219 protein-coding genes and 4 tRNA genes (1 of these 223 cut by a window edge) are annotated in these 227,755 nt (G+C 67.9%); 137 read left to right on the top strand and 86 right to left on the bottom strand.

Annotated elements, in window-relative coordinates; all coding sequences use genetic code 11:
* The 4 genes from ACSGC5_RS05595 to ACSGC5_RS05580 form a co-directional block, all read right to left on the bottom strand.
* On the bottom strand, positions 1-1,095 hold the 5' portion of the coding sequence (locus tag ACSGC5_RS05595; protein ID WP_434969615.1) for a Na+/H+ antiporter subunit D. The gene continues 480 nt to the left of window position 1, outside the view; only the first 1,095 of its 1,575 coding nucleotides appear in the window; the start codon lies at positions 1,093-1,095; the stop codon falls past the left edge of the window.
* The gene (locus tag ACSGC5_RS05590; RefSeq protein ID WP_434969614.1) at positions 1,092-1,553 is read right to left on the bottom strand and encodes a Na(+)/H(+) antiporter subunit C; all 462 of its coding nucleotides are present in this window, start codon (positions 1,551-1,553) and stop codon (positions 1,092-1,094) included. The genes ACSGC5_RS05595 and ACSGC5_RS05590 overlap by 4 nt, the downstream gene beginning before the upstream one ends.
* Positions 1,550-4,459, bottom strand: a complete 2,910-nt coding sequence (locus ACSGC5_RS05585) for a Na+/H+ antiporter subunit A (protein WP_434969613.1) — start codon at positions 4,457-4,459, stop codon at positions 1,550-1,552. Before ACSGC5_RS05585 ends, ACSGC5_RS05590 begins: the two co-directional genes overlap by 4 nt.
* Positions 4,460-4,527: 68 nt before the next feature.
* Complete coding sequence (locus ACSGC5_RS05580) at positions 4,528-5,658, bottom strand: LacI family DNA-binding transcriptional regulator (RefSeq protein ID WP_434969612.1); 1,131 nt, start codon at positions 5,656-5,658, stop codon at positions 4,528-4,530.
* Between the two features lie 80 nt (positions 5,659-5,738).
* On the opposite strand from ACSGC5_RS05580, the gene ACSGC5_RS05575 reads away from it, so the two are divergent.
* The 4 genes from ACSGC5_RS05575 to ACSGC5_RS05560 all read left to right on the top strand — a co-directional run bounded on the left by ACSGC5_RS05575 (position 5,739) and on the right by ACSGC5_RS05560 (position 10,725).
* Positions 5,739-7,001 (top strand): MFS transporter, encoded by a 1,263-nt coding sequence (locus tag ACSGC5_RS05575; protein ID WP_434969611.1) that lies wholly within the window; start codon positions 5,739-5,741, stop codon positions 6,999-7,001.
* A gap of 208 nt (positions 7,002-7,209) precedes the next feature.
* A complete protein-coding gene (gene nucS, locus ACSGC5_RS05570) occupies positions 7,210-7,905 on the top strand; it encodes an endonuclease NucS (protein ID WP_434969610.1) in 696 nt (231 codons plus the stop codon).
* Positions 7,906-7,945: 40 nt separating this feature from the next.
* Positions 7,946-8,617 carry an HAD hydrolase-like protein gene (locus ACSGC5_RS05565; RefSeq protein ID WP_434969608.1) on the top strand — a complete coding sequence of 224 codons (672 nt, stop codon included), beginning with the start codon at positions 7,946-7,948 and terminating at the stop codon, positions 8,615-8,617.
* 23 nt (positions 8,618-8,640) lie between these two features.
* Positions 8,641-10,725, top strand: a complete 2,085-nt coding sequence (locus ACSGC5_RS05560; protein ID WP_434969607.1) for a bifunctional lysylphosphatidylglycerol flippase/synthetase MprF — start codon at positions 8,641-8,643, stop codon at positions 10,723-10,725.
* Between the two features lie 163 nt (positions 10,726-10,888).
* Here ACSGC5_RS05560 and ACSGC5_RS05555 read toward each other — a convergent pair whose 3' ends face one another.
* Together ACSGC5_RS05555 and ACSGC5_RS05550 are read right to left on the bottom strand one after the other, a co-directional pair.
* Positions 10,889-11,461: a hypothetical protein gene (locus tag ACSGC5_RS05555; RefSeq protein WP_434969606.1), complete on the bottom strand. Its 573-nt coding sequence runs from the start codon at positions 11,459-11,461 to the stop codon at positions 10,889-10,891.
* Between the two features lie 56 nt (positions 11,462-11,517).
* Positions 11,518-11,601, bottom strand: a tRNA-Leu gene (locus tag ACSGC5_RS05550).
* Between the two features lie 152 nt (positions 11,602-11,753).
* On the opposite strand from ACSGC5_RS05550, the gene ACSGC5_RS05545 reads away from it, so the two are divergent.
* From ACSGC5_RS05545 to pknB, 7 genes are read left to right on the top strand one after another with little or no spacing between them, the layout of a single operon-like run.
* Entirely contained in the window at positions 11,754-12,491 is a 738-nt protein-coding gene (locus tag ACSGC5_RS05545; RefSeq protein ID WP_434969605.1) for an FhaA domain-containing protein, read from the top strand.
* Entirely contained in the window at positions 12,488-13,006 is a 519-nt protein-coding gene (locus tag ACSGC5_RS05540; RefSeq protein ID WP_434969604.1) for an FHA domain-containing protein FhaB/FipA, read from the top strand. The genes ACSGC5_RS05545 and ACSGC5_RS05540 overlap by 4 nt, the downstream gene beginning before the upstream one ends.
* A gap of 13 nt (positions 13,007-13,019) precedes the next feature.
* Positions 13,020-14,261, top strand: a complete 1,242-nt coding sequence (locus tag ACSGC5_RS05535) for a PP2C family protein-serine/threonine phosphatase (protein WP_434969603.1) — start codon at positions 13,020-13,022, stop codon at positions 14,259-14,261.
* The gene (locus ACSGC5_RS05530) at positions 14,254-15,660 is read left to right on the top strand and encodes an FtsW/RodA/SpoVE family cell cycle protein (protein WP_434969602.1); all 1,407 of its coding nucleotides are present in this window, start codon (positions 14,254-14,256) and stop codon (positions 15,658-15,660) included. Before ACSGC5_RS05535 ends, ACSGC5_RS05530 begins: the two co-directional genes overlap by 8 nt.
* Before the next feature lie 16 nt (positions 15,661-15,676).
* Positions 15,677-17,131, top strand: a complete 1,455-nt coding sequence (locus ACSGC5_RS05525; RefSeq protein WP_434969601.1) for a penicillin-binding transpeptidase domain-containing protein — start codon at positions 15,677-15,679, stop codon at positions 17,129-17,131.
* Entirely contained in the window at positions 17,128-18,831 is a 1,704-nt protein-coding gene (locus ACSGC5_RS05520; RefSeq protein WP_434969600.1) for a serine/threonine protein kinase, read from the top strand. The genes ACSGC5_RS05525 and ACSGC5_RS05520 overlap by 4 nt, the downstream gene beginning before the upstream one ends.
* Before the next feature lie 60 nt (positions 18,832-18,891).
* The gene (pknB, locus tag ACSGC5_RS05515) at positions 18,892-20,592 is read left to right on the top strand and encodes a Stk1 family PASTA domain-containing Ser/Thr kinase (protein WP_434969599.1); all 1,701 of its coding nucleotides are present in this window, start codon (positions 18,892-18,894) and stop codon (positions 20,590-20,592) included.
* Between the two features lie 14 nt (positions 20,593-20,606).
* Here pknB and ACSGC5_RS05510 read toward each other — a convergent pair whose 3' ends face one another.
* Genes ACSGC5_RS05510 through ACSGC5_RS05500 form a run of 3 tightly spaced genes read right to left on the bottom strand, consistent with a single transcriptional unit; the run spans position 20,607 to position 22,152 of the window.
* Positions 20,607-21,269, bottom strand: a complete 663-nt coding sequence (locus tag ACSGC5_RS05510; RefSeq protein ID WP_434969598.1) for an anthranilate synthase component II — start codon at positions 21,267-21,269, stop codon at positions 20,607-20,609.
* The gene (locus ACSGC5_RS05505) at positions 21,266-21,421 is read right to left on the bottom strand and encodes a hypothetical protein (RefSeq protein WP_434969597.1); all 156 of its coding nucleotides are present in this window, start codon (positions 21,419-21,421) and stop codon (positions 21,266-21,268) included. Before ACSGC5_RS05505 ends, ACSGC5_RS05510 begins: the two co-directional genes overlap by 4 nt.
* Complete coding sequence (locus ACSGC5_RS05500) at positions 21,421-22,152, bottom strand: class E sortase (RefSeq protein ID WP_434969596.1); 732 nt, start codon at positions 22,150-22,152, stop codon at positions 21,421-21,423. The genes ACSGC5_RS05505 and ACSGC5_RS05500 overlap by 1 nt, the downstream gene beginning before the upstream one ends.
* Positions 22,153-22,381: 229 nt before the next feature.
* Between ACSGC5_RS05500 and ACSGC5_RS05495 the strand changes: the two genes are divergently transcribed.
* Positions 22,382-22,621, top strand: coding sequence for a cell division protein CrgA (locus ACSGC5_RS05495; RefSeq protein WP_434969595.1), 240 nt, complete (start codon positions 22,382-22,384; stop codon positions 22,619-22,621).
* A gap of 73 nt (positions 22,622-22,694) precedes the next feature.
* Here the strand turns inward: ACSGC5_RS05495 and ACSGC5_RS05490 are convergent, their stop codons facing one another.
* Together ACSGC5_RS05490 and ACSGC5_RS05485 are read right to left on the bottom strand one after the other, a co-directional pair.
* Positions 22,695-23,558 (bottom strand): rhomboid family intramembrane serine protease, encoded by an 864-nt coding sequence (locus tag ACSGC5_RS05490; RefSeq protein ID WP_434969594.1) that lies wholly within the window; start codon positions 23,556-23,558, stop codon positions 22,695-22,697.
* Between the two features lie 18 nt (positions 23,559-23,576).
* The gene (locus ACSGC5_RS05485) at positions 23,577-24,149 is read right to left on the bottom strand and encodes a peptidylprolyl isomerase (RefSeq protein WP_434969593.1); all 573 of its coding nucleotides are present in this window, start codon (positions 24,147-24,149) and stop codon (positions 23,577-23,579) included.
* A gap of 94 nt (positions 24,150-24,243) precedes the next feature.
* Between ACSGC5_RS05485 and ACSGC5_RS05480 the strand changes: the two genes are divergently transcribed.
* A complete protein-coding gene (locus ACSGC5_RS05480; protein WP_434969592.1) occupies positions 24,244-24,828 on the top strand; it encodes a DNA helicase in 585 nt (194 codons plus the stop codon).
* Positions 24,829-24,890: 62 nt separating this feature from the next.
* On the opposite strand, the gene ACSGC5_RS05475 is transcribed toward ACSGC5_RS05480, so the two are convergent.
* From ACSGC5_RS05475 to ACSGC5_RS05460, 4 genes are all read right to left on the bottom strand, one after another.
* Complete coding sequence (locus ACSGC5_RS05475; protein ID WP_434969591.1) at positions 24,891-25,328, bottom strand: NUDIX hydrolase; 438 nt, start codon at positions 25,326-25,328, stop codon at positions 24,891-24,893.
* Positions 25,329-25,332: 4 nt separating this feature from the next.
* A complete protein-coding gene (locus tag ACSGC5_RS05470; protein ID WP_434969590.1) occupies positions 25,333-26,688 on the bottom strand; it encodes an NtaA/DmoA family FMN-dependent monooxygenase in 1,356 nt (451 codons plus the stop codon).
* Between the two features lie 114 nt (positions 26,689-26,802).
* Positions 26,803-26,875, bottom strand: a tRNA-Ala gene (locus tag ACSGC5_RS05465).
* A gap of 10 nt (positions 26,876-26,885) precedes the next feature.
* A tRNA-Ile gene (locus tag ACSGC5_RS05460) sits at positions 26,886-26,959 on the bottom strand.
* A 184-nt stretch (positions 26,960-27,143) separates the two neighbouring features.
* On the opposite strand from ACSGC5_RS05460, the gene ACSGC5_RS05455 reads away from it, so the two are divergent.
* Positions 27,144-27,857, top strand: a complete 714-nt coding sequence (locus tag ACSGC5_RS05455) for a VIT1/CCC1 transporter family protein (RefSeq protein ID WP_434969589.1) — start codon at positions 27,144-27,146, stop codon at positions 27,855-27,857.
* A gap of 48 nt (positions 27,858-27,905) precedes the next feature.
* Here ACSGC5_RS05455 and ACSGC5_RS05450 read toward each other — a convergent pair whose 3' ends face one another.
* The 7 genes from ACSGC5_RS05450 to dnaA all read right to left on the bottom strand — a co-directional run bounded on the left by ACSGC5_RS05450 (position 27,906) and on the right by dnaA (position 37,685).
* Positions 27,906-28,307 (bottom strand): DUF3566 domain-containing protein, encoded by a 402-nt coding sequence (locus ACSGC5_RS05450; protein WP_434969588.1) that lies wholly within the window; start codon positions 28,305-28,307, stop codon positions 27,906-27,908.
* Positions 28,304-30,871, bottom strand: coding sequence for a DNA gyrase subunit A (gene gyrA / locus ACSGC5_RS05445; RefSeq protein ID WP_434969587.1), 2,568 nt, complete (start codon positions 30,869-30,871; stop codon positions 28,304-28,306). Before gyrA ends, ACSGC5_RS05450 begins: the two co-directional genes overlap by 4 nt.
* Before the next feature lie 38 nt (positions 30,872-30,909).
* Positions 30,910-32,949, bottom strand: a complete 2,040-nt coding sequence (gene gyrB / locus ACSGC5_RS05440) for a DNA topoisomerase (ATP-hydrolyzing) subunit B (RefSeq protein ID WP_434969586.1) — start codon at positions 32,947-32,949, stop codon at positions 30,910-30,912.
* Between the two features lie 121 nt (positions 32,950-33,070).
* Positions 33,071-33,571: a DUF721 domain-containing protein gene (locus ACSGC5_RS05435; RefSeq protein ID WP_434969585.1), complete on the bottom strand. Its 501-nt coding sequence runs from the start codon at positions 33,569-33,571 to the stop codon at positions 33,071-33,073.
* On the bottom strand, positions 33,568-34,737 hold the full coding sequence (gene recF, locus ACSGC5_RS05430; protein WP_434969584.1) for a DNA replication/repair protein RecF: 1,170 nt from the start codon (positions 34,735-34,737) through the stop codon (positions 33,568-33,570). Before recF ends, ACSGC5_RS05435 begins: the two co-directional genes overlap by 4 nt.
* A gap of 46 nt (positions 34,738-34,783) precedes the next feature.
* A complete protein-coding gene (gene dnaN, locus ACSGC5_RS05425; RefSeq protein ID WP_434969583.1) occupies positions 34,784-35,935 on the bottom strand; it encodes a DNA polymerase III subunit beta in 1,152 nt (383 codons plus the stop codon).
* A 454-nt stretch (positions 35,936-36,389) separates the two neighbouring features.
* Positions 36,390-37,685: a chromosomal replication initiator protein DnaA gene (dnaA, locus tag ACSGC5_RS05420; RefSeq protein ID WP_434969638.1), complete on the bottom strand. Its 1,296-nt coding sequence runs from the start codon at positions 37,683-37,685 to the stop codon at positions 36,390-36,392.
* Between the two features lie 419 nt (positions 37,686-38,104).
* On the opposite strand from dnaA, the gene rpmH reads away from it, so the two are divergent.
* From rpmH to ACSGC5_RS05375, 9 genes are all read left to right on the top strand, one after another.
* Positions 38,105-38,242, top strand: a complete 138-nt coding sequence (gene rpmH, locus ACSGC5_RS05415; RefSeq protein WP_434969582.1) for a 50S ribosomal protein L34 — start codon at positions 38,105-38,107, stop codon at positions 38,240-38,242.
* A gap of 7 nt (positions 38,243-38,249) precedes the next feature.
* On the top strand, positions 38,250-38,585 hold the full coding sequence (rnpA, locus tag ACSGC5_RS05410) for a ribonuclease P protein component (protein ID WP_434969581.1): 336 nt from the start codon (positions 38,250-38,252) through the stop codon (positions 38,583-38,585).
* Positions 38,582-38,932, top strand: coding sequence for a membrane protein insertion efficiency factor YidD (gene yidD / locus ACSGC5_RS05405; protein WP_434969579.1), 351 nt, complete (start codon positions 38,582-38,584; stop codon positions 38,930-38,932). Before rnpA ends, yidD begins: the two co-directional genes overlap by 4 nt.
* 6 nt (positions 38,933-38,938) lie before the next feature.
* Positions 38,939-40,093 carry a membrane protein insertase YidC gene (yidC, locus tag ACSGC5_RS05400; RefSeq protein WP_434969636.1) on the top strand — a complete coding sequence of 385 codons (1,155 nt, stop codon included), beginning with the start codon at positions 38,939-38,941 and terminating at the stop codon, positions 40,091-40,093.
* A gap of 16 nt (positions 40,094-40,109) precedes the next feature.
* Positions 40,110-40,622 carry a protein jag gene (locus ACSGC5_RS05395; protein WP_434969577.1) on the top strand — a complete coding sequence of 171 codons (513 nt, stop codon included), beginning with the start codon at positions 40,110-40,112 and terminating at the stop codon, positions 40,620-40,622.
* Between the two features lie 27 nt (positions 40,623-40,649).
* Positions 40,650-41,276 (top strand): 16S rRNA (guanine(527)-N(7))-methyltransferase RsmG, encoded by a 627-nt coding sequence (rsmG, locus tag ACSGC5_RS05390; RefSeq protein WP_434969576.1) that lies wholly within the window; start codon positions 40,650-40,652, stop codon positions 41,274-41,276.
* A gap of 121 nt (positions 41,277-41,397) precedes the next feature.
* Positions 41,398-42,351, top strand: coding sequence for a ParA family protein (locus tag ACSGC5_RS05385; RefSeq protein ID WP_434969575.1), 954 nt, complete (start codon positions 41,398-41,400; stop codon positions 42,349-42,351).
* Positions 42,351-43,280 carry a ParB/RepB/Spo0J family partition protein gene (locus tag ACSGC5_RS05380; protein ID WP_434969574.1) on the top strand — a complete coding sequence of 310 codons (930 nt, stop codon included), beginning with the start codon at positions 42,351-42,353 and terminating at the stop codon, positions 43,278-43,280. Before ACSGC5_RS05385 ends, ACSGC5_RS05380 begins: the two co-directional genes overlap by 1 nt.
* Positions 43,281-43,328: 48 nt before the next feature.
* Positions 43,329-43,667: a tryptophan synthase subunit alpha gene (locus ACSGC5_RS05375; RefSeq protein WP_434969572.1), complete on the top strand. Its 339-nt coding sequence runs from the start codon at positions 43,329-43,331 to the stop codon at positions 43,665-43,667.
* A 91-nt stretch (positions 43,668-43,758) separates the two neighbouring features.
* On the opposite strand, the gene trxA is transcribed toward ACSGC5_RS05375, so the two are convergent.
* From trxA to ACSGC5_RS05355, 4 genes are all read right to left on the bottom strand, one after another.
* Positions 43,759-44,082, bottom strand: a complete 324-nt coding sequence (gene trxA, locus ACSGC5_RS05370) for a thioredoxin (protein WP_292712659.1) — start codon at positions 44,080-44,082, stop codon at positions 43,759-43,761.
* A 76-nt stretch (positions 44,083-44,158) separates the two neighbouring features.
* Positions 44,159-45,142: a thioredoxin-disulfide reductase gene (trxB, locus tag ACSGC5_RS05365; protein ID WP_434969571.1), complete on the bottom strand. Its 984-nt coding sequence runs from the start codon at positions 45,140-45,142 to the stop codon at positions 44,159-44,161.
* Positions 45,143-45,249: 107 nt separating this feature from the next.
* Entirely contained in the window at positions 45,250-46,848 is a 1,599-nt protein-coding gene (gene murJ / locus ACSGC5_RS05360) for a murein biosynthesis integral membrane protein MurJ (RefSeq protein WP_434969570.1), read from the bottom strand.
* Entirely contained in the window at positions 46,845-48,983 is a 2,139-nt protein-coding gene (locus ACSGC5_RS05355) for a DUF6049 family protein (protein WP_434969569.1), read from the bottom strand. The genes murJ and ACSGC5_RS05355 overlap by 4 nt, the downstream gene beginning before the upstream one ends.
* A gap of 105 nt (positions 48,984-49,088) precedes the next feature.
* Between ACSGC5_RS05355 and ACSGC5_RS05350 the strand changes: the two genes are divergently transcribed.
* Both ACSGC5_RS05350 and ACSGC5_RS05345 read left to right on the top strand, forming a co-directional pair.
* A complete protein-coding gene (locus ACSGC5_RS05350; protein WP_434969635.1) occupies positions 49,089-50,633 on the top strand; it encodes a DUF7059 domain-containing protein in 1,545 nt (514 codons plus the stop codon).
* Positions 50,634-50,768: 135 nt separating this feature from the next.
* Positions 50,769-52,211, top strand: a complete 1,443-nt coding sequence (locus tag ACSGC5_RS05345) for a CCA tRNA nucleotidyltransferase (protein WP_434969568.1) — start codon at positions 50,769-50,771, stop codon at positions 52,209-52,211.
* A 223-nt stretch (positions 52,212-52,434) separates the two neighbouring features.
* Here ACSGC5_RS05345 and ACSGC5_RS05340 read toward each other — a convergent pair whose 3' ends face one another.
* Together ACSGC5_RS05340 and cofD are read right to left on the bottom strand one after the other, a co-directional pair.
* Complete coding sequence (locus ACSGC5_RS05340) at positions 52,435-53,469, bottom strand: NAD(P)-dependent alcohol dehydrogenase (RefSeq protein WP_434969567.1); 1,035 nt, start codon at positions 53,467-53,469, stop codon at positions 52,435-52,437.
* Positions 53,470-53,607: 138 nt separating this feature from the next.
* Positions 53,608-54,600 (bottom strand): 2-phospho-L-lactate transferase, encoded by a 993-nt coding sequence (gene cofD, locus ACSGC5_RS05335; RefSeq protein ID WP_434969566.1) that lies wholly within the window; start codon positions 54,598-54,600, stop codon positions 53,608-53,610.
* A 105-nt stretch (positions 54,601-54,705) separates the two neighbouring features.
* Here cofD and ACSGC5_RS05330 point away from each other — a divergent pair, with 105 nt between their 5' ends.
* The 11 genes from ACSGC5_RS05330 (at position 54,706) to ACSGC5_RS05280 (ending at position 64,901) form a co-directional block, all read left to right on the top strand.
* On the top strand, positions 54,706-56,076 hold the full coding sequence (locus ACSGC5_RS05330) for a GAF domain-containing protein (protein ID WP_434969565.1): 1,371 nt from the start codon (positions 54,706-54,708) through the stop codon (positions 56,074-56,076).
* Between the two features lie 164 nt (positions 56,077-56,240).
* Positions 56,241-57,791 carry an acetaldehyde dehydrogenase ExaC gene (exaC, locus tag ACSGC5_RS05325; protein WP_434969564.1) on the top strand — a complete coding sequence of 517 codons (1,551 nt, stop codon included), beginning with the start codon at positions 56,241-56,243 and terminating at the stop codon, positions 57,789-57,791.
* 115 nt (positions 57,792-57,906) lie between these two features.
* Positions 57,907-58,305: a DUF779 domain-containing protein gene (locus ACSGC5_RS05320; RefSeq protein WP_434969563.1), complete on the top strand. Its 399-nt coding sequence runs from the start codon at positions 57,907-57,909 to the stop codon at positions 58,303-58,305.
* Positions 58,306-58,390: 85 nt separating this feature from the next.
* A complete protein-coding gene (locus ACSGC5_RS05315) occupies positions 58,391-59,053 on the top strand; it encodes a TMEM175 family protein (RefSeq protein WP_434969562.1) in 663 nt (220 codons plus the stop codon).
* Between the two features lie 190 nt (positions 59,054-59,243).
* Positions 59,244-59,621 carry a 30S ribosomal protein S6 gene (gene rpsF, locus ACSGC5_RS05310; protein ID WP_292713175.1) on the top strand — a complete coding sequence of 126 codons (378 nt, stop codon included), beginning with the start codon at positions 59,244-59,246 and terminating at the stop codon, positions 59,619-59,621.
* 5 nt (positions 59,622-59,626) lie between these two features.
* On the top strand, positions 59,627-60,115 hold the full coding sequence (locus ACSGC5_RS05305; RefSeq protein WP_434969561.1) for a single-stranded DNA-binding protein: 489 nt from the start codon (positions 59,627-59,629) through the stop codon (positions 60,113-60,115).
* Positions 60,116-60,246: 131 nt separating this feature from the next.
* On the top strand, positions 60,247-60,501 hold the full coding sequence (rpsR, locus tag ACSGC5_RS05300; RefSeq protein WP_195692622.1) for a 30S ribosomal protein S18: 255 nt from the start codon (positions 60,247-60,249) through the stop codon (positions 60,499-60,501).
* Positions 60,502-60,510: 9 nt separating this feature from the next.
* On the top strand, positions 60,511-60,963 hold the full coding sequence (gene rplI, locus ACSGC5_RS05295) for a 50S ribosomal protein L9 (protein ID WP_434969560.1): 453 nt from the start codon (positions 60,511-60,513) through the stop codon (positions 60,961-60,963).
* A 524-nt stretch (positions 60,964-61,487) separates the two neighbouring features.
* Positions 61,488-62,861, top strand: coding sequence for a replicative DNA helicase (gene dnaB, locus ACSGC5_RS05290; RefSeq protein ID WP_434969559.1), 1,374 nt, complete (start codon positions 61,488-61,490; stop codon positions 62,859-62,861).
* A gap of 58 nt (positions 62,862-62,919) precedes the next feature.
* Positions 62,920-63,273 (top strand): hypothetical protein, encoded by a 354-nt coding sequence (locus tag ACSGC5_RS05285; protein ID WP_434969558.1) that lies wholly within the window; start codon positions 62,920-62,922, stop codon positions 63,271-63,273.
* 116 nt (positions 63,274-63,389) lie between these two features.
* Positions 63,390-64,901 (top strand): MATE family efflux transporter, encoded by a 1,512-nt coding sequence (locus tag ACSGC5_RS05280; RefSeq protein WP_434969557.1) that lies wholly within the window; start codon positions 63,390-63,392, stop codon positions 64,899-64,901.
* Between the two features lie 26 nt (positions 64,902-64,927).
* Here the strand turns inward: ACSGC5_RS05280 and ACSGC5_RS05275 are convergent, their stop codons facing one another.
* Complete coding sequence (locus ACSGC5_RS05275) at positions 64,928-65,764, bottom strand: formate/nitrite transporter family protein (RefSeq protein WP_434969556.1); 837 nt, start codon at positions 65,762-65,764, stop codon at positions 64,928-64,930.
* Positions 65,765-66,007: 243 nt separating this feature from the next.
* Between ACSGC5_RS05275 and ACSGC5_RS05270 the strand changes: the two genes are divergently transcribed.
* The 6 genes from ACSGC5_RS05270 (at position 66,008) to ACSGC5_RS05245 (ending at position 70,655) form a co-directional block, all read left to right on the top strand.
* The gene (locus ACSGC5_RS05270; protein WP_434969555.1) at positions 66,008-67,051 is read left to right on the top strand and encodes a TerC family protein; all 1,044 of its coding nucleotides are present in this window, start codon (positions 66,008-66,010) and stop codon (positions 67,049-67,051) included.
* Positions 67,052-67,145: 94 nt separating this feature from the next.
* Positions 67,146-68,435, top strand: a complete 1,290-nt coding sequence (locus ACSGC5_RS05265; protein WP_434969554.1) for a hemolysin family protein — start codon at positions 67,146-67,148, stop codon at positions 68,433-68,435.
* 31 nt (positions 68,436-68,466) lie between these two features.
* A complete protein-coding gene (locus ACSGC5_RS05260; protein ID WP_228179416.1) occupies positions 68,467-68,694 on the top strand; it encodes a hypothetical protein in 228 nt (75 codons plus the stop codon).
* Positions 68,691-69,131: a TA system VapC family ribonuclease toxin gene (locus ACSGC5_RS05255; RefSeq protein WP_434969553.1), complete on the top strand. Its 441-nt coding sequence runs from the start codon at positions 68,691-68,693 to the stop codon at positions 69,129-69,131. The genes ACSGC5_RS05260 and ACSGC5_RS05255 overlap by 4 nt, the downstream gene beginning before the upstream one ends.
* 49 nt (positions 69,132-69,180) lie before the next feature.
* The gene (locus ACSGC5_RS05250; protein WP_434969552.1) at positions 69,181-69,924 is read left to right on the top strand and encodes an alpha/beta fold hydrolase; all 744 of its coding nucleotides are present in this window, start codon (positions 69,181-69,183) and stop codon (positions 69,922-69,924) included.
* 77 nt (positions 69,925-70,001) lie between these two features.
* On the top strand, positions 70,002-70,655 hold the full coding sequence (locus tag ACSGC5_RS05245; RefSeq protein WP_228179413.1) for a hypothetical protein: 654 nt from the start codon (positions 70,002-70,004) through the stop codon (positions 70,653-70,655).
* A gap of 87 nt (positions 70,656-70,742) precedes the next feature.
* On the opposite strand, the gene ACSGC5_RS05240 is transcribed toward ACSGC5_RS05245, so the two are convergent.
* A complete protein-coding gene (locus ACSGC5_RS05240; RefSeq protein ID WP_228179412.1) occupies positions 70,743-71,648 on the bottom strand; it encodes a LysR family transcriptional regulator in 906 nt (301 codons plus the stop codon).
* Positions 71,649-71,774: 126 nt separating this feature from the next.
* Between ACSGC5_RS05240 and ACSGC5_RS05235 the strand changes: the two genes are divergently transcribed.
* From ACSGC5_RS05235 to ACSGC5_RS05205, 7 genes are all read left to right on the top strand, one after another.
* Entirely contained in the window at positions 71,775-72,803 is a 1,029-nt protein-coding gene (locus ACSGC5_RS05235; RefSeq protein ID WP_434969551.1) for an amidohydrolase family protein, read from the top strand.
* A 10-nt stretch (positions 72,804-72,813) separates the two neighbouring features.
* The gene (ligK, locus tag ACSGC5_RS05230) at positions 72,814-73,506 is read left to right on the top strand and encodes a 4-carboxy-4-hydroxy-2-oxoadipate aldolase/oxaloacetate decarboxylase (protein ID WP_434969550.1); all 693 of its coding nucleotides are present in this window, start codon (positions 72,814-72,816) and stop codon (positions 73,504-73,506) included.
* Positions 73,507-73,508: 2 nt separating this feature from the next.
* Positions 73,509-74,444 (top strand): amidohydrolase family protein, encoded by a 936-nt coding sequence (locus tag ACSGC5_RS05225; RefSeq protein WP_434969549.1) that lies wholly within the window; start codon positions 73,509-73,511, stop codon positions 74,442-74,444.
* Between the two features lie 2 nt (positions 74,445-74,446).
* The gene (locus ACSGC5_RS05220) at positions 74,447-75,805 is read left to right on the top strand and encodes a protocatechuate 4,5-dioxygenase subunit alpha/beta (RefSeq protein WP_434969548.1); all 1,359 of its coding nucleotides are present in this window, start codon (positions 74,447-74,449) and stop codon (positions 75,803-75,805) included.
* Positions 75,806-75,885: 80 nt separating this feature from the next.
* Complete coding sequence (locus tag ACSGC5_RS05215; RefSeq protein WP_434969547.1) at positions 75,886-76,842, top strand: Gfo/Idh/MocA family oxidoreductase; 957 nt, start codon at positions 75,886-75,888, stop codon at positions 76,840-76,842.
* Complete coding sequence (locus ACSGC5_RS05210) at positions 76,839-77,813, top strand: aldo/keto reductase (RefSeq protein WP_434969546.1); 975 nt, start codon at positions 76,839-76,841, stop codon at positions 77,811-77,813. Before ACSGC5_RS05215 ends, ACSGC5_RS05210 begins: the two co-directional genes overlap by 4 nt.
* A complete protein-coding gene (locus ACSGC5_RS05205; protein ID WP_228179405.1) occupies positions 77,810-78,517 on the top strand; it encodes a substrate-binding domain-containing protein in 708 nt (235 codons plus the stop codon). The genes ACSGC5_RS05210 and ACSGC5_RS05205 overlap by 4 nt, the downstream gene beginning before the upstream one ends.
* Before the next feature lie 17 nt (positions 78,518-78,534).
* Here ACSGC5_RS05205 and ACSGC5_RS05200 read toward each other — a convergent pair whose 3' ends face one another.
* Positions 78,535-79,824 carry an NAD(P)/FAD-dependent oxidoreductase gene (locus ACSGC5_RS05200; protein WP_434969545.1) on the bottom strand — a complete coding sequence of 430 codons (1,290 nt, stop codon included), beginning with the start codon at positions 79,822-79,824 and terminating at the stop codon, positions 78,535-78,537.
* A gap of 29 nt (positions 79,825-79,853) precedes the next feature.
* Entirely contained in the window at positions 79,854-80,243 is a 390-nt protein-coding gene (locus ACSGC5_RS05195) for a TIGR03618 family F420-dependent PPOX class oxidoreductase (RefSeq protein WP_228179403.1), read from the bottom strand.
* Between the two features lie 63 nt (positions 80,244-80,306).
* Here ACSGC5_RS05195 and ACSGC5_RS05190 point away from each other — a divergent pair, with 63 nt between their 5' ends.
* A complete protein-coding gene (locus ACSGC5_RS05190) occupies positions 80,307-80,714 on the top strand; it encodes a helix-turn-helix transcriptional regulator (protein ID WP_363497824.1) in 408 nt (135 codons plus the stop codon).
* On the opposite strand, the gene ACSGC5_RS05185 is transcribed toward ACSGC5_RS05190, so the two are convergent.
* Positions 80,692-81,660 carry a squalene cyclase gene (locus ACSGC5_RS05185; RefSeq protein WP_434969544.1) on the bottom strand — a complete coding sequence of 323 codons (969 nt, stop codon included), beginning with the start codon at positions 81,658-81,660 and terminating at the stop codon, positions 80,692-80,694. The two genes, ACSGC5_RS05190 and ACSGC5_RS05185, sit on opposite strands and share 23 nt — an antisense overlap.
* Before the next feature lie 107 nt (positions 81,661-81,767).
* Between ACSGC5_RS05185 and ACSGC5_RS05180 the strand changes: the two genes are divergently transcribed.
* Entirely contained in the window at positions 81,768-82,181 is a 414-nt protein-coding gene (locus tag ACSGC5_RS05180; RefSeq protein WP_434969543.1) for a VOC family protein, read from the top strand.
* Positions 82,182-82,205: 24 nt separating this feature from the next.
* On the opposite strand, the gene ACSGC5_RS05175 is transcribed toward ACSGC5_RS05180, so the two are convergent.
* On the bottom strand, positions 82,206-82,895 hold the full coding sequence (locus tag ACSGC5_RS05175; protein WP_434969542.1) for an aspartate/glutamate racemase family protein: 690 nt from the start codon (positions 82,893-82,895) through the stop codon (positions 82,206-82,208).
* An 85-nt stretch (positions 82,896-82,980) separates the two neighbouring features.
* On the opposite strand from ACSGC5_RS05175, the gene ACSGC5_RS05170 reads away from it, so the two are divergent.
* From ACSGC5_RS05170 to ACSGC5_RS05160, 3 genes are read left to right on the top strand one after another with little or no spacing between them, the layout of a single operon-like run.
* Positions 82,981-83,937 (top strand): LysR family transcriptional regulator, encoded by a 957-nt coding sequence (locus ACSGC5_RS05170; protein ID WP_228179399.1) that lies wholly within the window; start codon positions 82,981-82,983, stop codon positions 83,935-83,937.
* A 47-nt stretch (positions 83,938-83,984) separates the two neighbouring features.
* Positions 83,985-84,788, top strand: coding sequence for an alpha/beta fold hydrolase (locus ACSGC5_RS05165; protein WP_434969541.1), 804 nt, complete (start codon positions 83,985-83,987; stop codon positions 84,786-84,788).
* An 8-nt stretch (positions 84,789-84,796) separates the two neighbouring features.
* Positions 84,797-85,582, top strand: coding sequence for a dienelactone hydrolase family protein (locus tag ACSGC5_RS05160; protein ID WP_228179397.1), 786 nt, complete (start codon positions 84,797-84,799; stop codon positions 85,580-85,582).
* A 90-nt stretch (positions 85,583-85,672) separates the two neighbouring features.
* On the opposite strand, the gene ACSGC5_RS05155 is transcribed toward ACSGC5_RS05160, so the two are convergent.
* Positions 85,673-86,167: a GNAT family N-acetyltransferase gene (locus tag ACSGC5_RS05155; RefSeq protein WP_434969539.1), complete on the bottom strand. Its 495-nt coding sequence runs from the start codon at positions 86,165-86,167 to the stop codon at positions 85,673-85,675.
* A gap of 71 nt (positions 86,168-86,238) precedes the next feature.
* Between ACSGC5_RS05155 and ACSGC5_RS05150 the strand changes: the two genes are divergently transcribed.
* From ACSGC5_RS05150 to ACSGC5_RS05140, 3 genes are all read left to right on the top strand, one after another.
* Positions 86,239-87,234 carry an aldo/keto reductase gene (locus ACSGC5_RS05150; RefSeq protein ID WP_228179480.1) on the top strand — a complete coding sequence of 332 codons (996 nt, stop codon included), beginning with the start codon at positions 86,239-86,241 and terminating at the stop codon, positions 87,232-87,234.
* 90 nt (positions 87,235-87,324) lie between these two features.
* Entirely contained in the window at positions 87,325-87,978 is a 654-nt protein-coding gene (locus ACSGC5_RS05145) for an acyl-CoA synthetase (protein ID WP_228179481.1), read from the top strand.
* Complete coding sequence (locus ACSGC5_RS05140) at positions 87,975-88,328, top strand: amino acid transporter (protein WP_228179482.1); 354 nt, start codon at positions 87,975-87,977, stop codon at positions 88,326-88,328. The genes ACSGC5_RS05145 and ACSGC5_RS05140 overlap by 4 nt, the downstream gene beginning before the upstream one ends.
* A 14-nt stretch (positions 88,329-88,342) precedes the next feature.
* Here the strand turns inward: ACSGC5_RS05140 and purB are convergent, their stop codons facing one another.
* Both purB and ACSGC5_RS05130 read right to left on the bottom strand, forming a co-directional pair.
* A complete protein-coding gene (gene purB, locus ACSGC5_RS05135; protein ID WP_228179483.1) occupies positions 88,343-89,752 on the bottom strand; it encodes an adenylosuccinate lyase in 1,410 nt (469 codons plus the stop codon).
* A 55-nt stretch (positions 89,753-89,807) separates the two neighbouring features.
* Complete coding sequence (locus ACSGC5_RS05130) at positions 89,808-90,314, bottom strand: low molecular weight protein-tyrosine-phosphatase (RefSeq protein ID WP_228179484.1); 507 nt, start codon at positions 90,312-90,314, stop codon at positions 89,808-89,810.
* Between the two features lie 136 nt (positions 90,315-90,450).
* On the opposite strand from ACSGC5_RS05130, the gene ACSGC5_RS05125 reads away from it, so the two are divergent.
* On the top strand, positions 90,451-90,738 hold the full coding sequence (locus ACSGC5_RS05125; RefSeq protein WP_228179485.1) for a hypothetical protein: 288 nt from the start codon (positions 90,451-90,453) through the stop codon (positions 90,736-90,738).
* Positions 90,735-92,156 carry an alpha/beta hydrolase gene (locus tag ACSGC5_RS05120; protein WP_228179486.1) on the top strand — a complete coding sequence of 474 codons (1,422 nt, stop codon included), beginning with the start codon at positions 90,735-90,737 and terminating at the stop codon, positions 92,154-92,156. The genes ACSGC5_RS05125 and ACSGC5_RS05120 overlap by 4 nt, the downstream gene beginning before the upstream one ends.
* Positions 92,157-92,163: 7 nt before the next feature.
* Here ACSGC5_RS05120 and ACSGC5_RS05115 read toward each other — a convergent pair whose 3' ends face one another.
* Positions 92,164-92,559 (bottom strand): phage holin family protein, encoded by a 396-nt coding sequence (locus ACSGC5_RS05115; RefSeq protein WP_228179487.1) that lies wholly within the window; start codon positions 92,557-92,559, stop codon positions 92,164-92,166.
* Positions 92,560-92,650: 91 nt separating this feature from the next.
* Between ACSGC5_RS05115 and ACSGC5_RS05110 the strand changes: the two genes are divergently transcribed.
* From ACSGC5_RS05110 to ACSGC5_RS05055, 12 genes are all read left to right on the top strand, one after another.
* Positions 92,651-93,754: a histidinol-phosphate transaminase gene (locus ACSGC5_RS05110; RefSeq protein WP_228179488.1), complete on the top strand. Its 1,104-nt coding sequence runs from the start codon at positions 92,651-92,653 to the stop codon at positions 93,752-93,754.
* 10 nt (positions 93,755-93,764) lie between these two features.
* Entirely contained in the window at positions 93,765-94,895 is a 1,131-nt protein-coding gene (locus ACSGC5_RS05105) for a thiamine pyrophosphate-dependent enzyme (RefSeq protein WP_228179489.1), read from the top strand.
* Positions 94,896-94,957: 62 nt separating this feature from the next.
* Complete coding sequence (locus ACSGC5_RS05100) at positions 94,958-95,923, top strand: alpha-ketoacid dehydrogenase subunit beta (protein ID WP_228179512.1); 966 nt, start codon at positions 94,958-94,960, stop codon at positions 95,921-95,923.
* 100 nt (positions 95,924-96,023) lie between these two features.
* Positions 96,024-97,400, top strand: coding sequence for a dihydrolipoamide acetyltransferase family protein (locus tag ACSGC5_RS05095; protein ID WP_228179490.1), 1,377 nt, complete (start codon positions 96,024-96,026; stop codon positions 97,398-97,400).
* Between the two features lie 78 nt (positions 97,401-97,478).
* The gene (locus ACSGC5_RS05090; protein ID WP_228179491.1) at positions 97,479-98,483 is read left to right on the top strand and encodes a metal ABC transporter solute-binding protein, Zn/Mn family; all 1,005 of its coding nucleotides are present in this window, start codon (positions 97,479-97,481) and stop codon (positions 98,481-98,483) included.
* Entirely contained in the window at positions 98,480-99,328 is an 849-nt protein-coding gene (locus tag ACSGC5_RS05085) for a metal ABC transporter ATP-binding protein (protein ID WP_434969538.1), read from the top strand. Before ACSGC5_RS05090 ends, ACSGC5_RS05085 begins: the two co-directional genes overlap by 4 nt.
* Entirely contained in the window at positions 99,325-100,191 is an 867-nt protein-coding gene (locus ACSGC5_RS05080) for a metal ABC transporter permease (RefSeq protein WP_228179493.1), read from the top strand. The genes ACSGC5_RS05085 and ACSGC5_RS05080 overlap by 4 nt, the downstream gene beginning before the upstream one ends.
* Before the next feature lie 54 nt (positions 100,192-100,245).
* Complete coding sequence (locus ACSGC5_RS05075; protein ID WP_348681109.1) at positions 100,246-100,671, top strand: Fur family transcriptional regulator; 426 nt, start codon at positions 100,246-100,248, stop codon at positions 100,669-100,671.
* Complete coding sequence (locus ACSGC5_RS05070) at positions 100,589-101,695, top strand: permease (protein ID WP_434969537.1); 1,107 nt, start codon at positions 100,589-100,591, stop codon at positions 101,693-101,695. The genes ACSGC5_RS05075 and ACSGC5_RS05070 overlap by 83 nt, the downstream gene beginning before the upstream one ends.
* Positions 101,688-102,515, top strand: a complete 828-nt coding sequence (locus tag ACSGC5_RS05065) for a TIGR03943 family putative permease subunit (RefSeq protein ID WP_434969535.1) — start codon at positions 101,688-101,690, stop codon at positions 102,513-102,515. The genes ACSGC5_RS05070 and ACSGC5_RS05065 overlap by 8 nt, the downstream gene beginning before the upstream one ends.
* Positions 102,505-103,959, top strand: coding sequence for an Ig-like domain-containing protein (locus ACSGC5_RS05060; RefSeq protein WP_434969533.1), 1,455 nt, complete (start codon positions 102,505-102,507; stop codon positions 103,957-103,959). The genes ACSGC5_RS05065 and ACSGC5_RS05060 overlap by 11 nt, the downstream gene beginning before the upstream one ends.
* Complete coding sequence (locus ACSGC5_RS05055) at positions 103,956-104,672, top strand: DNA-3-methyladenine glycosylase (RefSeq protein ID WP_434969634.1); 717 nt, start codon at positions 103,956-103,958, stop codon at positions 104,670-104,672. The genes ACSGC5_RS05060 and ACSGC5_RS05055 overlap by 4 nt, the downstream gene beginning before the upstream one ends.
* Before the next feature lie 26 nt (positions 104,673-104,698).
* Here the strand turns inward: ACSGC5_RS05055 and ACSGC5_RS05050 are convergent, their stop codons facing one another.
* The 4 genes from ACSGC5_RS05050 to ACSGC5_RS05035 all read right to left on the bottom strand — a co-directional run bounded on the left by ACSGC5_RS05050 (position 104,699) and on the right by ACSGC5_RS05035 (position 109,556).
* Positions 104,699-105,715 (bottom strand): sugar phosphate isomerase/epimerase family protein, encoded by a 1,017-nt coding sequence (locus ACSGC5_RS05050; protein ID WP_434969532.1) that lies wholly within the window; start codon positions 105,713-105,715, stop codon positions 104,699-104,701.
* Positions 105,716-105,732: 17 nt separating this feature from the next.
* Positions 105,733-106,917 (bottom strand): Gfo/Idh/MocA family protein, encoded by a 1,185-nt coding sequence (locus ACSGC5_RS05045; protein WP_434969531.1) that lies wholly within the window; start codon positions 106,915-106,917, stop codon positions 105,733-105,735.
* A 127-nt stretch (positions 106,918-107,044) separates the two neighbouring features.
* Positions 107,045-108,076, bottom strand: coding sequence for a Gfo/Idh/MocA family oxidoreductase (locus ACSGC5_RS05040; RefSeq protein ID WP_434969530.1), 1,032 nt, complete (start codon positions 108,074-108,076; stop codon positions 107,045-107,047).
* A gap of 73 nt (positions 108,077-108,149) precedes the next feature.
* Positions 108,150-109,556 carry an MFS transporter gene (locus tag ACSGC5_RS05035; RefSeq protein ID WP_434969529.1) on the bottom strand — a complete coding sequence of 469 codons (1,407 nt, stop codon included), beginning with the start codon at positions 109,554-109,556 and terminating at the stop codon, positions 108,150-108,152.
* A 140-nt stretch (positions 109,557-109,696) separates the two neighbouring features.
* Between ACSGC5_RS05035 and ACSGC5_RS05030 the strand changes: the two genes are divergently transcribed.
* From ACSGC5_RS05030 to ACSGC5_RS04990, 9 genes are all read left to right on the top strand, one after another.
* On the top strand, positions 109,697-110,758 hold the full coding sequence (locus tag ACSGC5_RS05030) for a substrate-binding domain-containing protein (RefSeq protein ID WP_434969528.1): 1,062 nt from the start codon (positions 109,697-109,699) through the stop codon (positions 110,756-110,758).
* Positions 110,759-110,817: 59 nt separating this feature from the next.
* Positions 110,818-111,918 carry an ABC transporter permease gene (locus tag ACSGC5_RS05025; protein WP_434969527.1) on the top strand — a complete coding sequence of 367 codons (1,101 nt, stop codon included), beginning with the start codon at positions 110,818-110,820 and terminating at the stop codon, positions 111,916-111,918.
* 1 nt (position 111,919) lies between these two features.
* The gene (locus tag ACSGC5_RS05020) at positions 111,920-112,720 is read left to right on the top strand and encodes an ATP-binding cassette domain-containing protein (protein WP_434969526.1); all 801 of its coding nucleotides are present in this window, start codon (positions 111,920-111,922) and stop codon (positions 112,718-112,720) included.
* A gap of 122 nt (positions 112,721-112,842) precedes the next feature.
* Complete coding sequence (gene iolC / locus ACSGC5_RS05015; protein WP_434969525.1) at positions 112,843-113,814, top strand: 5-dehydro-2-deoxygluconokinase; 972 nt, start codon at positions 112,843-112,845, stop codon at positions 113,812-113,814.
* Positions 113,801-114,709, top strand: a complete 909-nt coding sequence (locus tag ACSGC5_RS05010) for a Cgl0159 family (beta/alpha)8-fold protein (protein ID WP_434969524.1) — start codon at positions 113,801-113,803, stop codon at positions 114,707-114,709. The genes iolC and ACSGC5_RS05010 overlap by 14 nt, the downstream gene beginning before the upstream one ends.
* 28 nt (positions 114,710-114,737) lie before the next feature.
* Entirely contained in the window at positions 114,738-116,291 is a 1,554-nt protein-coding gene (locus ACSGC5_RS05005; protein ID WP_434969523.1) for a CoA-acylating methylmalonate-semialdehyde dehydrogenase, read from the top strand.
* A gap of 65 nt (positions 116,292-116,356) precedes the next feature.
* A complete protein-coding gene (iolB, locus tag ACSGC5_RS05000) occupies positions 116,357-117,277 on the top strand; it encodes a 5-deoxy-glucuronate isomerase (protein WP_434969633.1) in 921 nt (306 codons plus the stop codon).
* Entirely contained in the window at positions 117,277-119,190 is a 1,914-nt protein-coding gene (iolD, locus tag ACSGC5_RS04995; protein ID WP_434969522.1) for a 3D-(3,5/4)-trihydroxycyclohexane-1,2-dione acylhydrolase (decyclizing), read from the top strand. Before iolB ends, iolD begins: the two co-directional genes overlap by 1 nt.
* Before the next feature lie 28 nt (positions 119,191-119,218).
* On the top strand, positions 119,219-120,085 hold the full coding sequence (locus tag ACSGC5_RS04990) for a sugar phosphate isomerase/epimerase family protein (protein WP_434969521.1): 867 nt from the start codon (positions 119,219-119,221) through the stop codon (positions 120,083-120,085).
* Between the two features lie 73 nt (positions 120,086-120,158).
* On the opposite strand, the gene ACSGC5_RS04985 is transcribed toward ACSGC5_RS04990, so the two are convergent.
* Positions 120,159-120,920, bottom strand: coding sequence for a GntR family transcriptional regulator (locus ACSGC5_RS04985; RefSeq protein WP_434969520.1), 762 nt, complete (start codon positions 120,918-120,920; stop codon positions 120,159-120,161).
* A 155-nt stretch (positions 120,921-121,075) separates the two neighbouring features.
* Here ACSGC5_RS04985 and ACSGC5_RS04980 point away from each other — a divergent pair, with 155 nt between their 5' ends.
* From ACSGC5_RS04980 to ACSGC5_RS04955, 6 genes are all read left to right on the top strand, one after another.
* On the top strand, positions 121,076-122,155 hold the full coding sequence (locus ACSGC5_RS04980; RefSeq protein WP_434969519.1) for a transaldolase family protein: 1,080 nt from the start codon (positions 121,076-121,078) through the stop codon (positions 122,153-122,155).
* Between the two features lie 227 nt (positions 122,156-122,382).
* Positions 122,383-122,619, top strand: coding sequence for a 50S ribosomal protein L28 (rpmB, locus tag ACSGC5_RS04975; protein WP_055987914.1), 237 nt, complete (start codon positions 122,383-122,385; stop codon positions 122,617-122,619).
* Positions 122,619-122,789 (top strand): 50S ribosomal protein L33, encoded by a 171-nt coding sequence (gene rpmG, locus ACSGC5_RS04970; RefSeq protein ID WP_005051772.1) that lies wholly within the window; start codon positions 122,619-122,621, stop codon positions 122,787-122,789. Before rpmB ends, rpmG begins: the two co-directional genes overlap by 1 nt.
* A gap of 2 nt (positions 122,790-122,791) precedes the next feature.
* Positions 122,792-123,097, top strand: a complete 306-nt coding sequence (gene rpsN, locus ACSGC5_RS04965) for a 30S ribosomal protein S14 (protein WP_292707051.1) — start codon at positions 122,792-122,794, stop codon at positions 123,095-123,097.
* A 375-nt stretch (positions 123,098-123,472) separates the two neighbouring features.
* Complete coding sequence (locus ACSGC5_RS04960) at positions 123,473-123,760, top strand: HU family DNA-binding protein (RefSeq protein ID WP_195692545.1); 288 nt, start codon at positions 123,473-123,475, stop codon at positions 123,758-123,760.
* A gap of 76 nt (positions 123,761-123,836) precedes the next feature.
* Positions 123,837-125,813, top strand: a complete 1,977-nt coding sequence (locus tag ACSGC5_RS04955) for a cytochrome c oxidase assembly protein (RefSeq protein ID WP_434969518.1) — start codon at positions 123,837-123,839, stop codon at positions 125,811-125,813.
* Between the two features lie 12 nt (positions 125,814-125,825).
* Here the strand turns inward: ACSGC5_RS04955 and ACSGC5_RS04950 are convergent, their stop codons facing one another.
* Positions 125,826-126,950: a hypothetical protein gene (locus tag ACSGC5_RS04950; protein WP_434969517.1), complete on the bottom strand. Its 1,125-nt coding sequence runs from the start codon at positions 126,948-126,950 to the stop codon at positions 125,826-125,828.
* Between the two features lie 68 nt (positions 126,951-127,018).
* On the opposite strand from ACSGC5_RS04950, the gene ACSGC5_RS04945 reads away from it, so the two are divergent.
* Complete coding sequence (locus ACSGC5_RS04945; RefSeq protein WP_434969516.1) at positions 127,019-128,395, top strand: ATP-dependent DNA helicase; 1,377 nt, start codon at positions 127,019-127,021, stop codon at positions 128,393-128,395.
* An 11-nt stretch (positions 128,396-128,406) separates the two neighbouring features.
* On the opposite strand, the gene ACSGC5_RS04940 is transcribed toward ACSGC5_RS04945, so the two are convergent.
* Together ACSGC5_RS04940 and ACSGC5_RS04935 are read right to left on the bottom strand one after the other, a co-directional pair.
* Positions 128,407-129,072 (bottom strand): heme oxygenase (biliverdin-producing), encoded by a 666-nt coding sequence (locus ACSGC5_RS04940; RefSeq protein ID WP_434969514.1) that lies wholly within the window; start codon positions 129,070-129,072, stop codon positions 128,407-128,409.
* 82 nt (positions 129,073-129,154) lie between these two features.
* Complete coding sequence (locus tag ACSGC5_RS04935) at positions 129,155-129,463, bottom strand: DUF2470 domain-containing protein (protein WP_434969512.1); 309 nt, start codon at positions 129,461-129,463, stop codon at positions 129,155-129,157.
* A gap of 106 nt (positions 129,464-129,569) precedes the next feature.
* On the opposite strand from ACSGC5_RS04935, the gene ACSGC5_RS04930 reads away from it, so the two are divergent.
* Entirely contained in the window at positions 129,570-130,835 is a 1,266-nt protein-coding gene (locus ACSGC5_RS04930; RefSeq protein ID WP_434969511.1) for a serine hydrolase domain-containing protein, read from the top strand.
* Positions 130,836-130,899: 64 nt separating this feature from the next.
* Entirely contained in the window at positions 130,900-131,763 is an 864-nt protein-coding gene (locus ACSGC5_RS04925; protein ID WP_434969632.1) for an EamA family transporter, read from the top strand.
* Here ACSGC5_RS04925 and ACSGC5_RS04920 read toward each other — a convergent pair.
* Positions 131,755-132,753 carry a nucleoside hydrolase gene (locus ACSGC5_RS04920; protein WP_434969510.1) on the bottom strand — a complete coding sequence of 333 codons (999 nt, stop codon included), beginning with the start codon at positions 132,751-132,753 and terminating at the stop codon, positions 131,755-131,757. The two genes, ACSGC5_RS04925 and ACSGC5_RS04920, sit on opposite strands and share 9 nt — an antisense overlap.
* 123 nt (positions 132,754-132,876) lie before the next feature.
* Here ACSGC5_RS04920 and ACSGC5_RS04915 point away from each other — a divergent pair, with 123 nt between their 5' ends.
* Positions 132,877-133,713 (top strand): PfkB family carbohydrate kinase, encoded by an 837-nt coding sequence (locus ACSGC5_RS04915; protein WP_434969509.1) that lies wholly within the window; start codon positions 132,877-132,879, stop codon positions 133,711-133,713.
* A gap of 3 nt (positions 133,714-133,716) precedes the next feature.
* On the opposite strand, the gene ACSGC5_RS04910 is transcribed toward ACSGC5_RS04915, so the two are convergent.
* Genes ACSGC5_RS04910 through ACSGC5_RS04900 form a run of 3 tightly spaced genes read right to left on the bottom strand, consistent with a single transcriptional unit; the run spans position 133,717 to position 136,208 of the window.
* Positions 133,717-134,514: an ABC transporter permease subunit gene (locus ACSGC5_RS04910; protein WP_434969508.1), complete on the bottom strand. Its 798-nt coding sequence runs from the start codon at positions 134,512-134,514 to the stop codon at positions 133,717-133,719.
* 1 nt (position 134,515) lies between these two features.
* Entirely contained in the window at positions 134,516-135,469 is a 954-nt protein-coding gene (locus tag ACSGC5_RS04905; protein ID WP_434969507.1) for an ABC transporter ATP-binding protein, read from the bottom strand.
* Positions 135,470-135,515: 46 nt separating this feature from the next.
* On the bottom strand, positions 135,516-136,208 hold the full coding sequence (locus ACSGC5_RS04900; protein ID WP_434969505.1) for a TetR/AcrR family transcriptional regulator: 693 nt from the start codon (positions 136,206-136,208) through the stop codon (positions 135,516-135,518).
* Positions 136,209-136,412: 204 nt separating this feature from the next.
* Here ACSGC5_RS04900 and ACSGC5_RS04895 point away from each other — a divergent pair, with 204 nt between their 5' ends.
* Positions 136,413-136,607, top strand: a complete 195-nt coding sequence (locus ACSGC5_RS04895; protein WP_434969504.1) for a hypothetical protein — start codon at positions 136,413-136,415, stop codon at positions 136,605-136,607.
* A gap of 243 nt (positions 136,608-136,850) precedes the next feature.
* Here ACSGC5_RS04895 and ACSGC5_RS04890 read toward each other — a convergent pair.
* Positions 136,851-136,924 (bottom strand) — tRNA-Gly (locus ACSGC5_RS04890).
* Positions 136,925-137,220: 296 nt separating this feature from the next.
* On the opposite strand from ACSGC5_RS04890, the gene ACSGC5_RS04885 reads away from it, so the two are divergent.
* The 15 genes from ACSGC5_RS04885 (at position 137,221) to pstB (ending at position 158,317) form a co-directional block, all read left to right on the top strand.
* Positions 137,221-138,276, top strand: coding sequence for a substrate-binding domain-containing protein (locus ACSGC5_RS04885; RefSeq protein ID WP_434969503.1), 1,056 nt, complete (start codon positions 137,221-137,223; stop codon positions 138,274-138,276).
* A gap of 16 nt (positions 138,277-138,292) precedes the next feature.
* Complete coding sequence (gene dcd / locus ACSGC5_RS04880; RefSeq protein WP_434969502.1) at positions 138,293-138,898, top strand: dCTP deaminase; 606 nt, start codon at positions 138,293-138,295, stop codon at positions 138,896-138,898.
* A gap of 150 nt (positions 138,899-139,048) precedes the next feature.
* Positions 139,049-139,612, top strand: coding sequence for a hypothetical protein (locus ACSGC5_RS04875; RefSeq protein WP_434969501.1), 564 nt, complete (start codon positions 139,049-139,051; stop codon positions 139,610-139,612).
* Positions 139,593-141,350, top strand: a complete 1,758-nt coding sequence (locus ACSGC5_RS04870; RefSeq protein WP_434969500.1) for a protein kinase domain-containing protein — start codon at positions 139,593-139,595, stop codon at positions 141,348-141,350. Before ACSGC5_RS04875 ends, ACSGC5_RS04870 begins: the two co-directional genes overlap by 20 nt.
* 217 nt (positions 141,351-141,567) lie before the next feature.
* Entirely contained in the window at positions 141,568-142,698 is a 1,131-nt protein-coding gene (gene pstC, locus ACSGC5_RS04865; RefSeq protein ID WP_434969499.1) for a phosphate ABC transporter permease subunit PstC, read from the top strand.
* A complete protein-coding gene (gene pstA / locus ACSGC5_RS04860; protein WP_434969497.1) occupies positions 142,698-143,948 on the top strand; it encodes a phosphate ABC transporter permease PstA in 1,251 nt (416 codons plus the stop codon). The genes pstC and pstA overlap by 1 nt, the downstream gene beginning before the upstream one ends.
* A complete protein-coding gene (pstS, locus tag ACSGC5_RS04855; RefSeq protein ID WP_434969496.1) occupies positions 143,945-145,579 on the top strand; it encodes a phosphate ABC transporter substrate-binding protein PstS in 1,635 nt (544 codons plus the stop codon). The genes pstA and pstS overlap by 4 nt, the downstream gene beginning before the upstream one ends.
* A gap of 80 nt (positions 145,580-145,659) precedes the next feature.
* Entirely contained in the window at positions 145,660-148,290 is a 2,631-nt protein-coding gene (locus ACSGC5_RS04850; protein ID WP_434969495.1) for a hypothetical protein, read from the top strand.
* A gap of 205 nt (positions 148,291-148,495) precedes the next feature.
* Positions 148,496-149,683, top strand: coding sequence for a hypothetical protein (locus ACSGC5_RS04845; RefSeq protein ID WP_434969494.1), 1,188 nt, complete (start codon positions 148,496-148,498; stop codon positions 149,681-149,683).
* Positions 149,684-149,709: 26 nt separating this feature from the next.
* Positions 149,710-151,362, top strand: a complete 1,653-nt coding sequence (locus tag ACSGC5_RS04840) for a hypothetical protein (RefSeq protein ID WP_434969493.1) — start codon at positions 149,710-149,712, stop codon at positions 151,360-151,362.
* A gap of 152 nt (positions 151,363-151,514) precedes the next feature.
* A complete protein-coding gene (locus ACSGC5_RS04835) occupies positions 151,515-153,671 on the top strand; it encodes a substrate-binding domain-containing protein (RefSeq protein WP_434969491.1) in 2,157 nt (718 codons plus the stop codon).
* A 119-nt stretch (positions 153,672-153,790) separates the two neighbouring features.
* Entirely contained in the window at positions 153,791-154,903 is a 1,113-nt protein-coding gene (locus ACSGC5_RS04830) for a hypothetical protein (protein ID WP_434969490.1), read from the top strand.
* A complete protein-coding gene (locus tag ACSGC5_RS04825; RefSeq protein WP_434969489.1) occupies positions 154,900-156,225 on the top strand; it encodes a hypothetical protein in 1,326 nt (441 codons plus the stop codon). The genes ACSGC5_RS04830 and ACSGC5_RS04825 overlap by 4 nt, the downstream gene beginning before the upstream one ends.
* A 257-nt stretch (positions 156,226-156,482) precedes the next feature.
* Positions 156,483-157,265: a sortase gene (locus ACSGC5_RS04820; RefSeq protein ID WP_434969488.1), complete on the top strand. Its 783-nt coding sequence runs from the start codon at positions 156,483-156,485 to the stop codon at positions 157,263-157,265.
* Positions 157,266-157,525: 260 nt separating this feature from the next.
* Positions 157,526-158,317 carry a phosphate ABC transporter ATP-binding protein PstB gene (gene pstB / locus ACSGC5_RS04815; RefSeq protein ID WP_434969631.1) on the top strand — a complete coding sequence of 264 codons (792 nt, stop codon included), beginning with the start codon at positions 157,526-157,528 and terminating at the stop codon, positions 158,315-158,317.
* 85 nt (positions 158,318-158,402) lie between these two features.
* Here the strand turns inward: pstB and ACSGC5_RS04810 are convergent, their stop codons facing one another.
* Entirely contained in the window at positions 158,403-159,098 is a 696-nt protein-coding gene (locus ACSGC5_RS04810; protein WP_434969487.1) for a hypothetical protein, read from the bottom strand.
* A 388-nt stretch (positions 159,099-159,486) separates the two neighbouring features.
* Here ACSGC5_RS04810 and ACSGC5_RS04805 point away from each other — a divergent pair, with 388 nt between their 5' ends.
* Positions 159,487-159,861, top strand: a complete 375-nt coding sequence (locus ACSGC5_RS04805) for a MarR family winged helix-turn-helix transcriptional regulator (RefSeq protein WP_434969630.1) — start codon at positions 159,487-159,489, stop codon at positions 159,859-159,861.
* A gap of 98 nt (positions 159,862-159,959) precedes the next feature.
* Here the strand turns inward: ACSGC5_RS04805 and ACSGC5_RS04800 are convergent, their stop codons facing one another.
* Positions 159,960-161,447 (bottom strand): MFS transporter, encoded by a 1,488-nt coding sequence (locus ACSGC5_RS04800; RefSeq protein WP_434969486.1) that lies wholly within the window; start codon positions 161,445-161,447, stop codon positions 159,960-159,962.
* 61 nt (positions 161,448-161,508) lie between these two features.
* On the opposite strand from ACSGC5_RS04800, the gene ACSGC5_RS04795 reads away from it, so the two are divergent.
* From ACSGC5_RS04795 to ACSGC5_RS04780, 4 genes are read left to right on the top strand one after another with little or no spacing between them, the layout of a single operon-like run.
* A complete protein-coding gene (locus ACSGC5_RS04795; RefSeq protein WP_434969485.1) occupies positions 161,509-161,997 on the top strand; it encodes a cation:proton antiporter regulatory subunit in 489 nt (162 codons plus the stop codon).
* A gap of 3 nt (positions 161,998-162,000) precedes the next feature.
* Positions 162,001-163,209 (top strand): cation:proton antiporter, encoded by a 1,209-nt coding sequence (locus ACSGC5_RS04790; RefSeq protein WP_434969484.1) that lies wholly within the window; start codon positions 162,001-162,003, stop codon positions 163,207-163,209.
* A gap of 32 nt (positions 163,210-163,241) precedes the next feature.
* Positions 163,242-163,697 carry a hypothetical protein gene (locus tag ACSGC5_RS04785; protein WP_434969482.1) on the top strand — a complete coding sequence of 152 codons (456 nt, stop codon included), beginning with the start codon at positions 163,242-163,244 and terminating at the stop codon, positions 163,695-163,697.
* Positions 163,694-163,858 (top strand): hypothetical protein, encoded by a 165-nt coding sequence (locus ACSGC5_RS04780; protein ID WP_434969481.1) that lies wholly within the window; start codon positions 163,694-163,696, stop codon positions 163,856-163,858. The genes ACSGC5_RS04785 and ACSGC5_RS04780 overlap by 4 nt, the downstream gene beginning before the upstream one ends.
* A 25-nt stretch (positions 163,859-163,883) precedes the next feature.
* Here the strand turns inward: ACSGC5_RS04780 and ACSGC5_RS04775 are convergent, their stop codons facing one another.
* Complete coding sequence (locus tag ACSGC5_RS04775) at positions 163,884-164,450, bottom strand: GNAT family N-acetyltransferase (RefSeq protein WP_434969480.1); 567 nt, start codon at positions 164,448-164,450, stop codon at positions 163,884-163,886.
* 173 nt (positions 164,451-164,623) lie between these two features.
* Here ACSGC5_RS04775 and dnaK point away from each other — a divergent pair, with 173 nt between their 5' ends.
* The 5 genes from dnaK to ACSGC5_RS04750 all read left to right on the top strand — a co-directional run bounded on the left by dnaK (position 164,624) and on the right by ACSGC5_RS04750 (position 169,870).
* Positions 164,624-166,492, top strand: a complete 1,869-nt coding sequence (gene dnaK, locus ACSGC5_RS04770; protein ID WP_434969479.1) for a molecular chaperone DnaK — start codon at positions 164,624-164,626, stop codon at positions 166,490-166,492.
* Between the two features lie 9 nt (positions 166,493-166,501).
* Positions 166,502-167,158 carry a nucleotide exchange factor GrpE gene (locus ACSGC5_RS04765; protein ID WP_434969478.1) on the top strand — a complete coding sequence of 219 codons (657 nt, stop codon included), beginning with the start codon at positions 166,502-166,504 and terminating at the stop codon, positions 167,156-167,158.
* A gap of 15 nt (positions 167,159-167,173) precedes the next feature.
* Positions 167,174-168,166: a DnaJ C-terminal domain-containing protein gene (locus ACSGC5_RS04760; RefSeq protein WP_434969477.1), complete on the top strand. Its 993-nt coding sequence runs from the start codon at positions 167,174-167,176 to the stop codon at positions 168,164-168,166.
* Between the two features lie 96 nt (positions 168,167-168,262).
* On the top strand, positions 168,263-168,724 hold the full coding sequence (locus ACSGC5_RS04755) for a heat shock protein transcriptional repressor HspR (protein WP_434969476.1): 462 nt from the start codon (positions 168,263-168,265) through the stop codon (positions 168,722-168,724).
* A gap of 33 nt (positions 168,725-168,757) precedes the next feature.
* Positions 168,758-169,870, top strand: coding sequence for a hypothetical protein (locus tag ACSGC5_RS04750; RefSeq protein ID WP_434969475.1), 1,113 nt, complete (start codon positions 168,758-168,760; stop codon positions 169,868-169,870).
* On the opposite strand, the gene ACSGC5_RS04745 is transcribed toward ACSGC5_RS04750, so the two are convergent.
* Complete coding sequence (locus ACSGC5_RS04745) at positions 169,857-171,140, bottom strand: ion channel protein (RefSeq protein ID WP_434969474.1); 1,284 nt, start codon at positions 171,138-171,140, stop codon at positions 169,857-169,859. The genes ACSGC5_RS04750 and ACSGC5_RS04745 overlap by 14 nt on opposite strands.
* Before the next feature lie 92 nt (positions 171,141-171,232).
* Between ACSGC5_RS04745 and ACSGC5_RS04740 the strand changes: the two genes are divergently transcribed.
* Both ACSGC5_RS04740 and ACSGC5_RS04735 read left to right on the top strand, forming a co-directional pair.
* The gene (locus ACSGC5_RS04740; protein ID WP_434969473.1) at positions 171,233-171,991 is read left to right on the top strand and encodes a potassium channel family protein; all 759 of its coding nucleotides are present in this window, start codon (positions 171,233-171,235) and stop codon (positions 171,989-171,991) included.
* 37 nt (positions 171,992-172,028) lie between these two features.
* Positions 172,029-173,240, top strand: a complete 1,212-nt coding sequence (locus ACSGC5_RS04735) for an AI-2E family transporter (protein ID WP_434969472.1) — start codon at positions 172,029-172,031, stop codon at positions 173,238-173,240.
* A 54-nt stretch (positions 173,241-173,294) separates the two neighbouring features.
* On the opposite strand, the gene ACSGC5_RS04730 is transcribed toward ACSGC5_RS04735, so the two are convergent.
* From ACSGC5_RS04730 to ACSGC5_RS04720, 3 genes are read right to left on the bottom strand one after another with little or no spacing between them, the layout of a single operon-like run.
* Entirely contained in the window at positions 173,295-173,642 is a 348-nt protein-coding gene (locus ACSGC5_RS04730; protein ID WP_434969471.1) for an SHOCT domain-containing protein, read from the bottom strand.
* Positions 173,643-173,659: 17 nt separating this feature from the next.
* On the bottom strand, positions 173,660-174,088 hold the full coding sequence (locus tag ACSGC5_RS04725; protein ID WP_434969470.1) for a DUF6325 family protein: 429 nt from the start codon (positions 174,086-174,088) through the stop codon (positions 173,660-173,662).
* A 43-nt stretch (positions 174,089-174,131) separates the two neighbouring features.
* Positions 174,132-174,806: a GAP family protein gene (locus ACSGC5_RS04720; RefSeq protein ID WP_434969469.1), complete on the bottom strand. Its 675-nt coding sequence runs from the start codon at positions 174,804-174,806 to the stop codon at positions 174,132-174,134.
* A gap of 151 nt (positions 174,807-174,957) precedes the next feature.
* On the opposite strand from ACSGC5_RS04720, the gene ACSGC5_RS04715 reads away from it, so the two are divergent.
* The 3 genes from ACSGC5_RS04715 (at position 174,958) to ACSGC5_RS04705 (ending at position 178,599) form a co-directional block, all read left to right on the top strand.
* On the top strand, positions 174,958-176,181 hold the full coding sequence (locus ACSGC5_RS04715; RefSeq protein ID WP_434969467.1) for a glycosyltransferase: 1,224 nt from the start codon (positions 174,958-174,960) through the stop codon (positions 176,179-176,181).
* 2 nt (positions 176,182-176,183) lie between these two features.
* Positions 176,184-177,383 (top strand): glycosyltransferase, encoded by a 1,200-nt coding sequence (locus tag ACSGC5_RS04710; RefSeq protein WP_434969465.1) that lies wholly within the window; start codon positions 176,184-176,186, stop codon positions 177,381-177,383.
* A 238-nt stretch (positions 177,384-177,621) separates the two neighbouring features.
* Positions 177,622-178,599: a GlxA family transcriptional regulator gene (locus ACSGC5_RS04705; protein ID WP_434969464.1), complete on the top strand. Its 978-nt coding sequence runs from the start codon at positions 177,622-177,624 to the stop codon at positions 178,597-178,599.
* 9 nt (positions 178,600-178,608) lie between these two features.
* Here ACSGC5_RS04705 and ACSGC5_RS04700 read toward each other — a convergent pair whose 3' ends face one another.
* Together ACSGC5_RS04700 and ACSGC5_RS04695 are read right to left on the bottom strand one after the other, a co-directional pair.
* Complete coding sequence (locus tag ACSGC5_RS04700; protein WP_434969463.1) at positions 178,609-180,405, bottom strand: ATP-binding cassette domain-containing protein; 1,797 nt, start codon at positions 180,403-180,405, stop codon at positions 178,609-178,611.
* Positions 180,402-181,520: an ABC transporter permease gene (locus ACSGC5_RS04695; RefSeq protein ID WP_434969462.1), complete on the bottom strand. Its 1,119-nt coding sequence runs from the start codon at positions 181,518-181,520 to the stop codon at positions 180,402-180,404. The genes ACSGC5_RS04700 and ACSGC5_RS04695 overlap by 4 nt, the downstream gene beginning before the upstream one ends.
* 271 nt (positions 181,521-181,791) lie before the next feature.
* On the opposite strand from ACSGC5_RS04695, the gene ACSGC5_RS04690 reads away from it, so the two are divergent.
* Entirely contained in the window at positions 181,792-182,292 is a 501-nt protein-coding gene (locus ACSGC5_RS04690) for a hypothetical protein (RefSeq protein WP_434969461.1), read from the top strand.
* Positions 182,293-182,334: 42 nt separating this feature from the next.
* Here ACSGC5_RS04690 and ACSGC5_RS04685 read toward each other — a convergent pair whose 3' ends face one another.
* Entirely contained in the window at positions 182,335-183,570 is a 1,236-nt protein-coding gene (locus tag ACSGC5_RS04685) for a DUF2254 domain-containing protein (protein WP_434969460.1), read from the bottom strand.
* 175 nt (positions 183,571-183,745) lie between these two features.
* On the opposite strand from ACSGC5_RS04685, the gene ACSGC5_RS04680 reads away from it, so the two are divergent.
* Positions 183,746-185,959, top strand: coding sequence for an ATP-dependent Clp protease ATP-binding subunit (locus tag ACSGC5_RS04680; RefSeq protein WP_434969459.1), 2,214 nt, complete (start codon positions 183,746-183,748; stop codon positions 185,957-185,959).
* 3 nt (positions 185,960-185,962) lie between these two features.
* On the opposite strand, the gene ACSGC5_RS04675 is transcribed toward ACSGC5_RS04680, so the two are convergent.
* On the bottom strand, positions 185,963-186,790 hold the full coding sequence (locus tag ACSGC5_RS04675) for an LLM class F420-dependent oxidoreductase (protein WP_434969458.1): 828 nt from the start codon (positions 186,788-186,790) through the stop codon (positions 185,963-185,965).
* A gap of 117 nt (positions 186,791-186,907) precedes the next feature.
* Here ACSGC5_RS04675 and rraA point away from each other — a divergent pair, with 117 nt between their 5' ends.
* A complete protein-coding gene (gene rraA, locus ACSGC5_RS04670) occupies positions 186,908-187,375 on the top strand; it encodes a ribonuclease E activity regulator RraA (RefSeq protein ID WP_434969457.1) in 468 nt (155 codons plus the stop codon).
* A 10-nt stretch (positions 187,376-187,385) separates the two neighbouring features.
* Here rraA and ACSGC5_RS04665 read toward each other — a convergent pair whose 3' ends face one another.
* Positions 187,386-188,759: a glucose-6-phosphate dehydrogenase gene (locus ACSGC5_RS04665; RefSeq protein WP_434969456.1), complete on the bottom strand. Its 1,374-nt coding sequence runs from the start codon at positions 188,757-188,759 to the stop codon at positions 187,386-187,388.
* Positions 188,760-188,881: 122 nt separating this feature from the next.
* Between ACSGC5_RS04665 and ACSGC5_RS04660 the strand changes: the two genes are divergently transcribed.
* Positions 188,882-190,675 carry a glycoside hydrolase family 15 protein gene (locus ACSGC5_RS04660; RefSeq protein WP_434969455.1) on the top strand — a complete coding sequence of 598 codons (1,794 nt, stop codon included), beginning with the start codon at positions 188,882-188,884 and terminating at the stop codon, positions 190,673-190,675.
* A gap of 17 nt (positions 190,676-190,692) precedes the next feature.
* On the opposite strand, the gene ACSGC5_RS04655 is transcribed toward ACSGC5_RS04660, so the two are convergent.
* The 5 genes from ACSGC5_RS04655 to ACSGC5_RS04635 form a co-directional block, all read right to left on the bottom strand.
* The gene (locus ACSGC5_RS04655; protein ID WP_434969454.1) at positions 190,693-191,205 is read right to left on the bottom strand and encodes a nitroreductase/quinone reductase family protein; all 513 of its coding nucleotides are present in this window, start codon (positions 191,203-191,205) and stop codon (positions 190,693-190,695) included.
* An 84-nt stretch (positions 191,206-191,289) separates the two neighbouring features.
* Positions 191,290-192,393: an ABC transporter permease gene (locus tag ACSGC5_RS04650; protein ID WP_434969453.1), complete on the bottom strand. Its 1,104-nt coding sequence runs from the start codon at positions 192,391-192,393 to the stop codon at positions 191,290-191,292.
* Positions 192,390-193,274, bottom strand: a complete 885-nt coding sequence (locus tag ACSGC5_RS04645; RefSeq protein WP_434969452.1) for an ABC transporter ATP-binding protein — start codon at positions 193,272-193,274, stop codon at positions 192,390-192,392. Before ACSGC5_RS04645 ends, ACSGC5_RS04650 begins: the two co-directional genes overlap by 4 nt.
* 106 nt (positions 193,275-193,380) lie before the next feature.
* Positions 193,381-194,022, bottom strand: a complete 642-nt coding sequence (locus tag ACSGC5_RS04640) for a response regulator (RefSeq protein WP_434969451.1) — start codon at positions 194,020-194,022, stop codon at positions 193,381-193,383.
* The gene (locus tag ACSGC5_RS04635) at positions 194,019-195,269 is read right to left on the bottom strand and encodes a sensor histidine kinase (protein ID WP_434969450.1); all 1,251 of its coding nucleotides are present in this window, start codon (positions 195,267-195,269) and stop codon (positions 194,019-194,021) included. The genes ACSGC5_RS04640 and ACSGC5_RS04635 overlap by 4 nt, the downstream gene beginning before the upstream one ends.
* Positions 195,270-195,478: 209 nt before the next feature.
* Here ACSGC5_RS04635 and ACSGC5_RS04630 point away from each other — a divergent pair, with 209 nt between their 5' ends.
* Positions 195,479-196,342 (top strand): UbiA family prenyltransferase, encoded by an 864-nt coding sequence (locus ACSGC5_RS04630; RefSeq protein WP_434969448.1) that lies wholly within the window; start codon positions 195,479-195,481, stop codon positions 196,340-196,342.
* Here ACSGC5_RS04630 and ACSGC5_RS04625 read toward each other — a convergent pair.
* The 6 genes from ACSGC5_RS04625 to ACSGC5_RS04600 form a co-directional block, all read right to left on the bottom strand.
* The gene (locus ACSGC5_RS04625; protein WP_434969629.1) at positions 196,323-197,486 is read right to left on the bottom strand and encodes an FAD-dependent oxidoreductase; all 1,164 of its coding nucleotides are present in this window, start codon (positions 197,484-197,486) and stop codon (positions 196,323-196,325) included. The genes ACSGC5_RS04630 and ACSGC5_RS04625 overlap by 20 nt on opposite strands.
* Positions 197,487-197,488: 2 nt before the next feature.
* Positions 197,489-198,205: a methyltransferase domain-containing protein gene (locus ACSGC5_RS04620; protein ID WP_434969447.1), complete on the bottom strand. Its 717-nt coding sequence runs from the start codon at positions 198,203-198,205 to the stop codon at positions 197,489-197,491.
* Complete coding sequence (locus tag ACSGC5_RS04615) at positions 198,192-199,376, bottom strand: type III polyketide synthase (RefSeq protein ID WP_434969446.1); 1,185 nt, start codon at positions 199,374-199,376, stop codon at positions 198,192-198,194. Before ACSGC5_RS04615 ends, ACSGC5_RS04620 begins: the two co-directional genes overlap by 14 nt.
* Before the next feature lie 39 nt (positions 199,377-199,415).
* Positions 199,416-200,273: an exodeoxyribonuclease III gene (locus ACSGC5_RS04610; protein WP_434969444.1), complete on the bottom strand. Its 858-nt coding sequence runs from the start codon at positions 200,271-200,273 to the stop codon at positions 199,416-199,418.
* 305 nt (positions 200,274-200,578) lie between these two features.
* Positions 200,579-201,988 (bottom strand): Re/Si-specific NAD(P)(+) transhydrogenase subunit beta, encoded by a 1,410-nt coding sequence (gene pntB, locus ACSGC5_RS04605; protein ID WP_434969442.1) that lies wholly within the window; start codon positions 201,986-201,988, stop codon positions 200,579-200,581.
* On the bottom strand, positions 201,985-203,523 hold the full coding sequence (locus ACSGC5_RS04600; protein ID WP_434969441.1) for a Re/Si-specific NAD(P)(+) transhydrogenase subunit alpha: 1,539 nt from the start codon (positions 203,521-203,523) through the stop codon (positions 201,985-201,987). Before ACSGC5_RS04600 ends, pntB begins: the two co-directional genes overlap by 4 nt.
* Positions 203,524-203,760: 237 nt before the next feature.
* Here ACSGC5_RS04600 and pyrE point away from each other — a divergent pair, with 237 nt between their 5' ends.
* A complete protein-coding gene (gene pyrE / locus ACSGC5_RS04595) occupies positions 203,761-204,354 on the top strand; it encodes an orotate phosphoribosyltransferase (protein ID WP_434969440.1) in 594 nt (197 codons plus the stop codon).
* Positions 204,355-204,476: 122 nt separating this feature from the next.
* Here the strand turns inward: pyrE and ACSGC5_RS04590 are convergent, their stop codons facing one another.
* The gene (locus tag ACSGC5_RS04590; protein WP_434969439.1) at positions 204,477-205,049 is read right to left on the bottom strand and encodes a YdeI/OmpD-associated family protein; all 573 of its coding nucleotides are present in this window, start codon (positions 205,047-205,049) and stop codon (positions 204,477-204,479) included.
* Positions 205,049-205,858, bottom strand: coding sequence for an HAD-IIA family hydrolase (locus ACSGC5_RS04585; RefSeq protein ID WP_434969438.1), 810 nt, complete (start codon positions 205,856-205,858; stop codon positions 205,049-205,051). The genes ACSGC5_RS04590 and ACSGC5_RS04585 overlap by 1 nt, the downstream gene beginning before the upstream one ends.
* Before the next feature lie 42 nt (positions 205,859-205,900).
* Between ACSGC5_RS04585 and ACSGC5_RS04580 the strand changes: the two genes are divergently transcribed.
* The gene (locus ACSGC5_RS04580) at positions 205,901-206,848 is read left to right on the top strand and encodes an SDR family NAD(P)-dependent oxidoreductase (protein ID WP_434969437.1); all 948 of its coding nucleotides are present in this window, start codon (positions 205,901-205,903) and stop codon (positions 206,846-206,848) included.
* 37 nt (positions 206,849-206,885) lie between these two features.
* Here ACSGC5_RS04580 and ACSGC5_RS04575 read toward each other — a convergent pair whose 3' ends face one another.
* Positions 206,886-207,521, bottom strand: a complete 636-nt coding sequence (locus tag ACSGC5_RS04575) for a metal-dependent transcriptional regulator (RefSeq protein WP_434969436.1) — start codon at positions 207,519-207,521, stop codon at positions 206,886-206,888.
* A gap of 35 nt (positions 207,522-207,556) precedes the next feature.
* Positions 207,557-208,873 (bottom strand): Nramp family divalent metal transporter, encoded by a 1,317-nt coding sequence (locus tag ACSGC5_RS04570; RefSeq protein ID WP_434969435.1) that lies wholly within the window; start codon positions 208,871-208,873, stop codon positions 207,557-207,559.
* A gap of 86 nt (positions 208,874-208,959) precedes the next feature.
* Here ACSGC5_RS04570 and ACSGC5_RS04565 point away from each other — a divergent pair, with 86 nt between their 5' ends.
* Entirely contained in the window at positions 208,960-209,595 is a 636-nt protein-coding gene (locus tag ACSGC5_RS04565; RefSeq protein ID WP_434969434.1) for a TrmH family RNA methyltransferase, read from the top strand.
* Between the two features lie 237 nt (positions 209,596-209,832).
* Complete coding sequence (locus ACSGC5_RS04560) at positions 209,833-210,324, top strand: FBP domain-containing protein (protein WP_434969433.1); 492 nt, start codon at positions 209,833-209,835, stop codon at positions 210,322-210,324.
* Between the two features lie 13 nt (positions 210,325-210,337).
* Here ACSGC5_RS04560 and ACSGC5_RS04555 read toward each other — a convergent pair whose 3' ends face one another.
* Positions 210,338-211,066 carry a pyridoxamine 5'-phosphate oxidase family protein gene (locus tag ACSGC5_RS04555; protein ID WP_434969432.1) on the bottom strand — a complete coding sequence of 243 codons (729 nt, stop codon included), beginning with the start codon at positions 211,064-211,066 and terminating at the stop codon, positions 210,338-210,340.
* The gene (locus ACSGC5_RS04550) at positions 211,063-212,409 is read right to left on the bottom strand and encodes an MATE family efflux transporter (RefSeq protein WP_434969431.1); all 1,347 of its coding nucleotides are present in this window, start codon (positions 212,407-212,409) and stop codon (positions 211,063-211,065) included. Before ACSGC5_RS04550 ends, ACSGC5_RS04555 begins: the two co-directional genes overlap by 4 nt.
* Positions 212,410-212,696: 287 nt before the next feature.
* On the opposite strand from ACSGC5_RS04550, the gene ACSGC5_RS04545 reads away from it, so the two are divergent.
* Genes ACSGC5_RS04545 through ACSGC5_RS04535 form a run of 3 tightly spaced genes read left to right on the top strand, consistent with a single transcriptional unit; the run spans position 212,697 to position 217,000 of the window.
* Positions 212,697-214,061 carry a ClC family H(+)/Cl(-) exchange transporter gene (locus ACSGC5_RS04545; RefSeq protein ID WP_434969430.1) on the top strand — a complete coding sequence of 455 codons (1,365 nt, stop codon included), beginning with the start codon at positions 212,697-212,699 and terminating at the stop codon, positions 214,059-214,061.
* A 23-nt stretch (positions 214,062-214,084) separates the two neighbouring features.
* Entirely contained in the window at positions 214,085-216,049 is a 1,965-nt protein-coding gene (locus tag ACSGC5_RS04540; protein WP_434969429.1) for a M13 family metallopeptidase, read from the top strand.
* A 48-nt stretch (positions 216,050-216,097) separates the two neighbouring features.
* Positions 216,098-217,000: a serine hydrolase gene (locus ACSGC5_RS04535; RefSeq protein ID WP_434969428.1), complete on the top strand. Its 903-nt coding sequence runs from the start codon at positions 216,098-216,100 to the stop codon at positions 216,998-217,000.
* A gap of 23 nt (positions 217,001-217,023) precedes the next feature.
* On the opposite strand, the gene ACSGC5_RS04530 is transcribed toward ACSGC5_RS04535, so the two are convergent.
* The 6 genes from ACSGC5_RS04530 to ACSGC5_RS04505 all read right to left on the bottom strand — a co-directional run bounded on the left by ACSGC5_RS04530 (position 217,024) and on the right by ACSGC5_RS04505 (position 223,379).
* Positions 217,024-217,617 (bottom strand): helix-turn-helix transcriptional regulator, encoded by a 594-nt coding sequence (locus ACSGC5_RS04530; RefSeq protein ID WP_434969427.1) that lies wholly within the window; start codon positions 217,615-217,617, stop codon positions 217,024-217,026.
* A 130-nt stretch (positions 217,618-217,747) separates the two neighbouring features.
* On the bottom strand, positions 217,748-219,160 hold the full coding sequence (gene ligM, locus ACSGC5_RS04525) for a vanillate/3-O-methylgallate O-demethylase (RefSeq protein WP_434969426.1): 1,413 nt from the start codon (positions 219,158-219,160) through the stop codon (positions 217,748-217,750).
* Positions 219,161-219,194: 34 nt separating this feature from the next.
* Positions 219,195-220,067, bottom strand: a complete 873-nt coding sequence (purU, locus tag ACSGC5_RS04520; RefSeq protein ID WP_434969425.1) for a formyltetrahydrofolate deformylase — start codon at positions 220,065-220,067, stop codon at positions 219,195-219,197.
* Positions 220,068-220,084: 17 nt separating this feature from the next.
* Complete coding sequence (locus ACSGC5_RS04515) at positions 220,085-220,957, bottom strand: methylenetetrahydrofolate reductase (RefSeq protein ID WP_434969424.1); 873 nt, start codon at positions 220,955-220,957, stop codon at positions 220,085-220,087.
* A 282-nt stretch (positions 220,958-221,239) separates the two neighbouring features.
* Positions 221,240-221,782, bottom strand: a complete 543-nt coding sequence (locus ACSGC5_RS04510) for a MarR family winged helix-turn-helix transcriptional regulator (protein WP_434969423.1) — start codon at positions 221,780-221,782, stop codon at positions 221,240-221,242.
* Between the two features lie 100 nt (positions 221,783-221,882).
* The gene (locus ACSGC5_RS04505; RefSeq protein WP_434969422.1) at positions 221,883-223,379 is read right to left on the bottom strand and encodes an aldehyde dehydrogenase family protein; all 1,497 of its coding nucleotides are present in this window, start codon (positions 223,377-223,379) and stop codon (positions 221,883-221,885) included.
* Between the two features lie 338 nt (positions 223,380-223,717).
* Here ACSGC5_RS04505 and ACSGC5_RS04500 point away from each other — a divergent pair, with 338 nt between their 5' ends.
* The 4 genes from ACSGC5_RS04500 to ACSGC5_RS04485 all read left to right on the top strand — a co-directional run.
* Positions 223,718-224,593 carry a transketolase gene (locus ACSGC5_RS04500; protein ID WP_434969421.1) on the top strand — a complete coding sequence of 292 codons (876 nt, stop codon included), beginning with the start codon at positions 223,718-223,720 and terminating at the stop codon, positions 224,591-224,593.
* Entirely contained in the window at positions 224,593-225,555 is a 963-nt protein-coding gene (locus tag ACSGC5_RS04495) for a transketolase family protein (protein ID WP_434969420.1), read from the top strand. The genes ACSGC5_RS04500 and ACSGC5_RS04495 overlap by 1 nt, the downstream gene beginning before the upstream one ends.
* A gap of 45 nt (positions 225,556-225,600) precedes the next feature.
* Positions 225,601-226,662, top strand: a complete 1,062-nt coding sequence (locus ACSGC5_RS04490; protein WP_434969419.1) for a zinc-dependent alcohol dehydrogenase — start codon at positions 225,601-225,603, stop codon at positions 226,660-226,662.
* On the top strand, positions 226,659-227,755 hold a 1,097-nt coding region (locus ACSGC5_RS04485), incomplete at its 3' end, for a sugar ABC transporter ATP-binding protein (protein ID WP_434969418.1). The genes ACSGC5_RS04490 and ACSGC5_RS04485, both read left to right, overlap by 4 nt.

Here is a 227,755-nt window from a genome sequence, read left to right as displayed (position 1 = left end):
CATCAACCCCTTGACCTTCAGGATCGAGGTGCTCCCGGCGCGACGCTCGACCAGACCGACCGAGAGGAACAGGGTGGTCTGCACCACGATGTGGTGGACCATGTAGTAGATCGTCGCGCCGATCGAGGCGGGAGTCGCGATCGCGATCCCGAAGACCATGTACCCGACATGGCTGACGAGGGTGAACGACAGAATCCTCTTGAGTTCGGCCTGCGCGACGGCCCCGAGAATGCCGATGACCATCGTCGCGAGCGCGGCGATGAGCAGAATCGTGTTGAGGTCGTTCTCGAGGAAGATCTGCGTCTCGGTCCGGATGATGGCGTACACGCCGACCTTGGTCAGCAGCCCAGCGAACACCGCGGTCACCGGCGCCGGCGCGGTGGGGTAGGAGTCCGGGAGCCAGAACGACACGGGGAAGATGGCGGCCTTGATCGCGAACGCGAGCAGCAGCATCACGTGCAGCACGTACTGCGTCTCCTGCGGCAGCTGTGCGATGCGGTCGGCAAGCTGCACCATGTTCACCGTCCCCGTCGCGCCGTAGATCATCGCGATCGCCGACAGGAACAGGATCGACGAGACCAGCGAGACGACGATGTAGGTGATCCCGGCACGGATGCGTTGCTCGCTGTTGCCGAGGGTGATGAGCACGTAGGACGCGACGAGCAGGATCTCGAAGCCCACATAGAGGTTGAACAGATCCCCCGCGGTGAACGCGACGAAGATGCCCGCCGCGAGGATGAGGTACGAGGGGTGGAAGATCGACACCGGCGTGTCGTCGTCGCCGTCGGCCGCGCCCTGACCGATCGAGAACAGCAGCACGGCCAGCAGCACAACGCTCGAGACCATGACCAGCAGCGCCGCGAGCCGGTCGACGTAGAGAACGATGCCGAACGGTACGGGCCATCCACCCACCGAGACCGCGAACGGCAGGTTCGAGGCATCCACGGCGATCAGCAGCACCGTGGCGATCACGAGCGTCAGGACGAGGGTCACGACCGACACCCCGACTTGGAAGCGACGGTGGCGACCCGCGATGAGCGCGATCGCTGCGCCCAGCAGCGGCAGGGTCACCAGGAGCGGAACGAGGGCCGTCATGAGCTGCCCGTCCGATCGTCTTCGGCGTCGGAGGCGACGAAGTCGCTCGTCGCGTCGTCGTCTTCGAGTTCGATCTCCTGATCCATCTCCTCGTCGGTGCGCATGCCGCGCTCACGGATCGCCAGATCGACTTCGTCCTCGTCGAAGGTGTCGGCCTGGCCGAGCTGCCAGGAGCGGTAGATCAGAGCCAGCAGGAACGCCGAGATCGCGAAGGTGATGACGATCGCCGTGAGCATGAGCGCCTGCGGAAGCGGATCCGACATCGCCGCCGGCTCGCCGTCGCCGTAGAACGGCGCGAGGCCTGGACGACCCATGACGATCAGCAGCAGGAGGTTCGCGGCGTTGCCCAGCAGCAGGAATCCGATGAGAACGCGAGTGAGGCTGCGCTCGAGCATCGCGTAGACCCCCGCGGCGAACAGCACGGCCATGATGATGATGAGAACGAGCGAGACGTTCACGATCCGCTCACCTCCTCGCGTGCGGCCACCGCGGTCCCCGCCGCATGGGCTTGACGATCGACCTCCGCACCGAGGCTTCGCAGCACGTCCAGGACGAGGCCGATGACGACGAGGTAGACGCCGACATCGAAGAGGGTCGAGGTGACGAACTCGATGTGTCCGAGCACCGGGACCTCCGCCTCGAAGATCGCACGCGTGAGCGGCTCGGCCCCGAATGCCAGCGGAGTCACAGCGCACGCGACCGCGATACCCATGCCGATGCCGAGGAATCGGCCGGCATCGGTCGGCGCGGCGGCGCCGAGCTCATAGCGTCCGCCGGCGATATACCGCATGACCAGGGCCATCCCGGCCACCAGCCCACCCGCGAATCCGCCACCGGGCAGGTTGTGCCCGGCAAAGAGCAGGTAGAGCGACACGATGATGATCGAGTGGAAGAGGATCCTCACCACGATCTCGAGCAGGATCGACCGGTTCTCGGGTCGCACCCGCTGTCCGCCGATGAGCCACGCGGTGCGCGTACCGCCGCCGGCGGCATCCTTCTCGACCAGCCGCGTGCCGCGACGCAGCCCTCGGTGAGTGATCGGCGCTGTCATCTGCGACAGCGTGTCGGAGCGGTGCGTCACGAACACGAGCGAGGCCACTCCCGTGGCAGCGAGCACGACGACGGACAGCTCACCCATCGTGTCCCACCCGCGCAGGTCGACGAGCGCGACGTTGACGACGTTCTTGCCGTGCCCGATCTGGTAGGCCAGGTCGGGGAAGGCGAGCGAAATCGGCAGTTCGACCCGCGCCCCCGTCGCGACGATGGCAACCCCCGCCATGACGATTCCCACGAGGACCGCCAGCGCCGCCCGGGCCACCACGAACGCCGAGCCGTTGTGCGCGCCCAGGCGCGCGGGGATGCGACGCAGCACGAGCGCGAACGCGACCATCGTCACGGTCTCGACGAGGATCTGGGTGAGGGCGAGGTCGGGCGCGCCGCTCGTCGCGAACAGCACGACCATCCCGAGGCCCGTCACCGAGACCAGAACGACACCCGTGTACCGCTTGCGCGCGCGGACCGCGATGACTCCCGCAGCGATCATGACCGGAGCGACGGCCAGCTGCACGGGGGTGTGGAACGCGTCCAACTGGGCTCGCCACTCTGATGACGCCACGAGCGCGGTTCCTTCACCGGCGACGAGGACGAGGAAGATCGTCGCGACGTAGACCGGCAACGAGCCGCGCTGGACGAGCGTGGTCGTGAGCACCGACAGCCGTTCGATGCCGCGCAGTGACGCGTTGTAGGCGTCGACCGCCGTGAAGGGAAGCGCGCGTCGCCGCCCGAAGCCACGGGCGGTCACGACGAAAGCGACGATACCGAGCGCGATCGTGCCCAGGGAGATCCACAGCGCCGGCTCGAAACCGTGCCACAGCGCCAGATAGGCAGCGTGCTCGGGCGCAGGAACACCGGGGGTGGCAAGCGGCGAAAGGTCGGCATACGGCGCGAACGCGATATCCAGCAGCGGCGCGGCAACACCGCCCGCCAGACTGAGGAGGGCGAGCACGACCGGAGCGAACAGGAAGCCGGCGGACGGAGCGGGCCACGACGCGCGCGCCACGCCGGGCTTGCTCCAGAAGGCTCCCCACACGAAACGGATGCCGTAGCCGGCGGTCAGGGCGGAACCGAGCACGACTCCCAGGAGCGCCACGATGCCCCATCCGGAACCGCCGAGAGACTCGTCGAGAAGGGCCGCGAGCGCCCCCTCCTTCGCCACGAACCCGATCGTGGGGATGATGCCGACCATGGACGCGATCGAGACGATACCGGCGGCAGCCAGCACCGGCGCCTGTCGCCCCAGCCCGCTGATCTCTCGAAGGTCGCGGGTCGACAGCTGGTGATCGATGATGCCGACGATGAGAAACAGTGCGGATTTGAACAACGCGTGGCTCAGCAGAAGCGCAAGCCCGGCCAGGGCCGCGTCTCGCGTGCCGTACCCGAGGACGATCATCAGGAAGCCGAGCTGACTGACGGTGCCGTAGGCGAGGAGGCGCTTCAGGTCCGTTTCGCGCAGAGCTTGCCATCCGCCCAGAAGCATCGTGAAGGCACCCAGCCCGATCACGATCGGATGCCACGCGGGATTCTCGGCGAAGACCGGGGCAAGCACGGCGACCAGGTACACGCCGGCCTTCACCATCGCCGCCGCGTGCAGGTAGGCCGACACCGGCGTCGGCGCCGCCATCGCCCCGGGAAGCCAGAAGTGGAACGGGAAGATCGCCGACTTGCTGAGCGCCCCGACCAGCAGAAGCACGACTGCAGCTGTGACGACCGGGCCCACCGGAGGGTCGGCGAGGATCTCGGACAGGCTGGAGGTGCCCGCCTGCACGACCAGCAGAACGACGCCGATGAGCATCACCAGCCCGCCGAGGGTCGTCACCAGCAGCGCTTGGAGCGCTGCCCTCCTGCTCGCGGCTCGCCGGTTGTAGTGGCCGATGAGCAGGTACGACAGGACGCTCGTGACTTCCCAGAACATCACCAGCACGACCACGTCGTCCGTGAGAACGAGCCCGTACATCGCACCGGCGAAGGCCAGGAGCACGGCAGCGAACTGGCCGAGCGCATCCTTGCCGTCGAAGTACCAGCGGCAATAGAGCAGGACGAGAGCCCCGACCCCGGTGACGATCAGGGCGAGCACCCACGAGAGCGTGTCCATCCGCATCGACAGTTCGATGTCGAGGGGACCGATCCACATGACCGACTCGAAGGGGATGTCGCCGGAGAGCACCCGGGGCGTCTGTGCCGCGGTGTGGACGAAGGCGGCGAGGGAAACCGCCGCGGCGAAGAAGAAGGCGCGCGGCCCCCAGGCCCGCACGAGGACGGGCAGCAGCAGAGAGGCCGCCGTGAACGCTACGAGAACGAGGAGCATGTCGGCCTCCTCGTGGTCGTCGTCCCGTCGATGCTGCGGGATCGGGCGATCAGGGTGTGGAGTTCATCCTATCCGCGGACCGCTGCCCCCGAGGCGGCCTGGGCGGGCGGGACCGGCCCGCTCGTGGTCCCCGTCCGGAAGGAGCACGTGAAGGTGACGGATGTGACATCGTCCCCTGCCAGCATCGCGACCACCGCAGCGCCCGCCGCGCGGCCCTTCTCCACCGCGGGCTGGACGAGGGTCGTCAGCTCGTACGCGTCCAGTCCATCCACGTCGACGCCATCGAATCCCGTGACACTGAGATCCTCGGGAACCCGCAGCCCGCGTTCTTCGGCGGCTCGGATGACGCCGGCGGCGAGCAGATCGGTCTGAGCGATGACCGCCGTCGGTCGGTCGTGGACGGCAAGGATCTCGCGCCCGGCGAGCAGTCCCTCGTCGATCGAACTGGTCACCGCGGCGTAGGCGGGCGCCTCGGGATAGACGGCACGCGCCCCAGCCAGGCGGGCCTTGGTGACATCGACTTCGACCGCATCGCCCGAGCCGAACCATCCGCGCTCGCGACCCGGGCGGATCGGGAGAGTCAGCAGTGTCACCCGTTCGTGCCCGAGCTCGCGCAGGTAGCTCGCCGCCCGCTGCTGCGCCTCGCAGTTGTCCAGTTCGATCCGGGGGACGTCCGCTCCGGCATCCCCCTCGATGACGACGACCGGCACGCGCCGAGCTCGCAGCACGTCGAGCGCGGCCTTACGGGTATCCCCGAATCCGACCAGGACCGCCGCGTCGATGGGGGCCGCGGTCATGGTGGATCCGGTATCCGTGGTCATCTCCGGTACGCCGCGGTCTGCAGCCGAGACGGATGCCGACACGACGGACGCCTGTTCGTCCCGAAGCAGCAGCAGCCCGGCCTTGAGGGGAGCCACGCCCTCGGCGATGCCATCCATCATCGCGATCGTCACCGGGTCGCGAAAGGCCGCGCGAAGCGACCCCTCGAACACGACGCCCACAATGCCGGACCGTCCCCGTCGCAGGGATGCCGCGCGTGGGTCAGGTCCGGTGTATCCCAGAGCCTCGGCCGCGGCGAGGACCCGCCGCTTGGTCTCCGCGGACGCGGGGGCATTGCCGCTGAACACCACGGAGGCGGTGGATGCCGAGACACCCGCCTCACGCGCAACGTCGGCGATCGTTGCCCTGCGCTCGCTCATGGTGCCTCGATCGTACTCGGTCGCGCATCCGTCACATCGGGGCCGTGGTGAGAATCGAATCGTTTCGATACCCTTGTTCGGTGGATACCACCCTCTCTCGCGCGCAGATCGTCCGTTGGCGCACGGCCATCTTCACGGTCTTCTTCCTCAGCGGCCTGAGCGTGGCGACCTGGGCCGCCCGCGTACCCGCGATCAAATCGACCCTGGGTATCGACAACATCCAGATCGGCTTCATGCTCCTGGGCGCGGGGCTGGCATCCATCATCGGCCTGTCGCTGGCATCCGTCGTGCTTGCCCGGTTCGGCGCTCGGCGCGGCATGCTCGCCGCGGTTCTCACGTTCTCGGTCGGCGTCGTCCTCGTGGGAATCGGTGCCGATCTCGCGAACTCCTACGCGGTCGTCGTCGCGGGGCTCGCGCTGTTCGGCCTGGGCAACGGGTCGGTCGACGTCATGATGAACGTCGAGGGCGCCGCGATCGAGAAGACGATCGGCAAGACGATCCTGCCTCTGTTCCACGCCTTCTTCAGCTTCGGAACCGTCGCCGGCGCCGGCCTCGGCGCGCTCGCGATCGCACTGGACATGAACATCCTCGTCCACACCGCGATCATCGCCGGACTCCTTGCCCTGGCCGGCCTCTGGGCGACGGCGAACGTGCCGGCCAGGGAGATCGCGATGGACCCGGATGCCGATCCGGCACCGACCGCGAAACCGGCTATGCGCGAGCGCCTCCACGTCGCCCTGTCGGCGTGGAAGGAGCCGCGCACCTACGCGCTCGGCGTCATCATGCTGGGGATGTCCTTCGCCGAGGGCGGGGCGAACGACTGGCTCGCGCTCGGCGTGGTCGACGGCCACGGCGCGAGCGAAGCGCTCGGCGCCATCGGGTTGGCGGTGTTCTCGGTGAGCATGACGGTCGTGCGGGTCTTCGGCGGCCCACTCGTGGATCGATTCGGCCGGGTCGCGACGTTGCGTGTGCTGTCGGTGCTGGCGGCATCCGGGTTGCTGCTGTTCATCCTCGCGCCGAGCGTGCCGCTCATCTTCGTCGGGGCGGCGCTGTGGGGCGCCGGCACCTCCCTGGGCTTCCCGCTCGGGATGTCGGCCGCAGCAGACGACCCCGCGAAAGCCGCCGCGCGCGTGAGTGCCGCCGCGACGATCGGCTACGTCGCCTTCCTGTGCGGGCCGCCGATCCTCGGGTTCGTGAGCGTCCACATCGGCGTGCTCAACACCCTCTACATCCTGGTGGCGCTCACCATCGCATCCGGCCTCGCCTCGGGCGCCGCCAAGCCGCTGGTCACGCCCGCCGCCACCCCGCCCACCTCACCCACGCCGCAGCAGACATCCGCATAACCACGCCCCACCCGCCCGCAGACGTCTGTTGTTGTGCAGATGCCGGTCACTGTGCGGCCTCGCGCCCACACACCCCGGGCCTCCGGGCCTCCGCACCATCACGGGGATTCGCGCAGCCACGCCCCGACTGTGCCCCCAGGTCCGCTGTTGTGCAGATCTCGGTGGCCGTGCGAGGCATCCGGGGACGATCACCAAGTACCGTGGTCGGGTGCGTCTTGTCATTGCCCGCTGCACCGTCGACTACACCGGACGGCTGAACGCGCATCTCGCGCTGGCGACGAGACTGCTGGTCCACAAGGGAGACGGATCGCTGCTCGTCCACTCGGATGGCGGGTCATACAAGCCGTTGAACTGGATGAGTCCACCGTGCTCGCTCATCGTGGAGAGCCCGGATGCCGAAGCCGCCGACGTCGGCGTCATCGAGCAGTGGCGGGTGACCCATGCCAAGACCGGCGACGCGCTGCTCGTTCGCATCTACGAGGTCATTCACGACTCCAGCCACGACCTCGGCGTGGACCCCGGCCTGGTCAAGGACGGCGTCGAGGCCGACCTGCAGCGGCTCCTCGCCGAGCAGGTGGAGGTCATCGGCGACGGGCTCAGCCTCGTCCGACGCGAGTACCCCACCGCGATCGGCCCCGTCGACCTGCTGCTGCGCAATCCCGAGGGCGGCACGATCGCCGTCGAGGTCAAGCGCCGCGGCGACATCGACGGCGTCGAGCAGCTCACCCGTTACCTGGAGTTGCTGGGCCGCGACCCGCACCTGGCACCGGTATCAGGGGTCTTCGCCGCCCAGGAGATCAAGCCGCAAGCACGGGTGCTGGCAACCGATCGCGGCATCCGGTGCGTCACCCTCGACTACGAGGGCATGAAGGGCATCGAGTCCGGCGCGCCGCGCCTCTTCTAGCGGGGACTGGCACCCGGCCCGATTCCCCTAGCGTGGACCTATGCGATCACCCTGGACCTGTGTGCTGTGGGACGTCGACGGCACCGTCGTCGACGCGTCCGAAGGCATCCTTCGTCGACTGACGACGACGCTCGAGCACTTCGGCTACCCCGCTCCGACCCGCGCGGAACTCGTCCACTGGATCGGCCCACCGATGTTCGAGTCGTTCCAGGTCAACCTCGGCATGACACCTGAGCAGTCGACGGATGCCGTGGCCTACTACCGCGCGCTCGGCAAGGCCGAGGGATACACCAGCGGCGCGCGCCTGTTCAACGGGATCGGCGAGCTCATCGCAGACCTCGACGCCGCCGGGGTTCCGCAGGCGACCGCGAGCTCGAAGCCCGAAAACCAGGTCATCGCCCTGATGGACCATTTCGCACTGTCTCCGCACCTTCGGGTGATCACAGGAGCCACTCCCGACGAACGGACCCTGAGCGCGAAAGCCGACATCGTCGCCGAAGCGCTCCGACGTCTGCGCGCCGCCGGTGTCGATACGGCACGCCCCGTCCTCGTCGGCGATCGCCACCACGATGTCGACGGCGGCGCGGTCAATGACGTCCCGGTGATCTTCGTGCGCTGGGGATTCAGCTGGCCCCACGAGTCCGAGGGCGCGCAGGCGACGGTCGACGATGTCGTGTCGCTGCGTGAATTGTTGCTGAGTCCGACAGACTGAGTGGCCAGGGCAGGAGGGCGACGATGACCCACACCACGGCGACAGCGAGGCGCCAATTCTCCGGACCTGGAGCCGCGGCCCGCTCGGTGCTGACACGGATGCCGGCGACCATCGCATTCGTCCTCATCCTGCTCGCCGTCGGCGTCCTTTGGCAGGGACTGTGGCGCTCCTTCAAGGGAAACCCGCTGTTCGTCGACGTGGCATACGGCCTTCCCGCCTTCGTCGACGGTCGGTGGTGGACGCCCCTGACCGGAACCTTCTTCGTCGTCCATCCGTGGGTCTACGTCATCACGATCGCCAGCTTCATCGGGATGGGGTACCTCGAGTGGCGTCGAGGCACGCGGGTTGCCCTCGCGTACTACGCCGTGGGGCAGCTGTTCGCGATCTTCGCGAGTGCGCTGGCGGTGTGGCTGCTCGCCTTCACGCCGTGGCCGTGGGCGCAGCGCGAGGCCCTGGCTCTAGACGTCGGTCCCTCCGGCGGAACGATGGCGTGCCTGGCCGCGGCGGCGAGCCTGCTCCCCTCTCCGTGGCGCTCGCGCGCGTGGTTGGTCCTGATCGGTGGCGCCGCCGTCGCGCTGCTCTACTGGGGATCTCTCGCCGACATCGAACACGCGTTCGCGATCCTGCTCGTTCTCGTGGTGGCCAGGCCCCTGCGTATCCGCCGCGTGAGTGTGCAGGAGCAACGATTCGTCGCGCTCGTCGCAGTCCTCGGATTGGCGGCGATCGAAACCCTCACGTCGATCGTTCCGACCGACGGTCCGTTCGGTCGCACCGAACTGGGCGGTGGGTCCTGGATCGATACCGCAATCGACGTCGGCATCCTGCTGTTGGTGGCTCGAGGGCTGCAGCGCGGGCGACGCTGGGCCTGGGTCATCGCGATCATCCTGGCGAGCATCAACGTCGTGCTCGGCATCCTCGTGGTCGTCCTCACGTTCGGGTTCCCCGCGAGCGATATCGTCTGGGACGGCGACCCGTCGGTCACGGTCGCAACCGCGGTGCTGTGGGCGGCACTGCTGGTCTATCTCGCGTGGGTCCGCGGTGCGTTCCGCGGACGCCGCCGCGCGACACTCGGCATGAGCCCCCCACCGACAGTGGGCGAGGTGCGGGAGATGCTGCACACCTCGGGCGGCGGCACCCTGTCGTGGATGACCACGTGGGACGGCAACTCCTACGCGCGCACGAGCTCGGGCATCGTCGCCTACCAGCGGCGCGCAGGCGTCGCCCTGGTCCTCGCCGACCCGCTCGGGCCGCGCGAGAGCCGCGGCGAGTCCGTGCGCGAGTTCGTATCGATGGCCGAGACCGCCGGTCTGATCCCCTGCTTCTTCTCGGCGGACGAGGCGACCCGTGCCGTCATGCCCGACGGATGGCGCAGCCTCATCGTCGCCGATGACACCATCGTGGATCTCGAAGGCCTGGAGTTCACCGGCAAGCGCTGGGCCGCGGTGCGGACGTCCCTGAATCGGGCCGGGCGCGAAGAGATGACGTTCCGGATGACGCGCCTGACCGATGAGCCGTGGGGCATCCAGCAGCAGTTGCGCGCGATCTCGGACATGTGGGTCGGCGACAAGGGGCTGCCCGAGATGGGCTTCACCCTCGGGACCTTGAACGAGGCGCGCGACCCCGAAGTGCGGCTCGCCCTCGCGATCTCGCCGAGCGGCGACGTCGACGGATTCCTGTCGTGGCTGCCGGTGTACGGTGAGGGTCGCGTCGAGGGCTGGACCCTGGATCTGATGCGTCGCCGCGAGGGCGGCTTCGGCCCGGTGATGGAGTTCCTGATCGGCTCATCGGCACGGTTCTTCGCCGACGAGGGAGCGCGGATGCTGTCCCTCTCGGGTGCGCCGTTGACCCACGACTACCCGCCTGACGCGGGGATGATCGCGGAGATCACCGACAAGCTCGCCGAGATGCTGGAGCCGGTCTACGGGTTCCGGTCGTTGCACCGCTTCAAGGAGAAGTTCCATCCGCGGTACGAGTCGCTGTACCTGCTGTACCGGGACGAGGCAGATCTACCGGGGATCGGGATGGCGCTCACGCGGGCATTCCTGCCCGACGCGTCGCTGCGTCAGCTGGCCGGCTCGGGTCGGGAACTGCTGCGCGGCGGCCGCTGACCCCGACCCTCGAGCACCGACCATCGAACACCCGGGCCGAGCAAGCTCCAGACCCGGGCGTCGACGGATCCCCCCGGATAGATCGCGCCGGAAGCGCGACGAGCCACACTCTATCGACACCCGCGGCGCAGGGGTACTGCATCCGCTCGGATCGACGGCCCGATCAGGATGTCGCGAGGAAGACCGCGTCGCCGCCCGTGTTCAGCACGGTCCACACCCCGCCGTCGACGTCCTCGGCGGGAACGCTGACTGCAACGTTCGCCGACAGATCCTCCGCCGGTGGGTACACCGTCCCGACTGCCCACAACTGATTCGGCACGTCAGCCGCGGCGCTCTCGAAGAGTTCGTAGCTGCGTCCGCTGGCGCCGATGTAGCGAACGATGAGCGAGGCCCACGGATCGATGCCCAGGGTATCGGCGTCCGCGGGGTCTTCTCCGGCAGCGGCGAGTTGCGCGCGGATCGCCTCCCAGTCGATGAGGATGCGCAGAGGCAGCACGACGTAGCCCTCGCCGCGCTCGGTCGCCGCTGCCGCGCCGACCGACCACGCCGATCCGTCCGCGAGGGGCACCGTCTGGCCGACCGCGAGCGGGTTGGCGCGGGTTCCCGGCGCCGCCTCCGCACTCTCGCTGGTCGTGGGCGTCGGGCTCGGGTCGGGCACCGGGTCGGCGACGCAGCCGGTGAGCGCGACCCCCACGATCGCAAGAGCGGCCAGGGCCGCGGCAGGCGTTGGTCTCATGGAGCCTCTAGTCGGGTGGGACGAAAAGAAGGCCCCTCTCGGGACCTTCTCTCCTGTGCGCGAGGGGGGAGTTGAACCCCCACGCCCTTTCGGGCACTGGCACCTGAAGCCAGCGCGTCTGCCTATTCCGCCACTCGCGCGAACCGCGGCGGACCGCGGATCAACTTCCCGAGGATATCACGGCGGATTGGCGTGTCGAACCCGGTATCCCGCTTCACCGCCAGGTCGTCCATGGCCCGCTCAGGGTCTCCAACTAGCATGGACGCACCGCTCTGCCTGCCTGAGGAGATCCGTGGGACTACTTGACAGCTTCGAGAAGGGGCTCGAACGTGCCGTGAACGGCGCGTTCGCGAAGACCTTCCGTAGCGGGATCCAGCCCGTCGAGATCGCTTCCGCGCTGCGCAGCGAGCTCGACAAGAAGGCCGCCGTCGTGGCCCGGGACCGGATCCTCGCCCCCAATACGTTCGCGGTGCGGCTCGCCCCCTCCGACGACGATCGGATGCAGGCGATCGGCCAGCCCCTCGTCGACGAGCTGGCCGAATTGGTCGCGAAGCACGCTCGCTCCCAGGGGTACACCTTCGCCGGCCCCATCTCGGTGACGATCCGCCGCGACGAGGCCCTGTCGACGGGAACCCTGCAGGTCGACTCGTCGACCGCTCAGGGGTCGGTGTCGTGGCGCGGCGTTCTGGACATCGGCGGCCAGCGGCATCCGCTCGTGAAGGCACGCACCGTGATCGGCCGCGGCAGCGACGCGGACATCACGCTGGCCGATGCCGGCACGAGCCGCCGTCACGTCGAGGTTCTCTGGGACGGCGAGCGCGCGATGGTGCGGGACCTCGGTTCGACCAACGGCACACTGCTGAACGGGCGCAAGGTCAGTGAGTCGCCGCTGCCGCCGGATTCCACGATCACGATCGGCCGCACCGACATGGTCTTCCGCGTGGTCGCCCAGGCATCGGCTCCCGCGCGGCCCGCCGCATCCGATGCCACCCGCGCCTTCGACATGTTCGACGGGGGCGGCCGCGCGTGAGCGAACTGACACTCCTGCTGCTGCAGATCGGGTTCCTCCTGGTGCTGTGGTTCTTCGTGTTCGCCGTCGTCTACTCGCTGCGCGCCGACGTGTTCGGCGTGCGCGTGCGACGGATGCCGCAACCGGCCGAGCCGGTGAAACCCGCGGCCCGCGAGACGGCTCCCGTTGCGCCCTCCGCGCCTCCGGCACCCTCCGGCCCGACCGGCGGTGCCGCAACGACGGCGACCGTCTCGCGCATCGTCATCACGAGCGGCCCCAAGGCGGGTCTCGAGCTGCCGCTGGGGACCGAGCCGCTCACAATCGGCCGGTCCAGCGAGTCGGGTCTGGTGATCCGCGACGACTACACCTCGAGCCACCATGCACGACTCCTGTTGTGGGGCGACCAATGGATGCTCCAGGACCTGGATTCGACCAACGGCACCTGGCATGACGGGGCGAGAGTGACGACGCCCGTCGAAGTGAAGGTCGGCGCCCCCATCAAGGTGGGCGCAACGACCTTCGAGTTGCGGAAGTAACGGCCCCGACGTCATGGTCTTCGAAGGCTCCAGCGCGGCACTCTCGCACACCGGCAAGGTGCGCTCGAACAATCAGGATTCCGGATATGCGGGATCGAATCTGTTCGTCGTCGCCGATGGGATGGGCGGCCACGCCGGCGGTGACGTCGCCTCGAGTATCGCGATCGCGCAGCTGTCCGACCTCGACCGCCCGTTCGACTCCCCCGCGGCAGCCGAGCGCGCCCTCGGCGACGCGATCACCGACACCGCCGCCGCGCTGATCGACACCGTCGCGGCGCGGCCGGAGCTCGCGGGCATGGGCACCACCGTGAGCGCCCTGGCGATGGTCGACGACTACGCCGTGATCGCGCACATCGGCGACTCCCGGGTGTACCTGTACCGTGACGGTGCGCTCACTCAGATCACGACAGACCACACGTTCGTGCAGCGTCTGGTCGATTCGGGACGCATCACCCCCGAAGAGGCGCGCTACCACCCTCGGCGCTCCGTGTTGATGCGCGTCCTCGGGGACATGTCACCGAACCCCGAGATCGACACGTTCGTCATGCCGACCCAGCCCGGCGACCGCTGGCTCCTGTGCTCGGACGGTCTGTGCGGTGTCGTTCCCGACACGCAGACGGCAAAGACCCTCGGGGCGGACCTGGCTCCCGCCCGCACGGCGGATGCCCTGCTGAAGCTGGCACTGGACGCCGGGGCTCCTGACAACGTCACGATCGTGCTGGTCGACGTGGGCGGGCGGCATCCGGTCTTCTCCGGCACCCCCACCGTTGTCGGCTCGGCCTCCAACCCCGAAGGTATCGACGTCCCGGCAGCGCGCAGCTCGCGCACGAGTTGGCTGCACCCCGCCCGCCAGGCAGCCAACGAGCCGACGCACTTCGAGCCGGCCGCCGAGTTCCTCGAGGAACTCATCGAAGAGGACCGGCGCCGCTCCCGCCGCCGCCGAGTCGCGTGGATCGCGGGCTTCGTGCTCGTCCTGGCCATGATCGCGGTCGCGCTCTTCGGCGCCTATCAGTGGACCCAGACCAGATTCTTCGTCGGAGCCGACGACGAGACGGTGGTCATCTACCGCGGCATCCAGCAGAGCATCGGACCGATCTCGCTGTCGACGCCCTACGAGGACACCGGCATCCTGCTGGCCGACCTGCAGTCCTTCGATCGCGCGACCGTCGAGCGTACGATCTCGGCGCGCTCCCTCGCGGATGCCCGAGCGATCGTCGACAGGATCGAAGCACGAGCGGAGGTGCCCGGTGGCTGACCCTGCCCTCACGCGCGAACCGGCTTCCGAGATCGCCGCCGACACCGCCGTGGTGCGTGCATTGAAGCGACTGCGGACACCGCAGCGCCAGCGCAACCGCGAGCTCGGCCTTCTGCTGTTCGCCTTCGTGCTCTCCCTCGGCGCGCTCGTGCTCGTCCAGCTCGGGGTGATGGGGCAGATCGCGCCCGGCTACCTCATCGCCTTCGGAGGTCTGTTCACGACGGTGCTCGCCGTCAACATCGCCCTTCGGGTCTGGGCCCGGGATGCCGACCCGTTCGTCGTACCGATCGCGACCCTGCTCACGGGGCTCGGGATCGCGATGATCTACCGCATCGACCTGGTGATCGGTAGCGAGGGCTGGGATGCGGCATCCGTTCGCCAGCTCGCGTGGGCGGGCATCGCCATCCTCGGATGCCTCGCGGTGGTGATCGCGCTGCGCAACTACCGCGTGTTGTTCCGCTACACCTACATCTTCGGGTTCGCGGGAATCGCGCTGCTCCTGCTCCCGATCATCCCGGGCCTCGGAACTGACGCGAACGCGGACGTCTGGGTGTCGCTGGGGATCTTCTCGTTCCAGCCGGGAGAGCTCGCGAAGATCTCGCTGGCGATCTTCTTCGCCGGGTACCTCGTGCGCACGCGCGAAAGCCTGAGTTCGGTGGGCACGCGCTTTCTCGGCATGACCTGGCCGCGGGCGCGCGAACTGGGCCCGCTCCTCGTGCTGTGGCTGATCTCGCTCGGCATCATCGTGCTCCAGCGAGACCTCGGCACCGGTCTGCTGCTGTTCGGGATGTTCGTCGCGATGCTCTACGTCGCGACGGGAAAGACGTCCTGGGTCGTGATCGGTCTGGTCCTTGCCGGCATCGGGGCCTTCTTCGCCTCACGCATCCTGCCCTACGTCGGCGGACGGTTCGCGAACTGGCTCGACCCGTTCAACCCGGAACGCATCGAAGCCACCGGCGGCAGCTTCCAACTCGTACAGGGGATCTACGGTCTCGCCCACGGCGGCCTCATCGGCACCGGTCTCGGGCAGGGCCGGCCCTACATCACGCCGCTGTCGCAGAGCGACTACATCCTGCCGAGCTTGGGTGAGGAGCTCGGTCTTGCCGGCGTCTTCGCGATCCTGCTGCTGTACATGGTGTTCGTCGCGCGCGGCATCCGCATCGGCGTTGCCGGACAGGACGACTTCGGGAAGCTCCTTGCGACCGGACTGGCCTTCACGATCGCTCTGCAGGTGTTCATCATGGTCGGCGGCGTCACGCGGGTGATCCCCGTGACCGGGCTCACGACCCCCTTCCTCGCGGCGGGTGGCTCGTCGCTCGTTGCCAACTGGCTCATCGTGGCGCTGCTGCTGCGCATCTCGGATGCCGTACGCAGCCGTCCCCGCGCGGTGATCGGATGAGGGCGGTGATGTCGCTATGACCAAAGAGCTGCGCCGGCTGAGCATCCTGATGCTCCTGATGTTCCTGACACTGTTTGCCTCGACGACCTGGATCCAGGGCATCCAGTCCGCTGACCTGGCCGACTACCCCCGCAACACGCGGGCTCTCTACGACTCGTACGAGGTACAACGAGGATCGATCATCGCGAGCGGGTCGGCAATCGCCTCATCCGTGCCGTCGAACGATGTCTTCAGCTGGCAGCGGGTTTACGTCGATCCCGACATGTGGGCCCCGGTGACCGGCGTCATCCCCGTCGTCGGGGAGGCGACGGGCATCGAACGGGCGATGAACGACGAGCTCAGCGGCACCGCGAGCTCCCAGTTCCTCTCGCGCATCGAGCAAATTCTGACGGGGCAGCCGCCGCGCGGGTCGAACGTCGTGCTGTCGCTGGATGCCGCCGTCCAGCGCGCCGCGTATGACGCGCTCGGAGATCTCGAGGGCGCCGTGATCGCGATCGAGCCCGACACCGGTCGTGTCCTCGCGATGGTCACGAGCCCGAGCTACGACACGAACCTGCTGGTCTCGCACGACACGGCGCAGGTCGAGGCGGACTATGCGGCACTGCTCGCGGATCCTGCCAACCCGCTCTACAACCGCGCCATTGCGGGGGACCTCAACCCTCCCGGCTCGACGTTCAAAGTCGTTGTCGTTGCCGCCGCGCTCGCCTCGGGCCAGTACACGCCCGAGTCGCAGATCCCCAACCCCGCGATCTGGCAGCTGCCGCAGTCATCCAACACGATCCGCAACGCGAGCGGGGGCACGTGCGGTCCCGGCGAGACGGTGTCGATCGCTGATGCGCTCCGACTCAGCTGCAACATCCCGATGGCGCAGCTCGCGGTGCAGCTGGGCGACGAGGCGATCCGGCAGCAGGCCGAGAAGTTCGGCTTCAACCTGTCGTTCAGCATCCCGCTCGAGTCCATCCCCTCGGTCTACCCGCGCGGGCTCGACGCGCCGCAGACCGCGCTGACCGGTTTCGGCCAGGGACAAGTGACGGCGACCCCCCTGCAGATGGCGATGGTCTCGGCCGGAATCGCCAATGGCGGAGTCGTCATGAACCCGCGGATGGTCGATCAGGTGATCGGCCCCGACCTGTCGGTGCAGCAAACGTTCGAGAGCACGGTATTCGGCGAGGCGTTGAGCCCCGAACTGAACGAGGAGATGGTGTCCATGATGGTCGCGAATGTCGAAAACGGCGCCGCCTCGAATGCAAGAATAGAGGGCGTCGACGTGGCCGGTAAGACGGGTACGGCGGAGAACGGACCCGACGCGCCGTACACCCTCTGGTTCACCGGGTTCGCGCCCGCCGAGGATCCCGAGGTGGCAGTGGCTGTGGTCGTGGAGAACGGTGGCGGAATGGGTCAGTCGGGATACGGGGACCTCATCGCGTCCCCGATCGCGAAGAAGGTCATGGAGGCGGTGCTAAGCAGATGAGACCGACGCAGGGTGTGACCTTCGGCGGCCGTTACGAGCTGGATTCGCGAATCGCGATCGGCGGCATGGGCGAGGTCTGGGAAGCCACCGACCACGTCATCGGGCGGACGGTCGCGATCAAGATCCTCAAAGACGAGTACATGGGCGACCCCGGATTCCTCGAGCGCTTCCGCGCCGAGGCGCGCCATGCCGCCCTCGTCAACCACGAGGGCATCGCGAGCGTCTTCGACTACGGCGAGGAGAACGGCAGCGCCTTCCTCGTTATGGAACTCGTCCCCGGGGAAGCCCTCTCGACGATTCTCGAGCGCGACGGCTCGCTGTCCACGGACAAGACTCTCGACATCATCGCGCAGACCTCGGCGGCTCTGCAGGCGGCCCACGCGGCAGGCCTCGTCCACCGCGACATCAAGCCGGGAAACCTCCTGATCACCCCCGACGGTCGCGTCAAGATCACCGACTTCGGGATCGCGCGCATCGCCGACCAGGTGCCCCTGACGGCCACCGGGCAGGTCATGGGCACGGTGCAGTACCTGTCACCCGAGCAGGCGTCCGGGCACCCCGCCTCACCCGCGACCGACATCTATTCGCTCGGCATCGTCGCCTACGAGTGCCTTGCCGGGAAGCGTCCGTTCACGGGCGAGTCGCAGGTCGCGATCGCGATGGCCCAGATCAACGAGCAGCCCCCGCCGCTGCCGCCGACCGTGGCCGTTCCCGTACAGAACCTCGTCATGGCGATGATCGCGAAGAAGCCCGAGGACCGGCCCGCGACAGCGGCTGCCGTCGCCCGGGCCGCGACCGCGCTTCGCCGTGGTGATGTCGCCGCCGCCGCGGCAGCGATTCCCGCGATCGCGGCCGGCGCTGTCGCCACCGACGACGCGACCGCATTGCTGACGTCGACCGCGACGGCCGCCGAGACGCGGATCATGCCGGCGCCCGAGCCCGGCGAGGAGGCTGCGGCACCGCGCAAGCGGAGCCCGTGGACGTGGCCCCTGGTTGCGCTGATCATCCTGCTCGTCCTGGTTCTGGGCGGCACGATCTGGGCGCTGCTTGCGAACCAGCAACCGGCGCCGGCGCCCACGAGCTCGTCCGCGACGCCGTCCCCGAGCGCATCGACGCCCACGCCGTCCCCGAGCGCGACGCGCATCGACATCGACGCCCTGAACCTGGTCGGCATGCAATGCGACCAGGCCGTGCAGACGGCCAAGAGCGCCGGAGTGCTCGAGGTCGTGACCAACACCGACACCCCGGCTCCGGATGACTCGCAGGTCGGCGTCGTATGGCGCGTCAACCCCACGGGCAACATCGAACCGACGACTTCGCTCACCGTCTCCTGCTATGGACAGGTCACCCCGATCGGTGGGCCCAGCAACCCGCCGGCGATCCAGGGCGGGGCTCCCGCCGAAGCCGGGTCGACCGTCACGCTCACGTGGGACAGCTTCACGTGCCCGACCGGTACGGGAACCCTCAGCGGATACACCGTGACGCTCCAGAACGCGGTGTTCACCGTCGACGGCACCTCGCAGCGGGACTTCCCCCCGAACGACCGCGACGAGGCGATCCTGATCGCGAACGCCGCCGGGCAGACACTCACAGCCTCGTACACCGCCCTGTGCAGTGGAACCGAGCAACGGCGGTCCGACGCATCCCCGCAGATGCAGGTTCAGATCCAGCCCGCGAGCAGTCCGTCGCCCACTCCCTGAGAAGGGACGGCGACGGCACTCGACTAGTCTGAGAAGACTGGCTCAGTCAGGGAGGGCAGTGTGACCGGCGATTCTCGCGTGCTCTCGGGGCGCTACCGGATCGATGAACCGATCGGCCGCGGAGGCATGGCCGCGGTCTACCGCGGCTACGATCTGACGCTCGGTCGCGAGGTCGCCATCAAGATCCTCGAACCCGAGCTGGCGCGGGACGCCGGCTTCCGCACCCGCTTCCGCCTGGAGGCTCAGGCGGCGTCACGGATGTCGCATCCGACCATCGTGCGGGTCTTCGACGCCGGTGAGGAGGCCGAGACTCTTCCCGACGGCACCACGCAGCCCGTGCCGTACATCGTCATGGAGCTCGTCAAGGGACGGCTGCTGAAGGAGCTGATCGAGAGCGGCCCTCTGGATGCCGAGCGTGCGGTTGCGTACGCCGACGGCATCCTGGAGGCGCTCGAGTACTCGCACCGCGCGGGCGTCGTCCACCGCGACATCAAGCCCGGCAATGTCATGGTCACCGAGAACGACCAGATCAAGGTCATGGACTTCGGCATCGCCCGCGCCGTCTCCGACTCGTCGTCGACGGTCGCCGAGACAACCGCGATCCTCGGCACCGCCGCCTACTTCTCCCCCGAGCAGGCCAAGGGCGAACCCGTCGACGCCCGTGCCGACCTCTACTCCACCGGGGTGGTGCTGTACGAGATGCTGACCGGGCGTGCCCCGTTCCGGGGCGAGTCGCCGGTGGCGGTCGCCTACCAGCACGTCAGCGAAACCCCGCTCACTCCGTCGGAGATCAACGAGGAGATCCCGCGGGCCCTCGATGCCGTCGTGCTCCGCGCGCTGGCGAAGGATCCGTTCCAGCGCTACCAGGACGCCGCGTCGTTCCGTGCAGCGCTGACGCATGCGTTGACCGGAAAGGCGCCCTCGCGGCGGCAGCTGGGCACACTCACGAGCGAACTGTATGGCCCCAACCCGCGGCAGGCCGCCGAGACCGCGCGGTCGCTTCGACAGCTGTCGACCGACACGACGATGCGCCGCACACAGTCGGGCCCTCCCGTCGCGTGGGTGTGGGCGGGCGTCGCGATCCTGGCGGTGCTGCTCATCTCGGTGCTCTTCTGGGTGCTGACGATCCCGCGCGGCAGCGACACCGTCCCCAGCAACTCCCGCATCGTCCCCGATGTCACCGGCATGACCTACGAACGCGCCGCCGAGGAGCTCCTCGCGCAGGACCTGGTCCCGGTCCGCGCGGAAGAGGCCAGCACCGAGGTCGCCGAAGGCAACGTCATCCGCACCGACCCTGAGACGGATGTCTCGGTATCGGTGAACCAGGAGATCACCGTATACGTGTCGACCGGCCAAGAATTGTCGACCGTGCCGACTCTCGCGGGTCTCACCCAGGAGGCGGCGACGCAGGCCCTCGCACAAGCCGGTCTCCAAGTGGGTACGGTCACCTCGCGCAACGACCCGAGCCTTGCGGCTGGCACCGTCATCGCGGCAGACCCCGCATCCGGTGAAGACGTCGCGGTCGGCAGCGCCGTTGACCTCGTCGTGGCCACGGGACGGGTCCTGATCAACGATGTGACCGGCTACACGGTCGAGGCGGCGACGCGAGAACTCGAAGCTCCCGATACCCAGCTGACGGTGGAAACGCAGGAGGACTCGTCGTGCCCGGCGACGAATCCGCCGATCGTCATCGCGCAGTCCCTCGCCCCGGGTGAAGTGCCCGTCCGTTCGACCATCACGCTGACGTACTGCTCGGGCTGAGCCTCAGGTTCGCCTCAGGCGCCGGTGTCGAGGTGGGGCCGGAGGGCGTGAGAGCGCTCGACGGCGCCGGGGACCCCGACCCGCTCCAGCCAGTTCGCGAGGAGGCGGTAGCCGCCCTCGGTGAGCACGCTCTCGGGATGGAACTGAACGCCCCACAGTGGAGCTTCCCGGTGGGCGATACCCATCACGATGCCGCTGTCGGTGCGTGCGGTGACCACCAGCGTGTCCGGGAGAGTCTCGGGTTCCACCGAGAGCGAGTGATACCGGTTGGCGATGAACGGCGCGGGGATCCCGGCAAAGAGCATCGACCCGTCGTGCACGACCGGCGACGTGACCCCGTGATAGAGCTCCGGCGCGACCGTCACTCGCGCACCCAGCGCCTCCGCGATGACCTGGTGCCCGAGGCAGACCCCCAGCAGGGGAACGCGACGGTACACCGCTTCGCGCACGACCACCTGCGAAGCGGTCGTGTCGGCGGGGCGGCCCGGCCCCGGCGAGACGAGGATGCCGCGATAGCTGCCGACCAGCTGCGGCACGGCATCCGGGTCGATCTGATCGGCCTCGACCATCTCGGTGTCCGCTCCCAGCTCGTGCAGGTATCCCACGAGCGTGTGGACGAAACTGTCGTGATTGTCGACCACCAGGATGCGGTCGACCAGGGGATCTCGCTCTGTCACCCGACAGTCGCGTCCTGCGGGGTGGTCAGCTCGCTGATCCAGGGGAAGACGTAGAAGACGAGGCCATACAGCACCGCGGCGGCCATCACGGTCAAGATCGCTACCCTGACCCACCACGGTCCCGGCAACACGCGCCACAGGGCGGCATACATCAGGCTGTCGTTCCTTCCGTGAGGGATGCGGGCGGCCCGTCCGTGCGGGGCGTGAAGGACTCGAACACACCGTACGCGACGATCCGCTCGGCCATGCTCCATCGCGGGCTGCAGCTGGTCATCGTGATGTAGGCGTCGCCTGCGGCGACATCCAGTTGCGGCACCGGCGCCAGAACCGTCGTCTCCGTGGGACGGACGTACTCCAGCGTGCGGAACCGGTAGGTGTACCACCCGCCCGGTGTCTCGACGACGATGGCATCACCGATGCGCAGCGTCTCGATGTCGGCGAAAGGCTTTCCGTAGGTCGTCCGGTGGCCCGCGACGGCGAAGTTGCCGATCTCGCCGGGCATCTGGGTGTTCGGATAATGGCCGACACCGATCGGATCGAGGGTGCGCGATCGTGATACGCCTCCCGCGATGGGTTTGCTGTAGTCCGCACCCCAGCGGGGAACGCGTAGCACGGCGAACTCCTCCGCATCGCCCGGCTGCGCCAGAACCGGCACCGCTGCGGCGGCGTCGGCCGACGCCGTCGGATCAGGCGACTCAGACGTCTCGGGCGCGGGTGGCGCGGTCTCGAACGCATCAGCCCACTGCTCGGAGAGCTCACTGCCGGCGGCATCCTTCTGCGCAGCCTGGATCACGTCTCCAAGCCACAGCTGCCACCCCACGTAGAGGAACGCGATCACTCCGACGGTGATGAGCAGCTCACCGATGATGCCGAGCACGCTCACCCGGCGACGCGATCGCCGCGTCCGACGCGACCGTCGCGTCGGGTGCGGCGTCTGCTCCGCGTCGCTCACAGGCTTTCCCCTCGTCTCTGCGTCGTGATGATGGTCGAGGTGCGCAGCTGCCCTGTGCGACCGCGACCTCCCGGGAAGCCTGCGACCGCCCCCGCCATCCGTCCTACGCGCGATTCTATTCGTCTCCTGCTGCACGAGCCCTGGCAGTTAGACTTGACGCATGGCACGCCCGAGCAACGACGACGAACCGATCGTCGAGAGCAGCAGCGCTGAGTCCGCACCGAACCCTGTCTGGTTCAAGCCGGTGATGATCGGGCTCATGCTGCTCGGCCTGGTCTGGGTTCTCGTCTTCTACATCAGCGGGATGCAGTTCCCGATTCCCGGGATCGACGCCTGGAACCTCGTGATCGGCTTCGGCATCGCCTTCGTCGGTTTCCTCATGACAACGCGCTGGCGTTGACACCCGCGAGCCCGGTGCATCGGAATTACATGACTGTGATTCATCCCCAGGTGTGGATGAATCTGTGGATGAATCAGACGTAGAACGCGGCAGGGATCGCGAGCAGCGCCAACAGCCCGATACCGATGGCGACGAGCAGTCCGATCTGCAACGGCTGCCGAGCCCTCGTGCGAGTCCGGGCGAAGACGAGCCCGATGAGCGCGCCCACGACCAAACCGCCGAGGTGCGCCTGCCACGCGATGTTGTAGCCGGGGATGAACCCGATGGCGAGGTTGATCCCGAGGATGATCAGGATGCCGGTGATGTTCGCTCCGATGTGCCGGCCGATCACCAAGAGGGCACCGAGGAGTCCGAAGACGGCGCCCGAGGCGCCGACGACCGTGACTCCGGGTGCCAGCAGAGCGACACCGACGGATCCGCCCAGGCCTGACAACAGGTAGAGCGCGACGAACCGGCCGTGTCCGAGGAGCGGCTCCAGTGACCTGCCGATCAACCAGAGCGCGAGCATGTTCAACCCGATGTGGAAGAAGCTCGAGTGCAGGAATACCGCGGTCAGGAGCCGCCATGGCTCGAAGGCGATCGATGGGATGACGAAGACGCTGTTGAAGGCGAACAGCCGGTCAATCGCGGGTACGAGGAGCTGGAGTACGAAGACCGCCGCCGTGATCGCGATGATGACGTACGTTGCCGTCGGGCGCTGCGTCCCGACGGCCGCGGGCGCGCGCGACCAGCGCCGCTCGGCCTTCTTCTGGGCGCTCGTCTGGGTCGCTCGCTGCTCCCGCAGGCACTCCGGGCAGATGACCCCGACCGCAGCCTGCGTCTGGCATTCCGGGCAGATCGTGCGCAGGCACCGCTGGCACAGCACGAAACTCTGCCGGTCCGGATGCCGGTAGCAGAAGTTGTCCCGGTTGCTGCGGAACTGGTCGGACGTCGTCACGGCTGGCGCCGTCTCCCGTCAGACCGAGACGACGTCGATCGACGAGATGACGACGGGCTCGATCGGGCGGTCGCCGGGCCCGGTCGCGACAGCGCTGATCGCGTCGACGACGCGGCGGGACTCGTCATCCGCCACCTCGCCGAAGATCGTGTGCTTGCCCTGGAGCCATTCGGGTCCGCGGCCACCCTGACCGGGAACCGTGATGAAGAACTGCGATCCGTTGGTGCCCTCGGGCTGACCGGTGATCGCGTTGCGGCGCAGCCCTGCGTTGGCCATGGCGAGCTTGTAGGGCTCGGTGAAGGTGAGCTCAGGGCTGATCTCGTCGTTGAAGGTGTAGCCGGGCCCGCCGGTGCCGACCCCCAGCGGGTCGCCGCCCTGGATCATGAAGCCTTCGATGATGCGGTGGAAGATCACGTCGGTGTAGAGGGCGCCCTCTCCGGGCTGCCCGGTTCCCGGATGCGTCCATTCGCGGCTACCGTCGGCCAGGCCAACGAAGTTCTGGACGGTGCGCGGAGCCTGGTCTCCGAACAGATTGACGACGATGTCGCCGTGGTTGGTGTGGATCGTGGCGACCGCGGTGTGCTGTGGCATGGGGCCATTCTTTCAGAGTTCGCCGGGAACACTTCCCGTCTGCGGCACGCATGGCAAGATGGGAAGACCACGTCGACACGACAGGGAGGGCCCCGTGAGCCTCAGCCGCAAGCGCAAGAAGGAACTCCGCAAGCTCCAGAAGCACGCGAACGACATCTGGGAGTCGCAGCAGGTGCTCGTCGGCGAAGCCGCTGACATCGCCCGCGAGGCCGGTCGGCAGCTGGGCAACTACGGCCGCGAGCAGGTCGTGCCCCAGGTTCAGGAAGCCTACGGCCGGTACGCCCAGCCGTATGTGCAGCGCGGACTCGCGTCATCCAAGTCGTTCCTGACCAATCGTGCGATCCCCGCGACCGGAGCCGTCGTCGGTTCGGCGCTGTCGGCATGGGATGCCGCCACCGAGACGCGCGCGCGGCTTGCCGCGGGTCGGGGCCTGTCGGCTCCTGACGCGAAGAAGTACGCGAAGCTCGCCGACAAGTACGGCAAGGACGTCTCCAAGAAGCTGTCCAAGAAGCTGTCGGCCCTCGAGCCTCAGAAGCAGGGGATCGGCGCCGGCGGTGTCTTCGCCATCATCCTGGGTGTCATTGCCGCTGCGGGCGTGCTGTACGCGGCGTGGCAGACGCTCCGCGCGGATGACGAGCTGTGGGTCGCCGACGACCCGCTGCGCGCTCCCGACGCCTGATCCAGATCAGTTCGCGCTGCGGCGCCCGGCTTCCGGGCGCCGCAGTTGTTTGTTGACGACCCTCAGCGTGCGAAGGAGCCGAGTCCCGCCATCCGCAGCCCGATATTGACGAGACTCACGCGCTTGAGCCGGCGCACATCCGACAGTGCGAACCACTGCGCGCGGTCGGTGGTTCCCTCGGTCTCGTTGCGCAGGGTCCCGCCGGTGACATGGGCACGGTAGACGATCCGGAGTGCCTGTAGCGGGAGATCAGACCCAGGCACGAGGCGTCGGTGCGCGGGGATCACGCGCGAGTGGATGCCAAGAAGCTCGTCGAGCGCGACCCGGTACCCGGTCTCTTCGTGGACTTCACGGCGAGCGGCAGCATCCGGACTCTCCCCGGGTTCGAGACCCCCGCCGGGAAGGGTCCACCCCGAGGCGCCGCTCTCGTTCCAGTGGGCGAGCAGCATGCGCCTGTCGTCGTCGATGACGATCGAGTACGCAGCGACCCGCAGATCCATGGATTCACGATACGGGAGCCACGGGCAGCTTCTCCTGCATGCGAGACCGGAACGTGGCGTCCGCGCGGCGCGGCGCAAGCCGCCCTCGCTCACCCAGAATCGGTAGAACGAGGTCGCCGAACGCGGCGACATCCCGCGTGCCGAACACCGGCTCGATGAGGAACCCGTCGAGCCCGGTGCTGGCCGCAAGCTCCTCCACGCCGTCCGCGACCTCGGTCGGGTCTCCGACCAGCCGAAACCCGCGCGTGCCGCGCCCCCGCAGCTCGTCGAGGATCTCGCGAACTGTCGGGGCGGGGCGGTCGGCGCTGCCGAGGAATCTCTCGATGTTGCTGGTGCCCATTTGTCCGATGGGTCCGCCGGCATCGAGCACCTGGTGGAGGGTCTGGTCAGGGTCGAGGGTCCGTAGGTCGATTCCGGTGTTTCCCGCATAGAGGGTCGCAACCACATCGTCGGTCTGCATCCGGTCGAATTCGTCGGCAAGCTCGCGGGCCTCGGCGGAGGTCTCGGCAACGATCGCGGTGAGACCCGCCATCGTCACGAGCGCCGTGGTTCGCCCCGCTTCACTCGCGCGACGGTGCAGGTCGGCGACAGCGGATGCCGTGTGGGTCGGCGTGGTCGCCTGGACGAACACGCACTCGGCGTGCCGAGCAGCGAAAGCCCGGCCGGCCGGCGAGGTTCCCGCCTGGAAGAGCAGCGGTGTGCGCTGAGGCGTGGGCGGGGCGCCGTAGTATCCGCGCGAACGGTAGTGGTCACCCTCGTAGACCACGCGATGGATGCCGGACCGCTGCGCGTACACGCCGGATGCGCGATCGGCGACGAGCGCGTCGTCACTCCAGGCATCCTCCCAGTACCGCCGCGCAAGCGAGACGTACTCCTGGGCCATCGCGTACCGGGTGTCGTGCGCGACCATCTCGTCGTGCCCGAAGAGTTCGGCAACCGCATTCTGCGATGCGCCGGTGACGATGTTCCAGCCGATCCTCCCGCCCGAGATCGCGTCGAGGGTCGAGAAGCGGCGAGCGAGTTGGACGGGGTGATCGATTCCCGTCGTCGCGGTGACGACGAACCCCAGCTCTGAGGTTTCCCGCATGAGGACCGGCAAGAGTGTTGCGGGGTCGTACCCCGAGAAGTTGATGCCGTGCGCGACGGCATCAGCGCTGATGTCGTCGCCGACGATCGGGTATCCATAGCCATCGGCGAAGAAGAGGAAGTCGAACCCGGTAGCATCCATCACCTTTGCCAGGCGCACCCATCGGTCGGGGTCGGCGAACTCGATCGAGTCGCTCAGCGGATGCGGCCAGCTCAGCGTGCCACCGACCTGCGGGCCGTAGACCTCGAAGACACCGAATCGCAGTGCCGACACATCCGCTCCCTTCGCCGCGCACACACGTGCCGTGGTGACGCAACGCTACGCGCCAGCTGTTACGCGCGCGTGACGCTGCGCAAGAGGCGGGAGGGCCTCGGGAAGAAGAAACTGTGGAGCCTAGGAGATTCGAACTCCTGACATCCTGCTTGCAAAGCAGGCGCTCTACCAACTGAGCTAAGGCCCCGGGGCGTGCGTGGGGCTACCAGGACTTGAACCTGGGACCTCTTCATTATCAGTGAAGCGCTCTAACCGCCTGAGCTATAGCCCCGTACGCTGTCGGCGCTTCGCGCCGTCAACCTCCAAGACTTTACCGGACGCGGTGCCATTTCACGAATTCGGGCGGCGGCTGCCTCCAGCTCGCGAGCGGGTGGTCCGGAACGTCACCCGGACGACAGGTTCGCTTAGCCCAACCTTCATTGCCCCGCACGGTCGTCGGTTGTTGACTGAGCCTCGTGACCGACACGACACATCCTCATGAGCCGCACGCAACCGGTGTGAGTCAGAAGCTCAATTGGCTGCGGGCGGGAGTCCTCGGCGCCAACGACGGCATCGTCTCCGTCGCGTCCCTTGTCGTCGGTGTCGCCGGCGCAACGACCGAGACGCCCGCCCTGTTGCTCGCCGGTGTGGCGGGACTGGTCGGTGGCGCGATCTCGATGGCGCTCGGGGAGTACGTATCGGTGAGCAGTCAACGCGATAGCGAACGAGCGCTTATCGCGAAGGAGCGACGCGAGCTCGTCGAGATGCCAGCCGAGGAACTCGAAGAGCTGACCCAGCTCTACCAGGAGCGCGGGCTCAGCAGAGACACCGCCGAACGGGTGGCGGAGGAACTCACCGCGCACAACGCGCTGGCTGCCCACCTCGAGGTCGAGCTGCACATCGACGAGGACGACCTCGTGAACCCGTGGCAAGCCGCCTTCTCGTCGGCCGTCGCCTTCACGCTCGGCGCGCTCCTGCCGCTCCTGGCCATCCTGCTGCCCCCGCCGGAGTGGCGGGTGCCGGTCACGGTGGTCGCGGTGCTCATCGCGCTGGCAGTCACCGGGTCGATCTCGGCGCGGCTAGGTGGCGCGTCGCAGGGACGGGCGGTCATCAGGCTCGTGATCGGTGGTGCTCTCGCTCTCGCTGCGACCTATGCGATCGGCACCCTCCTCGGCACCACCGTGGTCTGACCGAACGTCGGAACGGTCGAACCCCGTCGCGCCGGCGACATCCTCGAATCAGTTGGACGTGAAGCCGACCAGCAGCCCGCCGGTCACCTTGACGGCGAGGTTGTAGATTCCCGCGACGACCGCCCCCATGACCGTGACGACCACGAGGTTCAGGATCGCCACGATCGCCGAGAACGCGAGCACCTGGGGCAGCGAAAGCACCGCCGAGACAGAGAAGCTGCCATCGGTGAAGCTGCCGATGAACTCATCGGCCTGCGAGATCAAGCCGGTCGTCTGCAGGATGAGGTAGATCAGCACGAAGAAGACAACGGTCGCGATCGCGATCGCCACGGCCGCGAGAAACGACAGTTTCACGGCCGACCAGAAGTCGACGTACACCAGGCGCAGGCGCACCTGCTTGGTCGTCGTCTTGCTGGATTTCTTCGCGAGTTTGTCGGCAACCGTCGTCATGCGTCGGGACTTCCTTCAAGATTCTGGGGGGAGGCGGCGTCATCCGACGCATCCGTGGCCGCAGCTACCTCTGCCACAACCCGCTCTCCGTTACGCGCGACCGCGATGATGCGATCCTCGTCATCGGGGCGGGCGAAGACGACACCCATCGTGTCGCGACCCTTGGCGGGGACCTCGGCCACGGCAGAGCGTACCACCTTGCCGCTGGCAAGAACCACCAAGACCTCGTCGTCCTCCGAGACGATGAGTCCGCCCGCGAGGACCCCCCGATCCTCGGTCAACTTCGCGACTTTGATGCCCAGACCTCCGCGACCCTGCTCGCGATACTGTGCGACATCGGTGCGCTTGGCATAGCCACCCTCGGTCACGACGAAGACGTATCCCTCATCTCGGGCGACGGATGCCGACAGCAAACAGTCATCGCCGCGGAAAGACATGCCCTTGACGCCCTCGGTGGCCCGTCCCATGGGGCGAAGGGCAGCATCCGTCGCCGCGAATCGCAGCGACATGCCCTGCCTGCTGATGAGGAGGATGTGGTCGTCCTCGTTGACGAGCATCGCGGAGGTCAGCTCGTCGCCGGCTTCGCCATCCTCACCGCCGCGAAGCTTGATGGCGATGACCCCGCCCTGACGGTTGGTGTCGTATTCGATCAGCCGCGTCTTCTTCACGAGGCCACTGCGGGTGGCGAGCACCAGGTACGGTGCCGCCTGATAGTCGCGGATGTCCAGGATCTGGGCGATCTCCTCTTCGGGCTGCAAGGCGAGGAGGTTCGCGACGTGCTGACCCTTTGCATCCCGACCCGCCTCAGGAACCTCGTACGCCTTGGCCCGGTAGACGCGACCCTTGTTCGTGAAGAAGAGCAGCCAGTGGTGAGTGGTTGTCACGAAGAAGTGCTCGACGACGTCGTCCGCGCGTAACTGCGCACCCTTGACGCCCTTGCCCCCGCGGTGCTGCGACCGGTAGTTGTCGCTGCGCGTGCGCTTGATGTAGCCGGCACGGGTGACCGTGATGACCATCTCTTCTTCAGGGATGAGGTCCTCGACCGACATGTCGCCGTCGTAGCCGGGCATGATCTCGGTACGTCGCTCATCGCCGAAGCGCTCGACTATCGCGGTGAGTTCGTCGCGGATGATGGAGCGCTGGCGCATCGGATCGGCGAGGATCGCCTGGAAATCCAGGATCTGAGCCTCGAGCTCAGTCGCCTCGTCGATGATCTTCTGTCGCTCGAGCGCGGCGAGTCGGCGAAGCTGCATCTGCAGGATCGCGTCGGCCTGGATGTCGTCGATCTCGAGCAGGTCCTTCAGGCCCTCGCGGGCATCGTCGACGGTCGCAGAACGACGGATGAGCGCGATGACCTCGTCGAGCGCATCGAGCGCCTTGAGATAGCCGCGCAGAATGTGCATCCGCTCTTCGGCCTTGCGCAACCGAAAACGGGTGCGCCGGACGATGACGTCTACCTGATGATCGATCCAGTAGCTGATGAATCCGTCGAGGGGCAGGGTGCGCGGAACCCCGTCGACGATCGCGAGCATGTTCGCGCCGAAGTTCTCCTGCAGCTGCGTGTGCTTGTAGAGATTGTTGAGCACGACCTTCGCCACGGCATCGCGCTTGAGCACGATGACCAGACGCTGTCCGGTGCGACCCGAGGACTCGTCACGGATGTCGGCGATGCCCGTGATCTTGCCCTCGCGGGCCAGGTCGCCGATCTTCACCGCGACGTTGTCGGGGTTCACCTGATACGGCAGCTCGGTGATGACCAAGCAGGTGCGTCCCTGGATCTCCTCGACGTTGACCACGGCGCGCATCGTGATCGATCCGCGTCCGGTGCGGTAGGCGTCCTTGATGCCCTTCGTGCCGAGAATCTGCGCGGCTGTCGGGAAGTCCGGACCCGGGATGCGCTCCATGAGCGCCTCGAGCAGTTCCTCGCGCGTGGCCTCGGGGTGCTCGAGCGCCCAGAGGGCGCCGGCGGCGACCTCGCGCAGGTTGTGCGGCGGGATGTTCGTGGCCATGCCCACCGCGATTCCCACCGAGCCGTTGACGAGCAGGTTCGGGAACCGCGCCGGAAGGACGATCGGTTCCTGAGTCTGGCCGTCGTAGTTGGGCTGGAAATCGACGGTCTCTTCTTCGATGTCGCGGACCATCTCGAGGGCCAGCGGCGCCATCTTGGTCTCGGTGTACCGAGGGGCAGCGGCACCCTGGTTCCCGGGGGTGCCGAAGTTGCCCTGCCCGAGGGCCAAGGGGTAGCGCAGCGCCCAGGGCTGCACGAGCCGCACGAGGGTGTCGTAGATGGCGGAGTCACCGTGGGGGTGGTACTGACCCATGACCTCGCCGACGACACGGGAGCACTTCGAGAACGACTTGTCGGGACGGTATCCCCCGTCGTACATGCCGTAGATGACGCGGCGGTGCACGGGCTTCAGGCCGTCGCGGACATCGGGCAGGGCGCGCCCGACGATGACGCTCATCGCGTAGTCGAGGTACGAGCGCTGCATCTCCAGCTGCAGGTCGACCTGGTCGATGCGACCGTGGTTGTGCACGGGCTCGGGGCGTTCTTCGGCTGCCATCGCTGTCTCTACTTCGTCGCTGTACTGTCGTCGCTCGCTCAGATGTCCAAGAACCGGACGTCTTTGGCGTTTCGCTGAATGAACCCGCGGCGAGACTCAACGTCCTCGCCCATGAGGATGGAGAAGATCTCATCGGCAGCGGCCGCGTCATCGATGGTCACCTGCCGCAGCGTTCGGGTCTGCGGATCCATCGTCGTCTCCCACAGCTCCTCGGCGTTCATCTCACCGAGACCCTTGTAGCGCTGGATGGCGTTGTCTTTGGGAATCCGCTTGCCGGCAGCGGTGCCCTCTGCCAGGAGAGCGTCGCGCTCCCGGTCGGAGTAGACGTACTCGTGCGGCGAGTTCGACCACTTCAGTCTGTACAGCGGGGGCTGCGCCAGGTACACGTATCCGGCTTCGATGAGCCCGCGCATGTAGCGGAACAGCAGCGTCAGCAGCAGCGTCGTGATGTGCTGCCCGTCGACATCGGCATCCGTCATCAGCACGATCTTGTGATAGCGGGCCTTCGTGATGTCGAAATCCTCACCGATGCCCGTGCCGAACGCGGAGATCATCGCCTGGACCTCTTTGTTGCCCAAGGCCCGGTCCAGCCGCGCGCGCTCCACGTTGAGGATCTTCCCGCGCAGAGCCAGGATCGCCTGCGTATGGGGGTCGCGCCCGCCGACGGCGGAGCCGCCCGCGGAGTCACCCTCGACGAGGAAGATCTCGCTGATGGACGGGTCCTTCGAGACGCAGTCCTTGAGCTTGTCGGGCATGGCTGCCGATTCGAAGACGCTCTTGCGCCGCGCCGTCTCGCGGGCCTTCCTGGCGGCCAGTCTCGCGGTGGCGGCGTCGATCGCTTTCCGGATGACGTTCTTCGCCTGTGCGGGATTACGGTCGAGCCAGTCGGTGAGCTGGTCGCCCACGACTTTCTGGACGAACGCCTTGGCCTCGGTGTTGCCGAGCTTCGTCTTGGTCTGACCCTCGAACTGGGGCTCGGAGAGCTTCACGGAGATGACGGCGGTCAGTCCCTCGCGGATGTCCTCACCCGTGAGGTTGTCATCCTTCTCTTTGAGCAGTCCCTGTGCTCTGGCGTACCGGTTCACCAGAGCCGTGAGCGCCGCGCGGAAACCCTCTTCGTGCGTGCCGCCCTCGTGCGTGTTGATGGTGTTCGCGAATGTGAACACATTCTCGGTGTAGCTCGTGGTCCACTGCATCGCGAGCTCGAGCGAGATGTGACGGTCGGTGTCTTCCGACTCGACCTCGATGATCTCGTCGTTGACGACCTCCGTCTTGCGGACCTTGTTCAGGTACTCGACGTAGTCGACGAGCCCCCGTTCGTAGAGGAAGTCATCGTGGGGCTGTGTCGGCGTGGATGCGCCTGACTGGTCATCCACCACGTACGCGGAGTCGGGTCGTTCGTCGCGCAGAGTGATGCGCAGGCCCTTGTTGAGGAAGGCCATCTGCTGGAAGCGCGTCCGAAGGGTGTCGTAGTCGAAGTGGACCGTGTCGAAGATGCCCGGATCCGGCCAGAACGTGATCGTCGTGCCCGTCTCGTCGCTCGGCTCCCCTTTCTGGAGCGGAGCCAGGGGGGTGCCGCCGTCACGGAAGGACTGTCGCCAGACGAAACCTTGACGCTTGACCTCGACCTCGAGGCGCGTCGAAAGCGCATTGACGACCGAGGATCCCACTCCGTGCAGGCCGCCCGAGACGGCGTATCCGCCGCCGCCGAACTTTCCTCCCGCGTGCAGGACCGTGAGCACCACCTCGACGGTCGACTTCCCTTCCGTGCGGTGCATGTCGACCGGGATGCCACGACCGTTATCGACCACACGAACAGCGCCGTCTTCGAGGATCGTGACGGTGATCGTGTCGCAGTAACCGGCGAGAGCCTCGTCGACGGAGTTGTCGACGATCTCGTACACGAGGTGATGAAGACCGCGTTCACCCGTGGAGCCGATGTACATGCCGGGCCGCTTGCGCACCGCCTCAAGTCCTTCCAGGACTTGGATCGCATCCGCCCCGTACTCGTTCTGGACCTTGCCGGAGTGCGCCAGCTGCGGATCTTCGGGAACGCTTTCAGGGACTTCTGAGGGCATAGTGAGAGGCGCTCCACATCGACGATCGGACTAGCGAGCAGTCTATCAACTCTGCGTCTTGTTCACGCGCTCTACGGGGCTGTGGCGCGATGAAAGTCCTCGGGATGTCCCGCGAGGTGGGTCAGCCGTAGGTATCGCGCGGACCACGGCCTGGAACGGCTCTGGGACCCCATTTCCAGGAGGGGACGTCCGGGCCGATGAACCGTACGCTCTCGACACCCGCGTCCGGATAGCGCCGAAGGATCTCGGTGAGGATCTGGGAGCGCATGAGCTGCAGCTGACGCGCCCAGGCCGTCGAATCGGCCTGCACGGTGAGAATCCCGTCGGTGAAGCCCACGGGCCTGGTGTGCCGGGCAGTCTCTGCTCCCGCCACCTCGTTCCAGGTGCGCACCACGTCCTCACGTGCGAGTTGAGCATCCCAGCCAGCCTCCCGGGTGAGGTCGGTCAGCACGTCGGCGACACCTCTCGGGTCGCGGCCCGGCGTGAAGGGCTCGTTCTCGTCGTCGACACGACGCCGGCGCCGCCGGGCCACGCGAGCGGTCGGAGCAAGACCGCGCAACCGCAGATAGGTCGCGACGGTCTCGGGAACGGCGGGTGCGGCATCAGCCGCCGGGGTGGTCACGACCCGGCCCCCGATACCGGGCCACTGGCCGCCAACGTCCCGGCCTCGACGCGCACGGTTCCCACGCGAAGTGCAGGCGGCACATCCTGCTCCACGGCGGCCGTCACAATCACCTGTTCGAACTCGCCGACGATGTCGGCCAACCGGGTGCGGCGGCCGGCGTCGAGTTCGGCGAACACGTCATCGAGGATGACGATCGGGTCACCGAGCTGTGATTCGGCCCGAAGCAGGTGCGCGGATGCGATCCGTAGTGCCAGCGCCAACGACCAGGACTCCCCGTGAGAGGCGTACCCGCGGGCGGGAAGGCCACGAAGGGAGAGCAGCAGATCGTCGCGGTGCGGTCCGACCAGATTGACGCCGCGCTCCAACTCGGATGCGCGCTTGTCCCGAAGCGCGCGGCGGAATCGCTCGTACAGATCCCCCGTGTCAGCGGGATCGACGATGCGCTCTTCGTCGTCCGGATCTGCCCCATCCACCGACAGCACCCACCGCGCATCGGGTGCGTGGTCGGCTCCCGCGATCGCTGCGTACGCCGTCGCGATCGGTTCCGCCAGATCTCTCACGAGCGCTTCCCGCGCCCGGATGATGTCCACGCCGAGCGCGACCAGCTTGTCGTCCCAGACATCCAACGTCGGCAGCGCCTCGCTGCCCAGACGGCGAGCGCGTGCCGACTTCAACAGCGCACCGCGTTGCTTGAGCACCCGGTCATAGTCGGCCAACGTCGCCGACAGCCGCGGGTAGCGCTGCACGAGGAGCTGGTCGGCAAAGCGCCGGCGGGCGCCCGGGTCACCGCGGACGATCTGCAGGTCCTCGGGTGCGAACAACACGACCTGGGCATATCTGCCGAGTTCTCCCGTACGCACGGTCGACCCGTTGACCTGCGCACGGTTGGATCCCTGCCGGTTGATCTGCACGTCCACGCTCAGCCGTCGCTCACCGTGTGCGAGCCTGGCACGTACGATCGCGAACTCCGCACCGTCACGCACGAGCGGGGCATCGCTTGAGACACGGTGAGATCCCGCCGTGGCCAGATACGCGACGGCCTCGGCCAAGTTGGTCTTTCCCTGCCCATTGCTTCCGACCAGTACCGTCGGGCCGCTCGAGAGCTCGAGATCGGCGCAAGCGTAATTACGAAAGTCTGTAAGACTCAGCCGCTCGACGATCATCGGTACAGGGTATCCGGCGCCGGCGACGCGAGAACCGCGTCGCCGGTCAGCGCAGGAGCAGGTTCGGCTGCAACAGGTACTTGAACGAATCCTCACCCGCGCGGTCGACGGAGGTCTGCGCCGTGATGAGGACGGGGCTGAGCTTGTTCGCGTTGTCACTCGAGGTGAATGTCACACGCGTGAACTCGCTGCGGACGGCGCCGAGCGCCTCGAGCAGATACTGAGGATTGAGGCCGAGGGTGACGTCATCGCCGAGGAGAGTGGCGTCGACGGACTCTGTCGCGCGCGCCTGCTCGGTTCCGGCGGCATCCATCGAGACACCTTCCGCCCCGAAGGTGAACCGCAGCGGCGCCGACCGGTCGAGCACAAGCGAGACGCGGCGAACTGCTTCGGCGAACTCCGCGGTGTTCACGACCGCGTGGTGCTCGGTCTGCTCCGGGAAGAGCCGGCGCACAGGAGGGAAATTCCCCTTGATCAGGAGCGACGTCACCGTCTTGTTGCCCGCGGTGAAGGCGATGATCTCGCGGTCGCCGCTTCCGGAGAACGCGATCGAAATCTGTCCCGAGTGGGCAAAGGTCTTGCCGACTTCGGTGAGCGTGCGGGCGGGCACGAGGGCCGTCGCGCCCTCATCGGATGCTCCGCCTCCTGCATCCCACGAGATCTCGCGCAGCGCGACCCGGTACCGGTCCGTCGCGACAAGGCTGAGTCGGTTCCCGGCCACTTCGAGCTGCACACCGGTGAGCACGGGCGTGACGTCATCGCGCGACGCCGCAAAGGCCACCTGCGAGATGGCCGTCGCGAACTCGTCGGCGGGGACCAGACCGGATTCACCGGTGACCTCCGGAATGGCCGGGTACTCGGCCACTGGCATGGATGCCAGCGTGAACTTCGCGGATCCGCAGGTCAGGAGGATGCCGCCGTCGTCGTCGACGCGGACGGTGATCGGTGCGTTCGGGAGCCGGTTGGCGATCTCGGAGAGGAGCCGGCCGTGCACGAGGATCGTTCCCGAATCTTCGACGGTGGCATCGATGCGCGTGCGCGCCGACGCTTCGTAGTCGAAGGCGGACAGCGAGAGCCCGTCGGCACTGGCTTCTATCAGGATGCCCGCGAGGATCGGCTGCGGGTTGCGTTGTGGCAGGAGCTTGACGACGAACGACACAGCCTCGCTGAACACATCGCGGTTGACTTCGAACCTCACGCGCGCTCCCTCGACATCCGGTTGGGCTCTCCCATGCTAGTGCCCTGCTGTCTTGTGACCTCAAGGGGTCTGTGTCGATACGCCGGAGCCGAGGCCAGCAACCCAAGGTCATCGAACCGGATTCATCTCAGGGAAGTATTCGTCATGGTGTTAACCCCTGTGGGAACTGTGGATGACTCACGCGATCCCTTGTGCCGCACGGAAACCACATTCGTGTCATTTGTGGATGGGCTGCGGAGGATGCGTGTGAGTGACCATCGTCCACGCCGCGGTCGCCGCGCATGTTCCACAGGAGCACGGGACCTCACTCACAGCTGGAGCGGTGGCGTCCACACTTATCCACAAGTTATCCACACTGTGGGGAACGCATATTTTGGGGCCGGTGAAGACTCACTGTCAAGTGAGAATCCATGAGCTTCCTATGAGCCCGCGGGTTGTGACACGGATGCCGGTGTCAGCGCCCGTTGCGGCCGAGCTGCGCCGTGATCTCGGAGACCTGGTTGTAGATCGAGCGGCGTTCCTTCATGAGGTCGCTGATCTTCTTGTACGCGTACATGACTGTCGTGTGATCGCGATTGCCGAAGAGCTGTCCGATCTTGGGGAGAGAGAGGCTTGTCCGCTCCCGGCACAGGTACATCGCGATCTGGCGCGCGGTAGCCACCGCCTGAGATCTACTCGATCCATAGAGGTCGTCGACCGACAGCTTGAAGTAGGCGGCGGTGGCCGCGATGATGTCGGTCGGTGAGACGACGTTGGCGTCATCCTGATCGATGATGTCGCGCAGCACGGTCTGGGCGAGGGAGATGTCCAGACTCGACCGGTTGAGGCTCGCGAACGCGGAGACCCGGATGAGGGCGCCTTCGAGCTCCCGGATGTTGGACGAGACGGCGGTGGCGATGTACTCGAGCACGTCGTCGGGAATGTGAAGACGCTCGCTCTGGGCCTTCTTGCGCAGAATCGCGATGCGGGTCTCGAGGTCAGGCGCCTGCACATCGGTGATCAGACCCCATTCGAACCGGCTTCGCATCCGGTCCTCGAACCCGGTGAGGTGCTTGGGCGGCACGTCGCTGGTGATCACGACCTGCTTGTCGTGGTCGTGCAACTGGTTGAACGTGTGGAAGAACGCCTCCTGCGTCTCCGCGCGCCCCTGCAGGAACTGGATGTCGTCGATGAGCAGGATGTCGACATCCCGGTACCGCGCCTGGAATGCCGCACCCCGGTTGTTGGCGATCGAGTTGATGAAGTCGTTCGTGAACTCCTCGCTCGAGACGTAGCGCACCTTGATACCGGCGTACAGGCTGATCGCGTAGTCACCGATCGCATGGAGGAGGTGCGTTTTCCCCAGCCCCGAATCGCCGTAGATGAAGAGGGGGTTGTACGCCTTGGCGGGAGCTTCCGCCACGGCGACGGCAGCCGCGTGCGCGAAGCGGTTGGACTGGCCGATGACGAAGTTGTCGAACGTGTACTTGGGATTCAGTCGTGTGTCTGTGCGCGACGAGGTCGTGGTCGTCTCGACCGTCTCGTCGCTGCTGCGGTGGACGGATGCTGTCGCCGGCGCGGCCAGGGGCATGACAGCGCTCATCTGGGACTCGGCGAGGTCGGGGTTGACCACGACACGGAACGCGGAGACGCTTTCACCGTTTCCGTCGTCGGCGTGCGCGAGAGCTTCGAGGATCGGTGCCCGCATCCGCTTGTTGATCTGCGCGGCGGTCAGCTCGTTCGGCACATCCAGGTAGAGCGTGCCACCCATGACTCCCTGCGCGACAGCGAGATTGAGAAACCCTTCGAGCTGCGGAGTGATCCGTTCGTCGGTGCGCAGGAACTCCAGCGCAGCCGTCCAGATCGGGACATCCGGAATCTCCTGGCTCGACATAGCCCCCCTCAGGCGTCAGCAGCGTCGGTGCGGCGAGCCCGTCCCCGGCTGTGGATAACTTTCGGAGCAACGGTAGTCAGCGGCATCCTTCAGCGCAAAATCAACTGTAGACGGGTGGGGCGTGTCGTCTCCAGGTGGTGGATGACGCTGGGGATAATGTGCGGGCACTGCCGGCCGGTTTGAGTTCGCGGCCCGCTCGACGTACCCTTAGTCGGTTGACTTGTGCCCTTGTGGCCGTCCCCGATTCATCGTCCCGGTGTGAGCATCCCGGCGACACCACATCCGGAAGTGATCTCATGAGCAAGCGTACGTTCCAGCCCAACAACCGCCGCCGCGCCAAGAAGCACGGCTTCCGTGCCCGCATGCGCACCCGCGCCGGCCGTGCCATTCTCTCGGCACGCCGCGCCAAGGGTCGCAGCGCGCTTTCGGCCTGACGTCACAGTGCTCGCGCGCGCGCACCGGATCACCCGGGGCGCGGACTATCGTTCCGTCGTCCGCCGGGGTCGCCGGTGTGTGGCTGCGCACATCATGAGCTACACGGCCGTGTCCGCGGATGCCGATCCCGTGCGGTTCGGCTTCATCGTGAGCAAGCAGGTCGGATCGGCCGTGACCCGCAATACGGTGCGCCGACGTCTCAAGGCGATCAGTGCCGGCCTCATCGATGAGATCCGCCCGGGCTCGCAGGTCGTCATCCGTGCATTGCCGGCGGCAGCGCGGGCCCCCTACGACGTTCTCGCCGACGATGTCGCACGGTGTCTCACGGGGGAAAAGCGATGAGCGAACTCCCCTCCTACGCCCTGGGTCAGGCACAACTGGATTCCGCAGATCTCGCGCGGGCGCTGCCACTGCTGCCTCGGAACACTGTTCTGGCCTTGCTGCATGGGTATCGCGCGACGATCTCCCACCTTTATGGCGACGTGTGCCGGTACTATCCGTCGTGCTCGGCCTACGCCGTGGGAGCCGTGCAACAGCACGGCGCTCTCAAGGGAGCGGTGCTCACGGCGGCGCGGCTGGGTAGGTGTCATCCGTGGGCGAAGGGTGGCGTCGATGATGTTCCGCCCCACGATCACTTCCGATTCGATCTCACCCGGCACGGGTTCGTCGTGCCACGCAGAAAGGACTGATCCTTGCTGGATCTCCTCACCAGTGCGACTCCCGCCCCGACCGAGCCGGCCGCGGGCGGTGGTTTCGACCTGTTCGGCATCATTCTGTGGCCGCTCAAGTGGGTCGTCGAGCTCGTCCTCGTCTTCTGGCACTGGCTGTTCACGGCGATCGGCATGCCGCCGGCCGAGGGCATCACCTGGGTGCTCTCGATCGTGGGCCTTGTCGTTGTGGTCCGCGCAGCGCTGATCCCGCTGTTCGTCAAGCAGATCAAGTCGCAGCGGAAGATGATGGAGATCGCGCCGGAGCTGCGCAAGATCCAGGACAAGTACCGCGGGAAGAAGGATCAGCTCTCTCGTGAAGCGATGAGCCGCGAGACGATGGGGCTGTACAAGAAGCACGGCACGAGCCCGGTGTCCGGGTGCCTGCCGTTGCTGGTGCAGATGCCGATCTTCTTCTCGCTGTACTCCGTGCTCAGCGACGTCTCCCGTCACGCGCAGGCAGGTATCGGCGGTGTCGGTCTCCTGAACGAAGAGCTGACGCAGCAGTTCTACGATGCGTCGCTGTTCGGAGTCGCCTCGCTCCACGAGACGCTCATCGATGCCTGGAACGCGGGCAACACCCCGGCCGTGATGATCCTCGTGGTTCTGGTCATCCTGATGATCGCCTCGCAGTTCTTCACGCAGCTGCAGATCATCTCGAAGAACCTCTCCCCCGAGGCGAAGACGGGCCAGGCATACCAGATGCAGCGCATCATGCTCTGGGTCCTCCCGTTTGCCTTCGTGTTCTCGGGCGTCTTCTTCCCCCTCGGCGTCGTGCTGTACTGGTTCACCAGCAACATCTGGACGATGGTTCAGCAGTTCATCGTCATCCGTGAGATGCCGACCCCGGGGTCCGAGGCGGCGAAACAGCGCGAGGAGCGGCTGGCTCGCAAGGGCAAGGCGATCGACTCGAGCGGCAAGATCGTTCCGATGGAGAAGTATCTCGCCGAGCAGCAGCGACTGCTCGAGGAGGCCGAGCGGGCGAAGGCTCAGGCCCCGAAGCGTGAACAGCCCATGAGTAAGCAGCGGGCGAAGAAGCAGGGCCAGCGGCCCGCCGGAGGGGCGAACCCTCGACCGCAGAATCCGCGACCCAAGGGCAGCGCGACCGGGGGCTCTTCGCCCTCCCCGGAATCGAACAAGTAGAAACACGAGGGTGGACATGACCACGACCCCCGACACCGCTTCCCCGCGGTCAGAAGCGAGCATCGAAGAGCTGGAGCAGGAAGGCGACGTCGCCGCCGACTTCCTCGAGGGCCTTCTGGATATCGCCGACATCGACGGTGACCTGGCGCTCGACGTCCGTAACGGTCGCGCCTATGTTTCGATCGAACAGGAAGCCGGCGATCGGTCCGGCGGGCTCGCGCTGCTGTCCGAACCGACGACGGTGCAGGCCTTGCAGGAGCTGACGCGCATCGCTGTTCAGAATCAGACGGGACGGTTCTCGCGGCTCATCCTGGACATCGGAGGTTCGCGGGACACGCGCCAGCGAGAACTCGATGCCCTGGTCGACCGCGCCGTCGCACGTCTCGAGGAGGGTGCGTCTCAGGCGTCCCTCCCCCCGATGTCGAGCTACGAGCGCAAGCTCATCCACGATCTGGTCGCAGAGCGAGGGCTCGTGTCCGAGTCATACGGCGAAGGCGCCGACCGCCACACCGTCATCCGCCGTGCCTGAGCGCCGCGCGTTTCACGTGAAACATCGATGACGACTCTCGAGCGCGAACCGGCGGTAGCTGCGTCCCTCTTCGGTGAGCACCTGGATCGTGCTCGATCGTTCACCGCTGCGCTGGCGGAGGAGGGTGAGACACGGGGCCTGATCGGTCCGCTCGAACTCCCGAGACTGTGGACACGGCACATCCTCAACAGTGTCATCGCCGCACCTCTCTTCCACGGCCGGGCAGCCGACATCGGATCGGGAGCGGGGCTTCCCGGGATCGTGTTGGCGATCGCTCGCCCGGATGTCGAATGGACACTCGTCGAGCCGATGGAGCGCCGGGTCGCGTGGTTGAACGAGCAGGCGCTGTCCCTGGGCCTCGACAACGTCACCGTCGTTCGGTCGCGCGCGGAGGAGTGGTCTCCCCAGGAACCGGTGGACGTGGTCACGGCGCGCGCCGTGAGCGCGCTGCGCACCCTCATCCCGATGACCGCGCCGCTGGTCCGGCCGGGAGGGGAGCTCGTGCTCTTCAAGGGTCGCGGCGCGGAGGCGGAGCTGGATGCCGCGCAGAAGCAGATCCGGCGGTTCGGCCTCACCGGGATTGAGGTCCTCACCCTCGGAGAGGGCGTCCTGGATGAATCGACCCGTGTGGTTCGAGCCGTTGTCCGAGCCTGAGGCGAACGTCACGACTCGCGTTTCACGTGAAACATGTGCCGCCGAGAGGTGTTCGCGCACCGAGCGCGTCGGACGCCGAGCATAGAGTGGAGAAGCCCTTGACCCGATCGGAGCGTTTCACGTGAAACACGACGAGGACCCCGCAACGGACTCGTTCTACGACACCCCGTTGGCACGCGAGCTCGCCGATCTCACGGCCCGGCGCCGCGCGCTCGATGCGATGCCCCTGCAGTACGACGGCAGGCGTCGCATCTTCACTGTGTCCAACCAGAAGGGCGGGGTCGGGAAGACGACGTCGACCGTGAACCTCGCCGCCGCGTTCGCTCACATGGGTGCGACGGTGCTGGTCATCGACCTCGACCCGCAGGGCAACGCATCCACGGCGTTGAGCATCCCGCATAACGCGGAGACACCCAGTGTCTACGACGTCCTCGTCGAGGAGCGTCCGTTGTCCCAGGTCGTCCAGCAGAGCCCCGAGTCCCCTCGGCTCTACTGCGCCCCCAGCACCATCCACCTTGCAGGTGCAGAGATCGAGCTGGTGTCGCTGGTCGCTCGCGAGCGCCGTCTACGGGCCGCACTCGAGAAGTACCTGTCGAAGAAGGGCGCGGACATCGACATCGTGCTGATCGACTGCCCGCCGTCGCTCGGACTCCTCACGATCAACGCCTTCACGGCTGCCGACGAGGTGCTCATCCCGATTCAGTGCGAGTACTACGCCCTTGAGGGTCTCAGTCAGCTCATGGGTACTGTCGGGATGATCCAGAAGCACCTCAATCCCACTCTGACACTGTCGACGATCCTGTTGACGATGTACGACGGACGCACGAGATTGTCGCAGCAGGTCGCCGACGAGGTCCGCGCCCATTTTCCGGAGCAGGTGCTGCGAACGGTCATCCCCCGGTCCGTGCGCATCTCGGAGGCGCCGAGTTTCGGGCAGACCGTCATCGCCTACGATGGGCAATCGGTCGGAGCTGTCGCCTATCGCGAAGCGGCCGTCGAGATCGTGCAGCGCGATGGTCGACCGGATGCCGAAGCTGCGGCATCCGACACGGGTGATGACGAGAAGGAGGCCTGATGGCCAAGAGGACGGGACTCGGGCGCGGAATCGGTGCCCTCATCCCCACCGCCGATCAGGGGGAGAGTCGTCCCGTCGACGTGTTCTTCCCTGAGGCGCCGCCCGCAGAAGACCTCGTGGCCGTGCCGGGCGCGCGGCTGATCCACATCGACCCGAACACGATCGTGCCCAATCCGCGCCAGCCGCGGACGAACTTCGATCCCGATGAACTGGCCGAACTCGTTCACAGTGTGCGTGAGTTCGGCGTGCTTCAGCCCGTCGTCGTGCGCGACCGGGGCGATGGCACGTATGAGCTCATCATGGGTGAGCGGCGCACGCGAGCTTCCCGTGAGGCGGGCCTTGCCTCCATCCCCGCGATCGTCCGGGAGACAGCTGATGAGCACCTGCTGCGCGACGCGCTGCTCGAGAACCTCCACCGCTCGCAACTCAACCCGCTAGAAGAGGCCTCCGCGTATCAGCAGCTGCTCGAGGACTTCGGGATCACGCAGGAGGAACTCGCCGGCCGTATCGGGAGATCCCGTCCGCAGATCAGCAACACCATTCGCCTGCTCAAGCTGCCCATTCCGGTGCAGCAGCGCGTAGCCGCGGGTGTCATCAGTGCCGGCCACGCGCGCGCGATCCTCTCCGTCGACGATGCGGACGCCATGGCACGCCTCGCCGACAAGATCGTCAATGAGGACCTGTCAGTGCGCGAAGCGGAGGCGGCCGCGAAGGGGGTCGCATCCGCCGGACGTAAGCCGGCGAAGCCGCAGGCCGGTAGCCGGCGCGGACAGCTCGACGATCTGGCGGAGCGTCTCGGTGACCGGCTCGATACGCGCGTGCGCATCACGCTGACAGCAAAGAAAGGCCAGATCAGCATAGATTTCGCGACAATCCAGGATCTCAACAGGATCCTGGCGGAGATGGGTGTCGACCGATTCGGATCGTGATCGTCCACATCGCACCGTGAGCGGGCCTCGGCGACGTACGCTGGAGGAATGACGCGCGAGAATTCGGCCCCGACCCGTCGGGCGAGCCTGGAGTTGCTCCGCGCGGAAGCCTCCGACGAGCTGTCCGTCCTGGTGGAGGAGCGCCTGCGTGCCGGCGAAGACCCGTGGGAGTTCATGGACGATCTGCCGACGGTCGATGAACTCGTGGTTCTGATGCTGCGCGCCGAGAACGTCCTCACGACGGGCCTGCCCTCGACCGGGACACGTCACTACCGGGTGCTGCGTCAGATCGCGTTGGACTATCCCCCGCTCACGCGCGCCGTCTGGCGCCTCCTGGGCTCCTCACGCCACCGCACCTGGGATTCCCTCCTGCCCGAGGTGCCCTGAACTCCTGGCCGGTGTCGCCACCACACCGGGCACAGAAAGACGGATGCCGCAGTTCCGAGGGAACCGCGGCATCCGTCTGTGGCGCGGACGCTCAGCCGATGAACTCGGCGAGGTCCTGTTCGAGAGCGTACTTCGGCTTGGCGCCGATGATGGTCGTCTTGACCTCGCCGCCCTGGAAGACCTTCATCGCCGGGATCGACGTGATCTGGTACTTCATCGCAAGGTCGGGGTTCTCGTCGACGTTGAGTTTGAGGATGGTGATCTTGTCGGGGTGCTCGGCCTGAATCTCGTCGAGCACGGGCGCGACCATGCGGCACGGGCCGCACCAGGCTGCCCAGAAGTCGACAAGAACGGGGCCGTCGGCCTGCAGGACATCCTGGTCCCAGGTGGCCGAGGTGGTGGCGGCGGCAGTCATGTGTTCTCCTTCGTCAAAGCGTTCACGTGTGGAAACGCGTCAGTATGGCGGATTGTTCCGGCCCGAATCCTGGCCCTCAGGCCAACGCTTCGTCGGGGATGTTGACGGGCTGTTCGGGTAGGGGGTCGGTGGTGTTTTCGAGGAGGGCTGCGAGGTAGTGTTCGACGTCGAGGGCGGCGACAGCTCCTGATCCCGCGGCGGTGACGGCTTGCCGGTAAGTGGGGTCGATGACGTCGCCGGCGGCGAACACGCCCGGGAGTGATGTCCGGGACGAGCGGCCGTCGAGGCGGATGGTGCCGTCGTCGGTGAGGTCGAGGACGCCGTGGACGAGGTGGGTGCGGGGGTCGTGACCGATCGCGACGAAGATCCCGTCGAGGGCGAGTTCGGATGTTTGGCCGGTGACGGTGTCGCGCAGGGTCACGCCGGTGACCTGGTCGCCGCCGGTGATGTCGATGATCTCGCTGTTGAAGACGAACTCGATCTTCTCGTTCCCGAAGGCGCGATCTTGCATGATCTTCGAGGCGCGCAGTTCGTCGCGGCGGTGGATGATGTACACCTTGGAGGCGAACTTGGTCAGGAAGGTGGCTTCTTCCATTGCGGAGTCTCCGCCGCCGACGACGGCGATGGTCCGCTCGCGGAAGAAGAACCCGTCGCAGGTCGCGCAGTACGACACGCCACGCCCGGAGTAGGTCTTCTCGCCCTCGATGCCGAGCTTGCGGGGAGCGGAGCCGGTCGCGAAGATCACCGCGTGGGCCTCGTGCACGGTGCCGGAGCCGAGTGTGACCGACTTCACCGCGCCGTCCAGCGACACTGACACGACGTCGTCGTACACGATCTCGGCGCCGAACTTTTCTGCCTGGGCCTGCATTTTCGCCATCAGGTCAGGGCCCATGATGCCGTCGGGGAAGCCGGGGAAGTTCTCCACCTCGGTGGTGTTCATCAGCTCTCCGCCGGCCTCGACAGAACTGGCGATCACCAGCGGCTGGTGCCCACCACGGGCTGCGTAGATCGCCGCCGTGTACCCGGCAGGGCCCGACCCGATGATGATGACATTGCGCATGAGCGACCCTTCGTTAAGGTTCTGGATGCCTCAACACATGGTATCTGCGGCGCATTCCCCCCCACCCGGGCGGGAGGGGGCGCGTTCACCGTCGAGAAGGGAAACGTTCACCGTCGAGCAACGAGCCGGCGAACGGTCTGCCATGCGGTTGTCAGTTCGGGGACCCGGAACAGTCCGAGGATGCCCACGTACACCACCAACGCGACGGTGCCGATGAGCGCCGACCCCAGGGCGCCGGTGAGCTGGTTCTCCACCATCCATCCGGTCTCGGCCCCCGAGAGCACGTACACACCCCAGCCGACCAGTCCCGCCGGCGCAGCAGCCGCGGCGAACACGGCCAGCGCCGGCATCCACTGTCGCATTCCGATACGAGAGAGGCGACGGCGCAGCATCCAGGTCGCAAGCCCGAGCTGCACGCAGACAGCGAGGGACTGCCCGAGCGCGATGCCGGCCGTCACGAACGCCGTCGGGAGCGAGAGCGCGAGCACCGCCGTGATCATTACGACACCGGCCTGGACGAGTGTGAAGAGGAAGGGGGTGCGGGTGTCGTTGTAGGAGTAGAAGACCCGGCCGATGACGAAGAGCACGGTCTGCGGGATGAGACCGACCAGAAACGCCAGCAGCACCCACGACGCGTCCACGGCCCCACCGGCGGTTGTCGTGAAGATGCGCGACGCGGGCACCGCGGCCGCAGCCAGCACGGCTGTGGAGATCACCATGAACAGCCCGAGAAGACGGATGCTGCGCGCGATGTCCGCACGCACGTCCTCGTCCCGGCCGGCTGCGGCGTGTTCACTCAGTTGCGTGAAGTAGGCGGTGCCGATCGAGAGGACGAACACCGAGAACGGCAGCATGTAGAGCAGCCAGGCATTGGCGGCGACCGTGGCCGCGGGGGCCTCACCAGAGACGACCGACATGACCTGGCTTTGGACGATGCCGGCGATCTGGCCCACGACGACCATGAGGAACGTCCATCCGGCCAGGCGCCCGATGTTGCGCAGACCGACGCCTCGCCACGCGAAGTCGGGGCGCAGGTGCAGGCCCGATCGCACCCAGAAGACCATGAGCACGGCGGCTTGGGCCACGATGCCGAAGGTCGCGGTGCCGGCGAGAACGGCGATCATGGTGGGCGTCCAGTCCGCGACCTCCGTGACGGGACCGCCGAAGAGCGCGATGAAGGCACCGAACCCCGCGATCGAGACGATGTTGTTGGCGATCGGAGCCCAGGTGAACGGACCGTAGACGCGCCGGGCGTTGAGGATCTCGCCGAGCAGCGCGTACAGCCCGTAGAAGAGCAGCTGCGGGATGCACCAGTACGCGAACGCCGTCGCGAGGGCCAACTGATCGGGGGTGAATCGTGAGGCGTACAGCTGCACGAGAAGGGGCGCGGCGACCGTGCCGACCGCGGTCGTGACGACGAGGGCGACGGTGCCGAGCGTGAACAGCTTGGAGATGAAAGCGCGGCCGCCGTCGGCGTGCGAGGCCGCCTGCACGATCTGGGGCACCACAACAGCCGTCAGCAGGCCCGTCGAGATGATCGCGTAGAGGTTGTTCGGAAGCTGATTGGCGACGGTGAAGGCGTCGGCTGCCCGGCTTCCCACAGCACCGACGGCGGCGACGAGCACGACCGAACGCAGAAAACCCGTGAGCCGGGACACGAGTGTGCCGGCGGCGATGAGGGTGCTCGCGCGCCCGATGGAACTCACGACTGCTCCTCCTGTGCCGCTGGCGCGTCGGCGTCAGGGCGGCGCCGAATCCGCCGGACCGTCCGAATGACGCCGATCGAGAGGAATGCCGCGGCGAGCACCGACAGCACGATCAGACCGATCGTCTCCCAGTCGGCTCGAACGTTCACCTCGAGCTGCTCGTCGGATCCGATCCGTACTCCCGTCGGGCTCGTCAGCCACAGCTCGACGTCGACGGTGCCGCTTCCCACTCGCGCCTTCACCGGAAGCGATGCGCGCGTGCTCTGCTCCGGGCCGATCGCCACAACGGTGTTCTCCGCCACCTCGAGGCGCAGATCGTTGCTGTGCGCGTGCAGGGTGACCGTGACCGGATACGGGAGGTCGTTGCGGATCCCCACCGGAATCTCGGCATCCGCCGCGACGAGCTGGATCGGGCTCGGCGGCAGGATCGCGACCGACGACAGCGTCGCCTGCGTCCTGTCGGCGTGGTCGGTGAGGGCATCGCGCCACTGCGCGTCTTGGCCTGTCCACCCGAGGCTCAGCAGCTGAAGGATCTCGGCACGTTCCACGCCCGTGAGAAGGGCCGGCTCGGCGATGACGCTCGCGAAGGCGTCGATGCGGCGTTCGCCCTCCAGCAGAGCGGGGATGGCATCCACACGCCTGGTCGAGAGGGGCTGATCGCCGACGGCGACCTCGCCCGGTGCGAGCCCGACGAGTGTCCCGAGCGTGAGGGGGCGGGCACCCGGGAAGGACTGGGCGGCGTCGATCGCCGCGCGAAGCGCCACGGCGGTCCGGTCCGGGTCGCGCTCGAGCGCGACGATCGTGGTTCCGCCCGTCACGGGCAGCTGTTCCAGGGCGGAGGCCTCGGCGATGGCTGCCGCGCGCAGGATGCTGTCGCTTGCCGACGCGGCGGCGGACAGCGCGGCGCTCAGTTCGGCATCCGCGATGAGCAGGCCCGCTCCGCCGGAGACGCCGCGCGCGGGCGCCGGGACACGGACAGCGTCGGTGGTGGTGAGGGTCAGCGCGCCGTTCGCTCCCAGCGCCGCCACGATCTCGGGCGTGACGGCCTCCGGCCACCAGATCGCCGCGGTCGCGCCGACGTCGAGGAGGTGGTCGAGCGTCGGCAGCCCGGATTCATCCGCGTCCGCCTCCGAGGCGGCCGGGGTCGCGGTGGTTGTGGGTGTCGGCGACGGGGGATCGGAATCGTCGCCCGTAAAGCCGGCAGGGTCGATGTAGGCGGCAAGCGAGGTCGGCGCCAGGGGTTGGATGCCGGCGGCCACCTGAGCGGCAGGGTCAGCGTCACCGAATTGCAGCGCGAATCGCGCGTTCGGAAGCGCCTCGAGTCTGGCCAGCCAGTCGCGAGCGCTCGCCGGCGCCGTGCTGCCCAGGACGCGGATCGCGGCGGGGATCGCGGGATCGATCCCGAGGATCGCGTCAGTGCCCTGCACTCCCGTGAGCGCCGCGGTCAGTGATCCGTCCTCGGCCGTGAGCCCGGCCAACTGGTCGGCACTGAGCAGACCTCGACCGGTCGCGGGGGCTGTGAGGGGGACGATGACCGCGACATCCGTGGTCGCTGCGGCGGGGACGACGAAAACGGATGCCGATCGCAGCGTGAGCCCCGTCGAGGTCACCGTTGCCAGCACGGGGTACACGCCGGGCACCCGGTCGGTGAGCACGGGATCATCCGCTGCCACGCGCACGATCGCGTTCACGCGCTCGCCGGGGGCAGCCCCGTCGAGCGACGCCGTGCCGACGACGGTCGGGGCTCGCTGTCCCGAGGGGGATCTGAGCCAATCGTCGATCTCGGCCCGGGTCGACAGCGGATCGGTGCCCACCGAGACGGTGGCCGCTGCCGCCGTCAGCGGCGAAGTTCCCGCGTCAAGTCCGATCGAGACCGCCAGCGAGTCGCCGGGCGAGACGATTCCGCCGGCCAGCGGCGCCGCCACCAGCTGCGGGTCGGTGGCTGTCGGGCTCGGTGTCGGTGTCGTGGCCGCCGCCGCAGGTGCCGCACCCGACGCGAGCGCCGACGAGGCCACGAGCACCGCGATCCCGAGGGCGGCTGCCATCCGTTGCACCAGACCGACGAGCCCGGTGCGAGGGCGCGGTGCACGACGGCCGTTGGGCACGGATGCGGGGACTGGGGTGGGCGCGGTCATGTCGTGTCGCGGGACGACCGCTGATCGTGCGGATCCCGCCGGAATTCTACGGTCCGCGCCTTCGAGCATCCCGCAGGCCGTCCGCGCTTGAATGGATCCGTGACGATGCCCCTTCATCCGGATCCTGTGATCTGCGCCGCCCTGGCCGCCGACCTGACCGCCGCCGGCTTCACGGCACCGGCCCTCCGGGAGGCGTGGGGGACGGCCGGTGATGACGCGATCGGACGGGGCCTGCGGGCCCCGGCACTGCGGGCGCTGGGTCACCGTGACGACCCGCTCGCGATCCTCGCGCGCCTGCTCGGACTCGGGGTGACGCAACCGATCGGCGCCGTGGACGCAGCTCTGCCGCGCGCAGGCGCCGCGGGGCTGGTCGCCTTGGGCCTGGCCGACGCGAACGCCGGGGCGGTCGTCCCCCGGGCGCTCGTGCGCCCGCAGGAGTGGGACGATGGCGCGGATGCCGAGACCGGTCAGTGGTGGATCGCGAGCGACCTCGACGAAGCAGCCCTGGGCGCCGCGCTGCCCACCGACCACGTCCTCGGGGTCGGCGGAGCCTCCCTCACCCTCGCCGGTCTGCAGCTGCCGACCCGCGCCCATCGAGTACTGGATCTCGGCACCGGATGCGGCATCCAGGCGCTGCGGGCCCGCCGGTACGCCGACGAGGTCGTCGCGACCGACATCTCTCCGCGCGCACTCGGTTTCGCGCGGCTGACCGCCGCGCTCAATGGCGTCGACGGGATCGACGTGCGTCGCGGCAGCCTCTTCGACCCGGTCGCCGGTGAGCGCTTCGACCGCGTCGTCTCGAACCCGCCGTTCGTGATCACCCCCCGTGGGGCGACGGCGGAGGGCGTTTCAGCGCCCGCCTACGAATACCGTGACGGCGGTGCGGTCGGTGACGACCTCGTGAGGCAGGTCGTCTCGGGTGTGGCGGACGTGCTCGCAGAGGGCGGCACCGCGCAGTTGCTCGGCAACTGGGAGTACCGGGAAGGCAGCGACGGGCTCGCACGCGTGCGTGAGTGGGTGGAGTCGGCATCCGTCCCGATGGATGCGTGGATCATCGAGCGGGAGATCCTCACGCCGCTGGACTACGCCATGTTGTGGGTGCGCGATGGCGGAATGCAGCCCGGTTCACCGGACTACAGCGCTCTCATCGACCTGTGGCTGCAGGACTTCGCGGCACGCGGGGTGACCGGCATCGGCTTCGGGTACGTCCTGCTGCGGCGCCCCGGCCCGGGCACGTCACCGCTCGCTCGCTACGAACGCGTGAGCTCGCCCGCTCCGCAGGACGGCCTCGGGGCGGACCTGGCCCGCGCGCTTGCGGTGCATGATCGCCTGGGTCCCCGTGACGACATGGCGCTGGCGGCATCCGTCTTCACGACCGCGCCCGATGTCACCGAAGCGCGCCACTTCGTGCCCGGCGCCGAGGATCCCACGGTTATCGAGCTGCGTCAGGGCCGGGGTTTCGGTCGGACGCTCGGCGCCGACCCCGGGCTCGCGGCGCTGGTGGGCGCGTGCGACGGCGACCTTCCGGTGGGGGTGCTCATCGACGCGATCGCCGAACTGCTCGAGGTGGATGCTGCCGCCCTCCGCGCCGACCTGCTGCCGCGGGTGCGCGAGCTGGCGTTCCTCGGTTTCCTCGACCCCCTCGACTGAGCCCGGCCGCGCGATATCCGCCCGGGACCGGGAGCGCTGCGGTGTGCTCTTGTGGGGCCGGGAGCGCAGCGGACTCACCAGACGACCGGTGCCTGAGCAGCGGACGAGCGAACCGCCGGAGGTAGGCTCGAATCCATGCTGAACATGGCGGAGGGTGTCGCGCGCCTGGGCGCTCTTGCCGCCTCTCCCGTGGTCGCGACCGTCGCTGCGGCGTTCGAGGCCGCGGGGTTCGAACTCGCGATCGTCGGCGGCCCTGTCCGCGACGCGCTGCTGGGCAGAACCACCCACGACCTCGACCTCACGACCAACGCCCGACCCGACGACATCCTGCGCATCGTTGCTCCGCTGAGCACCGCGCACTGGGACATCGGGCGAGACTTCGGCACCATCGGGGCGCGTATCCCCGTGCCGGGCGGCGGGTCGGAGCAGGTTGAGATCACGACCTATCGGGCCGACAGCTACGACGGCATCACCCGCAAACCGACGGTCGAGTTCGGCGACACCCTCGAGGGCGATCTCGTGCGCCGCGACTTCACGGTCAACGCGATGGCGCTCAGGGTGCCTTCGCAGAAGCTCGTCGATCCCTCCGGCGGGGTCGAGGACCTCCTCGCGCAGCGGCTGCGCACCCCCGCTGACCCGGACGTGAGCTTCGGAGACGACCCGCTTCGGATGCTGCGTGCGGCGCGGTTCGCGTCACAGCTCTCCTTCGACGTCGATGCTGACACCGTCTCGGCGATGCACCGCCTGCGCGAGAGCCTGCGGATCGTGAGCGCGGAGCGTATTCACGGCGAGCTCGTGCGACTGATGCAGACGGAGGACCCGTTGCGCGGCATCCGGCTGCTCGTCGAGACGGGGCTCATGGAGCAGTTCCTGCCCGAGGTGCCTGCGTTGCGGCTGGAGATCGACGAGCACCACCACCACAAGGACGTCTACGAGCACTCGCTGACGGTCGTGCGCCAGGCGATCGAGCTCGAGCACGAACGGCATCCGGGTTCCGCTCCCGACGTGCCCCTGCGTCTGGCAGCGCTGCTGCACGATATCGGCAAGCCCGCCACTCGTCGCCTCGAGCCCGGAGGCGGGGTGACGTTCCATCACCACGACATCAAGGGCGCACGGATGGCGCGTAAGCGCCTGAAGGAGCTGAGGTTCGACGCGGCGACGATCGACACCGTGACAAAGCTCATCGAACTGCACCTGCGCTTCTTCGGGTACGCCGAAGGCGCGTGGACCGACTCCGCGGTGCGGCGGTACGTGCGCGACGCGGGCGACGAGCTCGAGCGCCTGCATATTCTGACGCGCGCGGATGTCACGACGCGCAACAAGCGCAAGGCCGCGCGCCTGGCATCCGCCTACGACGACATCGAGCGACGGATCGCGGAGCTCGCGGCGCAGGAGGAGCTCGAGGCGATGCGTCCCGAGCTCGACGGGAACCGCATCCAGGAGGTGCTCGGCATCCCTCCGGGCCGCGAGGTCGGCGAGGCGTACCGGTTCCTGCTCGACCTGCGGCTGGACGAGGGCGTGCTCGGGGAAGCCGAGGCCGAGCGCCGACTTCTCGCGTGGTGGGCCGCGCGCGACTGACCCGCCCGGGGCCCCGTTGAGCCCCTACCCCCGCGCCCTGCCCCGGGCTCGATTGCCGCAACACGCCGTTGCGTGGCAGCGCGCTCCGCGGTTTCGGGCAACCGAACGGGTCGTGACGCTCGTGTCCCCCTGCTCGGTTGCCGCAACACGCCGCGCGCACAGAGGAGGGCACGGCGTGTCGGGGCAAGCGAAGCCGGTGGAGCCGGCGCAGTCGGGTGTGCCGTCAGGGGACGATCACGGCCCGGCCCTGCACGGCGCCCTCGTGCAGGCGCTGGTACGCCTCAACGGCCTGGTCGAAACCGTACCGCTCGACGTGCACACCGATCGCTCCCGCACGAGCGAGATCCAGGACTTCGAGCAGCTCGGGGCGCGTTCCCCAGTAGGGAGCGCGCACCGCCGCTCCGAAGGGCGTCGAGAAGAACCCCGTCGGGAGGGTTCCGCCGCCGATCCCGACGATGTGGACGAACCCGTCGGCGGCGATGGTCTCGCGGGCCAGGTCGATGGTGGGCTGGATGCCGACGAAGTCGAACACCGCCACCGCACCTTCTCCGCCGGTGAGTTCACGGATGCGGGAGACAGCGCCCTCGTCGGAACGAAGCGTGTGATGAGCGCCGACCTTGCGTGCCAGCTCGAGCTTGTCGTCGGAGACGTCGGCGGCGATGACTGTCGCGGCTGTCGTGGCGCGGAGAATCTGGATGCCGAGGTGGCCCAGGCCGCCGACGCCGATCACGAGGGCGGTCGTGCCCGGGGTGAGCTTGTCGCGCACGGCAGCGATCGCGTGGTACGGCGTGAGACCCGCATCCGTGAGAGACGCTGACTCCACAGGGTCGAGATCGCCGAGCGGGGCAAGATGACGCTTGTCGTCGACGATCACGTACTCCGCCATGGCGCCCGGGGCGCCGAGTCCCGGAGGCGCGATGCCCAGTTCGGCCGCGTGGGGGCAGTAGTTCTCCTTGCCCTGTGCGCAGGCGTGACACAGGCCGCATCCCCAGGGACCGTAGATCGCATAGCGTTCCCCGACCTGCACCCCCTCGACACCGTCGCCGAGCATGTCGACCTCGCCGACGCCCTCGTGTCCGAGGGTCAGCGGAAGCGGGTACGTGTATTGCTCCTCGGGAAGCTCCATCAGGAACCAGTCCGAGTGGCACAGGCCCGCCGCGAGAACCTTGAGCCTGATCTCCCCAGGGCCGGGCTCCGGGGTCTCGATGTCGACGACCTCCGGTCCCTTGCCGATCTCGCGATATTGCACAGCCTTCATCGGGCACTCCCTTCGGTGAATGGTTCGGGCGCGAGCGTTCCGCCCGCATGACCACTGTCCGCCGGACCGGAGGGGAAGGCAAGGCTCTTGACGAGACCAGGCCGGCGGTTCACCCGGCGACCCGGGTCGGCAGGTCCGTCAGCCCAGGTGGAGCGCGAGGGCGACGGCGTCGCCCGCGAGCGCCGCCGAGGTGTCGGCGTCGCGCATCCAGAGCGGAACCGCACGGGTCGGGATGCCGGCCCGTGTCAGCCCGTCGACGGATGCCGCGTCTTCCACGGCGAGCAGCCAGCCGTCCAGAAGGCCGTCGGCGCTCCGCGCACCGTAGTGGCGGGCGATGGCGGCAGCATCCGTCTGCACGCCGATCGCGGCGAGGCAGGCGTCGGCCATTCCGCGCACGACCCGGCCGCCGATGACCGGCGAGATACCGACGAGGGGCGCGGATGCCGACCGCAGCGCCTCGCGCATCCCGGGGACGGCGAGGACCGGCCCGAGGGAGACGACGGGGTTCGAGGGGGCCAGAAGCAGGACGTCGGCGCCGGCAATGGCCTCGATCGCCCCGGCCGAGGGCTGGGCCGACGCGACCCCGGTGTTCTCGAAGCCGGTCGCGGGAAGGCTCGCGCGATATCGGGTCCACCACTCCTGGAAGTGCATCAGCTGTCCGTCGACCGTGCGGACGTGGGTGTCGACCTCGGTTTCGGTCGCCGGCACGAGCGTGACCCCGAGCGGCCAGCGGGCGCCGAGTCGGCGGTAGACCTCGCTCAGTGGGGTGCCCTCGCGCAGCCACGCCGTGCGCGCGATGTGCACGCCGAGGTCGAGGTCGCCGAGGGTGAACCACTCGGGCGTCACCCCCCACGCCTGCAGTTCGGCCGCGACCCGCTCCGTCTCATCGCGCCGCCCCCACCCGCGCTGCTGATCGTTCTGGTCGCTCAGCGCGTACAGCAGGGAATCGTGATCCGGGGCGATCCGCAGACCCGCGAGCCACCAGTCGTCGCCCGTGTTGACGACCACACGGATGTCGTGAGCCGCGTCCTCGGGAAGGCCCCGCGCCGCGGCATCCCGACGCGCCCACTCCCGGACGCCGAGCACGAAGCGCGCCCCGCCGACACCACCTGAGAGCACCGTGATCCGCACGGGGCCACGCTACCCGGCGACAGCGCGCCGCGCCGCGCCTACACTGGACCGCACCGGCGGGGGCGCTGAACCCGCCGTCGACGATCAGCGCCGATCGGAGTCCGAATGCCCTCCCCGTGGTCCGCAGCGTCCGGTGCCACCCCCGACGCCTCGAAGCTCATCATCGAGCGCGCCCGCGAGGAGTTCGTGCTCGGGAACGAGAACGACGCGAGAGTGGGCGACGTGCGGGGCGTGGTGCGCGAGAGTTGGCGACGTTCGCGCGACGGGCGGGTCGGGCTCGAGGGACTGCCGCCGTTGGCGTTGACCGCCGAGGAACTCGAGGCGCTGCGGGCTCAGCATCCGCTCGGCTCGGTCATGGACATGATCCGCGGGCTGCTGATCCCCGGTGCGGCCGACGATTCGGGAGTCATCGTCGCGGTCGGCGATGCGGCGGGACGACTGCTGTGGGTCGAGGGCGACCGCACACTTCGATCGCTGACCGGCGAGATGGGGTTCGTTCCGGGCGCCGATTGGTCCGAGAGGGCCGTCGGCACCGCGGCTCCCGGAACCGCGCTGGCCCTCGACCGCTCGGTGCAGATCCGCGGCGCCGAACACTTCAACCGCCTCGTTCAGCCGTGGTCGTGCACTGCGGCGCCCGTGCACGACCCCGAGACCCGCAAGCTCCTCGGTGTCATCGACGTCACCGGCGGCGATCCGGCGGCATCCGCTCAGGCGCAGCTCCTGGTGGACGCGACAGCCCGTGCCGTCGAGGGTGAGCTGCTGCTCGCGCGCCTGCGCAACCGGGCGTCGGGTCCGGGCACGGGCTCCGTCGAGAGCCGGACGGATGCCGAGACCCGCCGGCCGCGGCGCACGCGCGCGGCGCCAGCATCCGTCGTCGCGACGCTGCGGGTGCTCGGTCGCGACCGCGCGCTTCTCGAGACGCTCTCGGACGGACACCTGCGCGTGAACGAGCTCACCACCCGCCACGCCGAGATCCTGCTGTGTCTGGCGACGCACCGGCAGGGGGTGTCGGCCGAGCATCTGGGTGAGCTCGTGTACGGGGATCCGGATGCGAGCACGACGCTCCGTGCCGAGATGGTGCGGTTGCGGAAGACCCTCGAGAGGATCGCGCCGTCCCTCGCGCCCGAGTCCCGCCCCTATCGCCTGACCACGCCTCTCGAGACCGACGCGCACCAGGTCCTCTCCCTCCTCGACCGCGGTGCTCATCGCGTGGCGCTCGCCGCCTACCGCGGCGACGTGCTTCCTGACTCGGCAGCGCCCGGGGTCGAGGAGTTCCGCGACACCGTTCGGGTGACGCTGCGCGAAGCGCTGATGGCCGAGGCGAGTCTGGATGTGTTGCTCGCCTTCGCCGACACGGATGCCGGAGCCGACGACGTCGAGGTGCTTCGGCTGTGCCTATCGATGCTGCCGGCGCGTTCCCCCAAGCGGTCCGGTCTGGTCGCCCGGCTCGAGCGGCTCGCCCGAACCGATTCCTGACCCTCGTCGTCGCGTCGCACTGCCGGCCGTGGCGGCGTGGGGCCGGCATCCGTTTCACGTGCAACGGATGCCGAGAGCAGCGCGCAACCGAATGCAACGTTGCCTCGCCTACCGTCGACCCATCGCGACGACGGCCGTCGCGACGCAGTCGAAGGAGACTCACCATGACCATCGTCGAAGAGGGCGTCTCGAGCGTCTATGCCGCGCCCGGCGAGCGCGGGTCCGTCGCCCAGTACCGCCCCCGCTACGGCCACTACATCGGCGGCGAGTTCGTCGAACCGATCAAGGGCCAGTACTTCGAGAACATCACCCCCGTCACCGGCAAGCCGTTCTGCGAGGTCGGCCGGGGCACCAGCGAAGACATCGACCGGGCCGTGGATGTCGCGTGGAAGGCGTTCCAGAGCTGGAAGCGCACGACCCCGGCCGAGCGGGCCGTGATCCTCAACAAGATCGCCGACCGCATGGAGGCGAACCTGGAGGCCATCGCCGTCGCCGAGACCTGGGAGAACGGCAAGCCGGTCCGTGAGACGCTCGCCGCCGACATCCCGCTCGCGATCGATCACTTCCGCTACTTCGCCGGCGTGCTGCGCGCGCAGGAAGGCTCGCTCAGCCAGATCGACGAAGACACCGTCGCCTACCACTTCAATGAGCCGCTCGGGGTCGTCGGGCAGATCATCCCGTGGAACTTCCCCATCCTCATGGCGACGTGGAAGCTCGCTCCGGCGCTCGCGGCCGGCAACTGTGTCGTCCTCAAGCCGGCGGAGCAGACTCCCGCGTCGATCCTGTATCTGTTCGACCTCATCGGCGACCTGCTCCCGGCGGGCGTCGTCAACATCGTCAACGGCTTCGGCATCGAGGCCGGCGCACCGCTCGCGCAGCACAAGGGGATCCGCAAGGTCGCCTTCACGGGAGAGACCACGACCGGGCGCCTCATCATGCAGTACGCCTCGCAGAACCTCATCCCGGTCACCCTCGAGCTCGGAGGCAAGAGCGCCAACGTGTTCTTCGAGGATGTCGCCCGCGTCCGTCACGACGACTACTACGACAAGGCGCTCGAGGGCTTCACGTTCTTCGCGCTCAACCAGGGCGAGGTGTGCACCTGCCCCTCGCGCGCCCTCATCCAGCGCTCGATCTACGACGAGTTCCTCGGCGACGGGCTTGAGCGCGTCGGCAAGATCATCCAGGGCAACCCGCTGGACCCCGCGACCATGATCGGCGCGCAGGCCTCGAACGATCAGCTCGAGAAGATCCTGTCGTACATCCAGATCGGCAAGGACGGCGGCGCCAAGCTCCTCGCCGGTGGCGAGCGCGTCGACCTGGGCGGCGAGCTCAGCGGCGGCTACTACGTCGCCCCGACCGTGTTCGAGGGCACGAACGACATGCGGATCTTCCAGGAGGAGATCTTCGGGCCGGTCGTGTCGGTCACGTCCTTCGACGGGTTCGATGACGCCATCCACATCGCCAACGACACCCTCTACGGGCTGGGTGCCGGGGTGTGGAGCCGGTCGGGCGATACCGCCTACCGCGCCGGACGAGCCATCGAGGCCGGCCGCGTGTGGACGAACACGTACCACCAGTACCCGGCGCACGCCGCCTTCGGTGGCTACAAGCAGTCGGGCATCGGCCGCGAGAACCACCTGAAGATGCTCGATCACTACCAGCAGACCAAGAACCTCCTGGTCTCGTACGCCGAAGGGCCCATGGGCTTCTTCTAAGCCGGACACGAGTCGTGAGACGGGACCTCGCGCGACGGACGGAGGTGAGTCTGTCGCGCGAGGTTACGTTTCACGCGCGTGGGCTGGTCGGGACAGACAAGGGAGAGGAGACACCATGGTCAGTATCGGAATCTACGAACGGGTCGACGTCACCGACGAGGCCGCCGCGCTACTGCGCGAGCTCGCGGACCAGCACGGCCCGCTCATGTTCCACCAGTCGGGCGGATGCTGCGACGGGAGCGCGCCCATGTGCTACCCGGTCGGGATGTTCATGACCGGGCCGAGCGACGTGAAGCTCGGCATCCTCGAGGTGGACGGCATCGACCCGATCGACTTCTTCATGTCGCAGTCGCAGTTCGAGTACTGGAAGTACACGCACCTCACGGTCGATGTGGTGGCGGGTCGTGGTGCCGGCTTCAGCGTCGAGAGTCCGACGGGGATGCGGTTCATCATCCGGTCACGGATGCTCAACGAGGCCGAACTGGACTACTTCGGCCTCGGCCCCACCCCGTAGCTCCGCGGCCGGCTGCATCCACCGAGCCCCGCTGTCGTCTCAGCCAGAGCGCAGCGGGGTTCGGGGTGGGTAGTACGGTGTCGGCATGACGGATGCCGAGCCTCGCGCCACCGAGGAATCGAACGCCAACGACGAACTGCCGTCGGCGGAGCGCCTGAAGGCGTTCACCGACGCCGTCGTCGCCATCGCGATGACGCTGCTGATCCTTCCGCTCATGGACAGCGTCACGGACGCAGACGAGACCAGCACCGCTGCCTGGCTGGCGCAGGAGTGGCCGAGTCTGCTCACGTTCATGCTCAGCTTCGTGCTCATCGCGAACTTCTGGCTCACGCACCATCGGATGTTCGCCCGGGTCGAGCGCGTCGATCAGGGCCTGCTGTGGCTGACGATCCTGTGGATGTTCACCATCGTCTGGCTCCCGGTGGCCACCGCGATCACGAGCACCTTCGACGCAGACCCGATCGAGAAGCTCGTCTACGTCGGCTCGCTCGTCTTGACCAGCCTCGTTCTCACCCTCACCAGGATCTACCTGATTCGGCACCCGAAACTGCACCACGAGAAGCCGCAGCTGCTGTCCGAGGGGCTGGTCGTCGGCATCATCATCACCTCGCTGTTCGCGCTCTCGCTCCTGGTGATGCTCGCGATCCCCTCGCTCAACTACTGGGCGCTGTTCCTGCTCTTCCTCACGTGGCCGCTGCATTCGGCGATCATGCGTGCGCGGGGGCGGGTGCCCGGCCCCCGCGCATAGCCCGGAGCGCGGAATTCGCGCGGTTGGGCGCCGGATGCCGCATCCGATACACTGTGAAGGTTGTCCGGCATCCGCTCCCGCGGAATCCGTCCGGGCACGTGCACACACCCTCCTGCTGTCGGGAAATGCCCGACAGCCGTTCTAGTCCGAAGGAGGTGGGTCAGTGACGCACACACACCAGTACGAACTCATGGTGATCATCAACCCTGAGATCGACGAGCGCCAGGTCCCCACGACCCTCGACAAGTTCCTCGCGGTCATCACAAACGATGGTGGCTCGATCGACAACGTCGATGTCTGGGGCCGCCGCCGGCTCGCATACGAGATCCAGAAGAAGACCGAAGGCATCTACGCCGTCGTCAACTTCACCTCGACCAGCGACGCCGCGCAGGAGCTCGACCGCCAGCTCAAGCTGAACGAGCAGATCATGCGCACGAAGGTGCTGCGCGCCGAAGAGGCCATCGCCATGGTCGCCTCCGAAGCGAAGCGCGCCGAGGAGAAGGCCGCTCGCAAGGCTGCCGCTCCCGCTCGTGCCCGCCGCACCGAGACCGCTGACGCGAAGGCCTGACGATCATGGCCGGCGAAACCGTCATCACCGTTGTGGGCAACCTCACGGCTGACCCCGAACTGCGGTACACGCAGAACGGGCTCCCGGTCGCGAACTTCACGATCGCATCCACGCCGCGCACTTTCGACCGTCAAGCCAACGAGTGGAAGGACGGCGAAGCGCTGTTCCTCCGCGCAAGCGTCTGGCGCGACTTCGCTGAGCACGTCGCCGGCTCGCTGACGAAGGGTGCCCGGGTCATCGCGACCGGCCGCCTCAAGCAGCGCAGCTACCAGGACCGCGAAGGCAACAACCGCACCTCCATCGAGCTCGAGGTCGACGAGATCGGCCCGTCGCTGCGCTACGCGACCGCACAGGTCACTCGCGCCGCGAGCGGCGGCGGAGGCGGCGGTCAGTCCCGCGCCCAGGTCGCGGACGAGCCCTGGTCGACGCCCGGCTCGTCGAACGCCGACGCGTGGGCAGCCCCCGGCACCTACGGCGACGACACTCCGTTTTGAGTCGATTCGGATCATGGCCGCGCAGCGGCGGTGATGCGAAGCCGACTCAAGGTTGAGCGAGCGCCGCAGGCGCAAGTCGAAACCCACATTCCCGGATGCCGCGGCATCCGTTTCACACGTAAGGAAAACCCATGGCTGGAAAGTCAAGCGGCGATCGCCGCAAGCCGCGCAAGGGCGGCAAGCCGGTTGCCCCGGCAAAGGCAATCCGGGTCGGCGTCATCGACTACAAAGATGTCGCCACCCTCCGCAAGTTCATCTCGGAGCGCGGCAAGATCCGCGCCCGTCGTATCACCGGTGTCTCGGTGCAGGAGCAGCGTCTGATCGCCCGTGCGATCAAGAACGCGCGCGAAATGGCGCTCCTGCCCTACGCCGGCGCTGGCCGCTAAGGAGTCCCCATGTCGAAGCTCATTCTCACGAACGAGGTCGCCGGGCTCGGAAGCGCCGGTGACGTTGTCGAGGTCAAGGACGGGTACGCCCGCAACTACCTCATCCCGCAGGGATTCGCCGTGGCCTGGAGCCGCGGTGGCGAGAAGCAGGTCGCCTCGATCCGCGCAGCCCGCGAGGCCCGCGCGATCCACGACCACGAAGAGGCCGTTGCGCTCAAGCAGAACCTGGAGTCCAACAAGGTCAAGCTCGCCATCAAGGCAGGCTCGGAGGGTCGCCTCTTCGGCTCGGTCAAGCCCGCCGATGTCGCGGATGCCGTCAAGGCCGCCGGATTCGGCGACCTCGACAAGCGCAAGATCCACATCACGACGCCGATCAAGTCGCTGGGTGAGCACGAGGCCACGATTCGTCTGCGCGACGACGTGACCGCCGTGATCACGCTGCAGGTCGTCGCCGCCAAGTAATCGCGAGACGCCCCGAAGGGCGGATGCCGCAGGCTGAAAAGTCTGCAGCATCCGCCCTTCATTTGTTGTGATGTCGCGGGTGGTTTTGTGCTCCTGGGCTTGCACGTTCGGTTGCCGCCTGATAGGCGAATTCTGTGCCGCTTGTACACAGCGAGAGACAGCACAGACAACCTTCAACGCCAGGTTCAACCACAACCTTGTCCACAACGTGTGGGGAAGTAAAACTCCAGGTCAGATGCCCTTTCTTCTGATTGGATCTGTGATCTCACAACCTTTGTCCACAGGCACTGCTCACAAGCACAGCGGCGTTTCCCGCAGGTTCTACACAGAGTTATCCACAGGCGGTGTTGCGGGTGTCGGAACCCGTCCATAGCGTTGTGCTGGCCGGTGGCGAGGCGCTCCGGATTCAGCGTCGAAACCAGCGCCTCAACAGCTGCGGAAGAGGCGTTCTACCGCACCCGCGGATGGCACAGCCACGGTGCAGTACAGCCACACGGTGCAGCACGAACAGCGAAGGGGGATACATGTCGATTGCGGACATTTCGGAGGATCGGCTCGGCGGACCCCGCGAGCACGAACGCACTCCGCCGCACGACATCCTCGCCGAGCAGAGCGCCCTCGGCGGCATGCTGCTGTCGAAGGATGCCGTCGCCGATGTCATCGAGACGCTGCGCGGCGCTGACTTCTACATCCCCAAGCACGAGCTGATCTTCGAGGCGATCCTCACGCTCTATTCGCACGGTGAGCCGACGGATGTCATCACCGTCACCGACGAGCTCATCAAGACGGGCGAACTGCAGCGCGCCGGCGGCGCCGACTACCTGCACACGCTCACCTCGATCGTCCCGACCGCTGCCAACGCCGCCTACTACGCGTCGATCGTGGCAGAGCGCGCGCTGTTGCGGCGTCTCGTCGAGGCGGGCACCCGCATCGTGCAGATGGGATACGCGGGTCAGGGCGAAGCCCTCGACCTCGTCAACAGTGCGCAGGCCGAGATCTACTCCGTCACCGGCGCCGAGGCCGCCGAAGATTATGTGCCGCTCGAGACCGCCGTTGACGCAGCGCTCGAAGAGATCGAGGCGGCCCGGGGCCGCGATGGCAAGATGACCGGCATCCCGACGGGCTTCAGTGGTCTCGATCAGCTCACGAACGGGCTGCACCCGGGGCAGATGATTATCATCGCCGCCCGTCCCGCGATGGGTAAGTCGACGCTCGCGCTCGATTTCGCACGGGCTGCGGCGATCAAGAACAACATGCCGACGATCTTCTTCTCGCTCGAAATGGGTCGCAGCGAGATCGCGATGCGCCTCATGAGTGCCGAGGGTGCCGTGCCGCTGCAGAACATGCGCAAGGGCACGCTCGACTCCCGGGACTGGACGACGATCGCCGCCACCCGCGGCCGCATCAACGAGGCACCGCTCTACATCGACGACAGCCCCAACATGACCCTCGTCGAGATCCGCGCGAAGTGCCGCCGGCTCAAGCAGCGCGCGGGCCTGAAGATGGTTGTCATCGACTACCTGCAGCTCATGACAAGCGGCAAGCGCGTCGAGTCGCGCCAGCAGGAAGTTTCGGAGTTCTCCCGTGCACTGAAGCTCCTCGCGAAGGAACTCGGGGTTCCGGTTATAGCCCTGTCGCAGCTGAACCGTGGTCCCGAGCAGCGTGCCGACAAGAAGCCGGCGCTGTCAGACCTGCGTGAGTCGGGCTCGATCGAGCAGGATGCCGACATGGTCGTGCTGCTGCACCGCGAGGCCGCGTACGAGAAGGACTCACCCCGCGCGGGCGAAGCCGACCTCATCGTCGCCAAGCACCGTAACGGCCCCACCGACACGATCACCGTCGCCTTCCAGGGCCACTACTCACGATTCGCCGACATGGCCCCCGGCGACTTCGGGTGATGCAGCTCTGCTGAGGATCGTCGCGGCCGTCCCGCGGGTCGATCGTTACCCTTGGTCTATGGGCGCGGACTGGATCGAACACCGCCGCTCCGAAGACGGAGAGCGATTGGGCTGGATGCAGCCCGTCGGCGATGGCTTCGTCGCTATCGACCTGTTGGGGCGTCGACGGACAGAGGTTGTGGACTGGATGGTCGCCGAGGAGACCCTCGACGGGCTTGGTCTCGTCTACCTCGCTGATCCGCACGAGCTGCGTCTCGATGATGGGTCCTGGCTGCGGGTGCGGATCGCAGAAGTGTCACCTCATGCCATCCGCGTGAAGAAGGATGACTGGGGCGACATGACTGCTGCCCAGATCTACTACTCGGTGTCGCTTCCGGTCACCGAAGACCGGCTTCGCCCGCTGCCGCGCTGACCACGCACATCATTCATTGGCCTCTTGCCTCGCCTCGAATCGATTCGATAAACTGAGCAACGGTGCCCTCAACGACACCGTCTTCCCCATCTCCGACGCAAGACTCGAGGGCACGAATGGCGCGCAGCCTGATCACCGGGCACCCGTGGCGGGTGATCCTTCTCTTCTCGGTGCCGCTGCTCATCGGCAACGTGGTGCAGCAGCTCTACCAGTTCGTCGATGCGATCGTTGTCGGGCGCCAGCTCGGCGTTGACGCGCTCGCGGCGGTCGGGGCGACGGGCAGCCTGCTGTTCCTCTTGCTCGGCTTTGCGTGGGGCATGACGACGGGGTTCGCGATCCCGACGGCGCAGGCGTTCGGCGCGCACGACGGCGCTGCAGTGCGCCGGTCCGTAGCTGTCGGGACGGTGCTCACGGCGGCAGCATCCGTTGTCCTGACCGTTGTCGCACCACTGGTCGCCGAACCGCTCCTCGTGCTGATGCAGACGCCCCCCGCTCTGATTCCGCAAGCAACGGTGTTCGCGCAGGTGAGCTTCCTCGGGTCGGGCGCGATCATGTTCTTCAACTACCTCTCGGCGATCATCCGGGCGATCGGCGATTCCCGCACGCCCCTGGTGTTCCTGAGCATCGCGTGCGCGCTCAACGTCGCCTTCGTCATCGTCACCGTCGGACCCCTCCAGTGGGGAGTCGCCGGAGCCGCGGCATCCACCGTCATCGCCCAGGCTCTCTCAGTGATCTGGTGCCTGGACTACGTGCGCCGGCGGGCTCCTGCTCTGCATGTGCACCGCGCCGACTGGCGACTTCGCCGCGCGGAGGTGCTCAACCACCTGCGGCTCGGTTTGCCGATGGGCTTCCAGGCGTCGATCATCGCGATCGGCACCCTGACGGTGCAGGTGCGCCTGAACGAGCTGGGCACCGCCGAAGTCGCCGCCTACACCGCTGCCTCGCGGGTCGATGGCCTCGCGGTGGCTCTTCTCCAGTCGCTAGGTCTCGCCGTGTCGATGTACGTCGCCCAGAACTTCGGCGCTCGGCGACCGGATCGCATCCTACGCGGCGTCAGGCAATCTCTGGTGATCTCGACGATCGCGTCTGTCGTGCTCGGCGTCGCGCTCGTCGCCTTCGGGAGGCAGATCATCGAGCTCTTCGTGGGCCGCGGGGTCGAGAACGTCGTCTCGATGGCCGCCACGATGCTCGTCGTCAACGCCTTCAGCTATGCCGCGCTCGGCATCCTGTTCGTGCTCCGCGGCGCCTTGCAGGGCCTGGGCCACGCCCTGATCCCGACCATCACGGGGATCGTCGAACTCGTCATGCGCGTGGGCGCAGCGATCGTGCTGGGCGCGATGTTCGGGTTCATCGGCATCGTCTGGAGCAACCCGCTCGCCTGGATCGGTGCCACGCTCGTGCTCGTGCCCGCGTACCTTCACGCACGGCGCGCACTCCTGCGGATGCCGGTCTCGCCGCTCGCACCGACCCCGACCACGCCCATCCCGATCGTCGGACCGACAAACGGATCGCTGGCGGTTGATGCGATCGTGACTGCTCCTGTCCCAGTCGTGGTCCTTGAGCAGCGTCGGCGGCTGCTCGGGCGTCTTCCCTCGATACGCCCGCGTCGTCGGCGGATGCGTCGTTGACCACCGCTCGAGACTAGCCCCAGGTGCTAAGCGCGGCCGGCGTTCTTGCACCGCCGGAGCTCGAACAGCTCGCCCGTCCGCACGATGCGCAGGAGCGTGACGAGCAAGACGCCGCCAGCCAGGTTCAGGAGGAGAACCGGCAGGAACCAGAGCAGCCAGTCGAGGTAGGTGATCGGGGCTCCGCTGATGATCGCTCCGAAGGCGAACAGCGAGTCGAGGATCGAGTGGAACAGCTGGAAGCTGGCGAGCACGAAGCCGCCGGCCACGGCCGCAGCGATCTTGGCCGGTACGGACTCGGTGCCCGTCTGCATCCGCGTCATAAGAGTGATGACGGCGCCGCCGAGAATCGCGAGGGCCGCGAACTCGAGGTTGAAGGGCGCCTCGATGAAGTGTTCGGCGGTCTCGGCGAGGACCGGGTGCCAGTCGGGGAATGCGAGAACGATGATCGCCATGATCAGCCAGCCACCGAGCAAGTTCGACAGCAGCGTGCCTCCCCAGAGCTTGGCCAGGTCGAGCCATGTGCCTTCCCGCGCGACGAGCGCGGCGATCGGCAGCAGGAAGTTCTCGGTGAACAGCTCGCTGTGGGCGAGCAGGAGCGCGATCAGACCGACGCTGAATCCGAGGCCCGCGAGAAGCTGATCACCCGTCTGGTACAGGATGCCGAGGTAGACCAGCACCCCGATGCCGACTTCGACACCGCCCAGAAAGCCCGTGACCAGAGTCGCGCGAAGCGTACGGTGGAGCCGCTCGGCACCCTCGCCGACGACCTCTTCAAACTCGATCTCGATCTCTTCCTCGACGGCCTCGTCATTGGGGCCGTCCTGGCGCCGCTGCTCTGCCCGTGCTTCGCGCGAATCGCTCATCGTGCCATCCTCGCAGCCGGGAGCGCCATCGGGGCGGCTACGTCGAAAACCCCAGCTCCCAGCCCCTTCCCAGAAACAGGAACTGCGATTCCGGTATCGTCGCGCGTAACCAAGGGGAGTACTCCACCACGGTCGGCTCGTCATTACGGACGCTCTCGCGTCCCGGGTCACCGGTTCTCGGCAACGGGGATGGAGAAGACCTTGGCGTAGATCTGATCATCAACGCCAAGGCAGGAGTCCCTTGTGAACGTCACCCTGACGGTCTGGCTCATCACGATCGCGGTCACCATCGCGTTCTTCGTGTACGAGTTCTACGCGCACGTGCGAAAGCCCCACGAACCGACCCTGGGCGAATCCGCTCGCTGGTCGGCCTTCTACATCGGCCTCGCGTTGCTGTTCGGCGTCGGAATCGGGCTGGTGTCGGGCTGGGACTTCGGCGGCGAGTACTTCGCCGGGTACCTCACCGAGAAGGCGCTGTCGGTCGACAACCTCTTCGTCTTCCTCATCGTCATGACCGGCTTCGCAGTGCCGAAGATCTACCAGCAGAAAGTGCTGATGATCGGCATCGTCATCGCCCTCATCATGCGGGGGATCTTCATCGCGGTGGGCGCGGCGCTCATCGAGAACTTCTCCTGGATCTTCTGGGTCTTCGGCGCACTGCTCCTCTACCTCGCCTACCGCCAGGCGTTCACCCACGGTGAGTCGGACCCCGCCAACGGCAGGTTCATGCGCTTCATGCGACGCATCCTGCCCGTGAGCAACGAATACAACGGCGACAAGCTGACGGTGAAGAAGGACGGCCGCCGGTTCGTCACCCCGATGCTGCTCGTGATCATCGCCATCGGATTCGTCGACCTCATCTTCGCGGTCGACTCGATCCCCGCGATCTACGGGCTCACGCAAGAGGCCTACATCGTCTTCACCGCGAACGCCTTCGCCCTGATGGGTCTGCGGCAGCTCTACTTCCTCATCGGCGGCCTGCTCGAGCGCCTGGTCTACCTCGCTCAGGGCCTCGCCGTCATTCTCGCCTTCATCGGGGTGAAGCTGCTCATCCACGCCCTCCACAAGAACGAGCTGCCGTTCCTGAACGGTGGCGAGCCGATCACGGTGATCCCCGAGATCCCCATCTGGATCTCGCTCCTGTTCATCGCGGGGACGATCGCGGTCGCCACGGTCGCAAGTCTCGCGAAGACGCGCAAGGACCGTCGCGCGAATGCGCTCGCCGGGGAGGCGAGTGAGACGGATGCCGCGGCCGACGCGATCACCGACGTGCGGGGGCGATCGTGAGCGCGCCCGCGACGGCCGCCCCCGGTGACAGACCCGGCGCCCGGGCGACCCCGGGCGCCAGCCGCGCCGGCGGCATCGGCGGGGTGACCCGCTGATGGGTGACTTATGGTGGAACGTCGCACTGGTCGTCGCGTTCGTCCTGATCGGCGGCGTTTTCGCTGCCACCGAGATGGCGCTGGTGACGCTGCGGGAGAGCCAGCTCAATGCGATCGCGGCGCGCGGTCGGCGCGGCGCGAAGGTGGCGGCGCTCGCGCGGAACCCGAACACCTTTCTGTCCGCGGTCCAGATCGGGGTCACGGTCGCCGGATTCGCCTCGGCGGCGTACGGCGCGGCATCCATCGCCCCGTCGGTGACCCCGCTCCTGATGAGTCTGGGCCTTGCCGAGCCGGTCGCGGCGACGATCGCCACGATCGTCCTCACTCTCGTGATCGCCTATCTCTCGCTCGTGCTGGGCGAACTGGTTCCCAAGCGGCTTGCGATCCAGCGCAACGCCCAGTTCGCGTACGCCGTCGCCCCCGTGCTCGATGGGTTCGCGGTGCTGATGCGACCTGTCATCTGGCTGCTGTCGGTCTCGACCAACGCGCTCGTGCGGCTGCTCGGCGGAGACCCGAACAAGACAGCCGATGAGCTCAGCGATGAAGAGATCCGCGACATCGTCACGTCCCAACAAGGGCTGCCCGAGGATGAGAGACGCATCCTCGACGACGTCCTGTCACTGCGTGGCCGACAGGTGAGCGAGGTCATGCGGCCGCGACCCGAGGTCGTAGCCCTGGATGACGGCACGACCGTCGCGGACGCTATCGAACGCATTCGCGACCTGCCGTACTCCCGTTACCCCGTCGCCGACACCTCCATCGACGACATCGTCGGCTTCGTGCACGTGCGCGACCTGTTCGATGCCGCCAGCGACGACGCCGGTAAGCCCGTTGCGCGTCTCGTGCGCGACATCCCGTACGTGCCCGCTACCGCTCGGGTTCTGCCCACGCTCACGAGCCTGCGTGCCCGCGGATACCACATCGCGGTCGTCGTCGACGAGTACGGCGGGACCGACGGCATCGTGACTCTGGAAGACCTTGTCGAGGATGTGGTGGGTGAGATCTTCGACGAGTACGACACGGCCGAGACCCCGACCGTCGGCAGCGACACCATCGACGGTCGCCTGAACCTGCAGGAATTCGAAGAACGCACCGGCATCGAGCTTCCGCGAGGAAGCTCCGACACGATCGCCGGATACGTCATCGAGCAGCTCGGCCGGCTCGCCGTCGTCGGCGACACCGTCGACATCCCTGGCGCGACACTGCAGGTCACGTCGCTGGATCGACGGCGAATCGCGACGGTCCGACTTCTTGCCCGCGCCGAGGATGAAGCTGGGCAAGTGCGTTGACGACGGATGCGTGATGCGTGATGCTTGATGCATGCGGACGACCCTCACGATCGACGACGACGTTCTCGCCGCGGCGAAGCAGTTCGCCGACGCCCGGGGAATCACGCTCGGAGAGGCGGTTTCGCAGCTCGCTCGCGCCACTTTGACCGAACGCCGGCGCTTCGACAAGCGCAACGGCATCGTTCTGCTGCCGACCACGCCTGCGGCGGGTCGCGCGACCCTTGACGATGTCAACGCACTGCGAGATGACAACCAGTGACGCGCCATCTGCTGGACGTCAACGCGATCATCGCTCTGATCGACCCGTTGCACGTCCATCACGAACGCGCACACGTCTGGTTTGCCGCGCGAGGGGAGCGGGACGGGGACGGCGCGTGGCACACGTGCCCCATCGTGCAGAACGGCGTCGTTCGGGTGGTCAGTCACCCGAAGTACCCGAACACCCAGCCGGTTCCTGTCGTGCTTGCGAGCCTCGCGAGCCTGACCGCGCAAGACGACCACGTCTTTCTCGCTGACACCGTGAGCCTGCTCGACACGTCAATCCATACCGAGCGACTGCTCGCGAGCTCGCAGGTCACGGATACCTACCTGCTGCACCTCGCTGCGTCCCACGACGCGCTGCTGGCCACCTTCGACACCCGCCTCGTCACAGCGGCGGTCCCGGGCGGCAAGGCAGTGCTGTTCCCGATACCCTGACTCCCGTCGCCCGCATCGTCGCGTCGGCACTGTCTTGAGAGGTTCGCCCATGTCGTCATCCGCCCCCACCCTCGTTCTGGTCCATGGCGCCTGGGGAGGCGGCTGGGTCTGGCGGCGCGTGCTGGCGCCGCTGCGTGAGGCCGGGTTCGAGATCCACACCGTGACCCTCACCGGCGACGGCGAGCGGGCACACCTGCGCCGACCCGACATCGACCTGCACACGCACATCGCCGATGTCATCGGCCTGGTCGAGATGGAAGAGCTCGAGAACGTCGTGCTGGTCGGGCACAGCTACGGCGGCATGGTCATCACGGGCGCCGCCGTCGAACTCCAGCAGCGGCATCCGGGCGTGCTCTCGGGCCTGGTCTACGTCGACGCGATGTTCCCGCGCCCCGGAGACGGGTGGGGTGTTGCCCATTCGCCTGAGGTCGCCGCGGCGCGGCTGGCGGCAGCTGCAGAGAACGACAACTCGCTCCCGGCGCCCAACGCCGAATCAGGCTTCGACCTCACTCCCGAGGATGCCGCGTGGCTGAACCGCCGGCACGTGCCGCATCCGTTCGGGATGTACCGGCAGCCGCTCGACTACGACGCAGCCTTGCTCGAGGCGGTCCCACGCCTGTTCATTGACTGCACGGATCCCGCCTATCCGACGATCGAGCCGGTGCGACGCCTCGTGCGCGAAGAGCCCGGATGGCAGGTCGTCGAAATCGCGACGGGGCACTTCCCGATGGTCACGACGCCGACCGAACTTGTCGCGCACGTGCGCGGGTTCGCCGAGTCCTTGCCCGCCTGAGCGGCAGTCCCGGCCCTCTTGAGCGGCGGTCGCTGCCCTCCTGAGCGGGAGCCGCGGTGGCGGAGCACAATAGGACCATGACCGACTCACTGCCGAGCCTCGACACCCCGTGGACGCGACTTGACGCGGCATCCGTCGCTGACCTGCTCGCCGACACCGAGGCGCGCTGGTGGCTCTCTGGCGGGAGCGCCTATGACCAGTGGCGCGGCGAACCCCTGCGGGAGCGCGACCGCACCACGATCAGCACGGTGTACACCCAGCTCGATGACATCGTCGGCTCGCTCCCCGACGGAATGAGCTGCTGGGCGCGGATCGGCGACGAGCTCGTCCGGTGGTCCGACCTGCCCGACGGTGCCGACATTCCGTCGGCCTGGATCTTCGACGAGGCGATGGATGCCTGGGTCCTGCAGATCAACCTCGAAGACGGCACCGCTGACCGCTGGGTCTACCGGCGCGATCCTCGCCTACAGCTCCCGTGGGAGAAGGCAGTCCTCGACATCGATGACATCCCCACCGGCGCGCCCGAGGTGCAGCTGGTCTGGAAGGCACTGCGGCCCTACCCCGACGACGAAGCCGACAAGGACGTCATCCTTCCCGCGCTTCCCGAAGAGGCGCGGACCTGGTGGGAGAAGGCGATCCTGTCGATTCACCCACATTCGACGTGGTCGATCCACGTCCGCAGCCCGTTCGCACCCGCCAAGGCGAGCTGGAACCGCACCCGACGCAGCTGAGACAAAGGGGCTTGTTTTCGGTCGCGCCTAAGTGTGGGTTTGCGCCGGGTGAGCCCGCATCAAGGCGCGACTGAACGGAGGGCCGGGCTAGATCTCGGTGCCGGGCTCGACGACCGCGCCGTGGACGAGCCGTCGGAACCAGCGCTGTGCCGGTGTGAGGCTCGACTCGCGCCGTGTGAAGATCGCTACCGGGGTGCTCTGGCCCGGCCAGGGCAGGTCCGCGATGCGGAGCGCCGGGAACCAGCCGCAGAACACTTCAGCAACGTGACGGGGCAAGAACGTCACCAGATCGGTGTCTTGCAGCACCGCCGGGAGCGTGCCGTACTCCTCGACAGTCAGCGCGACCTGCGGCATGAGTCCGTGCTCGAGCAGCAACTGCAGCGGGTAGGTGTGGCCGCCGCGGGATGACACGCGCACGAACCCGCGTCCGTCGAACATGTCAGGCCCCGGTGGGGGCAACGGATGCCGTCGCGAGGTGAGCGCCACGTACTCCACAGCGCGCACCGGCGTGCGCCAGAGGCGCGCGGCATCCATGAGTGCGACGGTGATGGCGAGGTCGAGGTGTCCCCGCACGAGCTCTTCCTCCACCTCGTCGGCATCCAACCGCTTCACCGCGAGGCGCGCGGTCGATCGCTCGCGCGCGAGGGCCGCCATGATCGGCGGCAGGAACGTCTGCTCACCGATCGAGGTCAACCCGAGGGAGAGCTCTCCGGTGAATGCCGACGGATCAAAGGATGCCGTCTCGCTCACCGTCGACTCGATCTGCGCGAGTGCTTCGTGCAGCGGGCCGAACAGCTGGGTCGCGCGGGTCGTGGGCACCATGACGTGCCCCTCGCGCCGGAACAGATCGTCGCCGAAGCGCTCTCTCAAACGCGCGAGCGTATAGCTCACCGTGGGCTGCGTGACATGCAGGAACTCCGCGGTTGCCGTGAGGCTGCGCAGTTCGTAGAGCACGACAAAGGTGCGCAGTTGGTTCAGATCCGGGATGGCCATGCATCGACTCCGTCTATGGAGAGGGACTCCGGAATCTATTGGACCATACCGAAGCCCCGACTTACTCTCGGTTAAGAGAGCACGCATCCCGTGACAGCGCCAATCCAGTGACAAGGACGACACTCGGTGATCATCGACATCCACGGCCACTACACCACCGCACCGGCCCAGCTCGGAGCGTGGCGTGACCTACAGATCGCCTTCGCGAACGGCCAGGGCGAAGCCCCCGACCCAGCGACGCTGCACATCAGCGACGACGACATCCGCGAGACCATCGAAGCGAACCAGCTCAAGCTCATGAACGAGCGCGGTTCTGACCTCACGGTCTTCAGCCCGCGGGCATCCTTCATGGCCCACCACATCGGCGACCTTCAGGTCAGCCAGACCTGGGCGCGAATCTGCAACGACCTCGTCGCGCGGGTGAGCGGGCTCTTCCCCGACCGCTTCATCATGGGCGCGATGCTCCCCCAATCGCCGGGCGAAGATCCCGCCACCTCGGTGCCCGAGCTCGTCCGCGCGGTAGAAGAACTTGGTGCCGTCGAGATCAACCTCAACCCCGACCCCTCCGGGGGGTTGTGGACTGCACCCGCGCTCACCGACCGCTCCTGGTACCCCATCTACGAGAAGCTCGTCGAGTACGAGATCCCCGCGATGATCCACGTGAGCACCTCGTGCAAGTCGCAGTTCCACACCACCGGCGATCACTACCTCGGCGCCGACACGACTGCCTTTATGCAGCTGCTCAAGGGCGATCTGTTCCGCGACTTCCCCGACCTGAAGTTCGTCATCCCGCACGGCGGCGGCGCCGTCCCCTACCACTGGGGCCGGTTCCGGGGACTCGCGATGGCCCTCGGCAAGCCCGAGCTCGAAGAGCACCTGCTGAACAACGTGTTCTTCGACACCTGCGTCTACCACCAGCCGGGCATCAACCTGCTCACTGAGGTCATCCCGACCGAGAACATCCTGTTCGCAAGCGAAATGATCGGGGCCGTGCGCGACATCGACCCGCGCACCGGCCACTACTTCGACGACACCAAGCGCTACGTCGACGCAACCCCGAACCTGACGGATGCCGAACGCGAGCTCGTCTTCGAGGGCAACGCCCGCCGGGTCTACCCGCGGCTGGATCGCGCACTTGCGGCGCAGGGGAAGTGAGAGGACCATCATGCGACTGAACAACCTCGGCATCGTCCGCACGAAGATCGAGCGGCCCGACCCCGCCGATGTCGCGCGCCTGTCACAGTTCGGTGTCGCGACGATCCATGAGGCGATGGGCCGCGTCGGACTGCTTCGCCCCTACATCCGTCCCGCCTACACCGGGGCGAAGCTGTGCGGACCGGCAGTGACAGTGCTGCTGCAGCCCGGTGACAACTGGATGTTCCACGTTGCTGCCGAGCAGGTGCAGGAGGGTGACGTGATCGTCGCGGGCTGCACGACCGAGAGTGAAGACGGCTTCTTCGGCGAGCTGCTGGCCACCTCCCTCACCGCTCGGGGTTGCAAGGGCCTGGTCATCGACGGCGGCGTTCGCGACGTTGCCGACCTCGAGAAGATGAACTTCCCGGTCTTCTCGCGCGCGATCAACTCCAAGGGAACTGTCAAGGCGACCCTTGGCTCGGTCAACGTCGATGTCGTCGTCGCGAACGCCCTGGTCCGCCCCGGCGATGTCGTGGTCGCGGATGTCGACGGTGTCGTGGTCGTGCCTCGCGAGCTCGTCGGCGCAGTGGCCGATGCCAGCCAGAAGCGCGAAGACAACGAAGAGGCCAAGCGCCAGAAGTTCCGCGAGGGCGTGCTGGGCCTGGATATCTACGGCATGCGTGAGCCGCTTGCCGCCGCCGGCCTCGAGTACGTGGAGGACTGACGATGGCCCACGGAGACACGAGCGGCGGGTTCGAGAAGACCCCCGGATGGCTGGACTGGTACGACGGTCCCTCGACGCCGAAATTCCGGGTGCCCGAGGGCGCGGTCGACGCGCACTGCCACGTGTTCGGACCCGGAGAGCAGTTCCCGTACGCCCCGGAGCGCAAGTACACACCGTGCGACGCCTCAGCCGACCAGCTCTTCGCGCTGCGTGATCAGCTCGGATTCGACCGGAACGTCATCGTGCAGGCCACCTGCCACGGCGCCGACAACCGCGCTCTCGTCGACGCGCTGCGCCGCAGCGAAGGCCGCGCTCGGGGGGTGGCCACGGTGCGCCGCGATGTGACGGATGCCGACCTCGCCGACCTGCACGCTGCCGGGGTGCGCGGGGTGCGCTTCAACTTCGTCAAGCGACTGGTCGACCGTGTGCCGACCGATTCGCTGCAGGAGATCGTCGAGAAGATCGCGCCGCTGGGATGGCACGTCGTCATCTACTTCGAGGCCGAGGACCTACCAGACCTCTACGAGTTCTTCTCGAGCATTCCCACCGACGTCGTCGTCGACCACATGGGCCGGCCCGACGTCAGCAAGGATCCCGACGGTCCCGAGTTCGACCTCTTCCTGCGCTTCATGCGGGAGAACCCGAACGTGTGGACCAAAGTGTCGTGCCCGGAGCGGCTGAGCATCACCGGCCCCCGAGCTCTCGACGGTGAACAGCACGCCTACACCGATGTCGTGCCGTTTGCCCGACGCGTGGTCGAGGAATTCCCCGACCGCGTGCTGTGGGGAACCGATTGGCCCCACCCCAACCTCAAGGACCACATGCCCGATGATGGCTTGCTGGTCGATTACATCCCCCAGATCGCCACGACCGCCCAGCTGCAGCAGAAGCTGCTGGTCGAGAACCCGCGGCGACTGTACTGGCCAGAAGGAGACTGACCATGGCACTGGACAAGCCCTACAAGAACGTTCCCGGCACGATCATTTTCGACGCCGAGCAAGCCCGCAAGGGCTACCAGATCAACCAGCTCTGCATGTCGTTCATGAAGCCGGAGAACCGCGAACGGTACCTCGCCGACCGTGAGGCCTACCTCGACGAATGGCAGCTGACACCCAAGGCGCGGCAGGCGATCCTCGACCTCGACCTCAACGCCGCGATGGAAGAAGGTGGCAACATCTACTTCCTCGCCAAGCTCGGAGCCACCCACGGTCTGAGCTTCCAGCAGATGGCCGGTTCCATGACCGGCATGAGCGAGGCCGCCTACCGCGACATGATGATCTCGGGCGGCCGCCGCCCCGAGGGCAACCGTATGAAGGACCTCGATGGCTGGACGCCGCCGCAGCCCGGCGAGAAGGCCGAGACGATGCGGCCGGATGCTCCCGCCAAGCTCACCTCGGCCCTGTACACCTCTCACGTGCCGGCAATCGGCGCGGCGATGGACCTCGGCAAGACCGAAGAGCCGTACTGGAAGAAGGTCTTCGACGGCTACACCTGGACCCGCAAGTGGGCCAAGGAGAACACCCCGGATGTCGTCATCCTGGTCTACAACGACCACGCCACGGCTTTCGACTCCTCGCTGATCCCGACGTTCGTGCTCGGTACGGGCGCTGAGTACCCCGTCGCCGACGAGGGCTACGGCCCCCGTCCGGTGCCCGACGTCAAGGGTTACCCGGAGTTCGCGGCCCACCTGGCACAGTCGGTCATCCAGGATGACTTCGACCTGACCCTCGTCAACGAGATGGTCGTCGACCACGGACTCACCGTGCCGCTCTCGCTCGTCTACGGCCAGGTCGAGGAATGGCCGGTCAAGGTCATCCCGCTCGCGGTCAACGTCGTGCAGTATCCGGTACCCTCGGGTCGCCGCTGCTACGAGCTCGGCAAGGCACTGCGCCGCGCCATCGACAAGTGGGACGGCCCCGAGCTGAACGTGCAGATCTGGGGCACCGGCGGCATGAGCCACCAGCTCCAGGGCCCGCGCGCCGGGCTCATCAACCAGGAATGGGACAACGCGTTCCTCGACATGCTGATCTCCGACCCGCTGGGCCTGACCGAATGGCCGCACATCGACTACGTCGACGAGGCCGGTTCGGAAGGCATCGAGCTGGTCATGTGGCTCATCGCCCGCGGCGCGATGGACGACCAGTTCGGTGGCGGCGCTCCCGAGGTGAACCACCGGTTCTACCACGTGCCCGCCTCCAACACGGCGGTCGGACACCTCGTGATCACCAACCCCGTCGCAGCTCCCACGGAGGCTGCCGACGCCGAGGGAGAGAAGGTTCCTGTCGGCGCAACGGCCTGACAGGCTGACCATAGACCCGCTCCGTGGGGATCGATCGCGCGATCCCCACGGAGCGCACCACGTTCGAAGGAGGACACCGAATGAGCAGTGACAAGGTCCGAATCGCCGTTGTCGGCGCGGCAGGCGCCTTCGGCATGAAGCACCTCGACGGCCTGGCCAACATCCCCGACGCAGAGGTGACGGTCGTCAGCGGCACCAAGCCCGAGGCCACGCAGGCCGTCGCCGAAAAGTACGGGGTTGCGAACGCCGTCGTCGGTTACGACGCCGTCCTCGAGCGCGATGACGTGGATGCCGTCATCCTCGCCACCCCCACCGGGATGCACGCGTCGCAGACGCAGGCAGCGCTCGCCGCAGGTAAGCACGTGCAGGTCGAGATTCCGCTGGCCGATTCACTTGCGGATGCCGAAGCCACCCTCGCCGCCGCCGAGGCATCCGATCGCGTCACCATGGTGGGACACACCCGCCGGTTCAATCCGTCGCACCAGTGGATCCACCAGCACATCCAGAGCGACCAGTTCCACATCCAGCAGATGGATGTGCAGACCTACTTCTTCCGTCGCACCAACACGAACGCGAAGGGCGAGCCGCGGTCGTGGACCGACCACCTGCTGTGGCACCACGCCGCCCACACCGTCGACCTGTTCGCCTACCAGGCGGGGCGCATCGTCCAGGCCAATGCGATTCAGGGTCCCATCCACCCGGAGCTCGGGATCGCGATGGACATGTCGATCCAGCTCAAGGCTGAGACCGGCGCGATCTGCACCCTCTCGCTCTCGTTCAACAACGAGGGACCGTTCGGCACGTTCTTCCGCTACATCGGCGACACCGGCACCTACATCGCCCGCTACGACGACCTCGTGAACGGCAAGGAAGAGCCGATCGACGTGTCGCAGGTCGCGGTCAGCATGAACGGCATCGAACTGCAGGACCGCGAGTTCGTGGCTGCGATCCGCGAGGGACGCGAACCCAATTCGTCGGTGCGGCAGGTCTTCGACTGCTACCGCGTGCTCGGGATGCTGGAGGAGCAGCTCGCATGAACCTGCCCCGGTACGGGCTCGGATGCATGTCACTCAGTCACGCGTACGGGGTGGCGCCGCAGCCCGAGGAGGGCCTGCGGTTGTTGCAGACCGCGCTCGATGAAGGCGTCACGTTCTTCGACACCGCCACCCTGTACGGGGGCGGCCGCAACGAAGAACTCGTCGGCAAGGCCATTGCGGGCCGACGGGACGAGATCATCCTTGCCAGCAAGGGTGGGATGGCGATCGTCGACGGTTCACGCGTCATCGATGGTCGCCCTGAGACGCTGCGGGCGCAGGTGGATGCGTCGCTTCGCCGACTGGACGTCGACCACATCGACCTCTACTACCTGCACCGCTGGGACAAGTCGGTGCCGATCGCCGATAGCGTCGCGGCGCTCGCCGAAGCCGTTGATGCCGGCAAGATCGGTGCGATCGGACTCTCGGAGGTCTCGGTGGCGCGACTCCGGGAAGCGCAGCAGGTCGCGCCCATCGCCGCGGTGCAGAACGAATACTCCCTGTGGAGCCGGAATGCGGAGCTGGGCATGCTCGAGGCGACGAGATCCGACGGCATCGCACTCGTGGCGTTCTCGCCGGTCGCGCGGGGGTTCCTCGCCGATGCCGTCCACAACCCCGAGGAGCTCGTGGCCAAAGACATCCGCCGCGGGATGCCGCGGTTCCAGTCGCCGCACTGGGAAGCCAATGCAGCGCTGCTGCCGGCATGGCGCGCCCTCGCTGCTGAGGCAGGGGTCAGCCCGGCCCAGCTCGCGCTCGCGTGGCTGTCGTCTCGAGGTGAGCATGTCGTGCCGATTCCCGGGACGACGAACATCGACCACCTGCGCGAGATCATCGCCGCTGCGCAGCTCGAGGTCACGCCCGACATACTGGAGCGCGCCGGCGAGCTCATCGGCACTGAAACCGTGTCGGGTCCCCGGTACCCGGCGAACAACGCTGTCGAGGTCGACACCGAGACTTTCGAGGATGCCGCGTGAAGGCCATTTCGTCGATGGCGACGCGGCTGCTGCTTGCCGACCTCATGGCGGCCGCCGACGATGCCGGGCTCGGGCACGTCGAGATCGAGTCGGTCGGTGGAGTCGACGCGGCTGACCGGGTCGCCGCTGGCGAAGAGTTCGACCTCGTCTTCCTTGCCGACGGTGCGCTAGCGAAGCTCGCCGCCGGCGGACACGTCGTGGCGGCATCCGTGGCGCCCCTCGTGCTGTCGCAGGTGGCAGTGGGCGCTCCGTCGGGCACTGACGCTCCGGCGACCGCGGTCTCCGATCCCGCATTCCCGGATGCCGCCGCTGTGCGGGAGGCGATTCGGGAGGCGAGGAAGATCGGGTACTCCACGGGGCCGAGCGGTACAGCGCTGGTGTCGATGATTGAGGACTGGGGCTTGAGCGCGGAAGTCGGTGATCGGCTGGTCCAGGCGAGGCCCGGCATCCCTGTCGCGCGCCTTCTCGCCGATGGCGACGTCGATCTCGGCTTTCAGCAGCTGAGTGAGCTCGTCGGCAGCCCGGGTGTCAGTGTGCTGGGCGTTTTGCCCCAGGACTGCGCGATCGACACCGTGTTCTCGGGTGCGATTGCCGCGACGTCGTCGGAGCCGGAGGGCGCGGCCGCAATCCTCGCCTTCCTGCGCACCGACGCTGCTCGCGACATCGCGCGCTCGCGCCACTTCGCGCCACCGCCCGCGCCGTAGCGCGCTGGCGGCTTCTTTCAGCTGGGCGCCCCGGCGATAAGAGCGCGGGCAACCCGGTCGCCGGAAACCAGCGCGCCCTGAATCGACGCGGTGTCGCGGTGATCGCCCGCGATGTAGACGCGTTCCGAGAGTCGCGCGCGCGTGACGGTTCGCAGCGGCACTGACTGCGCCGGCAGCGCGTGCGGGATGTCATCGCGTCGCAACAAGCGCCAGTCAGTGGCATCCATACCCCAGATCTGAGAGGCGTGCCGCCGTACCTGCGCCTCGGTCGGAGAATCGAAGGAACCTCGGTGTGTCGCCGGCGGCAGCAGGCAGGTCGCCTGGACGAGGTGCATGCCCTTCGGCGCATACGAGGGCACGGCGTGCGACATCACCGCCGTGTTCACGACCGGTCCGGCGCGCGTACCGTCCACCGCGATCATGCCGGATGCCGACGGCGCGGCATCCGTCGCGAACCACCACGTCTGCAGGCCGCGGGTCCTCGGCACGGGAATCGGCGCGAGTCCTGATGCCGCCTCCGGTCCGACGGCGACGATCACCGCGTCAGCGCTCACCGGGTCTGCCCCGGCAACAGCGACCTCGACGCCCGCGGCAGTCTCACGGAGGGCGGTCACGCGACGCTGCACGGCGATTTCGGCGCCGAGCGTCCGGGCGTAGGCGGCGAGCTGTTCGGGAAGGGCCTGGATGCCGCGCTCGGGCAGGCCCGGGCGGCCCAGCGCGAACATGCGAATCAGCAGCCGAACGAAGGCGTCGGAGGTCTCGAAGCTCCCGTCAGCGATGACGCCGGAAAGGAACGGCTCGAGCACCGCGGTTCTCAGCGGGCCGGTCAGTCCGGCACGATCCCACGCCTCATGCACCGGCAGATCGCGGCCGGCGGCGGCTTGGCGGATCACGCGCCGGGGAGCGCTGAGCGCCGTTGCGGCCCAACGCACCAGTCCGGCAACGTCCCGTGGCGCGAGAAGACCACTGCGAAGTGTCGCGGCGAGAATCGACGGATGCCGGCGCGGATCTGCCAGCGTCGCGAGGCCGCGCTCGCGCCGCACCTGCACCCCGACGGGGAACGGCTTCAGGCGTAGCGCCTGAATGTCCACCCAGCGCCGCACCGCGGGATAGGCGGGATTGAGCACTTGGAACCCGCGATCAAGCAGAAAGCCGTCGACGGCGTCAGTGCGCTGCCGGCCACCGACGGTGTCTGCAGCCTCGAGAACGACAACGTCGCGTCCGGCGTGTCCGAGCGTGATCGCTGCCCGAAGTCCTGCCAGCCCGGCACCGACAACGACCACATCATGCTGCGGCGTTCGTGCCATGACTGTCCTCCGGGCTCAGTACTACGACGCTACGGTGCCACGAGTCCCGCGGAACCCATGATCTTCTCAGGCCGCAGCTCGATCGCCACCCGGCGCGGATTGGGCTGCGGCTGCCGGTACCGCGCCGCATAGAGTTCCACGGCGCGCGCGACGGCATCCGGATCGCGCGACACCGTCGCGTGCCCCGCAATGCTCAGCCACTGAGGGCCCGCGATCTGCGCGACGGTAGCGCGACCATCCCGTTCGATGTTGCGCACCTTCTGGCTACCGTCCATCGTGATGATCCGCACCAGACCGTCTGCGAAGCTGAACCCGACCGCGACGACGTGGAGGAGCCCGGAGGGCGCGAGCGTCGACAGTGTTGCGAGGTGGTAGTCCGAGACGAAGCGCTGCCCGTCGTGGGTGAGAGCCGTGGCCATGCCCTCGATCCTGCCGCACCAGCGTCGACAGCGCGCGCCACATCGTGTGAGACTCGGGGCACCATGCCTCCGAATCCCGACGATCTTCGCGATCTCGCGCTCCTGCGCCGCGTCCGGGACCGCATCGACCGCGAGTACGCCGCGCCCCTGGATGTCGAGGAACTCGCCCGGGGCGCCCACATGTCAGCGGGGCACCTGAGCCGAAAGTTCAAGGCGGCCTTCGGCGAGAGCCCGTACTCGTACCTCATGACCCGCCGGATCGAGCGCGCCATGACACTGCTGCGACGGGGACATCTCAGCGTCACCGAGGTGTCGCTGGCGGTGGGTTGCGCGTCCCTCGGCACCTTCAGCACCCGGTTCACCGAGCTCGTCGGAATGCCGCCGAGTGCTTATCGGGCGCTCGCCGAACATGACGCGGCGGGCCTGATTCCCTGTGTCGCGAAACAGGTCACTCGGCCGATCCGGCGCTGACCGCAGCATCCCAGCGCTGAAGCGCGCGCAGCGCGAGAAACGTCACCCACTTCGACGGTTCACCCGGTTCGACGTCCAGGGGGAACCACACTGCGCCCTCGAGTTTGTCGCCTTGCAGCCATCTGCCGTCGGGCTGCCGTGCGTCCCGAACTCTGTCGATGGTCTCGGCAATGCGGAGGTCGGGTCGAACGCCGTCGTGAGCGGCAGCCTCGGAGAAGTACTCGACGGCCTTCAGCGCCGTATGCGGGTGCCGGTAGGGGTACATCAGCAGATCCGCCCACGTCCCCACCGGCTCGCCCGTCGACAGGCGGTAGCGCAAGCGGCGCTCGAGCAGATACTCCTCCCCGCGATGACGGACCTTCGTCAGGGTGTCATCGCCCGTGAGCTGCTCATACGCCAGGATGCCGCGCACCGCGTTGATCGTGGAGTGGAACGAGGAGCGTGTAGATCCCTCGACCCATTCGCAGTTCCACCCGCCGTCGGGCAGCGTCTTGGTTACGAAGAACTCCACGACCGGCGAGACGTCAGCTCCGAGCCACGCGCCGTTGGCGAGGGTCATGGCATTGATGCACACGTCGGTCTCGCCATCCCAATACGGCAGATCGTCGTACTCCCACCGAGCGTTCTCGCGCAGCTTCTCGGCCGTCCCGGCCAGGGCTGCGGCATCCAGTCCCCACTCGCGAAGCGTCGTGAGGGTCCAGGTCGTTGCGGTCCACGGCTGGCCTGGTCCCTCGCCCGTATACCCCGCCGGAAAGTAGGCGCCCCCAGCCCACTGGCCATCGGCATCCTGCAGCGCGAGCAGCCGCGCGGCGTCGCCTTCATGCGCCATGCTCGCCCGCGTCGCCTGCCACACCTCTTCGGGCGCACCCGTCAGATCGCGCTGCACCTGCCACCGCAGTGTGGGGTCGGAATCCAACAGCCACTGCTCGAGCTCGTCACGGTCCATGCGCGAAGGGTAAGTCACGCCGCCGACACGCGACAGTGGGTCGCGGGCGCCCCTATCGGTCACGAATCGAGAAGCGCACACCGGATGCGGCCACTACCGTGACGGGTATGCAGACCACTATTCACTCGAGCTTTCTTCCTCATCTCGAGCCCGAGCAGTCGCTCGCCTTCTACCGCGACGTTCTCGGGTACGAGGTGCGGCTGGATGTCGGGTACGAGGACCTGCGCTGGATCACGGTCGGTCCGGCAGGCCAGCCCGACACCGCGATCGTGCTGCATCCGCCGGCCGCTACCCCCGGACTGACCGACCAGGACCGCACGACACTGCTGGAGCTGATCGCGAAGGGCTCGTACTTCGGGATCAACCTGGCAACCCGCGACCTCGACGCAACCTTCGCGGCTCTCGAGGCCGCCGGTGCCGAGATCGTGCAGGAGCCGATCGATCAGGACTACGGTGTACGGGACTGCGCGGTGCGTGATCCCGCCGGCAACCTCATCCGCATTCAGCAGCTCACCGACTGACGCGTCGCACTCCCGGGCTGTAGATCACGCGAAGGCTGCCTCGACCGCCGCCTCGATGTGCAGGCGGGCGGTCGGGAACACCGGGACGGGGCAGTCCTCCCCCGTTACGAGCAGTTCGATTTCGGTGCAGCCCAGGATGATTCCCTCAGCACCATCGGCGACCAGGCCCTCGATGATGCGGCGGTACGCGGCGCGGGACTCGTCGCTGACAACGCCCATCGCGAGCTCGTCGAATATCACGCGGTGCACGAGTTCGCGGTCCCTATCACCGGGGATGACGACGTCCAAGCCGTGTTCGGCCAGGCGTTCCCGGTAGAAGGGCTGCTCCATCGTGAATGCCGTGCCCAAGAGCCCGACCCGAGACAGTCCGGCGGCGCGGACCGCAACTGCAGCGGCATCCGCGATGTGCAGCAGCGGAACATCGATCGCCGCAGAGACCTCTGGTGCGACCTTATGCATCGTGTTGGTGCAGATGAGCACCATCTCGGCGCCGGCATCCTGCAACCCGCGCGCGTGGGTCGCGAGAAGGTCGGCCGCATCGCCCCACCGATCCTCGCGTTGCATCAGACCGATCTCGGCGAAGTCGACGGAGTCGAGCAGGATCTTCGCGGAGTGCAGCCCGCCCATCCGATCGCGCACTGTCTGGTTCGCGATGCGGTAGTACTCCGCGGTGGATTCCCAGCTCATGCCGCCCAGCAGGCCGATGGTTTTCATGCTTCAACAAGACCACCGCGCGATACTTCAGCACAACGGCATACTTGTATGAAGAAACCAAAGCAGTGCTAATGAATGGGGTGACATGGAACCGCACGAGACGCACGCCGACCTGGATGCGCCGCGCGCCCTGCCGGCGCTCGACCCCCGCAGCATCCTGATCTTCCGCGAGGTCGGACGCACCGGATCACTCACCGGCGCTGCTCAGGTGCTCGGCTGGACGCAGCCGGCGGTCAGCCAACACGTCCGGCGCCTCGAAGCGGTCGCCGGCGTTCCCCTCCTTGCGCGGGAGGGCCGCGGGGTGGTCGTGACGGATGCCGGGCGCGCCCTGCTGCGTCACGCCGACGCCCTCGCTGCAGCTCTGCATGACGCCGAGCACGAGCTCGCCGACCACGCTCACCTGCGCGCGGGCCGCGTGAGGATCGCATCCTTCCCGTCGGCCAGCGCCACGATCGCGGCGCGTGCCGTCAGCGACCTGGCCGAGAGGTTTCCGGGGATCGATCTGCGGCTGGAGCAGCTCGAACCACCCGAGGCCCTCCGCGCGCTCGAGGAGGGGGCGTGCGATATCGCCATCGTCTTCGAGTACGACGATGGACACGTCTCGGTTCCGGCCGACGCTGATCGCACCCCCCTCGGGGTTGATCCACTCCAGATCGTCCTTCCCCCCGGGCATCCGCTGACGGCGCGGTCCGAGATCCGGCTCGACGATCTTGCCGACGAACAGTGGGTGACCGGATGCATCAGCTGCCGCAAACACCTGTTGACCTCGACCTCGGCTGCGGGGTTCACTCCCGACATCCGTCACAGCACTGATGACTACGTCGTCGTGCAGGCACTGGTCGCCACGCGCATGGCAGTCGCCGTCCTTCCCTCCCTCGCCCTTCGTGCGAGCCGAAACCCCGACGTGACCGTGCATCCCCTCGCCGACCATGCTCCGCGCCGTGTCTCGGCCATCACGCGGCGCAGTGCGCGGTCAGTGCCGTCGGTGGGCGCAGCGCTCGCTGCAATACAGCGGGCAGCCCAGGCCCTGGAAAGGGTCTGATCTCGGCATCCGACCCCGCTTCCCCGTGCCCGCGGAAGAATGGGCCCATGGATGCCGCACCGCGCCCGCTGACCGAAATGCCCGACCCGCAGTACGTCATGGTGGGCGAGGGGTACCGCATCGCCACGTACTCGTGGGGCGATCCCGACGCCGAGACTGTGCTCGCGGTCCACGGGTTCTCGTCGAGCTGCCGCGACAACTGGGTGAACACCGGCTGGGTCCGCGACCTCACTCGCGCCGGATTCCGCGTTCTCGGCGTGGATCAGCGCGGACACGGTGCGAGCGACAAGCCGCACGATCCTCGCGCGTACGAGATGCCCGCGTTCATCGACGACCTCGCAACAGTGCTCGACACGTACCTGATCGACTCCGCGCGCTACCTCGGCTATTCGCTCGGCGCTCGGGTTGGATGGCAGCTCGCTGTCGACCGCCCGCAGCTGGTGACCCGTGCAGTTCTCGGCGGCATCCCCGACGGCACGCCGCTGGCACGCCTCCAGCTCGACCAGGCGAAGGCGTATGTCGCCGACGGCACTCCGGTGACCGACAAGGTCACCAACAACTACGTGACCCTGGCCGAGCGAGTCCCGGGCAACGATCTGACAGCTCTCGTCGCGCTCGCCGAGGGAATGCGTTTCGGTGAGGACGGCGACCCCGACCCCGACCGGCCTCCGCAACAGCCCGTGCTGTTTGCGACCGGCAGCGAAGACGCGATTCTTCCGCGGTCGCGGCGCCTTGCCGAGGCGACTCCGAACGGCACGTTCGTCGAGATCCCCGACCGGCACCACTTCAACACCCCAGGGTCCCGCGACTTCCGGGCCGCCGGCGTCGAGTTCTTCGCCACGAGTGATTGACTGAGCGCGTGAGCGAGCTTCTCGCGCAGTGGCAGATGATCCCCTTCGAGCACGAGGGGGTACGCCACGACGTCTACTACCGGGGCGACGGGCCGGGAGTCATCCTGGTCCCCGAGTTACCGGGAGCCACCCCCGAGGTGATCGCTCTCGGGGAGCGCCTGGTTGCGGCCGGTTTTCGGGTCGCGATGCCGTCGGTGATCGGCACGCCGGAGCGTCCCATCAGCGGCGGATACATCGCGGGCTCGGCGCTTCGTATGTGCGTCTCGCGGGAGTTCGCGGCCTTCGCGCGCCGCGCCGACCGGCCGATCGCCCATTATCTGCGGGCACTCGCCCGCCAACTGCATGCCGAATGCGGCGGGCCCGGTGTGGGCGTGATCGGGATGTGCTTCTCGGGCGGATTCGCGCTCGCCGCAGCAGCTGACGAGAGCGTGCTGGCCCCCGTGCTTTCGCAGCCGGCGATGCCGCCGCCGATCGGGGCAGGTAAGTCGGCGACGGGTCTGAGCATTATCGAGGAGGCGGCGGTCAGCCGCCGCGCCGCGGACGGCCTGTGTGCCCTCGGACTTCGATTCACGCAGGACCGCAGCGTGCCGCCGCAGCGCTTCGCCGCCTTCGAGCGCCTGCTCGGCGAGGGCTGGCGTGCGTTCGAGATCGACTCGTCGCCCGGCAATCCTCACGGCATCCCCGCTAACGCGCACTCCGTACTGACGGATGCCTCGGCAGACGTCCCCGCCCACCCGACCCATCGCGCGAACGAACTCCTGGTCGACTTCCTGCGCGAGCGCCTGACCGGTTAAGGCGTCGAGCCCTCAGATCGCGAGGTCGGCATCCTCCACCAATACCAAACGAGCCAGCACGCGCCGAACGAGCCGGCAGTGCGGGCTGGCTCAGCGGGATCGGGCTTGTTGGCGGGGGTTCGACGGGCGCCAGCCGCCTCCCGCGGGGCGGCGCATCGGTACGTGCGGGATGTCGTCCTCCGAGAACGCCGGACCCGATACCTCGAACCCGAAACGCGCGTACCAGTCGGCGAGCTGAGATTGTGCGTCGAGCACGATCGGCACCCCGGGTTCCCGCTCCTCGCATCGAGCGACGGCGCGACGCATGAGCTCTGCCGCGATGCCGCGCCCGCGGGCTGCGGCGTCAGTGGCAACCCGCCCGATGCGCATCTCGGTCGGGTCCACGAGGATGCGCAGGGTGGACAGCACCTCATCGCCGTCGCTCGCCCACATCAGCTCCGCGCCGGGCTCGATGTCGCGGCCGTCGAGTTCCGGGTAGGCCGCGCGCTGCTCGACCACGAACACGCGAAGCCGAAGCCACAGCATCCGGTACAGCGTCTCGGGCGGAACATCCGTGGCCGCAGCGCAGTGGTAGGAGACGGGCATGGCCATACCCTAGAGCCTCCCGCAGGATGCGCCGCGGCCCGCACGTCGGCGGCGGGTGGCAGAGTGGATGCATGCAGCAGCGCCCCCTCGGAAGAACTGGCCGTCTCGTCTCGGCAATCGGCCTCGGTACGTGGCAGCTTGGCGCCGACTGGGGCGCGGTCAACGAGGATGACGCGCTGGCGGTGCTCGCAGCATCCGCCGACGCCGGCGTGACGCTCTTCGACACCGCGGACGTGTACGGAGACGGCCGGTCGGAGAAGCTCATCGGCCGCTTCCTCGCGTCGCGACCCGATCACGGCATCACCGTGGCGACGAAGATGGGACGCCGCGTCGACCAACTGCGCGAGAACTACACCGAAGAAGCCTTCCGGGGCTGGACCGAGCGCTCCCGTGAGAACCTCGGCGTCGACACCCTCGACCTCGTGCAGCTGCACTGTCCGCCTACCGACGTCATCGCTGCCGACGACCTCTTCGATGCGCTCGACCGGCTCGTCGAAGACGGCCTCATCGCCGCTTACGGCGTATCGGTGGAGACGTGCGAGCAGGCGCTCGCCGCCATTGCGCGCCCGGGCGTGACAAACGTGCAGATCATCTTCAATCCCTTCCGACTCAAGCCGCTCGACGAGGTGCTCCCGGCAGCAGCCGCCGCCCAGGTCGCGATCTTCGCGCGGGTGCCGCTGGCCTCCGGGCTGCTCTCGGGCAAGTACACGACGGCCACGACATTCGCCAGCGATGACCACCGCTCGTACAACCGTCACGGCGAGGCGTTCGACCGCGGCGAGACGTTCTCGGGCGTCGACTTCGAGGTCGGGATCGCCGCGGCATCCGAGCTGGCTGCCGCGCTGCCCGAGGGAGTCTCACTTCCCGCAGCGAGCCTGGCCTGGATCGCCGCCCAGCCCGGCATCACCTCTGTGATCCCCGGCGCACGGACGCCTCAGCAGGCTGAGGCCAACGCTGCCGCAGGGGCTCTGCTCGAGCCCGGCGCGTTCGATCTCGAAGGGTTCGACGCGGCGGTTCACGGGGTTTACGACCGTCACCTGCGCGACGCGATCCATCCCCTGTGGTGACCCAGCGCCCCCGTCGGTGCATGGCCGCGGGGTGAGCGCGAAGCCCGGGCCCGCCGATCAGGCATGCCGCGACGAATAGACTTGAGTGTTGTGACCAGCGCTGCACCCCTCCGCACCCTCGAGGTGAGGCATCTTCAGCTGGCGCGAGCCTTCTTCGCCGCGCTGGCGGCCGTCATGATCACCTTCTCCCCTGATCATTCCGCTGCCGTCGGCCTCGCCGTGTTCAGTGGCTTCGCGATCGCGACGGGTCTGGTGTGGTTCGCCGCGGTGTGGCTGATCTTCCCGAAGGGCGACCGGTGGGCAGCGGTGCTGCTCGGCATTCTCGCTCTCCTCGCCGGAATGGCAACCGGGATGCCGGGCCTTCGAACCGACACGATGTTCTTCGTCGCCGTGATCGCTTGGGCTGTGCTCAGCGGCATCGTCGAACTCGTCGCGGGTATCCGAGCGCGACGGATGACACACCTGCCGCGCTCGCAGAGTCGCGACGCGATCTTCGTCGGTGCACTGGGCATCCTGCTCGGACTGGGGCTCGTCGCGGTGCCGGTGCAGTACGCCCTCACCTACACGATCGAAGAAGCAGGACAGACTTTCACCCTGACCGGAATCACCATCGCCGTCGGCATTTTCGGTGGTTACGCCGCGATCGTCGCCGTGTACCTCGGAATTGCTGCGTTCTCGCCGCGCCAGACGGATGCCGAGGCCGCGGCGGCGGTCACCGAAGCGACGGCCGAGAGGAAGCCATGACCGACAAGCCCTCGCGCCGGGAGATCATGCGCCCCGTTCAGCTCTTGGGGCTCGCCTTCGCTGCGGCCCTCTTCGCGGGAATCGTGACGCTCGTCTCGATGGGGTTCTTCCAGCAGATTCCCGCCGAAGACGTGCAGAACGCTTTGGTCGTTGCGCTCATCGTCGCGGGAGTGACCTTTGTGGTCACCCTCGTCGCGCTCGCACTCCTGCTGCTGGCGATCGACCCCGCGCAGGTGACCAAGACCATTGATCGGCCCGTGCTGCTGGACGACGAGCCCGACGGCGACGCGGCATCGGCGACCGCGCCCGATGACCGCGAGGCCGGCGGCTCCTCAGCACCAACCGCCTAAAGCTCAGCCGGGGCTCACTCGATCTCGGAGACGAGGTCCGATGCGAGACCCGTGTATGACGCCGGCGTGAGGGCGAGCAGGCGCTCCTTCGCGGCATCCCCGATGTCAAGACCGCGCACGAACTCCGCGAGCTCGGCGACGCCAACGCGCCGCCCCCGTGTGAGGTCCTTCAGCAGCGCGTAGGGGTCGCTGATCTGCGAGCGTCCGGCCACGATCTCAGCGCGCACCACGGTCTGGATCGCCTCGGCCAGGACCTCCCAGTTACCCTCAAGGTCGGCATCCAGCGCGGCTTGCGCGAGCGAGATCTCGGTGAATCCCCGGGCGAGGTTGTCGAGCGCGAGCAGCGAGTGCCCCAGGGCGACGCCGATATTGCGCTGCGTCGTGGAATCGGTGAGGTCCCGCTGCAGCCGCGAGGTGACGAGTGTTTGCGCCAGCGTGGCCAGCAGCCCACCCGAGATCTCGAGGTTCGCCTCGGCGTTCTCGAAGCGGATCGGGTTGATCTTGTGCGGCATCGTCGACGAGCCGGTCGCGCCGGCCACCGGGATCTGCGAGAAGTACCCGAGCGAGATGTAGGTCCAGACATCGGTCGCGAGATTGTGCAGGATGCCGCCCGCGTGCCGGATCCGGTCGTAGAGCTCGACCTGCCAGTCGTGCGACTCGATCTGGGTCGTCAGGACGTTGAACCCGATCCCGAGCGACTCGATGAACTCGCGCGAGAGGGCCGGCCAGTCGGTGTCGGGCTCAGCGGCGAGGTGGGCTGACCAGGTTCCGGTGGCGCCCGAGAACTTCGCGAGGAACTCGGATGCCGCGATCTGCCGCTCGACCCGCTCGAGTCGCCACACGAAGACGGCGAGCTCCTTGCCCATCGTGGTGGGGGTCGCCGGCTGCCCATGGGTGCGCGAGAGCATGGGAGCGTCCCGGTGCTCGTGGGCGAGGGCGGCGAGCCGGTCGATCACGACGCGGAGTCGGGGCAGCCAGACCTGGACGACGGCGCGCTGCACCGTGAGTGCGTAGGAGGCCGAGTTGATGTCCTCGCTCGTGCACGCGAAGTGGGTCAGTTCGGCGATCTGCTCGAGTCCGAGCTCGCTGAGCCGGTCGCGAACGAGGTACTCGACGGCCTTCACGTCGTGGCGGGTCACTGACTCCTTCTCGGCGAGCCACGCGATCTCGTCGGCGCCGAAGCCGCGGTACAGCGCGCGAAGGCGTTCCTTCTGCGTCTCCTCGAGCGGTGCTGTGCCGAACAGGGAACGGTCGGTGAGGGCGATCAGCCACTCGACCTCGACCTCGACGCGGGCACGGTTGAGGCCGGCCTCCGAGAGATAGTCGCTCAGGGGTGCCACCGCGGCGCGGTACCGTCCGTCGAGGGGACTCAGCGGCTGATCGCCGAACGAGCTGGCGTCGTGCTCACGGGGCAGGGAGGTCACGGTACTCCTGTCGGATCTGCGGTCCGGGCTCCCGTCGCGCCGGGCGATGATCGCCTCAGGGCGCGGGGCGAAGCGCCGGCTCCAGCTGGCGGAAGAGTGCGCGGCTGGCGTTCTCGATCATACCGAGCACCTCGTCGAACATCGCCTCGCCGGCGTAGTACGGGTCGGGCACATCGAGGGTCGGGGCCCCGGCATCGAACGACATGAGCAGAGAGATCTTGTCGGCATCCGCGTCCGAGTGTGCCCAGCCGCGCAGGATCCGCTCATGGCTGCGATCGAGGGCAAGCACCAGGTCGCTGCGATCGAAATCGGCCCTGCCGAACTGCCGTGCGCGATGGCGCGCGCCGTCGTAGCCGCGCCGGGCGAGCGCCTCAATGGTGCGTTCGTCGGCGCGCTCGCCGACATGCCAGTCTCCCGTGCCGGCGCTGGTGGAGAGCACGCGGTCGCCGACGCCCGCACTGTCGGCCAGGGCGCGGAACACGACCTCGGCCATGGGAGACCGGCAGATGTTGCCGGTGCAGACGAAGACGACGCGAAACGGCTCGACGGCGTTCGCAGTCATGCGTTCATTCATACCCCTCCTGCCCGGCGATCGCATCAGTTCGTCGCCTCCTCCCCGGTTTCGCCGGGGGCCGAACCGTCGACAATACGTGACGGATGCCGCATCCCGCGCCCCGAGGGTCAGCGACCGTGGACGAATGGATGAGCTGTGTGCGTCACCGGCGGCCGGTGCCGTACGGGCACAGCTCGCGGCGCTCGCGTCGTGGGCTGACGACCTCGCTGCCGACGCCGAGGCGATCGCGCGGGTCAGTGGCTGGGAGACGCCGGCTGTCGCCGAGTTCCAGACCGAGATGGCGGAGCTTGTGGCGGCGCTGCGCGGCCTGCGAGAGCGCGCCCTCGATCTGCGCGCCGACGTCGGAGCGCCGCATCCGTGGTCCATCGCGGGCGGGTACCCCGGCTTCGGTCTGGCCGGAGCTGGGGCGTGAGCGATCTGGAGATCCGCAGCGGCGGTGCTATCGCCGTCGACACCGAGCTGTTGCGAGCGGTTGCCGGGCGGCTGCGCGAGTTCGGCATCCGTCTGGGCGAATTCGCGGACCGGGCGCGCTGGGTGGCAACGGATGCCGCAGCCACCGCGACCCGGTTCGGCATTGACCTCGAGGCGCGGTGGCTCGCAAGCGGCGCTGACCGGGCTGCGGAGCAACCGGCGGCGCTCGCGGCAGCCCTCGACGGGCTCGCTGCAGCGTATGAGCTCATCGAACTGCGGGCGCAGCACGCGGCAGCGGCCGCCGCCGGTGATGCCGATGCGGCGCGAGCGATCGAGTCGCGGATGGCGTTGCTTGAGCAGGAGTACCCGGACGCCGCGCGCGCTGCCGACACCGCGGTGCGCGGGTGGCGCAGCGGCGGTCCGATCGAGATGGCCCGCCAGGCTGCGGCTGCGACGTGGTGGATTCCCGGGATGGCCCTTCCCCTGGCCGTCGGCACCGGTGTGCTCTGGGGCGGGGTGGCGCTCGCGGGTTTCGGCCGGATGTCGCGGGCGCCGGTCTCGCCGGGCGCTCCGGCGGCGGATGCCGCGGCCACGGCGCCCTCGACATCAGTGCCCGGGCATCGCGGCGGGACCCGGCACCCGCCCACGGCACCTCCAGCCACGCCGCCCGGAGCCCCTACCGCGCCGACTACCGTGCGCGCAGTAGCCCCAACCCCCTCATCAGCGTTGGCATCGGGGCCGTTGACGGGTTTGGCGGATGCCGCCCGCCGCGTGCCCGGCGCCGCTGAGGCCCGGGTGCGCGTCGAGCGTTACGCGATGCCCGGCGGTGGGTCGCAGGCGGCCGTCTACATCGCCGGGACACAGACCATCTCCGGCGGTTCGGGCGACCCGTTCGACATGCGCTCGAACCTCGAGCTGTACGGGGGTGAGAGATCGGCGTCCCTCGAGTCCGTCGAACTCGCCCTCCGCGAGGCAGGCGTGGCTCCCGGCGAGCCGGTCCACGTCTTCGGCCACTCGCAGGGAGCGATGCTCGCTTCTGCTCTCGCGATGGAGGGCACCTACGACGTGCAGACCCTCGTCACCTATGGCTCACCCGTCGAGGCAGCCGTGCCCGACAGCGTGCTCAGCGTCGGCATCCGTCACACCGACGATCCCGTCGCGGGGCTCGCCGGCGGCGGTCACGCCGAGACGGTGGGCGCGCCGGGAAGTTTCGTTGCGGAGCGGGTGGCCGACCCGACGGGCGGCGTGCAAGACCTGACCCTGGCAGCGCACGGCATCGAGCGGTACGCCGAGACGGCGGCGATGGTGGATGCCTCGAGTGACCCCCGCACTGCGGCGCTGCGGGAACTGTGGCGTGACCTCGGGTCGGCCGAGAGCGTGACCGTCACCGAATACGCCGCCGATCGAGGCGGCAACTGAGGCCGACTCAGTCGTTGTTGCGGCGGGGCCGGAGGAGGATCCCGATGAACCAGTTGATGATCGAGATCAGAAGGGCCGCGACCACACCCCACCAGAAGTCCTCGACTCGCAGACCCCAGTCCCACCACTGCGTGAACCAGGCGGTCAGCCACAGCAGGAAGCCGTTGATCACCAGCGAGATGAGCCCGAGCGTCAGGATGTAGATCGGGAAGGCGAGCACCTTGATTACCGTGCCGATGATGGTGTTCACAAGCGCGAAGATGAGCGCCACCAGCAGCAGCGTCAGCACCAACTGCAGCGTCTCCCCCGGTGCGAACGGGATGACAGTGACCCCGAGGGCAGGGATCAGGGTGACGATCCAGATCGAGAACGCGTTCACGACGATGCGGACGAGTAAACTCATGCCCGCAGTCTTTCACGAGGGTGCAGACAGGTAACAGCCCGGTCGCGCACTCGGGCCGGTCCTGAAACCGCCCCGGTCCTAAACTCATGGAGTGACCGAACCCGACCCGATCCCCGTTCGCGTACGCCCCGCGATCGCGGCGCTGCCCCCCTACAAGCAGGGCCGACAGGCGGCTCCAGACGCGTTCAAGCTCTCGAGCAACGAGAACCCGTACGACCCGCTCCCTGGCGTGATCGACGCGATGCGCGGGGTAACGGCGGTCAACCGCTACCCCGACGCGAGCGCTGCGCGGCTGCGGGATCGGATCGCCGCCGACTACGGCGTGAGCCCCGACGCCGTGCACATCGGCGCCGGAAGCGTCTCGCTCATCGCGCAACTCATCTCGGCGACCGCAGGTCCCGGCGACGAGGTGATCTACGCGTGGCGCTCGTTCGAGGCCTACCCGTCGCTGGTCGAGGTGTCGGGCGCGGCATCCGTGCGTGTGCCGCTCACCGCCGACGCGCGCCACGATCTCGCTGCGATGGCGGATGCTGTCACCGACCGCACCCGCACGATCCTGGTGTGCAGCCCCAACAACCCCACCGGTCCGGTGGTCACGCAATCCGAGTTCGACGACTTCGTCGCCCGTGTCCCTCGCGACGTGCTGATCGTGCTCGACGAGGCGTACGCCGAGTTCGTCACCGCCCCGGATGCCGTCGACGGCGTGCGGGTGCTGCAGGCGGGGCATCCGAATGTCGTGGTGCTGCGCACCTTCTCGAAGGCCTACGGTCTCGCGGGACTCCGCGTTGGCTACGGGATCGGTCACCCGCGGGTATTGGATGCCGCGCGCAGCACCGCCATCCCGCTCTCTGTCACCGCCCACGCTGAAGAGGCGGCCCTGGCGAGCCTCGACGCACGCGACGAGCTGCTCGAGCGGGTAGCCGAGATCGCCACGCGCCGCGATGCGCTCGCGGCAGGCCTGCGGAACCAGGGATGGCGCGTCCCCGAGGCCCAGGGAAACTTCGTGTGGCTTGCCACCGGACCCGACACGCTGGCTGTGGCCGACGCCTTCCATGACGGCGGAATCGTCGTCCGGCCCTTCGCGGGAGAGGGTGTTCGCATATCCGTCGGAGAGCATGAGTCTGTGGACAGAGTGCTACGGATCGCGGGTTCCGTTGTAGAGGACCTCCCGGAAGGGCACCCCGCACGCGGGTAGCGTAGGGACCGTGACCCAGCCAGAAGAACCTGAGCTCGTCCGCATCCTCGCCGCTGACGGCTCCCTCGCGCCCAGTCCGGCAGCCGAGCCGTACCTCGAGCTCGTGAACGCGCTCGCCGACTCCGACCTCGAGATGCTGTACCGCGACATGGTCGTCATCCGTGCGATCGACCGGCAGGCAACCAACCTCCAGCGCCAGGGACAGCTCGCACTCTGGCCCCCGAGCCTCGGACAGGAGGCAGCACAGGTCGGTTCGGCCCGCGCCGCCCGCGCGCAGGATCACCTCTTCCCCTCCTATCGCGAGCACGTCGTCACCCGAATCCGGGGCGTGGATCCGATCGGGATCATCAAGCTCATGCGCGGACTCTCGCACGGCGGATGGGACCCGACAGACCCGGCCAACGGCAACACCCACATCTACACGCTGGTGCTCGGGGCCCAGACGCTGCACGCCACGGGCTACGGCATGGGCCTGGTCTTCGACGGACGCTGTGGCACCGGCGACCTAGAGCGTGACGAAGCCGTCATCGTCTACTACGGCGACGGCGCCTCCAGCCAGGGTGATGTGCACGAGGCAATGGTCTTCGCTGCCAGTTACCGCACGCCCGAAGTCTTCTTCCTGCAGAACAATCAGTGGGCCATTTCGGTGCCGGTCGCGACCCAGTCCCGCACGCCGCTCGTGCGGCGCGGAGAGGGGTACGGGATGCCGAGCATCCGCATCGACGGCAACGACGTACTCGCCAGCTACGCCGTCACTCGGCGTGTCCTCGACGAGGCGCGGAGCGGCGAAGGGCCCCGTGCGATCGAGGCGATGACCTACCGGATCGGTGCCCACACCACGAGCGACGACCCGACCAAGTACCGCACCTCCGACGAGGAGCAGTTGTGGGCTCAGCGCGACCCGATCGCACGAATGCGGGCCTTCCTCGAGCATCGCGGAGCCCCCTTCACGCTCTTCGACGAGGTGGATGCCGAGGCCGCCGCCGCTGCCGATGATCTGCGCGTGCGCACGAATGAGCTCGGCGGACTGGAGCGCGACGCGATGTTCGCTCACGTCTACAGTGACCCGCACCCGCTCATGGACGAGCAGCGCCGCTGGCTCGCCGAGTACGAGGCATCCTTCGAGGGAGGCACCCGATGACCACCGTCTCGACCTCCACCGGCCAGGCTTCCGCGGCCGCCGCGGCTCCGGCATCCGGGCCCATGCCCTTGGGGCGCGCGCTCAACGCCGGTATGCGGCAGGCGTTGGCAACGAACGACCGCGTCCTGCTCATGGGTGAAGACATCGGTCGTCTCGGCGGCGTGTTCCGGGTGACCGAGGGGCTGCAGGCAGAATTCGGCGAGCAGCGGGTGCTCGACACGCCCCTTGCCGAGTCCGGCATCGTCGGTACCGCGATCGGGCTGGCCATGGCCGGGTTCCGCCCGGTGTGCGAGATCCAGTTCGACGGGTTCGTGTTCCCGGCGTTCGATCAGATCACCTCGCAGCTGGCGAAGATGACCAACCGCCTCGAGGGGGCAGTGTCGATGCCGGTCGTCATTCGCATCCCCTACGGCGGGCACATCGGCGCGATCGAGCACCACCAGGAGAGCCCCGAGGCCTACTTCACGCACACCCCGGGCCTGCGGGTTGTGAGCCCCGCCACCGCGGGAGACGCGTACTGGATGATCCAGGAGGCGATCGCCTCCAACGACCCAGTGATTTTCCTTGAGCCCAAGAGCGCGTACTGGCAGAAGGGCGAGGTGGACACGACTGCCCCTGCCCTGCCACTTCACGCCTCCCGCATCGTCCGCCGCGGCACCGATGTGACTCTCGTCGGCCACGGCGCCATGGTCGGCACACTGCTGCAGGCAGCGGCTCTCGCCGAGTCCGAGGGCACGAGCTGTGAGGTCGTCGACCTGCGTTCGCTCTCACCGGTCGACTACGGTCCGATCCTCGACTCCGTGCGCCGCACCGGCCGCATGGTCTATGCACAGGAGGCCCCGGGCTTCACGAGCCTGGGCAGCGAGATCGCCGCTACCGTGACCGAACGCGCGTTCTTCTCGCTCGAGGCGCCGGTGTTGCGGGTCTCGGCGTTCGACACCCCGTTCCCACCCGCCAAGCTCGAGGGCACCTACCTGCCGGATGCCGACCGCATCCTCGAGGCCGTCGACCGCGCCCTCGCCTACTGACACCCGATGGCGCTAACTCCTGCAATGTCGGCACGGACACGGCGATACTGAGGCACAGACCACCGAGGTGCAGGAGTTCGTGCACCGCGAAAGGACCGACATGAGCACGCAGACCTTCGTTCTCCCCGATGTGGGGGAGGGCCTGACCGAGGCCGAGATCGTCACCTGGAAGGTCGCGCCCGGCGACGCCGTGCAGGTCAACGACGTGCTCGTCGAGATCGAGACCGCCAAGTCCCTGGTCGAACTGCCCTCGCCGTTTACCGGCACGGTCGGCGAGACGCTCGTCGAGGAGGGCGTGACCGTCGCCGTCGGAACCCCGATCGTGACGATCGAGACGGCTCCCGCCGCATCCGCTCCGCTGTCACAGACCGACGCTCCCGGGGGCGGCGACGCGCAATCTGAGACAGCGGAAGGTGGTGCTGAGGGCGGCGGCGCGGTGCTGGTCGGATACGGGACGGGTGGAGCTGTCACCTCGCGTCGCCGCAAGCCCGCTGAGCGGCCGGTGACGGCATCCGTCGGGGTCATCGCGAAGCCGCCGATCCGCAAGCTCGCGCGCGATCTCGGCGTGGACCTTGCCGCCGTGACCCCCTCGGGTGAGGCCGGCGAAGTCACCCGCGAGGACGTCGTGAAGCACGCGTCGCAGGCAAGCGTCTTCCGCAATATCGAGACTCCCGACTGGCCCGAAGTGCGCGAAGAGACCATCACCGTGACACCGGCAGCGGCACCAGCGCCTCCCGCCCCCAACGGCGTCGCCTCGCCGTTCGCGCAGGCGGCGGGCCGGGTCGAGTCGATCCCGGTCAAGGGTGTGCGCAAGGCCACCTCGACCGCGATGGTGCAGTCGGCGTACTCGGCACCGCACGTGTCGGTGTGGACGGATGTCGACGCGACCCGCACCATGGAGCTCGTCAAGCGACTCAAGGCATCCCCCGACTTCGCCGACGTCAAGGTCTCGCCGCTGCTGATCATGGCGCGCGCCGTCATCTGGGCGGTACGCCGCACGCCGATGGTGAACGCGGCGTGGGTCGACGGTGACGGCGGCGCCCAGATCAGCGTGCGGCACTACGTCAACCTCGGGATCGCTGCGGCCACCCCGCGCGGGCTTCTGGTGCCGAACATCAAGGACGCCCAGGACCTCAACATGCGAGAGCTCGCACGGGCCCTCGAGAAGCTCACCCTCACGGCGCGCGAGGGCAAGACCACGCCTGCCGACCAGCAGGGCGGCACGATCACGATCACCAACATCGGGGTGTTCGGAATGGATGCCGGCACCCCGATCATCAACCCCGGAGAGTCAGGCATCGTCGCGATGGGTACGATCCGGCAGAAGCCCTGGGTCGTGGACGGAGAGGTGCGCCCGCGCTATGTCACGACAGTCTCGGGCTCGTTCGACCACCGCGTCATCGACGGCGATGGGATGAGTCGCTTCATCGCCGACGTCGCGTCGATCCTCGAGGAACCCGCGCTGCTGCTCGACTGACCCGTCGCGCTCGGGAATGCCGGAATGTACCGGCCGCCCGTTTTGATAATGATTCTCACCGCCGTTATCATTGTCGACATGACAACCCGACGACTTTCCACCCTGCTCGCGCTCGGCGCGGCATCCGCCCTCACGCTCACGGCCTGCGCCGGCACGGGTGGAACGCCGGCGACATCCTCCCCGGCCGAAGCAACCATCGGCGTCGTCGCGTCGACCAACGTCTACGGTCAGATCGCCGAAGAGATCGGGGGTGATGCCGTCACCGTCACCTCGATCATCACGTCGTCGGCTCAGGACCCGCACGAGTTCGAGCCGACGGCCCAGGACCAGCTCACGGTTTCGGAAGCCGATCTCATCATCGAGAACGGCGGCGGATACGACGGCTTCATGGATGCCATGATCGAGGCCAGCGGCACGACGGCGCCCGTCATCACCGCTGCCACCTTCAACCACGACTACCCCGCTGAGGGCGAAGTTGGGGAGGAAGGTCACGACCACGCGGAGGAAGAGGGTCACGACCACACCGATGAGGACGGTCACGACCACGCGCACATCGAGGGATTCAACGAGCACGTCTGGTACGACCCGCACACCATGGAGCACCTCGCCGAAGCCATCGCTGAGGAGCTCTCGACGCTCGACCCCGACAACGCCGACCTCTTCGAGACCAACGCTGCAGCCTTCATCGACCAGATCGCCGGGCTGGAGGCATCCCTCGACGAGATCTCGGCAGCTCACGCCGGCACCGGAGTCTTCGTCACCGAGCCCGTGCCCGTCTACCTGATCGTGGCAGCCGGGCTCGAGAACCTGACGCCCGAAGCGTTCAGCGAGGCAGTCGAGGAGGGGCAGGACGTGCCCCCCGCAACTCTGCTCGAGGCGCTGGGCATCGTCGAAGACGGCTCCGTCAAGGTCGTCATCGCCAACGCACAGACCGGCGGCGCCGAGACCACGCAGGTCATCGATGCCGCGACCGCGCAGTCAATCCCGGTGCTGGAGTTCACGGAGACCCTCCCGGAGGGCCAGACTTACATCTCGTGGATGCAGCAGAACATCGCGGAGCTCGCGGACGCGCTCGACGCGTGAGCTCCAGCGCGACCTCGGACGCCCAGCCGCCGCTCCGCATCCGCGGAGCGGCGCTGCGCCGTGGCGAGCGGGAACTGTGGGCCGGGCTCGACCTCGACGTCGAACCCGGCGAGTTCATCGCGGTTCTCGGACCCAGCGGCTCCGGCAAGACGACGCTGCTGCGTGCCATCCTGGGCCTCGAGCACCTGAGCGCTGGGGCGATCGAGACGAGCGGTCGCCGGGTCGAGCGCCGGGGCAACCGGCACATCGGCTACGTACCCCAGCAGCGCCCCCTTCCGCCCGAAACCGCATTGCGCGGTCGCGACCTCGTGACCCTCGGTGTCACCGGCCACAAGTTCGGCTTCAGCCTCCCAAGCCGGCGCGATCGCGAACGCGTCGATGTGCTGGTGGCAGACGTCGGCGCCGAGGGGTTCGCCGACCGGCCCGTGGGCGAACTCTCCGGCGGCGAGCAGCAGCGGCTGCGCATCGGGCAGGCGATCGCCGACGACCCCGGCCTGCTGTTGTGCGACGAGCCGCTCACGAGTCTCGACCTGGCCAACCAGCAGGCGATCGTGGCGCTCATCGACAGGCATCGCCGCCAGCGCGGCACCGGGGTTCTCTTCGTCACGCACGACATCAACCCTGTCCTCGACGTCGTTGACCGCATCCTCTACATCGCCGGGGGGCGCTTCACGCTCGGAAAGCCCGATGAGGTCTTGCAGACGAGCGTTCTCAGTGACCTCTACGGCGCTCCCGTCGCTGTGCTGCGGGCAGGCGATCGCCTCGTGGTCGTGGGCGCGCCGGATGCCGAGGTCTCGCACCATCACCACCACGACGGCGACGAACCCGGTGGGGTGCACGTATGAACTGGTCTGACATCGGCGACGCGATGTTCGGGGGATTGGCTGACTATGGCGCGATCCTCGCGCTGGTGTCGAACTCGGTCATCGCGGGGGCAGTGCTGGGCCTGGTCGGCGGCCTCGTCGGCGTCTTCGTGATGCAGCGCGACATGGCTTTCGCCGTCCACGGCATCAGCGAACTCTCGTTCGCGGGAGCCGCATTCGCGCTCCTCATCGGCTGGGATGTCGTGACGGGGTCGATCGTGGGCTCGCTCATCGCCGCCGGGCTCATCGGATGGCTCGGCGCGCGGGCGCGGGACCGTAACTCGTTCATCGGCGTGCTGATGCCGTTCGGCCTCGGCCTCGGCATCCTGTTCCTCTCGCTATACAGCGGTCGCAGCGCCAACCGGTTCAGCCTGCTGACGGGTCAGATCGTCTCGGTGCAGAACGCGCAGCTCGGGTGGTTGATCGCGATCAGCATCCTGGTTCTGCTCGGACTGCTCTTCATCTGGCGGCCGTTGCGCTTCGACTCGCTTGACCCGCAATCCGCTGCAGCGCGCGGCGTACCGGTCACGGCGGTCTCGCTCGGATTCATGCTGCTGCTCGGGCTGATCGTCGCCGTGGCGATCCACATCATCGGCGCGCTCCTGGTCATGGCCCTGCTCGTGACCCCCGCTGCTGCTGCCATGCGCATCGCATCCGGGCCCTGGAGCGTTCCGCTGCTGGCGGCCGGCTTCGGCTTCGTGTCGGCAGTGGGTGGCATCCTGCTGGCGATCGCCGGAACCCTCCCGGTGAGTCCCTACATCACGACGATCTCGTTCTTGATCTATCTCGTCTGCCGCCTCGTCGGCGGCCGGCGCGGTCGGGTGACACGGGCGCGGTTCGCGTGAGGGAGCGCGCCAGCTCCCAGCCTGCACAGAACACGGCTCGATAGACTCCCGGCCATGGCGCAACGCAATACCTGGCAACGCGAACGCGTGCGCGCGGCGCTGGGCGATGCCCCCGGGTTCATCAGTGCCCAGTCACTTCACGCCGTTCTTCGTGATGAAGACACGGGGATCGGCCTCGCGACGGTCTACCGCGCCCTGGCAAGTCTCGCCGATGAGGGCGCGGCCGACACGCTGCACGGACCCGACGGCGAAAGCCTCTACCGTGCGTGCGAGACCTCGGGGCACCACCATCACCTGATCTGTCGGTCCTGCGGCGCGACCGTGGAGATCGCAGCGACCCCCGTCGAGCAGTGGGCCCGGTCGGTTGCGCAGCAGCACGGCTACACGGATGCCGAGCATGTCGTCGACATCTTCGGGCGCTGCCCCGAGTGCACGGCGCGCGCCCGCGCGGCATCCGGCGACGGGAACCGTGCGCGCTGACGCTCCGGCGACCGAAGGCGTCCGCTCCGAGGGTGCGAGCCCGGGAGTACGGGCGGGAGTCGGCGTCGGAATCGGCATCCTCTTCATCGCGCTTCTTGTCGCGATTGATGCCCTCGCGCCCTCACTGTTCGCCTCACCGCTATCGACTCGCGCCCAGGATGGGCTGACCCTCGCGATCAGCGTTCTCATCGAGTCGCTCCCGTTCGTGGTGCTCGGTGTGGTGCTGTCGATCGTCGTGCAGGTGTGGATCCCGCCAGGAGTGCTCGAGCGATGGATGCCACGCACCCCGTGGCTGCGACGCGGCGTGCTGTCCCTGCTCGGAATGTTCATTCCCGTGTGCGAGTGCGGCAACGTCCCGTTCGCCCGTGGCCTGCTGATGCGCGGGTTCACGGTGCCCGAGACCCTCACCTTCCTCATCGCGGCACCCATCGTGAACCCCATCGTGATCATCACGACGCACCAGGCGTTCGGGTTCAGCGACGGCATCCTGGTGGCGCGCCTGGTGGGCGGCTTCCTGATCGCAAACCTCCTCGGCTGGCTGTACAGCCGGCATCCGAGCCCCGACGCGCTGCTGACCGACCGGTTCCGCGACACGTGCGAGCTCGTGACTCATGAGCCCGGCGGCAAGGGGCGCCGGAGCCTTGCCCAATTGGTCGTCGAGCTGCGCGCCGTCATGCCCGCGCTTATCATCGGATCCGCCATCGCCGGAGCCGTTCAAGTGCTGATCCCGCGGGACGTGCTGTTGGCGATCGGATCGAATCCGGCACTGTCGATCGTCGCCATGATCGCGCTCGCAATGGTCGTCTCGATCTGCTCCAACGTCGACTCGTTCTTCGCGCTGTCGTTCGCCTCGACCTTCACCCCCGGCTCGATCGTGGCGTTCCTTCTTGTCGGCCCGCTGGTGGATGTGAAGATGCTCGCCCTGCTGCGCACGACCTTCACGACCCGCACCCTCGTCGGGATCGTCGTGGTCGTCGTGCTGTCTGCCTTCGCGATGGGGACGGTGGTGAACCTTCTTGCCTAGGCTCAGCTCCCTCGGAACACGCTGGCTCGGTGTAGGGCTCGCCTCAGCCCTCGCCGTCCTCACTATCGGGCTTGCGGTGACGGGGCGACTGTCGCTCTACATCAACCCTGAGTCGGCGTGGTTCGCGGTGGGTATGTCGGTCATCGTTCTGATTGGCGCCATCGCGTCCTTCGCGCTTCCGCTGGGCGCCGAAGACGACCACGGACACGACCATGGCGACGCCGCTCCCGCGCGGCACACGGATGCCGAGAGCGGCCACGGTGCGGCCGATGATCATGACCACGACGCCGCCCCTGCGCGCGGCCACACCCGGCATCCGGTTGCCCTCGCCGGCACGGTCGTCGCCGGAGTGCTTGCGAGTGCCGTCGTGGTCGGCGCGCTCGCCCTGCCACCCTCGTCGCTGTCGCCGCAATTCGCCTCGACGAGCGCCTCGACCACGCCGGTGCTGTTCGGCGGCCGGGATGTCGTCACCCTGGCTTCCACGGGCGATACGGCGACCTTCGGGGTGGGCGAGTGGGCGACGGTGTTCGCGACGGCGACAGACCCGGCATCCTTCGACGGCGACGCCGTCACTCTGACCGGTTTCGTCTCCCCGGGCGATGCCGGGGCCGGCTTCCTGCTGTCGCGGTTCGTCATCACCCACTGCGTCATCGACGCGCAACTGGCCGCGGTGCCGATCGCGTGGGGCGGCACGGCAGCGCCCGAGGGCGAGTGGGCTACCGTGACGGGCACGGTGCGCTCGGACTCCGACGGGCGGCTGCACATCGCTGCCGACTCGGTCGAGACCGTACCCGAGCCCGAGGACCCGTATGAGTACTGACGCGGGCCGTCGGCGCGACTCGGCTGCGCCGTCGCGCCGACAGCGAGCTGCCCGTCGACGACTGCGGGGATTCGTCCTCGGCTTCGTCGGGGTCGCTGCGGCCATCGGGCTCGTCGGCGCGCTCGGAGCCGCGGCCACCGTTCTCATGGGGCCGCGAGTGACCGCGGTGCAGGTCGACCCGTCAGCTGCCATCGCGGCATCCGGGTCCCGGCTCATCGTGACGACCTCGCAGTCGCTCGCCGACGTCGACCCGACCTCTGTCACGGTGACCCCCGCAACACCGTTCGACATCGACACCTCGGGTCGCAGCATCGGGGTGCGCTTCACGGTGCCGCTGGATGCCGACACCGAGTACACCGTCACGATCGACGGGGTGACCGGAGTGTCGGGGGGGCCGTCATCCACGATCACCGAGACGTTCACCACGCCTCCGAGCGAGGTGTTCCTGTTGCAGCGGGGCACGGTCGATGGCGACACCATCTTCCGCACCGACCTCACCGGCGAGGCCGCCGTCGCGGTGTTCGCTCACCCGCACATCGAGGACTATCGCGCGACCCGCGACCACCTGGTCGTGCTCGTTGACGAGGACGGCGAAAGCGCGCTCATCATGACCGACCTCGACGGGCAGAACCCGGTCGAGCTGACCCTGCCGGGCACGGGATACATCGCTGACCTGCAGATCGCCGACCGGGGGGAGCGAATCGGGTACCTGTTCACGTCGTCGACGGTGGGGACGGGTAGCGGCGACGAATCGGCGCTGTACACGGCATCCCTTGGCACACCGACCGCCGACCCCACGAAGGTCGTCGTCGCGGGGGCTGACGAGCGGGTCGCACAGTGGTCGTTCGTCCCCGATACCGACAGTGTGTTGCTGGTCGCGTTCGATGGCACGCTGCTGCTGACGGCGCCCGACGGATCGGCCCCGACAGCTCTCGGGCTGGCGCTCGCGATCGATGGCATTGCCCCGGGAACCGCCGAGGCGATCGTCGAACGGATCGACGGGCTCGTCGTCCTCGACCTGCTCACCGGTGAGGAGACTCCCTTGGATGTCGGCGCCGATCCCGCGGTGATCGGCAGCGTGATGCCGCTCCCGCGCGGCGGCACCCTCCGCACGACCTTCCCGATTGCCGACACCGGCCTGCCGACCGGCGCGACATCCGTCGTCCTCGTCGATGACGCCGGGACGTCGACGGAGGTGTTCTCGGCACCCGATACTGACGCGGTTCTGCAGACCTGCGTGTCGCCAAGCGGACAGTACGCGGCGATGCTCGTGGCGCCCGACCTGGCATCCAACCCGTACGACACCTACCAGCTGCCCCTGCCCGCCACGGTAGAGACCCACATCGTCGAACTTCCGCGGGGCGATGGTTCCCAAGCCCGCGAACTCGTCGCGCTGGCTGGCTCGTCGATTTCGTGGTGCCGCCAGTCGGTGTCGTGGCGGTGAAGAACCGCGACGGACTGCGTCCGGCGACGCGCGCGGACCTATCCGGCCTACCGGTGGAGGTCGCGCCGACACTGCTCGGTGCGCATCTGGTCGTCGAGCTCGGCGGGGAGCGCGTTGTTGCCCGTCTCACCGAGGTCGAGGCCTACCACGGCGCTGGAACAGGGGAGGTTCCCGATCCCGGATCCCACGCGCGGTCGGGTCGCAGCGCCCGGAACGCAACGATGTGGGGGGCGCCGGGTCACCTGTACGTGTATCTCAGTCACGGCATCCATTCGTGCGTCAACGTCGTGTGTGCACCGGCGGGCGTCGCCGGTGGGGTGCTGCTGCGGGCTGGCGAGATCGTCGAGGGTGCTGAGGTCGCGACGCGACGCCGGTTCGGGGCAAGGGAACCGGGACCCGCGCGGGACCTCGCACGCGGACCCGGCCGTCTCGGTCAGGCTGTCGGGCTGCGTCATGCGGAGCACGACGGCATCGATGCCGTCGCAGGCATGGGTCGTGCCGGGGCCGTCGCGCGGCTGCTCATGCGCGAGGAGCCACTGGCGCCCTTGGCGACCGGGCCGCGGGTCGGGGTCGCCGGAATCGCGGGCACGGATGCCTACCCCTGGCGGTTCTGGATCCCGGGAGATCCCACGGTCTCGGCGTTCCGCTGGGGCCGGGGTGCTGGACCTGAGGCTTTCGGCACCCGTACAGCCGAACGCGCCCCGGAGGCGTGAGCTTCCGGGGCGCGTCAGGGACGAGATCAGCTGGCCTGCAGCGACTCCTCGAGTGCGGCATCCGCGGCCTTGAGGATTCCCGCGGCCACCTCGAGTCCCTCGATGCGGCCGAGCTCGGTGTCTTCGTGCTCGATGTTGACGTAGATGTCGGGGTCGACCTCGTGCAGCGCACGGAGGAACTCGGTCCAGAACGCGACGTCGTGACCCTTTCCGAGAGCGACGAAGTCCCACGCGGAGTTCTTCGGCCACTCGTTGGCCCACTCGTCGCCACCGAGGTTGACGCGCGGCTCCTCGGGCGACAGCTTGCGGAAGCTGTTGTCGAGCACACCGTAGAGCGCGGCGTTCTCGGTGTTGATCCGCACGTCCTTCGCGGCTGCCTGGAAGACGAGCGGTCCGAGGTGGCGCACGACGGCGACCGGATCCATCTGCTGCCAGAACAGGTGCGAGGCGTCGAGCTCGACGCCGACGTGGGTCGCCCCGGTCAGTTCGACGAGCTTGAACACGTCAGCCGAGTTGAACACGATGTTCTGGGGGTGCAGCTCGAGTGCCACCTTCACATCGTGGTCGGCGGCCAGGCGGTCGGTCTCGCGCCAGAAGTCGGCGGCGATCTGCCACTGGTAGTCGAGCACCTCCAGCGCGGCGGAGTTCCAGGCGTTGACGATCCAGTTCGGACGCGTCGCGCCGGGCTCCCCACCGGGAAGGCCCGACATCGTCACGACGCGGTGCTGGCCGAGGCGATTCGCGAGACGGATGGCGCGGCGTACGTCCTCGCTGTGCTTGTCGCCGATGACGGGGTTCGGATGCAGCGGGTTGCCGTTGCAGTTCAGGCCGGCGATGCCGACGCCGGTTCCCTCGAACAGTCCGAGGAAATCATCGCGGGCAGCATCGCTGACGAGGATGTCGTCCATCGTGGGAACGTGGGTGGCGGGGAGGAACCCGCCGGTGTTGATCTCGAGGCCGGTCAGCCCCAGATCGGCGACGACCTTGATCGCTTCGGGAAGCGAGCGGTCGTGCAAGATCGCGTTGTAGACGCCGAGTCGCATGGTGCGTATGTCCTTTCTCAGTTTCCGACCGGGACGGTTGCGCCGCCCTGGGCCGCGGACTGCGCGACGGCGTCGAGCAGGAGCATGTTGCGAAGTCCGTCGGCGAAGTCCGCGTTGCGCGGCAGCGACTCCGACTCGGGGATCCCGGCGACCTCTTCGAGGAAGGCTCGGGCCTGGAAGACGAATCCGTCGTTCTGGCCGACGCCGACACCCGGAGCATCCATGGGCAGACCGCCGCGCCAGTACGGGTGCGCGGGGCCGAGGACGACGGTGCGGTAGCCCGAGGTTCCCGGGTCCTCGTCGGGCGTGAAGATCTCGATCTGGCCGGGATTGCGGAAGTCGAACCGCGCCGCGCCCTTCTCGCAGAAGATCTCGAAGCTCAGCGAGTTCGGGTGACCGGCCGCAACGCGCGAGACCTGGAGGTTCCCGGTGGCGCCGTTCTCGTACTGCGCCGAGAACGTCGCGACATCGTCGTTCTCAACGGTGTCGCGCTCCTCGCTGACGGCGCCGCCTTCGTGGCCGACGACCGTGCCGAGCGGCTTCGGTCGCGTCGGGAACACCGTGCTGAGCGTTCCGCCGCGCACGGACGTGATGTCGGCGCCGACGGCGAACTCCGTCAAGTAGGAGAGGTGGCTGCCGATGTCGGCGAGCGCGCCGGACCCGTTCGGACCCTTGTAGCGCCAGCTGATCGGGCCCTCGGGGTCGCAGCCGTAGTCGGCCCAGTAGCTGGCGCTGATGTTCAGCGGGCGGCCCAGACGTCCCGACTGCACGAGGCGGCGGATGGACGCGATGCCCGGCGAACGACGGAAGGTGAGGCCGATCCGCCCGATCGTCGAAGCGCTGTCTGCTGCCGCCACCATCGCGCGTGCATCATCGATCGTGTCCGACAGGGGCTTCTCGCACAGCACGTGCTTGCCGGCGGCCAGCAACGCCTCGACGATCTCGCGGTGGAGACGGTTGGCGACCACCACCGACACGACGTCGATGTCATCTGCCTCGACGATCGCCTCCCACGACGTGTCGAACCGCTCGTAGCCGAACCGGGCTGCCGTCGACTCGGCCAGCGGTGCGTAGACGTCGGCGATCGAGACGAGGCGGACGGGGGGAAGGATGCTGTCGTACAGCGTGGGGGCGGTACGGTAGGCGGCGGCGTGAGCCTTCCCAGCCATTCCGGCACCGATGACGGCGACGCCGATGCTCATGGGTTCTCCAACAGGTCAACCGGCGTCCTCACGGCGCCGGTGCGGTGAGAAGGCCCCGAGTGGGGCGCTCCACAACGACTATAGGATTGACCGAATGTCCTGTCAAAGGTGTTTTTGAGACATTTCGTCAGAGAAGGTCGACGACGGATCCCCGCGCGGCGCTTTCGCGCGCGGCATCCAGGACCGCGAGCACCGCGATGCCCTCATCCGCGGGAACGGGTCCGTGTCCTCCGGCGAGGACCGCGGCCGCGAACGCGTCGTAGTACGCCGTGTAGTCACCTTGCGCGGATGGGACGCGCGTCTCACCCGCACCCGTGCGCAGGGCGCCCCAGCGTGCCGGGGACTCGTACCCCCAGGTGTCCCGAGAGCCCGCAGGTCGCTCTCCGGCCAGAACGGCGTCGACCTGCACGTCGGTGTAATCCGAGACGTACGAGCCCTCGGTGCCATGCAGTCGGATCTCACGAGAGGCGAGGCGGTCGAGCTTGGAGGACGAGATGTGCGAGTGGCATCCGTTCGCGTGCTCGATCGTGACGGCGAACCCGCAGTCGGTGACGCCCGCCGGCAACTCGACGACATCGAGGATTGCGTGAACCCGACGGGCCGGACCGCACAGGTAGAGAGCCTGATCGACCACGTGGCTGCCGAGATCCCGGAGTAGCCCTCCCCCTTCTCCCGCTTCGAGAGTGCTCGGATCGTCTTGGTCGCAGCGGAGATCCAGGCGGCGGAGCTCGCCGAGGACGCCGGAGTCGAGGACACCCCTCGCCGTGACGATGTCGGCGTCGAGTCGCCGGTTGTGGAAGACGTTCAGAAGCAGCCCGGCGGCATCCGCCGCGTCGGCCAGTTCGCGCGCTGCGGCGGCGCTGGGGGCGAACGGTTTGTCGGCGACGACGTGCATCCCCAGGCCGAGAGCCTCGAGCACGAGTGCCTGGCGAGTGGTCGGGGGAGTCGAGATCACGACGGCCTCCGCGCCCGCGTGGGCCAGGTCTTCGAGTGATGAGAAGACCGGCACATCGGGCAGATCCTCGTGGACTTGCGCGATCCGTTCGGAGGAGCGCGCGACCACGCCGACGAGCTCGCACTGGTCGGATGCCTGCAGGTAGGGAGCGTGGAACAGTCGCCCGCCGACGCCGTAGCCGACGAGGCCGATGCGGATCGCCATGGGGGTCCTTCCGAGGAGGGGTGTGCCGGATCATCAGAACGAGTAGCGAGATTGACAGAACAATTGCCCGCGGTCAACCCTGACGGGGTCCGATCGCGGCGTGGCCGGCGTCCCGGGGGAGCCGCCACGCTCCCCACAGCGGAACGAGCAGCAAGGCCGCGGTCGCCGCGAGCGCAAGACGGTAGGCCCAGACGTCGTCGACGCCGAGGGCGGCTGCGGCAACGGCGCCGCCGTGGACCAGCAGCGCGGCCCAGGCGACTCCGAGCACCGTCGCCACCTGCTGCAGGGTGGATGAGAGAGTGTTGGCCGCGGCCAGGCGCTCGGGTGGCACGTCGGTGAACTGGATGGTGGCGTACGCGGTAAAACCCGACGAGCGGAACACCCCGCTCATCGTCAGAAGGATGACGATCACGACGATGGAGGTTCCCGCGTCGACGCCCGCCAGACCGATCAGCGCGAGGGCGCCCAGTGCCACGGACCACGTGAGCAGGCGCCGGAAGCCCCATCGCCGGATGAGCCGCGTCGTGAAGGGCTTGATCCCCACGTTCCCGGCGAAGATCGCGGCGACGGCCAATCCGGCCGCCCAGGCCTCCCAACCGAAGGCGATCTGGTATTGCAGGGTGACGATGAGGGGAACGGCCGTGATCGTCATCCGGTAGACCGCCCCGCTGAGGTTGGCCACCCGGAAGGTCGCCGACCTCATGAGCGTCCAATCCAGCAGGGCGCCCGCACGCGCCGCGGTCGAGCGGACCGCGTAGGCCCCGACCGTGATGCCGATGGCGAGGGCAGCGAGCGCGACGCCGAGCGGGGCCGCCCGGGTGGCGATGCCCTCGGCGCCGAGGGTGATCAGCACGAGAGCGGCGCCGATCCAGGCGAATCCCCACCAGTCGAAGCGCGTGCGGGAAGCATCATCCGTACTGCGCGGCACGACCTTCAGGCCGATGAGGATCGCCGCGACGCCGAGCGGGATGTTCAGCAGGAAGATCCAGCGCCACCCGACCGTATCGGTCAGGATCCCGCCGACCGCCGGGGCGATCACGGGAGCGATCAGGCCGGGCCAGGTCAGGTAGGCGACCGCTTCGAGCAGTTCGGCGGGGCGTGCCGTTCGCAGCACCGCGGTGCGGCCGACCGGGATCATAAGCGCGCCGCCGAAGCCCTGGACGATGCGCCACGCGGTCAGGGTGATGAGGTCCCCCGACAGTGCACACCCGAGCGAGCCGATCGTGAAGATCGCGACCGCAAGGAGGAACACCAGCCGGATGCCGAGTCTGTCTCCCAACCAGCCGGTCGCCGGCAGGGCTATTGCGACCACCAGGAGATATGCGACGATCGTCACACTCGCTCCGACGGCAGTGACGCCGAACTCGGATGCGATGGCGGGCAAGGCCGTTTGAAGGATCGTGGCATCGAGGCTCTCCATGAAGAACGCCCCGGCTGCGAGCAGCGCCAGACCGCGGGAAAACCGGGTCGGCGTGCTCACGGTCACTCCTTCTGAAACGTAACGATAAGGTAACGGAACAGACAAGCGGTTGTCCGTATGTATTGACATACTGCACGATGACGGTGATCAAAGCCGATCCGCCGCGACGTTCGCGGCTCAACAATGAAGGGAGTCGCGGGATGAAGTCCTCGCTGCTCGATTCTTTCGCGCCTCGCCCGAAGCGCGCTCGTATTGGCGCCGTTGTGGCGGTCATCGCTGTCGTGGGGCTCGGCCTCGCAGGCTGCACCGGAGGCGGCACTCCGTCGCCCACCGAGACCAACGCCGACGGTGGCGGGGCCTCGAACGGTGTCAAGGTCGTCGTCATGGGCGGCGCACCGGATGACCCGTTCTGGTCCACGGTGAAGCGTGGAGCAGAAGCCGCTGCTGCAGCGGTCGAGTTCGGCGGTGGAACCGTCGAGTTCGTCTCCATGCCGAACTACGACAACTTCGACGCCGACGCGGCGAAGCTGGTGGCAACGATGAAGTCGATGGAGCCCAGCGCCGTCGTCATCCCGAACTGGTCCCCCGACGCCCAGAACGAGAACATCAAGGCCATCTCCGACGCGGGCATCCCGGTCATCATCTACAACTCCGGGCAGGGCACGATCGACGATGTCGGTGCCGGAATCTACATCGGTTCTGACGACTCGGTCGCTGGAGTCGCCGGCGGCGAAGCCTTCGCTGAGGACGGCGCGAAGAACGTGCTGTGTGTCAACACTCTGCCCGGCAAGGTGAACTCCGAGGCCCGCTGTGCCGGTGTCATCGAAGGCGCGACTGCCAAGGGTGCAGCCGCTTCGGCGCTGAACCTGCCTGACTCCCAGTTCGGCGACCCGTCTGCCGTCACGCAGGCGATCAAGGGTGCGCTCCTGAGCGACCCGACGATCGACGCCGTGATCACGATCGGCACGACTGACGCTGACAGCGCAGCCCTCGCCATCGAGCAGGCCGGCGCCACCGAGACCGTCCTTCTCGGCACCTTCGACGTGTCGGAAGCGAGCCTGGACAGGATCGCGGAGGGCACACAGGCCTTCGCGATTGACCAGCAGCCCTACGCACAGGGCTACTACGCGACCTCTGCCGCATTCCAGCAGGCCGCGTACGGGATCTACCTCCCCGTCAGCCCGCTGCTCACCGGGCCGGCACTGATCACCCAGGACAACATCGACGTCGTGCTCAAGGGCGTCGAACTCGGAGTCCGCTGAACCCAGGTGGGTGCCGGTACGCCGGCACCCACCGTTCACTCACTGAAGAGGAACGAACGATGACCACTCGCGTGAATCCCGACGACTCGGGAACCATCACCCGGCCCCCGACCGGGACCGTCCCCAGCCAGCCCGTCGCTGTCCACCGGAGCACCTTCAGCTGGCGGTCCCTGACGCATCGCCCGGAAACCGGTGCTTTCGTCGGAACCGCGCTCGTCTTCGTCTTCTTCGCGATCTTCGGTGGTGCGCAGTTCCTCAGCCTGGGTGGAACCGCGAGCTGGCTCAACATCGCGGCGGAGCTGGCGATCATCGCGCTCCCCGTCGGCCTGCTGATGATCTCCGGCGAGTTCGACCTGTCCGTCGGATCCGTCGTCGCCGGAAGCTCCGTGACGTTGGCGCTCGTTTCGGGTGCCGGCGGCGCCCCGATGTGGGTCGGCGTCATCGCCGCACTCGCGCTCGGCGTGCTCGTCGGCTTCGTGAACGGGTACATCGTCACCCGGACGAACGTCCCCTCTTTCATCGTGACGCTCGCCATGCAGTTCGCTCTGGCCGGCCTCACGCTGGGCATTGCGCGCCTCCTGACCGGCAGCACGAGCATCCCTCTGGATGTCGATCCCTTCTTCAAGGCGGTTTTCGGCGCGCTCATCGGTGGTCAGTTCGAGGTGGCAATCATCTGGGCCATCGTGATCGCGTTGGTTGTCGCGTGGATCCTTCAGATGACGAAGTACGGAAACTGGATCTTCGCCACCGGCGGTGACACCCAGAGTGCGCGTGCATCGGGAATCCCCGTCAATAAGGTCAAGATCGGTCTGTTCATCAGCACCTCGGTTGGTGCGAGCCTGGTCGGGATCATCCAGACATCCCTGTACAACGGTGCGCAGACGGGCGTCGGCCAGTCGTTCGTGTTCAACTCGGTGATCGCGGTCGTCGTCGGTGGTGTGCTCCTGACCGGCGGATACGGTTCGGTCATCGGCGTGATCCTCGGAACGCTGACCTTCGCAATCGTCAACCAGGGCATCTACTACACCGGCTGGAACTCGGACTGGGCCGCACTCATCCTCGGCATCCTGCTGCTGGCCGCGGTTCTCATGAACAACACGTTCAGAAAGCTCGCTCTCACCGGTGGAGCAAGTAAGCCATCTACGAAGAAGGGGAAGTGACGTGTCCGCTCCGATTCTGCAACTCAGTCAAGTCACCAAGAGCTTCGGCACCAACACCGCGCTCGCGGGGATCTCGCTGGAAGTGAATCCCGGTGAGGTGCTTTGCCTCCTGGGCGACAACGGCGCCGGCAAGTCGACCCTCATCAAGGTCCTCTCGGGGGTCCACAAGCCTTCGTCGGGAACTGTCGCGGTCGATGGCGCGGTGACGACCTTCAACAGCCCGAAGGACGCCAGCGCGCTCGGCGTCGCGACGGTCCACCAGTACGGCGGCACATTTCCGCTGATGTCGGTTTCTCGGAACTTCTTCGTCGGCCGCGAGCCCACGAAGGGCTTCTGGCCCTTCCGCCGCTTCGACAAGAAGACGGCGAACGAGGTTTCCGTCGCTGAGCTGCAGAAGCTCGGCATCACCCGGGTCACCGATGGCAACCGACTCGCGGGGAGCCTCTCGGGTGGTGAGCGCCAGTCGCTGGCCATCGCCCGCGCCGTGTATTTCGGTGCTCGCGTCCTGATCCTCGACGAGCCGACCTCGGCTCTCGGCGTCAAGCAGTCCACCCACGTGCTGCGCCTGATCATGCACGCGCGGGCACAGGGCATCGCGGTCGTTTTCGTCACGCACAACGTCACTCACGCGATGGCCGTCGGGGACCGCTTCGCCGTGCTCATCCACGGGAAGAAGGCCGACGACTTCCGAAAGGGCGAACGCACGCGTGAGCAGATCACCGACCTCATGGCCGGTGGCGAGGCCATGGCCGAACTCGAGGCGGAGCTGGCCGAGCTGACCGGCCCCATCCGCACGAGATAAGTGGTTGAAAGGGGGGTGGGGACGCGCTGATGCGATCCCGCCCCTCTTCTCTTTCGCCGCACCTTCCCCTATAATGTTCGTATGACAGGACAAAGTCCTTCAGAGAGAGAGAAGAGCGAGCAATGGCGACGACGCCCGATAGCCGCTTCGACGTCGTGACGATCGGCCGGATCGGTATCGATGTCTACCCTCTTCAAGACGGAGTGGGACTCGAGGATGTCGAGACGTTCGGCAAGTACCTCGGTGGCAGCGCGACCAACGTCGCGATCGCCGCGGCCCGCCACGGGCTGCGAACGGCGGTGATCACGGCCACCGGCGATGACCCGTTCGGACGCTTCGCACACCGTGAGCTCACGCGGCTCGGGGTGGATGACCGGTTCGTGGCCACAGTGCCCGACCTCAACACTCCGGTGACGTTCTGCGAGATCTTCCCGCCCGACAACTTTCCGCTCTACTTCTACCGGACGCCGATCGCGCCGGACCTCGTGCTCACCAACGACAACCTCGACCTCGACGCGATCAGTCGGGCGAAGGTCTTCTGGGCGACGGTGACCGGCCTGTCCAAGGATCCCAGCCGAACGGCACACCACACCGCCTGGGCGGCGCGCGGCCGGGCGCCGCTGACCATCCTCGATCTCGACTTCCGCCCGATGTTCTGGCCGTCGGCCGAGGCAGCCACGCGCGAAGTCGAGAAAGCGCTCGGCAAGGTGACCGTCGCCGTGGGCAACCGTGAGGAGTGCGAAGTCGCCGTCGGAGAGACCGACCCGCACCGCGCAGCCGATGCGCTGCTCGAACGAGGCGTCGAGCTGGCTGTCGTCAAGCAGGGCCCGCGTGGTGTGCTCGCCAAGACCCGATCGGAGAGCGTCGAGGTTGAGCCCTACCCCGTCGAGGTCGTCAACGGCCTCGGCGCCGGCGACGGCTTCGGTGGAGCGCTCTGCTACGGCCTCCTCCAAGACTGGTCGCTGGAGCGCGTGATCCGCTTCGCGAACATCGCGGGTGCGATCGTCGCCACCCGGCGCGAATGCTCCACGGCCATGCCGACCTCCGATGAAGTCGAAGCAGTCCTCGCGGAGGTGTCGCATGTCGCTCTCTGAAACCCTCGATACGCTGCCCGCGGAGGCGCTTGATCGACTCCGCAGCATTCGGCATTCGCAGCCGGCCGCGATCCCCATGCTGATGGCTGAGCGGTCTCGCCGTCGGCTCGTCACGGGCGACGGGCGGCTGTTCATCATCGCCGCCGATCACCCCGCCCGCGGCGCGCTCGGGGTGGGACGCAACGGCATGGCCATGGCCAACCGCTACGATCTGCTCCGTCGCCTCGCCATCGCCCTCTCCCGTCCCGGGGTGGACGGCGTACTCGGAACCCCGGACATCATCGAGGACCTCGCGATCCTCGGGCTGCTCGAGGGCAAGGTCGCGGTCGGATCGATGAACCGGGGCGGCCTGCGCGGGGCCGTCTTCGAGATGGACGACCGGTACACCGGGTACGACGTGGATTCGATGCGCGCCGCAGGGTTGGATGCCGCGAAGCTCCTCGTCCGCATCAACCTGAAAGACCCCGGAACGGCCAACACGCTGGAAGAGACCGCGCGTGCGGTCACCGCAGCCGCACGGGCCGAGCTGCCGATCATGCTCGAACCGTTCATGAGCGAGTGGGACGGGGACCGGATCGTCAACGACCTGTCCACCGAAGCGGTCATCACTTCGGTGGCGATCGCGTCCGGCCTGGGCGGTACTTCGGCCTACAGCTGGCTCAAGCTCCCCGTCGTGGCGGAGATGGAGCGCGTGATGGAAGCCGCCACCCTCCCCACCCTGCTCCTCGGCGGAGACAATGGGAGCGAACCTCACGAGACGTTCGCCGCGTGGTCGCGTGCCCTCGCCCTGCCGGGGGTGCACGGCCTCGTCGTCGGACGCACCTTGCTCTACCCGGCCGATGGCGACGTGACCGCCGCGGTCGATGCCGCGGCCGCACTGGTCCACGGCAACTGATCAGACCTCGACAAGCGAAGGAATCATCATGACCAACGTTACGGAAGCCCCGGCTGCAGACGCATCCGCGGGCACACTGCCCGTGCTCTCGCACTGGATCGACGGTGCAATCCGCGAATCGGGCAGCGGGCGCACCGCCCCGGTGTTCAACCCGGCGACCGGCCGCGAGAGCGCGCGGGTCGCGCTGGCCGACCAGGCCGAGATCGACGAGGCGATCGCCTCCGCGCAGCGCGGTTTCGAGCTGTGGAGCTCGTACTCGATCGCCAAGCGCCAGACCGTGCTGTTCGCCTTCCGTGAGCTGCTGAACGCCCGCAAGACCGAGCTGGCCGCCATCATCACCGCGGAGCACGGCAAGGTGCTCTCGGACGCGATGGGCGAGATCCTGCGCGGTCAGGAAGTCGTCGAACTCGCCACGGGCTTCCCCCACCTGATCAAGGGCGCCTACTCCGAGAACGCCTCCACGGGCATCGACGTCTACTCGCTCAAGCAGCCCCTGGGCGTTGTGGGGATCATCTCCCCGTTCAACTTCCCCGCGATGGTGCCGATGTGGTTCTTCCCCATCGCGATCGCCGCCGGCAACTCGGTGGTCGTCAAGCCCAGCGAGAAGGACCCCTCCGCATCGCTGTGGCTTGCGCAGCTGTGGAAGGAAGCCGGGCTCCCCGACGGCGTCTTCACCGTCCTGCAGGGTGACAAGCTCGCCGTCGACGGGCTCCTGAACAGCCCGGTGGTGCAGTCGATCTCGTTCGTCGGCTCGACCCCGATCGCTCAGTACATCTACGAGACCGCCGCACGCAACGGCAAGCGGGTGCAGGCTCTGGGTGGTGCGAAGAACCACATGCTCGTGCTTCCGGATGCCGACCTCGATCTCGTCGCCGACCAGGCCATCAACGCCGGGTACGGCGCCGCCGGTGAGCGCTGCATGGCGATCTCGGTCGTGCTCGCCGTGGAGCCGATCGCCGATGAGCTCATCGAGAAGATCGCCGAGCGGATCGGGCGCCTGCGCATCGGCAACGGTGCCGGCGGCGCGAACGGAGAGCCGGACATGGGTCCCCTCATCACCGGAGTGCACCGTGACAAGGTCTCCTCGTATGTCGACATCGCCGAGGCCGACGGCGCGACGATCGTCGTCGACGGTCGCGGATTCACGGTCGACGGTCACGAGGACGGCTTCTGGTTCGGTCCGACCCTGATCGACAAGATCCCCACGACCTCGCGTGCCTACCAGGAGGAGATCTTCGGGCCCGTGCTCGAGATCGTCCGGGTGGAGAGCTACCAGGAAGGCGTCGAACTCATCAACTCCGGCGCGTTCGGCAACGGAACTGCGATCTTCACGAACGACGGAGGCGCCGCACGCCGGTTCCAGAACGAGGTCCAGGTGGGGATGATCGGCATCAACGTCCCGATCCCCGTCCCCGTGGCTTACCACTCGTTCGGCGGGTGGAAGGCATCCCTGTTCGGTGACGCGAAGGCGTACGGCGTGCATGGTTTCGACTTCTTCACGCGTGAGAAGGCGATCACGAGCCGCTGGCTGGACCCGGCGACCCACGGCGGCATCAACCTCGGGTTCCCGCAGAACAACTGACCGACCGGACGCCGCGGCCCGCTGACAGACCGGGCTGCGGCGTCCCTCTTCGAGAAGGCACGATGATGAGCGCCACCGACCAGCGCTGGTTCCACCGGCGGGGACAGCTTGCCCGCGACGGCTGGGAGAGCGTCGTCGACAGATCCACCCCGGGGTGGGCACACACCGGGTTGCGTGTGGCCGAGCTGGCGGATGGAGTCGAGCTCGCGCTGACCGAGCTCGACGTCGAGCGCATCGTGGTTCCGCTGTCGGGGTCTTTCGAGGTCACGCACCGCGATGACGAGGGTTCGACGACGACGACCCTCGCGGGCCGCGCATCGGTCTTCGACGGCCCCACCGACGTGCTCTACCTCGGCGCAGGAACGAGCGGATCCCTCCGGGGCCAGGGGCGCGTGGCGATCGCGACCTCGCCGACCGCCGATCGCCGCCCCATGCGCTACATCCCGGCATCCGACACCCCGGTCGAGCTCCGCGGCGCCGGGGCATCGAGCCGGCAGGTGCACAACTTCGGCACCCCGCAGGCACTGGATGCCGCGCGCCTGATCGTCTGCGAAGTCATCACCCCCGCCGACAACTGGTCGTCCTATCCGCCGCACAAGCACGATGAACACGACCCGGGTCACGAGTCGCGCCTCGAGGAGATCTACTACTTCGAAACGGCGCCGACCCGCGGCAGCGCGATCACGGCGGACACGGATGCCTCCTTCGGCCTGTTCAGCACGTACTCCTCACCCGCGGGTGACATCGACATCAATGCGATGGTGCGAACCGGCGATGTCGCCCTCGTCCCCTACGGCTACCACGGGCCGGCCGTTGCGGCCCCCGGCTACGACCTCTACTACCTCAATGTGATGGCCGGGCCCGATGAGGAACGGATCTGGCTCATCAGCGACGACCCCGCGCACGCGTGGGTCCGGGACACCTGGGAGACCCAGGACGTCGATGACCGACTTCCCTACACCACCGACTCGAAGGAGCAGCACTGATGGGTGCCACACGACGGATGACGGTCAGCCAGGCGCTCGTCGAGTTCCTGGGCCACCAATGGACGGTCGACGGTGACATCCGCGAGCGGACCATCCCGGGGATGTTCGGAATCTTCGGCCACGGGAACGTGGCGGGAATTGGCCAGGCGCTCAAGCAGGCCAACGTCGAGCAGCCCGACCTCATGCCCTACTACCAGGCGCGCAACGAGCAGGCCATGGTCCACCAGTCCGTCGGCTATGCCCGTATGCACCGACGTCGCGGAACCTTCGCGTCTGCCGCATCCGTCGGTCCCGGCGCGACCAACCTCCTCACCGGTGCGGCCCTGGCGACGACCAACCGACTTCCCGCGCTGCTGTTGCCCAGCGACACCTTCGCAACGCGCGTCGCCGACCCCGTCCTCCAGCAGCTGGAGCAGCCCTGGGACATCGGTCTGACCGTGAACGATGCGTTCCGACCCCTCTCGAAGTTCTTCGACCGGGTGCAGCGTCCGGAGCAGCTCTTCTCGATCGCCCTCAACGCGATGCGCGTTCTGACCGACCCGGCGGAGACCGGTGCCGTGACCATTGCCCTTCCCGAAGACGTCCAGGCCGAGGCCATGGACGTTCCCGTGGAATTCCTGCAGGACCGCGAATGGCACATCCGTCGCCCCCTGCCCGAGCGCGCGGCCCTCGCCCGCGCGGTCGCGGCGATCAGAGCGGCGCGCAAGCCCTTCATCGTCGCGGGCGGCGGTGTGCTCTACTCGAGCGCCGAGGACCAGCTGCGAGAGCTCGTCGAGTCGACCGGGATTCCCGTGGGCACCTCGCAGGCCGGCGGCGGAGTGCTCGACTGGGACCACCCGCAGTACCTCGGCGGTGTCGGCGCGACCGGCACCCTCGCGGCCAACAGGCTGGCGGCCGAAGCCGACGTCATCATCGGCATCGGGACCCGGTACAGCGACTTCACGACCGCATCGCGCACCGCGTTCCAGAACCCGGACGTCGTTTTCGTGAACATCAATGTCGCCTCCTTCGACGCCTACAAGCACGGCTCACAGCTGCCGGTGATCGCGGATGCCCGCGAAGCGCTCGCCGAGCTGATCATCGAACTCGAAGGCTTCGAGGTCTCCGCGGACTACGCACAGACCATCGCTGCGCACAAGGCGCAGTGGGATGCGCTCGTCGACGACGCATTCGCCCCCTCGGGGTTGGCGCTGCCGGGCCAGCCGGAGATCATCGGCGCCGTGCAGGCGGCGAGTGCTCCCGAAGATGTCATCGTCCAGGCCGCTGGATCTCTCCCGGGGGATCTGCACAAGCTCTGGCGTGTGCGCGATCCGCTGGGATACCACGTCGAATACGCGTACTCCTGCATGGGCTACGAGATCGCCGGCGGGCTGGGGGCCAAGCGCGGCCTGCTCGCCGACGGTGATGACCGCGATGTGATCGTCATGGTCGGAGACGGCTCGTATCTCATGCTCAGCACCGAGCTGGTCACTGCCGTCGCAGAGGGCATCAAGCTCATCGTCGTGCTCATTCAGAACCACGGATACGCCTCGATCGGTCATCTGTCGGAGACCGTCGGGTCGGAGCGCTTCGGAACCTGGTACCGCACCTACGACGAGACTGCCCGCAATTTCCAGGGCGACCAGATCCTCCCGGTCGATCTCGCCATGAATGCGCGTAGCTACGGGCTCGATGTCATCGAGATCGAGCCCGGTCCGTCGGCGATCGACGACCTCGCGGCCGCGATGGCGACGGCGAAGGCATCCGACCGGTCGACCTTCATCCACATCAACAGCGATCCCCTCATCTACGCGCCCGACGGCGCCGGCTGGTGGGACGTTCCGGTCCCCGAGGTCTCGACGCTGGCCGCCACGCAGTCGGCGCGCGCCGAGTACCTCGAGCAGCAGGCGCACCAGAAGCCGCTCCTCGGCTGACGGATTCAACGAAAGAGACGAGAGACACATGGTCCGCATTGCGCTCGACCCCACGCCCTACCATCACGACTTCGGTCTGCTCGAGTTCCCCGAGGTCGCAGCTCGACTCGGCTACGAGTTCCTGCAGCTCACTCCGCATGTCGACTTCACGCCGTTCTTCCGGTACCCCAAGGCCGATGACGCGCTGGTGGCGAAGCTGAAGAAGGCGGCGTCCGACGCTGGGGTGGCGATTCCCGCCATCCTCCCCGTGCAGCGGATCTCGTGGCCGGACGAGCCGCAGCGCGAGGCCGCGGTCCGCAACTTCCGACGCATGATCCAGCTCGCCGTGGAGCTGGAGATCCCCGTGATCAACACGGAGTTCTCCGGCCGGCCCGAGCGCTCGGAGGAGTCGGAGGCCGCCTTCTACCGGTCGATGGAGGAGCTCCTTCCGGTCATCGAGTCAGAGGGTCTGCGTCTGAACATCGATCCCCACCCGGACGACTTCGTCGAGGACGGCCTCGAGGCCTGGCGTGTGCTGCGCGGGCTCAACTCGTCGGCCGTCGGGTTCGTGTATGTGGCGTCCCACACCTTCCACTACGGCGATCGCGCCGCGACTCTCCTTCCCGAGATCGGCGACCGGCTGGGCGCTGTGTACACGGCGGACACCTTCGACCACACCCGCTCGCACGGCCTGCGCTACATCTCGAACCCGCCCGGCAACGCGGCCCGCGTGCATCAGCACCTGGCCATCGGGGACGGAGACGTCGACTGGACCGAGCTGTTCGACACCCTTCGGGCGATCGGCTATCTCGATCGTGAGGACGCGCTCATCGTGTCCAACGTCTTCGCAGAGGACGAGCGCGCCGACGAGGTGTCGGCCTTCCAGCTGGCAAAGCTGCGCGAACTCATCGGCTGATCCGCGACGTATCCACAGCAGAGGCGGTCCGTGCGTGTGCGCGGGCCGCTTCGGTCTGTGCGGGCCCTGGTTCTCAGCGATCGACGAGGGTGATCTCGAATGAGTAGAGATCGGGGGAGTAGCAGTGCTCGCCGTGCTCGACGGCGCGGCCGGAGCTGTCGAAGGCCGTCCGTGCCATCGTCAGGAGGGCGCCGTGACGGGGCACCTGCAGAAGCTCGCTCTCCTTGGCCGTCGCGGCTCGTGCGCCGATGCGCTGCTTGGCCACACGGATCGTGACACCCCGAGTGCGCAAGAGCTGATACAGACCGTGCTTCTCCAGGTCCTCGGCCGTGATGTCACTGAATTCGCGCGGGAGGGTGTTGTCCATGACGGCCAGCGGCACACCGTCGGCAAGCCGAAGCCGCGTCACGTGCAGGACGCGGTCGCCGACCGGCACCCCGAGCACGGCGGCGAGCTGTTCGTCCGCTTCGCCGAGCTCATAGCGGATGAGCCGCGTCAGCGGTTTCTGCCCGCTGCGGGCAAGATCCTCGTAGAGGCTCGTCAACTCGACGTTGCGGGTGACCTGTCCGTGCACGACCTGCGTCCCGATGCCCCGGCGACGAACGAGCAGTCCTTTGTCGACGAGCTCCTGGATGGCGCGGCGCATGGTCGGCCGTGAGAGTCCGAACCGCTGACCGAGAGAGATCTCGTTCTCTAAACGCGCCCCGGCGGGCAACGTTCCGTCGGAGATCGCCGCCTCAAGCTTGGTGGCAATCTGGAAGTACAGCGGAATCGGACTGGATCGATCCAGATCGAGGAAGAAGTCCTGGGGAAGCGGATGCTCGGCCTGGGGCATGGACACTCCGGATCAACGCTGACATCAGTTTGTCTGCACAACTGTACACGAGGGCCGCTTTGTCAGCAGGTGTCTCGTCATCTGGGTCTTCCCTCCAGGTATCCTGAGCGACTAACATCGGTATGTCCTTACATTCCGACCTTTGGGAGGACACGATGACCGTGACCACCGACAACCTGCCACTTCGCGCTGCAACGGAGCAGTTCGTCACCGTGCTGTGGAACGACTCCGCCGATCCTCGCGAGCTCGAGCAGTCGATCGATTTCGGCGCCGTCGGGGCGACGTGCAACCCGGTGATCGCGCTCGCCGCAGTGAAGGCCGATCTTCCCAAGTGGGCTCCGCGCATTGCCGAGCTTGCGCGCGAGTACCCGACGGCATCCGAGTCGGAGCTGGGGTGGAAGGTCGTCGAGGAGCTGTCGATCCACGCGGCCGCACTCTTGAAGCCGGCGTTCGATGCCAGCGGGGGTCGCAACGGCCGCCTGTCGATCCAGACCGACCCTCGCCTCCACCGAGACGCGGACGCCCTGGTCGCTCAGGCCGTCCATTTCAGCTCGCTCGCCGAGAACATCATCGTCAAGATCCCGGCGACCTCCGTGGGCCTGCGGGCGATCGAGGAGGCGACCTATCGAGGCGTGAGCATCAACGTCACCGTGTCCTTCACGGTGCCGCAGGCAGTCGCCGCTGCAGAGGCGATCGAACGCGGACTCGACCGTCGCGCAGCCGAGGGTCTGCCCGAGCGTGAATTCGGGTCTGTCGTCACGATCATGGGTGGACGCCTGGATGACTGGCTCAAGGCCTGGACCCAGAAGAACCGGATCCTCGTGGATCCCGGATACCTCGAGTGGGCCGGCGTCGCAGCGCTCAAGAAGGCGTATGCGGTCTTCCAGGAGCGCGGGTTCCGGTCGCGGGTCCTCTCGGCGGCATTCCGCAACCACATGCATTGGTCCGAGCTACAGGGCGGTGATCTCGTCGTCTCGCCGCCGTTCGACTGGCAAGCTCGCATCAACGAGAACGGGATCTACGCGGAGGACCGCATCTCGGTTCCGGTCGACCCTCAGATCATCGAAACCCTCATCGCTCAGGTGCCCGAGTTCGTCCGCGCCTACGAGGTCGATGGGATGACCCCGGAGGAGTTCGACACGTTCGGGGCGACGGTGCGCACACTGCGGCAGTTCCTGGACGCCGACGAGCAGCTCGACCACATCGTGCGCGACATCCTTCTGCCGCCGGTCTGACCCGCACGTCGATCACGCCGCCCCCGACCCCGCACCGACGGGCTGGGGGCGGCGCCGTGCTAAACTGAATCTTTGTCTGCGCGCACTCCAGCACGCAGTTCGCGTTTCGTCTCCCTTCGTTCGCTCAACGGCCGGTGTTCCGGGCGGTGTCGACGTATGGAACGAGATGCAGACAAGGGATCTTGGGTGGGGCCGTCCGGCCTCACGGTATAGAAGGAGACATCACCATGGCTGCAGTGTGCCAGGTGACTGGAGCGGTTCCCGGCTTCGGTCACAACATCTCGCACTCGCACCGCCGGACGAAGCGCCGCTTCGACCCGAACGTGCAGAAGAAGACCTATTTCGTGCCCTCGCTCGGCCGGAAGATCACCCTCAATGTGTCCGCTAAGGGCATCAAGGTGATCGACGCCCGTGGCATCGAGTCGGTCGTGAAGGACCTCATCGCGAAGGGTGTGAAGCTCTAATGGCGAAGAAGGCTCAGGACGTCCGTCCGATCATCAAGCTGCGCTCGACCGCCGGCACGGGGTACACCTACGTGACGCGCAAGAACCGCCGCAACAACCCCGACCGCATCGTGCTGAAGAAGTACGACCCGGTCATCCGCAAGCACGTCGAATTCCGAGAGGAGCGCTGATCATGGCCAAGAAGAGCAAGATCGCCCGCAACCAGCAGCGCCAGGCGGTCGTCGACCGTTACGCAGCCAAGCGCCTCGAGCTCAAGAAGCAGCTCGTGGACCCCAACGCGACCGATGAGCAGCGCGAAGCCGCCCGTGTCGGCCTGCAGAAGCTTCCCCGCAACGCGTCGCCGGTGCGGCTGCGCAGCCGTGACGCGATCGACGGTCGCCCCCGCGGCGTGCTGACGAAGTTCGGCATCTCGCGTGTGCGCTTCCGCGACATGGCCCACCGTGGCGAGCTGCCCGGCGTGACCAAGTCGAGCTGGTAAGCCAGCCCGCGAACGCGATAGACCCGGCATCCTCACGGATGTCGGGTCTTTCGCGTTCCCCGCCCCGAATTCCGGCGAGACTGCAACGTGCCCGCGAGACGTCGCCGGTATTCACCGGTTTCGCGGGCACGTTGCAGTCTCGAGCAGCAGCAGGTTGCGGAGGGTGCCAACGGGCGGGCCGGCAGTCACGTCAGTCACACCCGTCACTCCCGTGACGCGACACGCCGCGAAACGGATGCCGATGGCGGGGAAATCCGCGGAATTCCGGGGTTCGTGGGTATATTCGAGGTCGGTCGGCAAGAGACCAGCCGAGAGCCACCAGCTTTCGGTCCATGCACGAGGGCGGGGACTTCACCGCCTTGGAGGACAACCACAATGGCTGAAAAGTCCATCACCAAGACCGAGCTCGTCGCGAGCATCGCAAGCGCAACCGGTCAGAGCCAGGCCACCGTTTCGGGCGTCGTCGACGCGCTGTTCACCACTGTCGCCGAGGCCGTCGCCAAGGGCAGCAAGGTCTCGATCCCGGGCTGGGTCTCGTTCGAGCAGGTCGCCACCTCCGCTCGCACCGGCCGCAACCCGCAGACCGGCGAGGAGATCAAGATTCCCGCGGGCAAGCGCGTCAAGGTCTCGGCCGGCGCCAAGCTCAAGGCTGCTGCCAAGTAAGACCCATCGTCTTCACCTCGACAAGGGGGGCGTCCGTCCGCGGACGTCCCCCTTGTCGCGCGCGTAGGCTGAAGGAATGGATTCCCGCCTGCTGCGGGCGGTCGGCCCGGCGACGCTCGTCACCGTTGCCGCTGCCGTCATGGTGGCCGCCCTCGCGTACGGCGGCGGTGCCGCGCCGCTGGTGATCGCCGATGCCGGACCTGTGGTCCGGTGGGGCCTGCCGACGACAACGCTGGTGTTCAACCTTGCGGCGGCGGGGATGCTGGGTTCGCTCATCCTCGCACTGTTCGCACTCAAGGCCGGGGACAAGCCGTTCGGGGTGGCGCTGGATACCGCATCCGTCTCGGCTGCCGTCTTCACGGTCGCCGCCGGGGTCACCGGGTTCCTCACGTTCATCGACGCGTTCAATGCACAGGTGACGATCGGTCCCGAGTTCGGCTCCCAGTTCGGCCGGTTCCTCACCGAGACCGAGCTCGGCCGCGCCTGGCTGCTGACCACGGTGTTCGGTGCGCTGCTCACGGTGCTCACCTTCGCGGTGCGCTCGTGGACGGGCACGTTCCTCGTCGCACTTCTCGCGATCGCGGCGCTCGTTCCGGTCGGCACGCAGGGGCACTCCGGAGACGAGGCCAACCACAACGCCGCCGTCATGGCAACGGTGCTGCACATCGAAGGCGCAGCGCTCTGGTTGGGGGGCCTGCTGCTGCTGATCGTCATCCGTCCACTGCTGCCGGTCGAACGGATGACGACAGTCCTGCGTCGATACTCGACGGTTGCCATCGTCGCGTTCGTCATCGTCGCGGCATCCGGGTACGTGCGCGGGGTCATCGGCGTCGTGACGTGGGAGGCGATGCTCTCCCCGTACGGAGCGATCCTCGCGCTCAAGATCGGCGCCCTCGTGGCGATGGGGATCCTGGGTGCGTGGTACCGGTTGCGCCTGATCGATCGTCTGCGCGAGAGTCGAGCCTCACGCTTCTTCTGGTGGCTGATTCTGGTCGAGATCGGGTTCATGGGGATCGCCAGCGGCGCCGCGGTGGCGCTCGCGCGCACCCCGCCCCCCGTCGACACCTCGTTGCCCGAGCTGCGCACTCCGGCGGAATTCCTCACGGGTGCGGCCCTGCCGCCAGAGCTGACGCCGTGGCAGTGGGTCGCTGCATGGGAGGTCGACCTGCTCTGGGCGCTGTTCTGCGCTTTCGCGGCGTTCTTCTACCTCGCCGGGGTGCGGCGCCTGCGCGCGCGCGGCGATCGCTGGCCGGTGTATCGCACGGTGCTGTTCCTCGCGGGGCTGGCGATGCTGGCATGGGTCACCAATGGTGCACACAACGTCTACCAGGAGTACCTCTTCAGCGTTCACATGTTCGGACACATGGCGCTGACGATGGGCATCCCGCTCCTGCTCGTGGCCGGCGCTCCCGTGACGCTCGCGCTCCGGGCCATCCGCAAGCGCGATGACGGCACGCGTGGCGGTCGGGAGTGGATCCTCTGGGCGATCCATACGCCTTTCGCGAAGGTCGTCACCAACCCCTTCTTCGCCGCCGGGAACTTCGTGCTCTCCCTGTGGCTGTTCTACTACACCGACCTGTTCCGGTGGACCCTGTACGACCACCTGGGGCATGAGTGGATGGTCTTCCACTTCCTGCTCACGGGGTACCTCTTCGTGCTGTCGCTGATCGGTATCGACCCCGTGCCGTACCGGCTCCCGTACCCGTTCCGGCTGCTCGTGCTCATCGGAGTGATGGCGATGCACGCATTCTTCGGTATCGCGATCATGATGAACAGCGGGCTGATGGTCGCGGAGTGGTTCGGTGCGATGGGCCGTACCTGGGGGCCGACGCCGCTGGAGGACCAGTACATCGGGGGCGGTATCGCATGGTCGATCGGCGAGATACCCACCCTCATCCTCGCCATCACCGTCGCCATACAGTGGAGCCGCAGCGACGAGCGTGCCCAGCGACGTGAGGACCGGAAGGCCGATCGCACGGCGGATGCCGAACTCGAGGAGTACAACGCGCGGCTGGCCGAACTCGCCGAGCGTGACGCGCGCGTCGGTCGCTGACCGCCGGCGGCCTCAGCCGAGAAGGATCGAGGCGGTTCCGTCGGGGAGGATGTCGATCGTCCCGGTGACGACGAACGGGACGTCGACGCTCACGTCGCTCACGCTGCCATCGAAGAGGGAACGCACGCGAAGCTCGATGTGAGCCATGGCGGGGGACTCGACGATGCGCCATCCGGCACCGTCAGCGACGAGACGTACAGTCGGGTCTTGCGCGATCGACCAGGTCGGGAGAGTCACGATGCGGTCCGAAAGCTCGAACCCGAAGGGGCACGCGGTGGGTTGCAGCACCTGCTGTTGCGTGCATTCCTCGAGGAACGCATCGACCTTGTCCTGCACGAGCGCCACGAACTCGTCGGATGCGGTCGCCGTGACCGTCACCGGAACGCTCGCGAACGGCACGTCGGAGAGCATTGCCACTCCGGGAGAACTGGCGATCGGTGTATCGACGGTGACCGAGTAGATCCCCGGTGAGAAGACGAGGAGGGGAATGGAGGCAGACAGGTCGGCGGCGGCGCCGTCGGGCGACACTTGGCGTTTGTCGACGGTGAACCCGTTGACCGCGAACTCCGATGAGCCGTTCACGGTGAGGTCCATCACCGCGATCGGGCTCTGGGCGAACTCCCACCGGGGGAAGATCCCGATCATGCCGTCCTGCACGACCGAGAACGTCGTGGTCGCGTCGTGGCGACCGGCCGTGTACGCCAGGGTGACCGACACCGTGCCATCGACCTCGGTTTCCGACATGGCGCGGATGTTCGACAGGGGGCCGAGGGCGCTGGCGCGCAGGAGGTCCTCCGACGCGTTGGCGGGAAGGCCCGCGGCCTCCAGCTCGGCCGAATCGACGGCGACGCCCGGTAGGGCGAGGGCCTGGGTCGCGTCGCCGTCGGCCAGCAGGTTCGCGTACCGTACGACGAACGCTGACGCGCTGTAGAACTGCGTGTAGAGCGTGGCGCCCGCCGCCAGAAACGCGCCGATCAGGAGCACGCCCACGATCGACAGCAGAATCAGGTCCCCGGTGGGTGACCGGCGACGACCGCGCCGTCCGCGGCGGCGCACTGGCGTCGCCTCCGGGACCTCGATCACCTCCGCGGGCACGCCGGCAGCAACGCCCGACGTGCTCTCCCCCGAGGTGCTCACAGGACCAGTCTAGGAACGACCCGCTGAGAGGACGCCCCGCCGCGACGAGTGCTGGGTAGCATGGCCCGGTGCAGGCGCCCGATCTCTCCGCAGAACAGGAGGCGCTGTTCCGGCTCATCGAGGACACGCGCGACCACGTGTTCGTGACGGGTCGAGCGGGCACCGGCAAGTCGACGCTGCTGCAGCACCTGTCCTACCGCACGAGCAAGCAGATCGCGGTGTGCGCGCCGACCGGGGTCGCGGCGCTGAACGTCGAGGGCCAGACGATCCACTCGCTCCTGCGGCTGCCCATCGGGCTCATCGCCGACGCCGAGCTCGAGCATCCGGATGCCACCCGAAAACTGCTCAACGCCATCGACACGCTCGTGATCGACGAGATCTCGATGGTCAATGCCGACGTCATGGACGCGATCGATCGTTCGCTGCGCCAAGCTCGCGGACGCCGCGCCGAACCGTTCGGCGGCGTGCAGATCGTGATGTTCGGTGACCCGTACCAACTCGCTCCGGTCCCGCCGCGACAGGGGGACGAGCAGCGATACATCCGCGATCACTACCGGTCGTTCTGGTTCTTCGACGCGCGTGTGTGGGCGGGGTCGGATGCCGCGCTCCCGGGAACGGAGGGCTCGTCCCTCCTGGACCTGGGGCGCTACGGCGCGGCGTTGCAGATCCGCGAGCTCGCCGAGATCCACCGGCAATCCGATCCCGAGTTCCGACGGATGCTGGGTGCCGTTCGCCACGGTCGGGTCACCGCCGACATCGCCCAGGTCCTCAACGACACCGGTGCCCGCACGCCGCCCACCGGTGGTGCCGACGAGCCGCCGATCATCACGCTGGCCACCCGCAACGACATCGTCAATCGGATCAACCGCACGCATCTGGAGGCGCTCCCCGGGGCCATGCAGACGGCGCACGCCGAGATCAGTGGTGACTTCGGACGCGGAGATTCCGCATATCCCGCTGACGCGCAGCTGCAGCTCAAGGTCGGGGCGCAGGTGATGTTCCTGCGCAACGATGTCTCGACGTTCGGGCAACCTCCGCGGTGGGTCAATGGCACCATCGGAACAGTCACGCGCATCGCGGGCGGCACCGTGCGGGTGGAGGTCGACGGCGAGCAGATGGATGTCGAACCCGCGGTGTGGGAGAGGTTCCGCTACGCGTACAACTCGTCGACCCGGTCGATCTCGCGCGAGATCGTTGCGGAGTTCACCCAGTTCCCGCTGCGCTTGGCGTGGGCGGTCACGATCCACAAGTCGCAGGGCAAGACGTATGACCGGGCCATCATCGACCTCGGGTCGGGTGCGTTCGCGCCCGGGCAAACGTACGTGGCGCTGAGCCGTCTGACCTCGCTCGAGGGTCTCTACCTGTCGCGGCCGTTGCGGCCTCGTGACATCCAGGTCGACCCGGACGTGCAGCGGTTCATGGCCGCGGTGCGCGCCGGAGGCTGACGGCGCCTCGCTCAGGCGATCTCCGGGATCTGCCCGGCCGCTTTGGCGGCGGCGAGATCGATGAACACGTCAGTGTTGAACTGGTAGGCCAGCAGCACCTCGTCGATGACGCGCTCTTGCTCCTGGGCGTCCCAGGGCGCGGCATCCAACTGCTCGCGGTAGACGTCCTTGAACGCGCGGGGATCGGCGATGTCCTCGAAGATGTAGAAGCCGATCCCGTTCGTTTCGAAGCCGAACTGACGGGCCATGAGCTTGCCGATGAACTGCCCGCCCGACAGATCACCGAGGTATCGGGTGTAGTGGTGAGCGACGAACCCGCCAGCCCATGTCGTCCCGACCTCGTTGATGCGGTCGACGTAGCGCCGGGTGCTCGGCAACGGCGCGATGCGCTCGCGCCAATCGGGGCCGATCAGGAACTCGAGATCTGCTTCCAGCGCCGGGATGCGGGTGAGTTTGTCGCTGATGAAGGGGGCTGCGACCGGATCGTGGCGCATCACATCGGCCGCCCGCTCGATCGCGTCGTACATGAACCAGTGCTGGGCGACCAGGGCGATGTAGTCCTCGCGCGTGCCTTCGCCTTTCATGAGGTCGCTCATGAAGCCGGCGTGCTCGCTGCCCGAGTGCGCCCCGCTGGAGCGCTCGCGAAGGGCCGTGGAGAACGGAGTCACGGGAGTCATGACACCAGTGTACCTTCAGGTAAGCCGAACCTTACAAGGGCGAATTTCCGCGGCGAGCGCCGTCGGCATGAGCGGCGTCGAGTCAGGCGTGCGGGCGGGGCGTGATCCCCAGCCGGTCGCAGGCGGTGTCGTACAGTTTCACGATCTCGGCCCGGATCTGCGGTCGCTGCGTGATCTGGCCGCCAGGCCAGGCCACGGCAACGTCCACGGTGGAACCGTCGGACAGTTCCGCTTTCCACACCCCGCCGTCGCCGGTGAGATCCGACATCCGGGCACTCACGGCATCCGAGGGACCGAACGCCCGCGCAATGAGTAGGTTGTCGTCGCCGTGATCGCCGTTCATGTGGGCGAGCACACCATCACGGATGCTGTCGTCGAAGCGATACGTCATGGTCACAGCGTAGGCGTCGTGATCTTCGCGTGATGTTGATGTGTTTGAATGCTGGATGCACGGACAACGGGGGTTGGGTATGGGTGCGACGATCCTCAGGCGACGGTTGAGCGCACTCGGAGTCGGCGTTGTCGCCCTCGCGGCGGCCCTCGTCGGTTGTGCTCCCGTGGAGGCTGTCGAGATCGACGTGCCCGCCCAGGTCGAGGGCGGATTCCCCGCTGAGACGCAGGCGCAATTGGACGCCGCCCTGGCCGAGGCCATGGCCGCCACGGGCGCGTCCGGTGCGATCGTGGGAGTGTGGGCGCCGTGGAGCGGCTCCTGGGTTGCGGGGGTCGGCACGCAGTCGCCCGGTGGCGGTGCCGCCGTTGACGCCGATATGGAGTTTCGTGCGGCGCGGGTGACGCGGGCCATGACGTGCGACGTGCTCTACGCTCTCGTCGCGCGCGACGTCGTCTCGCTCGGGGACCCCGTGTCGAGGTACGTCGGCGGAGCGTCAGGCCTCGAGGACGTGACCCTCGGACAGCTGTGCGACAGCTCGTCGGGCATCGGCGCATCGGCGCCGTCGCTGTGGAACGAATGGATCCGGACCCCGGACCGCATCTGGCCGCCCCTCGAGCTTGCCGCGTACGGCATGGGACGCGAGCGTACGACGGAGCCCGGCGATGCGTTCGTCGACTCGGACGCCGGCTACCTGCTGCTGGGTGTCGCGCTGGAGAATGCCACGGCGACATCGCTGCCCGAGCTGTTCGAGAAGTACGTGACGAAGCCGCTCGCGTTGGACTCCACCTGGTTGCCGGACTCGGAGCCGGCGACCCCCTCGGGCAGTCGCGGAGACACATCCCTGCAGGGCAATCACTCGCTGCCCGGCGAGGATGGCCAGTTGTTGTGCGCGGATCCGATCGACATCACCGAGCTCTCGGCGAGCATGGGCTTCGCGGACACGGGTGCGGTCTCGACGATCACCGATCTCGGACGCTACGCGCAGGCTCTGGCAACCGGCGCTCTGCTGGGCGAAGGCCAGACCCGGTTCGACAGCCCTCGCGCGGCCTACCCGAACGCGCCCACGTGGTACACGTACGACGGCGGGGCGTACACGGCCGGCGGCCTGGTCGGCCAGCACGGCACGATGCCCGGTTACCTCACCGCTGCCTACGCCGACCCGGATTCGGGTCTGACGGTCGCCGTGGTTCTCAACAACTCCGCGGCTCCCTCGGGGCTCGCGGCGAATCTGGCGTGGGAGCTCGCGGCGATCGCCTCCAAGGCGCCCGCCGCGGCGGGACAGACCGCTCCGGCTGCCGGTTTGCCGTGGACGGCCGAACAGCAGGCGGAGACCATTCGCTCGGCTGCGGTCTGCCCGCTGCCCGCGCAGTGATCGCGGACGACGGGTGAGCGCCGCACCCACTGGGCCGCGGTCGTCGTCGCCCGTCGCGGCGGGCATGGTCGTGGCGGGTCTCGTGTGCCAGGAGGTCGGCGCATCCCTCGCGGTGCTGCTCTTTCCCGCGGTGGGTCCCCTGGGGATCGTCTCACTCCGACTGGGGTTTTCGGCGATCCTGCTGGTGCTCATCGCGAGACCGCGCGTGCGTGGCTACGGACGGGCGGCGTGGCGGTCGGTCATCGGCTTCGGTCTCGTTCTGGCGCTCATGAACGGCCTGTTCTATCTCGCGCTGGAGCGGCTCCCGCTCGGCGTCACGGTGACGATCGAGGTGCTCGGTCCCCTGGTGCTCTCGGTGGTCGCCGCACGTCGTGCCAGCGCATGGTTGTGGGCTGGACTCGCGTTGGTCGGGGTCATCGCTCTGGCCGGCGGGGGATGGGATCGGTTGGACCCCCTCGGCGTGCTCTTCGCCCTCGGTGCGGCATCCAGCTGGGCGTTCTACATCCTCGCGTCCGCGGGTGTCGGCCGCCAGTTCCCCCGGCTCGACGGCCTGGCCCTCGCGATGGTGATCGGTGCTGTCGTCGCGCTGCCGTGGGGCCTGATCGCCGCTGGTGGGGCGCTCCTGCGAGTCGACCTGCTCGCCCTCGGCGCGGCGGTCGCGGTGCTGTCGTCGACCATCCCGTATGCGCTCGAACTGCTGGCATTGCGGCGGCTTGCAGCATCCGCGTTCGCGATTCTGATGAGTCTTGCCCCCGCGACCGCCACCCTCGCGGGATGGCTGCTGCTCGGTCAGGACATGACGTGGCTCGAGATCGTCGGCATCGCGCTGGTCATTGCGGCGAGCATGGGTGCGGTGCGCACCGCATCTGTGCGGACGGGAACGGTCGCGGAGGGGACGGATGCGGCGCCCGCTGAGCCCCTACCCTGAACGTGCGTCTCGCTCGGAGGCCTCTTGCGCGCTGGAGCCGCCGAGGATCGTGGACACGAGATGCGCGGTGAGGGTGTCGGCCCCCTCGAAAAGAACGCGGGTGCGCACGCCCTCGTGGTCCCGGGCGCCCAGGCGCTGTCCGCGCATGTCGACGACCGTCGACCCGCGCGAGGGCCCCTCCGTGGTGTCGATGACCACGGGAACCCGAAGGCTTCGGCCGATGCCCGGCGCCCCGACCGCCGTCATCGCCGCGAGCGGGTCGTGCAGGGGGCTGAGCCTCTCGCCGAACTCCGGGACGTAGAAGTCGAGGTAGTGGTCGAGGATGTCGCCGACGGCGCGCGCGAACGGATCGGCGGAGGCGAGCAGGAGGTCCCGTTCGTCGTCGGTGAGGATGTGGTTCATCGTCACGTCCAGCGGCACGAAGGTCACGTCCCAGTCGGCGCGGGCAAGGGCATCGGCTGCGGCAGGGTCGTTGAAGATGTTCGCCTCCGCTGCCGGGGTGATGTTGCCGGGGACAAGGGCTGCGCCACCCATCGTCGTGACTCCGGCGATCCGCGACGGGAGAGTCGGGTCGCGCTGCAGCGCGATCGCGATGTTGGTGACGGGGCCGATGGTGAGGAGATGGAGCTCGCCGGCGTGGGTATGCGACAGATCGAGGAGAAGGTCAGCTGCGTCCCGAGCGTCGGGCGAGGTGCCCGAGTCGGGGAGGATGACGCCGCCGATGCCGTTGTCGCCGTGCACATGGGGTGCTCCGCCGCCGTACGTATGGGTGAGGTGGTCGTGGGCGCCGACCGCGACGGGGATGCCCGAGGAGCCTGCCAGCGCCAAGAGGTCGAGGGTGTTGCGGGCCGCCTGCGCAGCATCCGTGTTCCCGCTGACCGTCCCGATGCCGACGAGATCTGCGGCAGGGGAGCGCAGCAGGTAGGCGAGGGCGACGGTGTCGTCGATGCCGGTGTCGCAGTCGAGGTAGAGCGGAAGAGGCGCAGTCATGTCGCTCCCGGGAGTGAGGTGAGCGGACGGCGCTGTCCGGGGCGCGTCGCGCACCTCTTCGGTTATATCGCGCGCGAGGCTCTCGGTCGTACCTGCAGTGACGGTGCGTGATGGAATGTCGACATGACATCCCGAGGTCTGGGCCCGCTCTGTGTGGTCGGAAGCATCAACGTCGACGTGTCGGTCACGGTGGGCCAGCTTCCGATTCCTGGCGAGACCGTGCGGGGTGTCGGACCGCTGCGCGATGCCGGCGGAAAGGGCGCGAATCAGGCAGCTGCAGCCGCTCGGTTGGGTGCGACGGTTCGGATGCTCGGCGCCGTCGGGGACGACGATGACGGCCGGGCCATGGTCGAGAACCTGCGACGCGCGGGCGTCGATACGTCCGGCATCCGTGTCGTCACGGAGCCGACGGGAACCGCACTGATCACGGTGGATGCCGCGGGCGAGAACACGATCGTCGTGTGCGCCGGTGCGAACGACGCGGTCGAGGGATCGGGTCCGTTCTCGCCCGAGGAGGCAGTGCTCGCTCAGCTGGAGATCCCGCCGCGCGCGATCGAGACGCTCGCGGCATCCGTGCCCGGGTTCTTCGCGCTCAACGCGGCTCCCGCCCGGGCGGTCTCGGCGTCGGTCTTGCGGCGCGCGGACCTCGTGATCGTCAACGACGCCGAGTTCGCCGCGCTGCCGGCGGTCTCGTCGGCGCGCCTCGTGGTGGTCACCCACGGAGCCCGGGGGGCTTCGCTGTGGCGAGAGGGCACGCGGGTCCTTTCCGCTCCGTCACCGGCCGTAGAAGCCGTGAGTGCCGTCGGTGCCGGCGACGCGTTCAGCGCGGCGATCACGCTCGCCATCCACGCCGGGTGGCCCGACGATGTCGCACTGGCTGCCGCGTGCGCGGTGGGCGCCGACGCAGTGACCCACGCCGGCGCCCAGCCGCCCCTTCGCTCGCTCGCTGCGTACCGGTAGCGCTCAGCCGGTGACGTCGCGGGAGCGCAGCGCGAGAGCCGCCGCGCCCGAAAGCACGATCGCCACGCCCCAGACCGCCGCGATGCCCCAACTGAATCCGGATTCGAGCGGCGACTGGCTGTACGCCCACGAGTAGGGCGAGAGCCGCTCGACCCACGCGAGATCCTCGGATTGGTTGGCCACCGCCTGCAGGGCGTATCCGTACACGGCAATCCCCGCACCCGCCGCGACCCCGACGACTCGACGCCCCGTGATGGCGCCGGCCAGCAGCGCTGCTGCCGCAGACAGTGCGCCCAGCCCCGTGAGGGCTGCGATCGCTGCGATGATTCCGGATGCCTCCAGCCCGAGTTCCGAGGGGCGATCGAGGATGCCGATCACCCCACCGATGACGATGCCGAGCGCGATGAGCTTCACGAGGATCGCCAGGGCGTTCTCGAGAACGTAGGCGACGCGGCCGATCCCGTGTGCCAGGTCGAGTTCGAGGCGGCCGCTCTCGTCGGCGCCGCCGATCGCGCTCGCGCCCCATGCGGTGGTCGCGATCACGATCAGGGCGAAGCCGATCAGACCGAAGAAGGTCGCTTGCGCGTAGCCCGAACCGGTGCCGATCTGGTCGTAGCCGAGCGCGTCGACCAGCTCCGGCGGCAGTGTGGCGATGATCTCCTCGAGAGAGCCGTTGCTTCCGAACGACGGAAACAGCGGAAGGTACAGCGCGAGGGCAGCCGCAAGACCCAGCGCCCACGCCAGCAGTCCTCGCCAGGAGTCGCGCAGGTTCCGGGTTGCGACGGGAAGCAGACGGGCCATTTCACTCGCCTCCCATCGGGCGAGTGGACGGACGTGTCGCATCGCTGCTCGACGATCCGTACAGGCGCATGACCGATTCTTCGAGGTCAGGCTCCTCGATCGACAGCTCGGCCACATGGAAGCGCGCCAGCGCCTTCACGAGCGGGTCGAGTTCACCCTCGATCGTGGCGTTCACGATCACCCGGTCATCCAGCGCACGGACCTCCGGAGGTGCGCTCGGCGAGAGGGGTGCGATCGTGGCGCGGACCGCGCGGGGGTCGGCATCCGTCAGCACAGCACGCACGCGGCGGACGGCGCCGAGCCGGAGCTCATCGACCGCGCCCATCGCGACGATCCGTCCGGCGCTGAGCACGGCGACCTCGTCGGCGGCCTGCTGGATCTCGCTGAGCACATGCGAGCTCAGCAGCACGGTCTGGCCGTTCTCGCGGGCCTCGTGCACGAGCCCCAGGAACTCGCGCTGCATGAGCGGGTCGAGTCCGCTCGTCGGCTCATCGAGGATCAGCAGGGGCGGCTCGTGCATGAACGCCTGGATGAGCCCGAGTTTCTGCTTGTTGCCCTTCGAGAGCGTACGGACGGGGCGGGTGAGGTCACAGGAGAAACGCTCCGCCAGCTGTGCGATGCGTCCGGGCGCCACGGGCCCCGACACGCTCGCATAGAAGTCGAGCAGGCGCCCGCCGGTTGCCCGCGCGTCCATCCGCAGCTCGCCCGGAACGTACCCGATCCGTCGGCGCAGCGCGGGCCCGCCCGCTCGCGGATCGCTTCCGAGCACGCGCGCAGAGCCGCTGGTCGGACGGATGATGTCGACCAGCATCCGGAGGGTCGTGGTCTTTCCGGCTCCGTTGGGGCCGATGAGGCCGAACACCGATCCGGCGGTGACCGAGAGGGTCAGGCCGTGGACGGCGGTGCGCCGGCCGTACTGCTTGCGCAGGTCTTTCAGTTCGATGGCAGGGGTCATTCCCCGCTCCTTTCGCGGAAGAGAAGTGTGTGTGTGGATCCCGACGTCAACGCGCCAGTGGCGGATCGGGATCCTGGTGAGGGTCGTTGTCGCCCTTGCCCGAAGGCGGACCGATCGGTCGCGCCAGCGCATCCCGCGCGGCGGTGAGGAGCCGGTCGTCGGCGTACAGGCCGTGCGTGTAGAGCTCGAGCAGCGGAAGGGTGAGGCGGCGCAGCAGCGTCTCGCTCAGACCTTCTTCGCCGAGGCTGCGTGACAGCTGCCGGCGCAGGAGCACCGGTGCGAGGCTGTACAGCGTCACCGCCGTGGCAGTCACATCCATGTCGGACTGCGGGCGCAGCATCCCCGCCGCGGCCTGCTGGTCGAGCAGTTCGCGTGTCGCGCTCGCGAGGGAATCGAACAGATCGTCGGCAGCAGAGGTGTCGGAGGCCAGCATCCGGGCCATGTAGTCCAGCATCGGGAGGTAGCGCTCGCGATCCGCGAGAGCGGCGCGCATCATCGCTGAGGCGCTCGCACCCGCGAGCCGACTCTTGTCGGTGACGAGGACCTGTACGACGTGTTCGTCGCATGCGGTCCGGAGCCCCTCCTTCGACCCGAAGTGATGCACGATCAGCGCGGCGCTCACCCCCGCGCGCCGCGCGATGTCACGCAGGCTCGCCCCGTCGAAGCCCCGCTCCGCGAACGTCGCGATGGCCGCGTCGCGGATGCGTGCGCGAGCGCTCGGGTCGGACCCTGACTCCATGAGGGAGACATTAAACAGTTGTTCAGTCCTCGTCAAGTGCATCGTGGAGTGGTGGTCCGCGCTCGCATGCGGGAGCCAATCTCAGGGCGAATGATGGCGTTCGACTGCCGCTCGCGCAACCCCCTGGGTCGTGTACACGGGTGCGGCTACCGTCGGGTTCGTTCGCGACACGACGGTCGCGCTCTGCGGAGAAAGGAGACACCCATGGGATTCATGGAAGACGCGAAGAAGAACGTCTCGGAGGCTGCGGAGAACACTGCTGAAGCCGTCCAGGAGGGCGTGGATCGCGCCAAGGACAAGGCGGAGGAGATGTCGGCCGAGGCTGACGTCAAGAAGGCCGAGGCCGAACGCGATGCCATCAAGGCACGCAACGACGTCAAGGAAGCTACCCGCGACTGACGTCCCCTGAGCCCGAAGGCCCGCGCAGAGTACTGCGTGGGCCTTCGATGTCTTCTGCGGCGGACGTCCGGGCGTGCCGGCTCCTTGGAGGGGCTGACGGGAATCGGCCACTGCGCCACTCCGCACGCCGCTGCGCGGCGCGCGGAGCCTCGGGCGCAGCGGGACCCCCCGCGGGCGGGATCGGTTCCTACGGCACCCACACGAATGCCCTCCCGCACCACCTGCGGTGGCACGTGAGGGCATTGGAGGGGCTGACGGGAATCGAACCCGCGCTGTCTGCTTGGGAAGCAGAAGTTCTGCCATTGAACTACAGCCCCACACGCCGAAGCGTCCAGCCAGCATACCAAGCGGTAGGAAACGCGGCAGTCCAAGCCCGGCGACATATCTCCGCAACCGTTCGGTGGCTGTGCGTACACCCAACGGAAAGGACGTGTGCATTCCGCTCTCGGATCATCGTCGCGTCCCGATCGCCTGCACGTCTCTGTGTGGATGACGGCTGGCCTGGAGGAAGCCATTGAGACGCCGCCTGAATGCGATTCCTCTGACCCTTAGCGTCGCGCTTGTCGTCGGAGGGTGTACAGCCGGGCTGGCGCCGTCGCCGACGCCGGAGCCGGTGGGAACCTACGAACGGATGCAGCCAGACTTCGAGGTGACCGGCGCGGTGGGCATCTCGATGGCGAGTGAGCCGGATGCCGTGGGGCGCGACTCCGGGGAACCGATAGCGGATCTTCTCACGCAGTGGGGCGCCGATGTCGAACTCGCCTACGCCTCCCGAAACGCGCAGACCCAAGAAGAGCAGATCGACGCGATGATCGACGCCGGTGTCGAGGTGCTTCTTGTGCAACCTGTCGATGAGTTCGGTCTCTCGGAGGTGCTGTCGCGGGCCGCAGGTGCGGACATCGCCGTGGTCGCATATGACCGGCTGGTTTGGAACACGCCCGACACAGACTTCTATGTCGGATTCGACAACTTCCAGGTTGCAGTCGACGTCGCGACCGCGACCCTGGCAGGCCTGGGACTTGCGAACGTGGATGGTGAACCGGCGACAGTTCCTCCGGACCCGGTGGCGGTCGAGGTGTTCGCGGGGCCAGCGAACGACGCGTTCTTCGGCTTCGGATTCAACGGGATGGTCAAGAAGGTCTTGGCGTTTGCGCAAGCGGACGGGAGGGTGTTCTTTCCTGCAGGCGACCCGACACCCGACGCATCCGCCACTGACATCGACAACGCAGGCGATATCGCCGACCGAGTGTCGGCGGTGACGCCCCAACTCGACAGCGGTGAGCCGCTCGGCATTGCGGCGATCAATAACGACATTGCAGCCGAGGTCATCGATGAACTCAAGCGCGATGGATACACACCCGGCGATAAGTGGCCGATCGTCGTGGGCGCCGGAGGCGGAGCCGACGGGTTGCGTGCCGTACGACGGGGCGACCAGTTCGCCACGATCCTGCTCGATGAGCGCGCCCTGCATGAGACAGCTGCGGCGGTCGCGGCATCCCTACTCAGCGGTGCTTTCCCCGAATCTCTCGACGTCGACGGATACGGATACAACAACGACGCCGAACTCGTCCCCACCTATCTCGTCGAGCCAGTCATCGTGACGCAGGCCAATCTCTCCCAGACAGTCTTCGGCAGCGGCTATCTGACACCTGGGGACCTCGACGGCTAACGGATAGGCTGGCCCCGTGCTGCTCTCGGACCGCGACATCCGCCAAGAAGTCCTATCCGGCCGAGTTTCGCTCGACCCGTGGGACGCAGAGATGGTGCAACCCTCGAGCGTCGACGTGCGGCTGGACCGCTACTTTCGGCTTTTCGACAACCACAAGTATCCCTACATTGATCCAGCGGTCGAGCAGCCGGATCTGACGCGCCTGATCGAAGTCCGCCCCGATGAGCCGTTCATCCTGCATCCAGGGGAGTTCGCCCTCGGATCAACATTCGAGCAGGTCAGCCTTCCAGACGACATCGCGGCGAGGCTGGAGGGCAAGTCATCGCTCGGTCGGCTCGGACTTCTCACCCACTCCACGGCGGGCTTCATCGACCCGGGTTTCTCCGGCCATGTGACTCTGGAGCTCTCTAACGTTGCGACGCTGCCGATTACCCTGTGGCCGGGGATGAAGATCGGCCAGCTGTGCTTCTTCCGGTTGTCGTCACCAGCTGAGAACCCCTACGGTTCGGGCCCGTACGGCAACCGCTATCAGGGCCAACGTGGACCTACCGCGTCGCGGTCGCATCAGAACTTCCACCGTACCGATGTCGGCGTGCGTGAGGATCGCGCCGGCAGCGCGTAGACCCCTCGGACAGCAATCGGACACCTGTTCATCACCCGCGCGAAAGCCCCTGGCTATCGCGGGCTCTGATGATCCCTCATGCAGGCGTCTCCCGCGCCGGCCCCCGGCGAAACCCCGGCCGGGATATCTCGGTGGTGGCCAAAGGATGCCGTGGGCGCTGTGGTTGTGGGCAACGACGCGGGTGTGGTCCCGAGCGCATCCGTCCTCCTCCGGACCTTCCCCTCGATTGAGGATCCGATGGTGCAGAAGTGGATCCGTTTTCGCAACGCCATTCTCGGTGACGCCCCCGTTGCTCTCGTAACGCCCCCGGGAAGTAAGAGTTTCAAGGCGACCAGCTCGGCCGCCCGTTCCTCCCGACTCAGCGACGGTGTGCTGTACTGGCGACTGGTCGCGAGCAACAACAGAGAACTGGGCCGTAGCGCGTTCCTCTATCAGAGCGTGGAGCACGCTCGACGCCATGTCGAACGCATCATGTCGGCCTCGGCAGAGTTGACGATCGACGCCGTGGCCGATCGGCCCGCGCTCCGCCGCGGCTGGGTGCTCTCTCTGGATGCGGCTCCCGTAATGACATCCGCGCGTTGGTATTCTTCCTCGTCCACAAGCGTGTCCTCCGCCATGTCGGCACTCGCCGCTTTGCAGGGAGCCCGGGTCCTGGTCGGGCCTGCCCGCGCAGCATCGACGACACGGCTCGAACATGACTCCATCGCTGGATGACGGCTTCGTCATGAGCGCGGCAGCGGACCTCATCTCCGGCCGCTTTCGCCTGACCGAGCTACTGGGCTCGGGGGGTTCGGCGTCGGTGTTCGCTGCGGTCGACGAGCGCTCCGGCAGCGAGGTCGCCCTCAAGCTCCTGCATCCGCACCTGACCGGGCGCCCCGCCGCACGCGCGTTCTTTCTCGCCGAGGCGGGCCGCGCGGGAACCCTCCGGCATCCGCGCATCGTCTCGGTCCTGGATGTCGGGGTGGATGAGGATCGCGACGAACCGGTGGTGTGGATCGCGCTGGAGCGGGCGCCCGGCGCGACGCTCGCTGAGCATGTCCGGCTCCGTGGACCCCTGGACCCTCAGGACGCGGTAGCCCTGGTGGATGCCGTCCTCGATGCACTGACGGCGGCGCATGAGATCGGGCTCGTCCACCGCGACATCTCGCCCTCCAACGTCATGTTCGACACGGATGCCGCGGGCCACGTCGATCTCGGCAGCATCCGGCTTCTCGACTTCGGCATCGCTGACGTCACAGGCGAAGCCGCCGTCGGCGCGGCAGAGCTGCTGAGCGTCGCCGAGGGTGACGGCGTCGGGGTGCTCGGCAACGCTCGGTACCTGTCCCCCGAGCAACTTCGCGGCGAGCCCGTGGACGAGCGCGGAGACGTCTACCAAGTGGGCGCCGTGCTATACTTCGCAATCGTCGGGCAGGCTCCCTTCGCGCGCACCTCGTCGATCGAGAGTGCCCGTGCCCACCTGGAGGCACCACCGCCGGTGCCGTCCGTCGCGCGGCCGGGCGTGCCGCGCTCGCTCGACCGCATCGTCGTGCGCGCGATGCTCAAGAGCCCCGATGACAGATTCGCGGATGCCGCGGCGATGCGCGCAGCCCTCGCCGCGGCACTGGTCCTGCCCGCCGCGGCAGCTGGAATGACGACGGCAGTGGCCCCGTCCACGCCCTCGACAGTCGATGCACGCGTCGATGAGCCGAGTCCCGCGGAGACCTCGACCGGCGTCACTCGAGTGATGGGCGCGACGTTGGCCACGCGCCGTGATCCGGTCGCCGTCGTCGACCCCTTCGCCGGTGTGCACAGGCACCGTCGCTCGGGCGGCATCGCGGTCATGAGCACGGTCGCCGCGGCCGTCATCCTCGGCGTCGGGATCTCCCTCGTCACCAGCCCGTCAGCTTCTGTCACGACGGACCCCACACCCACGTCCACGGCGGCGGCTCCGACTCCGACATCCGCGCCGACGGAGTCGCCTGCGACACGCGTGGAGGTCACGGTGCCGCCGGTTGAGCAGCTCAGCGTCCCCGAGGCGATCGCCGCGCTCGAGGCGGCGGGCCTGGTGCCCGGACCTGTCACCGAGTCCGACGGCCCTTGGCCGCAGGGGCGCGTGCTCCAGACCGAGCCGGCCGCACAGTCCCGCGTCGCGCGCGGCAGCGTTGTGTCGATCGTCGCGGCCTCGGGCTTTGCCGTGATCCCCGCCGTGGCGGGGCTCCTGCCCGCAGACGCGCTGCAGGCGGTGTCGGCGGCAGGCTTCGCTCCGACAGCGTCGAATACCGGCGCGACCGCGATCGTGGTCGGCACGAATCCCGCGGAGGGGAGCCGTCTGCCGGTAGGGTCGGCCGTCGCCCTCGTCGAGCGCGCCTCGAACCCGACCCCGACCCCCAGCCCGACCACTACAACGGCCCCGACGGCCCCTCCCCCCTCGCCTCCTGCCACCCCGACTCCGCAACCGACAGGGACTCCGTGATGACCGCCGTGTCTCCTGCCGCACACATCAGCGAAAGCGCGCCTTTGCACTCTCGACGCCTTGCGTTCACCGTCCGCGCTGAGGATCAGGCAGACAGCCGCGACGCTGCGTGCCTGCCCGCTCCGTCGCCTCGTCCGCTCCGTCCCTTGACGCGAGTTCACTGCCCCACTCCGGAGGATTCCCCGATGTCCGTCATGCGCTTCCTCGGTGGTCGCGCATGACCGAGCTTCGACCCTCCCGGGATGACGCCGTGACCGACCAGCTCGCGGGTCAGGATGACGGCCAGCACGTCACGGTCTTCGACGAAGTCGCGGATGTCTTCCTCGCCGACGAGGTCACCCAGATCGTCGACGAGCCAAGGCTCGAGCATCCGATCGATGGGGCCCGCTCCCTGAAGTCGAAGCCGAACAAGGCCGACAGCATCTTCCGCGCCGTCGCCTACGCCGCGGGCGGCGTGACTGTGGCGATCATGTTGGCGGTCGGCCTGTTCCTGTCGATCCGGGCGGGATCGGCGCTGCAGGTCGCGGGCATCGGATTCCTCTTCGAGCAGCAATGGAATCCCGAGGCCGGGCAGTTCGGCATCGGCGCGGTGCTGTTCGGCACGGTCTCGATCGCGATGATCGCCATCACGATCTCGCTCCCCCTGTCGCTGGGCACGTCGCTGCTCATCTCGGAGGTCCTCCGGGGACGCCTCAAGCAATGGGCGATCACGCTCGTCGACCTCATGGCGGCCGTTCCCAGTGTCGTCTTCGGCCTGTGGGGTGTGTTCTTCCTGCAGGAGAACATCATCCCCGTGTCGCAGTGGATCTCGACCTACTTCGCGTGGATCCCGATCTTCGCCGTCACGGGCGCCGACGGCACGCCGGCCACGGATGCCAGCGCCTTCACGTCATCCGCCTTCATCGCCGGCCTCGTGGTGTCGCTCATGATCGTCCCGACCCAGACCTCGATCATGCGCGAAGCGTTCATGCAGGCGCCGCCCGGGGAGCGGGAAGCGGCCTACGCCCTCGGGTCGACGCGGTGGGGCATGATCACCGCAGTCGTGCTGCCGTTCGGCCGAGGCGGCATCATCGGCGGGACGATGCTCGCCCTCGGGCGCGCGCTGGGCGAGACGATCGCGATCTACATGATCATCTCGCCGATCTTCTACATCAACTGGGAGGTGCTGAAGACGGGCAGCAACTCGATCTCGGCCCTCATCGCTCTTCGGTACGGCGAGGCCAGTGAGTTCGGCCTGTCGGCCCTGATGGCGGCCGGACTCGCCCTGTTCCTCATCACCCTCGTCATCAACTTCAGCGCGTCGTCCATCGTCGCCCGATCGCGCTCCGGCGCACAGACGGACGGCTGATGACCACGACGATCGACGCACCCGAGCTGGTGGAGCCTGCGACCGAGGAGGCCGTGCGCCGCACCGCGATTCCCGACCCCGGTGAGACCCCCACCGGCCCCCGCCGGAGTCTGCGCGGCGTGCGTATGGATGACGTGTACGCCGTCGTGGGCGCGCTGGCCGCGGCGATGGCAGCCGCCACCCTGATCTTCGGATGGATCGCCCCCCTCACCGGACCCATCGGCTGGGTGATCGTCGCCTTCCTGCTCTTCGTCCTCTTCTACGCGCTACTGATCGCCGTCAACGCCGACGGTCGTGAAGTCGTCGACCGCGTCATGACGGTCGTGCTCGCCAGCGCCGGCATGATCCTCCTCGGGGCGCTCGTCTTCGTCGTCCTGTTCGTCATCACCCGCGGCGCGGATGCCCTCTTCCACGTGAACTTCTTCACGCAGGACATGGAGTTCGCCGGCCCACTCGATGGCCTGGATGTCGGTGGTGTGTCCCACGCGATCATGGGAACGCTGATCCAGATCGGGATCGCCCTGAGCATCACGGTGCCGCTGGGCATCCTCACCGCGGTCTTCCTCAACGAGGTGGGCGGACCCTTCGCGCGGTTCGTGCGCACCGTCACCGATGCCATGACCGCGCTTCCCTCGATCATCGCGGGCCTGTTCGTGTACTCCGCGATCATCCTGCTCATCACCGGACAGCGCTCAGGCTTCGCTGCCGCGATGGCGATCACGGTGATGATGCTCCCGATCGTCGTGCGGGCGGCGGATGTCGTCCTGCGACTTGTCGCCGGAAACCTCCGTGAAGCCTCCTACGCGCTCGGCGCCTCCAAGTTCCGCACCGTGTGGCACGTCGTGCTCCCGACGGCCCGATCCGGCTTGGCCACGGCCGTCATCCTCGGCACCGCTCGCGGGATCGGCGAGACCTCGCCCGTCCTGCTGACTTCCGGTGTGACGGCCGTCATGAACCTCAACCCGTTCGAAGGCCCGATGATCTCCCTGCCCCTGCAGGTGTTCGACTTCGTGCGATCCCCGGAGCCGAACATGATCGCGCGCGGTTTCGGGGCGGCGGCGGTGCTGATGCTGCTCGTGCTCGCGCTGTTCGCGATCGCCCGCGTCATCGGCGGCCGCGGGCCGGGAGACCTGACGCCGCGGCAACAGCGCGCAGTGCTGCGCCGCTCCCAGAACGACGCCCTGCGCATGGATCGAGCCGCGCGCGCGAGGGCCATGTCTGCCACCCCGCCCCAGGAGGACACACCATGACACGCTGGCGCACCCGCATCGCCGGCCTGATGAGCCTCGTGCTCGTGGCCGGTCTTGCCGTCGCGACTGCTGCCCCGGCGCAGGCGGCAGGATTCGAACCCATCTCAGGCTCGGGTTCCACGTGGTCGCAGAACGCCCTGGACCAGTGGCGCTCCAACGTCGCCGCGAACTACGGTCTGACAGTCAACTTCTCGGGCGTGGGCTCCACTGCGGGTCGTCGCGACTTCATCGAGGGCACGGTCGACTTCGCCGTGAGCGAGATTCCGTTCCAGTCCGTCGCCGAACCCGGCGCTTCTCCCGAGGTGCCTTTCCCCGCCAACAAGCAGCGGGGATACGCCTACATGCCGATCGTCGCGGGCGGCACGGCGTTCATGTACCACCTCGTGATCGGCGGGAAGCGCGTCACGAACCTGCGCCTCTCGGGTGAGGTCATCACGAAGATCTTCACCGGCAAGATCACCAAGTGGAACGACCCCGCGATCAAAGCGGACAACCCGGGCCTCGCGCTTCCCGACAAGACCGTGACCCCGATCATCCGCTCGGACGGCTCGGGGACGACGGCCCAGTTCACGCTCTGGATGTCGAAGCAGCACTCTGCGCTGTGGAGCGAGTTCGCGGCATCCGTCGGTCGGGGCCCCGGGCTCACCTCGCAATATCCGCTCTTCCCCGGCGCCAAGGGCCAGACGGGATCGAACGGCGTCTCTGGGTACGTGGCACAGGCCTACGGCGAGGGAGCGATCACTTACGTGGAGACCTCGTACGCGATCGAGCAGGGCTTTCCCGTGGCCAAGGTGCTCAACAAGTCGGACTACTATGTCGAGCCCACCTCGGAGGCGGTCGCGGTCGCGCTGCTGTCGGCTCAGATCAACACCGACCCCAGCTCGCCCGACTACCTCACTCAGATTCTCGACGGGGTGTATAACAGCGGCGACCCCCGGGCGTATCCGCTCTCTAGCTACTCATACATGATTGTCCCGACAGAGGTGAAGACGAGCGCCGCCGCGACATTCACCGAGGCCAAGGGCGCCTCTCTCGGCACGTTCGCCAGCTACTTCCTCTGTGAGGGGCAGCAGCAGGCCGGACCCCTCGGTTACTCGCCGCTGCCGATGAATCTCGTTCTCGCAGGCTTCGAGCAGATCAAGCGAATCCCGGGAGCGGGCGGCGCCAACGTCGATCCGAACAAGTGCAACAACCCGACTTTTTCCCCCGGAGACAACCCATCGAGCAATCGGCTCGCTGCAACCGCTCCGCAGCCCGCCGCGTGCGACAAACGCGGATCCGACCAGTGCACCAGTGGCACCGCAGGTGCCAAGGATCCGACCGACGTCTCGGGTTCGGGCTCGGGAGGCACGTCCTCGAACACGGCGGGCGCCACCACGACCACGGGAGGCGCGACCTCGGGCACCGCCGCGGGTGCCGACGTCCTTTATGACGAGTACGGAAACGTGATAAGCGGGACCGGCACTGCCGGAAGTGCCAACGTCGTCGCGTCGCCCTACACGGTGGAGGCCACCGGGTGGGGGTGGCAGCAGTCGACGATGTTGGGCGCAGTGCTGCTCCTGCTCGCCGCGGTGATCACCCCGCCGCTCGTCATCCGTGTCGTACGACGAGGAAACGGAGCCGGTCGGTGAGTGCGGGGTCTGTCATGGCGCCTCGCCGTGCGCGACGCCGCCAGCAACGGCGCCTTGCCTTGCGCGCCTTAGTGACGGGCATGGTCACGGCGCTGGCCGTGGGTGGCGTGATCGGAACGCTGCCCGCGCTCGTCTCCGCTCCGTCCGCGGCCGCGCAGGACGCTGTTCCGACCGGCACCCCGACGCCCGACCCGACCGACACCCCGACGCCCGACCCGACCGGCACCCCGGCCACCGGCGTGACCAAGACCGCGGATGACGCTCTGGTGAGCGAGGGATCACCGTTCCCCGACCTTTCGGTGACCGTCTCCCAGACGCAGGACCTCGTCCAACAGGGCATCCGCGTCAGCTACAGCAACGGTGCAGGACTCGCGAGTCAGGCGCCTGGCTCGGGGTCGGGCGGCGCCAACTACCTGCAGATCGCGCAGTGCTGGGGAGAGGATCCGGCCAACCCGGGCCATCCCGACCGGCGCACATGCCAGTACGGGGGCACGGTCGGCATCGGCGCCACCCGAGATGGCACTGTCCTTCCCACACGGGTGAAGGACCAAGATCAGGTCCACACGGCGACGTACCGCATCCTCGGTCGGGAGGAGTCGTACACCGCGATCCCGTTCGTCGGCTACAACCCTGCCGGCAAGACCGACGAGACCGCAGGCGAGGAGTTCGTCGTCAACGCCATCGAGTCCGTGAACGGGGTGAATCGGCAGAAGACGGGCGACAACGCCGTCGACGTCAACACGAACCGCTTCTTCACGCAGTACACCACCAATGAGATCGCGTGGGCTCCCTTCGCTGCCGATGGCACGGGGTCGGTGCCCTTCGAGATACAGACGGTGGCTCAGTCGACCGGTCTCAGCTGCGGTCTGCCGCAAACCCTCGACACCGGTGCGGTCGTGGGCAAGTCGTGCTGGCTCGTTGTGATCCCCCGTGGTTCGGATAGTGGGACATCCTCCACGACGCAGTCCGGACTGTGGTGGGATTCCTGGCAGCATCACATTGCGTTCGAGCTCGATTTCAAGCCCGTCGGCGTGCGCTGTGAGCTCGGACAGGCCGAGAAGCAGGTCGCCGGAAGCGAGATGATCTCGCGGGCTATGCAGTCGTGGCAGCCACAGCTGTGCACCCTGGAAAACGGCGCACCATTCGTCCTCAGAGATGCCAACGAAGCCGATGCGCTGGTCGATGCATCGCGGACGACATCCACGGCCCTGGCGATCACGACGCGCCCGCTCGATCTCGACCAGACGGCGTACACCACCGATCCGGTCGTCTACGCGCCTCTTGCCTTCGGTGCGGTGACAGTGTCGTTCTCCATTGACCGCAATCCCAGTTCGACTAACGCAACGGCCGACCAGCTCTCCCGAGCGCGGCTCCCGATGACGGCGATGAACCTGACGCCGCGATTGCTCGCAAAGCTCCTCACGGCGTCGTACTACGATGCCGTTCCCGCCGGCGCCGGTGCCGACAAGTCGCACCTCAATCTTGTGAATCGGGCGACGGGTCTGCGCACCTCCACCCCCGCACCCAGGAATCTGCTGTTCGATCCAGACTTCCGTGCCGTGAACGATCCCGAGTGGGCTGTCCAGGCCCTCGGTGACATCTCGATCTCGGACGCTCTCATGCCCAATGGGCGCTCGGACCTCGCATACCGGGTGTGGGAGTACATCCTCGCGGACTATGAAGCTCGGGAATGGCTGGCGGGGAAGCCCGACCCCTGGGGTATGACGGTCAATCCCTGGTACTCGACGAGCGACACCGTCAATCCCACCGGTCGCGGCCTTGTGCTGCCCGCCGAGAACTTCCCGAAGGCGGACCCGACCGAGAAGGTCGACGACACCACCTCCCCGGGCGGATCCGGACCGATCAACCTGGTCACCTGGCGTCCGTTCACGAGCGGATTCGCCGACGGGGCCTACCTAGTGCTGCGCGGCGACGGCAAGACGTTGGGTGCGTGGAACGGTCTGGCAACTCCCCCCCGTTACACGACGGAGCCGAAGAAGAACCTCGGGCTGCAGGCAGTGATCGCTCTGTCGACGTCGCCAGCGGCATCCCAGTACCAGACGATCACCGCCGCGCTGCAGAATCAGGCTGGAGCGTTTGTCGCCCCGAACACGGTGGGCCTTCAGGCCGCCCGCGATCTCATGACGCCTGTCGAGGATCAGCCCGCGGTCTTCGAGCTGGACTTCGCTGACGAGAAAGTCCGCGCCTCATCGGACGCCTATCCGCTGACGGTACCTCTCTACGCCGCACTCAATCCCGACCAGGAGGGGAAAGAGACGCGCGCCTCGTACGCGGCGTTCATCCGCTATGCCGTGACCGAGGGGCAGACTCCGGGCACCGACCGCGGTGATCTGCCGCCGGGCTATGCGCCTCTCACTGCGGCGCAGGCATCTCAGGCGCTGACCTCCGCGACGATCATCGAGAATGGGCGGCCCCCGACACCGACGCCGACTCCGACCGCGTCGACGCCCCCTCCCTCGACGACAACGACCACATCAGGTGGCTTCGTCTCCACGCCGCCATCCACCCCCGTCACGCCGTCCGAGACGGCGCCGGAGCAGGGGGGCGAGGTGACGTTCCAGCCCGCGGGAACGACGCCCGCCGATCCCGAGACGCCACTGGGCGCAGCGGCCATTCCCATCGGCCTCGCGGCGGGTGTGGCGGCGGCCATTGCGGTGCCGCTCATCTCGCGGTTCCGCGCGCGCGTCTGACGTCCGCCGTCACGGCGTCGATGACGGCACCTCCCGGGACTCCTCTAGACAGCGCACTGTCAACGTCCCCTTAGTCGAATACTCCCGGTTTGTTCACCTGGAGCGCCGAACCTCAGAAACGGCTTGGAATCTCCTTGCCGCCAGCCCGGAGCCACCCGCCCGAAAGGTGCAGTGTGGGCCGGATCCCCACACAGAAGAGGACCCCGTGAAGAAGCAGATTATTGGTGGTGCCGCCGCCATCGGCGTCGTCGCCTCGCTCGTTCTCGCCGCACCCGCGGCCTACGCCGAGCCCGTCGGTGACGGGTACGTTGTCGTCGGATCCGACACCCTTGAGATCGCGATGGACCTGCTTGCCAACGGCACCAACGCGAGCGGTGCTCCCGTGCGCGTTCTTGGAGCCGACGGCAGCACCGTCGACAACTTCGCCGCCGCGCCTAGCGGCGTTAACCTGCCCGGCGGAAAGATCGTTGGCAAGCCCTTCGGCACCCCCTTCCTCCGCCCCAACGGCTCGAGCGACGGCCACCGCGCTCTCTCGCGCTCGATCGACGGCACCGTCTGGAAGGACGGCTCGATCATCACCGGTCAGGTCGACATCGCTCGCTCGTCGAGCACTCCGTCCGGCGCCAACGCCAACGGCCCCGTGGCGGCTGTCCCGTTCGGTCGTGACGCACTGGGGTACGCATCCAACAACGTTGCCCTGAGTGGCCTCACGTCCTCGCAGATCGAGCAGCTCTTCGAGTGCACCCTCGACCCCAACTCGACGATCAACGGCGTCCGCGTCGGCGACATCGTCCCGGTGATCCCGCAGAGCGGGTCGGGCACGCGTGAGAGCTTCCTCTCGATGCACAGCATCAGCCCCCTCGGCGCCTGTGTCGCGACTGGTCAGGAGCACGAGACCCGCTACATCTACAGCGACACCACCGCCACGGTCCAGGTTCCGATCGGCAACACCACGACCGAGGTGAAGGGCACCACGGGCACGACGGTGTCCACCGGCTTCCCCGCGTCGGTGGTCACCGCCATGTCGGCGATGCAGTGGATCATCCAGAAGAACATCCCCGCGTACAACCGCATTGGCGCGGGCTTCGAGATCTACTCGCAGGTCCCGACGGCCCCCACGCCCGTCGACGTCAACAACGGCGTGTTCGTCCCGAACAGCGCGTTTTACGCGTCGGCCGCCGGCCGTGACACGACCCTGCTGGTGGAGTACGCCCGCATCGACGAGAACGACGCCAAGTACGACGCCGTCCTCGCTGATCTGATGAGCGGCGACAAGCTCGGCGACGTCACGACCTCGTTCCTGCCCTCCGACGTGATGTCGGCCAAGCAGGCGCTGGGCTTCGGTGTGCCGAACTCCACCACCGTCAACCGCTACAACCTCCGCGCCAACTAAGCGCTGCACAACAGGAGACAAGGGACATGAACTCGAAGAAGTTCTTCTCGCGCGCGGCTATCGCGGGTGTGGCTGCTGCTGCTCTCGTGGTGACCGGTGCGACGGGTGCCTCGGCCGCTGAGGGTCGCGATTCCGGTGACGGACGCACCCTCGAGCAGCCGCAGAGCAACGGTTCGCTCGACACGTACTTCCTGCTCGATGGGGGCACGGGTGCGTACGTCGAAACCGACACTGACAACGACGGATGGCTCGACACGGCGTTCGCGCCGTCGAAGAACCTGGTCGCTGTCGGCAACAACAACGGCACCGTCGGCCAGGCCGCGACCTACGCGGCGATGGACCCGGCGATCGTCACCGGTGGCGACGACACGTGGGACCAGCTGTATGTCGTGCTCGATGACGACATCTCGGCCGGTCGCTCGAGCTGGAGCGCGTGGACGCAGTCCTCGGCGATCAACCGCAAGGCCGCAGCGTTCACCAGCCTTACCCTGACGGGCAAGACGGGTGGATCGCCGGGCATCAACGCGGTTCTCGCTGCGGGTGGTCAGTTCCAGCACGGTCTGGTGTTCACCAAGAACAACGGTCAGACCGTTGTCGGCGCGATCTACCGCACGGTGGACATCACGGCCGGTGGCACTTACCGCATCTCCGCGGTGGAGTACCACGCCGCTGCCGCGCCCGACTTCGCGAACTACGCCGCGACGGCCGGCGCGACGGCGACGCTGCGCAACGGCAACCTGGAGCTCGCTGCCACGGCGGCGAACGCGGGCAAGACGGTCGACATCTGGGTCGAGGGGCAGTCCTCCCCGACTCACACGGATGTCGTCCTGGATGCCTCGGGTGAGGCCATCGTGACCTCCGCGATCGCCTCGGGTGCGCGTATCGCGGTTGTCGAGGGCGAGACGGTCGTCGCGTGGGTCACCACCGCCGACTACGTCGTCTCCGAGCCGACCGACGCCACCGACGCTGCCACCAAGGTGACCATCGCAGCGCCGGCGGAGGGTGTGACCACGGTCGTCATCCCCGCGGGTGTGGCCAACGCCAACCAGACGTTCACCGCGTTCGGCTGGTCCAACCCGGTCAACCTCGGCCAGGTCACGACCGACGCCAACGGTGACGTGACCGTCGACGCTGCGGCGCTCGGCGTCGGCGAGCACACGATCGCGCTCGTCGACGGCTCCGGTGACATCGTCGCCTGGGGCACCGCCGAGTTCTCCTCCTCCACCACGGGCCAGACCGATGTCACGGTTGACGTGACCGTGTCGGGGATCTTCTCGCTGACGGGTGTCGCCGCGTCGGTGGACCTGGGTGACGTCAAGCGTGGCGAGTCCACGACGGCGGCTCTCGGTGCCTTCACGGTGACGGATGACCGGGCCCTGCTGCCCGGTTGGACGCTGAACGCCTCGTCCACGCCGTTCGTCAACGCGTCGGCAGGCAACGACCAGATCGCCGCCTCGGCCCTCTCGATCGCTCCGGCGATCGTGTCGGGTGAGTCGACCGGTCTGACCGTTCCCGGCTCACCGCTGGCTGGTTCGGGTCTGTTCGCCGAGGGTGCGCTGAACTCGTCCACCCTGGAGGCGGGCACCACGTTCAACGCCGACCTCACCTTCGCCGCTCCCGCGTCGGCCAAGGCCGGGACCTACTCGTCGACCCTGACGCTGACCCTGGTCTCGAAGTAATTCCGGATGCCGGCCTCCGCCGGCGCCCCTAGAGAACCCTGTGCGGGGAGTCGCATCACGGCTCCCCGCACAGGGACAGGGGTTCCTCCTGCTGCAGCCATCGAAAGGACCCGGTGCTCGGAGTGGCTCTTCGTCCCGGTAGGGCACGTGGCGTGATCGTCGCGGCTCTCGCCGCAGCGCTCGTCCTGGGCGGCGCGCTCCCTGCTTCCGCCGACGACCCGCCTCCCCCGGTCTCAGGTGCGGGATCCGACGCTGTGAACGACATTCTGGACCGTTGGCGATGGGATGTCGCGACATCCTCCGGTCTCACCGTGAACTACTCGGGCATCGGTTCCCTCGCGGGTCGAGCGTACTTCCACGCAGGATGGGTCGACTTCGCGCTGGACGCGCAACCGTCCGTCCCGGCGTCGGGTGGCAGTGCGCCAGAGAGCCGGTCCCACGCGGGCGTGCCCGCCGTTGGCAGCGGGCTCGCGCTGGCCTACCAGCTGTGGGCCGACGGCACGTGGATCACCGACCTCCGGCTGTCGAGCTCGACGATCGCGGGGATCTTCACCGGCACGATCACCGCCTGGAACGATCCGGCCGTTCAGGCGGACAACCCCGGGGTAGCTCTCCCCGCCACCCCTGTCGTCCCGGTCCTCCGCAGGGATTACTCCGCCACGACGTTGCTGCTCACGGAGTGGCTCGCGGCCGAGCAGCCCGCCGCGTGGTCGGCATTCACCGTCGCGAACGGGATGCCCGACGCGCCCGCCGCGGTGCTCCCCGTGTTTCCGGGAGCCCGCGACTTGGCGGGTTCCTACGGTGTCGCAGGCTACGTTGACCAGGTCTACGGCGCTGGTGCGATCACCTACGTCGAGAACGCCTACGCCCAGGAGCTCGGACTCACGGTCGCGCAGGTGCAGAACGCGTCAGGAGCTTTTGTGCCACCTGCGCCGCAGGCCGTGACGGCTGCGCTGCGCAGCGCGCGCATCGATCGCGACCCGATGTCGCCCGGGTACGGCAGCCCCGACTTCCAGCCCGTCTTTGACTCCACCGACCCACACGCGTATCCCCTCTCCCACTACTCGGAGATCCTGCTCCCCACCCAGGAGAGCACGCACTTCAGCGCATCCAAGGGTGCTGCCCTCACCGCGTTTACCGCCCAGGCCCTGTGTGCCGGCCAACAGTGGGCCGCGCCACTCGGATACGCCGCACTCCCGATGAACCTCGTGGCGCACGGCTTCACCGAACTCGCGCGCATCCCCGGGTCGACAGTGGCACTCGATGTCGCAACCTGCGCCAACCCCGCGAACACGGGCGGAGCGATCTCGCCCCTCTTCGGTGAGTTCGACTCCACCGCGGGGGCGTCGGCGACCGTCGTGAACGGCAACCTCGTCATCCGCGCGACCCCCGCGCACGCCGGAGCCACCGTGGATGTCTGGGTCGAAGGCGAAGCGACGCCCCGCCACACGGGTGTCGCGCTGAACACCTCGGGGTCGGCCACCCTGAGCTCGACGGTGCCGGCGGGCCGGAAGGTCGCGCTGACGCAGGGGACATCCGTCCTTGCGTGGCTGTCCACGGCGGATGTCGAGTACCTCGAACCTTCTGACGCGACGCACGCTGCCACGAAGGTGACGATCCCCACTCCCGCGCCGGGCACCACCTCGGTGACGATCCCGGCGGGGGCAGCCCAGGCGAATCAGACCTTCAGTGCGCTGGGATGGTCGACCCCCACGTCTCTCGGCCAGGTCACGACCGATGGCACGGGAGCGGCGACGATCGATGCTTCGGCGCTCGGCCTCGGAGACCACACGATCGCCCTGGTCGACGGGTCGGGCGAGTACGTGGCGTGGGGAACGGCGACCTTCACCGCCGCGCCCGCCGAAGGCGACCTCGAGGTCAATGTCACGGCGACCGGCGTCTTCTCCCTCACCGGTGTCGCGACCTCGGTCAATCTCGGCGACGTCCAGCGCGGAGAAGTGACCTCGGCGGCCCTGCCGAACTTCACCGTCATCGATGACCGAGCCCTTCTTCCCGGATGGACGCTGACGGCGGCGGTCGATACGTTCATCAACGGTGCCGCGGGTGGCGACCAGATTCCCGCATCGGCCCTCTCGATCGCGCCGGCGATCGTGTCGGGCGAGTCGGCCGGTCTGAGCCTTCCCGGTTCGCCGTTGACTGGCTCGGGCGTCTTTGCCGAGGGTGCGTTGAACTCCTCGACGTTGGAGGCGGGCACGGTATTCAACGCCCTGCTCAGTTTCGCGGCGCCTGCGACGGCGAAGGCTGGCACCTATACCTCCACACTCACCCTCACGCTGGTTTCGAAGTAGCGGGTCACCCGCCGGAGCCGAGCGCGACCCGAGGGAGGAAACCTCTTGTAGAGGCGAGCGACACGTGTCGTTAAGGTGGTGCACTCTTCTGCTTCGTGCACCTGTGGGCGAATAGCCCAGTGAGCAGTTCACCCGAATCCGCGCGCGCCCACGGGTCCCTCTTTGCCGCTATCGCCGCCGTCGTCATCGCGCTGATGGCACTCCTCGTCGGCCCGGTCGCACCGGCTCACGCCGAGGACACGATCGGCATCTCCGCCCGCCCCGCGGGGGCGGACGGCGCAGCGGACGGCCGTACCCGGTTCGCCTACAAGACCGATCCAGGCCAGAAGATCGACGACTACTTCCTCGTCGCGAACCCCGGCACCGTCGTGCAGAACTACATCGTGATCGGCACGGATGCCTTCAACGACGACGCGGGTGAGTACGCGCTGCTCGCGACATCCGAAGAGCCCGTCTCGATCGGTCAGTGGGTGCGCTTCGAGAACGGCGATCGGCGCATCGAGTTCGCCCTCGCGCCCGGTGAGAGTCGGCTACTGCCGTTCTCGATCGAGGTGCCGACGAACGCCACACCCGGCGACCACGCGGGGGGCCTCGTCGCGTCAGTGGTGACGCCGGGTGACGAGGTGACGCTGGATCGCCGGGTCGCGACTCGGCTCTACGCGCGGGTCGCGGGACAGTTGCAGCCGCAGCTGTCCATCAGCGCCCTGGATGCCGAGTACCTCGGCGACTGGTGGAACCCCTTCAACGGCACGGTCCGGATGTACTACACGGTGCGCAACATCGGCAACGTGGCCCTGGCCACTAACACGTCCTTCGGAGTCGATACCTGGTTCGCGATTCCCGCCGCGACACCCTCCGGCGATGGGCTCCCTGAACTGCTGCCGGGGGCCGCGCGCAATGTCTCCGTCGATGTCCCCGGGGTGGCCGCCTGGCTTTACCTCGCGCCGTGGGTCGAACTCAAACCCTTCGTCGACAGTCCCGACCCTGCCAATGCGCTTCCGGTCGATCCCACGTCGCGGAGCACGATCCTCATCGCGATGCCCTGGCCCCTCCTGATCCTCGCGGCTCTCATCGCGGGCGGCATCCTCCTCGCCGGTTGGCGCCGCCGCCGCGAGGCGCAGCGAGCAGAGGAGTGGGAGCGCTTCACGGCGCGCGAAGCAGAGCTTCGGGCCGCCGAGCAGACGCTGGTGGACGCGCCGTCAGGGTCCACCGATCATCGAGGGTCAGCGTGAGCCGCCCCGCGCGTCAGGCCGGGGCTCTCCTCACACGCTGGCAGCCGACCTCTCTCGCGGCGTTCCTGGTCGTGACGTTCCTTCTCGTCGCGTCCCTCATTCCCGCCGCAGCAAGCCACGCGGAGGACGACGACACGGGCGGGACGTCGGTCTCGGTCGAGGTCACCGAAGACCCGACACCGACGCTCTCGCCGCCTTCCCCGCGCCCCGATCTGGCCACGCTCGGCGTCGCGGGCGCGTCCTTGCACTTCGGCGATCAGCAGGTAGCGGTGGGACGGAACGTCGCAGCGAACGGCGTCGGGCTGGTCTTTTCCCGCGGCGGCTATCGCGTGGAGATCTGGGGCCGAGACGGGCAGGGCGTGTCCCTTCGCGTGGACAGCAACGGCAACCTCATCGTCGACAGCGGCGGGTCGCTGTTCGTGAAGGCAACGGGATTCCAGCCGGGCACGCCCGCCGCGGTCTACCTGTACTCCACGCCGACCCTGCTCGGGCAGCTCACGACCGACTCCTCGGGGAGCTTCAGCGGTTCGTTCGCGGTTCCCCCCGGCACCTCGGCCGGGGTGCACCAGGTGCAGGTCGTCGGCACGGTCGAGACCAACCAGCCCGCTGTGCTGACCGCGGGTCTCCTCATCTACGCGTCTCCCGGCACCCCTCCGTCCACGGTCACCCAGCCGGTCAACACGGGCGGCACGAGCGGCAGCAGCTCGGGCGGTGCGACCGTCGTGCAGACACCCGTCACAGGCGACGGCGACATCGACTCCGAGCCCGGAACCCTCAACCTCGGGATCTTCTCGATCAGTGCCCTGCACGCCGTCGCCGAGCCCTCCCTGTCTCTGACAGGTGGCGCCGTGAATCTCTCCTTCACCGTCCTCAACAACTCCGCCAGCGCCTTCAACGCTGACGCGCGCTTCTGGCTCACGAGTCTGTTCGGGCAGCCCATCGGTGCCATCGACGGGATCCCGGTCGCCGATCTGCAGCCGAATGAGGCCCGACGCGTCACCGCGAGGTTTGAGAACGTCGGAAACTGGGTGCTCTATCGCGGCTACGTCACCTTCACGCCCCCCGAGGTCGTCGACAACACCGAGCTGGTCCCGATCACCCGCGAAGCCACCGTCTTCGTCCCGCCGCCGGCCGCCCTTCCCGTGATCGGCATCGCGGCGCTCGCCGCGCTGGCCATCGTCGTGTGGCTCGCGGTGACCGGCCGGCTGTGGTTCCTGCTCGGATGGCGACGTGACGAAGACGACGACGATCCGGCGGATGCCGGTGGGCCGACATCCGCGCCACCGGCACGTGAACTGGTCGGGAGTGGGGCGCCGTCGTGACCGTCACCGACGACCCGGGCACGGCCACCTCCGAGCGATCGAAGTGGTGGCAGAATCTGCCCTTCGTGCGCCCCGCCGCCAAGACGGGAGCCGAAGATGGGCCTCCGGCTCCGCCCACCCCTCCGACCCGGCGCTCGAAGCCGCCCAAGCCTCCGCGGCGGCCCCCCGTCAGGCAAGCGCCCCTGCCCCCGCTCGGTCCCGGCCAGCAGTATCTGCGCAGTTCTTTGATGGTGCTAGCGGTGCTGATGATCGCGCTGGTGCTGAGTATCACCCTTCTCGGTCAGGTGCGTCACTACGCTGCGCAGCAGCAGCTCAGCGACTCCTTCCGTGAGCAGTTGGCCGAGGGGATCGCACCTGTCACGGAAGGTGACGTCAATGACGTGCTTCTCGCCGACGGCGCACCCGTGGCCATTCTCGATATCCCCTCCATCGGGGTTCATGAGGTCGTCGTCGAAGGCACCGATTCCGAAGTCACTCAGCTGGGGCCGGGTCACCGGCGAGACACCGTGCTGCCTGGCCAGGCCGGCATCAGCGTCATCATGGGGCGAGCTGCCGCGTACGGGGGACCGTTCGGCCGCATCCAGCAGCTCGACCCAGGCGAGACCTTCACGGTGATCACCGGTCAGGGTGAGCACGAGTACGAAGTCATCGGGCTGCGCTTCGCGGGAGACCCCGCCCCGCCGGCGCTTCAGGCCGGCGACGCACGCATCGTGCTGGTTTCTGCCCGTGGACTCCCCTACCTTCCGGTCGCGACCGTACGTGTGGATGCCGAGCTCGTGAGCGATGCTCAGCCGACGGGGTTGCGGCAGACCCGTTTCGCCACACTGGATCCGGCTGAGAAGGAGATGCAGGGCGACGCGTCGATGCTGTGGGCCTTGGTCTTCGCCCTCCAGTTCCTGATCGTCGTCGAGGTTGCTGCAGTGTGGTCGTACCGGCGCATCGGCCCTACCCGAACCTGGATCGTGTTCGTGCCGCTCGCTCTCGTCGCGTGCCTGTGGGTCGCGGGCGAGATCTCCCGGCTCCTCCCGAATCTCATGTAAGGAATCCCATGAACCCGAACGAGATCAGCGAAGAGAAGACCACCGTGCTCCCCGTGCAGGATGCCGCGGCATCCGGCACCTCGACGGTGGTCGTCGACGGCCCGCCCGCCCCGCCGCAGGGCTTTGTACCTCCCGCACGCCCGGTCGCATCCGCCGGATCCGAGGCTCCAATACCGTCGGTCGGGGGGCGCCGAGGTCGCCGGTCTGGGACCGACCCGCGGGGCAAGGGTGCCAAGACCCGTCGCAACAAGCACTCGTGGGTGACTGCGGACGCCCCGCTCGCGCAGCTCGAAGGCCGCAACGTCTCGGCCTGGTTCGGGGAGCGCAAGGTGCTCGACCGTATCTCGCTGACGATGCCGGCCGGTCAGGTGACGGCGCTCATCGGACCGTCAGGATGCGGAAAGTCCACGTTCCTGCGCATCCTCAACCGGATGCACGAGCTCGTGCCGTCGGCATCCCTGGCCGGTGAGGTGCTCCTGGACGGCGACGACATCTATGACGCCTCGCGCAAGCTCGTCGATGCGCGCAAGTCGATCGGGATGGTCTTCCAGAAGCCCAACCCGTTCCCCGCGATGTCGATCTACGACAACGTGATCGCCGGGCTCAAGCTCACCGGGCTCAAGGCGGCACGGGAGGAGAAGGACGAGCTCGTCGAGACGTCGCTGATCAAGGCGGGCCTGTGGAAAGAGGTCAAGGATCGCCTGCGCGCCCCCGGCGGCGGCCTGTCGGGCGGTCAGCAGCAGCGCCTGTGCATCGCCCGCTCGCTCGCGGTCAAGCCCCGCGTGCTGCTGATGGACGAGCCGTGCTCCGCGCTGGACCCGACCTCGACCCGCGTGATCGAAGAGACGATGGTCGAGCTGAAGGAGGAGGTCACGATCGTCATCGTGACCCACAACATGCAGCAGGCTCAGCGGGTCTCGCAGCAGTGCGCATTCTTCCTGGCCTCGCAGGGCACGCCCGGCGTGATCGTCGAGCACGGCGACACCGAGGCCATGTTCAGCGACCCGATCGACCCGCGCACGTACGACTACGTCAACGGTCGCTTCGGCTGACCGCCCGGGTGGCTGAGGCTGCCGAGGTGGCGAACGTGGCTGAGGTGGCGACGTAGCGTGGGCGGCTGGGTCGCGTGAGTCAGCGTCAGCTCGCCGCGGTCTCACGCCCGCGCGCATAGCCGGCGTCGAAGCCCCGCTCATACGCGCGCTCGTCGTGACGGTGCCCGGAGTTCCCGCGCTTGCCGCGGCCGCGGCAAGCGCGGCAGTGAGGTGCGTAGTCGGGGTCGGGCTCGAACGCCGGTCCGAATCCCGAGCGGAGGCCGGAGCCGAAGCCGCGTCCGAAACCCGGACCGAATCCGGGCCCGAACGGACGGCCGGAGCGTCCGCGCCCGAACCGGCCGAACCCGGCAAGATCGTCGATGTCGTCGACGTCGTCGCCGCCGAGTTCCCGGGCTATCGCCTGGAGTGATGCGATGGTCGTGGCGTAGTCCGCGGGTGAGACGGCACTCGACACGCGCTCACGGATGCCCGACACGGCCTCGGCGAGGCGTTCCTTCATCTCGCGACCGGCGTCGGTGAGCGACCACTCGCCCGATCCGTTCTGCTCGATCCAGCCGCGCTTCTCGAGTCGACCCATCCGCTTGCCCGGGGCTGTTCGAGCCCAGGCATGAGTGCCGTCGATGATGTTCAGCAGCATCCAATCGCGGCGATCCGCGCCGAAACCAGCGAGGCGGGTGCCGAACTCGCGGGTGATCAGCATGTCGACCAGGCGCAGCCAGTAGCCGAGCGGGCGGTCACCTGCGGGGGAGGTCTCTTCGTTGTGTTCTTCATGGGTGTTCATGGTGAATCCTCTCTGGCGGGCGAAGTCCGCGTCATTCCCGGCGCGCCCGATTGGCGCTGCTCCGGAAGTCCATGTACAAATGCATGTACTTGTATGGTGACATATAGCAGTATCCATGTCAATGCGCATGTAAATTGGAGGGATGCCGAGTTCGTCTTCCGACCCCGTCGACCAGATTGCGACAGCCCTCGTGCGGTTGCGCGGACGCGGCGGGCCGCGCGGGTGGGCGCCACCCGGCTCGCACGGGCACCACCCGCACGGTCGCGGTGCAGCCGACCGCGGCTCCGTTGGGGACCGGCCGGCCGAGCACGACGAGTCATCCCGCCGACGCCGGCGCGACGAACCCGGCTTCGGCCCCCCGGGGGGCTGGGGGCCGTGGATGGGCCCGATGGGGCCGATGGGTCCACGGGGGGGCGCCGCGCGCATCGCAGGCCCTGCACGAATGCGGGTGCTCGAGGCCCTCGCATCCAGTGATCGCCCGCTGACCGTCAGCGAGCTCGGCGAGGCGATCGGGGTCGACCAGCCCCGCGCGTCACGCCTCGTGCAGCAGGGGGTCGAGTTCGGACTCGTGCGCCGTGAGGCCGATCCGGACGACGCCCGGCGCACGCGCATCGTCCTCACCGACAAGGGTTCGGCTCTCGTTCGCGGATTCCGGGATCAGCGCCGCGATGCGATCACGACGGCGTTGGCATCCTTCACGGATGCCGAGCGCATCGATCTGGCGCGCCTGCTGACGAAGCTCGCCGACGCCTGGCCGACCTAAGGGTCGGAGGCATCACGGGGGAACAACGGATGCCGAGTGGATCATCCTGCTTTGAGGAGTTTCCTGCCTGGACGGTGTGACGTCAGCGGGCTGCGGAACTACGCCGCCCCGCGCTTCGGCAGCCGAACGAACAGCAGCAGGATGAGCCCGAGCAGCAGCACGAGAGCGATTCCCAGCACGCCGTAGATCGTGGCCCCGAACAGGGTGATCGCCAGGGCCCACATCAGCGGGGAGAGGAAGCTCGCGACGCGACCGGTCGTTGCGTAGAGGCCGAAGATCTCGCCCTGCATCCCCGTCGGCGTCACGCGGGCCAGCAGCGATCGACTGGCCGCCTGGGCGGGACCGACCATCGACGACAGCAGCAGCCCGCCGATCCAGAACACCACGACACCCGCGGACTGGAACGCGAACACCACCAGAGCCATGACGACAAGTGTCGTCAGTGCCACCACGATCACCGACTTCGCGCCGAAACGGTCGTCGAATCGTCCCGCGATGATCGTGGAGATACCGGCGACGACGTTCGCGGCGATCCCGAAGATCATGACCTCGTTGGCGGTGAACCCGAACGACACCGACGCGAGGATCGCTCCGAACGCGAAAACCCCCGCCAGTCCGTCGCGGTAGACCGCGCTTGCGATGAGGAACCAGAAGGTGGGGCGGTGCTCCCGGTACAGGTGGGCGATGTCGACGAACAGCGCAACGTAGCTCTGCACGAAGCTGATCTTGCGCCCCGGAGCCGTGGGCGGCGGTTCGGGAACGTTGAGGAACAGCGGAATAGCGAACACGATCGTCCACACGGCGCAGCCGACGGCGATAAGGCGGTAGGCGAGCCCGTTGCTCGTGTCCATTCCAAACCAGTCGGCGAACGTCAGGGCCACGACGATCACCAGCGCAACGATTCCACCGATGTATCCCAGGCCCCACCCGAGCCCGCTCACGCGGCCGACGGACTTCGGAGTCGACACCTGCACGAGCAGGGCGTTGTAATTCACTCCCGCGATCTCGCTCGCGATCGCGCCGAGGGAGAGGACGATCGCGCCGTACCAGAAGAAGGCCGGGTCGGCGAAGGTGAAGAACAGCGCGAACTGAAGCAGAGCCAGCAGAATCGTGAAGATGCCGAGCCAGCGCTTCTTGCTCCCTCGTCGATCGGCCTGTTGGCCGAGCACGGGGGCCAGCAGCAGGATCAGAAGACCCGCCGCGAAGGTCGCCCAGCCGTAGCCGCTCGAGAGGTCGGCGAGGCCTTGGCAGTACGGGCTTCCCGCATCGGCGTCGAGGGCGCAGTCGATGCTGCCGTCGGCGTTGAGCGCGGCGATCTCGGGGGGCAGGAAGCTGTCCGAGACGAGGTACAGGGAGGCGAAGACGAAGGTCAGGATGACGGAGTTGAACGGCTGCGTCGCCCAGTCCCAGAACGCCCACGACACGACCTGCTTGCGGGGGATGTCCCGTTCCTCGACCGAGTCCTGAAAGAGCACTGCGACGCTCTCGAGAGCATCCGTGTCGGTGGTCGGCGGGGGAGTCGGCACACCCAGCGGGTCGGATGCCGAAGGGCCGTTCGCGCGGAGTTCGGGCTCACTGTCGCTCATTCGCCATACGCTAGGGCCACGGGGTGAACATTGGGTAGCCCCGAGGTGGGAGACTAGAGGCATGCCCGTCCACGTGGAGCGCGCCGAACTGCCCGGTATCGGCATCCGTCACGACATCCTGACCGACGACGGCCGTCGTCTATCGGTGGTGAACTTCCGCGACGGCGGCCGCGAGATCGCGATCTCGGACGAGGACGACCCGGACCGCTGCGGCGACACGCTCGCGCTCACGGATGACGAAGCCACCGCCCTCTCGGAGGTGCTCGGCGGGTCGTTGATCCTCACTCAGCTCGCCGGCCTTCGCGAAGCCGTCGCCGGTCTTCACATGGAGCAGATCCCCGTGCGGGCTGACTCCCCCTATGTCGGTCGTCCCCTGGGGGACACGAAGGCGCGGACGCTCACTCGTTGCTCGATCGTGGCGATCGTGCGGGAGACGGGCGTCATTCCCGCGCCGGGCCCCGCCGATCTGCTGCTCGCGGGTGACACGCTCGTCGTCGTCGGCACCCGCGAAGGACTCGAGCACCTGGTCCGGATCCTGAACGGCGCCTGATCGATGCATGACGGCGCGCTGCTCTTCTTGGAGATCGGCGCACTTCTGTTCGGCATCGCGCTGCTCGGGCGGTTGGCGGGACGCATCGGAATCTCGCCCATTCCCCTCATCCTTCTGGGCGGACTCGCCTTCGGCGAGGGAGGGATCCTGCCGATCTCACAGGGCGAGGAGTTCATCGAGGTCGGAGCCGAGATCGGCGTCATTCTGCTGCTCGTGATGCTCGGCCTCGAGTACAACGCAAAAGAGCTCATGGGGAGCCTCAATCGCTCCCGCGTGGCCGGCGCGCTGGACATGGTGCTCAACGCGATTCCAGGCGCCATCGCCGGATTCCTGCTCGGGTGGGGGCCGATCGGCGCCCTCGTGCTCGCGGGTATCACCTGGATCTCGTCATCCGGTGTCGTCGCGAAGCTCCTGCAGGACCTCGGACGCCTGCCCAACCGCGAGACGCCGACAATCCTGTCGATCCTTGTCATCGAGGACCTCGCGATGGCGTTCTACCTGCCCATCCTGACGGCGGTGCTGGTCGGAATGGATCTCGGGGCCGGCGTGATCAGCGTCACGATCGCGCTCGCGGCGGTTCTCGTCATTCTGTGGGTGGCCCTTCGGCACGGTCCCCTCGTGTCGAAGCTGGTCTGGTCCAAGCGCGCAGATGTGCTCCTGCTCTCGGTGCTCGGGCTCACGCTCATCGTGGCAGGGCTGGCCGCGGAGGCGAACGTGTCAGCGGCGGTCGGTGCCTTCCTCGTCGGCATCGCGATCTCGGGTCCGGCGGCGGAACACGCGACGCAGGTCCTGACGCCGCTGCGCGACCTGTTCGCGGCGGTGTTCTTCCTATTCTTCGGTCTGTCGACCGACCCCGCTGACCTTCCGCCGGTGCTCGTTCCCGCCCTCATCCTGGCGATCGTGACGATGGCGACGAAGGTGCTCACCGGGTATGTCGCCGCACGCAAAGCCGGCATCGCTGAACCCGGCCGCTGGCGTGCCGGGTTCGCGCTCACGCCGCGGGGGGAGTTCTCGATCGTCATCGCGGGACTCGCCGTCTCGGCGGGAGCAGACAGGTCCCTCGCGGCGTTTGCGACCGCCTACGTGCTCATCACGATCGTCGTGGGGCCTCTTCTGGCGCGCATCCCCGACACTCCGTGGTTCGACCGCTGGGCGAAAGAGCGCCAGAAGGCGCGACGGATGCGGCAACGCGCGGCGGCGGCAGAAGGCTGACGGCATCCGGAGTCGGACGGTACGGTGTGGACATGAGCACGCCTGCGGCGCCCGACTCGCCCCGAGGCGACACCGCGTCGGGGAGTTCGGAAACCCCCGCGGCGCACAGCGACCAGAGCCGCTCCCCTACGCAGCGGCGCTACGATCGGCTCTTCAACACCGGCGGCAGCCGCGCAGTCGGCGCCTACCTTCGCGAGCGGGTCTACGCCACCTTCACAGGCCTCGCGATCGTGCTGGTGGTCTCGCAAGCCGATCACGCGGATGCCGATCACGCGCTGCTCGCGCTGTTGTTCGGCGTGCTGGGCATCACGATCGCGGGCCTCGTGTCCGATGTCGTCTCCCACCTGGCGGTGGGGGGGAGTTCCCCCACGGGGCAGATTGGATCGTCCTGGTCCGCGTCGCCGCCGGGGGCCCGTCGACGGTGGTGGTGCCGGGCGGGCTCGTGCTGCTCGGGTGGCTCGAGATCATCCCGCTCTCGACGGCCATGACCGCCGCCGCCGCGGTGTACATCGCGACGCTCGCGCTCATCGGATGGCTTGCGGTTCGCCGGTCGCACGCGAAGTGGTGGGAGCGTGTGCTGGCCCTCGGCATCCTCGTGGCGCTCGGCCTGCTCGTGATCGCGCTGCAGACCGTCGCCAAACTCGTCTGACAGTCGCGTCGCGGATGGCGAGCAGTCAGATGCGGCGCCGACGGTAGTCCTGCTCCAAGATGGCGTACACGGCAGTGTCGACCCACTCGCCTTTGAGCCAGAGATTCTCCCGCAGGTGCGCCTCGTGCCGCATGCCGAGTCGTTCGCATACCGCGGCCGACGCCTCGTTGCGCGGGTCGAGCTCCGCATACACGCGGTGCAGGCCGAGCTCCTCGAAGGCGAGCCGCAGGATGATCTCCGCCGCCTCGGTCGCGTAGCCCTTGCCCCGTTCGCCAGGCGACAGCAGCCATCCGATCTCGGCGGTCCTGTCATCCGTGCTCGCGAGCTTCACATACAGGGTGCCGACGAGACGTCCTGCCGCATCGCGGATCGCCGGCTGCACGTAGTCCCCACTGTTCTCGAGTCGGTCGTGGGCGCCATCACGCTCGATGGCGGTCGCGACCTCGTCGCGGGTGCGGGCGCTGTAGAGCATGTACCGCACGGTCGTCGGATCGCCCTGGATCGCACTGAGGGCGTCGAGGTCGTCGGCGCGCAGCAGATCGAGCGTCACTCGCTCGCCGCTGAGTGGAGTGAAGTGCCAGGGAAGGGTCACGGCTTCATTATGACTCCCACGAAACTTGATATGACTCGACTCAGGTTCGGTTGACAGGGGGCGGCCCGCTCGCTACGCTTGAGTCATCGCGACTCAACCTCGTGCACTCACGCGGTCTGCCGCGAGTCGACTTTCATCCGGAACACCGCTTCCACAGAAACAAGGAGAAACAGATGCCACGTGCAGTGGGAATCGACCTCGGAACCACCAACTCCGTCGTCAGCGTCCTCGAGGGCGGCGAGCCCAAGGTCATCGCCAACGCCGAGGGCTTCCGCACCACCCCGTCGGTGGTCGCGTTCACCAAGGACGGCGAGGTGCTCGTCGGCGAGACCGCCAAGCGCCAGGCCGTCACCAACGTCGACCGCACCGTCTCGTCGGTCAAGCGCCACATGGGCACGACCTGGACTTTCGATGTCGACGGCAAGAAGTACACGCCGCAGGAGATCTCGGCGCGAATCCTGGCCAAGCTCAAGCACGACGCCGAGCAGTACCTCGGAGACTCGGTGACGGATGCCGTCATCACGGTTCCCGCGTACTTCAACGACGCCGAGCGGCAGGCCACGAAGGAGGCCGGCGAGATCGCCGGTCTGAACGTCCTGCGCATCATCAACGAGCCCACCGCTGCGGCGCTGGCCTATGGCCTTGACCGCGGGAAGGAGGACGAGCTCATCCTCGTCTTCGACCTCGGTGGCGGAACCTTCGACGTGTCCCTGCTCGAGGTGGGTAAGGACGATGACTTCTCGACGATCCAGGTGCGCGCCACCGCCGGCGACAACCGCCTCGGCGGTGACGACTGGGACCAGCGTGTCGTGGACTACCTGATCAAGCAGTTCAAGGACACCACCGGCGTCGACGTCTCGGGCGACAAGATCGCGCTGCAGCGCCTCAAGGAGGCTGCCGAGCAGGCGAAGAAGGAGTTGTCGAGCTCGGCATCCACGAGCGTCAACCTCCCCTACCTGTCGCTCACGGAGAACGGTCCGGTGTCGCTGTCCGAGACGATCACCCGCGCCAAGTTCGAAGACCTCACCAAGGACCTGCTGGACCGCACGAAGAAGCCGTTCGAGGACGTCATCCGTGAAGCCGGCATCAAGGTGAGCGACATCGACCACGTCGTGCTCGTCGGAGGATCGACGCGTATGCCCGCCGTCAGCGACCTCGTCAAGAAGGAGACCGGTGGCAAGGAGCCCAACAAGGGTGTCAACCCGGATGAGGTGGTCGCCGTCGGCGCCGCCCTCCAGGCCGGTGTCCTCAAGGGCGAGCGCAAGGATGTGCTGCTCATCGACGTGACCCCGCTGAGCCTCGGCATCGAGACCAAGGGCGGGATCATGACCAAGCTCATCGAGCGCAACACGGCTATCCCGACCAAGCGCAGCGAGACCTTCACGACCGCAGACGACAACCAGCCGTCGGTCGCGATCCAGGTTTTCCAGGGCGAGCGCGAGTTCACCCGCGACAACAAGCCGCTGGGGACCTTCGAGCTCACGGGTATCGCTCCGGCGCCGCGCGGGATTCCGCAGGTCGAGGTCACCTTCGACATCGACGCGAACGGCATCGTGCACGTGTCCGCGAAGGACAAGGGCACGGGCAAGGAGCAGTCGATGACGATCACGGGTGGCTCGTCGCTTCCCAAGGAGGACATCGAGCGCATGGTGCGCGAGGCCGAAGAGCACGCCGCCGAAGACAAGAAGCGCCGTGAGTCCGCCGAGACGCGCAACCAGGCTGAGACCCTCTCGTACTCGATCGAGAAGCTCATCAAGGACAACGAGGACAAGCTGCCCGAAGAGGTCAAGACCTCGGTGCAGGCGGATGTGGATGCCCTCAAGGCGGCGCTCGCAGGAGATGACGACGACGCAGTGAAGGCTGCGTTCGACAAGCTCAACCAGAGCCAGTCCCAGCTGGGTGAGGCCATCTACCAGGCGGGCCAGGCTGCGGGCGAGAACCCCGACCCGGCTGCGAACGAGCCGGGTGCCGGGACCGTTCCGAACCCCGACGAGGACGTCATCGACGCCGAAGTCGTCGACGACGAAGACGAGAAGAAGTAACCAGAGATCATGGCAGGCAAGGACGACGAAGAGCCCACACGTTCGGAGAAGGACTCCGGAGTCGGACCTGGCGGCAGCGCCCCTGACAGCGCGAGCGCTGACGGCGAAACCGCGGCACCGGGGCCGGAGGACACCACCTCCGGTCCCGGCGCCCCCGGCGCCGAACCGGACGACCTGACGGTCGACGACATCCTCGGTGCCGCCCAGTCGGCGGATGCCGCAGCGGCAGAGGATGTCGTGCTCGCCGACCTGGAGTCGGCGTTGCTGACCGACCTCAAGAGGCTGCAGGCGGAGTACGCGAACTATCGCCGCCGTACGGAGGAGCAGCGAGAAATCGAGATCGAACGCGCCAAGGGCGCGGTCGCCAAGGGCTTCATCCCGGTTCTCGACGATCTCGACCGCGCCGAGAAGCACGGCGATCTCGAGGAGGGCACGCCCTTCGCGGCGATCGCGGAGAAGATCCGCACCGTCGCCGAGCGGCTCGGGGTCACCTCCTACGGCGAGGCGGGCGAGGTGTTCGACCCCCAGCAGCACGAGGCGATCTTCCAGCAGCCCACTCCCGGGGCGACGGAGACGACGATCCTCGAGGTCGTGGAGGTCGGGTATCGACTCGGATCGATCGAGCTTCGCCCAGCGAAGGTCGTCGTCGCCGTGCCGGCTGAGTAGCACGGAGGACAACCGATGGCCAGTCAAGACTGGTTCGACAAGGACTTCTACAAGGTCCTCGGCGTCTCGAAGGATGTCTCCGCAGCGGACCTGAAGAAGACCTACCGCAAGCTCGCGCGGCAATACCACCCGGACTCGAACGCGGGCGATGCCACGGCTGAGGCGCGGTTCAAGGAGATCAGCGAGGCCTACGCGGTGCTGTCGGACCCCGAGCAGCGCGAGGAGTACGACCAGATCCGCGCGATGGGTTCGGGCGCCCGCTTCACGGCGGGCGGGCAGGGCGCCGGCGGCTTCGAGGACGTCTTCAGCCGATTCGGGCAGAGCCGCGGCGGGTACAGCTACGAGAGCGCGGACTTCGACGACATCTTCTCGATGTTCGGCCAGGCCGGAGGGGGCTCGTTCGGTTCGGGACGCTTCGGTCAGGCATCCGGTGGCTTCCGCGGCTACGGCGGTCCGACGCGGGGGGCGGATGTCACCGCTCGCACGACGATCGACTTCGTCACCGCCACGAAGGGCGAGACCATCACGCTGCAGTCCGAGGACGGGCACCCCTTCAAAGTGAAGATTCCCGCGGGCGTCGCTGATGGACAGAAGATCCGACTGCGCGGGCGCGGCCGTCCCTCGCCCGATGGGGGAGAGAACGGCGACATCGTCGTACAAGTCACCGTCCGCCCGCATCCGGTCTTCACCCGCGACGGGCTGAACCTGCGCGTGGTCGTTCCCGTGACTTACACCGAGGCGGTGTTCGGAGCGACGATCGAGGTGCCGACTCTCGGCGGAGATCCGGTGAAGCTGCGCGTTGCCCCGGGCACCCCGTCCGGGCGCGTCCTGCGCGTGAAGGGCCGGGGCGTGCAGACGCAGAAGGGTACCGGCGACCTCCTGGCCGAAGTGCAGATCGCTGTTCCCACGCACGTCGACGGTGCCGCACGCGAGGCCCTGGAGAAGTACCGCGAGGTCGAACCGAAGGAGAACCCCCGCGCCGATCTGCTCGCGCGCGCGGCGGGATGAGCAGTCGAGCTGAGGACATCCGATCGAGAGGAGGAGAAAGGACGATGAGAGGCCCTCATCTTCGCCGATTCCCCTCGTGCCGAGGGGGTGGGCTCGATGCCTGAATCCGAGATCGACGACGAAGCCCCGATTCTGGCGATCGCGGCGGCGGCTGAGCTCGCGGGCATGCATCCGCAGACGCTGCGGCAGTACGACCGGCTGGGTCTGGTCGTCCCCGCCCGGACGCAAGGCGGATCGCGGCGGTACTCGTTGCGCCATGTCGAACAGCTTCGGGAGATCGCACGGCTGTCGGGTGAAGGGATGAGCCTTCCCGGCATCGCCCGCATCCTCGAACTCGAAAACCGCGTCCGTGAGCTTCACATGCGTGTCCGCGATCTCGAGGCTCGGGTCGAGGCGGAGCTTGCCAGCCGGCCCGGCGCGCGGGTCTTCGCCGCCGGCACCAGCGGCTCGGTGATCACCCTTCGCCACGGTCGGCGAGTGCGCCGCGCGACCGAACTCGTGCTGTGGCGGCCGCGTCATGGGTTGCCGCCAGCGCCCGATGCCCCCGACGAAGACTGATTTCGCGGGCGGCGCCTGCGCTACTCTCATGCCGTGACCGAGACGCCCCCGCCTGACGCGGCACCTGCTGTGACAACGGCGCCACCGCCCCATGCCGACACGCGCCGGGCGCACCGCGTCGTTGCGGCTGAGGCGTCGGGGCAGGCCGGGGAACGCACGCTCGAGTCCCTGGGCCTGGGCGTGGGCACGGTCGCCTTCCTCGTCGTCGTTCTGATCGCGCTGGCCGTCTTCCGCTTCGAGTCAGCCCCCATCTCGGGCCCGGGCTCGGTAGGGCAGTTCTCAGCCATCGCCTCGGCCGCCGCGGGGATCCTCGCCTTCATCGCCGGACGCTACATCGTGCACCGGAACGAGGCCGGGCAGCGTCTCACCGTGCTTGACTATCTCGACATCGCGGCCCTCGCCTTTGCCCATGGGATCATCGCGCTCCTGTCCTGGACGCTCCTGGCCGTGATCCTCACGGACGCCTTCATCGGTGCCGAGGTCTTCGCTCTGCCTTTGCTGGCACTGTCGGGTGCGGCCGCAGCAGTCACCGCCTACCTGGTGTTCTACTCGGCGACGCACATGGATCTGCCGCTGCTCGCGGTCATCCTCGCCGTGTTCCTCGTCGAAGGAGTTCTTGCGGCGATGCTCACCGCGAGCGATCCGTACTGGTGGAAAGACAACCTGTCGGCGCTCGGGATGACGAACGACCTCTCCGCCATGACCTTCAACCTCACCCTGATCGTCGCCGGCTTCATCGTCACGACCCTCGCTCGCTACACGACCCGCGGGATCCCGACCTCGCATGCGCACGGCATCCGGTGGGTGCGACTGTGCCTCGTCCTCGTCGGCATCTTTCTCGCCCTCGTCGGCGTCTTCCCGGTCAACGACTTCTTCTGGCTCCACACCGGGTTCGCATCCGGTATGGCCGTCGTGTTCGGCGTGCTCGTCATCCGTCTTCCCGTGTGGATCCCCGGCATTGCGCGTCCCTTTGTGGCACTCGGATGGCTGTTCATCGGGGTGATCGTCATCCTGGCGATCTACTTCGCTGTCGGGTACTACACGCTCACGGCGGTCGAACTCGTCGCCGGCATCCTCGTCTTCTCGTGGATCATCCTCTTCATCCGCAACGCGGCAGCGTTGGAGACCGACGTCAGGACGCCGTGACTCCCGCAGCCGGATGGTCCTCGATGATCATCTCCGGCGCACGGGCGACCACGAGCCAGGTCGGCAGGATCGCGACGCACATGATCGCGAGGATGCCGATGTCTCCGACCATCGCGACGGCGACGAACAGTGCGATCCAGCCGTCGCGGGCGATCGCGAGCGTGAAGCCGAGCACGCCGCTCGCGAGGGCCAGGCCGAACGGGATCGACGGGAAAAGCGCGTGGGCCACCATCCCGAACGCGACGCCGAGGAAGATGGCGGGGAAGACCCGCCCACCGCGGAAACCGAAGGATGCGGCCACCACGAGAGCCGCGAGCTTGATACCCACGAGCGCCAGCAGACCCGCCCACCCGATCGCCCCGTCGAGGGCGATGAGCTGAGCGCTCTGTTCCAATCCCTTGAAGAGGGTGAGCGGACCGCCGAGCGCTCCGAGCCCCCCGAGGAGGAGGCCGCCGGCCAGGCTCAGAAGCAGCGGGTTCGGCATCCGTTGGCGCAGAAACGGATGCAGGGCCTTGAAGGCCACGATGCCGACCAACGCGATTGCGGCGCCCGCGCACGCGATGACGGATGCCGACACCAGATCGATCGCCTGCGGGTTCGTGTAGGGCGCAATACTCGCGATTGCACCCAGGCCGCCGCCGAGCACGAGGGCCGTGATCGTCCCGGTGGCTGCCGCCACGAGCGGCAGGAACAGCTTGTCCCACAGCGCGCCGCCGCCCGAGGCGAGCGCGCCGGTGAAGACCAGCGCCGCGGCGACGGGCGTGCCGAACAGGGCGCCGATCGTGCCGGCGGCGGTGAGGATGACGACGAGCTGAACCGGGATCGCGGGCCACAGTCGCGTCACGATCCACACCGCCAGCGCCGTGTTGATCGCGATGATCGGGCTCTCAGGCCCAAGACTCACGCCGCCGATGAGCGTCAACAGGATCACGACGATGATGCTCGGGACCGCGCGGACCGGCTGCGGCGGCGCGATGAGTTCCACGGTCGCGGAGTCCTGTCCGCCGTGGCCGGGCATCTTCCACACGACCATGCCGACGAGGAAGCCGGTCAAGGCGAGCACCCCGAAGATCCACCACGGCGAATCGCCGTCCGCCCCCAGTGATTCCGGCAGTGCCTCCCACACCCAGTGCGCGCCGACATGCGCGACCTCGTCGAGAGCCCACAGCATGAGGCCTGACAGGATGCCGATGAGTGCCGCGGGGATCGACAGGGCGACGAGCGTGCGAGAGCTGCTCGTGAACGCCCACGGATTCGGGTTCGAGACCATGTCGCTCACCCTAGGGCGCAAGCGGTGGTCGCGGTAACCGACTCTCGGCGAGGGCGCGGGGGCTCTGACTCGCGGCTCACTACTCTCAGACCATGACCGAAGAACGCTGGCAGAAGCTGACGTACTGGCCGCTGGTCGTGGCCTCCCTCGCCTTCATCGCCGCCTATTCATGGCAGGTGATCGCCAATCTGCAAGGCCCCGAGTACGCCACGATGCGCTTGGTGATGGCGGTGACATGGGTCATGTTCGCGATTGACTATCTGGTCCGGCTCGGCCTTACGCCGAAGAAGGGGGCATGGTTTCGCGCGCACCTCTTCGATCTCGCCGTCGTCGTCCTGCCGGTACTCAAGCCCCTGCGGCTGATTCGCGCGATCACCGAGATCCAGAAGATGTCGCGGGGCGACCAGCTACGAACCCAGGCTGCCGTCCTGGCGGGCGGCACGGTCGCCATCCTGATCTGGATCTGTTCCCTCGCGGTGCTGGAGGCCGAGCGGCCGGCACCCGGCGCAAACATCCTCAACTTCGGCGACGCGATTTGGTGGGCGTTTGTCACGGTGACGACGGTCGGTTACGGGGATCTCTACCCCATTACGGCGTGGGGGCGGATCGTCGCCGTCGTGCTGATGTCCGTCGGGATCGGTGTCGTGGGCGTGGTGACGGCAACGACGGCATCCTGGTTCGTGGAGCGGGCGGCCACCCTCTCGGGTAACGACGACCAGGAGGCCGCCACTCGCGGGCAGGTTCGTGAGCTCTCGCGTCAACTCGAGGCTGCCGTCAAGGGTCTGCCGAAGGGCGCCGACGAGTCGTCCCCGCGCCAGACGCGGGCCGACCCGCCTCCGGCATCGTCCTGACCGGCCGGTGCACTGGCGGCCGCGGTAGCCTGGCGCGGTGAGTTCCGCTCAGCCGTCGCCCGCGTCGTCAGGACTGTCGCCGATGCTGCGGGTTCTGCTTGGTCTTGCGGCCGCCGTCGTCGTGTTGGTCGGGCTCTCGTGGGCGCGTGAGATCGTCGGCCCGCTCGCACTCGCGGCCGTCATCGTGATCATCTGCCATCCGCTGCACGGCCTGCTGCGCCGTCGGGGATGGCCCGCCTGGACGGCCACGACCGCTGTCGTCCTGCTCGCGTACATCATCCTCACGGCGATGGCGTTGCTCCTGTGGTTCGCGGGAACGCAGTTCGCACGCCTGGTCGTGGACTATCTCGGGCAGCTGCAGGCAACGGTCGACGGAATCGAAGAATGGCTCGCCGCGATGGGCTGGGATGGGCAGGCGGCGGACACGATCGCGTCCCTTCTGGAGCCCTCACGGCTGCTGAGCCTTGCCACCTCGGTGTCGGGCATGGTCGTGGCCGTCGCCGTCGGGCTGTTCTTCGTGCTGGCCTACGTCATCTTCATGGCTGCGGATGCGGCACGCTACGGTCGGCTTCGCGCTGTCTTTGGTCACTCCGTCGATGCCACCCTGGCGCGCATCCGTACCTTCAACGTCGGCACCCGGCGGTATTACATCGTCAACGCCATCTTCGGCGCCGTCGTGGCCATCATCGATGGCATCGCGCTCGCGGCCATCGGCGTTCCGGCGCCCGTGGTGTGGGCGATCCTCGCATTCGTCACGAACTTCATCCCGAACATCGGCTTCGTGCTCGGCCTTATCCCGCCGGCGATCCTCGCGCTGGTCGTGGGCGGCTGGCCGCTGTTTCTTGCCGTGATCGCGATCTATAGCGTCGTGAACGTCGTCCTGCAGGTGCTCATCCAGCCGAAGTTCGTGGCTGATGCGGTGAGCCTGAGTCTCACGCTGAGCTTCTTCTCGGTGATCTTCTGGACCTTCATCATCGGTCCGCTCGGCGCGATCCTGTCGATTCCGCTGACCCTGCTCGTGCGCGCGTTGATCCTCGAGGCCGACCCGGATGCCCGTGTGCTGCGCTGGCTGAGCGGGGACCGGGACGCAGCCCCCACCGCTGAGCCTCCCCCCGTGGCAGCCGCGGCGCCCGACGCTCCTGTGGCGCCCGACTCGGACCCGTCCGATGCCCCTGCCCCGACGACGACGCCAGACGCATCTGCCGCACCCGAGACGCCACCTCCCCTCCCACCGCCCCCGCGGGACTGACGCTCGGAACCGGGCTTCGGACCGGATCCCGCGGGGTCGGTGGGCTGGAGGCGCTCAGGAGAGGAGTTTTGCCTTCGCCGCAGCGAACTCCTCGTCGGAGAGAACGCCCGCATCTTTGAGCGCGGCGAGCTTCTGGATCTCGGCGACGATGTCGACGGCGGGCGCTGCGGGGGTTGCGGGCGCCGGGGCCGCCGCCATCTGCGAAGCAACAGCCTGTTGCGCGGCCTGCTGCATCGCGGCCTGCTGTTGTGCCGCCTGATACTGCTCCTGCTCGTACTGCGCCTGAGCCTTCTTCTGCTGGTTGTTCGACATCGCTCCTGACACCGCGCTGGCGGTGCCCGCGACGACGGCGGTGCGGGCGGCGAGGCCGATGAGGCCGGGACGGCCGACTCGTCGGATCATGTCGGATCTCCTTCTTCTCAGGCCTCTTCGGCCATGTCCATGATGGCGTTGACGATGGGGGCGGGGATGCGCTCGGCGCTCAGGACGACACCGCCGGATGACGCGAGCCGGTCAGCGAGGCGGCGGGCGTAGACGAGTTCGAGCGCGACGATCGCGGCCGACGAGCCGGGCTCGACGAGTTCGACGAGCTCGGCGATGTCTTCTTCACCGGTGATGCCGATCTCGGCGAGCTCGATGCTGCCGAAACCGTACTCCCCGGTCTGATCCTCGATCTCGATGACTTCGACATCGCCTGACTCCGACTTGGACACGATGACGAAGTCGAGAAGGCGGACCAGACCGCCTTCCAGGAGCTCCGCGAGAGCGTCGATGGTGTCAGGGCTCGGGCGATCGCCCTCGAAGCCGACGAGGTAGAGCTCGACCGGTCCGTAGCGGAACTCAGCCATGGGTGTGATCCTTTCGGGTGGGTGATAAGAGGGGCGGAAGAGGTCAGAAGTAGGCGATGCCCCTGGCGAGGACCACGACACCGAGAACCAGCAGCACCATCCCCATGATGACGGCGTTCTCGCGTTCCAGCCAGATGCGGAGGCGGGTCAGTGGTCGCTCCAGTCGGTCGGCGGCGACCACGAAGCCGACCACCGGCAGCAGAATCGTCGATGCCGCCACGAGCAGGTACACCGTGAGGGCGATGACGGCATCGCCGACGGCCACGGCCGAGATGCCGAGGGCTGCCCCCGCGGCCGCGCCGAGCAAGAGATTCTTCGGGTTCACCGCGGCGAGGAGGACGCCCATGCCGAGCGCGTCCCAGAACCCGAACCGATCGATCGCCCGCATCCAGGAGGGAAGCGTCGCCGCCTGAGCCTCGCCGCGTGCGCGAGACCGAAACTGCCGCACCGACAACCCCATGAGGGCGATCCCCAGCATGAGATGGATCGTGCCCGGTAGGGGACGGATGCCACCGACAGCCGGTGTGGGTATGACAGCCGAGAGGACGAGGAAGATCACGACGGTGGTCAGGATGCCGAGTACCCAGCCGGCTGCGAACCCGATCCCCGCGGTGCGCGCCCGGGGCGAGAGCAGCAGAAGAATCGTCGCGATGATCGGCACCGGGCTGAGGGCGATGCCGACCGCGAGGGGAAGCACCGCGCCTACCGCGTTACCCATACCGGTCCTCTCGTCGGCTGCTCCGCGTCCATCATCCCCCACGCCTCGCTCCTGATCGACCGAGCGCCTCCGGGGCGCTCTCGCGCGCCTCAGGTACAGTTGTGACGCCGCATCCGCGGTGCGAACGCCGCTCAGCAAAGGCAGCCCTTCTGTGACTTCCCTCGACGCGTCCGACGGTTCGCCGACCGGAGACCATGCCGGTGGCGCCGGCCGCCTCACCGTGCTCATCGGCGCCGACACGTTCTTCCCGGACGTGAACGGTGCGGCGCGGTTCGCCGAACGCCTGGCCGCCGGGCTGGTGGCTCGTGGGCATGAGGTGCACGTGATGGCACCGAGCAAGACGTGGGCACAGCACGGGGTATTCCGCGAGGTGATCGAGGGTCAGGAGATGACCGTCCATCGCATCCACTCGTACCGGTGGTATCCGCACGACTGGCTGCGGTTCGTGTGGCCGTGGCGGGCCAAGCACTACGCCCGTATCGTGCTGGATCAGGTCAAGCCGGATGTCGTCCACATCCAATCCCACATCGTGATCGGGCGCGGGCTGACGCGGATCGCGCGCCAGCGCGGGATCCCCGTCATCGCGACCAATCACGTGATGCCCGAGAACATCCTCGACTATTCGGCAATGCCGAAGTCATGGAACAACACCATCATTCGCTGGGCGTGGGCCGATGCCAATCGCACCTTCCAGCTGGCCCGCGTCATCACGACCCCGACGCGTCGCGCCGCCGACTACCTCGAGCGAGCGACCGGGATCACCGGAGTCATTCCCATCTCCTGCGGCATCGACATGCACAACTACACGCCCGATCTGACCCCGCGGCAGGCCAACCGGGTACTGTTCGTCGGGCGACTGACCAACGAGAAGCAGATCGACGTGCTGCTTCGGGCGATGACCAGGCTCGACCCGGCGCTGGACGCGACCCTGGACATCGTGGGCGGCGGCGATCAGCGCAAGAACCTCGAGCAGCTGGCCGCAGACCTCGGTCTGGCTGAGCGCGTCACGTTCCACGGGCACGCGTCCGAGCAGGAGCTGCGGGAGCTCTACACACGAGCGAGCGTCTTCGCGATCGCCTCCATCGCCGAGCTCCAGTCGATTGCGACGATGGAAGCCATGGCGTCGGGGCTGCCGATCGTTGCGGCAAATGCCGTGGCCCTGCCCCACCTGGTGCAGGACGGCGAGAACGGATACCTGTTCACACCCGGAGACGTCGATCAGCTCGCAGCGCGCCTTACCGACGTGCTCACGGCTGCGCCGGAAGAGCGGCAACGGATGCAGCAGGCATCGCTCAAGGCGGTGGCGATCCACGATATCGGGCGCACCCTCGACACCTTCGAGGCCCTGTACCGCGGCGAGCCGATCCCGGAGTAGCGATGCATGTCGTGATGTTCGGCGACCAGCACGCCGAAACGCTCGGCGGCGCACAGGTCTCGATGCGCCTGCAGCGTCGGTTCCTCGAGAAAGCCGGCCACACCGTCACGATCGTCGCGCCGCGACGTCACGGACCCCGTTCTCACAGGAATGCCGACGACCCGGGGTACGCCGATCTGCCCTCGATCCCGGTCACGCTGGACCGGGAGTACGCGATGACCTGGCCCGGCGCGCGAGCCGACCGCGCCGTGGACCGCGTCCTGGCTGGGCGTCCGCCGGTTGACATCGTCCATGTGCAGGGCGATTTCTGGGGGGCCTTCCTGGGCCTTCGATACGCCCGTCGTCACGATCTCCCGGTGGTGTTCACGTTCCACAACCGCGTCGATGTCGGCATCCGTGCCGTCGCCCCGTTTCCGGACATCGTGCTGCGGGTGCTGAACCGCTGGGGACGTCGCGTCCTATCGGAGCCGGCGGGATCGCGGTCGGACGGCTGGTCGTACCTGCGGATGCTCGCCTCATTGGCGGATGCCGTCACTGCACCGTCCGCCCATTTCGCGCGGCGGCTCGAGACCAACCGCGTCGCCCCGCACGTCGAGGTCGTCTGGAACGGTATCGATGACGACGAGCTGGCGGCTGCGCTCGCCGCGCCGCGTGCGCGACCGGACTCCCGGCTTCCCCGTCTGGTGTGGGTCGGCCGGATGAGTCCAGAGAAGCGGCTCATCCCCTTCCTCGAGGCGGTCGTGGCGTCGGGCATCGAGGCCGACATCGAGGTGATCGGCAACGGTGCACAGCGTGCGGCCGCGCAGCGGGTGGCAGAACGCGCTCGCGCGTCAGTGTTCTTCCTCGGCTCACTGCCCTACCGCGAGACACTGCGTCGCGTCCGCTCCGCGGATGCGCTGGTGCAGACCTCGATCGGTTTCGAGACGCAGGGAATGACGATCTTCGAGGCTGCCACGCTCGGGACGCCGTCGATCGTCTGCGACCCGGATCTGGTCGCCGAGCTCGGATCGGGTGCGTGGCCGGTTCCGGATGCCTCGACCTCCGCGCTCGCTGCCGTCCTGCGTGCCGCCGTCGCCGACGTCCGCGCGGGAACGGCTCCGGTGCCCGACCCGTCTATCGCCGAGCGGTTCCGGCAGTCGTCGCGGACCGCGGCGATGCTCGAGGTGTACGAGGCGGCGCGCGCGCGACACGACGCGACCTGACGGCGTCTGCAGCGCGGTCACGGGAGGCGCCGGGGGTCGGTGGGCTGGCGACGGGCGCCGTCTGTGTGCACGGCGCGGATGGTGGCGAGCAGGCCCCAGAGTGCGAGTCCCGACAGGAGAAGCAGAATCAGCATGTCAGAAACGCTATGATCGTGTTATTCGCGCCACCAGTGGCGGAATGCGCCTCATTCGTAGGATTCATGCCATCGACGGCGGGGTCGTCGAGAATCGGGGATCAGTGATCCGTACCGTCGCCACCATCGTGCAACCGGGCTTCGCGCCCTTCGAGTTCGGGCTGGCCTGCGAGGCCTTCGGGCTCGATCGTTCCAACGACGGCATCCGGGGGTTCGACTTCCGCATCGTGGCGGCCGAGCCCGGCCTCGTGCCGAGCAACCTGGGATTCTCGATCACTGTCGACGAGGACCTCACGTTTGCCGAGTCGGCCGACCTCGTCGTCGTGACACCGGTCCCGCGAGCCAAGTGGGACGAGCCGGACGAGCGTGTGTCGGGGGTGATCCGGCGGGCTGCAGCGCGCGGCGCATGGCTTCTCAGCGTGTGCAGCGGCTCGTTCGTGCTGGCAGCCGCGGGCGTGCTGGACGGGCGGCGAGCGACGACCCACTGGATGTACGCCGACGCCATGGCGCGGATGTACCCGCAGATCGCCGTCGACCCCGACGTCCTCTACGTGCAGGACGGCCGGATCATCACGAGCGCCGGAACCGCCGCGGGGCTCGATGCGTGCCTGCATCTGCTGCGCCAAGAGCTCGGCGCCGAGGCGACCAATCGCATCGCCCGAAGGATGGTCGTCCCTCCGCAACGCGACGGTGGGCAGGCCCAGTTCATCGACAAGCCGCTCCCGGTCGCGGCGTCCCACTCGCTTGCGCCCGTCACCGACTGGATGCTCGAGAACCTGCGTGCCGACCTCTCCGTGGAGCAACTCGCTGCGCGGGCACACATGTCGCCGCGCACCTTCGCGCGCCGGTTCAAGGCAGACCTCGGTGCAACCCCGGCCGCCTGGCTGGCCCGGCAGCGGATCATCCACGCTCAGCGGCTTCTGGAGCGGACTGACCTGGGTCTGGACCGCATCGCGTGGGAGAGCGGTTTCGGTTCGGCGGCGGTGCTGCGCCAGAACTTCGCCCGGGTTCTCGGGATCACGCCCACCGCCTACCGGGCCCGGTTCCGGTCGGTGGCGGCGGATCTCCCATCGACCGGGTGACACCCTGCGCTACCGGGCGCGATCGAGCAGGATCATCGTCTCCTCGAGCGTCGGCGGCACCGTCTGGACCGTCGCATCCAGACCGCCGAGCGCAGCGCGGATCTCGCTGACGGCGTGTCCTGCGACGCGGATGTCGCGCCCGGAGAGCATGACGGGCAAGCCGGCGTCACCGAGAGCGGCGAAGGCCCGCTGCCAGTTTTCGCACCGCACCACGACAGCGGGAGTCTGCGCCGTCAGGTCCTCGACGGAGCCGCTGCCGAGCAGCCGTCCCCGTGAGAGCAGGACCAGCCGGGTGCACTGCTCGGCCTCCTGCAGGTAGTGCGTGGTCACGAGGATGCCTCGGCCCGACGCCGCCTGGTCGTGGATGATGTCCCACAATCGGGCGCGCGCCAGCGGGTCGACTCCGGAGGTGGGCTCGTCGAGCACCAGAAGCTCGGGATCGTGGCTGAGCGCGAGCGTGAACGCGAGTTGCCGCTGGCGGCCGAGGCCGATCTGCGAAACAGTGTCGCGACGGACTGCCGCGAGTGAGGTCGGGAGGTCGGCTCGGGGCGACCGATAGACGCGGGAGGTGAAAGCGACGTTCTGGTCGACGCTGAGCGACCGATACAGGCCGAGGCCCTGCGGGACGTAGCCGAGGCGGGGGCGCGAACGTGCCGACGGCGCTGCGCCGAACAACTCGACCCGGCCTTCGTCGGGCCTGTCGAGTCCGATCAGCGTGCGGATGAGCGTCGTCTTGCCCGCGCCGTTCGCGCCGATGAGGCCCACGATCTCGCCCGCGCGCACCTCGATCGACACCTCGTCGACGGCGCGGTGGCCGCCGAAGCGGCGCGTGACGCTCTCGGCCCGAGCGATCACCTCACCTGGCTCCCGCCGGACCGCTGCGACCACGGAGGCGGCAGCGGCGGCCGTCTCGGATCCGGACCCTTCTGCCCCGCCACTTTCCGCGTGGCGTGCCAGCGTGTCGGCGATGAGGGCGTCCTCGAGGTCGCACTCTACGAGGCGTCCGCTCGAGGGCGGTGGGGTGGGCGTCCACTCGTGTCGAGCCCGACCACGGCGCCAGGAGCGTGACGATGGTGGCGCGGCATCATCGACGAGCTGAACCGACCCCGGTACCGCCGCGATGATCTGCTCCGGGGTCCCCTCGGCGATCACGTGGCCGGCGTCGAGCGCGACGACGCCCGTGGCGCGCTGGGCCTCATCGAGGTAGGTCGTCGCCATGAGCACCGCAGCGCGGTCGGCCGCGGTCTCGGAGATCAGGCGCCACAGCTCGACCCGACTGACCGGATCGACGCCCGTGCTCGGCTCGTCGAGGAGCACCAACGCGGGTCGGTGCAGGATCGCCAGGAGGAATCCCAGCTTCTGCCGCATCCCTCCCGACAGGTTTCCGCCGAGACGGTGTCGGGCCTGTTCCAGCCCAGCTCGGTGCAGCAGCTCCTCCGACCGTTCCCGAATCTGGGCGCGGCTCAGTCCGTAGGAGCGCCCGACGAACGCGATGTTCTCGTCCACCGTGAGGCCCGCGCGAACCCCGGATGTCGACGGTTGATAGCCGAGGTCGCGATCCGGAACCGATCGGACCGTCCCGCTCAGCGGCACGACACGGTGCGCCAGTACCCGCAGCAGCGTCGACTTCCCGGCGCCGTCGCCGCCGACGACCGCTGTCACCTCACCTCGTGGCACCTCGAGAGTGACGCCATCGAGCGCCGCGAGCTCGCCGAAGCGCACAGTCACGGCATCCAGCCCCAATGAACCCTCGCGGGGCGACAGTCGTGTCGGGGGGCCGGCGGGGGAGCCCGACGCTGCGCTCATCGCGCACCCGCCCGGTCGCGGCGCCGGGGTCTGGCGGGTGCGATGCTCGCGTGCAGGCGCATGACGGCAAGTCCGAAGATGGCCACCGCCATCACGGCCAGGATCAGGAGCGGTACCCAGAGCGCTTCCCAGCCGGCGCCGCGCAGCATCACTCCCTGCGAGATGATCGTGAAGTAGGTGAGGGGAAGCAGGTAGCCGATCCACCGCACACCGGCTGCCATCGCGTCGAGCGGAAAGATCATGCCCGACAGCAGAATCTGGGGGAGCAGCGTCATCATCGCCAGCTGGATCGCCTGGCCGGAGGTCTGCGAGACCGAGGAGATGAGCACTCCCAGCCCCAGCACGACGAACAGGAAGAGCCCCGCCCCGACGATGAAGATCACAGGGTTGCCGACGAAGGGGACCCCGAAGAGCCACATCCCGAGCGCGGTGATCACTGCCATGTCGAAGCTCGCGAGCAGGAAGTACGGCGTGATCTTGCCCAACACGACCCCGCTGGCTTTCAGAGGCATGACAGCGAGTTGATCCAGGGTGCCCGCCTCCCGTTCCCGGACCAGTCCGATGCTCGTGATGATGGTTCCGATGAAGGTCAGGATGAGGCCGATGATGGCCGGCACCATCACCCACGAGGTCTTCAGGTCGGGGTTGAACAAGACCTCCGTCTCAATCGTCGGCGCGGATGCCTGCTGACCCTGCCCGGTCTCGACGGGCGCCTGCGCGCTGAGCTGCTGGGCGACCTGTGCGAACAGCAGCTGAGCGGACTGTGCGGCGAACAGATTCGAGCCGTCGATGAAGACCGTGACCGTATCGCCGCCGTCCGCGTAGATGGCGACGTCTGCGTCGCGGTCAACGAGTGCGGCCTGTGCGTCTGCCTCGTCCTCCGCGGTGTCTGTCGAGACGACCTCGAGGTGATCGCTGAGGTCGTCGTTCTCCTCGATGAGGGTCTGAATCTGATCAGCATCCGCCCCGACGATCGTGACGCGCAACGTCTCGACGGTGAAGTTCGCCGCGTATCCGAAGATGACCAGCAGCAGGAGGGGCATCCCGATGAGAAGGGCCAGCGTACGTCGGTCGCGTCCCAGTTCCTGGAACTCCTTGAGCATCACAGCGCGCATGAGTACATAATTCAACGCACGTTGAATTTGCGCAAGAGGCAACGATCGCGCAACGAGACCTCTGCCGAGAATCCCCCTCCGATACACTCTGGCCATGTCGAGCGGTGGGGGGCACATGGCTGCGTCGCGATTTCTGCTGTGGGCGCCGGTCGCCGTGTTGAGTGCTGCTCTCCTCGGGTGCACACCGGCGGGTGAGTCGGATCCGACGCCGTCCGCATCAGCATCCGCCACGTCCTCGCCATCGCCCGACGCGACCTCGGATGGGCCGCCGATGACCGAGCCGCCCGCAGCGGAAATCGATCTCGAGGCGCTTGCGTGCACCGACCTGCTGGACCTCGCGATAGCCCAGTCCAACTTCGGTGCGGACGCTCAGTTCATCGCGGAACTCGGACCCGGAGAGTTCACCGGGATCATGGCGGGGCCCGTCGCGGAGACCGCGCTGACGGAGGCCACCCAGCGGATCGGCTGCATCTGGGGGATCCCGCAGAGTGATGGCGCCTTCACGGTCGTCGTCGCCGCCCTTCCCCAGGCATCGCGGGACACACTCACGACGGCCCTCGGTTCGAGCACCTTCACCGGCTCGCTGATCGGGACGTCTCCCGCCTACACCTGGGAGCGTGACGACGCCCTCGGCACCGTCACCACCGTGTACGCGTTCGCTTCCCCCCTCTGGGTGACCGTGACCGGCTCGGGAACGACCGGGTCGCAGACCGAGATCACCACGGACGTTCTCGATCATCTGCGCGCGCTGTACCCGAGCCTCGGCGACTGAACGGCGCTCGGCGCGGCGCGAGCCGCCGCCGGAGGGTGCGACTCAGCGCCGGGGTGCGGAGGCTGCGGCCCGGCGTAGCGACACCGCGTCCGCTCGCGACAGCAAGCGCTGCGCTCGGGAACGTGCGTCAACCGCGGCATCCGTGAACGCTCGTCCTCGGGGCGGGCCCGCGATATCGGCGAGCGAGGCGAGTGTCTTCTGCAGCCGGATGCCGACCTCGATCACCCCGGCGCCGTCACGCGCGATGGGGCGGAATGCATCCTCGACGAGGTCGCGAAGACTCACGGGCTCGACGGTGACATGAGGATAGGGCGTGTGCTCGTCCGCGTCCGTCCGCAGCATGTTCTCGAAAACTCGGCCGAGAGCGCCGAGCACGTCGATCGCGGTGCCCGGGTCATTGGTGGCGGGGGAAAGCGCGCGGCTGGCGATCTCGGAGAGCGCGATCACCCCGAGCCGCGGGTCCTGGTCGTAGCTGCGGTGGGCTTCGATGTGAAATGCGCTGGCGACCTTGGAGCGCACGTTCTCATCGAGCGTGCCGGCCACGAGCGCGAGGGGAGTGGCCGTGTCGACCATCGTTCCCGGGAGGGCGCGCACGTGGATCGTCAGCTCGCGGGCCTTGGCCAGCGCTTCCAGGCGGCCGAGGTCGATGTGGGTCACGTAGCCGGCGCGACCAGGGCGGACCGACGCACCCCTCACCGCTCGGGGGTCCTGCGTGCGTGCGCCGAGGCTCGGGCGATGCGCATACTGCGCCGTCGTGCGTTGAGCCGCGGATTCGACCCGGTCGATGACATCGGCCATCCGTCCGAAAGAGCCGAGATGGGAGATCCACCGCAGCAGGACGACGACGACGATCACGATGACCACGAGCGTGCCGGCGAACAGGATCGTGCGTCCCTGTTCACCGTAGTACTCGGTCGAGAGCGCGATGATCCCCACCATGGAGAAGACGAAGGCCCCGATGAAGGTCGACAGGACATTCTGCGATGTGGGATCGGCGACGAGCAGCTGCGTGGCGCGTGGTGTCGCCACGCGCGATGCCGAGCTGTAGGCGGTGACCATCGCGGTCAGAGAGAACGTCGTCACCGCGAGCATCGAACTCGCGAGGATTTGCAGGATGTCGCCCACCGAGCCCTGGCCCAGATCCACGGCGAGACCCGGCAGGACCGGCTCGAGGAACCCCGCCGCCAGAGCCAGGAGGACCGCGGCGACGCTGAACAGCGAGGCTCGGAACCACACCGCACGTGTCATCTGTGCGAGGAATACGCGTACGTGCGTCATCGGGGGCTCCGCATGGGTCCCCACGTTATCCCGTCCTCTGCACCTATGGAGCACTTCCGGAACCTCGTGCGCGGTGATAAACTTGAGTCACACAGGCTCAAGTTTGAGTCGACATGAGTTTCGGTGGGATGACCGCCGCCACGCACGACATGGATATCGCCGCACAGGAGGCATCATGCAGACCACGCCGATGGCCGAACAGGAAGAGCAGCAGACCGCGCTCGAGCAGTTCGGCATCAACCTCACCGACCGTGCCCGCCAGGGCAAGCTCGACCCCGTCATCGGGCGGGACGCCGAGATCCGACGCATCAGTCAGGTACTGACGCGTCGCACCAAGAACAACCCCGTGCTCATCGGCGAGCCCGGCGTCGGCAAGACGGCCGTCGTCGAGGGGCTCGCGCAGCGCATCGTCGCCGGTGACGTCGCCGAGAGCCTGCGCGGCAAGGAGCTCATCGCGCTGGACATCTCGGCCCTCGTGGCAGGCGCGATGTACCGGGGTCAGTTCGAGGATCGCCTCAAGAAGGTTCTCAAAGAGATCACCGACTCCGAGGGTCAGATCATCACGTTCATCGACGAGCTGCACGTGCTGATGGGTGCCGGCGGCGGCGAAGGTTCGGTCGCCGCATCCAACATGCTCAAGCCGATGCTCGCGCGCGGCGAGCTGCACATGATCGGTGCGACGACTCTCAACGAGTACCGCGAGTTCATCGAGAAGGATGCCGCCCTCGAGCGCCGCTTCCAACAGGTGTACGTGGGCGAGCCCAACGTCGAGGACACGGTCGCGATCCTGCGCGGACTCAAGGAACGCTACGAAGCCCACCACAAGGTCGCGATCTCGGACAGCGCGCTGATCGCCGCAGCCGCTCTCTCGCACCGCTACATCCCGAGCAGGCAGCTGCCCGACAAAGCCATCGACCTCATCGACGAAGCGGCGTCCCGACTCCGGATGGAGATCGACTCGGCGCCCCTGGAGATCGACGAACTGCGCCGACACGTCGACCGCCTGAAGCTCGAGGAGCTCGCGCTGAAGAAGGAGAAGGACGCAGCCTCGCAGGAGCGCCTCGAGAAGCTGCGCGCGGACTTGGCGCAGGAGCAGGAGAAGCTCTCTGAGTTGCAGGCCAAGTGGGAGACGGAACGGTCGATCCTCAACCGGGTCGGTGAACTCAAGACGCGGCTGGATGCGGCGCGCATCGAGGCGGAGCGCGCGCAGCGCGAGGGTGACCTCGAGCGGGCCTCGCGACTGTTGTACGCCGAGATCCCCGCACTCGAGCGCGGGATCATCGAGGCCGAGAGCATGGAGCCCAGCGACGAGCGGATGGTGAACGAGCAGGTCACCGAGGAGGACATCGCCGCCGTCATCGCCGGCTGGACCGGCATCCCGGTCGGCCGTTTGCTGCAGGGGGAGAGCGAGAAGCTCGTTCACCTCGAGGCAGAGCTCGGAAAGCGCCTCATCGGGCAGAAGGAGGCGGTGAAGGCCGTCGCGGATGCCGTGCGCCGATCCCGCGCCGGTATCAGCGACCCGAACCGCCCGACCGGCTCGTTCCTGTTCCTCGGACCCACAGGCGTGGGCAAGACGGAACTCGCGAAGGCGCTCGCCGCGTTCCTCTTCGACGACGAACACGCCATGGTGCGTATCGACATGTCGGAGTACGGCGAGAAGCACTCGGTCGCGCGTCTGGTCGGTGCCCCTCCCGGATACATCGGCTACGAACAGGGAGGGCAGCTCACCGAGGCGGTCCGGCGCCGTCCGTACAGTGTCGTCCTGCTCGACGAGGTCGAAAAGGCGCACCCGGAGGTCTTCGACATCCTGCTCCAGGTGATGGACGACGGTCGGCTCACCGACGGTCAGGGCCGGACTGTCGACTTCACGAACGTGATCCTGATCCTGACGTCCAATCTGGGGTCGCCGATTCTCATCGATCCCACGATCCCGCTCGACCAGAAGCGCGCGCAGGTGCTGGCGCTGGTTCGCCAGGCCTTCAAGCCCGAGTTCGTGAATCGGCTCGATGACATCGTGATCTTCCAGGCGCTCACGCAGGACGATCTCGCCCAGATCGTTGAGCTCACGGTCGATCATCTGCAGCGCCGACTGCACGAGCGGCGTCTCACGCTTGCGGTCACTCCGGATGCCCGGGGGTGGCTCGCGGAGCGCGGTTACGACCCCGTGTTCGGTGCCCGCCCGCTGCGACGTCTCATCCAATCCGAGATCCAGGACCGCCTCGCGATGGCACTCCTGTCCGGCAAGGTGCGCGATGGCGACATCGTTCGCGTTGACGTCGCCGTCGATGGCGACGCCCTCGTCCTGACCAGTCAGGGACCGGCGGCGGCTCCCGCGCCGCGTCCGGGCGAGGACGACGACGTGATCGAGGCCGAGCTCATGGACGACTGACGCCTAGGCCCCGTTCATGCGGTCTCGCCACTCCAGCAGTGGACCCAGCGATGACAGGTCATAGTCGGGCCCGTCGATCGACGGGATGATGAACCGCACCCCCAGCGGGTGCAGGCGTTCGAGGCTGTCCTCTTCGAGGAGCGGGCCGAATCCGCGCGGCGTGAACCCGGTCGCGATCTCGATCTCCGCGGGATCGCGGCCCACCCGCGCGCACCAGGCATGAAGCACCTCGATCTTGTGAGGGATCTTCTCGATCGGCGTGAAGGTGTGCCAGATGGCGGCGTGCTCGGCGACCAGGCGCAGGGTCTTGCGTTCTCCCTGGCCGCCGATGAGGACGGGAATCTCCCGCGTGGGCGCGGGGTCCAGCAGGTCCCATCGGCGACGGATGCGGGAGAGGTCGTGTCGGAGATCGTCAAGGCGTGACCCGACCGTGCCGAACTCGTATCCGTATTCGACGTAGTCCTTCTCGGCCCACCCCGACCCGGTGCCGAAGATGAACCTGCCGGTTCCGCCCTTCGCGCTGATGTGGTCGATGGTGCGGGCCATGTCGGCCTGCAGGTCGGGATTTCGATACGAGCTGCAGTTGACGAGGGGGCCGAACTCGACGCGCTCAGTGAGTTCGGCGATCGAGGCGAGCATCGTCCAGGCCTCGAAGTGTTCGGCTTCCAGCGGTTCCGTAAGAGGGAAGAAGTGGTCCCAATTGAAGATCGCGTCGACCCCCATGTCCTCGGCGCGAAGGATGGCATCACGTATCCGGGTGTAGGGGGCGTGCTGGGGCGCCAGCTGCACACCGACGCGGACGGGCCGATGGTCTGCGGGATGAGTCGTCATCCCTCGAGTATCGTCCGTGCCCGGCGCGGGGGCTCAGACTTGCTCATCCCGGAACTCCGCGGGATGTTCACACGAGGCGTCGCGTCGCGGCTCGGGCGGCGCGAGTAGCGTCAAGGCATGACCATCGCCACGGCGGATCTCTATGACGAACGCGGGGACCAGTTGGACTCGCTCGGCATCCAATTCCAGGACATCGGCGGCACCGACGCCTTCGACGGTCCGATCCGCACGGTGCAGTGCCACCGCGACAACGCGCTCGTGAAGGCTACCCTGGCGACTCCGGGTGACGGTGCCGTCCTCGTGATCGACGGTGGGGGATCGCTGGAGTCGGCGCTGGTCGGTGATCTCATCGCCGCATCCGCGGTCGACAACGGGTGGGCCGGGATCATCGTGTACGGGGCGATCCGGGACCGCGCCGCGATCGGGACGCTGCCGATCGGGCTCAAGGCTCTCGGATCCAACCCGCGCAAGAGCGCGAAGGACGGTGCCGGCGCGGTCGACGTTCCCGTCGAGATCGGCGGTGTCGTGTTCACCCCCGGTAAGCACGTGTACGCCGACGTCGACGGCATCCTCGTGGAACGGTGAGGACCGCGACTCAGTAGTCGTGGTCGGGCCAGCCCTCCGGCCCGTGCGACCCTGCAGCATAGTCCTGCAGCGGGACCTCGCCTGCGGCCCAGGCATCGAGCACCGGCTGCACGATGCGCCAGCACTGCTCCGCCGCATCTCCCCGCACCGACAGCGTCGGATCGCCGTCGAGGATCTCGGAGAGCACTTCGGCGTACGCCAGCAGCGCGCCCTCCCCGAGGTCCGCACTGAGCTTGGCCCACGTGAGCGCGAACGGGTCGTCGGCGCCATTGACGTTGAGTCCGATCGACATCCGGTCCGGCCCCAGCGTGAAGCGCAGCCGAGAGCCCCTCGTGGCACCGGTGAATCCGTCGGGCAGGTGCCTGACAGGGCGGAACCGGATGAGGATCTCCTTCACCGGATCACCGATGGCCTTGCCTGAACGCATCGTGATGGGAACCCCGGCCCACCGGGCGTTGCGGACTTCGAGCACGACCTCGGCGAGCGTCTCGGTGTTGCGGTCGGGCACGACCCCCGGCTCGTCCACGTAATTCGGAAGCTCGCGGCCATCGATCGTCCCCGCGGTGTACCGGCCCCGCCGGGACGACGCGACGGGATCGTCGCCCCAGATCCGGGTGGCAAGAAGCGCAGAGGTGGTCGCGCCGCGCAGATCCTGCTCGCCCAGTGTCGCAGGAGGCTCCATCGTCACGAGCGCCATGAGCTGCAGGAGGTGACTTTGGATCATGTCCCGCAGCGCGCCGGCCCTGTCGTAGTAGCCTGCCCGGCCCTCCAGTCCCAGCTTCTCGTCGTAGGTGATGTCGATCGACTCGATGTGCTCGGCCGACCACACCGGCTCGAGGATGCGGTTCGCGAACCGCGCACCGATGATGTTGAGCGACATCGAGCGTCCGAGGAAGTGGTCGACGCGGAACACCTGGCTCTCCGGCACGAGGGCGGCGAGCTTCTCATTGAGGACATGCGCGCTGGCCGCGTCGCTGCCGAACGGCTTCTCGAGCGCGAGGATGAGGCCCGGCGGAAGCTCCACGGCCGACAGCGACTCGCACGCCTTGGCGGCGATCGCCGGTGGCACCGCGAAGTAGAGCGCGATGCGTCCTTCCGTTTCGCGGAGCAACGAGGTGAGGTCTTCGGGCGCCGTGATGTCGGCTTTCGTGTAGGTCGTCTCGGCGACCTTCGCGAAAGCCTCGTCGGAGTCGCTGGACGCGAACGCCTCGCGCACGACTTGCTGCCAGTGCGCGTCGGTCCAGTCATCCATGCCGGCACCGCGAAGGCGCACCCTGCGGTGTGGCTGGCGGGTCAGGAGCTGCCCGAGCGCGGGGAGCAAGAGGCGAGAGGTCAGATCGCCCGAGGCGCCGAGGATCAGGAGGGTCGTCGTCTGGTCGGCCATGCCGCCACCCTATCGACGCCGGATGAATCGCGGACCAGGATCTGGTGAATCCTCGCTCCGAGAGAGCCCGAATGTTCGCTGCCACGGCGGCAGCAGCATCCCTGCCTGACAGAATCAGGGGCATGGCTGCCCCGATCGAGGACTACGCGATACTGAGCAACTGCCGCACGGCGGCACTCGTCTCCCGGGAGGGGAGCATCGACTGGCTGTGCCTGCCGAGGTACGACTCGCCGTCGATCTTCGGCGCTCTGCTCGGCGAACAGAAGCACGGCCACTGGACGGTGCGGGCCTCCGACCCCGACGCAACGGTGACCAGGTTCTACGAGGACGACACCTTCGTGCTCGTGAACCGCTGGGAGACCTCGACCGGTGTCGCAGAGGTGCGGGAGTTCATGCCGATCGACGGCGGCCGGGTCGAGCTGGTCCGCCGCATCGAGGGGATCTCGGGTCGCGTGGAGTTCACCAGCGAGCTGCGGATGCGGTTCGACTACGCCCGCGCGCTGCCGTGGGTCCGGCAGGTGGGCAGTCACGTGACCCCCGCGCTGCTGGCGATCGCCGGTCCCGATGCCGTGCTCGTGCGCGGCGTGGAGATGAACGCCGCCGATCACGCGCACCGCGGCACGCTCACGGTCGAGGAGGGCGGCGGCGCCGACCTCACTCTGAACTGGTTCCCCTCGCACCTCGAGACGCCCGAACCGGCGGACGTCGATCGGATGCTGGAGCACACGCGCTCGTGGTGGCGGGACTGGGCCGGTCGCGTCGACCACGACGGACCGTTCGAGGACGAGGTCGTGCGCTCGCTCATGGTGCTGCGCGCGCTGACCCACGAGGACACCGGCGGGATCGTCGCGGCAGCCACGACCTCGCTGCCCGAGGACTTCGGGGGTGTGCGCAATTGGGATTACCGGTACGTGTGGCTGCGCGATGCGGCGCTGACGATCGAGGCGCTCATCTCCCACGGATTCCTTCGGGTGACGGCCCGGTGGCGGCAGTGGCTGCTGCGGGCCATCGCCGGGGACCCCAAGGACCTGCAGATCATGTACGGGCTGGCCGGCGAACGCGACCTCGCCGAGCGCGAACTGACCTCGCTGCCGGGATACCAGGGTGCAGCACCGGTCCGGATCGGCAACGGCGCGTCGCACCAGTACCAGGGCGATGTCATCGGCGAGGTGATGGTCGCGCTGGAGGCTGCCCGGGTCGCGGGGGTGGAGGAGACCGACTTCTCGTGGGCGCTGCAGAAGGCGATGCTCGCGTTCGCCGAACGCCACCTCGACAAACCCGACAACGGGATCTGGGAGATCCGCGGGGAGCCGCAGAAGTTCACTCACTCGCGCGTCATGATCTGGGCCGCCTTCGACCGCGGGGTCCGCGCGGTGCGCGACTTCGGCCTGCCCGGCGACGCGGAGAAGTGGGCGGCGCTGCGCGACCGGATGCGGGAGGAGATCGATGCCCACGGGTACGACGCTCAGCGCGGCCACTTCGTGCAGCACTACGGCTCGACCGAGGTGGATGCGTCGCTGCTGCTTCTCGCGCAGGTGGGCTACGTCGCCCACGATGATCCGCGCATGCTGGGGACTGTCGCCGAGATGGAGCGCACGCTCATGGTCGACGGCCTGCTGCACCGGTACCGCACCTCGAGCGGCGTCGACGGACTGGCCGGCACGGAGCATCCGTTCCTGGCCTGCTCGTTCTGGCTCGTCGAGCAGTACGCCAACAGCGGCCGCGTCGATGACGCGATGGCCCTCATGACGCGCCTGTGCGGCTTCGCGAACGATGTCGGGTTGCTCTCAGAGGAGTACGACGTGCAGGGTGGGCGGCAGGCGGGCAACACGCCGCAGGCGCTGTCACACCTCGCGCTGGTCCGAGCGGCGGACGCCCTCGCGGGTCACCACGGCCGCGCCGCCGACCGGCAGTAGCGGGCGGCGCCGCGGCCTCAGTCTGCCGTGGCCCGCTCCGCGTCGATGACGCCGGCATCCCGCATCCGCATCGCCTGCTCGACCCGAAACAGCGACATGAGGCCCGGCTGCTCGGTCCCCAGCGTCGTCTGACCGATCGGAACGATCTCGAGCCGGTCCACGCGGTGGCGGTGGCCGTCGATGCGAAGGACAGCTTCCCCGGCGGCGACGGCGTTCTTGGCCCAGGACGTCTCGGGGCCATACACCAGCGCGACGCACCAGCCGTCGCCATCCTCGACCGGCGAGATCGGCGTCTCGTACCGTGTGCCCGAGCGCCGACCGACGGTCTCGATCACGGCTGTGCGCTGCCCGCTCGTGCCCGCTGTCTTGAGCACGCTCGGGTTCACGACATCGCGCTGCAGTCGCGTGAGGCGGCGGATGAAGCGCCTATCGCGTCGGCGCATCAAGACGATGAAGGTGCCTCCTGCCGCTGCCAGGAGCACGGCGAACGCGCCGAGCACGATGAGGACGATTCCGGTGGCGCGTGTCATGAGGACTCCATCCGTCGGATCTTCGTGACTCACACGCTACCGGCGCCGGTCCCGCCCCGATAGCGGAGCGGGACCGGCGGGTGATCACGCAGCCTTGAGGGCGTCGCGCCAGGAGACCCGCGCGCCCATCCGCAGGATCGAGCGCTCGTAGATCTTGGCGGCCAGCATGATCGCCCCGACGCACGTGGCGATCAGGATCACGAGAGACAGGATCGGCTCCCACCACTGGGCTTCGCCCAGGTAGAGGCGCAGCGGCATGCCGACGGGCGCCGAGAACGGCACGTACGACATCACAGTGAGAACGACGGGGTTGTCGTTGAAGAAGATCACCAGGAAGTACGGCGCCATGATGAGCATCGTCAGCGGGGCGGTCGTCGAGCCGATGTCCTCCATCCGGGACACGAGCGAGCCTGCCGCCGCGAAGAGCGCGGCCAGGAGCACGAACCCGAACAGGAAGAAGATCGCGAACCAGGCGATCGGGGCACCGAGCCCCTGGAGCACGGCGCTTTGTCCGGTCACGATCAAGCCCACGACGGCGATCGCCGCCAGGAGCAGGATCTGAGCCATCGCGAGGATCGTGTTGCCGATGATCTTGCCCGCGAGCAGGGCACGGGCCGGCACGGCCGAGAGGAGCAACTCGACGACACGGGTCTGCTTCTCTTCGACGACGCTCTGGGCGATCGTCCCACCGAACAGCGACGCCGCCAGCAGGAACACGATCCCGAACCCGATCGAGACGAAGTACCGTAGCGCGAAGTCGACCGTTGCCGGTTCGAGCAGCTCGACGGGCGGGGACACCGACAGTCCCATCACCAGCATGGTCGGCGCGGAGTCCGCGGCAATGATCAGCATCCCGACCGGTGTCGACGTGTCTTCGACGACGGCGGCGCTGACCTCACCGCTGCGCACGAGTGCCTCGGCGGCCTCACGGTCCGCAACCTGGGTGACCTCGACGCCGGGTACCTGTTCAACGGCGGATGCCGTCGCCGAGGTCACCGCGACCTGCGTCGCCGAAGGGTTGCCCGCGGAAAAGCCGCCCCAGATCACGGCGGCGAGGGCGATGAGCAGTGTGATCACGGTGGAGATCACGAAGGCGCGGCTGCGGAGTTTGGACCCGACCTCCCGCTCGGCGACGAGCCAGACGCTCTGGAATCCGCGGGGCGCGGATGTCGGTGTGGCGGTGTTCACTGGATGACCTCCTTGAAGATCTGCGCGAGCGTCGGGCGGACGGGGGCGAATCGGTCGACGCGCGCCTCGGCGACGGCGCGCTGCAGCACCCGCTGTGCGTCCGCATCCTCCCTCGCATCGAACAGGGCGTTTCCGCCCTCGAACTCGACGACCGTGACTCCCGGCTCCGCCCGCAGCCAGCCGAGGTCGCCCGCGCTGCGCAGTTCGTAGCGGTGCCCGGAGTGTTCGTGGCGCAGACGCTCGCTGCTCCCGGCGGCGCGGATCTCGCCACCGGCGATGATGACGATGTCATCGCAGAGGCGCTCGACGACATCGAGCTGGTGGGACGAGAACAGCACGGAGACACCGGACGCGGCGCGCCGGTGCAGGACGTCGGCGACCACATCCACGGCGAGCGGATCGAGGCCCGAGAACGGTTCATCGAGAATGAGGACGTCGGGTTCGTGCACGAGAGCGGCGGCGATCTGCGCTCGCTGCTGGTTTCCGAGCGAGAGCTTCTCGACGGTATCGTTCAATCGCTCGCCCAGCCCCAGCTGCTCGAGCAGGTCGGTTGCCCGGGCCTGAGCGTCGCTCTTGTCGAACCCGTGGAGCCGAGCGAGGTAGGTGATGTGTTCGCCGACCTTCATCTTGGGATACAGGCCGCGCTCCTCAGGCATGTACCCGAATCGGCGGCGGTCGGCCGGTGTCAGCTCCGCTCCGTCGATGGTCACGGAGCCCTCATCCTTGGCAAGCACCCCCAGGATGATGCGCATCGTCGTGGTCTTCCCCGCCCCGTTCCCCCCAACGAAGCCGGTCAACCGGCCGGGACTGACGGTGAACGACAGATCGTTCAGGACACGGTGCGCGCCATAGCTCTTGGTCACGTGCGACAACTCGAGCATGCTGCTCCTCTCACTCGGTCTCTTCAGGCTAGAAAAGCTCGACAGCTCCCACATCCCCCGTGGGACGGGGACGCCGCATCCGCCGTGAGGGGGAGCGTGCCCGCGCTCACGCGAGCCCGTGGCGGTAGGCGTAGACCACGGCGGCGACGCGGTCTCTCACGCCGAGCTTGAGTAGCACGTTCGAAACGTGCGTCTTGACTGTCGCCTCCCCGATGACCAGGTGCGCGGCGATCTCGGCGTTGCTCATGGCCTGCGCCATGAGCCGCAGCACCTCGGACTCGCGGTCGGTGAGGTCGGTGGTCGGAGCGGGCTGCGGGGCCGGGGCCGCGGCGAACCGGGCGATGACTCGGCGAGTGACCTCGGGTGCCAGGAGCGCGTCTCCTGCGGCGGCGACCCGCACCGCGGACTGGAGGTCCTCCGGAGCGGCGTTCTTGAGCAGGAAGCCGCTCGCACCGGCCTCGAGCGCCTCGAACAGGTAATCGTCGCGGTCGAAGGTCGTGACGATCACGACAGCGCACTGCAGCGCGGGGTCGGCGACGATCTCCCGTGTCGCCGCCAGCCCGCCGCCGCCTGGCATCTGCACGTCCATGCAGATGACATCCGGTGCACGTTCATGCGCCAACCGCACGGCCTCTTCTCCGGTGGCGGCTTCGCCGATGACCTCGATGTCGGCCGCGCTGTCCAGGATGAGGCGGAACCCGGCTCGCATCAGGGCGTGGTCGTCGGCCAGCAGCACTCGTACGCTCATGCGCGGGCCCGCTCGTGTCGCGGCACGGTGAGACGCACGAGGAAGCCGCCCTCCCGGCGGGGTGAGATCTCGATCGACCCGCCGGACGCGGCGGCCCGCTCGCGCATGCCGATGAGCCCCAGGCCCCCCTGGTGGGTCAGTGCGGATCGACCCGAGTTCACGATCTCCACCTCCAGCGCGTCGGGCAGATACCGCACGCGCACATCAGCCTCGGCATCCGGGCCGCCATGGCGCCTCGCGTTCGTGAGCGCCTCCTGTGCGATCCGAAACGCGTTGACCTGCACGGTCGGAGACACCGTGACGGGTTCGCCCACGATCGTCAGGGTCGTCGGCAGTCCGTTCTCGCAGGCATGCGCGACCAGACCCGGCAGGGCGTCCAGGCCCACCGTCGATGCATCGCTCGGGTCGTCGTCGACCGGTGTACGAAGGGTCTCGAGCAGCTGACGCAGCTCACTCAGTGCTTCCCGTGCGGCCTGCTCGATGTCCCCGAGGGCGCGGCGCGCGGCATCCGGGTTCGTGTCCCACACCGTCCTCGCGGCGCCCGCCTGCACCCCCATCGCCGAGACGTGGTGGGCGACCACGTCGTGCAGTTCCCGGGCGATGCGCACCCGGTCCAGCGCGACTGCCTGCGCCGCGGTGGTCTCGCGCTCCCGTTCGAGCTCGACGGTGCGCTCGGCGAGCATGTCGCGCTGTCGACGAGATTCGTAGGTGCGATCGCCGAAGTAGTACGCGCCGCCGAAGAAGGCGACATTGATCAAGAACTGGATGAGCATGAACGCGACGTAGGGCGAGAACAGCCCCGCGCGCGACAGGCCTTCGTCGGTGGGGGCTGTGGCGTCGATGAACATCGACACCGTCAGCCAGGTGAACATGCCGACGATGATCGCGGCGCGCACGAGAAACGCGCGCTTTCGATCGTCGACCCAGGCTCCGACGGTGTAGAAGCCGATGAAGACGGCGACGTTTCCCACGTAGAGCTCGGGAACGCGGGCCGTCATGCCCAGGAAGAGCGCGAGCGATACGACGACGGCGGTGGTGCCGGGCAGGCGCCTGCGCCACGCCAGGGGAGCCGTCAGGCCGAACGCGTACAGCAGGGCGACGCGAAGGTCGACCTCTTGCGAGTTGTAGATCCCCGCGACCGCCCCCAGTGCCGTGCTGAGCACCGCCGTGACGAACAGCGCGGCAGCCAGCCACACATCTCCTCGGATCGGAACCCACCAGGGGGTCGCGCGCACAGGTTCACCCACCCATCCACGCTACGTCGCCCTGCGCCACAGCACATCCGTCTCGCGGCGGAGCCTGCCGCGCGCCTCGCGCGCCCTTCGCCGAACCAGCCCGCGCTCGCTGAACCAGCCCGCGCTGCCGGCTGCATCGGCGAAATATGGCTGCTTCGCTGGCTGCTTCGCTGGATGCATCGGGTCACGGGATGCCGCGGTCTGGCGCGTAGGGTGAGGTCATGGCGCGCCGGCAGACTCCCGCGGATGCCGTACTTGTCACGAGCCGGATTCGTGCGCTGGTGGCGTGTTCCCATCCGGGTCCCACGGTCGTTGTCACCGTCCTTGCCGGGTTGCTCGCCATCGCCGCAGGTATCGGGGTCGACCGGGTCGCTCTGACGGTCGCGGCTGTGCTTCTCGGGCAACTGTCGGTCGGGTGGTCCAACGACGCCATCGATGCCGAGCGCGATATCGCCATCGGGCGCCGTGACAAGCCGATCGCGGCGGGCGCGATTTCGCGCAGAGTGGTCGCCGCAGCGGCCGGTGTGGCGCTGTCTCTCGCGGTGGTTGTCTCGGCCGTCATCGGATGGCAGTTCTGTGTCGCGCACGTCATCGCCCTGGCATCGGCGTGGGCCTACAACGCGTGGCTGAAGTTCACGGCGGCATCGGTGATCCCGTTCGCCGTGAGTTTCGGCATCCTGCCCTCGCTCGCGACACTGGCAGGGCCCGTGCCCATGATGGCTCCCTGGTGGCAGAGTGCGGCCGGAGCGCTCCTGGGCATCGCCGTTCACCTGACCAATGTCCTCCCGGATCTTGCCGACGATGAGGCGACGGGGGTGCGCGGGCTCGGCCACCGGCTGGGTGCCACCCCGAGCGCAGTCGCGGCCTTCGCTGCCGTCGTGGGAGGGACCGTCGTCGTCTTCGTAGGCTCGGTCGGGACGACGCCGATCGTCGTGGCCCTCGTCGCGTCGGTAAGCGTTGTGGCGTGCGCGATCGCGGGGCTGATTCGGGCACTCCGCACACCCGACCGCATGGTCTTTCGCCTGGTGATGGTGGCAGGGCTGATTCTTGCCGCGCAGTTGGTCGTCACCGCGTTTGCGGCGTAAGACTGCCTTCCCTGGCATCCGGATCGAAACCCATCCCGTACGCGTGCGCGAGGAGCCGCGCCGGCGCGAGACGGATGCCTGCATGTCGCGCCGCCGCGCCGAGGCTGCCGTGCCCACGTCCCGCGACGGTGTTGAGCGCAGCGATTCGGGATGCGGTCCGGGCGGCGTCTCGCCTCCGTCGCTCCCACGCGGACAGCTGCGGCGGCGGCTGTCCGGTTCTGCCCCAGTCCGCCAGGAGGGGCGCGAGCGTCGCGGCGTCGATGAGGCCCAGGTTCAGTCCCTGACCGCCGATGGGGCTCACTTCATGGGCGGCGTCGCCGATCGCGAACACCCGACCGCGGTGCATCCGGCGGGCCGTGAAACGTCCGACACCGAAGCCCGTCGCGGTCGCAACCCCGTCGGCGGCCACGCCCGCGCGGACGGTCAGCGCGGCTCGCAGGGCATCGGCGTCCTCCAGCGAGGACTCGGGCGGTCGTGGACGGTGCCAGGCGACGAATCGACGAAGCCCGCCCGGGAGGGGAAAGGACTCGAGCACGCCGTCCCGGTGCAGGTGGACGATCGCACGGGGTCCCTCGCCGGTGTCGTCTCGCACGTCGGCCATCACGTAGCGGTCCGGATAGGCGCGGCGCCGTCCGTCGTGGGTGAGGTCGCTGATGCTGCGGGACCGCGATCCCGCCGCGATCACGACAACATCGCCGCGCACATCGCCCCGGTCGGTGACCACCCGGCATGACGGTCCGTCGTCGATCACCCGCGTGACCCGGCATCCGCGCTGCGGCTCGACGGCGCCGTGGGAGGCTGCCGTTGCCGCGATCGCCGCTTCTGTGGCCTCCTGCGGCAGGGTCGCAACGAAGGGAAAGGACGCGAGCGACCCCGTGCGGGCGCGGTCGAAGCGGATGGTCGCGATGGTTCTGCCGTCGATCCGTGCCTCACCCTCGCTCACGCGCAGGGCCCGGTCGAGAATGCGGTCCGTCGCGCCGGACGGGGACATCGCGCGCAGCGCGGCCGAATGGATGCCGATCGCGCGAGTGCCTGCGCCGGGGGTGGCTCGCGCTTCGAGGGTGAGGTGCTCGACCCCGAGCCGGGCGAGTTCGGCGGCCAGAAGCGAGCCCACCGGCCCGGCCCCGACGATCACGACGCGCATGGTCACCGGATGGTCGGCGTCTCGATCCGGCGGGTGGCGAGGACACGGAACGGCGCGGGAGCCGTGACGGTCCAGCCCGGCGGAACCTCGTGCTGCAACTCGCCGACGGTGTAGGAACGGCGGATCGAGCGGAGCCCGTCGGTGAGGAGAAACGTCCCGGGCGTCAGTGGCAGTGACCCCACCGCGTAGAGGCTCCACGCCATGCGGCTTCGTGCGATGTCGTTGTGCAACGCCAGATCGGCGCCCAGCGCCTCCGAATGCCGGAACAGCTCGGTCAGCTGCTCCGCGCTGAGGTGATGAAGCACATGGTTGGAGACGACCACGTCGAACCGCTCGCCCGCGTCGACGAGGTCGGCTGCGTACGCGCTGCGAAAGCTCACCCCGGGTTCACGGGGACGCGACAGCGCGATGGCGAGGCACCGCGGGTCGGGATCGATTCCCACGACCTCCACGGCGAAGCCGTCTCGACGAGCGCGTCGGGCAATCCCGAGCGCGACGTCGCCGCCTCCGCAGCCGACATCGACGAGGCGGGTCGGCCGCGGGCGCGGGCTGGCGCTCCGGGCGCGGAGGAAGGGACGCAGGTGCGTGGCGTAGATCCTTCCCCAGCCCGAGACCGCGCGGTTCACGAGCCCGAAGCGACGTACCGTGCGTCGCAGCCTGTCCTCGTCGCAGGCGGGATCGTCCATCAGCTCCCGCAGAGCCTCATCACGAACCCGCACCGGGAGCCTGCCTCTCGCGCGAGGCGACCGCAGCGTCCGCAGACCGACGCGGGACGACGCGCGCCGTTGCCGTCTCGACCGCCAGGCCGGGGCCGAAGGCGGTGACAAGTACCCGCTCGTCGTGAGCCGCGGTCGGGTCGCGCAGGAGATCCGCGAGGATGAAGAGCACGGTGGCCGAGGACATGTTGCCGTAGTCGCGCAGAATCCGTCGGGACCGCTGCAGGGCGCCCTCGTCGAGCTGCATAGCCTGCTCGAACCGATCGAGGATGCTCCGGCCTCCCGGGTGGACCACCCACTGGTCGACGGTCCCCACGCGCTCGAGCACGGGTGCGAGCGCGGCCTGCACCTCTCGTCCGACGATGCGGGGTACGTTGCCGGTGAGCGTCATCTCGAAGCCGTGGTCCCCGATGATCCATGCCATGTCCTGCTCACCGTCGGTGGTCAGCGCGGTGGTGAAGCCGGTCAGTTCGAGAGCCCAGGACGGACGGTCCGGCGACGGCCCAGCACCCTCGCCGCCGTCGAACCGGGCCTCGCGCGCGGTGACGACCGCCGCCGCCGCGCCGTCCGCGAAGACCGCGGAGGCCACGATCTGGTCCGGGTCGGGTGAGGAGCGGATGTGGATGGAACACACTTCGGCGCAGGCGACGAGCACGGTTGCGGTGGGGTCTGCGGTACAGATGCGCCACGCCGATCGCAGCGCGGGAATCGCCGCAGCGCACCCCATGAACCCGATGTGCTCGCGCTCCACGGTCGGATCGAGCGCGAGGTCGCGCACCAGTCGGTACTCCGGTCCGGGTGCGTAGAAGCCCGTGCAGCTGGCCGTGACGACGTGCGTGATCTCGCTCGGTTCCACTCCCGCGCTGCGCAGTGCGCGCCGGGCGGCGGTCTCGGAAAGCCGCGGCGCTTCCCGCGCGTACCGCTCGTTGCGTGCGGCGGTCCCCGGGCTGCGGACCGCGCCATGCTCCGCGTCGATGAAGATCCCGTCGCCGCCGGCGAGATCATCGATGACCGTGTGACGCCGGTCGATGGCCGACCCGTCGTAGGCAGCGCGGATGATCCGGGCCGTCAGCGGCGCGACATCCGGTTGGGCAAGGAAGAGATCCCGCACCTGGGTCTGGGAGAGCGCGAATTCCGGCACCGCCGTGCCGATGCCGATGAGCTGGACTCCCATGCACTCACCCTAGGCTCCGGGTGCCCCTCGAGGGCCGGGTCAGCCGAAGATCATCGGGCGGTCGTCGTCCTCGGGGGCGCTCAGTCCCAGTCGTGATCGGTCGAGGTCCACGACGACGGGCACGTGGTCGCTCGGGGCTTCGCCCTTGCGCTCGTTGCGGTGAATCGCGGCATCCGTGACGGCATCCGCGAACGCGCGCGAACCGAGGATGAAGTCGATGCGCATGCCTTCGTTGCGCGGGAACCGCAGCTGCTTGTAATCCCAGTACGTGAACCCCGTCGGCACGAGTGGCCGCACGACGTCGGTGAGTCCGGCGTTCTCGAGCGCAGCGAACGCGTCACGCTCCGGCCCCGAGACGTGGGTCGAGAACCCTTCGATGACCGCGGGATCGCCGTTGTCGGCATCCGTCGGGGCGATGTTGAAGTCGCCCACCAGGGCAAGGGGCAGATCCGGTTCAGCGGAGAGCGTGCGCGCCGCGTATTCGCGGAGGGCGTCGAGCCAGTGGAGCTTGTAGACGTAGTGGGGGTCCTCGAGGGCGCGGCCGTTGGGCACGTACAGGCTCCATACCCGGACGCCGTCGATCGTCGCTCCGATCGCCCGGGCCTCCTGCGGCGCATCCGGACCCTCGTGACCCTTAGCGAACCCCGGCATCGCGGGAAAGGACGTCTCCACCTCGGTGGGTCGCGAGCGGCTGGCGATCGCGACCCCGTTCCACTGGGAGAACCCGTGTGCTTCGACGTGGAACCCGGCCTGTTCGAACTGCTCGAAGGGGAATTGCTCCACCTTGCACTTGATCTCTTGCATTGCGAGCACGTCGATGTCCTCGCGCACGGCGAAGTCGACGATCCGGTCGACACGGGCGCGGACCGAGTTCACGTTCCAGGTGGCAACACGCATGATCCCAGCCTAGGGTCGCCCGCCGACGCGCCACGCGCCGGGTCGGGAGGCACACAGCCGCGGCGATCTGCACAACCACGGGCAGATGTGGGCGGAGCATCTGTGGTTGTGCAGATCCCTGCTGTGGTGCCGGCTGGGCCGGGCTGGGTCCCGCTGTGGTGCGTGCGGGCCGGGCGGCGCCGTACCCCGGAGATCCGCACAACCGCGGATGCATTCGCGCGAGGCATCCGTTGTTGTTCAGATCCCTGTCGTTGTGCGGCTGGGGCTGGGCAGGTGCGGCCGTGCCGGGGCGGCGGATGCTGCGCCTAGAGCTCGCGCAGGATCTGCTCGACCCTCTCCTTGGCGTCGCCGAAGAGCATCTGCGCGTTCTCGCGGAAGAACAGCGGGTTCTGCACCCCGGCGTAGCCCGAGGCCATCGACCGCTTGAACACGATGACGTTGTCGGCCTCCCACACCCGCAGCACCGGCATCCCGGCGATGGGGCTGCCGGGATCTTCGGCGGCGGCGGGGTTGACGGTGTCGTTCGCGCCGATGACCAGGACGACGGCCGTCTCGGCGAAGTCGTCGTTGATCTCGTCCATCTCGAACACGATGTCGTAGGGAACCTTGGCCTCTGCCAGCAGCACGTTCATGTGGCCCGGGAGGCGCCCGGCGACCGGATGGATGCCGAAGCGCACGTCCACGCCCCGCTCACGCAGCCGCGACGTGAGCTCGGCGACGGGGTACTGCGCCTGCGCGACCGCCATCCCGTAGCCGGGGGTGATGATGACGCGGTCGGCGTCGGCGAGCAGCTCCGCGGCTCCGGTGACGTCGATCTCGCGGTGTTCGCCGGTCTCGGCATCCGTCGCCCGGGGAGCTTCGATACCGAACCCGCCGGCGATGACGGAGATGAACGAGCGGTTCATCGCGCGGCACATGATGTACGACAGGTAGGCGCCCGAGGACCCGACGAGCGCGCCGGTGACGATCAGCAGGTCGTTGCTCAGGATGAAGCCCGCTGCGGCAGCCGCCCAGCCCGAGTAGCTGTTGAGCATCGAGACGACGACGGGCATGTCGCCGCCGCCGATCGAGGCCACGAGGTGCCAGCCCAGCAGCAGGGCGAGGATCGTCACGACGATCAGCAGCCACAGCTCGGGGGTGATGACGTACCAGACCGTCAGGCCGACGAACGCGACCAGCGCGCCGAGGTTGAGGACGTTCTTGCCCGGGAGCATGAGCGGCGTGGACGAGATCCGCGCCGAGAGCTTGAGGAACGCGACGATCGATCCCGTGAAGGTGACGGCACCGATGAAGACCCCGATGAACACTTCGGCGTGATGGATGCCGAGCAGGGCGCCGCCGATGTGCCCGGGGTCCAGAGCGCCGTTCCAGCCGACGATGACGGCGGCGAGGCCCACGAAGCTGTGCAGCAGAGCGATGAGCTCGGGCATCCCCGTCATCTCGACCACGCGTGCGCGCCACAGGCCGATCGACCCGCCGACGAGGACGGCGACCACCAGCAGAACGAGCCCCATCGTCGCCTGCGGCTGGCCCCACAGCTGTTCGACCGTCAGCCACACGGTCGCGGCGATCGCGATGACCATGCCGCCGATCCCGAAGGCGACGCCGCGGCGGGCGGTCTCGTGCTTGCTCAGGCCGTGGAGGCTGAGAATGAACAGCAGCGCGGCGACGAGGTACGCGGCGCCGGCGACGGATGCCGCAACCGACCCGGTCATCGGGTCTCACCTTTCGAGAACATCGCGAGCATGCGTCGGGTCACGGCGAAGCCTCCGAAGATGTTGATGCTCGCCAGAAGAACGGCGACCGCGGCGAGGATCTGCACGACGAGCACCCCCGACGCGAGCTGCAGCATCGCGCCGACGACGATGATGCCCGAGATCGCGTTCGTGACGCTCATGAGCGGGGTGTGCAAGGCGTGGTGGACCTTTCCGATCACGAAGAAGCCGATGATGATCGACAGCACCAGCACCGTGAAGTGCTGCGGGATCGGTGCGGGCGCGACCGCGGTCACGACGAACAGCAGCACGGCGGCAGCGCCGAGCAGCACCGGGGTCCGCCAGGCCGGAGCCGTCTTGGGCGCGGGAGGCTCGACCGGCGCCGCGGCCACGGGCTTCGGCGCTGCCGAGACCTGCACCGGCGGTGGCGGCCACGTCGACTCCCCGTCTCGCACGATCATCACGCCGCGCTGCACGACATCGTCGACGTCGATCGTGAGGACCCCGTCCTTGCCGGGAGTGAGCAGAGCGATGAGGTTGTAGAGGTTCGTCGAGTACAGCTGCGACGCCTGCGCGGGCAGCCGTCCGGCCAGATCGGTGTACCCGAGGATCACGACGCCGTTGTCGGTCACGACCCGCTCGCCGGCGATCGAGCCTTCGACGTTGCCGCCCTGCGCGGCGGCCATGTCGACGATGACGCTGCCCGGCTTCATCCGTGCGACGTCGGATGCCGTGATCAGTCGCGGCGCCGCTCGCCCCGGGATGAGCGCCGTCGTGATGATGATGTCGACATCCGCGGCCTGTTCGGTGTAGATCTCTGCCGCGCGCCTGTCGTAGGCCTCGCTCGTGGCCTTGGCATAGCCGTCCGAGGACTCCATGACCTCGTCGACCTCGACAGGGAGGTACTCGCCGCCGACCGACTTCACCTGATCGGCGACCTCGGGGCGCGGGTCGGTCGCGCGCACGATCGCGCCCAGGCTCGCGGCGGTGCCGATCGCGGCGAGCCCCGCGACGCCCGCGCCCGCGACGAGCACCTTCGCGGGCGGCACCTTTCCGGCTGCCGTCACCTGCCCGGTGAAGAAGCGGCCGAACTCGTTGGCGGCCTCGACGACGGCGCGGTAGCCCGAGATGTTCGCCATCGAGCTGAGCACGTCCATCGACTGGGCGCGGGAGATGCGCGGGACGGCATCCAGGGACAGCGCCGTGATGCCGCGCGTGGCCAGCGACTCGCGGATCTCGGGCCGGAAGGCGGGTGCGAGCATCCCGATCACCGTCGCCCCGTCTCGCAGGAGGGCGACCTCGTCGGGGCCCGGCGCCGTCACGGTCACGACCACGTCGGCGCCCCAGGCGCCGGCACGGTCTGTCACGTCGGCTCCGGCATCCGTGTAGGCGGTGTCGGGGAAGGCGGAAGCCGCGCCCGCGCCCGCTTCGACGACGACGTCGTAGCCGAGGGCGAGCAGGCGCGAAACGGTGGGTGGAGTGAGGGCGACGCGGGTCTCGCCGTCGCGCTCCGCGACGATGCCGATGCGGGTCATGTACGCACTCCCTTGCTTCTGCGGGCGGGCTTCGCGGCTCTCTCCTGGGGCAGGCGCCGCGCGGGTCCGAGGCGGGCTCCGCGCGGGGCCGACTCTATCGGCGGGCTCCGCGCGGAGCCGGGACCATGGTCCTCGGCGATGAGGCCGGATCCGAGTGACACCAATCTAGGGATCCGGCGCCGCACTCTGTCGGCATCCGTCTCGGAAATATCGCCCGTTCTTTCCTAGACTCAGGCTGTGACCGCCTCTTCCACGCCCGAACTCGAAGCCGATCGTCAAGCGCTCATCGCCCTGATCGGCGCCGAAGCCGTCTTCCACGGGGACTTCACGCTCTCGAGCGGCAAGAAGGCGTCCTACTACGTCGACATGCGCAAGCTCACGCTCGATCACCGGGCGGCACCCGCGATCGGCCGGATCATGCTCGATCTCGTGCGCACCGGACTGGGTTCGGATGCCGACACCGTCGTGGCAGTCGGCGGTCTCACTCTCGGCGCCGATCCGATCGCGAACGCCGTCATGCACGCATCCGTCGGAACGGACCATCCGCTCGACGCGTTCGTGGTGCGCAAGGAACCCAAGGACCACGGCCGGGGCCGCCAGGTCGAGGGGGCAGATGTCGTCGGCAAGCGCGTGGTCGTGCTCGAGGACACCTCGACGACGGGACAGTCCGCGCTCAAGGCGGTCGAGGCGTTGCGGCGCGAGGGTGCGGAGCCGGTCGCCGTCGCGGTGATCGTCGACCGCAAGACCGGCGCACAGCAGGCGATCGAGGATGCCGGACTCACCTGGCTCGCCGCCATCGACCTCGACGATCTCGGCCTCCAGCCGCAGTAGCCGGGGTTAGTCGTCGGAGCCGGAGCCGCCGCGGCTGCGCCACCACTGCCACACCGCAACGACGAGCGCGCCGCTGATGATGATCAGCGACGTCCACAGCAGCAATGACTGTTCGAACTCGTTCACGGACGCCTCCCCTCTGCCGCGCCGGCGACGATCTTCGCAATGCGCGCCGCGCGGGTCTGCGGACGCTTGGCGAGCGCGATCTGCTGGAGCCCGTACTTCCGGGCAGACAGCGGGAAGGCATCCCAGTTCGCGCGAGCCCGAGGATTCGCATCCAGCGCAGCCACGAGATCATCCGGATCGATGCCGGCCTCAGCCTCGTCGAGCACGCTCCAGGTGCCGTTGGCCTTCGCGGCCTCGACCGCACGGATGCCGGCCTCGGCCATGATTCCTTCGGCCTCGAGGATCTCGATCCTGGCCTTGTTCGTCGCGGCCCACCCGCTCCCGGGACGCCGAGGAGCGAACCACAACCCGCTGCGCTCCTCGTCGAACACCCGGACGGGGCCGTCGATCCACCCGAAACAGAGCGCGTGCCGGATCGCGTCTTCGTACTCGACGAACGAGAGGCCGGAACCGGGGCGGGCGCGCACGAGCCAGGCGCCTGTCGAGGACTGGTGGTGTGCCGCGAGCCAGGCGCGCCACGCCGCGGCATCCGTCGCTTCGACCCGCTCGCCCTCGTCGAGAGCACCCATCACAGCCCCTCGGGAAACTCGGTCTCCTCCGGGCCCGCGGGAAGCAGTTCGGCGATCGACTCCAGGATCTCGTCCGGTCGGAAGGGGAATCGCTCCACCTCGGCCGGGTCGCTGATACCGGTGAGGACGAGCACCGTGTGAAGACCCGCCTCGATGCCCGCGACGATGTCGGTGTCCATTCGGTCGCCGATCATCCCTGTCGATTCCGAGTGCGCACCGATGCGGTTGAGAGCGGAACGGAACATCATCGGGTTGGGCTTGCCGACGACGTAGGGCTCTTTGCCGGTGGCTTTCGTGATGAGCGCGGTGATCGCGCCGGTGGCCGGCAGCAGTCCCTCCGCGGAGGGACCGGTGGCATCGGGGTTGGTGGCGATGAAGCGGGCGCCGTTCGCGATCGCACGGATCGCCTTCGTGATCGCCTCGAACGAGTAGTTGCGGGTTTCGCCGACGACGACGTAGTCGGGGTCGTTCTCGGTCATGATGAACCCCGCCTCGTGAAGTGCGGTGGTCAGCCCCGCCTCGCCGATGACGAACGCGGATGCCCCGGGTGCCTGCCCGCGCAAGAAGTCAGCCGTCGCCAGGGCGGATGTCCAGATCGCCTCTTCGGGGACGACCAGGCCGGATGCCCGCAGTCGCGCGCTCAGATCGCGCGGCGTGAAGATCGAGTTGTTCGTGAGCACCAGGAAGGGCACTCCCTGCTCGCGCCACCGCTCGATCACCTCCGCGGCGCCGGGAACGGGGATGTTCTCATGGACGAGCACGCCGTCCATGTCGGTGAGCCAGCATTCCACGTCTGCCCGGGTCCGCATGGCCACAGCGTATCCCGCCCGCGGAGGTCTAGTGTCGATCTCGTGGCGCGTACGCGGTGGGACCCCGAGTCGCTGCCCGATCTGTCCGGGCAGTCCTACCTCGTCACGGGCTCGAACGCCGGGCTCGGGTACTTCGCCAGCGAGCAACTCGCGAGGGCCGGGGCCCGCGTCATCATGTCCGGCCGAAACCCGAAGCGCCTCTCGGCCGCACGGGCCACACTTGCCGGTCGGGTTCCTGGCGCTGACATCGAGTCGCTGATCATCGATACGGCAAAGCCCGGGTCGATCCGTTCTGCCGCGGCTTCCCTGCGCACTCGCGGGCCGCTGGACGGCGTCCTGTTGAACGCCGGGATCGTGCATCCGCCCCGGCGTCGAGAGACGACCCCGGACGGCAACGAGATCGTGCTCGCGACCAACGCCCTGGGCCACTTCGCGCTCGCGGGGGAGCTCCTTGTGCCGCTGGCACGATCCGGCGGTCGGATGGTGTGGCTGGGCAGCATGTCGATCTCCCTGACGCCGTACGACCCCGCCGATCTGCAGCTGACCGAGGGTTACTCCGCGTGGCGCGCGTACGTGCAGTCCAAGGTCGTCACGACCGCCCTCGGTCTGGAAGCCGATCGGCGACTGCGGGAGCACGGCGTTCCCGTCGACAGTGTCGTCGTCCACCCGGGATACTCGACGAGCGGTCGCACGCCGGGTCTTCACGGAGTGAATCAGCCCAGCAAGATCACTCGCTTCATCGACAATCTGCAGACGCCGATCACCCAGTCCAAGGAGCACGGCGCGTGGCCTCTTGTTCGGGCGTTGATCGACCCCATGATCTCCGGTGGGCAGTTCTGGGGCCCGCAATACATCGTGAAGGGCGAACCCCGGCGGGCGCACCTTCCACGGATCGTGCGCGACCCCGAGCGCGTTTCGCGCATCTGGGAGGCGTGCGAAGCCGCGACGCGCACCCGGTGGCCGTTCACGGCGGCATCCGTCGCCCGCTGACCGGTCGAAAGCCGCGCCGTCTCCGCGCCGGGCGCGATCAGGCGCTGAGCCAGATCGCCTCGGATGCCGTCGGCGGCAGCGTCACTTCGCGGCCGTCCACGTCGATGGTCAGGTCGCCGCGGACGCACACGATACCTCCCACGTCGACGGATGCGGCGTCGAGCGCCTCGAGCAGCCCCGGGACGCGATCCGAGACCCGGAGCACGCGTCCGCAGTGTCCGAGCGGAGCGTCAGCCAAACGCACGAAGGCCTCCCGCGTGACGGTGCCGTCGGCATCCGGAATGGCATCGCCGTGGGGATCGAACCGGGGGTAGCCGAGCCGTTGGTCGATCCCCGCCAGGAGTCGATCGCTGATCGCGTGCTCGAGCACTTCGGCTTCCTCGTGCACCTCGGCCCAGGTGTAGCCGAACTCGCGGACCAGCCAGGTCTCGATGAGGCGGTGACGACGGATGACGGCGGCGGCGCGGCGCTCACCGGCCGGGGTCAGCGAAATCGGCCCGTAGGGGCGATGGGTCACGAGGCCCTGAGCGGCGAGCTTGCGCACCATCTCGGTCACGCTCGATGGGGCAAGACCGAGCTCGGTCGCAAGCTGAGACGGGGAGATCCGCTCGGTCTGCCACTCGGTGTGGTGGTAGATCGTCTTGAGGTAGTCGTCGATGGCCGCGGAGGGCATGCCGAAACCCTACCGGGGACGCCGGTCGCCCCCGATCACGCTCCGGTGAACACCAGCCACAGCAGAACGAGATTGAGGGTGATGAGCAGCCCGGCCGAGACGATCCCGAGCACGGTCGTCGCGGGCCTGTTGCGGAAGGCGCCGAGCACGCCCCGGCGTGCGGTCAGCCATACGAGGGGAATGAGCGCGAACGGGATGCCGAACGACAGCACGACCTGGCTGAGGACCAGCGCAAACGTGGGGTCGACCCCGACTCCCAGGATCAGCAGCGCGGGGATCAGCGTGATCAGACGGCGCGCAACGAGCGGAACCCGAACACGGAGCAATCCGCTCATGATCTCCGCCCCGGCGTAGGCGCCGACGGCGGTGGAGGCGAGCCCGCTCGCGAGCAGCCCGACGGCGAACAGTGTCGCGATGATCGGACCGAGTCCGTCGCGCAGCGCGGCGTACGCGCCCTCGAGCGAGTCGGTGCCCGGCACGCCGGCGAGGTTGGCGGCTGCCAGCAGCAGGATGCACAGGTTCACTGTTCCCGCGACCACCATGGCGATCGTGACGTCCCAGCGCGTCGCGGTGAGAAGCCGCCGCGTCGACACGCCCCGTCCCGCTTCCAGGTCCGCCGCGGCCGAACCCGGTGTGAACGGCGTGGGGGTGGCCGCGGGGGCGAACCGATCGCGGCTGAGGGCCGAGTGCGCATAGATGGCGTGCGGCATGACGGTCGCGCCGAGAATGGATGCCGCAAGCAGCACCGAGTCGGCGCCGTCGAATCGGGGGACCATGCCCCCGACGATGCCTGCCGGATCGGGCGGGGCGATGAACACCCCGGCGGTGAAGCCGACCGCGATCAGGACCACCAGTCCGACGATGATCACTTCGAAGGGGCGCGCGCCGCGCCGCGACTGCACCACCAGGAGGCCGAGGGAGACGACGCCGGTGATGACGCCTCCCCACAGCAGCGGGATGCCGAACAGCAGGTTCAGCGCGACAGCGCCGCCGATGACCTCTGCCACGTCCGTGGCCATCGCGACCAGCTCCGCCTGAAGCCAGTACAGTCGCCGGCCCCAGGAACTGCGGATCCGGCTGCCGAGCGCCTGAGGAAGGCTCTCGCCGGTGACCACTCCGAGCTTGGCCGACAGGTACTGGATGAGCCACGCCATGACGTTCGCGACGACGACGACCCACACCAGGAGATACCCGTACCGGGCGCCGGCGGTCATGTTGCTCGCGACGTTTCCCGGATCGAGGTAGGCGACACCGGCCACCATCGCGGGCCCGAGAAGCCAGAACAGTCGGGGCGAGCGCACCCGGGCAGCGCCGACGGTCGAGAGCGCGGGGGTCGGTGTCGTCTTCGGCATACCGAAACCCTAGCGATATTTCGGCGTGCCGAAAAGCCGTTGGTCAGCGGGACCCGGTCGCGGGCCGGCGGTCGCCGTCGGATAGATTGCTCGACGTGCCAGACGAGACCGAGCCCGAGCTCCCCCACGGTGTGGGGCCGTGGCCCGGCGGCGCCTCGGAGTGGCCGGATGACCCGCGCCTAGACCGAGATCTGCTCGCGCACGGGGACCGACGCAACGTCGTCGACCGATACCGCTACTGGCGGATGGAGGCGATCGTTGCCGACCTCGACCAGAGGCGGCATCCGTTCCACGTCGCGATCGAGAACTGGCAGCATGATCTCAACATCGGTTCGATCGTGCGCAGCGCCAACGCGTTCCTTGCCGCCGAGGTCCACATCATCGGCCGCCGTCGCTGGAACAAGCGCGGCGCCATGGTGACCGACCGCTATCAGCACGTCCGCCACCACGACGACATCGCCGCCTTCGCGACCTGGGCCTCGGGCGAAGGGTTGCCGATCCTCGCGATCGATAACGTCGAGGGCTCGCAGCCACTGCCTGCGGCGGATCTGCCCCGGCAGTGCGTCCTGCTGTTCGGGCAGGAAGGGCCGGGCCTGTCGGCCGAAGCGCTCGCCGCGGCATCCGGCACCATCGAGATCGCGCAGTACGGCTCGACTCGCTCGATCAACGCCGCCGCGGCGGCAGCCGTCGTCATGTACGAGTGGTGCCGCCGCTGGGCCTGAGGCAGGCGGATGCCTTCGACGCGCGCTCAGCCTCGGCGGCGTAGACTTCCGGGCGTGAACGGACGGATGACGCCTGCGGGCGACTGGAGGTTGTCGACGCGCTCTGCGTCGGCGGGCATGACGGCCTGAGGCCGCTGACCCTGTCGCCGGGCTCGACCCGGCGCGGCTGCCCCGCAGCCCCCCTCATCGTTCGTCTCGACGCGCCCCCGAGCCGTCGCTCCCCGGAAAGGCACGCGCATGCGTCCCCTCACCGATGCCCAGATTCGGGCATCCCTTCTCAACGCCTCGCGCAGCGAGCGCAAGAACCTCACCCTCCCGACCGACATCGTCGACACCCAGTGGGATCGACTCGACTATCTCGGCTTCCGCGATCCCAAGCTCGCGCGGATCGCCTACGTCGTCATCGACCTCGATGACGAGCCGGTCGGCATCCTGTTGCGGCAGACGGATGCCCGACCGCTGAGCCGGCCCCAGTGCTCGTGGTGCAACGACGTTCAGCTTCCCAACGATGTCGTGATGTTCGCCGCCAGACGCACGGGAGAGGCGGGCCGTCGCGGCGACAGCGTCGGCATCCTCGTGTGCGAGAACTTCGAGTGCTCCGTCAACGTGCGAAAGCTCCCGCCCTCTGCCTACCTCGGGTTCGACCGCGAGGCGGCGCGCGATCGTCGTATCGAGGCTCTGCGTGCGAACGTCGCAGAGTTCGCGCGCAGCGTCCGCGACGGGGTGTAGCTCCGCCGCCGTCTCAGGGTTGCATGATCTCGCGCAGTCGAGCCTCGCGCTCGTCGGCGAGGTCATCCAGTCGCCGGGTGAAGGCGGCGACGGATGCGGCATCCGTCGCGCCCGCGGCGCGTGTGACTGCCGAGCCGATCGGTGTCCCGGGGCGCACCGCCAGGGGAACGACCCCCGCCCAGACCGTGTGGTCCTCGCCGTCATCGGCGGTGTCGCCGACCCCGTCGAAGCGGACCTTGACGCTCGCCTGATCGAGCGGTACCTGCAGCACCTGCGTTGCACGCACCTCTTTGCGCGTCATCTCGCGCACCTCGGCGCGTCGGCCTGGCATCAGGTGGTCCGAGACCTGCCAGAGCGCCCGATCACGCAGGTCCTCGGGGACGACTCTGGCATTTCCGAACACGACGGCGCTGCGGTAGTTCGCCGAGCTTTCGAAGGTGGATGCCGCGAAGACGAGTCCGTCGACGTGCGTCACGGTCACCGACACTGGGACACCCTCTCGTGCGGCATCCAGGAACAGCCCGCCGCCGGTCGACCCGTGCAGGAGCAGCACGGGGCCGTCGCCGAGGTCGCCGACCCCGTAGAGGTAGGGCAGCACGATCGGCATCCCGTCGCGGACGAAACCCACATGGGCGACGAGGCCTTCGGTGAGGATCTCGCGCAGCATCTCGGCATCCGTGTTCTGGCGCTGGGGTTTGCGTCGCACCTGAAGCGAGGGCGATGCTGGACTGTCTGAACTCATACGTTGAGGGTAGGGCTGAGCCACGCCTGGCCCCGCAATCGCCAGCCGAGCGTCGCGGCCCGAGCGAGCATGTAGACACCGAAGAATGCGACCGACAGCCACGCGAGGCCGGCGGCGCCGCCCGGGTGGAAGACAGCGACGAGGGCCAGCGCAGGCAGGAACGGTACGAGGTTGAGCACGCCTGCCACAGCGAGGTATCGGGCGTCGCCGGCGCCGATCAGGACGCCGTCCCAGACGAAGACGAGACCGCACAGCGGCTGGGCGACGGCAAGCACGAGAAGAGCGGGTTGCACGATCGCGGCAAGCTCCGGGTCGCCGGTGAAGAGCAGCCCGATGACTCCGGATGCCGCCGCGACCCCCGCCCCGACGAGGATGCCGAACCACAGGCCCCAGGCGCTCGTGCGTTGGAGGACTTTGCGTACGCGAGCATGGTCTTCCTCGCCGAGGGACTTTCCGATGAGTGCTTGAGCGGCGATCGCGAGGGCGTCGAGCGCGAACGCCGCTGCCGAGAAGACCGTGTACGCGACCTGCCAGCCTGCGAGCTCATCGGTGCCGAGCCCTGTGGCCACGGCGACGGTGGTCAGCAGCGCGATCCGCAGCGACACCGTCCGCAGGAACAGCCAGCCGCCGGTACGGGCAGAGCCGCGCACCCCGCGGGCCGACGGGCGGACCTGCGCCGAGTGCCGGTGCGCCAGTCGGCCGATGACACCGATGTACGCGACGACCATGCCCCACTGGGCGAGCACGGTCCCGACCGCGGAGCCGGCGATCCCCCACCCGAGGCCGTAGATGAAGATCGCGTTCAGTGCGGCATTCGCGCCGAAGCCGGCCGCCGCGATCCACAGCGGCGTGACGGTGTCCTGCATCCCGCGCAGCAGCCCGGTCGCCGCGAACACGATGAGCATCGCGGGAAGCCCCCACATCGAGATCTGCAGGTAGGTCACCGCGTCGGCGGCTACCGCCTCGGTAGCCCCGAAGAGCGAGACGAGGGGTGGTGTCGCGAGTGATCCGGCAAGGGCCAGGATCGCGCCGAGCCCCAGCGCAAGCCAGAGGCCGTCGATACCGACCGAGACCGCCGAGCGGGCGTCGCCGGCGCCGAACCGCCGTGCGACGGCCGGGGTCGTCGAGTAGGCGAGGAAGACCATGAGCCCGACGATCGTCTGCAGAATTGCCGAGGCGATCCCGAGGGCGGCAAGCGGCACGGTGCCCAGGTGCCCGACGAGGGCCGAATCGACGATCAGGAACAGCGGTTCCGCCATGAGCGCGCCCAGCGCCGGCACCGCGAGCCGCAGGATGTCGCGGTTCAGCGTCGACGGTGCGTCGCTGTCGGGTCGAGAAGGCACGACCCGAGCCTAGGGTTCCGTGCCGCCGAGCCGGATGACGCGCGCCGCGCTGTCTGTCCGGAGTTCGCTTGCCGCAACACGCCGTGTGCGGCATCCGTCGCCCGCGTCTTGCGGCAACCGAACCGTCGGGGGCTGTGCCGGTCGTCGGTTGGCTTGCCGCAACCCGCCGTATGCGGCATTCGACAGGAGCGGTTCGAGGCAAGCGAACATGACGGTGGAGACGGATGCTGCGGGATGCCACGATGGGTGCGAGTGAGGCGCCGCCCGGCGCCGGAGCAGAGGTTCAGGTGACCGGTAGTGCCTCGTCGTCGGCGAAGCGTCCGGGTGCGGACAGTGGTGCCGCACGGGAGATCGCCATTCTCATGCTGCTCGCGGCCATCGCGGGACTCGCCGTCGGGCTCATCGGCGGCGCGTTCCGTTGGTGCATTGAACAGGCAGAGCGCGTGCGCATCGAGGTCTTCGCCTTTGCGCACGAGCAGCCCGGCTGGGGGTGGCTCATCGGGATGGCCGTCACCGCTACCGGTGCGACACTCGCGGCGCTGCTGGTGAAGTGGGTTCCGCAGGCTGCGGGCAGCGGCATCCAGTACGTCGAGGCGGTGGAGCGGGGGCAGGAGCCGCCGAGTGCCCTGGGTGTGCTGGTGGCGAAGTTCGTCGGCGGAGTGCTCTCGATCGGATCAGGGATGGTACTCGGCCGCGAAGGGCCGACAGTGCACATCGGTGCCGTGCTCGGGGCGGAGGCGGCCCGCCGCAGCCGTCGGCCCGTGGCGGACGCCCGGACCCTCCACTCGGCGATGTCGGGTGCGGGCCTTGCCGTCGCCTTCAACGCGCCCCTCGGGGGATCGCTGTTCGTCATCGAGGAGGTCGCGCAGTCCGTGCGGGCCCGTATCGTTCTGCCCACCCTCACGGGTGTTGCAGTCGCGGTGGCCACGGCGTGGATCGTCGTCGGCAACGCGCCCATCTTCGAGGTGCAGCCGGTCCCCCCACCCGACCTGGCTCAGGTCGGGGTGTTCGCGGTGTTCGGCCTCCTCACGGGCGTGCTCGGTGCCGCGTACAACCGACTGATTCTCGGATTTCTGACGCTCGCTCAAGCGGCTCACCGTGTGCCCCCGGTCGCGCAGGCGGCGATCATCGGCGGCGCGGTCGGGCTTCTTCTCTTCCTCGATCCGCTCGGCGCCGGCGGCGGGGATCCCGTCTCCCAGGGCTTGCTCCGCGGGGATTCGCTGGTCCTGATCGTCCTCGTCTCGACGCTCGCCATCCGGTTCCTTGCGGGTCCGCTGTCGTACGCCGCGGGAACCCCCGGCGGACTGTTCGCCCCGCTGCTTGCAATCGGAGGGCTCTGGGGCGCCCTCTGCGGAACCTTCGCTCAGCGCCTGGTCCCTGAGATCGCCGACACCACGATCGTGGTCTTCGTGCTCGTGGGGATGACCTCGATGTTCGCCGCGACCATCCGGGCGCCCCTGACCGGGATCGCCGTCGTGGTCGAGATGACCGCCGTCGCGACAGTCCTGGCGCCGATGCTGGCCGCCGCCGTCTGCGCCATCCTCGTCGCCGCTCTCTTGCGCACCCGGCCGATCTACGAGGATCTTCGCGAGCGGATGCTCCATCCACCCGCTGTTCGTGCCGCGTTCCCTCGACTCCGGGGAACCGCATAGCCGACGTGCTTATCCTGGGAGGCATGACCGACGCGCTCGTCTCGGGGCTTCCCCTCGAGGACCTCTCGCCCGACATCCGCCCCCAAGACGACCTGTTCCGCCACGTCAACGGCGCGTGGATCGAGCGCACTGAGATTCCGGATGACAAGGCGCGGTGGGGGTCCTTCCACCTCCTCGCCGAGCAGGCGGAGAAGGACGTGCGGGTCATCATCGAGGAGGCGGTCGCGGCAGAGCCGGGGAGCGAGACCCGCAAGATCGGCGACCTGTACACGAGCTTCATGGACACCGAGCGCATCGCGGCGCTCGGGGCAGCTCCTATCGCCGGCCAGCTCGCCGCCGTCGACGGCATCGACACCGTCGACGGGTTGCTGCGCACTCTCGGCGCCCTCGAGCGCGATGGCGTCTCGGGGCTGTTCGGCCTGTACGTCGAGCCCGATCCGGGAAACCCCCAGCGCTACGTCCCGTTCGTGGTCCAGAGCGGGCTGTCGCTTCCCGACGAGAGCTACTACCGGCTCGAGAACTTCGCCGACACCCGTCGCGAGTTCCGGGGGCACGTCGAACGGATGCTGACCCTCGCCGGCGTTCCGGATGCCGCCGCGGAGGCCGACCGGGTCGTCGCCCTCGAGACCGAGCTCGCCTCTCACCACTGGGACAACGTCCGCAGCCGCGATGCGGTGGCCACCTACAACCTGCGCACGTGGACGGAGTTCCTCCAGCTAGCCGGCGTCGATCTCACGCCATGGCTCGCCGCCCTCGCGCCGGGGAAGGAGACGGCGTTCGATGAGGTCGTCGTCTACCAGCCGAGCTTCGTCGAATCGCTCGGCGCGCTGCTGGTGCCCGACCGGCTCGACCAGTGGAAGGCATGGCTGCGCTTCGCGATCGTGCGCGGCGCGGCGCCCCTGCTGTCGGACGAGTTCGTGGCCGAGAACTTCGCGTTCTACGGCACGCAGCTCACCGGCGTCCCGACGCTTCGCGAGCGCTGGAAGCGGGGTGTGAGCCTCGTCGAGAGCGCGATGGGCGAGGCCGTCGGCCGCGTCTATGTGGAGCGGCATTTCCCGCCTGCTGCCAAGGAGGCGATGGACGAACTGGTCGCCAACCTCATCGAGGCGTATCGGCGCAGCATCCGTTCGCTCGAGTGGATGACGCCCGAGACGCGGGATCGCGCGCTGGCGAAACTCGACGCATTCACCCCGAAGGTCGGGTACCCGGTGCGCTGGAAGGACTACTCCGCGCTCGAGATCGACGCGACCGACCTCGTCGGTAACGCGCGGCGCGCCCACATCGTCGAACACGATCGTCAGCTGGCCAAGGTCGGCCAGCCGATCGATCGCGATGAGTGGTTCATGACCCCGCAGACGGTCAACGCGTACTACAACCCGCTCATGAACGAGATCGTCTTCCCCGCGGCAATCCTGCAGTACCCGTTCTTCGATGTCGATCGGGACGATGCGGCCAACTACGGCGGCATCGGCGCGGTCATCGGGCACGAGATCGGGCACGGCTTCGACGACCAGGGAAGTCGCTATGACGGCGACGGATCTCTGCGGGACTGGTGGACGGATGCCGACCGCGCCGCCTTCGAGGAACGCACGAAGAGCCTCATCGCCCAGTACGACGCCCTCACGCCGAGGGGGTTGGACGGCCAGCACCACGTCAACGGTGCTCTCACGATCGGGGAGAACATCGGCGACCTCGGGGGGCTCGGCATCGCCTTGAAGGCGTACGCGATCTCGCTGGGCGACGAGCCCGCTCCCGTCATCGACGGGTACACCGGCATCCAGCGTCTGCTGCTGAGCTGGGCCGCCATCTGGCAACAGAAGGGACGGGATGCCGAGACCATCCGGCTGCTCACGATCGACCCGCACTCGCCGAACGAGTTCCGCTGCAACCAGATTGTGCGCAACGTCGACGCCTTCTACGACGCGTTCGGCGTGACCGAGACGGATGACCTGTGGCTCGACCCCGCCGAGCGCGTCACCATCTGGTGAATCTCATCGCCTAGAATCCCCCCACCCGAACACGGGAAGGACCCGCCGGTGGGCACACCACCCAGCACGTCGCGCGCTGCGCATCGCGCGGATTCTCGGCGTTCTCGTCACGCCGGGGGCCGCGCTCCGACCTTCGCCGCCACGATGCACGCGCTCGAGGAGATCGCGAGCACCGGCGGCCGCGTGTCGGTCTGTGTCACCGATCTCGATCGAGGCTCCGACCTGGTGATGGGTGACGCGTTCGTCACGTTGCCGATCGCGCAGCTCGGCGTGGTGCCGTTGCTGATCGAGACGTCGGCAGCCATGGAGGCGGGCAGGCTGGAGGCCACCGGATCCGTGAAGCGGCCCCCCGCGGAGCAGCACATCTCCGCAGGGGTGTGGCGTCACTTCGCCACCTCCGAGCTCGCCGTGTGCGATCTCGCGGTGCTGACGGCGGCTCTCGGGGATCCGCTCGCGACCAATGCGCTCATCGACCTCGTGGGACTCGACCCGGTGCGTGAGCGCATCGATCAGCTCGGTCTCACCCGCACGGCGCTACTCGATCGCGTCCGTGAGAACCGCGGGCCCGATGATGCCCCCCACCTCGCGCTGTCCACGACCCGCGATCTGACGACACTGTTCTCGGCACTCGCCAATGGCCGCGCGGTCTCTGCCTCGGTCAGCGCTCAAGTCATCGGATGGCTGGGGCTGAACGCGGACCTCGGCCTTGCCGCCGCCGCCACGGGCGCCGACCCCCTTGCGCACGGGGGTGCGGCTGATCAGCTCCTGCTGGTGAACAAGACCGGGCGCGACCACGGCATCCGTGCTGAGGCCGGGGTGCTCGCCGGGTCGCGCACCGGTGTCGCGTACGCCATGATCGTGCAGTTCACGGAGGAGACGCCGTTGGACCGGCTCCGCGTGCACGACGCGTTCCGCGTGCTGGGTGCAGACCTCATGGAGGCGGTGTACTGACGCCCCTCGCGCCGCTCCGCGGCTCAGTGTCCTGCGTCGAGCCGGTCGAGGAGCGCAAGGCCCCGCTGAGCCCATGCGATCTCGCCCTTCGCGCGGTCTACCAGGCCCTCGTAGGCGAAGTGTTTGAACGCGACGATGCGCTCGTGATCCTCGACGGGCGTGGCTTTCAGTCGTCGCTCGAGCATGGGGTTGGGAGGATCGACGTGGTCGATCTTGCGCAGTTCGCCCTCCCACTGCTCGAGCTCGCCCTCCCACTGCTCGATGTGGTGACGAAGGAACGCGCGTGCCGCCTCCGGCGAGGCAGACTCCAGGTACGCGGCGCGCAGGTGCGCGGGGTCTCGTACTCGCTGATACTCCAGCGGTGACGCCATCCAGTCGAGGAAGGCGCGGTCTCCGGCATCCGTGACGTGGTACATCCGGCGCGTACCGCGCTCGCCGCGGGTCTGCTCCTCGGCCTCGACGAGACCGGCGGCCTCCATCTTCCTGAGCTCGGGGTAGATCTGCGAGTCGGGCGCGTGCCATACGTGCCCGACCGACTGCGTGAACTGCTTGGCCAGTTCGTACCCCGAGAGGGGACCGACGCGAAGGAGCGCCAACAACGCATAGCGAAGGCTCACGAGCGTGCTCCCTTCTGTCGATTCCGCTCCCGTGATGCTACCGAGACGCCGCGAGACTGCACCTGCGCCGCGAGACAGCGTGTTGCGGGTGCTGTCTCGCGGGCAGGGTGCAGTCTCGCGGGTTCGGGGGTTAGTCGTTCTTGTAGCCGGTGCGCCAGCCGCCCTGGTAGGTCTGACGAGCGACGGTCGAGTAGGGGACGGGGCTCACGACGACGCGCACCTCGGTCTGCTCGTGCGGCTCGACGGATGCCTTCTTCGAGCCGCCGTTCGGCTCACCCCAGACCACGCGCAGCTCGGTTCCCTCGGGAACGTTCGGGTCCACGGTGGCCAGCGACAGACCGCGACGCTCGTTGGAGGAGTAGCCCGTGAACATCGAGTACCCGACGACGGTGCCGTCGGCATCGACGACGGCGTCGTAGTTGGCCGAGCCGTAGTTCGCGAGCGGCAGGTCGAAGAACTTGTAGTTCGGGCCGTCGACGTTCAGCAGCGACGTCCACACCTTGCCGAGGTCCTCCGCGTTCCAGGCGAGCGTGACCTTCTTGCGTTGGGCGGCGGGGTCCATCTTCTCGAGCGCGTCGCGACCGATGAAGTCGTGGTCGAACTTCACGAACGAGCCGTAGCCGAGCTCCCACGGCGTCAGGTAGTAGTCCTCGATGTTCTCGGAGACGAACGATCCGGCGAGCGTCCCGGTTGCCTCGTAGGAGTTCGCGGGCAGCCAGTCACGGTAGGCCTGCTCCTCGGCGCCCGTGTAGATCGCGGGAAGCGGCGAGGGGATCCAGCCCGACTCGAGCGTGTTCGACGGGTATGCGCGCGAACCCACGGGGAGCAGGCCGAATTCCGCACCCGCTTCGACGATGAGGTCGCGGATCTTGTGGTGGTCGGCGTAGGGACCCCAGATCTCGAGCCCGGGGGCGCCGGCCATGCCGTGGCGCAGGGTGCGCACGTTCATGCCGCCGATCTTCATCTGCGACATGTTGAAGAAGCCGAGCTTCTCGAGCGGTCCGCCGTTGAGCTTCTCGATGACGGCCCAGGCGTTGGGGCCCTGGATCTGGAAGCGGTAGTACTTGCGGGAGACGGCGTCACCGTAGGGGCGCGAGTTCGAGCGGCGGTCGACCTCGATCTCCAGGTTCTGGTAGCCGCCGGTCTCGCCGTGGAACATCAGCCAGTTCGAGGCGGGCGCGCGGCCGACGTAGACGTACTCGTCCTCGGCCTCGCGGAACAGGATGCCGTCACCGATGACGTGACCAGAGGCGGTGGTCGGCACGTACTGCTTGGCCTTGTTGACGGCGAAGTTCGCCACCGAGTTGATCGCGGTGTCCGAGATGAGCTTGATCGCGTCAGAGCCCTTCAGGAACACGTTGTCCATGTGGTGAGACTGGTCGTAGAGCACGGCGGTGTCGCGCCATGCCTTCTGCTCCTTGATCCAGTTGGTGAAGTCGGCCGGCACGACGGGGTAGATGTACGAGCCGATCTGGGAGTTGCGCAGCAGTTCGACCGGCGAGCCCGCCGCGTCGATGACTTCCTGCAGATTCTTAGGTGCCACGATGAACCTTTCTTTCGTGTGGTGATGGTCGGGGTCAGAAGACGACGGTGTGGTTGCCGTGACGGATGACGCGGTCTTGCGCGTGCCAGAGCACTGCCCGCGAGAGCACGGCGCGCTCGACATCCGCCCCGCGGCGCTGGAGGTCGGCGGCCGTGTCGGCGTGGGTGACGCGCACGACGTCCTGCTCGATGATGGGTCCCTCGTCGAGGTCCTTGGTGACGTAGTGGCTCGTCGCGCCGATGAGCTTGACGCCGCGTTCCTTGGCCTTGCGGTAGGGGCCTGCGCCGATGAAGGCGGGAAGGAACGAGTGGTGGATGTTGATCACCGGCACCGCGACCTTCTCGATGAAGTCCTCGGAGAGGATCTGCATGTACCGGGCGAGGACCACGAAATCCACGTTGCCCGCGAGGAGCTTGAGGATCTCGGCTTCCGCGGCCGACTTGTCCGGTCCCTGCGAGGGCACATGGAAGAACGGGATGCTGAAGCTGCGGACGTCCTCCGCCATGCGGGTGTGGTTGGAGATGACCATCGGGATCGTCACTGGCAGCTCACCGCGGCGGTGGCGCCACAGCAGGTCGAGGAGGCAGTGGTCCGAGGTGGACGCGAGAACCGCCATCCGCTTCGGAATCGACTGGTCGGTCAGGCGCCAGGTCATGCCGTACGGTTCGAGGGTCTCGGCAAGATCGCTCTCGATCTCGTGGAACCGGGCGGTCAGATCGGGGCGATGGAACACCACGCGCTGGAAGAACGCCCCACCCTCGGGGTTGTCGGAGTACTGATCGAGGCTCACGATGTTCGCCTTGTGGCGCGTGATCAGACCGGTGACCGCCGCGACGAGGCCAGGCTGGTCGGGTCCGTGGACGATGAGGCACGCGTGATCGCGCAGCGCTTCGTTGTGTACCGTCATGGCGTCAGGTCCTCCGTTCACTTCGCGATGAAGTCGCGAGCCCATGTCGCGGTAGCCTCGAGGCCGCCGAACGTGTACATGTGCAGCTTGACGGCACCCACGCTCGGGTCTGCGTCGAACAGCGCCGCCAGGTCGGACACGAAGGTGTCAGGCCCGGCCGAGCCCATCAGGTTGGTCAGGGAGAAGCCGTACTTCTTCACGATCATCGCGTTCGCCCCGACTCCGAAGCGGGAGGCGAAGGAGATGAGCCGCTTGATGCCTGCGGGGCCGGGAGTGCCCAGACGGATCTGTGTGTCGATGCCGCGGTCGCGCACACCCTTGATCCAGCTCATCACCGGGTCGGTGTCGAAGCTGAACTGCGTCAGGATGACGGCATCCAGTCCCTGCTCCTTGAGCGCCGCGGACTTGTCCTCGAGGTGCTGCCAGAGGACGTCGGTGGCGATGTCGGGGTGACCCTCGGGGTATCCGGCGATCGACACCTCCTTGACGCCGTACTGCTGCAGGACGCCGGAGCGGATCATCGTGAGGGCGTCGGGGTACGGTCCCTCGGGCGTAGCCGGGTCTCCGCCGACGGCGAACACGTGCTCGGTCGCACCGATCTCGGCGAGCGCGTCCAGGAACTCCTCAAGCTGAGCCTGAGAGGCCAGACGGCGCGCAGAGATGTGGGGGACGGGCACGAATCCGAGGCCCTTGACGGCCTTGGCTGCGGCGACGCGCATCTGCAGGTCTTCATTGCCCAGGAAGGTGACGTTGACCTTGGTGCCCTGCGGGATGAGCGAGGCGGCCTCGGTGAGGCCGACCACGTCCTTCTCTTTTCCCGTGATCTCCAGGGAGTAGCCCTCAACGAGCTGTTTGGCCGACTCCGTCGGAGTCGATGTGGCGTGAGCCATGGCGAGTGGTCCTTTCCGCTGCCAAGAGTGCGTCATTGCAGTATGCCGCGATTTTACCTATGGACATAGGCAATGTCCAGAGGTGGCGACAACGCAGTGGCCGCGCGAGAGACACGCGCCGCGGCGGAACACCATGACGACGACGGGAGAGGTGATGAGCAGTCACCTCTTCCCTCGTGCTCGCGCGACGGGGGAGGGCCGCACCCACCGCACCCGCGTCAATCGCACCGGTCACTCCCCGTTCGCGAGCGCGGCGGCGGTGATGGCGGAGCTGACGGGCTGTCAGGAGGCGGAGGCCTCCGCGTCGAGCGCGAGTTCGGCATCCAGAAGCTGCGACGTCCGGAGTCGCCACAGCATCGTGCGCAGAAGTTCGTTGAGCTGGTCCACCTCGGCGTCGGACATGTCCGAGGTGATGATCTCGTGCCCGCCGAGGGAGACGGGAAGCATCTCCCCGTGCATCTGCGCACCCTCACGAGTGAGGAACATCGGCCGGGACCCGCGGGGGCCGTCGATCAAGACGATCAGGTGACGCCCGACGAGCCGATTGACGGATTTGGAGACGACAGCCTTGTTCACCCCGAGGAAGTCTGACACCTCGGTAGCCGAGGCACCCGGCCGCAGCCCGAGCGCCGAGAGCACGCGCCAGTCGTTGGTGCCCAGATCGAAGCGCCGCAGCATCTCCTGCGACTCCCGCCACACGAGGGCGTTGGAGAGCAGCGCGAGCAGACGCGGAGTGAAGTTCTCGGGGTCGATCGTGTCGTTGAGAGGTTCCGTGACGACGTCGTCTTCATGGAAACGCCCGAATCGTCGGCTCGCATTCGTCACGTGGCTTCCTCTCGGTGTTGTCGGGCACCTCGGCGAAGGATGTGCCCAGCGTACGGGGTTCGGTCCTGCGCGGACCGAACCCCGTACGGATGGTGTGTTCTCAGTGGGCCATCGCCGCGAGAGCCTCGGGGTCGATGGTCGCGATGGAGCGGGTGTCCTGGAAGGCACGGATGCCCTCGATGCCCTGCTCGCGCCCGATTCCCGACTGCTTCATGCCACCGAACGGTGCGCGCAGGTCGAGGCGGGTCGCGCCGTGGTCGTTGACCCAGACGTAGCCGCACTCGAGGGCGCCGCCCACGCGCTGTGCCGCCTCAGGGCTTGCCGTCCACACCGAACCGCACAGACCGGCCCACGTGTCGTTGGCAAGACGGATCGCCTCCTCTTCCGTGTCGAACGGAAGAATCGGGATGACCGGACCGAACTGCTCCATGGTCACCACGCGGAGGTTCGGGTCGGGGTCGACGACGATCGCGGGGCGCAGGAAGTTGCCGCCCGCCAGCTCGCCGCCGGGAAGCTCGCCGAACTCGCGCACGTCCGCGCCGGCATCCTTGGCCTCCTGGATGAGCTCCTCGACGAACGCCTTCTGCGCCGACGAGTGCAGCGGGCCCATCGTGGTCCCTTCGTCCAGTCCGTAGCCGATGACGACCTTCTCCAGGCGCGCCGAGAGGCCGGCGACGAGCTCATCCATGCGGGACCGGTGCACGTAGACGCGCTTGGCGTTCATGCAGATCTGGCCTGTCGTGTCGTAGATCGCCGCGTACAGGCGGTCCAGGTGGGTGTCGTCGATGACGGCATCCTCGAGGAAGATCGCCGCGTCGTTACCGCCGAGCTCGAGGGTGACGCGGGTGAGCGTCTTGGAGGCCATCTCCATCATCCGCTTGCCACCGCCCACCGATCCGGTGAAGCAGACCTTGGCGATGTCGGTGTTCTGGATCAGCCCCGACATGTTCTCGTCCTTGCCGGTGACGATGTTGAGCACGCCCGGCGGCAGCTTCTCGGCCACACGCTGCACGAGCTTCGCGGTCGCGAGCGGCGCCGTCAGCGGGGGCTTGACGATCGCCGTGTTTCCGGCGAGGAGTGCGTGGGGCAAAGCTGCGCCGAGGATCGCGATCGGCCAGTTGAACGGCACGATGATCGTCGTGACACCCAGCGGCTGGTACGAGACCTTGGTGTCGACCGGGATCGCACCCGGAACGGCCGGGAGCGTGTGGTCGGTGTCGACCTCGTCGGCCAACATGAGCGCGAGGTTCCAGCGGATCTCGAACACGAGCGCGTCCACCCATGCCTCGAAGCGGACCTTGCCGTTCTCCTGCGAGAGGATGGCGGCGTCCTCGTCGCGGTCGTCAGCGATGCCTGCGATCGCCTCTGCCATCAGGCGCGCGCGTTCTTTCGCGCCCAGAGCCGCCCATGCCGGGAACGCCTCCTTGGCCGCGGCGACAGCGTCCGCGACATCCTGTGTCGAAGCCGACGCGGCCTCGCCCACGACCACGCCGGGCTTGGCGGGGTCGGCGATCTTGAGCGTCTCGTCGGTGAACCGCTCGGCTCCACCGATGAACAGTCCGGTACGTACACCGGCCTGCGTCAACGTGTCAGACATCCTGCACCTCTCTGTGTTGTCTTGCCTGTTTCTGTTGAACGGATGCGGATGCATCCCTCACGCCAGGCGGCGTGAGTCTATTGTCGTGCGCTGCGTCCCGTTCGGCACCTATGTCGTTCGATCCCAGACCGCGGCGTCCGTCGCCACCCCGGGGTGTTTCCACGCCGGAAGGAGCTCCGATGACTCGCTAACGAGTTTAGGTGCATTCCTGTTTACTTGTAAATGACTTCGTGCTACGTTCACTCCGTCGCCACCCGAACGGGGTGCGTACAACGATCGAGAGTCGATGAGGACCCCTTCGTCCACTCGCTCTCATGTCATCGATGAGGAGGCATGTGATGGGTCGAACGACCTTGGCAGCGCTGGAGCGTCCGAGTGTCGCGGAGCTTGAGGATCTCGCGTTCGAGCTGCGCCAGAAGCTGCTGCAGCTGTGCGGAACCTACGAGGGCGCCGTCCACATCGGCGGCGACCTGTCGTCGGCGGACATCTTCACGGCGCTGTTCCACTACGGCCTGAACGTCGATCCCAGTGACATCGCCAACCCCGAGCGCGACCGCTTCGTGCTGAGCAAGGGGCACGCCGCCGTCTGCATGTACATCGCCATGGCGATGCGCGGATTCTTCTCCTACGAAGGCATCGTCGACACCTACGGTCAACTCGACAGCGCGTACGGCATGCACCCGTGCAAGGTGCAGCTGCCCGGAGTCGAAGCGTCCACCGGGTCCCTCGGCCACGGCTTGCCGCTCGCGGTCGGCATGGCACTCGGTGCCCGCGGCCGCGGCGCAGACCACCGTGTCGTGTGCCTTCTGGGCGACGGAGAGACCGGTGAGGGCTCGGTCTGGGAGGCCGCCATGGCGGCGCGTAGCAACGAGCTCGGAAACCTGGTCGCCTTCATCGACCGCAACCGCCAGCTCATGACGAGCATGGCCGAGGAGCGCGTCGTGTTCGAGCCGTACCCCGACAAGTGGCGCGCTTTCGGGTGGAACGTGGTCGAGATCGACGGTCACGACATGCAGCAGCTCGTGTCGGCGATCGATGCTCTGCCGCCGACCGACAGCAACCGTCCGACGGTGATCATCGCCGACACGATCAAGGGCAAGGGCGTCGACTTCATGGAGCGCAACCTCGCCTGGCATGCCGGCTCGCTCGGCGCCGCAGACCTCGAGCGCGCACTGGCAGCGCTCGAATCCTCACGCAAGAAGGAGAACGCCTGATGCCTGTCACCTTCACATTCGGTGAGTTCCTCGGGGCGCGGTCCGTCATCGGATCCACCCTCGCCGAACTCGGCGACACCCACGAGAACCTTTGGGTGATCACGCCGGACATCGGTGCGACCCTCGTGGAGTTCCGCGACAAGTTCCCCGAGCGATTCCTCGATGTGGGACTCGCAGAGCAGGCAAGCGTCGGTATCGCCGCCGGACTCGCCTATGACGGCAACATCCCGGTCGTCTCGGGCATGCTCCCGTTCCTCAGCATGCGGGCGCTGGAGCAGATCCGGACGGATGTCTGCTACCCCAACCTCCCCGTGAAGATCATCGGGACGCACGGTGGACTTGTCGGTAACGGCGGCTCCACTCACTACGCGGTCGAGGACCTCGCGCTCATGTGCGCGCTGACCAACATGACGGTCACCTCGATCGGCGACCCGCTGATGGTCGGCGAGATTCTCCGTCAGTCCATGACGATGCAGGGACCGCTCTACATCCGCCTCGCCGTCGGCAAGAAGGACAAGGTGCTCTACGAGCCCGGCGAACACGACGTGCGGATCGGCAAGGGCATCGTCGCCCGTCAGGGCACGGATGTCACGCTGTTCACCCACGGCACCACGGTGGCCCAGGCGCTGGATGCGGCGGACGAGCTCGAGCGCGAAGGCGCCTCCGTGCGCGTCGTGGACATGTTCACGCTCAAGCCGATCGACGAGGAGCTCATCGCGCAGTGTGCCGAAGAGACCGGCGGCCGGTTCGTCGTCCTCGAGGATCACCTCGCGTACGGCGGTCTCGCGTCGCGCATCGCGGATGTGATCGCCGACCGCGGGATTCATCTCACCTCGTTCGAGCGTCTCGGGATCCCGCAGGTCTATGCCGGCTTCGGCGAAGACGAGCAGCTGCGTGACAAGCACGGTTACGGTCTCTCGGCGACCGTGTCGGCTCTGCGCCGCGCGCTCGCAGCTCGCTGAGCCATCGCGTTCCCCCCTACTGGTCATGACTTATCGGAGAGACACATGAAGACCGTAGCCGTCACTCGCATCGGGAGTCTGCGCGACCCCGACGAGAGCACGCGCGGCCGCGTCGAGGTGGTGGACTTCCCCGAGCAGCCGCTCGGTCCGGAAGACGTCCGGGTGCGGGTCGCCTATGCCGCCATCTGCGGCTCGGACCCGCATCTGGCAGAGGGCTACTTCGGCACGGACGTTCCGATCGGACTCGGGCACGAGCTGTCGGGAGTCGTTGAAGCGCTCGGCGAGCGGGCACACCGGAACGGGCTGAAGGTCGGCGACCGCGTTGCGGGCAACTTCCTTCGGTTCTGCGGCACCTGCCGCCCTTGCCAAGAGGGCAAGCAGCAGTTCTGCGAGCACATCCAGGAGTACAACCGTCCCGGCATGGCCGAGACGATCACCTGGCACGAGTCTCAGGTCTTCAAGCTGCCCGACTCCGTCTCGCTCCTGAAGGGATGCCTCCTCGAGCCGACGTCGGTGGCCGTGCGTATCGCCGACAAGACGCGTGTGCGCGTCGGTGATCGCGTCGCGATCGTCGGCGGCGGACCGATCGGGCAGCTCGCGCTGCAGGTCATGCGGATGTACGGTGCGACGTCGCTCACGATGATCGAGCCGATCGCCGCGCGCCGCGAGATGGCGGCGCGTCACGGCGCGGAGTTCGTCATCGATCCGGTGGCCGAGGACCAGTTCGCGCGCACGGATGAGATCACGGAGGGTCGAGGCTACGACGTCGTCATCGATGCCTCCGGCTCCACCCGTGCGGTCAAGGGCATCCTCGACATCGCCGCCAAGGGGGGCACCGTCGTCTACGGCGCGATGTATCCCGCGGACTTCGAGATGCCGCTGAACCTGTCCGACTACCTGTACCTGAAGGAGCTGACGCTCACGGGCGTGTTCGTCTCGCCCTACGCTTTCCCGAGGGCGCTGCAGATCCTGCCGCATCTGGATGTCGACGAGCTCACGGCAGCGGTCTTCGATCTGGATGACGCGTCCGAGGCCTTCGCCGTGCACGTCAGCGGTGAGCACCCGAAGGTCGTCATCCGCTGCAACCGCATCGAGGAGTCCGCATGACCCTTCTGGAGGAGCGCCCCGAGGTGCGCCCCGTCGACGTGCCGGCGTTGGCCGCCCGCGACATCATCAAGCGGTTCGACGGCGTGCACGCGCTCGAGCGCGCACAGTTCTCGGTGTTGCCCGGCGAAATCCACGCGCTTCTCGGTGAGAACGGCGCGGGCAAGTCGACGCTCATCAAGATCCTGACCGGCGTCTACTCACCCGACAGCGGAACCATCTACCGGTCCGGTGAAAAGGTCGAGTTCGCCAACGTGCGCGTCGCGAACGCCGCTGGAGTAGTGGCGCTCTACCAGGAGCTGTCGATCATCCCGACGATCAGCGTCGCCGAGAACATCCTCCTCGGGGAGCAGACCCCCAGCCGGGGCGGCATCGTGCAGTGGGGTCAGATGCGCAAGCGCGCGAAGGCGCAGCTGGAGAGCATCAACCAGCGCAAGATCCCGCTGAACGCGTTGGCCGGCGACCTGTCACCGGTGCAGCAGACGATGGTCGCCTTTGCGCGCGCACTCGCGACCGACGCGAAGGTCCTCATCCTGGATGAACCGACCGCGTCGCTCACCGACACCGAGATCGTCGAGCTGTTCGCGGTGCTCCGTGCGCTGCGGGATCGCGGTGTCGCGATCGTCTACGTGTCGCACCGCCTCGAAGAGGTGTTCCAGCTGTGCGATCGCCTCACGATCATGCGCAATGGCACCCATATCGTGACCAAGGACGTCGCCGACTCCCACATCGACGAGGTGATCTCCCTCATGGTGGGCCGTAACGCGAGCGAGCTCTTCCCGGAGCGGGGTACAGCCACCGATGAGGTCGCGATCGAGGTCCGCCATCTGGATGGGCGACGCGTCAAGGACGTCTCGCTGGTCGCGCACAAGGGTGAAGTGCTCGGTATCGGCGGTCTTGCCGGTTCGGGGCGCAGCGAGCTGTTGCGCATCCTGTCGGGGGCGCAGAAGCACACCGGTGGTGAGATCGTCGTGGGCGGGACAACGCTGCCGCACTCGCCGGGTGTCGGTCGAGCGCTGGAGGCGGGTGTCGCCCTCGTTCCTGAGGAACGCCGCAGCCAGGGCGTCATCCTGGCCGCGTCGATCCAGGACAACAT

Origin of the sequence: Microbacterium sp. bgisy207, assembly GCF_965345035.1 — a bacterium.
Classification (GTDB): domain Bacteria; phylum Actinomycetota; class Actinomycetes; order Actinomycetales; family Microbacteriaceae; genus Microbacterium.
Note: the sequence above shows the minus strand (reverse complement) of the source record. Positions and strands in the feature narration are given on the sequence as shown.

Coding starts and splice junctions, on each gene's coding strand:
- ACSGC5_RS05585 (WP_434969613.1), bottom strand. CDS start 4,459: ATGCTCCTCGTTCTCGTAGCGTTCACGGCGGCCTCTCTGCTGCTGCCC.
- ACSGC5_RS05580 (WP_434969612.1), bottom strand. CDS start 5,658: ATGAGCGAGCGCAGGGCAACGATCGCCGACGTTGCGCGTGAGGCGGGT.
- ACSGC5_RS05565 (WP_434969608.1), top strand. CDS start 7,946: ATGCGATCACCCTGGACCTGTGTGCTGTGGGACGTCGACGGCACCGTC.
- ACSGC5_RS05560 (WP_434969607.1), top strand. CDS start 8,641: ATGACCCACACCACGGCGACAGCGAGGCGCCAATTCTCCGGACCTGGA.
- ACSGC5_RS05555 (WP_434969606.1), bottom strand. CDS start 11,461: ATGAGACCAACGCCTGCCGCGGCCCTGGCCGCTCTTGCGATCGTGGGG.
- ACSGC5_RS05535 (WP_434969603.1), top strand. CDS start 13,020: ATGGTCTTCGAAGGCTCCAGCGCGGCACTCTCGCACACCGGCAAGGTG.
- ACSGC5_RS05525 (WP_434969601.1), top strand. CDS start 15,677: ATGACCAAAGAGCTGCGCCGGCTGAGCATCCTGATGCTCCTGATGTTC.
- ACSGC5_RS05520 (WP_434969600.1), top strand. CDS start 17,128: ATGAGACCGACGCAGGGTGTGACCTTCGGCGGCCGTTACGAGCTGGAT.
- ACSGC5_RS05505 (WP_434969597.1), bottom strand. CDS start 21,421: ATGTATGCCGCCCTGTGGCGCGTGTTGCCGGGACCGTGGTGGGTCAGG.
- ACSGC5_RS05495 (WP_434969595.1), top strand. CDS start 22,382: ATGGCACGCCCGAGCAACGACGACGAACCGATCGTCGAGAGCAGCAGC.
- ACSGC5_RS05485 (WP_434969593.1), bottom strand. CDS start 24,149: ATGCCACAGCACACCGCGGTCGCCACGATCCACACCAACCACGGCGAC.
- ACSGC5_RS05475 (WP_434969591.1), bottom strand. CDS start 25,328: ATGGATCTGCGGGTCGCTGCGTACTCGATCGTCATCGACGACGACAGG.
- ACSGC5_RS05450 (WP_434969588.1), bottom strand. CDS start 28,307: ATGACGACGGTTGCCGACAAACTCGCGAAGAAATCCAGCAAGACGACG.
- gyrA (WP_434969587.1), bottom strand. CDS start 30,871: ATGGCAGCCGAAGAACGCCCCGAGCCCGTGCACAACCACGGTCGCATC.
- gyrB (WP_434969586.1), bottom strand. CDS start 32,949: ATGCCCTCAGAAGTCCCTGAAAGCGTTCCCGAAGATCCGCAGCTGGCG.
- recF (WP_434969584.1), bottom strand. CDS start 34,737: ATGATCGTCGAGCGGCTGAGTCTTACAGACTTTCGTAATTACGCTTGC.
- dnaA (WP_434969638.1), bottom strand. CDS start 37,685: ATGGGTGGCACGCTCTACCTGGATGTGCCGAACGAGCTGACCGCCGCG.
- rpmH (WP_434969582.1), top strand. CDS start 38,105: ATGAGCAAGCGTACGTTCCAGCCCAACAACCGCCGCCGCGCCAAGAAG.
- yidD (WP_434969579.1), top strand. CDS start 38,582: ATGAGCGAACTCCCCTCCTACGCCCTGGGTCAGGCACAACTGGATTCC.
- ACSGC5_RS05395 (WP_434969577.1), top strand. CDS start 40,110: ATGACCACGACCCCCGACACCGCTTCCCCGCGGTCAGAAGCGAGCATC.
- rsmG (WP_434969576.1), top strand. CDS start 40,650: ATGACGACTCTCGAGCGCGAACCGGCGGTAGCTGCGTCCCTCTTCGGT.
- ACSGC5_RS05380 (WP_434969574.1), top strand. CDS start 42,351: ATGGCCAAGAGGACGGGACTCGGGCGCGGAATCGGTGCCCTCATCCCC.
- ACSGC5_RS05375 (WP_434969572.1), top strand. CDS start 43,329: ATGACGCGCGAGAATTCGGCCCCGACCCGTCGGGCGAGCCTGGAGTTG.
- trxA (WP_292712659.1), bottom strand. CDS start 44,082: ATGACTGCCGCCGCCACCACCTCGGCCACCTGGGACCAGGATGTCCTG.
- trxB (WP_434969571.1), bottom strand. CDS start 45,142: ATGCGCAATGTCATCATCATCGGGTCGGGCCCTGCCGGGTACACGGCG.
- ACSGC5_RS05355 (WP_434969569.1), bottom strand. CDS start 48,983: ATGACCGCGCCCACCCCAGTCCCCGCATCCGTGCCCAACGGCCGTCGT.
- ACSGC5_RS05350 (WP_434969635.1), top strand. CDS start 49,089: ATGCCCCTTCATCCGGATCCTGTGATCTGCGCCGCCCTGGCCGCCGAC.
- ACSGC5_RS05345 (WP_434969568.1), top strand. CDS start 50,769: ATGCTGAACATGGCGGAGGGTGTCGCGCGCCTGGGCGCTCTTGCCGCC.
- ACSGC5_RS05340 (WP_434969567.1), bottom strand. CDS start 53,469: ATGAAGGCTGTGCAATATCGCGAGATCGGCAAGGGACCGGAGGTCGTC.
- ACSGC5_RS05330 (WP_434969565.1), top strand. CDS start 54,706: ATGCCCTCCCCGTGGTCCGCAGCGTCCGGTGCCACCCCCGACGCCTCG.
- exaC (WP_434969564.1), top strand. CDS start 56,241: ATGACCATCGTCGAAGAGGGCGTCTCGAGCGTCTATGCCGCGCCCGGC.
- ACSGC5_RS05320 (WP_434969563.1), top strand. CDS start 57,907: ATGGTCAGTATCGGAATCTACGAACGGGTCGACGTCACCGACGAGGCC.
- ACSGC5_RS05315 (WP_434969562.1), top strand. CDS start 58,391: ATGACGGATGCCGAGCCTCGCGCCACCGAGGAATCGAACGCCAACGAC.
- rpsF (WP_292713175.1), top strand. CDS start 59,244: ATGGTGATCATCAACCCTGAGATCGACGAGCGCCAGGTCCCCACGACC.
- ACSGC5_RS05305 (WP_434969561.1), top strand. CDS start 59,627: ATGGCCGGCGAAACCGTCATCACCGTTGTGGGCAACCTCACGGCTGAC.
- rpsR (WP_195692622.1), top strand. CDS start 60,247: ATGGCTGGAAAGTCAAGCGGCGATCGCCGCAAGCCGCGCAAGGGCGGC.
- rplI (WP_434969560.1), top strand. CDS start 60,511: ATGTCGAAGCTCATTCTCACGAACGAGGTCGCCGGGCTCGGAAGCGCC.
- dnaB (WP_434969559.1), top strand. CDS start 61,488: ATGTCGATTGCGGACATTTCGGAGGATCGGCTCGGCGGACCCCGCGAG.
- ACSGC5_RS05285 (WP_434969558.1), top strand. CDS start 62,920: ATGGGCGCGGACTGGATCGAACACCGCCGCTCCGAAGACGGAGAGCGA.
- ACSGC5_RS05280 (WP_434969557.1), top strand. CDS start 63,390: ATGGCGCGCAGCCTGATCACCGGGCACCCGTGGCGGGTGATCCTTCTC.
- ACSGC5_RS05275 (WP_434969556.1), bottom strand. CDS start 65,764: ATGAGCGATTCGCGCGAAGCACGGGCAGAGCAGCGGCGCCAGGACGGC.
- ACSGC5_RS05265 (WP_434969554.1), top strand. CDS start 67,146: ATGGGTGACTTATGGTGGAACGTCGCACTGGTCGTCGCGTTCGTCCTG.
- ACSGC5_RS05260 (WP_228179416.1), top strand. CDS start 68,467: ATGCGGACGACCCTCACGATCGACGACGACGTTCTCGCCGCGGCGAAG.
- ACSGC5_RS05250 (WP_434969552.1), top strand. CDS start 69,181: ATGTCGTCATCCGCCCCCACCCTCGTTCTGGTCCATGGCGCCTGGGGA.
- ACSGC5_RS05245 (WP_228179413.1), top strand. CDS start 70,002: ATGACCGACTCACTGCCGAGCCTCGACACCCCGTGGACGCGACTTGAC.
- ACSGC5_RS05240 (WP_228179412.1), bottom strand. CDS start 71,648: ATGGCCATCCCGGATCTGAACCAACTGCGCACCTTTGTCGTGCTCTAC.
- ligK (WP_434969550.1), top strand. CDS start 72,814: ATGCGACTGAACAACCTCGGCATCGTCCGCACGAAGATCGAGCGGCCC.
- ACSGC5_RS05225 (WP_434969549.1), top strand. CDS start 73,509: ATGGCCCACGGAGACACGAGCGGCGGGTTCGAGAAGACCCCCGGATGG.
- ACSGC5_RS05220 (WP_434969548.1), top strand. CDS start 74,447: ATGGCACTGGACAAGCCCTACAAGAACGTTCCCGGCACGATCATTTTC.
- ACSGC5_RS05215 (WP_434969547.1), top strand. CDS start 75,886: ATGAGCAGTGACAAGGTCCGAATCGCCGTTGTCGGCGCGGCAGGCGCC.
- ACSGC5_RS05210 (WP_434969546.1), top strand. CDS start 76,839: ATGAACCTGCCCCGGTACGGGCTCGGATGCATGTCACTCAGTCACGCG.
- ACSGC5_RS05200 (WP_434969545.1), bottom strand. CDS start 79,824: ATGGCACGAACGCCGCAGCATGATGTGGTCGTTGTCGGTGCCGGGCTG.
- ACSGC5_RS05195 (WP_228179403.1), bottom strand. CDS start 80,243: ATGGCCACGGCTCTCACCCACGACGGGCAGCGCTTCGTCTCGGACTAC.
- ACSGC5_RS05190 (WP_363497824.1), top strand. CDS start 80,307: ATGCCTCCGAATCCCGACGATCTTCGCGATCTCGCGCTCCTGCGCCGC.
- ACSGC5_RS05185 (WP_434969544.1), bottom strand. CDS start 81,660: ATGGACCGTGACGAGCTCGAGCAGTGGCTGTTGGATTCCGACCCCACA.
- ACSGC5_RS05180 (WP_434969543.1), top strand. CDS start 81,768: ATGCAGACCACTATTCACTCGAGCTTTCTTCCTCATCTCGAGCCCGAG.
- ACSGC5_RS05175 (WP_434969542.1), bottom strand. CDS start 82,895: ATGAAAACCATCGGCCTGCTGGGCGGCATGAGCTGGGAATCCACCGCG.
- ACSGC5_RS05170 (WP_228179399.1), top strand. CDS start 82,981: ATGGAACCGCACGAGACGCACGCCGACCTGGATGCGCCGCGCGCCCTG.
- ACSGC5_RS05165 (WP_434969541.1), top strand. CDS start 83,985: ATGGATGCCGCACCGCGCCCGCTGACCGAAATGCCCGACCCGCAGTAC.
- ACSGC5_RS05155 (WP_434969539.1), bottom strand. CDS start 86,167: ATGCCCGTCTCCTACCACTGCGCTGCGGCCACGGATGTTCCGCCCGAG.
- ACSGC5_RS05150 (WP_228179480.1), top strand. CDS start 86,239: ATGCAGCAGCGCCCCCTCGGAAGAACTGGCCGTCTCGTCTCGGCAATC.
- ACSGC5_RS05140 (WP_228179482.1), top strand. CDS start 87,975: ATGACCGACAAGCCCTCGCGCCGGGAGATCATGCGCCCCGTTCAGCTC.
- ACSGC5_RS05130 (WP_228179484.1), bottom strand. CDS start 90,314: ATGACTGCGAACGCCGTCGAGCCGTTTCGCGTCGTCTTCGTCTGCACC.
- ACSGC5_RS05125 (WP_228179485.1), top strand. CDS start 90,451: ATGGATGAGCTGTGTGCGTCACCGGCGGCCGGTGCCGTACGGGCACAG.
- ACSGC5_RS05115 (WP_228179487.1), bottom strand. CDS start 92,559: ATGAGTTTACTCGTCCGCATCGTCGTGAACGCGTTCTCGATCTGGATC.
- ACSGC5_RS05100 (WP_228179512.1), top strand. CDS start 94,958: ATGCCCTTGGGGCGCGCGCTCAACGCCGGTATGCGGCAGGCGTTGGCA.
- ACSGC5_RS05095 (WP_228179490.1), top strand. CDS start 96,024: ATGAGCACGCAGACCTTCGTTCTCCCCGATGTGGGGGAGGGCCTGACC.
- ACSGC5_RS05090 (WP_228179491.1), top strand. CDS start 97,479: ATGACAACCCGACGACTTTCCACCCTGCTCGCGCTCGGCGCGGCATCC.
- ACSGC5_RS05080 (WP_228179493.1), top strand. CDS start 99,325: ATGAACTGGTCTGACATCGGCGACGCGATGTTCGGGGGATTGGCTGAC.
- ACSGC5_RS05075 (WP_348681109.1), top strand. CDS start 100,246: ATGGCGCAACGCAATACCTGGCAACGCGAACGCGTGCGCGCGGCGCTG.
- ACSGC5_RS05070 (WP_434969537.1), top strand. CDS start 100,589: ATGTCGTCGACATCTTCGGGCGCTGCCCCGAGTGCACGGCGCGCGCCC.
- ACSGC5_RS05060 (WP_434969533.1), top strand. CDS start 102,505: ATGAGTACTGACGCGGGCCGTCGGCGCGACTCGGCTGCGCCGTCGCGC.
- ACSGC5_RS05050 (WP_434969532.1), bottom strand. CDS start 105,715: ATGCGACTCGGCGTCTACAACGCGATCTTGCACGACCGCTCGCTTCCC.
- ACSGC5_RS05045 (WP_434969531.1), bottom strand. CDS start 106,917: ATGAGCATCGGCGTCGCCGTCATCGGTGCCGGAATGGCTGGGAAGGCT.
- ACSGC5_RS05040 (WP_434969530.1), bottom strand. CDS start 108,076: ATGGCGATCCGCATCGGCCTCGTCGGCTACGGCGTCGGCGGGCGACTG.
- ACSGC5_RS05030 (WP_434969528.1), top strand. CDS start 109,697: ATGAAGTCCTCGCTGCTCGATTCTTTCGCGCCTCGCCCGAAGCGCGCT.
- ACSGC5_RS05025 (WP_434969527.1), top strand. CDS start 110,818: ATGACCACTCGCGTGAATCCCGACGACTCGGGAACCATCACCCGGCCC.
- iolC (WP_434969525.1), top strand. CDS start 112,843: ATGGCGACGACGCCCGATAGCCGCTTCGACGTCGTGACGATCGGCCGG.
- ACSGC5_RS05010 (WP_434969524.1), top strand. CDS start 113,801: ATGTCGCTCTCTGAAACCCTCGATACGCTGCCCGCGGAGGCGCTTGAT.
- ACSGC5_RS05005 (WP_434969523.1), top strand. CDS start 114,738: ATGACCAACGTTACGGAAGCCCCGGCTGCAGACGCATCCGCGGGCACA.
- iolB (WP_434969633.1), top strand. CDS start 116,357: ATGAGCGCCACCGACCAGCGCTGGTTCCACCGGCGGGGACAGCTTGCC.
- iolD (WP_434969522.1), top strand. CDS start 117,277: ATGGGTGCCACACGACGGATGACGGTCAGCCAGGCGCTCGTCGAGTTC.
- ACSGC5_RS04990 (WP_434969521.1), top strand. CDS start 119,219: ATGGTCCGCATTGCGCTCGACCCCACGCCCTACCATCACGACTTCGGT.
- ACSGC5_RS04985 (WP_434969520.1), bottom strand. CDS start 120,920: ATGCCCCAGGCCGAGCATCCGCTTCCCCAGGACTTCTTCCTCGATCTG.
- ACSGC5_RS04980 (WP_434969519.1), top strand. CDS start 121,076: ATGACCGTGACCACCGACAACCTGCCACTTCGCGCTGCAACGGAGCAG.
- rpmB (WP_055987914.1), top strand. CDS start 122,383: ATGGCTGCAGTGTGCCAGGTGACTGGAGCGGTTCCCGGCTTCGGTCAC.
- rpmG (WP_005051772.1), top strand. CDS start 122,619: ATGGCGAAGAAGGCTCAGGACGTCCGTCCGATCATCAAGCTGCGCTCG.
- rpsN (WP_292707051.1), top strand. CDS start 122,792: ATGGCCAAGAAGAGCAAGATCGCCCGCAACCAGCAGCGCCAGGCGGTC.
- ACSGC5_RS04960 (WP_195692545.1), top strand. CDS start 123,473: ATGGCTGAAAAGTCCATCACCAAGACCGAGCTCGTCGCGAGCATCGCA.
- ACSGC5_RS04955 (WP_434969518.1), top strand. CDS start 123,837: ATGGATTCCCGCCTGCTGCGGGCGGTCGGCCCGGCGACGCTCGTCACC.
- ACSGC5_RS04940 (WP_434969514.1), bottom strand. CDS start 129,072: ATGACTCCCGTGACTCCGTTCTCCACGGCCCTTCGCGAGCGCTCCAGC.
- ACSGC5_RS04935 (WP_434969512.1), bottom strand. CDS start 129,463: ATGACGTATCGCTTCGACGACAGCATCCGTGATGGTGTGCTCGCCCAC.
- ACSGC5_RS04925 (WP_434969632.1), top strand. CDS start 130,900: ATGGTCGTGGCGGGTCTCGTGTGCCAGGAGGTCGGCGCATCCCTCGCG.
- ACSGC5_RS04920 (WP_434969510.1), bottom strand. CDS start 132,753: ATGACTGCGCCTCTTCCGCTCTACCTCGACTGCGACACCGGCATCGAC.
- ACSGC5_RS04915 (WP_434969509.1), top strand. CDS start 132,877: ATGACATCCCGAGGTCTGGGCCCGCTCTGTGTGGTCGGAAGCATCAAC.
- ACSGC5_RS04910 (WP_434969508.1), bottom strand. CDS start 134,514: ATGGCCCGTCTGCTTCCCGTCGCAACCCGGAACCTGCGCGACTCCTGG.
- ACSGC5_RS04905 (WP_434969507.1), bottom strand. CDS start 135,469: ATGACCCCTGCCATCGAACTGAAAGACCTGCGCAAGCAGTACGGCCGG.
- ACSGC5_RS04900 (WP_434969505.1), bottom strand. CDS start 136,208: ATGGAGTCAGGGTCCGACCCGAGCGCTCGCGCACGCATCCGCGACGCG.
- ACSGC5_RS04895 (WP_434969504.1), top strand. CDS start 136,413: ATGGGATTCATGGAAGACGCGAAGAAGAACGTCTCGGAGGCTGCGGAG.
- ACSGC5_RS04870 (WP_434969500.1), top strand. CDS start 139,593: ATGACTCCATCGCTGGATGACGGCTTCGTCATGAGCGCGGCAGCGGAC.
- pstC (WP_434969499.1), top strand. CDS start 141,568: ATGACCGAGCTTCGACCCTCCCGGGATGACGCCGTGACCGACCAGCTC.
- pstA (WP_434969497.1), top strand. CDS start 142,698: ATGACCACGACGATCGACGCACCCGAGCTGGTGGAGCCTGCGACCGAG.
- pstS (WP_434969496.1), top strand. CDS start 143,945: ATGACACGCTGGCGCACCCGCATCGCCGGCCTGATGAGCCTCGTGCTC.
- ACSGC5_RS04850 (WP_434969495.1), top strand. CDS start 145,660: ATGGTCACGGCGCTGGCCGTGGGTGGCGTGATCGGAACGCTGCCCGCG.
- ACSGC5_RS04840 (WP_434969493.1), top strand. CDS start 149,710: ATGAACTCGAAGAAGTTCTTCTCGCGCGCGGCTATCGCGGGTGTGGCT.
- ACSGC5_RS04810 (WP_434969487.1), bottom strand. CDS start 159,098: ATGAACACCCATGAAGAACACAACGAAGAGACCTCCCCCGCAGGTGAC.
- ACSGC5_RS04805 (WP_434969630.1), top strand. CDS start 159,487: ATGGGGCCGATGGGTCCACGGGGGGGCGCCGCGCGCATCGCAGGCCCT.
- ACSGC5_RS04800 (WP_434969486.1), bottom strand. CDS start 161,447: ATGAGCGACAGTGAGCCCGAACTCCGCGCGAACGGCCCTTCGGCATCC.
- ACSGC5_RS04795 (WP_434969485.1), top strand. CDS start 161,509: ATGCCCGTCCACGTGGAGCGCGCCGAACTGCCCGGTATCGGCATCCGT.
- ACSGC5_RS04790 (WP_434969484.1), top strand. CDS start 162,001: ATGCATGACGGCGCGCTGCTCTTCTTGGAGATCGGCGCACTTCTGTTC.
- ACSGC5_RS04785 (WP_434969482.1), top strand. CDS start 163,242: ATGAGCACGCCTGCGGCGCCCGACTCGCCCCGAGGCGACACCGCGTCG.
- ACSGC5_RS04780 (WP_434969481.1), top strand. CDS start 163,694: ATGACCGCCGCCGCCGCGGTGTACATCGCGACGCTCGCGCTCATCGGA.
- dnaK (WP_434969479.1), top strand. CDS start 164,624: ATGCCACGTGCAGTGGGAATCGACCTCGGAACCACCAACTCCGTCGTC.
- ACSGC5_RS04765 (WP_434969478.1), top strand. CDS start 166,502: ATGGCAGGCAAGGACGACGAAGAGCCCACACGTTCGGAGAAGGACTCC.
- ACSGC5_RS04760 (WP_434969477.1), top strand. CDS start 167,174: ATGGCCAGTCAAGACTGGTTCGACAAGGACTTCTACAAGGTCCTCGGC.
- ACSGC5_RS04755 (WP_434969476.1), top strand. CDS start 168,263: ATGCCTGAATCCGAGATCGACGACGAAGCCCCGATTCTGGCGATCGCG.
- ACSGC5_RS04745 (WP_434969474.1), bottom strand. CDS start 171,140: ATGGTCTCGAACCCGAATCCGTGGGCGTTCACGAGCAGCTCTCGCACG.
- ACSGC5_RS04740 (WP_434969473.1), top strand. CDS start 171,233: ATGACCGAAGAACGCTGGCAGAAGCTGACGTACTGGCCGCTGGTCGTG.
- ACSGC5_RS04730 (WP_434969471.1), bottom strand. CDS start 173,642: ATGATCCGACGAGTCGGCCGTCCCGGCCTCATCGGCCTCGCCGCCCGC.
- ACSGC5_RS04725 (WP_434969470.1), bottom strand. CDS start 174,088: ATGGCTGAGTTCCGCTACGGACCGGTCGAGCTCTACCTCGTCGGCTTC.
- ACSGC5_RS04720 (WP_434969469.1), bottom strand. CDS start 174,806: ATGGGTAACGCGGTAGGCGCGGTGCTTCCCCTCGCGGTCGGCATCGCC.
- ACSGC5_RS04710 (WP_434969465.1), top strand. CDS start 176,184: ATGCATGTCGTGATGTTCGGCGACCAGCACGCCGAAACGCTCGGCGGC.
- ACSGC5_RS04700 (WP_434969463.1), bottom strand. CDS start 180,405: ATGAGCGCAGCGTCGGGCTCCCCCGCCGGCCCCCCGACACGACTGTCG.
- ACSGC5_RS04695 (WP_434969462.1), bottom strand. CDS start 181,520: ATGCGCGCTGTGATGCTCAAGGAGTTCCAGGAACTGGGACGCGACCGA.
- ACSGC5_RS04690 (WP_434969461.1), top strand. CDS start 181,792: ATGACCGAGCCGCCCGCAGCGGAAATCGATCTCGAGGCGCTTGCGTGC.
- ACSGC5_RS04685 (WP_434969460.1), bottom strand. CDS start 183,570: ATGACGCACGTACGCGTATTCCTCGCACAGATGACACGTGCGGTGTGG.
- ACSGC5_RS04680 (WP_434969459.1), top strand. CDS start 183,746: ATGCAGACCACGCCGATGGCCGAACAGGAAGAGCAGCAGACCGCGCTC.
- ACSGC5_RS04675 (WP_434969458.1), bottom strand. CDS start 186,790: ATGACGACTCATCCCGCAGACCATCGGCCCGTCCGCGTCGGTGTGCAG.
- rraA (WP_434969457.1), top strand. CDS start 186,908: ATGACCATCGCCACGGCGGATCTCTATGACGAACGCGGGGACCAGTTG.
- ACSGC5_RS04665 (WP_434969456.1), bottom strand. CDS start 188,759: ATGGCCGACCAGACGACGACCCTCCTGATCCTCGGCGCCTCGGGCGAT.
- ACSGC5_RS04660 (WP_434969455.1), top strand. CDS start 188,882: ATGGCTGCCCCGATCGAGGACTACGCGATACTGAGCAACTGCCGCACG.
- ACSGC5_RS04655 (WP_434969454.1), bottom strand. CDS start 191,205: ATGACACGCGCCACCGGAATCGTCCTCATCGTGCTCGGCGCGTTCGCC.
- ACSGC5_RS04645 (WP_434969452.1), bottom strand. CDS start 193,274: ATGCTCGAGTTGTCGCACGTGACCAAGAGCTATGGCGCGCACCGTGTC.
- ACSGC5_RS04640 (WP_434969451.1), bottom strand. CDS start 194,022: ATGAGCGTACGAGTGCTGCTGGCCGACGACCACGCCCTGATGCGAGCC.
- ACSGC5_RS04630 (WP_434969448.1), top strand. CDS start 195,479: ATGGCGCGCCGGCAGACTCCCGCGGATGCCGTACTTGTCACGAGCCGG.
- ACSGC5_RS04625 (WP_434969629.1), bottom strand. CDS start 197,486: ATGCGCGTCGTGATCGTCGGGGCCGGGCCGGTGGGCTCGCTTCTGGCC.
- ACSGC5_RS04615 (WP_434969446.1), bottom strand. CDS start 199,376: ATGGGAGTCCAGCTCATCGGCATCGGCACGGCGGTGCCGGAATTCGCG.
- ACSGC5_RS04610 (WP_434969444.1), bottom strand. CDS start 200,273: ATGCGTGTTGCCACCTGGAACGTGAACTCGGTCCGCGCCCGTGTCGAC.
- pntB (WP_434969442.1), bottom strand. CDS start 201,988: ATGACCGGGTCGGTTGCGGCATCCGTCGCCGGCGCCGCGTACCTCGTC.
- ACSGC5_RS04600 (WP_434969441.1), bottom strand. CDS start 203,523: ATGACCCGCATCGGCATCGTCGCGGAGCGCGACGGCGAGACCCGCGTC.
- ACSGC5_RS04590 (WP_434969439.1), bottom strand. CDS start 205,049: ATGGGTGCTCTCGACGAGGGCGAGCGGGTCGAAGCGACGGATGCCGCG.
- ACSGC5_RS04585 (WP_434969438.1), bottom strand. CDS start 205,858: ATGCGGACCCGGGCAGACGTGGAATGCTGGCTCACCGACATGGACGGC.
- ACSGC5_RS04575 (WP_434969436.1), bottom strand. CDS start 207,521: ATGCCCTCCGCGGCCATCGACGACTACCTCAAGACGATCTACCACCAC.
- ACSGC5_RS04570 (WP_434969435.1), bottom strand. CDS start 208,873: ATGCCGAAGACGACACCGACCCCCGCGCTCTCGACCGTCGGCGCTGCC.
- ACSGC5_RS04560 (WP_434969433.1), top strand. CDS start 209,833: ATGCGTCCCCTCACCGATGCCCAGATTCGGGCATCCCTTCTCAACGCC.
- ACSGC5_RS04555 (WP_434969432.1), bottom strand. CDS start 211,066: ATGAGTTCAGACAGTCCAGCATCGCCCTCGCTTCAGGTGCGACGCAAA.
- ACSGC5_RS04540 (WP_434969429.1), top strand. CDS start 214,085: ATGACCGACGCGCTCGTCTCGGGGCTTCCCCTCGAGGACCTCTCGCCC.
- purU (WP_434969425.1), bottom strand. CDS start 220,067: ATGACGGTACACAACGAAGCGCTGCGCGATCACGCGTGCCTCATCGTC.
- ACSGC5_RS04515 (WP_434969424.1), bottom strand. CDS start 220,957: ATGGCTCACGCCACATCGACTCCGACGGAGTCGGCCAAACAGCTCGTT.
- ACSGC5_RS04505 (WP_434969422.1), bottom strand. CDS start 223,379: ATGTCTGACACGTTGACGCAGGCCGGTGTACGTACCGGACTGTTCATC.
- ACSGC5_RS04500 (WP_434969421.1), top strand. CDS start 223,718: ATGGGTCGAACGACCTTGGCAGCGCTGGAGCGTCCGAGTGTCGCGGAG.
- ACSGC5_RS04495 (WP_434969420.1), top strand. CDS start 224,593: ATGCCTGTCACCTTCACATTCGGTGAGTTCCTCGGGGCGCGGTCCGTC.
- ACSGC5_RS04490 (WP_434969419.1), top strand. CDS start 225,601: ATGAAGACCGTAGCCGTCACTCGCATCGGGAGTCTGCGCGACCCCGAC.